The organism is Robiginitomaculum antarcticum DSM 21748, from assembly GCF_000365025.1.
Lineage (GTDB): Bacteria > Pseudomonadota > Alphaproteobacteria > Caulobacterales > Maricaulaceae > Robiginitomaculum > Robiginitomaculum antarcticum.
This window is the reverse complement of record NZ_KB823013.1, coordinates 1-230,686: the sequence shown is the minus strand read 5'-3', so window position 1 is coordinate 230,686 and position 230,686 is coordinate 1. Positions and strand designations below refer to the sequence as shown.

197 protein-coding genes, 3 tRNA genes, 1 pseudogene and 1 riboswitch (1 of these 202 cut by a window edge) are annotated in these 230,686 nt (G+C 51.7%); of the genes and pseudogenes, 90 read left to right on the top strand and 111 right to left on the bottom strand.

All coding sequences use genetic code 11. From position 1 onward, the window contains the following. The 5 genes in view from H142_RS15415 to H142_RS15410 are tightly spaced (at most 10 nt apart) and all read right to left on the bottom strand, a layout consistent with a single transcriptional unit that may run on beyond the window. Positions 1-52, bottom strand: the 5' portion of a protein-coding gene (locus tag H142_RS15415) for an N-acyl-D-amino-acid deacylase family protein (RefSeq protein ID WP_017932103.1). It extends 1,502 nt beyond the left edge of the window; 52 of the gene's 1,554 nt are visible here — the first part of the coding sequence; the start codon lies at positions 50-52; its stop codon lies off the left edge, out of view. Continuing rightward, positions 49-1,455, bottom strand: a complete 1,407-nt coding sequence (locus H142_RS0110520; protein WP_156811998.1) for a C40 family peptidase — start codon at positions 1,453-1,455, stop codon at positions 49-51. The genes H142_RS15415 and H142_RS0110520 overlap by 4 nt, the downstream gene beginning before the upstream one ends. A 7-nt stretch (positions 1,456-1,462) precedes the next feature. Further along, complete coding sequence (locus tag H142_RS0110515) at positions 1,463-2,626, bottom strand: DUF819 family protein (protein WP_017932101.1); 1,164 nt, start codon at positions 2,624-2,626, stop codon at positions 1,463-1,465. Further along, entirely contained in the window at positions 2,623-3,873 is a 1,251-nt protein-coding gene (locus tag H142_RS0110510; protein ID WP_017932100.1) for a dipeptidase, read from the bottom strand. Before H142_RS0110510 ends, H142_RS0110515 begins: the two co-directional genes overlap by 4 nt. 10 nt (positions 3,874-3,883) lie before the next feature. After that, entirely contained in the window at positions 3,884-4,870 is a 987-nt protein-coding gene (locus H142_RS15410) for an N-acetylmuramoyl-L-alanine amidase (RefSeq protein WP_233341684.1), read from the bottom strand. Positions 4,871-5,156: 286 nt separating this feature from the next. Here H142_RS15410 and H142_RS0110500 point away from each other — a divergent pair, with 286 nt between their 5' ends. Beyond that, complete coding sequence (locus tag H142_RS0110500; RefSeq protein ID WP_017932098.1) at positions 5,157-8,141, top strand: TonB-dependent receptor; 2,985 nt, start codon at positions 5,157-5,159, stop codon at positions 8,139-8,141. A 51-nt stretch (positions 8,142-8,192) separates the two neighbouring features. Here H142_RS0110500 and H142_RS0110495 read toward each other — a convergent pair whose 3' ends face one another. Continuing rightward, on the bottom strand, positions 8,193-9,056 hold the full coding sequence (locus H142_RS0110495; protein WP_017932097.1) for a BadF/BadG/BcrA/BcrD ATPase family protein: 864 nt from the start codon (positions 9,054-9,056) through the stop codon (positions 8,193-8,195). A 195-nt stretch (positions 9,057-9,251) separates the two neighbouring features. On the opposite strand from H142_RS0110495, the gene H142_RS0110490 reads away from it, so the two are divergent. Together H142_RS0110490 and nagA are read left to right on the top strand one after the other, a co-directional pair. After that, on the top strand, positions 9,252-10,292 hold the full coding sequence (locus H142_RS0110490) for an SIS domain-containing protein (protein WP_017932096.1): 1,041 nt from the start codon (positions 9,252-9,254) through the stop codon (positions 10,290-10,292). After that, positions 10,292-11,437 carry an N-acetylglucosamine-6-phosphate deacetylase gene (gene nagA / locus H142_RS0110485; RefSeq protein WP_017932095.1) on the top strand — a complete coding sequence of 382 codons (1,146 nt, stop codon included), beginning with the start codon at positions 10,292-10,294 and terminating at the stop codon, positions 11,435-11,437. The genes H142_RS0110490 and nagA overlap by 1 nt, the downstream gene beginning before the upstream one ends. A gap of 4 nt (positions 11,438-11,441) precedes the next feature. Here nagA and H142_RS0110480 read toward each other — a convergent pair whose 3' ends face one another. The 16 genes from H142_RS0110480 to H142_RS0110395 all read right to left on the bottom strand — a co-directional run bounded on the left by H142_RS0110480 (position 11,442) and on the right by H142_RS0110395 (position 29,343). Continuing rightward, positions 11,442-12,176: a GntR family transcriptional regulator gene (locus H142_RS0110480; RefSeq protein WP_026147969.1), complete on the bottom strand. Its 735-nt coding sequence runs from the start codon at positions 12,174-12,176 to the stop codon at positions 11,442-11,444. Between the two features lie 158 nt (positions 12,177-12,334). Further along, on the bottom strand, positions 12,335-13,225 hold the full coding sequence (locus H142_RS0110475; protein WP_033315205.1) for an N-acetylmuramic acid 6-phosphate etherase: 891 nt from the start codon (positions 13,223-13,225) through the stop codon (positions 12,335-12,337). Positions 13,226-13,294: 69 nt separating this feature from the next. Continuing rightward, positions 13,295-14,419 (bottom strand): exo-beta-N-acetylmuramidase NamZ family protein, encoded by a 1,125-nt coding sequence (locus H142_RS0110470; RefSeq protein ID WP_233341668.1) that lies wholly within the window; start codon positions 14,417-14,419, stop codon positions 13,295-13,297. Between the two features lie 1,079 nt (positions 14,420-15,498). Beyond that, positions 15,499-16,281, bottom strand: a complete 783-nt coding sequence (locus tag H142_RS0110465) for a MauE/DoxX family redox-associated membrane protein (RefSeq protein WP_017932091.1) — start codon at positions 16,279-16,281, stop codon at positions 15,499-15,501. 25 nt (positions 16,282-16,306) lie between these two features. Then, positions 16,307-16,849 carry a DUF305 domain-containing protein gene (locus tag H142_RS0110460; RefSeq protein ID WP_017932090.1) on the bottom strand — a complete coding sequence of 181 codons (543 nt, stop codon included), beginning with the start codon at positions 16,847-16,849 and terminating at the stop codon, positions 16,307-16,309. Positions 16,850-16,940: 91 nt separating this feature from the next. Then, entirely contained in the window at positions 16,941-17,273 is a 333-nt protein-coding gene (locus H142_RS0110455; RefSeq protein WP_233341667.1) for a potassium channel family protein, read from the bottom strand. 98 nt (positions 17,274-17,371) lie between these two features. Next, positions 17,372-18,715, bottom strand: a complete 1,344-nt coding sequence (locus H142_RS0110450) for an APC family permease (protein WP_033315252.1) — start codon at positions 18,713-18,715, stop codon at positions 17,372-17,374. Positions 18,716-18,732: 17 nt separating this feature from the next. Beyond that, entirely contained in the window at positions 18,733-20,961 is a 2,229-nt protein-coding gene (locus H142_RS0110445; RefSeq protein ID WP_017932087.1) for a copper-transporting P-type ATPase, read from the bottom strand. A gap of 250 nt (positions 20,962-21,211) precedes the next feature. Then, positions 21,212-21,637 carry a hypothetical protein gene (locus tag H142_RS0110435; RefSeq protein ID WP_017932085.1) on the bottom strand — a complete coding sequence of 142 codons (426 nt, stop codon included), beginning with the start codon at positions 21,635-21,637 and terminating at the stop codon, positions 21,212-21,214. A gap of 322 nt (positions 21,638-21,959) precedes the next feature. Continuing rightward, positions 21,960-23,036 (bottom strand): acyltransferase family protein, encoded by a 1,077-nt coding sequence (locus H142_RS0110430; protein ID WP_017932084.1) that lies wholly within the window; start codon positions 23,034-23,036, stop codon positions 21,960-21,962. Between the two features lie 29 nt (positions 23,037-23,065). Then, positions 23,066-24,202, bottom strand: coding sequence for a DUF2231 domain-containing protein (locus H142_RS16865; RefSeq protein ID WP_017932083.1), 1,137 nt, complete (start codon positions 24,200-24,202; stop codon positions 23,066-23,068). A 9-nt stretch (positions 24,203-24,211) separates the two neighbouring features. Then, the gene (locus H142_RS0110420; protein ID WP_017932082.1) at positions 24,212-25,021 is read right to left on the bottom strand and encodes a copper resistance protein B; all 810 of its coding nucleotides are present in this window, start codon (positions 25,019-25,021) and stop codon (positions 24,212-24,214) included. Further along, on the bottom strand, positions 25,021-26,943 hold the full coding sequence (locus tag H142_RS0110415) for a copper resistance system multicopper oxidase (RefSeq protein ID WP_017932081.1): 1,923 nt from the start codon (positions 26,941-26,943) through the stop codon (positions 25,021-25,023). The genes H142_RS0110420 and H142_RS0110415 overlap by 1 nt, the downstream gene beginning before the upstream one ends. 45 nt (positions 26,944-26,988) lie before the next feature. Continuing rightward, positions 26,989-27,471: a copper-binding protein gene (locus H142_RS16370; RefSeq protein WP_199351245.1), complete on the bottom strand. Its 483-nt coding sequence runs from the start codon at positions 27,469-27,471 to the stop codon at positions 26,989-26,991. A 324-nt stretch (positions 27,472-27,795) separates the two neighbouring features. Continuing rightward, complete coding sequence (locus tag H142_RS0110400; protein ID WP_017932079.1) at positions 27,796-28,230, bottom strand: DUF2946 family protein; 435 nt, start codon at positions 28,228-28,230, stop codon at positions 27,796-27,798. Between the two features lie 198 nt (positions 28,231-28,428). Next, entirely contained in the window at positions 28,429-29,343 is a 915-nt protein-coding gene (locus H142_RS0110395; protein WP_169331849.1) for a DUF547 domain-containing protein, read from the bottom strand. Between the two features lie 760 nt (positions 29,344-30,103). Here H142_RS0110395 and H142_RS15400 point away from each other — a divergent pair. From H142_RS15400 to H142_RS0110380, 3 genes are all read left to right on the top strand, one after another. After that, positions 30,104-33,529: a TonB-dependent receptor domain-containing protein gene (locus H142_RS15400; RefSeq protein WP_017932077.1), complete on the top strand. Its 3,426-nt coding sequence runs from the start codon at positions 30,104-30,106 to the stop codon at positions 33,527-33,529. A gap of 238 nt (positions 33,530-33,767) precedes the next feature. Then, positions 33,768-35,765: an alpha/beta hydrolase family protein gene (locus H142_RS0110385; protein ID WP_017932076.1), complete on the top strand. Its 1,998-nt coding sequence runs from the start codon at positions 33,768-33,770 to the stop codon at positions 35,763-35,765. Positions 35,766-35,904: 139 nt separating this feature from the next. Then, complete coding sequence (locus H142_RS0110380) at positions 35,905-37,059, top strand: GNAT family N-acetyltransferase (RefSeq protein WP_017932075.1); 1,155 nt, start codon at positions 35,905-35,907, stop codon at positions 37,057-37,059. 34 nt (positions 37,060-37,093) lie between these two features. Here the strand turns inward: H142_RS0110380 and H142_RS0110375 are convergent, their stop codons facing one another. From H142_RS0110375 to H142_RS16675, 5 genes are all read right to left on the bottom strand, one after another. After that, positions 37,094-39,163 (bottom strand): M13 family metallopeptidase, encoded by a 2,070-nt coding sequence (locus tag H142_RS0110375; protein ID WP_017932074.1) that lies wholly within the window; start codon positions 39,161-39,163, stop codon positions 37,094-37,096. 15 nt (positions 39,164-39,178) lie between these two features. Next, positions 39,179-42,388, bottom strand: a complete 3,210-nt coding sequence (locus tag H142_RS0110370) for an efflux RND transporter permease subunit (protein WP_017932073.1) — start codon at positions 42,386-42,388, stop codon at positions 39,179-39,181. Between the two features lies 1 nt (position 42,389). After that, positions 42,390-44,003, bottom strand: a complete 1,614-nt coding sequence (locus H142_RS15395; protein WP_017932072.1) for an efflux RND transporter periplasmic adaptor subunit — start codon at positions 44,001-44,003, stop codon at positions 42,390-42,392. 121 nt (positions 44,004-44,124) lie between these two features. Further along, entirely contained in the window at positions 44,125-45,618 is a 1,494-nt protein-coding gene (locus H142_RS15390) for an efflux transporter outer membrane subunit (RefSeq protein WP_083899011.1), read from the bottom strand. A gap of 175 nt (positions 45,619-45,793) precedes the next feature. Further along, positions 45,794-45,958, bottom strand: coding sequence for a DUF465 domain-containing protein (locus H142_RS16675; RefSeq protein ID WP_017932070.1), 165 nt, complete (start codon positions 45,956-45,958; stop codon positions 45,794-45,796). Positions 45,959-46,107: 149 nt separating this feature from the next. Between H142_RS16675 and H142_RS0110350 the strand changes: the two genes are divergently transcribed. Continuing rightward, the gene (locus H142_RS0110350; RefSeq protein WP_017932069.1) at positions 46,108-46,332 is read left to right on the top strand and encodes a YdcH family protein; all 225 of its coding nucleotides are present in this window, start codon (positions 46,108-46,110) and stop codon (positions 46,330-46,332) included. Here the strand turns inward: H142_RS0110350 and H142_RS15385 are convergent. Continuing rightward, complete coding sequence (locus H142_RS15385) at positions 46,329-46,982, bottom strand: GGDEF domain-containing protein (protein ID WP_017932068.1); 654 nt, start codon at positions 46,980-46,982, stop codon at positions 46,329-46,331. The genes H142_RS0110350 and H142_RS15385 overlap by 4 nt on opposite strands. 213 nt (positions 46,983-47,195) lie before the next feature. On the opposite strand from H142_RS15385, the gene purE reads away from it, so the two are divergent. Further along, positions 47,196-47,687 (top strand): 5-(carboxyamino)imidazole ribonucleotide mutase, encoded by a 492-nt coding sequence (gene purE, locus H142_RS0110335; protein ID WP_017932066.1) that lies wholly within the window; start codon positions 47,196-47,198, stop codon positions 47,685-47,687. Continuing rightward, positions 47,684-48,769 carry a 5-(carboxyamino)imidazole ribonucleotide synthase gene (locus tag H142_RS0110330; protein WP_017932065.1) on the top strand — a complete coding sequence of 362 codons (1,086 nt, stop codon included), beginning with the start codon at positions 47,684-47,686 and terminating at the stop codon, positions 48,767-48,769. The genes purE and H142_RS0110330 overlap by 4 nt, the downstream gene beginning before the upstream one ends. Positions 48,770-49,268: 499 nt before the next feature. On the opposite strand, the gene H142_RS0110325 is transcribed toward H142_RS0110330, so the two are convergent. Together H142_RS0110325 and gyrB are read right to left on the bottom strand one after the other, a co-directional pair. Next, a complete protein-coding gene (locus H142_RS0110325) occupies positions 49,269-50,024 on the bottom strand; it encodes a hypothetical protein (protein WP_156811996.1) in 756 nt (251 codons plus the stop codon). Then, the gene (gene gyrB, locus H142_RS0110320) at positions 50,011-52,458 is read right to left on the bottom strand and encodes a DNA topoisomerase (ATP-hydrolyzing) subunit B (protein ID WP_017932063.1); all 2,448 of its coding nucleotides are present in this window, start codon (positions 52,456-52,458) and stop codon (positions 50,011-50,013) included. The genes H142_RS0110325 and gyrB overlap by 14 nt, the downstream gene beginning before the upstream one ends. Before the next feature lie 109 nt (positions 52,459-52,567). Between gyrB and purU the strand changes: the two genes are divergently transcribed. Continuing rightward, complete coding sequence (gene purU / locus H142_RS0110315) at positions 52,568-53,428, top strand: formyltetrahydrofolate deformylase (RefSeq protein ID WP_017932062.1); 861 nt, start codon at positions 52,568-52,570, stop codon at positions 53,426-53,428. A gap of 84 nt (positions 53,429-53,512) precedes the next feature. Further along, positions 53,513-53,983 carry a hypothetical protein gene (locus tag H142_RS0110310; RefSeq protein ID WP_017932061.1) on the top strand — a complete coding sequence of 157 codons (471 nt, stop codon included), beginning with the start codon at positions 53,513-53,515 and terminating at the stop codon, positions 53,981-53,983. Between the two features lie 15 nt (positions 53,984-53,998). Here the strand turns inward: H142_RS0110310 and H142_RS0110305 are convergent, their stop codons facing one another. Both H142_RS0110305 and cysK read right to left on the bottom strand, forming a co-directional pair. Beyond that, the gene (locus tag H142_RS0110305) at positions 53,999-54,745 is read right to left on the bottom strand and encodes a HesA/MoeB/ThiF family protein (protein WP_017932060.1); all 747 of its coding nucleotides are present in this window, start codon (positions 54,743-54,745) and stop codon (positions 53,999-54,001) included. A gap of 9 nt (positions 54,746-54,754) precedes the next feature. Beyond that, complete coding sequence (gene cysK, locus H142_RS0110300; protein WP_026147962.1) at positions 54,755-55,696, bottom strand: cysteine synthase A; 942 nt, start codon at positions 55,694-55,696, stop codon at positions 54,755-54,757. Positions 55,697-55,868: 172 nt separating this feature from the next. Between cysK and H142_RS15380 the strand changes: the two genes are divergently transcribed. Then, complete coding sequence (locus H142_RS15380) at positions 55,869-56,024, top strand: entericidin A/B family lipoprotein (RefSeq protein ID WP_156811995.1); 156 nt, start codon at positions 55,869-55,871, stop codon at positions 56,022-56,024. Between the two features lie 140 nt (positions 56,025-56,164). Here the strand turns inward: H142_RS15380 and H142_RS0110290 are convergent, their stop codons facing one another. After that, complete coding sequence (locus H142_RS0110290; protein ID WP_017932057.1) at positions 56,165-56,365, bottom strand: zinc-finger domain-containing protein; 201 nt, start codon at positions 56,363-56,365, stop codon at positions 56,165-56,167. A 144-nt stretch (positions 56,366-56,509) separates the two neighbouring features. On the opposite strand from H142_RS0110290, the gene H142_RS0110285 reads away from it, so the two are divergent. From H142_RS0110285 to H142_RS0110270, 3 genes are all read left to right on the top strand, one after another. Continuing rightward, positions 56,510-57,466 carry an ABC transporter ATP-binding protein gene (locus H142_RS0110285; protein WP_017932056.1) on the top strand — a complete coding sequence of 319 codons (957 nt, stop codon included), beginning with the start codon at positions 56,510-56,512 and terminating at the stop codon, positions 57,464-57,466. A 9-nt stretch (positions 57,467-57,475) separates the two neighbouring features. Beyond that, positions 57,476-58,306 (top strand): 2,3,4,5-tetrahydropyridine-2,6-dicarboxylate N-succinyltransferase, encoded by an 831-nt coding sequence (gene dapD / locus H142_RS0110280; protein ID WP_017932055.1) that lies wholly within the window; start codon positions 57,476-57,478, stop codon positions 58,304-58,306. 441 nt (positions 58,307-58,747) lie between these two features. Next, positions 58,748-59,146 carry a host attachment family protein gene (locus tag H142_RS0110270; RefSeq protein WP_017932053.1) on the top strand — a complete coding sequence of 133 codons (399 nt, stop codon included), beginning with the start codon at positions 58,748-58,750 and terminating at the stop codon, positions 59,144-59,146. Positions 59,147-59,149: 3 nt separating this feature from the next. Here the strand turns inward: H142_RS0110270 and H142_RS0110265 are convergent, their stop codons facing one another. Together H142_RS0110265 and dapF are read right to left on the bottom strand one after the other, a co-directional pair. After that, positions 59,150-59,614, bottom strand: coding sequence for a cupin domain-containing protein (locus tag H142_RS0110265; protein ID WP_017932052.1), 465 nt, complete (start codon positions 59,612-59,614; stop codon positions 59,150-59,152). 23 nt (positions 59,615-59,637) lie between these two features. Beyond that, entirely contained in the window at positions 59,638-60,480 is an 843-nt protein-coding gene (dapF, locus tag H142_RS0110260) for a diaminopimelate epimerase (protein ID WP_026147961.1), read from the bottom strand. A gap of 97 nt (positions 60,481-60,577) precedes the next feature. On the opposite strand from dapF, the gene H142_RS0110255 reads away from it, so the two are divergent. The 4 genes from H142_RS0110255 to H142_RS15375 all read left to right on the top strand — a co-directional run bounded on the left by H142_RS0110255 (position 60,578) and on the right by H142_RS15375 (position 67,510). Then, the gene (locus H142_RS0110255) at positions 60,578-62,734 is read left to right on the top strand and encodes a prolyl oligopeptidase family serine peptidase (protein WP_017932050.1); all 2,157 of its coding nucleotides are present in this window, start codon (positions 60,578-60,580) and stop codon (positions 62,732-62,734) included. Next, positions 62,734-63,981: a cation:dicarboxylate symporter family transporter gene (locus tag H142_RS0110250; RefSeq protein WP_017932049.1), complete on the top strand. Its 1,248-nt coding sequence runs from the start codon at positions 62,734-62,736 to the stop codon at positions 63,979-63,981. The genes H142_RS0110255 and H142_RS0110250 overlap by 1 nt, the downstream gene beginning before the upstream one ends. Before the next feature lie 91 nt (positions 63,982-64,072). Continuing rightward, on the top strand, positions 64,073-65,779 hold the full coding sequence (locus H142_RS0110245) for a hypothetical protein (RefSeq protein WP_017932048.1): 1,707 nt from the start codon (positions 64,073-64,075) through the stop codon (positions 65,777-65,779). Between the two features lie 45 nt (positions 65,780-65,824). After that, complete coding sequence (locus H142_RS15375) at positions 65,825-67,510, top strand: ArnT family glycosyltransferase (protein ID WP_169331848.1); 1,686 nt, start codon at positions 65,825-65,827, stop codon at positions 67,508-67,510. Here H142_RS15375 and H142_RS0110235 read toward each other — a convergent pair. From H142_RS0110235 to H142_RS0110210, 6 genes are all read right to left on the bottom strand, one after another. Further along, on the bottom strand, positions 67,507-68,322 hold the full coding sequence (locus tag H142_RS0110235; protein WP_017932046.1) for a glycosyltransferase family 2 protein: 816 nt from the start codon (positions 68,320-68,322) through the stop codon (positions 67,507-67,509). The two genes, H142_RS15375 and H142_RS0110235, sit on opposite strands and share 4 nt — an antisense overlap. Before the next feature lie 15 nt (positions 68,323-68,337). Continuing rightward, entirely contained in the window at positions 68,338-70,272 is a 1,935-nt protein-coding gene (gene thrS / locus H142_RS0110230) for a threonine--tRNA ligase (RefSeq protein WP_017932045.1), read from the bottom strand. Further along, complete coding sequence (yidD, locus tag H142_RS15370; protein WP_017932044.1) at positions 70,269-70,601, bottom strand: membrane protein insertion efficiency factor YidD; 333 nt, start codon at positions 70,599-70,601, stop codon at positions 70,269-70,271. Before yidD ends, thrS begins: the two co-directional genes overlap by 4 nt. Continuing rightward, the gene (locus H142_RS15365; protein ID WP_017932043.1) at positions 70,601-71,668 is read right to left on the bottom strand and encodes a zinc ribbon domain-containing protein; all 1,068 of its coding nucleotides are present in this window, start codon (positions 71,666-71,668) and stop codon (positions 70,601-70,603) included. The genes yidD and H142_RS15365 overlap by 1 nt, the downstream gene beginning before the upstream one ends. A gap of 214 nt (positions 71,669-71,882) precedes the next feature. After that, positions 71,883-72,305, bottom strand: a complete 423-nt coding sequence (locus tag H142_RS0110215) for an iron-sulfur cluster assembly scaffold protein (RefSeq protein WP_017932042.1) — start codon at positions 72,303-72,305, stop codon at positions 71,883-71,885. Positions 72,306-72,330: 25 nt separating this feature from the next. Further along, a complete protein-coding gene (locus H142_RS0110210) occupies positions 72,331-72,648 on the bottom strand; it encodes a 2Fe-2S iron-sulfur cluster-binding protein (protein ID WP_017932041.1) in 318 nt (105 codons plus the stop codon). Between the two features lie 102 nt (positions 72,649-72,750). Here H142_RS0110210 and tsaE point away from each other — a divergent pair, with 102 nt between their 5' ends. From tsaE to H142_RS0110170, 8 genes are all read left to right on the top strand, one after another. Next, positions 72,751-73,206 carry a tRNA (adenosine(37)-N6)-threonylcarbamoyltransferase complex ATPase subunit type 1 TsaE gene (gene tsaE / locus H142_RS15360; protein WP_017932040.1) on the top strand — a complete coding sequence of 152 codons (456 nt, stop codon included), beginning with the start codon at positions 72,751-72,753 and terminating at the stop codon, positions 73,204-73,206. Beyond that, complete coding sequence (locus H142_RS15355) at positions 73,199-74,224, top strand: aminoglycoside phosphotransferase family protein (RefSeq protein WP_017932039.1); 1,026 nt, start codon at positions 73,199-73,201, stop codon at positions 74,222-74,224. Before tsaE ends, H142_RS15355 begins: the two co-directional genes overlap by 8 nt. After that, positions 74,221-75,006 (top strand): nucleotidyltransferase family protein, encoded by a 786-nt coding sequence (locus H142_RS15350; RefSeq protein WP_017932038.1) that lies wholly within the window; start codon positions 74,221-74,223, stop codon positions 75,004-75,006. The genes H142_RS15355 and H142_RS15350 overlap by 4 nt, the downstream gene beginning before the upstream one ends. Beyond that, positions 74,999-78,091, top strand: coding sequence for a double-strand break repair protein AddB (gene addB / locus H142_RS0110190; RefSeq protein WP_017932037.1), 3,093 nt, complete (start codon positions 74,999-75,001; stop codon positions 78,089-78,091). The genes H142_RS15350 and addB overlap by 8 nt, the downstream gene beginning before the upstream one ends. After that, the gene (gene addA, locus H142_RS15345; RefSeq protein WP_083899010.1) at positions 78,021-81,572 is read left to right on the top strand and encodes a double-strand break repair helicase AddA; all 3,552 of its coding nucleotides are present in this window, start codon (positions 78,021-78,023) and stop codon (positions 81,570-81,572) included. Before addB ends, addA begins: the two co-directional genes overlap by 71 nt. A gap of 26 nt (positions 81,573-81,598) precedes the next feature. Next, positions 81,599-81,919 carry a thioredoxin gene (gene trxA, locus H142_RS0110180; RefSeq protein WP_017932035.1) on the top strand — a complete coding sequence of 107 codons (321 nt, stop codon included), beginning with the start codon at positions 81,599-81,601 and terminating at the stop codon, positions 81,917-81,919. A 118-nt stretch (positions 81,920-82,037) separates the two neighbouring features. Further along, the gene (locus H142_RS0110175; protein ID WP_017932034.1) at positions 82,038-82,364 is read left to right on the top strand and encodes a hypothetical protein; all 327 of its coding nucleotides are present in this window, start codon (positions 82,038-82,040) and stop codon (positions 82,362-82,364) included. Further along, entirely contained in the window at positions 82,364-82,888 is a 525-nt protein-coding gene (locus tag H142_RS0110170) for a peroxiredoxin-like family protein (protein WP_017932033.1), read from the top strand. The genes H142_RS0110175 and H142_RS0110170 overlap by 1 nt, the downstream gene beginning before the upstream one ends. Positions 82,889-82,894: 6 nt before the next feature. Here H142_RS0110170 and H142_RS0110165 read toward each other — a convergent pair whose 3' ends face one another. The 3 genes from H142_RS0110165 to H142_RS0110155 form a co-directional block, all read right to left on the bottom strand. Further along, complete coding sequence (locus tag H142_RS0110165; protein ID WP_017932032.1) at positions 82,895-84,217, bottom strand: bifunctional folylpolyglutamate synthase/dihydrofolate synthase; 1,323 nt, start codon at positions 84,215-84,217, stop codon at positions 82,895-82,897. Position 84,218: 1 nt separating this feature from the next. Continuing rightward, positions 84,219-85,097, bottom strand: coding sequence for an acetyl-CoA carboxylase, carboxyltransferase subunit beta (gene accD / locus H142_RS15340; protein WP_017932031.1), 879 nt, complete (start codon positions 85,095-85,097; stop codon positions 84,219-84,221). A 74-nt stretch (positions 85,098-85,171) separates the two neighbouring features. Beyond that, on the bottom strand, positions 85,172-86,143 hold the full coding sequence (locus H142_RS0110155; RefSeq protein WP_026147958.1) for an energy transducer TonB: 972 nt from the start codon (positions 86,141-86,143) through the stop codon (positions 85,172-85,174). Positions 86,144-86,272: 129 nt separating this feature from the next. On the opposite strand from H142_RS0110155, the gene polA reads away from it, so the two are divergent. Then, positions 86,273-89,089: a DNA polymerase I gene (gene polA, locus H142_RS0110145; RefSeq protein ID WP_017932028.1), complete on the top strand. Its 2,817-nt coding sequence runs from the start codon at positions 86,273-86,275 to the stop codon at positions 89,087-89,089. A 72-nt stretch (positions 89,090-89,161) separates the two neighbouring features. Here the strand turns inward: polA and H142_RS0110140 are convergent, their stop codons facing one another. Next, positions 89,162-90,160 (bottom strand): sensor histidine kinase, encoded by a 999-nt coding sequence (locus tag H142_RS0110140; protein WP_017932027.1) that lies wholly within the window; start codon positions 90,158-90,160, stop codon positions 89,162-89,164. Positions 90,161-90,255: 95 nt separating this feature from the next. Between H142_RS0110140 and H142_RS0110135 the strand changes: the two genes are divergently transcribed. Continuing rightward, positions 90,256-90,594 carry a response regulator gene (locus H142_RS0110135; RefSeq protein ID WP_017932026.1) on the top strand — a complete coding sequence of 113 codons (339 nt, stop codon included), beginning with the start codon at positions 90,256-90,258 and terminating at the stop codon, positions 90,592-90,594. A 100-nt stretch (positions 90,595-90,694) separates the two neighbouring features. Then, positions 90,695-91,027, top strand: coding sequence for a YegP family protein (locus tag H142_RS0110130; protein WP_169331847.1), 333 nt, complete (start codon positions 90,695-90,697; stop codon positions 91,025-91,027). A 78-nt stretch (positions 91,028-91,105) separates the two neighbouring features. On the opposite strand, the gene H142_RS0110125 is transcribed toward H142_RS0110130, so the two are convergent. Continuing rightward, positions 91,106-93,523 carry a sensor histidine kinase gene (locus H142_RS0110125; RefSeq protein WP_017932024.1) on the bottom strand — a complete coding sequence of 806 codons (2,418 nt, stop codon included), beginning with the start codon at positions 93,521-93,523 and terminating at the stop codon, positions 91,106-91,108. 212 nt (positions 93,524-93,735) lie between these two features. Between H142_RS0110125 and H142_RS0110120 the strand changes: the two genes are divergently transcribed. Then, entirely contained in the window at positions 93,736-96,237 is a 2,502-nt protein-coding gene (locus tag H142_RS0110120) for an SEL1-like repeat protein (protein WP_017932023.1), read from the top strand. A gap of 716 nt (positions 96,238-96,953) precedes the next feature. Here the strand turns inward: H142_RS0110120 and H142_RS0110115 are convergent. The 6 genes from H142_RS0110115 to H142_RS17170 form a co-directional block, all read right to left on the bottom strand. Next, a complete protein-coding gene (locus tag H142_RS0110115) occupies positions 96,954-98,093 on the bottom strand; it encodes a zinc-binding dehydrogenase (protein ID WP_017932022.1) in 1,140 nt (379 codons plus the stop codon). 106 nt (positions 98,094-98,199) lie between these two features. Further along, positions 98,200-99,330, bottom strand: coding sequence for a 1-deoxy-D-xylulose-5-phosphate reductoisomerase (gene dxr, locus H142_RS0110110; RefSeq protein ID WP_017932021.1), 1,131 nt, complete (start codon positions 99,328-99,330; stop codon positions 98,200-98,202). A 9-nt stretch (positions 99,331-99,339) separates the two neighbouring features. Next, positions 99,340-99,846: a hypothetical protein gene (locus H142_RS0110105; RefSeq protein ID WP_156811994.1), complete on the bottom strand. Its 507-nt coding sequence runs from the start codon at positions 99,844-99,846 to the stop codon at positions 99,340-99,342. A 77-nt stretch (positions 99,847-99,923) separates the two neighbouring features. After that, positions 99,924-100,115, bottom strand: coding sequence for a helix-turn-helix transcriptional regulator (locus H142_RS0110100; RefSeq protein ID WP_017932019.1), 192 nt, complete (start codon positions 100,113-100,115; stop codon positions 99,924-99,926). 9 nt (positions 100,116-100,124) lie between these two features. Continuing rightward, the gene (locus H142_RS0110095) at positions 100,125-100,535 is read right to left on the bottom strand and encodes a hypothetical protein (RefSeq protein WP_026147954.1); all 411 of its coding nucleotides are present in this window, start codon (positions 100,533-100,535) and stop codon (positions 100,125-100,127) included. 14 nt (positions 100,536-100,549) lie between these two features. Continuing rightward, positions 100,550-100,675: a hypothetical protein gene (locus H142_RS17170; RefSeq protein ID WP_267878816.1), complete on the bottom strand. Its 126-nt coding sequence runs from the start codon at positions 100,673-100,675 to the stop codon at positions 100,550-100,552. A 140-nt stretch (positions 100,676-100,815) separates the two neighbouring features. On the opposite strand from H142_RS17170, the gene H142_RS0110090 reads away from it, so the two are divergent. After that, a complete protein-coding gene (locus H142_RS0110090; protein WP_017932017.1) occupies positions 100,816-101,775 on the top strand; it encodes a radical SAM protein in 960 nt (319 codons plus the stop codon). Between the two features lie 9 nt (positions 101,776-101,784). On the opposite strand, the gene H142_RS0110085 is transcribed toward H142_RS0110090, so the two are convergent. Both H142_RS0110085 and H142_RS0110080 read right to left on the bottom strand, forming a co-directional pair. Beyond that, positions 101,785-103,752: an alpha/beta hydrolase family protein gene (locus H142_RS0110085; RefSeq protein WP_156811993.1), complete on the bottom strand. Its 1,968-nt coding sequence runs from the start codon at positions 103,750-103,752 to the stop codon at positions 101,785-101,787. Positions 103,753-103,831: 79 nt separating this feature from the next. Further along, the gene (locus H142_RS0110080) at positions 103,832-104,914 is read right to left on the bottom strand and encodes a 2'-deoxycytidine 5'-triphosphate deaminase (RefSeq protein ID WP_017932015.1); all 1,083 of its coding nucleotides are present in this window, start codon (positions 104,912-104,914) and stop codon (positions 103,832-103,834) included. Between the two features lie 178 nt (positions 104,915-105,092). Here H142_RS0110080 and apaG point away from each other — a divergent pair, with 178 nt between their 5' ends. Continuing rightward, positions 105,093-105,488: a Co2+/Mg2+ efflux protein ApaG gene (apaG, locus tag H142_RS0110075; protein WP_017932014.1), complete on the top strand. Its 396-nt coding sequence runs from the start codon at positions 105,093-105,095 to the stop codon at positions 105,486-105,488. Here apaG and H142_RS0110070 read toward each other — a convergent pair whose 3' ends face one another. Next, on the bottom strand, positions 105,489-106,898 hold the full coding sequence (locus H142_RS0110070) for a TadE/TadG family type IV pilus assembly protein (RefSeq protein WP_017932013.1): 1,410 nt from the start codon (positions 106,896-106,898) through the stop codon (positions 105,489-105,491). Between the two features lie 140 nt (positions 106,899-107,038). On the opposite strand from H142_RS0110070, the gene H142_RS0110065 reads away from it, so the two are divergent. Further along, entirely contained in the window at positions 107,039-107,560 is a 522-nt protein-coding gene (locus tag H142_RS0110065) for a tellurite resistance TerB family protein (protein WP_017932012.1), read from the top strand. Here H142_RS0110065 and H142_RS0110060 read toward each other — a convergent pair. The 3 genes from H142_RS0110060 to tsaD all read right to left on the bottom strand — a co-directional run bounded on the left by H142_RS0110060 (position 107,557) and on the right by tsaD (position 110,128). After that, positions 107,557-107,850 carry a YciI family protein gene (locus tag H142_RS0110060; RefSeq protein WP_017932011.1) on the bottom strand — a complete coding sequence of 98 codons (294 nt, stop codon included), beginning with the start codon at positions 107,848-107,850 and terminating at the stop codon, positions 107,557-107,559. The two genes, H142_RS0110065 and H142_RS0110060, sit on opposite strands and share 4 nt — an antisense overlap. Next, positions 107,851-108,855, bottom strand: a complete 1,005-nt coding sequence (locus tag H142_RS0110055) for an NAD(P)H-dependent glycerol-3-phosphate dehydrogenase (protein WP_017932010.1) — start codon at positions 108,853-108,855, stop codon at positions 107,851-107,853. It lies immediately after the preceding gene. A gap of 124 nt (positions 108,856-108,979) precedes the next feature. Beyond that, a complete protein-coding gene (gene tsaD / locus H142_RS0110050; protein ID WP_017932009.1) occupies positions 108,980-110,128 on the bottom strand; it encodes a tRNA (adenosine(37)-N6)-threonylcarbamoyltransferase complex transferase subunit TsaD in 1,149 nt (382 codons plus the stop codon). 29 nt (positions 110,129-110,157) lie between these two features. Between tsaD and hemC the strand changes: the two genes are divergently transcribed. Genes hemC through H142_RS15330 form a run of 4 tightly spaced genes read left to right on the top strand, consistent with a single transcriptional unit; the run spans position 110,158 to position 114,451 of the window. Next, the gene (gene hemC, locus H142_RS0110045; RefSeq protein WP_017932008.1) at positions 110,158-111,102 is read left to right on the top strand and encodes a hydroxymethylbilane synthase; all 945 of its coding nucleotides are present in this window, start codon (positions 110,158-110,160) and stop codon (positions 111,100-111,102) included. After that, on the top strand, positions 111,099-111,806 hold the full coding sequence (locus tag H142_RS15335) for a uroporphyrinogen-III synthase (RefSeq protein WP_017932007.1): 708 nt from the start codon (positions 111,099-111,101) through the stop codon (positions 111,804-111,806). The genes hemC and H142_RS15335 overlap by 4 nt, the downstream gene beginning before the upstream one ends. 24 nt (positions 111,807-111,830) lie before the next feature. Beyond that, the gene (locus H142_RS0110035) at positions 111,831-112,940 is read left to right on the top strand and encodes a hypothetical protein (RefSeq protein WP_017932006.1); all 1,110 of its coding nucleotides are present in this window, start codon (positions 111,831-111,833) and stop codon (positions 112,938-112,940) included. 11 nt (positions 112,941-112,951) lie between these two features. Beyond that, the gene (locus H142_RS15330) at positions 112,952-114,451 is read left to right on the top strand and encodes a heme biosynthesis protein HemY (RefSeq protein WP_017932005.1); all 1,500 of its coding nucleotides are present in this window, start codon (positions 112,952-112,954) and stop codon (positions 114,449-114,451) included. A 130-nt stretch (positions 114,452-114,581) separates the two neighbouring features. Here H142_RS15330 and H142_RS0110025 read toward each other — a convergent pair whose 3' ends face one another. From H142_RS0110025 to H142_RS0109995, 7 genes are all read right to left on the bottom strand, one after another. Further along, positions 114,582-114,875, bottom strand: a complete 294-nt coding sequence (locus tag H142_RS0110025) for a YggT family protein (RefSeq protein WP_017932004.1) — start codon at positions 114,873-114,875, stop codon at positions 114,582-114,584. Positions 114,876-114,935: 60 nt separating this feature from the next. Continuing rightward, positions 114,936-115,574, bottom strand: a complete 639-nt coding sequence (locus H142_RS0110020) for a MarC family protein (RefSeq protein ID WP_017932003.1) — start codon at positions 115,572-115,574, stop codon at positions 114,936-114,938. A gap of 93 nt (positions 115,575-115,667) precedes the next feature. Beyond that, complete coding sequence (locus tag H142_RS15325) at positions 115,668-116,852, bottom strand: glycosyltransferase family 4 protein (RefSeq protein WP_017932002.1); 1,185 nt, start codon at positions 116,850-116,852, stop codon at positions 115,668-115,670. A 96-nt stretch (positions 116,853-116,948) separates the two neighbouring features. Continuing rightward, a complete protein-coding gene (locus H142_RS0110010; RefSeq protein WP_017932001.1) occupies positions 116,949-117,692 on the bottom strand; it encodes a hypothetical protein in 744 nt (247 codons plus the stop codon). 33 nt (positions 117,693-117,725) lie between these two features. Next, positions 117,726-118,520 (bottom strand): transglutaminase family protein, encoded by a 795-nt coding sequence (locus tag H142_RS0110005; protein ID WP_017932000.1) that lies wholly within the window; start codon positions 118,518-118,520, stop codon positions 117,726-117,728. Between the two features lie 11 nt (positions 118,521-118,531). Next, on the bottom strand, positions 118,532-119,473 hold the full coding sequence (locus tag H142_RS0110000) for an alpha-E domain-containing protein (protein WP_017931999.1): 942 nt from the start codon (positions 119,471-119,473) through the stop codon (positions 118,532-118,534). After that, positions 119,474-120,871: a circularly permuted type 2 ATP-grasp protein gene (locus H142_RS0109995; protein ID WP_033315237.1), complete on the bottom strand. Its 1,398-nt coding sequence runs from the start codon at positions 120,869-120,871 to the stop codon at positions 119,474-119,476. It abuts the gene before it with no gap. Between the two features lie 189 nt (positions 120,872-121,060). On the opposite strand from H142_RS0109995, the gene H142_RS0109990 reads away from it, so the two are divergent. The 3 genes from H142_RS0109990 (at position 121,061) to H142_RS15955 (ending at position 124,262) form a co-directional block, all read left to right on the top strand. Further along, positions 121,061-122,644, top strand: coding sequence for an ABC-F family ATP-binding cassette domain-containing protein (locus H142_RS0109990; protein WP_017931997.1), 1,584 nt, complete (start codon positions 121,061-121,063; stop codon positions 122,642-122,644). Between the two features lie 78 nt (positions 122,645-122,722). Next, positions 122,723-123,034 carry an ArsR/SmtB family transcription factor gene (locus H142_RS15320; RefSeq protein WP_033315204.1) on the top strand — a complete coding sequence of 104 codons (312 nt, stop codon included), beginning with the start codon at positions 122,723-122,725 and terminating at the stop codon, positions 123,032-123,034. Between the two features lie 118 nt (positions 123,035-123,152). Further along, complete coding sequence (locus H142_RS15955; protein ID WP_156811992.1) at positions 123,153-124,262, top strand: hypothetical protein; 1,110 nt, start codon at positions 123,153-123,155, stop codon at positions 124,260-124,262. Between the two features lie 317 nt (positions 124,263-124,579). On the opposite strand, the gene H142_RS15310 is transcribed toward H142_RS15955, so the two are convergent. Together H142_RS15310 and H142_RS0109965 are read right to left on the bottom strand one after the other, a co-directional pair. Beyond that, positions 124,580-125,668 (bottom strand): heavy metal-binding domain-containing protein, encoded by a 1,089-nt coding sequence (locus H142_RS15310; protein ID WP_156811991.1) that lies wholly within the window; start codon positions 125,666-125,668, stop codon positions 124,580-124,582. After that, positions 125,668-126,636 carry a GlxA family transcriptional regulator gene (locus H142_RS0109965; protein ID WP_017931993.1) on the bottom strand — a complete coding sequence of 323 codons (969 nt, stop codon included), beginning with the start codon at positions 126,634-126,636 and terminating at the stop codon, positions 125,668-125,670. The genes H142_RS15310 and H142_RS0109965 overlap by 1 nt, the downstream gene beginning before the upstream one ends. Before the next feature lie 618 nt (positions 126,637-127,254). Between H142_RS0109965 and H142_RS0109955 the strand changes: the two genes are divergently transcribed. After that, positions 127,255-129,171: a ribonucleoside-diphosphate reductase subunit alpha gene (locus H142_RS0109955; RefSeq protein ID WP_017931992.1), complete on the top strand. Its 1,917-nt coding sequence runs from the start codon at positions 127,255-127,257 to the stop codon at positions 129,169-129,171. 247 nt (positions 129,172-129,418) lie between these two features. Beyond that, positions 129,419-130,189 (top strand): lipid A-modifier LpxR family protein, encoded by a 771-nt coding sequence (locus H142_RS0109945; RefSeq protein WP_169331846.1) that lies wholly within the window; start codon positions 129,419-129,421, stop codon positions 130,187-130,189. Positions 130,190-130,233: 44 nt separating this feature from the next. Here the strand turns inward: H142_RS0109945 and glpK are convergent, their stop codons facing one another. Next, entirely contained in the window at positions 130,234-131,715 is a 1,482-nt protein-coding gene (glpK, locus tag H142_RS0109940; protein WP_017931989.1) for a glycerol kinase GlpK, read from the bottom strand. A gap of 82 nt (positions 131,716-131,797) precedes the next feature. On the opposite strand from glpK, the gene glpD reads away from it, so the two are divergent. After that, positions 131,798-133,324, top strand: a complete 1,527-nt coding sequence (gene glpD / locus H142_RS0109935) for a glycerol-3-phosphate dehydrogenase (RefSeq protein ID WP_017931988.1) — start codon at positions 131,798-131,800, stop codon at positions 133,322-133,324. Here glpD and H142_RS0109930 read toward each other — a convergent pair. From H142_RS0109930 to rpmH, 7 genes are all read right to left on the bottom strand, one after another. Then, positions 133,321-134,031: a pyrimidine 5'-nucleotidase gene (locus H142_RS0109930; protein WP_233341665.1), complete on the bottom strand. Its 711-nt coding sequence runs from the start codon at positions 134,029-134,031 to the stop codon at positions 133,321-133,323. The two genes, glpD and H142_RS0109930, sit on opposite strands and share 4 nt — an antisense overlap. Before the next feature lie 32 nt (positions 134,032-134,063). Continuing rightward, the gene (locus tag H142_RS0109925; RefSeq protein WP_169331845.1) at positions 134,064-135,032 is read right to left on the bottom strand and encodes a DUF1036 domain-containing protein; all 969 of its coding nucleotides are present in this window, start codon (positions 135,030-135,032) and stop codon (positions 134,064-134,066) included. A 79-nt stretch (positions 135,033-135,111) separates the two neighbouring features. Then, positions 135,112-135,972, bottom strand: coding sequence for an acetylglutamate kinase (gene argB, locus H142_RS0109920; RefSeq protein ID WP_017931985.1), 861 nt, complete (start codon positions 135,970-135,972; stop codon positions 135,112-135,114). Between the two features lie 51 nt (positions 135,973-136,023). Continuing rightward, entirely contained in the window at positions 136,024-136,713 is a 690-nt protein-coding gene (gene yihA / locus H142_RS0109915; RefSeq protein WP_017931984.1) for a ribosome biogenesis GTP-binding protein YihA/YsxC, read from the bottom strand. Beyond that, entirely contained in the window at positions 136,713-138,506 is a 1,794-nt protein-coding gene (yidC, locus tag H142_RS15305; protein WP_017931983.1) for a membrane protein insertase YidC, read from the bottom strand. Before yidC ends, yihA begins: the two co-directional genes overlap by 1 nt. A 34-nt stretch (positions 138,507-138,540) precedes the next feature. Beyond that, positions 138,541-138,921: a ribonuclease P protein component gene (gene rnpA, locus H142_RS15300; protein ID WP_017931982.1), complete on the bottom strand. Its 381-nt coding sequence runs from the start codon at positions 138,919-138,921 to the stop codon at positions 138,541-138,543. A gap of 29 nt (positions 138,922-138,950) precedes the next feature. After that, a complete protein-coding gene (gene rpmH, locus H142_RS0109900; RefSeq protein ID WP_017931981.1) occupies positions 138,951-139,085 on the bottom strand; it encodes a 50S ribosomal protein L34 in 135 nt (44 codons plus the stop codon). 229 nt (positions 139,086-139,314) lie between these two features. On the opposite strand from rpmH, the gene H142_RS15295 reads away from it, so the two are divergent. The 4 genes from H142_RS15295 to H142_RS15290 are packed head-to-tail and all read left to right on the top strand — an operon-like array spanning position 139,315 to position 143,999. Beyond that, positions 139,315-140,286 (top strand): DUF547 domain-containing protein, encoded by a 972-nt coding sequence (locus tag H142_RS15295; RefSeq protein WP_017931980.1) that lies wholly within the window; start codon positions 139,315-139,317, stop codon positions 140,284-140,286. Next, a complete protein-coding gene (locus tag H142_RS0109890) occupies positions 140,286-141,038 on the top strand; it encodes a TVP38/TMEM64 family protein (RefSeq protein ID WP_017931979.1) in 753 nt (250 codons plus the stop codon). Before H142_RS15295 ends, H142_RS0109890 begins: the two co-directional genes overlap by 1 nt. Before the next feature lie 40 nt (positions 141,039-141,078). Further along, a complete protein-coding gene (locus H142_RS0109885) occupies positions 141,079-142,524 on the top strand; it encodes a dihydrolipoyl dehydrogenase family protein (RefSeq protein WP_017931978.1) in 1,446 nt (481 codons plus the stop codon). Positions 142,525-142,547: 23 nt separating this feature from the next. After that, positions 142,548-143,999 carry a sensor histidine kinase gene (locus tag H142_RS15290; RefSeq protein WP_017931977.1) on the top strand — a complete coding sequence of 484 codons (1,452 nt, stop codon included), beginning with the start codon at positions 142,548-142,550 and terminating at the stop codon, positions 143,997-143,999. A 104-nt stretch (positions 144,000-144,103) separates the two neighbouring features. Here the strand turns inward: H142_RS15290 and H142_RS0109875 are convergent, their stop codons facing one another. Further along, positions 144,104-144,814: a CPBP family intramembrane glutamic endopeptidase gene (locus H142_RS0109875; RefSeq protein WP_017931976.1), complete on the bottom strand. Its 711-nt coding sequence runs from the start codon at positions 144,812-144,814 to the stop codon at positions 144,104-144,106. 921 nt (positions 144,815-145,735) lie between these two features. Then, a complete protein-coding gene (gene rpsU / locus H142_RS0109870; RefSeq protein WP_017931975.1) occupies positions 145,736-145,972 on the bottom strand; it encodes a 30S ribosomal protein S21 in 237 nt (78 codons plus the stop codon). 155 nt (positions 145,973-146,127) lie between these two features. Between rpsU and H142_RS15285 the strand changes: the two genes are divergently transcribed. After that, entirely contained in the window at positions 146,128-147,087 is a 960-nt protein-coding gene (locus H142_RS15285) for an alpha/beta fold hydrolase (protein WP_017931974.1), read from the top strand. Between the two features lie 9 nt (positions 147,088-147,096). Here H142_RS15285 and H142_RS0109860 read toward each other — a convergent pair whose 3' ends face one another. Next, entirely contained in the window at positions 147,097-148,227 is a 1,131-nt protein-coding gene (locus H142_RS0109860; RefSeq protein ID WP_017931973.1) for a serine hydrolase domain-containing protein, read from the bottom strand. Continuing rightward, positions 148,217-149,002, bottom strand: a complete 786-nt coding sequence (locus H142_RS0109855; protein WP_017931972.1) for a bifunctional hydroxymethylpyrimidine kinase/phosphomethylpyrimidine kinase — start codon at positions 149,000-149,002, stop codon at positions 148,217-148,219. The genes H142_RS0109860 and H142_RS0109855 overlap by 11 nt, the downstream gene beginning before the upstream one ends. Positions 149,003-149,064: 62 nt before the next feature. Here H142_RS0109855 and arsC point away from each other — a divergent pair, with 62 nt between their 5' ends. From arsC to H142_RS0109830, 5 genes are all read left to right on the top strand, one after another. Beyond that, positions 149,065-149,406 (top strand): arsenate reductase (glutaredoxin), encoded by a 342-nt coding sequence (gene arsC, locus H142_RS0109850; RefSeq protein ID WP_017931971.1) that lies wholly within the window; start codon positions 149,065-149,067, stop codon positions 149,404-149,406. 117 nt (positions 149,407-149,523) lie between these two features. Beyond that, entirely contained in the window at positions 149,524-150,801 is a 1,278-nt protein-coding gene (locus H142_RS0109845; protein ID WP_017931970.1) for a DUF3575 domain-containing protein, read from the top strand. A gap of 132 nt (positions 150,802-150,933) precedes the next feature. Further along, positions 150,934-152,325, top strand: a complete 1,392-nt coding sequence (locus tag H142_RS0109840) for a hypothetical protein (protein WP_017931969.1) — start codon at positions 150,934-150,936, stop codon at positions 152,323-152,325. Positions 152,326-152,482: 157 nt separating this feature from the next. Continuing rightward, positions 152,483-153,334 carry a hypothetical protein gene (locus H142_RS0109835; RefSeq protein ID WP_017931968.1) on the top strand — a complete coding sequence of 284 codons (852 nt, stop codon included), beginning with the start codon at positions 152,483-152,485 and terminating at the stop codon, positions 153,332-153,334. Between the two features lie 129 nt (positions 153,335-153,463). Then, a complete protein-coding gene (locus tag H142_RS0109830) occupies positions 153,464-154,540 on the top strand; it encodes a lipase family protein (RefSeq protein WP_156811990.1) in 1,077 nt (358 codons plus the stop codon). On the opposite strand, the gene H142_RS0109825 is transcribed toward H142_RS0109830, so the two are convergent. Then, entirely contained in the window at positions 154,537-155,400 is an 864-nt protein-coding gene (locus H142_RS0109825; protein WP_017931966.1) for an alpha/beta hydrolase, read from the bottom strand. The two genes, H142_RS0109830 and H142_RS0109825, sit on opposite strands and share 4 nt — an antisense overlap. A 129-nt stretch (positions 155,401-155,529) precedes the next feature. Here H142_RS0109825 and H142_RS0109820 point away from each other — a divergent pair, with 129 nt between their 5' ends. Both H142_RS0109820 and H142_RS16670 read left to right on the top strand, forming a co-directional pair. After that, complete coding sequence (locus tag H142_RS0109820; RefSeq protein WP_017931965.1) at positions 155,530-156,315, top strand: hypothetical protein; 786 nt, start codon at positions 155,530-155,532, stop codon at positions 156,313-156,315. Positions 156,316-156,391: 76 nt separating this feature from the next. Further along, a complete protein-coding gene (locus tag H142_RS16670; RefSeq protein ID WP_017931964.1) occupies positions 156,392-156,550 on the top strand; it encodes a DUF1328 family protein in 159 nt (52 codons plus the stop codon). A gap of 116 nt (positions 156,551-156,666) precedes the next feature. Here the strand turns inward: H142_RS16670 and H142_RS15280 are convergent, their stop codons facing one another. Beyond that, on the bottom strand, positions 156,667-158,025 hold the full coding sequence (locus H142_RS15280; RefSeq protein WP_169331844.1) for a serine hydrolase domain-containing protein: 1,359 nt from the start codon (positions 158,023-158,025) through the stop codon (positions 156,667-156,669). A gap of 110 nt (positions 158,026-158,135) precedes the next feature. Here H142_RS15280 and H142_RS0109805 point away from each other — a divergent pair, with 110 nt between their 5' ends. After that, a complete protein-coding gene (locus H142_RS0109805; RefSeq protein WP_017931962.1) occupies positions 158,136-158,327 on the top strand; it encodes a hypothetical protein in 192 nt (63 codons plus the stop codon). 382 nt (positions 158,328-158,709) lie between these two features. Here H142_RS0109805 and H142_RS15275 read toward each other — a convergent pair whose 3' ends face one another. Then, positions 158,710-159,573: a DNA-methyltransferase gene (locus H142_RS15275; protein WP_033315201.1), complete on the bottom strand. Its 864-nt coding sequence runs from the start codon at positions 159,571-159,573 to the stop codon at positions 158,710-158,712. A 25-nt stretch (positions 159,574-159,598) separates the two neighbouring features. Beyond that, positions 159,599-160,873 carry a type II restriction enzyme gene (locus tag H142_RS0109795; protein ID WP_017931960.1) on the bottom strand — a complete coding sequence of 425 codons (1,275 nt, stop codon included), beginning with the start codon at positions 160,871-160,873 and terminating at the stop codon, positions 159,599-159,601. A gap of 366 nt (positions 160,874-161,239) precedes the next feature. On the opposite strand from H142_RS0109795, the gene H142_RS16365 reads away from it, so the two are divergent. Next, the gene (locus H142_RS16365) at positions 161,240-161,767 is read left to right on the top strand and encodes a SpoIIAA family protein (RefSeq protein WP_017931959.1); all 528 of its coding nucleotides are present in this window, start codon (positions 161,240-161,242) and stop codon (positions 161,765-161,767) included. A gap of 340 nt (positions 161,768-162,107) precedes the next feature. Here the strand turns inward: H142_RS16365 and groL are convergent, their stop codons facing one another. Both groL and H142_RS0109780 read right to left on the bottom strand, forming a co-directional pair. Then, positions 162,108-163,748, bottom strand: a complete 1,641-nt coding sequence (groL, locus tag H142_RS0109785) for a chaperonin GroEL (protein WP_017931958.1) — start codon at positions 163,746-163,748, stop codon at positions 162,108-162,110. A gap of 52 nt (positions 163,749-163,800) precedes the next feature. Then, positions 163,801-164,088 (bottom strand): co-chaperone GroES, encoded by a 288-nt coding sequence (locus H142_RS0109780; protein ID WP_017931957.1) that lies wholly within the window; start codon positions 164,086-164,088, stop codon positions 163,801-163,803. Between the two features lie 208 nt (positions 164,089-164,296). Between H142_RS0109780 and H142_RS0109775 the strand changes: the two genes are divergently transcribed. The 7 genes from H142_RS0109775 to H142_RS0109750 all read left to right on the top strand — a co-directional run bounded on the left by H142_RS0109775 (position 164,297) and on the right by H142_RS0109750 (position 171,082). Continuing rightward, on the top strand, positions 164,297-164,506 hold the full coding sequence (locus tag H142_RS0109775; protein WP_017931956.1) for a dodecin: 210 nt from the start codon (positions 164,297-164,299) through the stop codon (positions 164,504-164,506). A 166-nt stretch (positions 164,507-164,672) separates the two neighbouring features. Beyond that, positions 164,673-165,797, top strand: coding sequence for a DNA cytosine methyltransferase (locus H142_RS0109770; RefSeq protein ID WP_233341664.1), 1,125 nt, complete (start codon positions 164,673-164,675; stop codon positions 165,795-165,797). Further along, a complete protein-coding gene (locus tag H142_RS0109765) occupies positions 165,797-166,891 on the top strand; it encodes an HpaII family restriction endonuclease (protein ID WP_017931954.1) in 1,095 nt (364 codons plus the stop codon). The genes H142_RS0109770 and H142_RS0109765 overlap by 1 nt, the downstream gene beginning before the upstream one ends. Before the next feature lie 23 nt (positions 166,892-166,914). After that, positions 166,915-167,376 carry a very short patch repair endonuclease gene (locus H142_RS15265; RefSeq protein WP_017931953.1) on the top strand — a complete coding sequence of 154 codons (462 nt, stop codon included), beginning with the start codon at positions 166,915-166,917 and terminating at the stop codon, positions 167,374-167,376. A gap of 68 nt (positions 167,377-167,444) precedes the next feature. Further along, positions 167,445-170,327 (top strand): M16 family metallopeptidase, encoded by a 2,883-nt coding sequence (locus H142_RS0109760; RefSeq protein WP_017931952.1) that lies wholly within the window; start codon positions 167,445-167,447, stop codon positions 170,325-170,327. 101 nt (positions 170,328-170,428) lie between these two features. Further along, the gene (locus tag H142_RS0109755; RefSeq protein WP_017931951.1) at positions 170,429-170,881 is read left to right on the top strand and encodes a DUF1761 domain-containing protein; all 453 of its coding nucleotides are present in this window, start codon (positions 170,429-170,431) and stop codon (positions 170,879-170,881) included. A gap of 125 nt (positions 170,882-171,006) precedes the next feature. Beyond that, positions 171,007-171,082: transfer RNA gene (locus tag H142_RS0109750), tRNA-Thr, on the top strand. Between the two features lie 629 nt (positions 171,083-171,711). On the opposite strand, the gene H142_RS0109745 is transcribed toward H142_RS0109750, so the two are convergent. Continuing rightward, positions 171,712-172,281, bottom strand: coding sequence for a sulfotransferase family 2 domain-containing protein (locus tag H142_RS0109745; RefSeq protein ID WP_033315200.1), 570 nt, complete (start codon positions 172,279-172,281; stop codon positions 171,712-171,714). 50 nt (positions 172,282-172,331) lie between these two features. Between H142_RS0109745 and H142_RS0109740 the strand changes: the two genes are divergently transcribed. From H142_RS0109740 to H142_RS15260, 3 genes are read left to right on the top strand one after another with little or no spacing between them, the layout of a single operon-like run. Then, a complete protein-coding gene (locus H142_RS0109740) occupies positions 172,332-172,880 on the top strand; it encodes a sulfotransferase family protein (protein ID WP_017931949.1) in 549 nt (182 codons plus the stop codon). A 50-nt stretch (positions 172,881-172,930) separates the two neighbouring features. Continuing rightward, positions 172,931-173,809, top strand: a complete 879-nt coding sequence (locus H142_RS0109735) for a tetratricopeptide repeat protein (protein WP_017931948.1) — start codon at positions 172,931-172,933, stop codon at positions 173,807-173,809. Next, complete coding sequence (locus tag H142_RS15260) at positions 173,793-174,890, top strand: SEL1-like repeat protein (protein WP_017931947.1); 1,098 nt, start codon at positions 173,793-173,795, stop codon at positions 174,888-174,890. Before H142_RS0109735 ends, H142_RS15260 begins: the two co-directional genes overlap by 17 nt. Here the strand turns inward: H142_RS15260 and H142_RS0109725 are convergent. Beyond that, positions 174,871-177,843 (bottom strand): FG-GAP-like repeat-containing protein, encoded by a 2,973-nt coding sequence (locus tag H142_RS0109725; RefSeq protein WP_233341662.1) that lies wholly within the window; start codon positions 177,841-177,843, stop codon positions 174,871-174,873. The two genes, H142_RS15260 and H142_RS0109725, sit on opposite strands and share 20 nt — an antisense overlap. A 349-nt stretch (positions 177,844-178,192) precedes the next feature. Between H142_RS0109725 and H142_RS0109720 the strand changes: the two genes are divergently transcribed. Continuing rightward, complete coding sequence (locus tag H142_RS0109720) at positions 178,193-178,633, top strand: hypothetical protein (RefSeq protein ID WP_026147945.1); 441 nt, start codon at positions 178,193-178,195, stop codon at positions 178,631-178,633. Beyond that, positions 178,633-179,841 carry a hypothetical protein gene (locus tag H142_RS16360; RefSeq protein WP_017931944.1) on the top strand — a complete coding sequence of 403 codons (1,209 nt, stop codon included), beginning with the start codon at positions 178,633-178,635 and terminating at the stop codon, positions 179,839-179,841. Before H142_RS0109720 ends, H142_RS16360 begins: the two co-directional genes overlap by 1 nt. A gap of 64 nt (positions 179,842-179,905) precedes the next feature. Here the strand turns inward: H142_RS16360 and H142_RS0109710 are convergent, their stop codons facing one another. Further along, a complete protein-coding gene (locus H142_RS0109710; RefSeq protein WP_017931943.1) occupies positions 179,906-180,796 on the bottom strand; it encodes a hypothetical protein in 891 nt (296 codons plus the stop codon). Beyond that, complete coding sequence (locus tag H142_RS0109705; protein WP_017931942.1) at positions 180,793-181,863, bottom strand: hypothetical protein; 1,071 nt, start codon at positions 181,861-181,863, stop codon at positions 180,793-180,795. Before H142_RS0109705 ends, H142_RS0109710 begins: the two co-directional genes overlap by 4 nt. Before the next feature lie 410 nt (positions 181,864-182,273). On the opposite strand from H142_RS0109705, the gene H142_RS0109700 reads away from it, so the two are divergent. Beyond that, the gene (locus tag H142_RS0109700) at positions 182,274-182,666 is read left to right on the top strand and encodes a DegT/DnrJ/EryC1/StrS family aminotransferase (RefSeq protein WP_083899006.1); all 393 of its coding nucleotides are present in this window, start codon (positions 182,274-182,276) and stop codon (positions 182,664-182,666) included. A 44-nt stretch (positions 182,667-182,710) separates the two neighbouring features. Here the strand turns inward: H142_RS0109700 and H142_RS16355 are convergent, their stop codons facing one another. Next, the gene (locus tag H142_RS16355; protein WP_017931940.1) at positions 182,711-184,120 is read right to left on the bottom strand and encodes a tetratricopeptide repeat protein; all 1,410 of its coding nucleotides are present in this window, start codon (positions 184,118-184,120) and stop codon (positions 182,711-182,713) included. Between the two features lie 132 nt (positions 184,121-184,252). Between H142_RS16355 and H142_RS15245 the strand changes: the two genes are divergently transcribed. The 3 genes from H142_RS15245 (at position 184,253) to H142_RS15240 (ending at position 186,903) form a co-directional block, all read left to right on the top strand. Beyond that, complete coding sequence (locus H142_RS15245; protein ID WP_169331843.1) at positions 184,253-185,662, top strand: leucyl aminopeptidase family protein; 1,410 nt, start codon at positions 184,253-184,255, stop codon at positions 185,660-185,662. A gap of 96 nt (positions 185,663-185,758) precedes the next feature. Further along, the gene (locus H142_RS0109685) at positions 185,759-186,136 is read left to right on the top strand and encodes a MarR family transcriptional regulator (RefSeq protein ID WP_017931938.1); all 378 of its coding nucleotides are present in this window, start codon (positions 185,759-185,761) and stop codon (positions 186,134-186,136) included. After that, positions 186,133-186,903 (top strand): C40 family peptidase, encoded by a 771-nt coding sequence (locus H142_RS15240; protein ID WP_017931937.1) that lies wholly within the window; start codon positions 186,133-186,135, stop codon positions 186,901-186,903. Before H142_RS0109685 ends, H142_RS15240 begins: the two co-directional genes overlap by 4 nt. Before the next feature lie 24 nt (positions 186,904-186,927). On the opposite strand, the gene H142_RS15235 is transcribed toward H142_RS15240, so the two are convergent. Together H142_RS15235 and H142_RS0109670 are read right to left on the bottom strand one after the other, a co-directional pair. After that, on the bottom strand, positions 186,928-187,611 hold the full coding sequence (locus H142_RS15235; RefSeq protein WP_017931936.1) for a c-type cytochrome: 684 nt from the start codon (positions 187,609-187,611) through the stop codon (positions 186,928-186,930). A gap of 129 nt (positions 187,612-187,740) precedes the next feature. Then, positions 187,741-188,661, bottom strand: coding sequence for a TerC family protein (locus H142_RS0109670; RefSeq protein WP_017931935.1), 921 nt, complete (start codon positions 188,659-188,661; stop codon positions 187,741-187,743). A 122-nt stretch (positions 188,662-188,783) separates the two neighbouring features. Here H142_RS0109670 and H142_RS0109665 point away from each other — a divergent pair, with 122 nt between their 5' ends. Then, positions 188,784-189,626 carry a class II aldolase/adducin family protein gene (locus H142_RS0109665; RefSeq protein WP_017931934.1) on the top strand — a complete coding sequence of 281 codons (843 nt, stop codon included), beginning with the start codon at positions 188,784-188,786 and terminating at the stop codon, positions 189,624-189,626. 6 nt (positions 189,627-189,632) lie between these two features. Here the strand turns inward: H142_RS0109665 and H142_RS15230 are convergent, their stop codons facing one another. From H142_RS15230 to H142_RS17165, 4 genes are read right to left on the bottom strand one after another with little or no spacing between them, the layout of a single operon-like run. Continuing rightward, complete coding sequence (locus tag H142_RS15230) at positions 189,633-190,394, bottom strand: ABC transporter ATP-binding protein (protein ID WP_017931933.1); 762 nt, start codon at positions 190,392-190,394, stop codon at positions 189,633-189,635. Beyond that, the gene (locus tag H142_RS0109655) at positions 190,391-191,353 is read right to left on the bottom strand and encodes a FecCD family ABC transporter permease (RefSeq protein WP_017931932.1); all 963 of its coding nucleotides are present in this window, start codon (positions 191,351-191,353) and stop codon (positions 190,391-190,393) included. Before H142_RS0109655 ends, H142_RS15230 begins: the two co-directional genes overlap by 4 nt. After that, positions 191,350-192,147 (bottom strand): ABC transporter substrate-binding protein, encoded by a 798-nt coding sequence (locus H142_RS0109650; RefSeq protein WP_017931931.1) that lies wholly within the window; start codon positions 192,145-192,147, stop codon positions 191,350-191,352. The genes H142_RS0109655 and H142_RS0109650 overlap by 4 nt, the downstream gene beginning before the upstream one ends. After that, positions 192,098-194,014 carry a TonB-dependent receptor plug domain-containing protein gene (locus H142_RS17165; protein WP_017931930.1) on the bottom strand — a complete coding sequence of 639 codons (1,917 nt, stop codon included), beginning with the start codon at positions 194,012-194,014 and terminating at the stop codon, positions 192,098-192,100. Before H142_RS17165 ends, H142_RS0109650 begins: the two co-directional genes overlap by 50 nt. A 113-nt stretch (positions 194,015-194,127) precedes the next feature. Then, a riboswitch (cobalamin riboswitch) is annotated at positions 194,128-194,321 on the bottom strand. A gap of 174 nt (positions 194,322-194,495) precedes the next feature. Here H142_RS17165 and H142_RS17160 point away from each other — a divergent pair. From H142_RS17160 to H142_RS0109630, 3 genes are all read left to right on the top strand, one after another. Further along, a complete protein-coding gene (locus H142_RS17160; RefSeq protein WP_017931929.1) occupies positions 194,496-198,041 on the top strand; it encodes a M10 family metallopeptidase C-terminal domain-containing protein in 3,546 nt (1,181 codons plus the stop codon). Between the two features lie 209 nt (positions 198,042-198,250). Beyond that, positions 198,251-198,817 carry a class I SAM-dependent methyltransferase gene (locus H142_RS16350; RefSeq protein WP_017931928.1) on the top strand — a complete coding sequence of 189 codons (567 nt, stop codon included), beginning with the start codon at positions 198,251-198,253 and terminating at the stop codon, positions 198,815-198,817. A 211-nt stretch (positions 198,818-199,028) separates the two neighbouring features. After that, on the top strand, positions 199,029-200,699 hold the full coding sequence (locus H142_RS0109630; RefSeq protein WP_156811988.1) for a glycosyltransferase: 1,671 nt from the start codon (positions 199,029-199,031) through the stop codon (positions 200,697-200,699). Here the strand turns inward: H142_RS0109630 and H142_RS15210 are convergent. The 5 genes from H142_RS15210 to H142_RS16855 all read right to left on the bottom strand — a co-directional run bounded on the left by H142_RS15210 (position 200,675) and on the right by H142_RS16855 (position 207,044). Beyond that, complete coding sequence (locus H142_RS15210; RefSeq protein WP_169331842.1) at positions 200,675-202,201, bottom strand: glycosyltransferase family 4 protein; 1,527 nt, start codon at positions 202,199-202,201, stop codon at positions 200,675-200,677. The genes H142_RS0109630 and H142_RS15210 overlap by 25 nt on opposite strands. 194 nt (positions 202,202-202,395) lie before the next feature. Further along, complete coding sequence (locus tag H142_RS15205; protein WP_017931925.1) at positions 202,396-203,172, bottom strand: ABC transporter ATP-binding protein; 777 nt, start codon at positions 203,170-203,172, stop codon at positions 202,396-202,398. A 2-nt stretch (positions 203,173-203,174) separates the two neighbouring features. After that, complete coding sequence (locus H142_RS0109615) at positions 203,175-203,966, bottom strand: ABC transporter permease (protein WP_017931924.1); 792 nt, start codon at positions 203,964-203,966, stop codon at positions 203,175-203,177. A gap of 51 nt (positions 203,967-204,017) precedes the next feature. Then, on the bottom strand, positions 204,018-206,066 hold the full coding sequence (locus H142_RS0109610; protein WP_233341661.1) for a glycosyltransferase family 2 protein: 2,049 nt from the start codon (positions 206,064-206,066) through the stop codon (positions 204,018-204,020). A gap of 639 nt (positions 206,067-206,705) precedes the next feature. Beyond that, positions 206,706-207,044, bottom strand: coding sequence for a hypothetical protein (locus H142_RS16855; RefSeq protein WP_156811987.1), 339 nt, complete (start codon positions 207,042-207,044; stop codon positions 206,706-206,708). 643 nt (positions 207,045-207,687) lie between these two features. Here H142_RS16855 and H142_RS0109590 point away from each other — a divergent pair. The 3 genes from H142_RS0109590 (at position 207,688) to H142_RS15195 (ending at position 211,407) form a co-directional block, all read left to right on the top strand. Beyond that, positions 207,688-208,815 (top strand): glycosyltransferase, encoded by a 1,128-nt coding sequence (locus H142_RS0109590; protein ID WP_026147943.1) that lies wholly within the window; start codon positions 207,688-207,690, stop codon positions 208,813-208,815. A gap of 161 nt (positions 208,816-208,976) precedes the next feature. Then, positions 208,977-210,089, top strand: coding sequence for a non-hydrolyzing UDP-N-acetylglucosamine 2-epimerase (gene wecB / locus H142_RS0109585; protein ID WP_324602982.1), 1,113 nt, complete (start codon positions 208,977-208,979; stop codon positions 210,087-210,089). Between the two features lie 43 nt (positions 210,090-210,132). Beyond that, on the top strand, positions 210,133-211,407 hold the full coding sequence (locus tag H142_RS15195) for a nucleotide sugar dehydrogenase (protein ID WP_083899004.1): 1,275 nt from the start codon (positions 210,133-210,135) through the stop codon (positions 211,405-211,407). A gap of 142 nt (positions 211,408-211,549) precedes the next feature. Here H142_RS15195 and H142_RS16665 read toward each other — a convergent pair whose 3' ends face one another. The 3 genes from H142_RS16665 to H142_RS0109570 form a co-directional block, all read right to left on the bottom strand. Beyond that, positions 211,550-211,690 (bottom strand): transposase, encoded by a 141-nt coding sequence (locus H142_RS16665; protein WP_083899003.1) that lies wholly within the window; start codon positions 211,688-211,690, stop codon positions 211,550-211,552. Between the two features lie 413 nt (positions 211,691-212,103). Then, positions 212,104-212,838 (bottom strand): ABC transporter ATP-binding protein, encoded by a 735-nt coding sequence (locus H142_RS15190; protein WP_017931916.1) that lies wholly within the window; start codon positions 212,836-212,838, stop codon positions 212,104-212,106. Positions 212,839-212,841: 3 nt separating this feature from the next. After that, entirely contained in the window at positions 212,842-213,714 is an 873-nt protein-coding gene (locus tag H142_RS0109570; RefSeq protein ID WP_026147942.1) for an ABC transporter permease, read from the bottom strand. A gap of 238 nt (positions 213,715-213,952) precedes the next feature. Here H142_RS0109570 and H142_RS0109565 point away from each other — a divergent pair, with 238 nt between their 5' ends. The 4 genes from H142_RS0109565 (at position 213,953) to H142_RS15185 (ending at position 218,893) form a co-directional block, all read left to right on the top strand. Next, positions 213,953-215,977, top strand: coding sequence for a glycosyltransferase (locus H142_RS0109565; protein ID WP_156811986.1), 2,025 nt, complete (start codon positions 213,953-213,955; stop codon positions 215,975-215,977). 15 nt (positions 215,978-215,992) lie between these two features. Beyond that, positions 215,993-216,610 (top strand): N-acetyltransferase, encoded by a 618-nt coding sequence (locus tag H142_RS0109560; protein WP_017931913.1) that lies wholly within the window; start codon positions 215,993-215,995, stop codon positions 216,608-216,610. Continuing rightward, positions 216,607-217,653 carry a non-hydrolyzing UDP-N-acetylglucosamine 2-epimerase gene (wecB, locus tag H142_RS0109555; RefSeq protein WP_017931912.1) on the top strand — a complete coding sequence of 349 codons (1,047 nt, stop codon included), beginning with the start codon at positions 216,607-216,609 and terminating at the stop codon, positions 217,651-217,653. The genes H142_RS0109560 and wecB (H142_RS0109555) overlap by 4 nt, the downstream gene beginning before the upstream one ends. Before the next feature lie 262 nt (positions 217,654-217,915). Then, complete coding sequence (locus H142_RS15185; RefSeq protein ID WP_017931911.1) at positions 217,916-218,893, top strand: DUF2793 domain-containing protein; 978 nt, start codon at positions 217,916-217,918, stop codon at positions 218,891-218,893. 66 nt (positions 218,894-218,959) lie between these two features. Here H142_RS15185 and H142_RS0109545 read toward each other — a convergent pair whose 3' ends face one another. From H142_RS0109545 to H142_RS15175, 6 genes and pseudogenes are all read right to left on the bottom strand, one after another. Beyond that, a complete protein-coding gene (locus tag H142_RS0109545; RefSeq protein WP_017931910.1) occupies positions 218,960-220,558 on the bottom strand; it encodes a D-glucuronyl C5-epimerase family protein in 1,599 nt (532 codons plus the stop codon). Continuing rightward, positions 220,542-221,237 carry a hypothetical protein gene (locus H142_RS0109540; protein WP_156811985.1) on the bottom strand — a complete coding sequence of 232 codons (696 nt, stop codon included), beginning with the start codon at positions 221,235-221,237 and terminating at the stop codon, positions 220,542-220,544. The genes H142_RS0109545 and H142_RS0109540 overlap by 17 nt, the downstream gene beginning before the upstream one ends. Before the next feature lie 83 nt (positions 221,238-221,320). Next, positions 221,321-222,632, bottom strand: a pseudogene (locus H142_RS17270) (nucleotide sugar dehydrogenase). A 158-nt stretch (positions 222,633-222,790) separates the two neighbouring features. Beyond that, positions 222,791-223,891, bottom strand: a complete 1,101-nt coding sequence (locus tag H142_RS0109530; protein WP_017931906.1) for a hypothetical protein — start codon at positions 223,889-223,891, stop codon at positions 222,791-222,793. Between the two features lie 6 nt (positions 223,892-223,897). Beyond that, positions 223,898-225,016: a DegT/DnrJ/EryC1/StrS family aminotransferase gene (locus H142_RS0109525; RefSeq protein ID WP_017931905.1), complete on the bottom strand. Its 1,119-nt coding sequence runs from the start codon at positions 225,014-225,016 to the stop codon at positions 223,898-223,900. 41 nt (positions 225,017-225,057) lie between these two features. Further along, positions 225,058-226,032, bottom strand: a complete 975-nt coding sequence (locus H142_RS15175) for a Gfo/Idh/MocA family protein (RefSeq protein WP_017931904.1) — start codon at positions 226,030-226,032, stop codon at positions 225,058-225,060. A gap of 710 nt (positions 226,033-226,742) precedes the next feature. Between H142_RS15175 and metG the strand changes: the two genes are divergently transcribed. After that, on the top strand, positions 226,743-228,464 hold the full coding sequence (metG, locus tag H142_RS0109510) for a methionine--tRNA ligase (protein WP_017931902.1): 1,722 nt from the start codon (positions 226,743-226,745) through the stop codon (positions 228,462-228,464). Between the two features lie 117 nt (positions 228,465-228,581). Continuing rightward, complete coding sequence (locus tag H142_RS15170; protein WP_017931901.1) at positions 228,582-228,998, top strand: DUF805 domain-containing protein; 417 nt, start codon at positions 228,582-228,584, stop codon at positions 228,996-228,998. A 64-nt stretch (positions 228,999-229,062) separates the two neighbouring features. Here the strand turns inward: H142_RS15170 and H142_RS0109500 are convergent, their stop codons facing one another. After that, complete coding sequence (locus H142_RS0109500; protein ID WP_017931900.1) at positions 229,063-229,908, bottom strand: TrmH family RNA methyltransferase; 846 nt, start codon at positions 229,906-229,908, stop codon at positions 229,063-229,065. A 149-nt stretch (positions 229,909-230,057) separates the two neighbouring features. Here H142_RS0109500 and H142_RS0109495 point away from each other — a divergent pair. From H142_RS0109495 to H142_RS15165, 3 genes are all read left to right on the top strand, one after another. Further along, positions 230,058-230,142: transfer RNA gene (locus H142_RS0109495), tRNA-Tyr, on the top strand. Between the two features lie 42 nt (positions 230,143-230,184). Further along, positions 230,185-230,258, top strand: a tRNA-Gly gene (locus H142_RS0109490). 169 nt (positions 230,259-230,427) lie between these two features. Continuing rightward, on the top strand, positions 230,428-230,686 hold a 259-nt coding region (locus H142_RS15165), incomplete at its 3' end, for a GTP-binding protein (RefSeq protein ID WP_017931899.1).

The following is a 230,686-nucleotide window of genomic DNA, read 5'->3' as shown; positions in this document are numbered from 1 at the left end:
CAGTCAACAGACAGATGACAAAACTCATCCAAAACGCGCGCAACAGGGTCATCGTATCGTTTTAACCGCGAGTATCCGGTCGATATAAGACTCATCTGAATTGAACTGCAGGGGGGTTATCGGCGTGACAGAGACGCCGTTCAGCGTCCCTTCATACAGCGATCCGTCAGGGTTTTTATACCGCATTCCGTGCACGTCATGGATCGCAAAGGGCTCGCCGCCGGACTGCCCCAGAACCATGAGGACATGACCGGGAATATAGACTAGATCCCCTACCTTGGCTGTGTTTAAGCGCGTGACTTTACTGGCATGGTCCCCGCCGCGTTCAAACCGGTCATTCACACCAATATTACTGTCCCTTTGATCGCTGGAATTGCGAGGCAATTTAATCCCAAAAGTTTGGTAAATTTCCGAGACAAAGCCCGTACAATCCCTGCCGTTAAACCGGTGTCCCCAGCCATAGCGCTCGCCAAGAAATTTAAACGCCTGACGGATAATATTGGCTTCGGTGTAAGGCAAATATCCCACATGAACATCTTGGTTTCGTTGAATAAGAGCGTGTTTGAATTCGAGCGTGCCATCAGTTTTGCGTATCGGTAACAACACCATGTGACTCAGATACGGATTTTGCCCATATAAATTGGCCTTCAAACTGTCCGGCCGCGATAGAGGCACCTTTACCCCCATATCGAGCTGCAATTCTGAAACCGCAGGAAGCTCGGGATTAAAAACGGTCAGCACCTTGTCGCCCGTTATAATCAGAAAATTATCCGTGTCCCCATAGCTAAAGACTTGGTCGCGCCTGCCCATTGCAATATCTGCCAAGGGAACCCACGCGATATAATTATAGGACTGAATTAATGCCCATTGTCCGTCCGTGCTCTCATGCAGGACCCGCAGGGCATCACCTGGAAATAAAGCGGATTCTTGAAAGCGTTCAATGTCGCGGTCAGTCGCATCATGGCTGAACAACAGGTCAAATGTCGGATAGGTGCGTATCGAAGTGCGCCGCACCGCCAGAGCGTAGCGTACAGGGTTTGTATCGCCAATGGCGTCGAGATTGAGCTGGCTTTCATACCGTGCGAAATCAGCATCGGTCAGCTCTATACCATCTGTATAAATCCGGGGATAGCCGGGCTTCTTACTGATCGAACGCAAATGCTCGGTCAGCTCGGTTTTGGACAGAGTCTGAGGTTCAGACTTAATATCGTAGAGATATTTTTCCGTCTTTGTATTCGCCGCGTTGAAAGCCTTGATTTCGGCCTCGCTCATCAGCGTTTTATCCATACCCGGTGTGATCCAATAGTCCGGCGCTAAATGCTTTTCCGTAACTCCAATCACATCCGATACAAAGGGGTCATCAAATTCAAGCGCGGATGGGGGAGTAACAGTCGAGGCGCAGCCATAGCTTATAGCGGCTGTTATAAATGCGGCGCAAAGTATTCGTAGGGTCATCTTTACCTCATAACATTGAAGATAGGATTTTGCCAACCAGCAGCCCGCCGCCCGTGCCGATGATGTAGCCCAGCATAGCCATCAGAACCCCAATCGGGATGAGCGCGCGTGAATAAGCGGCCGCCAATATGGGCGCAGATGCGACCCCGCCTATATTGGCCAGTGAGGCCACACCGCAGGAGAATAAATCCAGCCGGAAGAGTTTAGCGGCTAAGATCATGATGAAGCCATGAATGCCGAGAATGATAAACCCAGCTGTGATGAAAAGCGGCGCTTGGGTTAGCTCGGCGAAATTAGCCCGCGAGGCGATCAGAGCGACAATTCCGTAAAGCAGGACATTGCCCAGCTCTGCCGACCCCGGCACGCCGCCGAGGCGCGTCATGGCTCCGGCAATGCCCATGGCCGTTACAATCAGAACAGTCCATGTGGTTTTTGAAAAGAAGTCCGATACAGGCAAAAATCCGGCCAAATATTGTGCGAGCGCGGCAGCCGCCAGTCCCGCGCCGATCAGAAAGGCCAGCGATCCCATATCAATTTTACCGTTCGGGTTTTTGGCATTGGCCTCTATTTTGGCACTGATATCATCAATGAGTTGGGTGTTGCTTTTGGTCCAAGCGTTAAACTTCGGGGCGAGCGGCACGAAGGCCAACAGCAACATGACCCAGATGGCGTAATCAATTGAATCCATCAGGAGGGTGTAGCCCATGCTGGAGTCGGGAATGCCGAGCGCGCCCTGAACCGCGACCATATTCCCCGTTCCGCCCATCCAGCTTCCGCTGAGCGCGGAAAAGGTCATCCAGGCCGTATCCGGAAGCCAGGACTTTAAAATCAAAAATGTGATAACGAAGCCTATGCCAATACTGATGCTGGCGGTGACAAAGGCGAGGATCATTTTCGGACCTAAAGCGGCAATCTGCCGAATGTCTCCTTTAAGCAGCAGGAGGAAAATCATGGCAGGCAACAGATTACCCTTGACCGCACTATAGGCTGTGTTGACGCTTTCTGTTTTACTCCACAGCCCGAATGTCGAGAGCAGCATGACGGCGAAATAGAGAATGACAATGCCGGGAAGAATTTTGAAAAGCCGGTATTTTCCTGTGCCTTCAAGGGCTGCAATTATGCCGCTTATAAAAAACAATATGGCGAGATAACTAAAACCGGATGTTATCATGGATTTGCGTAAGCCTGGACGTTCTCAAGAACACGAAGTAAGTTTCCACTCCAGATCTTCTTAATGTCGTCTTCAGAATAGCCGCGCGCGATCAGTGCTTTGGTGACATTGAGTGTTTCCGAAGCGTCCATCCAGCCTTCAATCCGGCCGCCGCCATCAAAATCGGACGCGATCCCGACATGGTCGATACCGATTGTCGCCACGACATAATCAATATGATTTATGAGATCGTTGACATTGGCCGGTGTTGAGAGGGCCTTTGCCGGAGCCATTTTTTTATCAAATGCGTCTTCGGTTTCTGCGTTCATGGCCATGAATGCAAAATCATCTTCGAGACCCATTTCTTTGCGAATTTTAGTCTCAAAGGCCATTTGCTCCGGGGTTTTATCTTTCAGATATGGGCCGTAAGCGACAATATGTATGACGCCGCCATTATTCTTTAGCGCCAATAATTGTTCATCATCCAAATTGCGCAGATTGTTCGATACGCCTGTCACACCGGAATGCGACGCGATGACGGGCACCTTTGAGCGCTCCATTGCTTGGAGGGATGCCGCCTTAGAAGCATGGGATACATCCACAATGATGCCAGCCTCATTTAATGTGGTAACAAGCTCTTCGCCAAGCGGGGATAGACCGCCATGCAGGGCGTCTTTTTCGCCCCGGCTATAGCTCGGATTGGAGCTATCCGCGAACTGGTTATGACCGACATGAGTGATGCCGACATAGCGCACGCCGCGCGCGGCCCATGTCTCCACATCCGCCGTGGAATGACCAAATGGAAAGGCATTTTCGACGCCGATTAAGGCTATACGTTTTCCGGAAGTGTGAATGCGCCGGGCGTCTGCGGCGGTTAAGGCTAGTTCGATCTCGCCGGCATGTTTTTCTGTCAGCCGCGATATGGCGTCAAACCGCGTTTCGGCGACTTGCGATGCCGTGGCAATTCCCGCAGGTGTATCCTCACCTTGAGGTGAAAATACAATCAGAAAGGCGCCATCCATGCCGCCGGCTTGCATTTTCTGTATATTCGCGCGGCTTTCTCCGCTTGACCACGGATCCATATCATCAGCTATGAGATCAAGTTCGAGATCGATATGGCTATCCAGAACAAGGGCTTTATCGTGAATGACAGGCGCGTCATTCACGCTGGGCCGTTCTGTCTCTGTCTTTGTCTCTGTGTCTATCCCGCAGGCCGCGCAGGCCAATCCGGTTAAGGCCACAGCGAGTATTTGCTTAAAAGCCAACATAATGCCGTCCTTAATTATTCTGTGGCGGAAGTCCCAACATCGCCACCGCCTGCGGAATGCCTTGTGGATAGAGCAGAAGCTCTTCAAGCCTCTCCGGTCGGTATTTTTCGATAAGGGCATATAGAATTGCGGTGCTTTCGATTGACGGATCCCCGGTGATTTCTGATGGCCGGAAGTGCAATTGAAAGGCTTGCAAAGCATTTCGGGTTTGCGTGTCATGAAGTCCGGTTACCTCGACCTTATACCCATAGGCGTTTAGCGCCGCTTGAACATTGGATATGGGGACCGGGCTTTCGATAAATCTATTCCAATATTTGACAGCAGTCTCATCATCAAACCATGCCCCATAGCCGAGTTTGTAAAGCCGCTGCCAAGGGAAGCGCGGACCGGGATCGATTTTCCGGTCCGGCGCAATGTCTGAATGCCCAACGATATTGACGGGCGTAATTTGCGGGTTCCGTTTTATAATATTGTCAATAAGGCCCGTTAGAACGAGAAGCTGTGATTCCGGAAAGTCCGGATAGAAACAGAACCGCTTGACGGACCGCACACTCAAAGCTGTATCGCCTTTATCCATGGCCGGAGCATCAGGTTTGACACAATAGGTCTGGTTCACGACTTCAATGCCTATAGAGCTATCATTAAGGGAACTCTTTCCGGCCCAGTAACTGCGACCCGCATGCCAAGCGCGTTTTGATTCATCCACCAATTTATAAACGCGTATTGTATCGTCTGCATAGGTGCTATCGCTAGGATCCGGAACCAGATAGTGCGAGCTCACAGAGTTGGATGAGGGTTTTGTGAGAATGTTGAGAGAGTCCTCAAAATTTGACGACGTGTGGTGAATGACAAGAATACTGATTGAGTCTTTCCGCTCATTGAAGTTTTCGGAAGGTACACTTCGTGTTGTGCTGCAGGCCGCTAAAAAGGGTAGCAAGAGTACTGCAATCCCTATGCGAACCCTACTTACTATAGTGAAAGACCGTAAATACTGCATTTGGCTTGGCATTTTTTCATCTCATAATACGGGCGATCGCCATGCTAATGTGGCAGATATGACTATTCCAACCCTGAATAAGCTCTCGTTACTACGAATTGAGTGCAAATGGAAAGCAGAAATTGGTAGTAGAATGGTATTATATAAATTGGAATAATTAAGGCATATTTACCGTTAAACGATAAGTAATGACGAATTGGTATTTGACTTTCAATTAATTTTGACCTTATCATTCTATTAATTCCGCTTATGGCTGCGGCGTTTGTATTGATAGGGGAGGACAGCAATGTCTAAGAGTTCACGGAAATCACTTCAGTTTTTTTTCAAATATAACCGGCTTCTTACAGGCATGGTTTTTGCCACGACGGTGGGGAGCATGGCCACGACAGCCTATGCGCAGCAGGCCGGTTCAGTTGTCGGCACGGTGACGCAGGCTGACGGCTCTATCGCCTCGGGCGTTACCATTGAAGCCAGTAGCCCGGTCTTGCCGCAGGCCCGGACGACCGTCACAGACGCGAATGGCCGGTATCAATTACCGCTCCTCCCGCCGGGCGAGTACGAAATAACCTTCCGCGATGGCGACGGTAATGTAACGCGCCGCTCCACCATGGTTTTGCTGCAACAGCGCCGGGATATTGATATCACTCTGGGTGGCGGCGACGAAATTATTGTCATTGGCCAGAAAATTGAAATCGATACGGCAAGCGCGTCTCTTAAAAACTCCATTTCCAATCAAATTATTGAAGGTGTGCCTGTCGGTCAGGAATATCGCGATTTGCAAAAGCTGATCCCCGGTGTTCAGTATTCTGAGGATCAGGTCCGCGGGCCAAGCGCAGGCGGTAGCGGGCAGGACAACACTTATCAGTTCGACGGGGTGGATGTGTCCCTGCCTTTATTCGGTAATTTGTCGGCTGAGCCTTCCACCCATGATATTGATCAAGTCTCGGTCGTCAGAGGCGGCGCGACTGCGATTGGCTTTAACCGTTCCGGCGGCTTTACAATCAATACAATCTCTAAGCGCGGTACAAACGAATTCACTGGCGAGATCCAATATAAAATTCAGACCTCTGGAATGACCGCCGATCGTGACAACCAGACACTTACTAGCTTTGACGAGGATCGTAGCTGGCTTACAGCAAATATTGGCGGTCCAGTCATCAGAGATCGCCTCTACTTCTACGGGTCTTATTATCGTCCGGAAGTGACACGTGAAAACGGTACGAACGCGCTCGGAAATGTTCCGGATTACGAAAGTACGCGCGATGAGTATTTTGGTAAGCTGACATTCTCTCCAGCATCAAACCTCACATTTGATGCGAGCTACCGGACATCTGATCGTGAGGTTACGAACGCCAGTATTGGGGCATTGGATCGCGTATCTACATCTGAGGGAAGTGATGCCCAGCAGGATATTGCCATTATCGAAGGATCCTGGATTATTGATGATGTCAGCAATGCGAGCTTTAAATTCACGGATTTTGATCTACAGACATCAAGCCGCCCTGACACTATAATTGGCTTTACGCCGACAACAGGGCAAAGTCTTGACGTTTTAGGTCTTGATACTCAGGGCTTTTTCCGTGTGCCGACATTGCGGACGGGGACGACCCCTGATGATTTAGCCTTTAACGCTGCTGCCGCTCCGGTAATTGCACTCTACGGTCAAGAAGGCATCGGTATTGGTGCCGGTACAACAATCAATGAGCAAGATTTCTACCGGACAAGTTTTGAAGCCAATTATAACCGGGTGTTTACACTTGGGGCGGCAAGCCACGAAATCCACTTGGGGTATCAGTTCATGGAAATCGAAGAAGTCCTATCACGGTCTTCTAATGGTTTCGGATCGATCGACTTCATCGGTGGGGTTGCAACGGATCCGACTTCAGGCACGCCAATCCATTACCGTGCAACCTTCACTCAACCGGTTGCAGCTGGGGTCGGGCAAGTGCTGCGCTCGTCTTCTGAGCTCCAAAGTTTTGAGATCAACGACACTATAGAGACGGGTCCTTGGACATTCAATGTTGGTATTTTGTTTAGCAATGATACCCTGTTCGGCCAGGGCTTAAGAGAAGACTCATCTACCCTTTCCGGTTATGCCCTTTCACCGGGCACGAAATATAAAATGTATGAAACCGAATGGAGTAAGATGATCCAACCGCGTTTGGGCGTGAATTATGAGTATAATGACACGACTGAACTTTACGCCAATTATGCGCGTTATAATCCGTCCGCATCCTCTCTAGCTCGCGCGGCATCTTGGGATCGGAATATTCTGGGTCGTCGTACAGAATGGGATTTTGACATTAATGGTAATTTCATCGCGGATAACCCAATCGGAAGTTCATCAGGTAAGCTATTCGTACCAGATATGGATCCGCGCTTTGTGGATGAGTATCTCTTGGGTGCGAACAAACAGGTTTCTGATGAGCTGGGCGTCCGTGTCCACTATCGCTATCGCGAAGCTGGTAACTTCTGGGAAGATACACCAAACAATGCCCGTCTATATCAAGACAATGCGCTGGGCAATGGTGGCGCGCCGGCCGATATTCAGGCCTTGGGTCTCTACATTCCAGACCTGGATGCGCAACGCGCGCAAATAGGTAGCGGCTCGTCTTATGTCGTTGCGACGTTGGATAACGCTTACACGGAGTATAACGAGCTGGGCTTTGAGGCCGATTACCGTACAGATAACTTCCTTATCACCGGGTCTTATGTGTGGTCACAATATCGCGGTAACTTTGACCAAGACAACACAACGGGCAATAATGACCAAAACATCTTTATTGGGTCATCCAATATTGCCGATGGTGCCGGACGTCAGGTTTGGGATATGAAAGACGGCACGCTGTCTGGAGACCGACCGCATCAGTTCAAAGTATACGGCGTTTATGAGCTCCCTTGGGATGCTCAAATCGGTGGATTTGCGATTTATCAGTCCGGTAAGCCTTGGGAAACATGGGACTTTAACCCCTACCTCGGCGTAATACGGCCTGGATCTTCAAACAATTCAAGCAGAAGCACAACGATCCGGTTTGCCGAGCCTGCTGGTTCCAACCGCAGTGATGCCCATTATCAACTGGATATGAACTATACGCAGAACTTCGAAGTGTTGAATGGATATAATGTTCAATTCCGTGCTGACTTGTTCAACGTCTTTAACAAGCAGACCGGATATAACATTCAGCCGCGGTTCAATTCCTCGCTATACGGGCAGCCGCTTAGCGCCTTTAATCCGCGTCGTTTGCGGCTTGCAGTCAAGGCTTCTTTCTAGTTTAAAAATGAAATTTTTCAAAACCGGCCCTCGGGGCCGGTTTTTTTTTACCTAATCTATATTAGATTGCCGGGCCAGCCACAGCGCCCCGTCTAAGGCATCGCCCTGAGGCTGGGTAAGTTTCAAACGAATATCGGGTGACATCCACGGCTCAATTCGTGAGGCTAGCCCGCCGAGAAGGGCAACTCTTGGGACGCCCAAACCAAATAAGCCGCGCACAATTATTTCGATATGCCACGCCGCATGGCTTGTAATCAAACGGCCGTGATAATCGCCGGACTCTGCGGCATCCACAACATCCGGTGCCATTGTGGCATATTCTGTAGCTGTGGCTTGATCCATCCAGCTGACAATTGCATGTGTATCACGATCGAATTTATCGAAAATCTTTTGGGTCAGATCGGAATGTTCAAGACGGCCATCTGAGGCGCGCAGCGTTATGCGAACCGCTTGGAGTCCGATATATGCTCCGCTGCCTTCATCTGATATGGGAAAGCCATATCCTCCGGCGCGTATGTCTTTGCCGTCCAAACGTGCAATACCAATGCTACCGGTTCCGATAATAACGATCCCGCCGTCTTCGCCGGAATGAGCTCCAATATTTGCAATTTTGGCATCATTGACGATGGTTGTTTTATGAAAGGGAAAGGGCTGCGCATGCAATTGTTCTAAAGCGCCAATCCGCCCGATACCCGCCACGCCAAATCCGGCCCGAATTGAAGCAATATCTTTTGTTGAGAGCCCCGCGGCCTTAATAGCCTGCGTGTAAGCCGCTGATATCGACGCAAAAACCAACGGAACACCAAGCCGGGCATTTCCGGGACCTGACAGACCTTCACCAATTATCTCGCCGGATTCATTAATCAGGCGCGCCCTGGTTTTTGTACCGCCCGCATCAATTCCTAAATAATACATCACCCGACCCCGCCGCTAAATATGCCCGATTCGTATCCCGCAGTCGTAGTATTAAGCCTGCACTGGTATTAAGATACACAGCCAATCGCTGAACGTAAATAATTGAATTACAAAGACTTGCCAATAGTGGTATTATATTGGTATTACTATTACTATTACTATTACTATTAGTAGTCGTGATGAGAAGGCGAGGTCATGTCGAATAAGCCCGAGCATAAAAGCAAAATGTTCAAAGAGGCCGGTGAAGCTCACATGAGGGTTCGAGATCAACTGATGCTCAATAAACCCGATATGTCCCGCCTTGCCTCGCAGTTACAGCGCAGCCCTCCGCAATTTGTGATGACCTGCGGACGGGGGAGTTCATCCCATGCCGGGGTATATGCGCGCTATCTGATTGAAACCCAATTAGGAATCCCCGTTCTTCCTGCGGCGCCGTCATTAAATTCTGTTTATGCCGTCAAACAGAAGCTGGACGGCGTTTTATTTTTAGCTATTTCACAATCAGGCGAAAGCCCGGATATTTTAGCCTCCGCACAAGCCGCAAAGTCCGGCGGCGCATATGTTGTCGCTATCGTGAATAACGAAGCATCACCATTGGCCGCCCTGTCCCATATGGTCATCCCTATCCATGCTGGAGAAGAGAAGAGCGTGGCCGCCACGAAGACCTTTATTTGCACGCTCTCTGCCATAGCGGACCTAGTTGCCCGGTGGGGGAAAATTTCGAAATTGAGCGAAGGACTTAATTCTTTGCCGGTTAAACTGAAGAAAGCGTTTCAAATAAATTGGGACACAACCGTGAATGATCTGGAAAATACCCAGTCCTTATTTGTTATAAGTCGTGGATTTGGACTGGGCATCGCCAAAGAGGCTGCGCTCAAATTTAAAGAAACATGCGGCATACATGCCGAAGCCTTTAGCGCGGCCGAGATAAAACACGGGCCTATGGCGCTTGTTAATAAGGGGTTTCCGGTCATGATCTTCTCTACGTCCGATAATTCACAGTCCAGCATAGATGATGTTGCCCAGCTATTCATCTCCCGCGAGTCGCATATATTTGCGACGGGCCGGAGTTATAACGGTAGCGTAAGGCTCCCGACCGTTGAAAGCGCTCTGCCCGAACTCTTACCGATTATTTCGATTCAGACTTTTTATCGCTTCATAAATGCATTGTCTTTCCGCCGGGGATTAGACCCGGATATGCCTGAATATCTCAGCAAAATTACTAAGACAGTCTGATGAATAAGGCGCTCATAAATGCAAATGTCTTAACGCCGGAGGGGTTTAAAGACCAACAGAGTGTCTTGTTTGATCAGGGCCGTATAACGCGCATATGTGATGATGCCCAATGTCCAAAAACCGCGACTATCGAACGCAACCTTGAAGGCTTAATGTTGCTCCCCGGATTTATTGACGTGCAGGTCAATGGAGGCGGGGGCATTCTATTTAATGATAATCCCGGCATTGACAGCATTAAAACTATTGGCAACGCCCACCGCGCTTTCGGAACCACCGGCTTTTTGCCGACACTTATCAGCGACAACCCGAATGTCATGTCGGCCGCAATTGCTGCCGTCGACGACGCTATCGCGCAAGGCGTCCCCGGGGTTCTCGGAATTCATCTTGAAGGCCCGTTTTTAAATGAGAAACGCCGGGGCGTTCATGATGCGTCAAAATTCAGGAAAATTGGCGAGGAGCAAGTCCGGCTTCTGTCCAGCTTGAAGCGCGGCAAAACCTTAGTCACATTGGCACCCGAAATGACAACTCCTGAAATCATTAAAGCGCTTCGGGATAAGGGCGTGATCGTTTCGGCAGGCCACACAGAGGCCAGTTACGCGGAGACACTGACCGCGCTTGACGCAGGACTGACCGGGTTCACGCATTTATTTAATGCTATGACGCCGCTGGAAAGTCGGCACCCGGGCGTTATTGCGGCTGCGCTTGAGGACCCGCGTGCCTGGTGCAGCATCATCGCGGACGGGCACCATGTCCATCCCGCCGTGTTACGGCTGGCTTTGCGCGCAAAGATTGGAGATCAGGTTTTCCTTGTGACGGATGCCATGCCAAGCGTCGGCGCTGAAGACAAACAATTTTCACTTGGAAACATTAAAATCACGGTTGCGGATGGCAAATGCTTAACGCAGGCGGGTACCCTCGCGGGTTCGGATTTGGATATGATCCGCGCGGTTCGATATGCGCGGGACATGTTGGGTGTTTCGTTTCAGCAGGCTGTGCGCATGGCCAGTACACTTCCAGCCCAATTTCTAGGTCTTGGCCACCAAGTTGGTGAAATTAAAGTTGGTCAACAGGCCGACTTTATTGTCGTAAATGAAAAGTTGGAGATTAAGGAGAGCTGGATAAATGGGCGATCCCATACAGTCTAATTCTCTAGCTCAGTTGATTGGTTTCAAGGTTCATTAAAATATCATAGCGATCCCCTCTATAAGCCGACCGGGTGAGCTCAACCGGGGTATCGTCCTGCAAAAAAGACCTGCGTTCGATCCGAAGAACTTCGCTAAATTCTTCCACAGACAGGAGCGCCGCTTCGGTTGGTGAGGCCAATGAAGCCCTGACCTTTTGCGTGCCTTTAACCGGGCGGTTTCCTTTGATCTCCAACGCTTGATAAAGCGATTCTTTTATATCTTCGATATCCGGCAAAAGACGGGCCGCAATCACCGCGTGTTCAATCGCGACCGGTTGATTTTCAAACTGACGCACGCGGCCAAGGCGGACAACTTTATCTTTTACTGATATTTGTAATATCGCAGCTTCTTCTGTTGTCGGGGTACCATAAGCCTTAACAATCCATATTGCTTGAGGATTGTGGCCTTTAATATGGGCATTTCCGGTAAACCCTTTAAGGCTTGATCCAAGGTGCTCAATTCGCGGCAGCACAAAAGTCCCCGCTCCATGTTTGCGTTCAACAACCCTATCGGCAACTAAAACGTCTAACGCTTTTCGAATTGTAACACGCGACACCCCTGTTTTCTGGCATAATTCTCTCTCTGAGGGCAGGGCCTCGCCCGCGTCAATATCACTATTATTTATGAAAGCGCGTATGTTTTTGGCGATTTGTATATAGTGTGGAGTCGCCATGGATTTGTCAGGGCTGATATTGATCATATTCATCAAGACATACCCTTTCAAGTTTTCTTCGACCTGCTTCAAATTTTTCTAGAACTCTAACCCATACATCCCCACTTAAGGTGGGCTATGCAAAGACAGGCCTAGTCCGCGACGATATTAGCAAAAATATTTCGCAGCCTTAAAGGTCTGAAAAATCAGGAATCGCGGTTTTGAAGATGCGCCAAACCTTGACGTAAGTTTCCACCGACCTTCTGCAATATTGCCTCGCTATCATAAACATTGGCACCCGTACAAACAAGGACAGCTTTCTTGATGTTATTATGTGTATCCCTTAACGCTGAGCGTGCCAAGTCGGGCGAGCATTGCGCAATTTGGCTAACAATATTTGCCGCCCGTATCTCAAGTTTTGCATTGGATACAATCATGTCCACCATAAGCCCGTCATGAACACGGCCAAGCCGGGTCATAATTGCTGTGGACAGCATATTCAGAATGACTTTCTGAGCCGTCCCCGCCTTCATCCGCGTTGACCCGGCAATAATTTCACTGCCGGTCTCGGCGAGGATTGAATAATTTGCTTCGGCCAAAATAGGCGTTCCTGAATTATTGGCCACACCGATAGTCATCGCTCCGCGCGCCTTAGCCTCTTTCAACGCGCCTAATGTGAAAGGCGTCCGGCCACTTGCGGACACGCAAATGACAACATCCTCGGATCCTGCGTTAATGTTTTGCAGCGCGGACTGACCGTCTTCGGCTATATCTTCCGCGCCTTCTTGGCTCCGCATTAAGGCTTCTTTGCCGCCCGCCATGCAAAATTCGGTGCGATCATGAGGCCACCCAAATGTCGGCCCTAATTCAGACCCATCCAGCACCGCTAAGCGACCCGAAGTCCCGGCGCCAACATAGATCAGTCTGCCGCTTTCTCCAAGTTTTCGGGCTGCGGCTTCAGCCGCTTCAGCAATTTTATCGAGCGCGGGAGATACAGCTTTAATCGCCTCTATTTGGCCATCATACATAGCATCAACAATATCCCGAACCGGCCATATATCGAGGTTCGTATATTTACGGCTAATCTCTTCCGTCATCCCGGTTTCCAACGTTCTTTATAGACGGATAGACTAAACTTGCCTGTGTATGAGTCAATGCTTGGAAGGTCACTTGTAAAGGAGATATTTCTCTCTAACTGTCCGAAACTCTTCAAGATCAGCCTGCCAAGTTTCCTTAATTTCAGCGCTTGTCATACCGTTTTTTATCTGCGCCATTAATGTATCATTGCCCGCCAATTTGTTAAAAAAATTATTGGCTAAAAAGAAGCTGTCTTTGTCGGGAAGGGCCTTATAAAATTCTATAATCCAGTCCAGTGTGAGTTGGGCCGTAGCGCGCGCTTCTCCTGTGTCCCGCAGATCAATGCCGCGGCAAATTTGGCCGTCCAGTTTTGGCCTCATCGCCCCTTGAACCGGACGCGGCGTAAAAGCAAAATGTCCCTGCTCATTCTGAGGGTGGCCAATAACCTGGAAGGGAAACTCCGTTCCCCGGCCTATGCTCACGACTGTGCCCTCAAAGAGCGCTAATGATGGATAGAGGTAAATTGATGTCATATTAGGGAGATTGGGCGACGGCTTCACAGGCAAAGCATATTTCACATCATGCGAATATCCCTCTAATGTCACGACCGTCAGATCGCAGTGCACTGCGTCTTTCATCCATCCCTCGCCATTTATCATTTTGGCGTATTCCCCTATTGTCATGCCGTAGACCAAGGGTACAGGGTGAAGCCCGATAAAGGATGAATATTCAGGCTTCAACACTGGGCCGTCGATATAAAATCCGTTGGGATTGGGCCGGTCGAGCAAGACTAGAGGAACATCATTTTCCGCGCATGATTCCATAACATAATGCAGCGTACTCAAATAGGTGTAAAACCGGACGCCGACATCCTGAATGTCAAAAACCATAACGTCCACGTCGCTCAGTAATGCTGATGATGGCTTTTTCTGGCTCCCATAAAGCGACAATATCGGTAATCCTGTAGTGGCATCCTGTTCGGTCTCCACCCGTTGCCCCGCATCCGCTTGACCGCGAAACCCATGTTCAGGGGCAAATATCTTCTGAACCCGGATATTGTGCTTCAAAAGCACATCAACTAAATGCGTGTCGCCTATGACAGATGTCGAATTGGCAATAACAGCAACAGATTTATCTTCAAGCAAGGGAAGATAGGCCTCAAAGCGTTCGGCCCCGACTTTAACATTCGGCATATGCATTTGGGTCTCGCGCATAGCGCTTATATCTTTTTGAACCGGGCTATAGCTGGAGCAAGCCGTGTAAAAAAGACATAACATCAAGAGGAGAATAAGCTTTACAAAATTCATCATTTTCTCATCACAGAGACGCCTCAACTCTACAAGTTAGAATCTACGCATGTACCAATTGAGGGGTCACATTTCAATTATAAAACGAATAATACGCCCGTACGCGGCGACGATAGAGCCGTGCAAGGTTACCGGATTACCGAGCGTATTTCGAGGGCTGATCTATCGCGGTATATCTTGCGCAGCGGTGATGTGATCACTGCTGTTATAAGTGAAGATATTACGCAAGGCCGACTTGAATTCAGGCTATTATTCAATGACGCTAAACGCGCAGGACGGGTGAGATTTACCGTGATACGTGAAGGCTTAGAGTATACTCAAACTGTGATTGTGAATAACGAGTGAGGCCAATTTTGAACAACATAGCGGTCTCCCTAGAAACGCAGCGTCGAATGTTATCAGGCAAATCAAATAAGCGGCGCGCATTGGAGCAAAAGCTCTATAATGTGCGGAAAGGGCTTTGTGAGGTCCTGATAACGTTGAAGTCGGTCACCTGACCCACTTCGCTTTATCTTGCTACAATGCTATTCTATCCTTTTTTCGTTAATTCCATTTCACATAGTCTAGATTTTCATATGGATTTGTCATCCAATATAAAACATACGTAATTTCTGCGGTCGAGACGCAGACTAAAGTCTTTTTTTGGGAAGTAGTGTAATTAAACCAGCAACAAAAACTAACGCCAAAAACCAACGAACTCGCTGTTCGTCAATAGTTGAAAAATAATTCAGCCCTCTAGCAGCCAGCGTAATAAATATAAATATTAGCAGGCAAACTAAAAATGAAAACAACCTCTTCTTCATTCAGAAACCCTTTTCAATAAAGTTGTTTTGCTACCGTACTCAGAAATCATCATTCGGTTCCTGATTTGGTAGATATGGAATTAAATTAACAATGTTACCTCCAATTTTATTACCGAAAGCCCCAAGTCTGATACCATTTGAAGCGGATATACGGGCGGTTTGCTGCCAAGCCGCCCGTCATCTTTAGATCAGCGCTTTGACAATCATCCAGAGACCCATGCCCATCATGGCAAGGTTTTCAGTTAGCGAAATAAAGCCGAGGGGGACATTCGCTCCGCCGCCAACGCAGGCACATTTCAGATCGCGCTTGTCAATATAAACGGCTTTGACAACGGATACCGCGCCAATGGTTCCTATAAATAGCGCCACAGGCGCAGCTATAAGGCCAAATATACCGCCGGCCACCATCAAAATCGCCGCAAAGGCTTCTCCGAACGGATAGATATAAGCATATCTGACAACGCGGCGCGCCAGAACATCGTAGCCCAGAAACATATTCGCAAAGGCTTCCAGATCGCGTAATTTCAGCATGGCAAGCATGCCCATCGAAAAGGCGATAAACCACTCCAGTGACCGCAGGTTAAAGATATTGCCCAGCGTCGCCCAGCTCGCGGCCAGAGCGAGCAGCGCTGAAACCGCAAAAACAACTAAAACAGGGGTATAAGTTTTGGCTTCAGGGTCTTTAATTTCATATCCAAAATATTTGCGCAGACTTTCAAAGCCGCCAATGCGCTCCCCCTTAATGAAGGTTTGCGGTGTGGTTTCAACGTCATGCTTTTGTTTAAACGCGTCTGTCTCTTCGCGGCTTGTCAGCCAGTTATCTTCGACTTCGAAGCCCTTACGCTTCAAGAGATCGACCGTTTTAAGGCCAAAGGGACAGATATGCTTATCCATCACCATGCGGTAAACGACGGCCTTTTTATTTTGACCAGTGCCTTTTACAACCAATTCTTCTGTGATGCTCATATCTGTCTCTTTTTCTTAATTCGCTTTAAAGTTTGCCTTCGAAATTAGGCACGGACCGTGTTTCCGCTTCGACTTTACTTGTGGCTTTTCCATTGGCACTGATGTCGTTAATTAACCATTCCATTTCCTTGATTTCCCGGCGTTGGGCTTTGATGATCTCATTGGCTAATTCGCGAACGCGGACGTCTGATATTTCAGCCCGTTCACTTGTCAAAATTGCAATGGAATGATGCGGGATCATCGCTTTCATCCATGCACTGTCCTGAACCGTCTCCTGACTGCGCACCAGAAAAAGCGCGGCAATAAAGATGAGTACACTGCCCGCAAAAATAGCTAAATTTGCGGTCTTGTTTTTATACATTCCCAGCATGAAGGCGAGCATAATGATCGCCATGGCCGCGCCCATATAGATGGCCATATAGGTGCGGGTTTCGCTAAAGCGGACATGACTTAATTCATAACTGTTCAGATACATCAGGCCCAGCATGACCACGGTGGATGTTGCGATCATAGCAAAGAACGTGCCATAATTGCCGCTCATTTTTGCGTGTTTCATTTCGTTTTCCATTGATATTTCCTTCACATTTAAATTTTCGCGCCTTTTTTAAACACCTTCGTATTGGGCGGCGCCGCAAGAACCAATACGAATAAATACAGCACTAGTTGCCGTTATTCTGAGGCGACTGCTTTTTCATCAGCATGAAAAGGAAAGCCGCAGAGCAGGAGATAAGTAAAAAGCCGTTCAGCGATTCTGCGCCTGCAATAAATCTTAAGTGCCCGGTCGGGTAAATATCGCCGAGACCGAGAGATGTGTAGTTCACTAATGAGAAGTAGAACGTGTCCATAAATGTCATAGGCGCATCGACCTCCTTAAAGCTTCCCAGACCGAAAGCCTGTCCGACCTCAAATCCGGCGGCATAAAGCCCCGCTTCAAAAACATGCGCGCAGGCCACCCCGATAAGGCCAAGCTGTACGCGTAACCCCCGTGCCATAGGCAATCTTGTCAGATGGGTCATGAGTGCTGACATAACGCCGTAATGCACCGCGCCGCACAACCCGTATAAAATGAGCGTTATAAAGACGGCGCCTATCATGAGTGCGAGTCCATGTGAGTGGTTTCTAAGCCAATTCCAACTTCTCTCATTTTTTTGAGATAATAGGATTCCAATACGTAAATGCCGACAAGGCCAACCGCCGCGATGCCAAGGATAAGGGGATCGTTCATCGCCTTCATGATGATAAAAGCTGTCAGCGCAATGGCATCAAATATGATCGCCAAAATTAATATAGTGGGTCTCGCCCCGACATCGTCGCGAAGATATTTGAAAACGCCCCAATGAATGACAATGTCCATCAGCAAGTAAAAAATAGCGCCTAAAGAAGCAATGCGGGTTAAATCAAAGAAAGCGGCCAGTAGCCCTGCCATAACGACCGTATAAATCAGCAAATGCGTTTGCAGACCTCCGGGCAAACCAAAGTGCCTGTGCGGTATCAGCTTCATCTTTGTGAGCATTGTTAGCATTCGAGATACCGCAAATACACTGGCGAGCAGGCCGGAAGACGTCGCAATAATTGCAATGATGACGGTAAAGATTACGCCGGTCTGGCCGAGTGTCGGACGCGCGGCTTCTGCCAGCGAGAAGTCTTTCGCGGCAATAATAGCGTCTATGTCGAGTGCGCTCCCGACTGCGAGGGCCACAGCCAAATACACAATGAGGCATATTGCCAGTGATATAATGATTGCCCGGCCCACATTTTTTTTGGGATTGGTGATTTCACCACCCGAATTCGTAATTGTCGTAAAGCCTTTGAAAGCCAGAATTGCCAGAGCCATGCCCGCGATAAAACTCATCGGTGTTACAGTTGTGTCACCGCCTGCTTGCACGCCGGATGCCGAAGACAACCCGCTCCCCCATAAGATAATAAATGCAAAAACAAGGATGCCGCCGATCTTCAAAATTGCGGTTAATTTGGATATGCCGCCAATAAATTTATTGCCCGCAATATTTACCAGAAAGGCTAAAAATATCAGGCCTAAAGCCAGGGCTGGAACGAGAAGGGCCGTATTTTTTACATCGAAAAGCTGCAAACTGTAGGACGCAAATGTTCGGGCGACTAAGCTCTCATTGATAATCATGGAAAAAACCATCAGGAGCGACGCTGCACCGGTGATCACGGAAGGGCCGTAGGCTTTTTTCAGGATCATAGCGATGCCGCCGGACGACGGATATTTATTTGAAACTTTTACATAAGAGTAAGCGCTAAACCCGCTAATGAAGGCTGCAACAAGAAATGCTATCGGAAAAGAGGGACCGGCAAGTTCGGCGATCTGCCCGGTCAGAGCGAATATCCCGGCGCCAATCATGACGCCGGTTCCCATAGCAACGGCCCCTGACAAACTCAGAGACCCCGCCTTATAGCTGTCCTTGTTCATTTCCATTATCTACAGCCCTAAAGCTGAACGCTTCGCAAGCGCAGCGCATTTGCAATGACAGAGACCGAAGACAGACTCATCGCAGCGGCCGCTATCATCGGGCTTAAAAGTATGCCGAAAAATGGGAACAGAACGCCCGCTGCGATGGGAACGCCCAGTGAATTATAGATAAAGGCAAAGAACAGATTCTGGCGGATATTGCCCATGGTCGCACGCGAAAGATGGCGAGCCTTGGCGATTCCTAGAATATCACCTTTAACAAGCGTAACGCCTGCGCTCTCCATCGCAACATCGGTTCCCGTGCCCATGGCGATCCCCACATCGGCTTGCGCAAGGGCGGGGGCGTCATTGATCCCGTCGCCTGCCATAGCGACGATTTCGCCTGCGCTTTGAAGTTCACGAATGATACGGTTCTTATCCTCGGGGGAAACATCGGCGTGAACAACGTCAATGCCAATTTGGCGCGCGACGGCATGGGCCGTACCTGCGCTATCGCCTGTTAGCATCACGACTTTTAAACCTTCAGCGTGCAGACGTTTAATCGCTTCGGGCGTTGTCACCTTAATGGGGTCGGCGACGCCTATGAGACCGGCTGCAATGCCGTCCAGCGCAACAAACATTATGGTCTGCCCCTCTGATCGATAAGTCTCGGCGGCCTCTGCCAATTGCGCGTCATAGGCTCCAACACGTTTCATCATTTTTGTATTGCCAATGGCCACAAGTTTGCCGCCGAAGCGGCCTTGCGCGCCTTCGCCTGTGACGGATTCAAATTCCGTTGCATTGTCAAAACTAATGCCGCGGTCTCGCGTTCCTTCAACGATGGCTTGTGCAAGAGGATGCTCGCTCGCCGTTTCAATGGCCGCAACATGAGATAGAAGCGTTTCCTCAGTGATATCGCCTTGGGGTTTGACGGTGACAAGCTTCGGCTTTCCTTGGGTCAGCGTTCCGGTTTTGTCGACCACGATGGTTGTGACTTTTTCAAAAGTCTCAAGCGCTTCAGCGTTTTTAATCAGGATGCCGTTTTGAGCGCCCTTACCCGTACCGACCATAATGGACATGGGCGTGGCCAGACCAAGGGCGCAGGGGCAGGCAATAATCAGCACCGCGACTGCATTTACGATAGCAAAAGCCATGGACGGATCAGGGCCAAAAATCGCCCAAATAATAAAGGTAACAATTGCGATAATAACAACTGCCGGAACAAAGTAGCCGGAGACTGTATCGACCAATTTTTGAATAGGCGCGCGAGACCGCTGAGCTTCGGCGACCATGCGGACAATTTGCGCAAGCAATGTGGCGTCGCCGACGCGGGTCGCCGTCATAATAAGACCGCCCGTCCCATTGACAGTGCCGCCCGTAACGGAATCACCGCTGTGTTTCTCGACGGGAATAGGCTCGCCCGAGATCATGGATTCATCAACGCTGCTGTGACCATCTAAAACCTCGCCATCAACAGGCACTTTTTCGCCGGGCCGAACCCGCAAATGATCGCCTGTTTCAACATGGCCAAGATCAATTTCCTCTTCCGTGCCGTCCGCATTAATACGCGTCGCTGTCGGGGGCGCGAGTTCAAGCAAAGCGCGAATGGCGCCGGAGGTTAGCGACCGGGCGCGCAATTCCAAGACTTGCCCCAACAGAACAAGCGTCACAATCACGGCAGCCGCTTCAAAGTAGACGGCGACATGGCCCGCCTCATTACGGAAATTGTCCGGGAATATAGACGGGAAGAAAACGGCAATTAGCGAATAGATAAACGCAACGCCGACGCCCAGTGCGATGAGCGTGAACATATTGAGGTGGCGTGTCTTAAGCGACTGCCATCCGCGTTTGAAAAATGGCCAGCCCCCCCACAGCACTACAGGCGCTGCGAGCAGCATTTGGAGCCATTGTGCCCAAGCTCCCGGCACAAGATCTTCCAAGGGACGTCCGGGAATTAAGTCACCCATGGCATAAATAAATAAGGGGAGGGTGAGCAGAGCCGACACCCAAAAGCGCCGGGTCATATCATCAAGCTCGGATGTATCTTCTTCGTCGGTCAGTGAAATGTTTTCCGGCTCCAATGCCATGCCGCAAATCGGGCATCCGGTATTAGAGATCTCGCGCACTTGCGGGTGCATCGGGCACGTATATACAGTGCCCGAATGACCCGCTGGGACGTGATCATATTTCGCCTCATCCCCGGCGGGGACGGCGGTGTCTGTATGACAGCAATCATGATTTTTGTGGGGATGATGCGATTTTGTCATGCGGAGGTCCTTCGATTGAAGAAGTTATAGAGCGGCACATAAATAAGGGCAGAAAACCAGCCATAGAAAGCAGCCCAGGCCACGCCAATGAAATAGCCTGCGATTGACCAATGAAAACCGGGCATGAGCGGAGCCCAGGCCTCATGCATATGCATAGGCATTGGCGTGAGCAGACCCCAAAGCATACAGGCTGTGAAGCTGATTATGAGGAGCAGCGAAAGCGCTGCTCCCATAGGAAGAATTTTCACCGTTATGATCCGTCACTACCGTCCGCGGACAGCATCATGGCGCAATGTTGATCCATCATGTCATGGTTCATTTTACCGTCACCCATCATGCTATGGTCCATAGTGCCGGCTTTGTGCGCAGCGCATTTTTCCTGCATTTTAGCCTTCATGTCCGGCATTAATTCCATACAGGTTTGATGTTTTTTCATCATCTCGGGTGTCATCATTTTATGGCCCGGCATATCGCCCATAGTTTTACCGGACATCATCTTGTCATGCATGGCTTGGCAATCCGCGCGCATGGCCGTTTTTGCAGCCATCGACATGTTAGATTTTGTAGCCGCTGTATCGCTCTGTGTCGCAACGCTGGCACAACCGGCGAGTAGGGTGAACAGCCCGGCACTCGTAATTATGAGTGCATGCTTTCGGTTTTTATATAAGTTAGTCATTATAGTCTCCTTCTCTCTTTTGAACACGGCCCATGATCTCATTGGGTGAGCCTCAATGTTCTGAATTTGCCAAGCGTTTCGTCGTGCTTTGCAAACCCTTTCCCCAATTATTCAGCTGAAGCGGATTTTTTCGTGCAGCAGCATGACTGCCTCGCCGCAGTTTGGTGTTGCGGATTGGGTTTCTTTTTCGGTGCGCAGCAGCTTTTTGAAGCTGGCGCATCTTTATCGACAGTCTGATTTTTATCTATCATTTGGGCGCCCTTTCTATACGAATATCATCTTTCATACAATACCCCTAGGGGGTATAACAAGTCGCAAGTTTTTAAGTTCCTTCCATAGTGTTCTCCGGTACGAACTGTTGACGTTTCTTAGACTTCAGTTTCAGAGCGGGTTTCTCAATGAGGTGCCATGAGATGGCAGACAACAAGAGAAATACTGGAATGGAATAAAGCGCGAGTTTTGCGGGGCCCACCTGCGGATTAAAAAACAAAACGGCCTGCATGACCGGATAATGCCAGATGTAAATGCCGTAGGAATAGTCGGGAAGTTTGCGCAGCGGCGCGAATGTTTTATCTGTTAAACCAAGGCGCAGAATCAAACCTGTAAGGGCAAGGTTGCCCAGAAGTTCTCCCCCGAAACCACGGCCAAACAGCAGGAAGGCTGCAACCGCTATGGCAACCAAAATCCAATGCGGCCGCCGCGCTTCGGGAAACTGCCACAAACACATGCCCATTAGAAATGCGCTGGATAAGCGTAGTAAAGGCAGCAGTCCGGTCGGCAAGGTCGAGAAATCAATAAACAGCGGTAGTCCGAGATAAGCACTTTGAACGCCCAAAAACGTAACGAGCGTGAGAACGCGGCTTTTCAAAAGCCCGACTGCAAACCCGATGGCGGCTAAAATATAAGCCACAATTTCAAATCGGATAGTCCAAAGGGGTCCGTTAAAATCCTCTTCAATATTACCGGAAAATATTCCGCCGGGGGCATTTTGAGGATCCCCAAGCGCCAAAACGCGAAGAACATATAGCCAGTTTTCTGTCGACCCTATGGCCGCTGCGCCACCCGGTTTTGAAAATATCGTCGCAAACACAAATATAAAGGCCAACATTAAAACGATAAGGGCAGGGTATATTCTCAAAGCGCGCGATACCGCATAAAGTTTTAGATCGCGGCGCAGATCAAGACTCTTGGCGATCAGAAGCCCGCTTAAGACAAAAAATCCGTTCACCGCCATATAACCGCCCGTCCATTGGTGAATGCGGATTGGTTCATAAGCCGTGGTCAAAAGAAAGATATGACCCAAGGCGACTAACCCTGCTAAAACCCACCTGACAGCCGTCAGGTGGTTGCCGCTCATGAGCGGATCGCGGGGTGTATCATAGCTTGTAGTGGCAACCATATTACGCTTCCCTTAAGGCTTAAGTTCAATCACCGCGCAGCACGGGACGATGAATGCGTATGCACAACTTTCCATTCGCCATCAATTTTTCGAAAGAGCCATGTTTGCTTGCCTGTATTGTCGATAACGCGGTCTGATTTTACAACCGTTCCCCGCACCGTCGTACTGGCTACAGCCCAGGCAAAATTGCCTTCATAATAAATTTCCAAATCAGAAAGGCCGAGTTTTAAATCTGGAATGGAATCCTTCTCCGGCTCGACATGATTTTCGACAAGATCATTCAGGCCCGTATTCTGACCACCCGATTCAAAGTAACGGGCGCCCTCGAAATCAAGGAAATGCCTTCGGAACGGGGTTCCATTGCCATCTTCCCATCCTTTTTGGATAGCCGTGATAATAGACTTAATCGCCTCATTATCAGCGCTTTGCGCATCATTATTGTGATGACCGTCACTGTTGTCATGATCAGTCGGAACAACAGTTTCGGGGGCGTCATGGTGGCCGTCAGAGTTGTCATGTTCTTGGGCCGCGTCTGCCGGCATAGCGTCATGCTGACCATCACTATTGTCATGACCGGATGCAGCCCCGGCTTGGGGCATAGCATCGCCATGATGACCATCTGAATTATCGTGGTCACCCGTATTGACACCGTTAGGCATGGTCATAGTTTCACCGACGCTACCACTTCCGTGCTCATGGTCATGACCGTCACCTGTAACTGCGGGCATGCTTTGAACGCCAAGTCCATATTTAAAGACGATGTTGCCGCCCCACCATGCAGTGACAGATAAAGACAAAGCCGCGGCCGCCAGCAATCCAAGGAATATCCCGCTCGGCGCGCTTGCACGTTTAGAGTATCGCCATATCGCTAGAATGATAATCGCAGTGCCGGACGGAACAGCCCAGTTTCTGTGCGTGGTCATCGCCTCATGGGACGGACTGTCGTGAGCCACGGTGTAATAGGCATAAAACCCGGCCGCAATTGTTGCGACTATGGCAATGGCGCCAAGCGCAAGCATCCAATCTCCGGCAGCTTGCGTATTATCGCGTCTGGAGCCGCGCGGAAAGAAGCGGCCTAAAATATAAATGAAAATTGCACTTAAACTCAGCGCAAAAGCAAAATGAACAAGCATGGGATGAATGTTCGGTTCGATAAGTCCCCCCATAATAACCTCCTAAAACCAGGTCCGAAGACCAATTACGGCGACAATCTTATCAGGATCCCCACCACTCCTGCGTACAAAATCAGCCGTGTCGCCAAAGCTTTTTTGCCACTCCACGCCGATATAAGGCGCAAATTCACGGCGGATCTCGTAACGAAGCCGCAGTCCTGCATCGAGATTTGTAATGCCTGATCCGATGTCCAGTTCAGGAATGTCTGTCGCAGAAAAGCCGATCTCGGCGCGCGGCTGCAAGGTGATACGCTGCGTAAAGCGAAGATCATATTCAGCCTCGACTGAGGCAGACAAATCTCCGTCTGTTGATAAAAATGCCGCAGCGTCAATTTCGAACCAATACGGCGCTAAGCCTTGTACGCCGAGGACGGCATGAGTGCGGCCTTTGGGCTCTAAATCATAGCGAACGCCCGCTTGCAAATCCCAAAACGGAGCAATCGCCCGCGAATATAGAGCCTGCACTTCGGCGTCTTCTATCTCTTCATCTTCCAAAGCATATTCACCTTCGGTTTTAATGTAGAGCTTATTGATATCGCCGCCAAACCAGCCTTGCGCGTCCCACAAAAAGGAGCCGTCTCCGTCAGTGTCCTGCCATTCCAAACGATCGCCCATAATCATAAAATTGGGTATGTTTCCGTTAGATTTTTGAACAGCTTCGCGTGATCTCGCCATAACGTCCGCGCCCCAATATTTATCGGCCATAGACCATGGCGCGGGATCGTCTGAATCCTGCGCAAAGGCGGCTGGAGATAAAATTGTAACAGTCAGAGCTGCGACAGAAGCGAATTTAATCAGGTGAGATAAAGTCATTATTTCGCCTCCTTCATATTATCATGACCCATTTTTGAGTGATCCATTTTAGAATGATCGGCTGGCATAGACTTCATCATCATCGGCGTCATTTTCTGCGGGTTGGGCAGGACAGAGACGACCTGCATCATGCCGGCATGCATGTGGTAAATGAGATGGCAGTGAAATGCCCAATCCCCGACATGTTCTGCCGTGACATCCACAGAGAGCTTTTCGCCCGGTTTAACAACGATCGTATGTTTGCGCGGCATGTGAGTGCCGTTCTCATATCCCGGGATTACCACGTCAAAGAACATACCGTGTAAATGGATGGGATGCGGCATCATCGTATTATTGACCATAGTCAACCGGACACGCTCGCCTTCCATAAATTTAATCGACTCTTTGACTTCAGAAAATTTCACGCCGTCAAAGGACCACATATACCGCTCCATATTGGAGGTCAGATGCACCACGACTTCGCGTCCCGGTTTACGCGTGTCCTGATTGGGCTCTAGGCTGCGAAGCTGGCTGTATGTTAAAGTTCGATGGGGCACGTCCGACAGACCGATGCCTGGCTCGTCAAGGCGGTTAGTCGGCATGGCCGCGACATTCACCACGCCGGGACCCACCTCAATATCGGCTTCCATTTTGGCAAGCTGAACAGGAGGGCCGTTCGGGTTGGGGCCATGCCCCATTGCCGCGTGATCGGGGGCTGCGTGATCCATGCCTCCCATTTTACCGTCACTCATGGCGCCCATATCATGGCCCATTTTTGAATGATCCATCTGGGCAGAAGGCTTCGCGTTCATGTCCGTCGTTGCGTCGTGATCCATGCCGTCCATGCCGCCCATGGACGAGTGGTCCATGCCCATATCTTTCATGGTCAAAGTGGGCACAGCGCGCAGGGCTGACGCCTTTGCGCGCATACCGGGCTTTGGCGCCAGAGTTGCGACCACCTGACCAGAGCGGTCAATAGACTCGGCGACAAAGGCAAAGGGCTTTGCTTCGGTTGGCTCTACAATCACGTCATAAACTTCGGCCACGCCCATTTGGAACTCATCAGTTTCAACCGGACGGACATTCAGACCGTCAGCCTGTACGACTGTCATAGGCAGGCCGGGCATACGGACATTAAACAGCGTCATGGCCGCCGCGTTGATAATACGAAGTCGCACCCGCTCGCCCGGATTAAACACCATATCAAAATTATCAGCCGTGCTATGTCCGTTAATCACGTAAGTATAAGTCTCGCCCGTCACATCGGCGAGGTCATTGGGTGACATGCGCATAGCGCCCCACATGCCCAGAAGACCTTTGGGATTGCTGACCGTCGCTTGATTAAAATTCAGGCTCTCGGCATTCTTTTTCAGTTTAGCAAAAATGCGGTGCGGATCGGTGAACGTCCAATCCCCCAACATCAATACATATTCACGATCATAGGACACGGGATCGGCGTCTTTAGGATCGATGATGATCGGGCCGTAATGGCCGCTCTGTTCCTGCAAACCACTATGGGAATGATACCAATAGGTTCCGTTTTGCGGGACAGCATATTTGTAGGTAAATGTTTCGCCGGGCTTAATACCCGGGAATGTGACGCCGGGAACCCCGTCCATTTGGAATGGCACGAGCAGGCCGTGCCAATGAATAGATGTGTCCACGTCTAATGTGTTCTTCACATTCAGCGTGATATCGTCTCCTTCGCGGAAACGGATCAGCGGAGCGGGAATGCTGCCATTCACCCCCACCGCTGATGCCACGCGACCATTAATACGGGTCTTGAATTTCGACACTTCCAAATCAAAATTTGTGCCCGTAAGGGCAGGGATGCCCATATTGCCCTCAGAGGCCGATACAGCCCATGCGGGCACGAGGCCGGACACGCCTAAAGCTGCCCCGGCTCCGAGGGATGATGTCAAAAATCTACGGCGATTGTACATAGTGCAATCCTTATAATATTGCGTGAAAGATGCGGCGGTGTAGCTTTAATGCTTCATGCCGTCGTGGCTCATGCCTTCGTGTTTTTGTTCCCCGGACTTCATGTCGTCATGTTTCATGCCGTCATGGTCCATTTTATGCTTGTCGGAGCCGTGCTTCATGTCGGCGGCGCATAATCCTGCAATGACATTGGTGTTTGTGGTTGGGCAGATTTCAACAAGCGGCAGGCTACCGTCTTGGGCGCGGTGCAAAGTAAACTGTACGGTTTGACCTTTTTTCAAATTTTTCAAATCAACGTCTTTGCCGACGGAGAAATTCATCGTCATGGCAGGCCAACTAACCGCAGGGATGGCGCTATGCGCGAGGTTGACAATACGTTTTTTTCTATCCACTTTTTTTATAGTTCCCAAAACTTCGATCATGTGCTTGGCGCGGGCTTCCATCATGGCGTCATGGGTCATTGAACCCTGCTCCATTTTACCGTGCTGCATGTCGGCGTGGTTCAATTCGGGTTTATCCGCCTGGCTCATATCATGGTCTGAGTGGCCGCTCATTTGTGCGAGAGCGGTGGCGCTGATTAGCGTAGCAGTTATAGCGGAAGCTATTAAACGGGTTGTTAAAGTCATGTTATTTTCCTGAAATAGGGTTATTTTTCGGGATTATTGGCGGGTCAATCGACCACTGTGAAAAGTGCGGCAATGCCAAGGGATCAAAATTTGGGGAGTGATAAACACGCGCCATGCCACCTTGGCATTGCCGATGCTGGGCGCGAATATGCCAATGTGGGGCGGCAAAACACGCACAGCTGAAATTGCGAAAAGCTTAGAGCCTTACGCAATCGCATAGGTGCACGTCTAAATCAGGGAGCGTGTTTGTAGCTTAACCGGGCCGGGGCTGGAGAGCGGTCGGGGCGGGTTATGCCATCGGAGTCCGGAGCGATTTATGTCTGCCACGAATGCGTAAACCCTGGGAGCCGGAAGAGAATATCGCGCCACATATATTGTCGGCACGTTATAAACATATGGCGTCGTATCCAGAATCACCGATAAGGCAACTGTATCGTCACAATGTGAGCATTTCGCTTTATGTTCGTGCTGGCCGTGGTTGGGCGGGGAGGCATCATTGTTCGCCATCTGATTCATATCATGGCTGCTCATGTGGTCAGTTGCAAAAGACGGATGAGCGGCCATGATGCCGCCCGAAGCCACAGGCATACAGGCGCAAATAAGCTGCACAATACCGAACATAATAGCGAAAGCTGCGATCAGTCCTGCTCTGATATATCCCATTGGCATAGAGTATAAATCCCGAATTCGTACCGATTTATACCCCCCCCTTGGTATTTGTCAATGTACAGACTTTAAGGGGTACAGGCACCGCGTAACGTGAACCTGCCAGCCTGTGGTGAATATTAATTTAATACGCACTCAAATTATATAAAAAAACCGCCTGAAACAGACGGCTTTTAAATGGTAATGATATTTAGACTATTGATCGCTTTCCGTCTCCGGTTTCGGCTCTACGGGTTTGTCAGGGTCAACGGCGTAAAGATCTTCGATGACCACCCAGCCTTTAGGCTGCTGGCCAATAACGCCGCGGCCGCGAAGAATGTCCTGCTTCTTACGCACCTCCGTTAAAAGCCTTTGTGTATCAGCTGACATACTCAGTTGCCCGCTAATCGGAGCGCCAGAACTCCCCAGACGTTGCCCCCCGGATAGGTCGGCAACCATTGTGTCATAACGGTCAATACGGATGGGCTCGCCATTATTCAGATCAGCCAGCAATTTGTCATCGTCAATATGGGTCGACAAATGGGCGGTCAGATCATGATCCCAATCCGGGAAATAGTAAGGCGCGGCTTCCTGATAGACAGCTGAAACATTGCGGTGGCCGAGCGTGCGGTTAAAACCCCGCAGAGAATTTGCAAATTCATACCCGTTATCATTGAGCGTATAGTTCAAGTTCGACGCTTCGTAAGCGTAGCGCGGCAACATTGGACTGCCGATGTCGCCCCGGTAAAAGCCGTAAATCACGTTTGAATTAGACCAGTTCGGATAAACAATCTGGGTACGGATGTCGCGCGGGGACATTTTTATGCCGCTGACCTCAATAAATTTTGCCTCATCAAGCTTCACTTTGCGGTCATCCATCTTGATTTTGATGTCCGCAGGTCTTTTAGTGGGATAAGCAATGGCGATCTGCTCAATCACCGAGACATTATGCAGGTTAAACCAATAAGCCAATTGCTCATCGCGGGATAGGGAGGTCAAATCAACCCGGTCCGGAAGGCTCTGCAAGTCCTTGCGGTATTCTGTTAGGCCGGCGCGATATTCGTCCGTAATATAAGCAAAGGTGAATCGTGAGCCTTCAAGACGATAAGCGCTCTTGTGCCCCTTTACCATTCTTGAGCCAACTTGGGCTTGTGGACGTGGTGCGCGGACGCGTATTGATGGTCCGAGATCTAAAACTACATTCTTAAGGGCTTCATCCCAAATCTCATAGTCGATGCGTGTTGATTTCGTATTTGTTTGCGGCGCGAACTTTTCGAAACCAGCCTGTGTTGTCATTATAGCTTTTTGCGGTGCGGCTGCTAATTGGACATAATCATGAGATTGAGCCGTATCCGCACGATTAGCCGAAGCTGCGCTTTCGGGTTGAGCGGCAAGTCCAGAAGGGGCAAAAGTAAGTGCGGTGCTTATGGCGAGGCACGAGGCGCAACTGCGCCATGATATGGTATTTGAATATTTGGACATCATCGGAACAGCCTTTTGCATATATAATGTATAATGGGTATTAAACCGCTTGAACGCAGTCATTTATTTATCGTTTATCAGTATATACTATCTGTTTATCAATATCAAACTTAAAAAGTGAATTTCTGCTGAATTTTGGAATCACGCTCACTTATCTGAATATATAAGCGGTAGGTGTATGCAACATTTGTTAAGCTGAAGGCATAAAATTGCAGAAATCTTGGTATTTTGAGTTACGTATTGCCATATCTAGTGTGATTTTTGTGACCAAAATGACACGGTTCAAGATTATATGCAGATTAATGATGTGAAAGCTTGCCATATATTAATGTGATAATTAAACGTTCGTAATCTGTGATGGTTCCGCTCGGGGACATCCGGCTCCACTTTGGCGTTAAAAGAGAGATTTATGACACACCTAGACCTTAAGAAGCTTTTGCTCGGCACTAGCGTTTTAGCAGGTTTCGCGGCCGTGAGCTTTGCCGCTCCTGTATATGCGCAGACTGTTGACCAAGTCGAAGACCCTATAAGAGTTGAGACTATTAATGAGAATGACGATGTTCGCGAAGATGACGAAGTTGTCGTCACAGGTTCGCGCCTGAAAAAATCGACGTTCAACAGTATCACACCGCTACAGGTTATTGATACAGATTTGGCCGCTGATTCAGGATTGTTTAGTCCTGTAGAAATTCTGCAGACCTCTTCTACGGCTTCCGGTCAGCAAATTGACTCAACTTTCTCCGGTTTTGTGCTGGATAACGGCCCCGGCTCTGAAACAGTTGATCTTCGCGGCCTCGGTGCTAACCGGACGCTCGTCTTGATGAATAGCCGCCGCTTAGCCCCTGCGGGTGTTGAAGGTGCGCCGACTCAAGTGTCGATCAACCTAATCCCGGAAACAATGATTGACCGGTACGAAATTCTGACTGACGGTGCATCCTCAGTTTATGGTTCGGACGCTGTTTCCGGTGTGATTAACGTAATCACAAAAACAGACTTTGATGGTCTGGAGCTCGATATCCGTGCTGATTCGCCAGAATATGGCGACGGTCAGGATTACACGATTGGCGCCAGCTACGGTAAGTCTATTGACCGCGGCTTCATCGGCGGCGCTGTAGAATACAGTTATACTGATCCATGGACGCTTGCTGACCGTAAATTCCTGCAAGGCTGTGATGAATATCAAGAAGTCACAACTAACGGTGAAATCCGCAGCATCAACCTTGAAGATACTGAGCGCTACACAGAACAAGGCCTAAGCTATCCAGCCACGTCATGTCGTGACGGCGGAAGTATCTCCCGTCAAGCCGGCTATCTGGCCCCACTCGTTGCAAGTCCGCTCTCCTTCCTCTTTGCCAATCCGGCTGGTGGTAATTCAGGTGTTCCCGGATTTGATACATTTGCGCGTCCATTCGGCGCGGCTTTGGATCAGGATGGTGATGGCGTCTATGATACTCCGCTTTCCAATTTAACAACTAATGGTCGCCAAAACGAATTGCAGCAGCTTCAGAGTGAGCAAGCGCGCACGAGCGTGTTCTTTAACGGCCAATATACATTTGAAGGCGAGATGAATATCACGCCATATTTTGAGTTTTTATATTCTCAAAACAATATTAAAAGCCGCGGTTTCCAAGGCCAGCTCTTCCCCGAAGTTCCAGGCAATAACCCGTTTAACCCGTGTAATCCGGCTGCAGCCGGCGGTCAGGATTGCGGCCTCGTTTATGATCAACTGGTGCAAACCCCTGAATACGTTACTCAATTCCAAGCTGTATTGAACAATATCAATCTTAATGCCTTTGGTACGGACAACTGTTTTGGCCGCGGCTTTACCGCCGCATGTTCCCCTGCTGCATTTGGCGCTCTTAACGGCCCGGCCGGCCCAATCGGCTTCCAACCGGTTGTCGGCGTTCTTAATGACCGTAATGTCAATGATATCCAGCTTGCTCAATCCCGTCTTGTGACAGGACTTAATGGTGACCTTCCGGGCATTAACTTTGGAACATTCTCTGATTGGTCCTTCGATGTTAGCGGCTCTTACTCATGGTCTGACAGTACATCCGAACGTCTTGGTGTTCGCGGTGACCGTCTGGCGCTTGCTTTGGGACTGGGTATTGACCCGGTGACTGCATTATCCACTAACCAACCCTGTGATACGACAGGGTTTAATATTACCCCTGACGTGTCTGATGGATGTGTGCCCGTAAATATGTTTGCACCGTCACTTTATCAAAGTCCGGCCGGCAACTCTTTCGCAAGTCAAGCTGAGACAGATTATCTGTTTGATAAGCGCAGCTTCGCAACACAAACCAGCCAGCTGATCTTTGATGCGATCGTCCAAGGTGATGTGTATCAATTGCCGGGCGGCGACGTTTCCATGCTTTTAGGCGCGCAATTCCGTCGTGATGATGTGAATTCAACGCCTAATCTCGTGGCATCGCAAGGCTTGTTCTTTGGCTTTGCCGGGGATCAGGGCGCGCAAGGCAAGAGAGACATTTCCGAAGTTTATGGTGAGCTCTCAATTCCTTTCGGAACGGGTACCGTTGGTTTCCGCGAATTTAATGTTGATCTTGCGGGCCGTGTTACGGATGACGAGTTCTACGGTACGAACAGCACTTATAATGTGAAGGCAGGCTATCGCCCGATCGATTCTCTTTTGCTTCGTGGTACTATTGGCACATCATTCCGCGCGCCGAATTTGCGTGAACTGTTCTTGAAACGCCAAACAGGCTTTACTAATATTGTTGACCCATGTGTTGCAGGCGGTGCAGCCTTCAGAAACATAACGACCACAATCGGCGATCCACCCAACTTTGTTTATGATCCAACACTTGACCAACGTGATGATGCAGTTATCGCAAATTGCGCGGCGGCAGGCTTAACACCGGATTTATTTGGGTCCACGCAGGGAGCCGTGTACAACTCTGAGGTTCTAAGCGCAGGTAATCTTGATCTTGATCCGGAAGAGTCAGACAGCTACACACTTGGCTTCTCGTTCGAACAGCCATTCACTGATAAATTTGATCTCGAATTTGGGGCGACTTATTACAAAATTGAGATTGAAAACACAGTGATTGAGCCTACCGCATCCTCTGTTTTGGGGGATTGCTATAGACGCGGTCCAACGCAGTCAGCATTTTGTAACTCATTTACACGGAACCCGGTAACTGCGGCAAACAATCCCGGCAGAGTTACGCTTGTTGATACAATCTTCTCAAACCGCGACCTTGAAACCGCGGAAGGTGTAGATATCAACGCTGTATTGAGCAAAAACAACATCAATGCCTTGGGTAAATCCTTCGATTTCCGGTCACGCCTCCAAGCCAATCATCTGCTTGAGCGTAATCTTGAAGATCTGAATGATGAAGGTTTGCGTGATGTGACTGAGTTTAAAGGAAGCTTCGGTTACTCTGAATGGCGCGGGTCATGGACGAATTATGTTGATTTTGACCGCTGGCGTCTAACGCTGTCTACATTCTTCCAAAGCGAAGTTGAGACACGTGAGTTTGAATCAGATGGTGTCACACCGCTTCGTACAGTTGCAGCATTTACAAACTACAATGACAGCAACAATGACGCAGTAACATGTGCCGGTCCTGCTGCGGGTGATGTGAATTGTCGCCCGGTCTTCTTCGCAGACTCTTACTTCACACACAGCCTGTCTGTGCGTTACCGTGGAGATGATTGGAACGCAGTTGTCGGAGTTAGCAATATTTTGAACGAAGAGCCGCCTCGGATTGATACGCGTGAACAGTTCGGTATTTCAAATACACCTCTTGGTTATGGTTACGACCTTGAAGGTCGTGAATACTTTATTCGCTTGAATAAAACATTCCGCTAGTCTTTTAGCGCTCTAAGACTTGAACCCGTAGGCTTTGCCTGCGGGTTTTTTTATGCCTGTGTCTTGGCTGAAAAGTAGATTTAACCCGTCCTGCAAAGTTGGCCATCATGCTTTTGGATGAAGGGTAGCTGCAAATAATTATCGTTTAACAATAAATACTGCTTGATTTCATCGGAATATATGTGTTATCGATAAACAATAAGGAGAACACATCTCCGATAATAAAACGGGTAAATCTATGAAAAAGTTTCTTATCGCAACATGCGCCGCTACGGCCATGCTTTCTGTGCCAGGCGCGGCATTCGCTTCAACTGCAGCTAATGGTTATACAGCCGCTGAACCTGTACCGCTGGAATACTGGGCTGTACGGGATGCATTATCCAATGTGTCAGTATCGCCTGACGGCAAATATATGGCACTAATGAAAATCGAAAGCCGCGATGGAGATCCCTTCATAGAAGTTTACGACACATCTGATCTATCAGAGCCCGTGTCACGGTCAAACGCAAAGCCTATGGAATTTGAATCCATTTCTTGGATCACCAATGACCGTTTGTTCGGTGTGTCTCGCAAAATTGTAAAAACCACCGTCAAGCAACCAGAAGATCATATTTTTGGTTATAAAGGCTTCTTTTATGACGTAAATAAGAAGAAGTTTAAGCAGATTGACGGTAGTTTTGAGCTTGTGTCTTCACTCCCTAACGAGCCTGACCATGTTTTGCTGGCTGAGAGTAATGGTCCTGCTGCAGTTTCTTCAGGCGACCCATATGCGGGTAACCGTCCACGGTCCTATTTTCGCGTAAATACAAAGACAGGGGCTAAACAACTCGTGTATCGTGGCGGTGGCAAACAGCGTCAGGCCGATTTCGATATTAACGGCAATGTCAGGTTTTCTGAAGGGTGGGATGTTACATCAGATGAGCATATGTATTATTACCGCTCACCAAGCGATACATCCTGGCGGGAATTCCTGCGCGTCCCGGCTGAAGAGTATACAAAATTAGATTTCAACTGGGTTGGTGATGTACCGGGCGGCGACGGCACTGTAGGTCATGTCTTGGCCCGCAATAACGAGGATACGGTTGCGCTATGGGAATACGACTTTGTAAATTCTAAATTTCTCAACAAAGTTTATGGCAATGATAAATACGACATTATGGGTGTTAGCCGCGGTAATATACGTGCTGGCGATGATGAAATTAAAAGTGTTTACTGGTTTGCCGACGGCGTTGAGCGTCATTTCTTCGACCAAGATGAAAAGTCTATGCTCGAAAAGATCATGGCTGCAGTTCCAGGGTCCGACCTCACAACGCTCTCAATTGTTAGCCGATCAGAAGATGACCGTACTATGATCGCTAGGAATACGAGTGATATGGATAGCGGGACCTATTATCTGATTAAAGATGGCAAGCTTCTTAAATTGGGAAGCCGCAACCCTTTACTTGGATCAGAAGACTACTCCAAAGTAGAGTATGTCGAATTTCCGGCACGCGATGGTTTGACTATTCCCGCTTATGTGACCCACCCCAAAGGTGACGGTCCGCATCCGCTCATCGTACTCCCGCATGGTGGCCCTTATGTTCCCGAAGTCATTGTATATGATGAATGGAGTCAAATGCTGGCTAATAACGGCTACATGGTCGTGCAACCACAATATCGCGGGTCATTGGCTCATGGGTACAATCACTACATCAAAATGTGGAATGAGCATGGTTTGGCCATGCAGGATGATAAAGATGATGCGGCAAAATTCCTGATCAAACGCGGTGATGTAGACGCAGATCGCGTCGGCATGTTTGGTTGGTCCTATGGCGGTTATGCAGCGCTGGTCGCAGCCTCCCGCGAAGATCAAATTTATCAGTGCACTATTCCTGCAGCGTTCGTTGCGAATGTGTCCAAGCAACATAAGAACCGTTCTGATGATACAATTAAGTATTTTGATGAGCTGTCAGCACAGCGAGGCACGGTTTCCGGCATTGATCCTATGAAAGAAGTTACGAATGTGAATGTGCCTATGCTTCTTATTCATCCGCGCCAGGATCGCCGCGTCATGTTCTACCATTTTGAGGACTATACTTCGGCATTAAAAAAAGCGGGTAAAATGGATAATGTGAAAACACTGGTTTTAGATAAAGCCGATCACTTCCTGTTCTCGCATCGTTACGATCATAATATTACATATTACACTGAAATTCTGGACTTCTTACAAAAAGATTGCGGTCCCGGCGGCCTGTAGCCCCACCCATATTGTAATAAAAACCCCGCCTTGTGCGGGGTTTTTTATGGCCTCGTTTAAAGCGCGTGCCTTAAGGCTGCAGAAACCAAATATGTGTAAGATGAGGACTTGATTAGATAATGCCGGGCGGTAGGGCTGCATGACGACGACCAATCATAGCAAAGTGAAACGCGCAGTGCAGTTTTCCGTCTTAAGCGCTAAGGAGATCACTGAACCGCTTAAAGCAAAGTGGAGTCACATGCAGGCCGCTAATCCGGCCCTCTACAGCCCCTATTTCAACCTTGATTACACGCTTGAAGTTGCCAAGCTTCGCGGCGACGTCCGGATTATCGTGGCCTATCAATGCGGCGAGGTGGCTGCATTTTTACCCGTACAGGGCAAGCAATTTGCCCGTCCGGTTGGCGCTCCCATGACGGATTACCACGGCATGATATGCCATCCCGATAGCAATGTTGATATCAAAGATATGCTGGGGACGGCCGATATTGGCGCTTACCACTTTTCCGGTTTAATTCATTCAAACGCGGTGCCTCACACTCGCAGCGAAAAAATCGCGGCCACAGACATTTCGATAGGTGCAGAAGCTTGGCGCGCTGCCCGCGGGAAGTCTTATCGTAACATGATAAAAGGCAATAACCGCCGTATGCGTAAAGCAGAAGCTGAAATCGGCCCCGTGCGCACCGAATTTGACGTGCGGGATGAAGAGGCATTCTTAACTGCATTGCGGTGGAAGAAGGAAAAATTTGCGGCGACCGGGAAATATAATGTGCTAGGCACGGAGTGGACAGAGACACTTTTGCGAAACCTATATGCCCGCCGCGCCCCGGATCTACGCTGTGAATTACACGTGCTTTATATTGGCGACACTATGGCGGCGGCGGATTTGGGACTTACCGATGGTAAAACCTTCCACAGCTGGATCGTCGGATATGACGAACAATTTCACGCATACTCTCCCGGCTCTCAACTGCTCGAGCAGCTAATCGATTCATCAAAAACTCTCGGTTATGATAGGCTTGATCTCGGCTCCGGAATTGAGGGTTATAAGAAACATTATGCCGGGATAGATATAAGCGCGCAATCCGGAATGATCGCCGCGTCGGGGCCTGCGGCGACCTTGTCAAAGGTTTATGACGCCGCTGAACGCTTCGGGGAAAGCGTGCCTCTTGGCGGTCTGGGCAAACTTCCCGGCAAGTTTCGGCGCCGTTACTCGCAGATAGCAGCCTGTGACCCAACAGCCAGTGGACGCGCCCTGGCTATGCTATCAGCCATAAAAAATGCCGGGAAATCCTGAGATATCCCGGCACATAATCTAAACCCGTAACGGATTATTCCCAGATGCGCACCCGTTCTTCAGGCGGCAAATAAAGCTCGTCTTCCGTCGTGATATTGAAGGCTTCGTACCACGGGTCAAAGTTACGCACGATTCCATTTGCGCGGTATTGGCCCGGGCTATGTACATCCGTTTTCAGGCGCGACAGAGCGGCTTTTTCAAGGTATTTTGCCTGCCAGATTTGCGCATAAGCAAGGAAGAACCGCTGATCGCCGGTCAATCCGTCAATCATAGGGGCCTCTTGTCCGCCTAAAGAGCGTTTATAGGCTTTATAAGCCATGGTGATACCGGTCAGATCACCGATATTTTCGCCCATTGTCATCGTGCCGTTAACAAATTCACCCGGCAGCGGTTCAAAGGCGTCATATTGCGTGCCTAAACGCGAGGCCCGGGCTTTAAAGTTCTCAGCGTCCTGCTCAGTCCACCAATCTTCAAGCATGCCATCGCCTGTAGTTTTTCGGCCCTGATCGTCAAAGCCGTGACCCATTTCATGGCCAATGACTGCGCCGATACCGCCGTAATTTACAGCCGGATCTGCATTGGGGTCAAAGAAAGGCGCGTCCAATATAGCGGCGGGAAAAACAATCTCGTTGAGCGAGCTGTTATAATAGGCATTTACCGTTTGCGGCGTCATGCCCCAGACATCGCGGTCAATTGGCTGCCCAAGCTTGCCAACGCGGTCATTCCAACGCCAAAGTCGCGCAGATTTTACAGTCCCGATAAGGTCGTCCTTATCAACATTCAGGCCGTCATAATCTTCCCACTTATCAGGATATCCGATCTTGGGATTGAACTTGGCCAGCTTATATTGGGCCTGCGTTTTGGTATCCTCGCTCATCCATTCCAGGTCATCAATACCTTCTTTGAATACAGCGCGAAGGTTCTCGACAAGATCTTGCATTTGCGCTTTGGAACTTTCGGGGAAATGGTCCTGGACGTAAATCTTACCGACCAGTTCGCCGACTGTGCCGTTGACAAAGGAAACGCCGCGTTTCCAGCGCGGACGCTGTTCTTTCGTGCCGCGAAGCGCTGTACCGAAGAAATCAAAACTGGCATTATCGACTTTTGACGGCAAATATTGCGAATAATCATTGATCAAATGAAACGCCATATAGTCCTGCAATACAGGAACCGGAGTAGCCACAACAACTTTTGCGCTGTCTTTAACCGCAGTATTTTGGGTCAAAACGATATCGTCAATGTCGCCGATATTCATCAGTTTCATCATCTCGGCCCAAGGCAGACCGGGGGCGTAACTATCCAGCTCCTCCATCGTCATTTTATTGTAGGTCAGATCCCGTTCACGGCGCTTCTCGCGCGTCCAGTGCGCGCGGGCAATATCGGTCTCAAACGCCAAAACATTTTCGGCGCGCTCCCGCGGATTATCTTTTCCGGCGGCTTCAAACACCGTCGTCATATAGTCCAGATAAGCCGCGCGGATTTCGATATTGCTGGGCTTGTCGTCGAGATAATAGCTGCGGTCCGGCAGCGCCAGTCCGCCCTGTCCCATATAAGTGATATATTGAGTGGTGTCCTTACTGTCGATATAGACATAGGGACCGAACGGCAGAGTCAAATCATTAGAGCGATCCGCAAAAGCCAGAGCAATATCTTCGTGACTGCCGAGTGCGTAGATTGCATCCAGGTCAGCCTGCAATGGCGCCATGCCTTTTGTCTCGATATTGTCCGCGTCCATAAAGGATGAGAACAGATCACCAATACGCTGCTCTGCGCTACCCGCATTGCCGCCTGTTTCGGCCGCAGATTCGATAATATCACGAACGCGCAGCTCAGCCTGATCGGCTAGAATATGGAACGATCCATAGCTGGAACGGTCAGCAGGGATTTCGGTATTATCTAGCCATTTGCCGTTTACATAACGGAAGAAATCATCGCCGGGCTTTACGGTCTCGTCGATATTTTCTAAAGCGATACCGAAGCTGCCGAGCTTGGCGTTAACCGGGGCCGGGGCTTCGGTAATGGCGGGCTCTTTATTACACGCGCTCATAAGGCTGGCTGAGCCCAGCGCAAGCGCTGAACCAAGAAGTAGGGATTTAAAAGTCATAGAATGCTTTCTGTTTTATTCTGCAGGAACAGGATCTCCGTGTGGATCACTTTCAATATCAGTTATGTCCAGATCATCCAGAGCGAGTGTGATCTCAGGATTATAAAATGACCCGAGACCCGGTTGACGCTCACCGTGCCACCATCCACGGAACATGCGGGTGATGTCAACGCCAATACCATACATGGCCGGAACCAACATCAAGGTCAGGAAGAAGTCGAATAAAACGCCGTAAGCCAGAGCGACAACCATCGGCTTGAGAAATTCGGCCTGCGCCGATGTTTCAAACAGGATCGGCGTTACGCCGATAAAGGTTGTAACGGACGTCAGCAGGATTGGGCGGAACCGCGCAACACAGGAATCAAGCATAGCTTGATATGCCCCAACTCCTCTGGACCGCAATCTGTTGACATAATCGATGAGGACAAGGTTGTCGTTAACCGCAACCCCGGCCGCCGCAAAGAGGCCAAACAGACTCATCATTCCAAACGGAACGCCGGTAATAATATTACCGAAAATCATACCCACCAATGCGAACGGGATGGCCACCATAATCAAGAATGGCTGCGCATATGATTTAAAGGCGATCGCCAGCAGCATATACATCAACACTAAGATCATAATACCGTAGAGCCGGAGCTCTGCGCCCATAGTACGGGTCATCTCGTCATCACCGACAAGGACGCGGTTGACCCGCGGATGACGCAGCTCCCATTGCGGGAAGAAGTTCTCTTCCATGTCATTTTTGATCTCTGTGACCACTTGCGGTCCGCCGCGTACGCGCGCGCCGGTGTATTCGACCTGTTGACGATCCCGGCGACGAATGCGCGAGACGCCGTCAACGATGGTAACGTCAGCCACAGAATAAAGCGGAACCTCGACCCCTGCAGCCGTGCGAATGCGCAGATTACGCAGGCTGTCTATGTTTTCGCGCGCGTCAGTGGGATAGCGAACCATCACGCGAACGTCTTGACCGTTGCGCGGCAGGCGCTGCACTTCGACGCCGTAAAATGCGCCGCGTACCTGACGCGTCAGATCCTGAAGCGTAATACCGAGCGTTTCCGCGCCGGGTTGCAGAGTAAATTGCAGCTCTTTGGCTGAACTTTCCAGGCCGTCCCATGCGCGCGTCACCGCGCCATAGGTTTCCATTTCACCTTTGATATCCAGCACAGCAGCGTTTAAATCATCGCCATTGGGAGCTGAAACAGCAAACCATAATCCACCGCCATTCCCGTTGCCGCCTTCGGTAAAGCCGTATTGAACGCGGTAAGCATCCGGAATCGGCCCGACATATTCTTCGAGTTTGTCAGCAATATCTTTGGTTGGAATTTCTTTGCGGATATTGGCGTCAATTAAGCCCAGATAGCCTTCAACCTGACGGCTGCTGGACATAGTTCCCGGATGGGAGATGAGCGGTTCGTCAATGCCGAAATCCTTCTTAACATTGGCGTTAAACTTCATGATCCCGGCATCAAGCTGCTCTCGCACCTGTTCAATACGCTCGTAATTCGTGCCTTCGGGGAAGCGCGCATTAAACTGGACCATATCGCCATCAACTTCGGGGAACATAGAGACCGGCGCAATCCCGGCGGTTAGCAGTCCGATAGCCAGCACCATTAAGCCGATAAAGGTGGCAACCGTGAAATAACGGAACTTGATCAGCAGGGCGACAAGCGGGCGGAAAATCCGCGCTGCAAATGTATTCAAGCTATTGGCTAGACCCTGTTGGAATTTCATTACCGGGCCAAGTTTGTCATGTTTAATCGGTTTAAGATGACGCAAATGCGCGGGCAATATGAAGAAAGCCTCGATCAAGGAGAATACTAAGACTGCAATCACCACAAGGCTGATTTGCGAGGTAATTGAGTTCATCGGCCCTGTGATCAGCATCCACGGGACGAACATCATAATGGTTGTAATAACTGCGAAAAATACGGGTTTAACGACCATGTTCGCTCCGCCAATAGCCCCTGCAGCGCCGCCTATGCCGTTTTCGTTATGAAAATGCGCGGACTCGCCAACAACAATGGCGTCATCAACAACGATCCCGATCACCAACAGGAAGGCAAAGAGCGAAATCATATTCAGTGAAATGCCCAAATAAGGGGCCACAGCAATCGCGCCGGCAAATGTCGTCGCGATACCGATTGTCACCCAGAAGGCGACAGCAGGACGCAAGAATAAAAGAAGGGTAATCAGAACAAGCAGGAGGCCAAATAAAGCATTACTGCCAATTAAGTTCATCCGGCTATCGACCATTTTAGAGCCGTCAAACCAAATTGAAAAGCTCACGCCCGGGGGCAGGCTGTCTTGAATATTACGTTCAAATTCGCGAATTTCTTTACCGGCTTGGGTAATATTAGATGTGTCAGGCGATAAAACTTGGAAAATTGCCGTGGGTTCACCCCGGAATTCTGCATTAAATTTTTCATCATCAAAGCCGTCAATAACGGTCGCGATATCGCGTACATAGACTTTGCCGCCATCAGGAGTCTGGCGCACAACAATATTTTCAAAGTCGGCTTTGGAATCCGCCAGTGACCGTGCGCGCAATTGCAGATTGCCGGAGCTGGTTTCAACCGAGCCCGCAGAGAGATTAACTGAAGCACCGGAAATGGCTTGTGAGACCTGGCTAAAGGTGAGGTCGTAGCGGCGAAGATCTTCTTCGGATACTTCAATCGTGACCTGCTCGGGCAGTTTCGAAACCTGATTGGTCAGCTGCAGTCCCGGAAGATTGGTCAGCTTCAAACGAATATCATTGCCCAAACGCTGTAGCGTCAGGCGGTCTACATCGCCGTGTAGCGCCAAATACATAATATCAACGCGGGCATCCCAGCGAAAAACCTGCGGGCGGTAAATATCCGGCGGCAGGTTGTTAATCCCGTCGACGCGCGATTTCACCTGATCATACATTTTCTCATAATCAATGCGCAGTTTCGTGCGGACATTAATAGAGCCGCCGCCTTCATAAGCCGAGCTCTCAATGTAATCGATCCCGTCAAGACCATCGATGGCTTCTTCCACGCGGGCGATGATTTGCTCATTCACATCCCGCGGTGATGCACCGGGCCAGGACACACTAATGGTCATGCCGTTAAATGTTGTTTGCGGGATGAATTCACGTTCGAGCTTAAAATAACCGACAATCCCGCCGACGAACAATAAGACCATGATAAGGTTTGCGGCGACCGGGTTACGAACAAACCATCTGATGAGGTTTTTCATGTTATTCTCCCTGAGTTTCGGTTGCGCTGGTCTGACTATCGGTATCCGGTTTCGTGCCGTTTTCGCGGCGTTCGGCATTGTCTTTCATTTTTTCAGCCAATTTACGCTTCATGAAAGCACTGCGTTGCTGCGGGCTCATTTTACGGAATTTATCGTTATCCGCATCGGTCATCTCGGATTTGACTTCGGCATATTCCTTGGCAAACATCACGTTTAGCAGTTCTTTGTCTTTGCCGCTCAGCCCGTCATCTTTGGGTTTGTCTTTATCGTTTTCAGCTTTTTCTTTCTCGGCTTCCTGAGCGATCAGCCACTCCGGTTTTTCCGGCTCAACCAGTACGATTGTCGGATCGTTAAAATCGAGGACTTTAAGAGGCGTGGAGACGCGCGAGCGCTCCATCGGGGAGAGCACAACAAGCTCGCCTTCGCTGACGCCGCTGCGCAATATCGCGCGGTCCGGATAGGTATCAATGACGTCAGCCGTACGGATTTCAGCATTACCTTTATCATCAACAACGTAAATTTCATCATTTGGACGCAGGCCATCACGCGGAATGACATAGGCGCTGAGCGCTTCGCGGCCTTGAATCTTGGCATTGACGAACAGGCCGGGCGCCAGCGGCACGCCGTTTTGTGATGCGCCTTTACCGTAAGGGTCTGCAACTTCGACAATGGCGAACAAGGCGCGGCTCTGTGTGTCATAGGTAGAGTCAGTGCGCATGATATTGCCCAGCCACTCCTGATATTGACCGCCTACTGTGGCGGACAATGTCACTTTGGGGGCCACACTGCGCGAATCGGCAACAAAGGCGATGGGCAGAACCAGACGCGACAGATCCGTATCGGATAGCGGCAGGCGAACCTGTACAATGTCGGTCGAGAAAATACGGCCCAAGCTTGATCCCGGCGTAACATATTGACCGATATCAGATGATTTTGTGCGGACACGCCCTGTAAAAGGCGCGCGCACATAGGTGCGCTGCAATTGCAGATTTGCGGCTTGAAGATCACCTTTAGAGGCCTGTAGTGCGGCTTCGGCCTGTTGGCGTTGCGGGACGCGCAAGGTCAGCGGGCTGGCGTCGCCGGTACCCAATTCCTCCCAATCCTGACGGGCAATTTCGCCTTCAGCGGCTTCGCGGGTCAAGACCTGCTCGGCCTGCGCGACTTGGGCCTGCGCGCGCATTACGGCAACGCGGTAGTCACTGTCTTCGACGCGAAGCAAGGTTTCGCCCTTGCTGATAATACCACCTTCGACAAAGTTCGGAGAGACATATACGATTTTACCGGCCACTTCCGGGACGAGGTTGATCTCGGTGCGCGGCGTCGACTCGCCTTGCACTTCAACAGTCAGTTGGACGTCTTCGATTCGTGCCGGCGCGGCCATAACCGCCAGAGCGTTAAAGCTGCGCTCTTTATCTTCGGGTTTATCATAGACTTTTTTGATAAAGCTCAAAACACCAAAAAATACCAGCAATATGATAATGCAGATTACGCCTATCAGGATGCGTTTGGACAGGGGCGTGCGGACTATATCGTCATCAACTGCCGGATTTGCGCTATCAAATAGTGATGCGTTTTTGGTTTGAAGTCGATTTTTTCTCTTAAATCTCTTAAACATGCGCCTAAGCCTCATTACGCCGCGCCAATACACGTATGAATAAATACGGTGCATCCGGTCAAACGGATTATATTTAATAATTCAAAGCCGTCCTTATGACCGCGCGTGAATTTCTCTATGTCTATCGCGGGGTCGAACCCGCAATATTGCCCGTTAGTGTCTGCGCGACCAGTATATCTGTTGGTGCGCCGTAAGTCCCGCCGCCCAAAGCCAGATGCAATCTGACGCGGTTGGCAAGACGTTCTTTGCGCGCGCTGATGAGCGCGCTTTCTGCGTTAATTGCGCGGGATTGTGCATCCAGCAGCGGCAGGAAATTAATCAGGCCTTGCGAGTATTGACGTTCAAGTCTCAACTCGGCTTGGCGGGCTTCTTCTAACGCCACGCGCAAAGCGGCTTCGCGCTCATCGAGGCGGCGTTCTGCATCCAGAGCGTTTTCAACATCAAGATAGGCTGTTAGCACGGTGTTAACATAGCTCTCAACCTGCTGGCGAAGCACGGCTTCATTACGTTTGACTTCCGCCTTTAACGCACCGGCTTGAAATATCGGAGCGGTCAGCCCCCCGACAATGCTGGCGATAATGCCGTCAATATCGAGCAGATCGCTAATATCGCCGACTTGCAGGCCGACATCACCGGATAATGTCAACTTTGGCAGTAGATTTTTGCGGGCAATATCAACGCGCAGGCCTTGCGCGGCCATACGTGTCTCCGCCGCGATCAAATCGGGCCGGCGGGTCAGCATCGTTTGCGGATCAATAATGGCATGGACCGGCGGGAGCGCCGGAAGGTCCGTGCTGGCCTCAAGCTGAGCGCTCGGATAGTCCCGCAGCAAAACTTCAACACGCCGTGACCCTGAGGATTGCGCCTGTTTGCGGGAGGCTAACGACGCTTCCGCGCTGGCGACAGATGACCGCGCAATGCGGACATCCGCGGATGTAGTCAGGCCGCTAAAAAAGCGGCGCTCTGTTAGATTCAGCGCGCGGTTCTGTGTTTGCAAATTACGCTCGGATAGCTCTGTCTGTAACCGTGCTTCGATCAGATCAAACCATGCTGTGGCGGCTTGCCCGGTAATAGATAGACGTGCGGCGAAATAATCGGCTTCGCTGGCGCCGGCTTCAAGCTCTCCGGCATTGGCTGTATCGCGGACGCGGCCCCACAGATCGGCCTCCCAACTGGCATTGATGCCTACGTCAAAACGGTTGGAGTCGCCAATGCGGCTATCGCCAAATTCGCTATGCGTGACGCCTCCGGATGCACTGACACCGGGTAACAGGCCTTGCGAGGCAATAATGGCGCTTTGCTCAGCAGCGTCCAAACGGGCGCGGGCAGCGCGAATGTCGGGATTGGCAATCAGGGCCGTATTTATAATACGCAATAATGTGGGATCCCCAAATTCCGCAACCCAGTTCGTGCTGGGCAAGGCGTCGGGCTTATAGCTCTCTGCGACCCAGTCTTGCGCCGGGGCCTGGGGCAATTGCGTATCGACCACAGCCGCTTTAGGGCTGAATCTGTCCAGCGGGTTACCGAAATCGGCACTAAAACCCGCGCAGCCGGTCAGTAGCGTCGCGCCGAGCGTCGTCATCATAGCCGTTCTTGATATTAATGTGTCTCTCATCACATCCTCCAAGTCTCGGACATACTCGAATATTACCGTTAGTCAACAATTATTTATCGAAAAACGATAATACTCAGCTTTTTATGCCCGTTATAGATCAAGATGAAGTGAGACCCTGATATGGATGCAATAAAGCCTGAATAGACTTTAAAAACACATTACAAATTGGTTGGAATTACACGGATAAGAGCGTGATTTGGTCTTTAAGTGCGAGTTTCTCTTTTTTGAGCTTGGATATTCGCAATTGATCCGGTGATGGCGTTTTCAGCGTCGTTCTGATCTCTTCGTCCAGATCATGATGTTTCGTTTTCAGGGTTTCCAAATGCGCTGATAATGCCATTCATTCCTCCATAATATGATTTAGATCTTATACTTATCATAGATTAAATGCTGTGTCACATTAAGCTCGGTTTAGACACTAAAATTTTATAAGTCCTGACTTAAAGGATAGGGGTACCGATTATATATTTCTGACGCTATAGGGTAGTCATGGACGAGACCGAGATATCAGAGGATCAGGATTTAGCCGAGCGCTTGCAGGCGCTCGATGCACTACGCATGGAGCATAGGCATCTGGACAGTGAGATCACCGCGCAGCAAATGACAGGCGTGACAGATATGCTGAAAATTCAACGGATGAAGAAGCTAAAGCTTGTCTTGAAAGATAAAATCCGCGTCTTGGAAGACGATCTCACCCCGGATATTATTGCTTAGGACGCCTGATCATCTATGGGAAAATCCGGTATATTTTTATTGTCATACATAGCCTGATCGGCGCGCGATAAAACGTGTTCTGCGGCTTCGTCTGTCTTGCATGCCGCTGCGCCCCACGCCGCACTTACAGAAATGCGGGCTGTCGGTATATTAATCTCACAATCGGAAAGCCGCATAGCCAGCACGGCCGCTTTGGCGCTGGCGATTTGTAGGTCTGTCTTAAATAGCAAGACGCCAAATTCATCGCCGCCCAGGCGGGCGACAACATCACAATCGCGCACGCCTGATAACAAAGCTGCGCTAACAGACAAAAGCATCTCGTCGCCAATGGCATGGCCGTAGCGGTCATTGATCTGTTTGAAATCGTTTAAATCAAAATAGATGATGCAAGAGGGTATATCATATCGGGCTTTGACAGACTGGGCGCGTTCAATTTCGCGGATAAAGGCCCGGCGGTTTTGAACCGGCAAAAGAGGGTCTGCATCTGCGGTTTGTTCTAATTCGCGTAGCCTGCGGCGCAATGTTCGGTTTTCCTCGCGCAGCACAGCAATCGTTTTCGCCAAAGCGACGCCGGAAGGCGCGGCTGCCTGATCATTATAGGGGACAAGCCCTTCATTTGATAGCATCTCTGAGACGCGTGCATAGCTCATAAGTCCATCACCTTGCCGCGGTTTTCCCGCGCATGCTTGTTTTGAAAAGGGATAACAGGAGTTGTTTAAAATTCTCTAAGCGAAGAAGTCACAAAATAGTCACTATATTTTACGGACTTTGCTTCATTTCAATAAAGATTTGAAATTTGCAGGTAAAACGGTATTGTCCCTCGCTTTCCAGCGGTAAACCCTCCGCCATATATGAGAGCGCTTATGTCCAGCCCGTCACCTAACATTGCCATCATTATGGGAAGCCGGTCCGACTGGCCGACCATGCAGCATGCCGCCGCGATTTTGGACGCGCTGGATATCAGCTACCAGTCCAAAGTTGTCTCTGCCCATCGCACCCCGCAACGCCTATATGACTTTGCGACAGGCGCGAAAGCTGCCGGTTTTAAGGTGATAATTGCTGGTGCGGGCGGCGCGGCGCATTTGCCGGGCATGGCAGCGGCGATGACTCCGCTGCCCGTATTGGGCGTGCCTATTCAGAGTAAGGCGCTGTCCGGTCTCGACAGTCTTTTATCGATTGCGCAAATGCCCGGCGGCGTGCCCGTCGGCACGCTGGCGATTGGCGATAGCGGCGCGAAAAATGCCGCGCTTCTGGCAGCGTCGATTTTGGCCCTGTCCGATCCCGCGCTGGCGCGGCGTCTTGATGGCTGGCGCGCAGCGCAGAGCGATGCCGTTGGTGAGGACCCTGCCGCGTGACACAGGCCGCCGCTTTTACGTCTCTGCCTCCAGGGTCGATTATCGGCATTATGGGCGGCGGGCAGCTTGGCCGTATGCTGAGCCTTGCCGCGTCGCATTTGGGGCTGGACTGCCATATTTATTGTCCACATGCCGGCGGCCCCGCCGCGCGGGTCTCGCGCTATGAAACTGTCGCAGAATATGAGGATCTGGACGCGATTGCCGCATTTGCGCAACGCTGTGATGTCGTGACATATGAGTTTGAAAATGTCCCTGCGCAAACCGCGGCCAAAGCGGCCGAATATGCGCCGCTGGCACCCGGCGCGCGGGCGCTGCACGTTGCGCAGGACCGGCTGGTCGAAAAATCATTTATTCAAGATGAGGCGGGTGTGGACGTTGTCGGCTTTGCTGATATCACAACGCCGAAGCAGGCGGCCTTGGCAGGGGAGCGGTTCGGCTACCCCAATATTATCAAGACGCGCCGCTTTGGATATGACGGCAAAGGCCAGATTAAAGTCGAGCGGGCGAAGGACATGCGCGCTGCCTTTAATTCAATGAACGGTGCCCCGCTTATCCTCGAAGCTTTTGCGCCCTTTACGCGCGAAGTGTCTATTGTCGCCGCGCGCGGACGTGATGGGACATTCGCCGCCTATCCGCTGATCGAAAACGTCCACCGCAATCATATATTGCATACCAGCACTGTGCCGGCCTCGGACGATGACGGCCGTGCCGCTCAAATTGCGCAGCGCATTATGGACGGGCTGGACTATGTCGGCGTCATGGCGACTGAGTTTTTCCAGATGCAGGACGGCTCTCTTTTGGTCAATGAAATTGCCCCGCGCGTTCACAATTCCGGCCACCTTACACAGGATGCAGGCTGCATCGATCAATTCGAGCAGCACATCCGCGCCGTCGCCGGCTGGCCGCTGGGAAGCACTGCGCCCAAACACGGCGTGGTGATGACCAATCTGATTGGTGATGATGCGGCGTCATGGGAAATGCTCGCCGCGCAGCCGGATATGCGTCTTCATTTATACGGCAAAATAGAGATGCGGGAGGGCCGCAAAATGGGGCACGTCAATATGATCGGAAAAGCGCTTTAATACGATTTATGCCGGCGCGCCCCTTTTTATATCCACGTATCCATGTGTGTTAAGCATCTGATATATTGATCTAAAAAACAAATTCATCCCCACCCCTGAATCCTGCCCTATCTTCAAACTGTTCTTATCTCATTGGGCAGGCAAGCGTACGTTGGCTGGCTGGGGATAGGGCGGTGTTGGGATGACGTGCGCCTTACGTAACGCATAGAGGCCCGCGAGTGAGCGCTATGGCGACTAACCCTCAGCCGATGGCCGCTCGCAGCATCACTGCTGTGCTGCGTCTTTGTGAAAAAAGGCGCATGTCGAAACTGCGAAGTCACACGCGCAGGGACGGCAGGGAAATTGATAGACGAAACATACTAACGCGAACCAAAGGTCACCCTGTTTACCAACGTCCCGCACAGACAGCCCTCCTAATTAAAACGAAGAAAGATATGAGATGATGAGATAAGTGATTAAGACTAAACCTTACGTCACTTCCGCTTGTGGGAACGGAGAATTACGATTCGGATTGGAGGGTGGGGAGCATAGCATCGTAAATGTCTTGTGCATAAACGCCTTTCACACAGGTCGCGATATCTCCCTGTACATCATACCACGGCGGGCTGTAATGGGATTTGACCCATTTATCGGCATTTTCACCGTTATATCTGTAGGCGCTTATGCGCTCCTTCAGATTTACCTTTACAGGAGGAGAAAAATTTATTGTTTGATAATTGAGCTCAACATCTTCCAATGCATGGTAGACGTTATTTACGTTTCCACACATGGCATAACGTCCGTCAGAGGTCGGATGAACTTCGAAAACGGTGTCATTTGGAGTTTCCCAACCCCTTTTTGGGTCTTGCTGTAAAATGACAAGCGCAAATTTATAGTCCTTAAATTCGGGTTCGCCAGAATGTCTGTGCGTTGCAAAATCTATGTGCTCTTTTGTAAGATTATTTGAGACTGGATTTATTATTCTAAATCGAGAAATATATCTGGGCTTCCAAAGTGTAAAAATGATTTCATCATGGTCATTTTTTGCTGCTTCATTTTTAGTCTTTTTAGCAGCTATTCTTTCATCAGAAGGAAAGCTGGGATCGTAACGAACAAATTCTGGCTGTCCGACAAAAGCAATTATATTTTCGGCATTATCAGCCGGATGTTGCCAACTAAGATCGGCAGGCCATGATGTTAAGCAGGATGAAATGAAAAACCCTGTAAACAATAAAGATGAGATAATTCTACAATCGACAGCCCTAAAAATCGACATCTGCGTCCAGAGCATGGCTGACGATAAAGTCGCGGCGGGGCTCGACCACATCGCCCATCAGCTTGGTAAACAGTCCGTCCGCTGCATCGGCGGCTTCAACGCGCACTTGCAGTAATGACCGGGCATTAACGTCCAATGTAGTCTCCCAGAGCTGATCCGGATTCATCTCGCCAAGGCCTTTATAGCGCTGGATTTTAAAGCCCTTGCGCCCGCCTTCATATAAGATGTCGAGCAATTGCGAGGGGCCGTAAACATCGATGGGATCCGCCTCGCCGCGTCTGAACTGCGCTGTGCCGTCATAGGTCTCTGAGAGGTGCGGGGCCAGAGTATGGAGGCGGCGCGCATCGGCGCTGTCGCGAAAGGCCGGCGCCATGATTGCGCGTTCGGTGACGCCGCGCACGTCGCGCTGCATAACCAGCGCGCCGTCGGGATCAAAGCGTCCGGCCCAGCCGTCTTCGCCTTCATCGGCAACGCGGTCCAGTCGCACGGCCGCGTCGTCAAGCTCGCCTTGCCCCGCTTCGGGGCCAAGCGCGCCGGCAATGGCGACCTGCGAAATCACGCTATCGGGGGCTTTGGATTTGAGGCGGTTAATCAGGGTCACAGCCTGCAAAGCTTCCTGTCCGAGGCGTTTTAGATCCTCGCCGGCAATAACCGCGCCGCTCTCCAGCGTCAGGGTGGAGTCTTTTGCCCCGGCTTCGATCAGATATTGCTCAAGCTCGCTCTGATCCTTGAGATAGGTAATGGCCTTGCCGCGCTCAACTTTATAGAGCGGCGGCTGGGCAATATAGAGATAGCCGCGCGCAATCAGCTCGGGCATTTGGCGGTAGAAAAAGGTCAGCAGCAATGTGCGGATATGCGCGCCGTCAACATCGGCGTCGGTCATGATGACAATTTTATGATAGCGCAATTTGTCGATATTAAACTCTTCACGGCCAATACCGGTGCCCAGCGCCGTAATCATCGTGCCAATTTCCTGGCTCGACAGCATACGGTCAAACCGCGCGCGTTCGACATTGAGGATTTTACCTTTGAGCGGCAATATGGCCTGATTGCGGCGTGACCGGGCCTGCTTGGCGGATCCGCCGGCAGAGTCCCCCTCCACAATGAACAGTTCGGATAGAGCCGGATCTTTTTCTTGGCAATCGGCGAGTTTGCCGGGCAGGGAGGCGATATCCAGCGCGCCTTTGCGGCGGGTTAGATCGCGCGCTTTACGCGCGGCTTCGCGCGCTGCGGCGGCTTCAGCGACTTTCTGAATGACGAGTTTGGCTTCCTGTGGATTTTCCTCGAACCAGTTATTGAGCGCTTCGCCCATAACGCTCTCGACCACGGGGCGCACTTCAGAGGAGACCAGCTTGTCTTTGGTCTGGCTGGAGAATTTCGGGTCCGGAACTTTGACCGACAGAATGCAGGTCAGGCCTTCGCGCGCATCGTCGCCGCTAATGGTAACTTTTTCGCGTTTGGCCGCGCCGGAATTTGCTGCATATTTATTGACTGCGCGGGTCAGCGCGCCGCGAAAGCCCGCCAGATGCGTGCCGCCATCGCGCTGCGGAATATTATTGGTGAAGCAGCGGACATTTTCGTGATAGCCGTCATTCCACCACAAAGCGGCTTCGACGCCGATATCTTCGCTTTCCTTATTGATATAAATCGGCTCGGAAAGAACAGCGGTTTTAGCGCTATCGAGATGTTCGACAAAGGCTTTGACGCCGCCTTCATAATACAGCTCGACTTCAATCGGCTCTGCCGGACGGTTATCAATCAGGATAATGCGCGCGCCGCTATTGAGAAAGGCCAGCTCGCGCAGGCGTCGCTCCAGCGTATCGCGGTCAAAGTCGACCATGGTGAAGGTGTCGGATGACGGCCAGAACCGGACCTGCGTGCCGGACAGGACTTTTTCATAGGTCTCGCCATTTTTGTCTTTGCGAATCTCAGTCGGCGCGGGGCCGATTTCTTTAAGTGATTCAACCGTATCGCCATGAGAGAATTCGACGAAATATTCTTTGCCATTGCGCCAGATATTGAGCGTCAGTTTCACAGACAGGGCATTGACCACAGAGACGCCCACGCCGTGCAATCCGCCGGAGACTTTATAGCTGTTGGAGTCAAATTTACCGCCCGCATGGAGCTGCGTCATGATCACTTCGGCGGCAGAAACGCCTTCGCCCTCGTGAATATCCACGGGAATGCCGCGGCCATTGTCGCGCACGCTGCACGAGCCGTCAGAATGCAGGGTAACGAGCACGCGGTCGGCATGTCCGGCCAGCGCTTCGTCAATAGAATTATCGACGACTTCATACACCATATGGTGCAGGCCCGACCCGTCATCTGTGTCCCCGATATACATGCCGGGGCGCTTGCGGACTGCGTCCAGCCCTTTAAGGACTTTAATGCTCTCGGCGCCGTATTCCGCGCTATTTTCTACAGGTTCGGCCATCTTTGCCGCCTTTCCCGAATCGTTTCATTTTTAAAAGAAAAACATAGACTACGCTGTCTAAAAATGCACGTCATTGCTGTGATTTAGAGCCAGAGACACCGGACCCGATATGAACACGAAAACACCGCCGAAATATATCATGACCACCCAGAGCGCTGACCGCACCGGCATCGTCGCGGCGCTGACCGGATGTCTGTCACGCCATGACGGTTTTATCCATGAACTGGCGCAGTTCGGCACGCCTTCGTCCGAGCGGTTTTTCTCGCGTATCTGCTTTTCAATTGCGGCAGAGACGCGCGCGGCGCTGGATGCGGATCTGGCCAGGGTCTGCGCAGAGTTTGACCTGAACACGCAGATCATACCGCAGGCGCGTCCGACCAAAGCTTTAATTATGGTGTCGAAATTTGATCACTGTCTGAACGATCTGATTTATCGGCACCGCGCGGGCCTGCTGAATATCGACATTGTCGGCATCGTGTCCAACCACGGGACGCACAAGGCCGAGATTGAGGCCCGGGGACACACATTTCACCATATTCCTGTAACTGCGAAAGGTAAGCCGCAGGCCGAAGCGGCTTTGCGCGCGCTGGCTGAAGAGACGCAAACGGAGCTCATCGTATTGGCGCGGTATATGCAAATCCTGTCAGCGGATATGTGCCGCGATTTTTCGGGCCGGATTATCAATATCCATCACAGCTTCCTGCCCGGCTTTAAGGGCGCAAAGCCCTATGACCGCGCTTATGAGCGCGGCGTCAAGCTGATCGGCGCGACGGCGCATTATGTGACGGCGGATCTGGATGAAGGCCCGATTATCGAGCAATCCGTAGAGCGCGTGGATCACTCGCATACGCCGCGCCGGCTTGTTGCCCTTGGACGCGACGTTGAAGCGCGCACTTTGGCCCGCGCGGTTAAGCTCCACAGCGAACACCGAGTCTTTCTCAACGGCATCAAAACGGTGATTTTGCCATAATTATTACTGTGCAGATATTTACAGCCTTGCCTGAAGATGCTTGTTGTGGCGCAGTTAACTGAATTCGAATTAAGGGACATCTGAATGTTTTTCCGTACTGTGTCTTTCGCCGCAATTCTGCTCCTATCCATGATCGTACTTGCTCCCGCAACATCTGCGCGCGCGAATATTAATGATATGCAGGGCTGTCAGGCGATGATCATGTTTGTTGACGGTAAGCTGGACACGGTCAAAGGCAAAAAAGCGCAGGTCAAAGCTGTCCGCAAAGGCCTGAACGCTTATGACCGGTTCATTCAAAATACTGTCATATCGCCCGGCCTATTAGAGTTTAATAGCGGTGATAAAGGTAAGGCCAGCGTTATGCAGGGGCAGGTCGACGCTTATAAAAGCGGCCTTGTGGCCCAGCTCAACAAACGGTATCCGCAGGGCGGTATGTTTACCGATTACGCCGCCTCTCTTAACAATTGCGCAAAGAAAGCCGTCCCCTCGGGCGGTGCTCTTGAAGATTTGCAAGCGGCGCTTGAGACCATTACTGCGCTGGCGCAAAGCCGTTAGAGTAGCGCGGAATTATTATTTCGCGCCGCAAGCGGGGCAGGCGGGGTCTTTGGGCAGGGTCACGGTTCGCGCTGTGGCTGCAAGGCCGTCAAACAGGTATAATTTACCGATCAAAGGCGCGCCTGCGCCTGTTATCATTTTTACGGCTTCCAGAGCCATTTGCGCGCCGATTATGCCCGCCAGCGCGCCGACCACACCCACTTGCGCGCAGGTCTGCGCGTCCGGAGGTATGGACGGAACGAGGCATCGGTAACACGGCCCGTCCGCGCCATTGCCGCTAAAGACGCTAATCTGTCCATCGAAACGCCCCAGCGCTCCGGAAATGAGCGGAATGCCGAGATATAGGCTGGCGTCATTGACAATAAAGCGCGTTTGGAAACTGTCCGTCCCGTCCAGAATAAGGTCATGCCCGCGCAGCAGGTCAGCCGCGTTATCATCGGTTAGGCGCATCTGTTCGCGGCGCACGGTAATGTCAGGATTGAGATCGACCAGCGCCCCGCCCATCGCTTCTGTCTTAAGCGCGCCGATATCAGTCTGCACAAATTGAATTTGCCGTTGCAGATTGGTGATGTCCACAGCGTCATCGTCAATGATCGTAATCTTTCCAACGCCTGCCGCCGCCAAATACAAACCCGCAGGACCGCCAAGCCCGCCCGCACCGATAATGGCGATATTGGCCGCCAGCAATTTGGCCTGCCCCGGTCCGCCTATTTCCTTAAGGACAAGGTGGCGGGCATAGCGAGATATCTGCTCAGGGGTCATAGAATACGGTTAATCAAATAGCGGCGTAGACAAATAGCGCTCTGCAAAGCTTGGAATGATGGTGACGATGCGTTTGCCTTTCATCTCGGGGCGCGCGGCGACGATAAAGCTGGCGGCGATGGCGGCGCCGGAGCTGATGCCAACGGGCACGCCATCTTCGGCGGCGACATGTTTGGCTGTGCCGAAAGCTGCGTCATTGCTGATTTTGACCACATCATCAATCAGGCTGACGTCCAAAACTTCGGGCAGGAAGCCCGCGCCAATGCCTTGGATTTTATGCGGGCCTTTTGTGCCTTCGCTAATCATCGGGCTGCCTTCAGGCTCGACCGCAATGATTTGTATGTCAGGATTTTTCTCTTTCAGATATTTACCGGCGCCCGATAATGTCCCGCCCGTCCCCACGCCTGAAATAAACGCGTCGACCTTGCCGCCGCAATCATTCCAAATCTCCGGTCCGGTAGTTTTGTAATGAATAGCGGGATTGGCCGGATTGACAAATTGCCCCGCCTGCACCGCGCCGGGCATAGAGGCGCATATCTCGTCGGCCTTTTTCATGGCGCCGGGAATGCCGCCTGCCGCTTCGGTCAGGACAAGCTCCGCGCCGAGCAGTTTCATCATTTTGCGGCGCTCAATGCTCATCTGTTCCGGCATGACAAGTATGGCTTTATAGCCCTTGGCAGCCGCGGCAAAAGCGATACCGATACCCGTATTGCCGGATGTCGGCTCGACGATCACGCCGCCGGGTTTCAGCTTGCCCTCGGCTTCCAAGGCTTCAATCATGGCAATGCCGATACGGTCTTTGACTGAGGCAATGGGGTTGAAGAACTCAAGTTTATAGCACAGGTCTGCATTCATTCCTGCCGTGATGCGGGGAAAGCGCACGAGCGGCGTATTGCCCATAGTCTGCATAATATTATCGTAAATGCGTCCGCGCCCGGCTGTCTGGCTCATTGTCAATCTCCAAAATAGTTCTTGATGACCAATGTAAGCGCGCTGCCGCGTTATGGCGACAGTAAAATAAGAATTTTTTTACATCAGGCGGGAACCAATAGCGCGCCAGCGAATTATTGAATTAGATTAACCATTGCGGCTTGTGAAAGGCCGCGCACCGAAAGGATTTAAGATGTCTAAATATGTTAAAGCCGCTGCCCTTATGACCCTCGTCTCAGGCGCATTCCTTGTCTCAGCCTGCGCAACTGTTGAAGGCATGGGTAAAGATGTCGAGAAAACAGGCGAAGTTATCTCTGATACTGCCAAAGACACTAAAAACAAAATGTAAGATTACAGGCTGCTCTCTCCCTTGTTGATCGAAAACCTCCCCTTTTTCGATCACTTTGCAGCCTTTTTCCAAGCCCGTCTGCATCCCCTGCAGGCGGGCTTAATTTATGGGGAATGTCTCATAGCTGACGCGCAGCCGCGCTAATGAGCTTCGGGCGCATTGGGGTCGAGGATGAAGCGGCGATCACAATATTTGCAGTCTACAAACATGTCCTCGCCCATATCCATCCAGACGCGCGGGTGACCCGTGGCCGTCCCGCCGCCGTCACAACATACGCGTTTCGTTGACACGGTCACCGTTTCGGGTGGCGGCAGAGCGCCGGCGTTTTTATCAAGGCTCATATCGGTCCTAATATAGGGTTTTCCGGCATAATCTGTCCGGCTTTCATCTGCACTGTTGCAGCATGTCGTATTTGCGCCTAGTTAAAAGCCAAATTTCGCGGCGTCAATCGCTGCTAGCGTCATTCCCTTACCGCCGGATCCAAAATGCCTCACTCTGCTTCTGACTTATCTCCTGCTATTGAAGTGCGCGGCTTGAAAAAGACCTATGCCAAATCGCGCAAGGCCGAGGCCAAAATAGCGCTTCACGGGATTGATCTGACTGTGCCGCGCGGCTCTATATTCGGCCTGCTTGGTCCTAACGGAGCCGGTAAATCGACACTCATCAATATTCTAGCAGGCTTGGTGATTAAGACCGAAGGCAGCGCGGCAATTTGTGGTTATGATATCGAAACCCAGACGCGGCAAGCCCGCGCCTCTATTGGTATCGTCCCGCAGGAAATTGCCATGGATGTGTTTTTCACGCCCCTGCAGGCGCTTGATATTCAGGCCGGATTTTACGGCGTGCCCAAGGCTGAGCGCCGCAGCGAAGAGATTTTGCAAGCGCTGGGATTATGGGACAAACGCGACGCCTATGTGCGCCAGCTCTCGGGCGGGATGAAGCGGCGCCTTCTGATCGGCAAAGCGCTCGTGCATAATCCGCCTGTCCTCATTTTAGATGAACCCACAGCAGGCGTGGATATAGAGCTGCGCCGCCAGCTGTGGAAATATGTGCGTGAATTGCACGCCCAGGGCACAACCATAATCCTGACCACCCATTATCTCGAAGAAGCCGAGTCACTGTGTGACCAAATCGCGATAATCCATAACGGGCGTATTACAGCGAATGAGCCCAAAGACAGTCTTCTGGCGCGGCTCGATCAGAAGACTTTGGTGGTCAGCGCAGAGACGCCTTTGACCGCAGCGCCTGACGCGCTGGCCGATCTCAACCCGGTTTTGCGCAATAATGGCGCGCTGGCGATCACCTATCACACCAATCAAATGACTATCCCGCATCTGCTTGACCGCGTTAAAGCGGCAGGCATAATCGTGGCGGATCTGCGCACCGAAGAACCCGATCTGGAAGACGTCTTTATGGCGCTGACTTATGACCAAGATAAATAGAGACCCAATATGAATACAACTGAACTTGAAACCGCCATTGAAGTTGCATGGGAGGCCCGCGCGCAGCTGTCACCGCAAACCAAAGGGGCGTCGCGCGACGCTATCGAAGCCGCGATTGACGGTTTGGATAGCGGTAAAATTCGCGTCGCCAGTCGCGATAACGACGCAAACTGGACTGTGCATCAATGGGCGAAAAAGGCCGTGCTTTTAGGGTTTCGTATCCATCCTAACGGCGTGATGAGCGGCGGCCCTGACAATGGGAATTGGTTTGATAAAGTGCCCAGTAAATTTTCCGGATGGGGCGAGGATGAATTCAAGGCTGCCGGTTTTCGCGCAGTGCCGCCCGCGGCTGTGCGCCGCGGCGCCTATATAGCGCCGGGCGCCGTGTTGATGCCGTCCTATGTCAATCTGGGCGCTTATGTCGGCGAAGGCACAATGATCGATACATGGGCCAGCGTTGGCTCCTGCGCGCAGGTCGGCAAAGACTGTCATATCAGCGCGGGAACAGGCATTGGCGGCGTATTGGAACCGCTTCAGGCTAATCCGACTATTATCGAAGATAACTGCTTCATTGGCGCGCGCTCCGAAGTCGTCGAAGGCGTCATTGTTCGCGAAGGGGCCGTGCTGGCTATGGGAGTCTTCATCAGCCAATCGACCAAGATTTATAACCGCGCTACAGGCAAAATAAGCTATGGCGAAGTGCCCGCTTACTCCGTTGTTGTGCCCGGCATGCTCCCGTCCAAAGACGGCAGCCACAGCCTTGCCTGCGCTGTCATTGTTAAAACGGTCGACGCCAGAACGCGCTCAAAAACCGGCGTGAATGAGCTGCTAAGGGATTAGGCATCTCTAAATGAAGAATACAAACCTTATAACGTATGCTGTCGTTGGGGCATTTCTTCTGGGTCTCGGAGCAATTGCTTTCATGGTTTACAGGCCGAGCAAAGTTACTTTGCATAATGAATTAGATGTTTCGGTATGCGTGAATTGGCCGTTAGATTATAATCTTAAGGTCGCACCGAAATCGAGAGCAAGCAAAACTTTCATGCCACGCGGTGATGGTTCTTTCGCTGTATACGAGTGCGATACTCGGGAGTATCTGGGTTCATTTGGGTATTTTACACAAAACCTTCGGGACACACATGTGATCAATGTTCCAAATGACCTTATTAAGCAAAACACTCAAACAGAATAATAATCATACTCTAAACTTTGGTAATCCTCAGTTATATAGAAACAAATCAGGCCCCCGCTGCGTTGATCTCTTATAACAAGGAGATACACATGACTGATCTGAATATTCCCGAAGAGACATTGCTCGTTATAGCGACTGGCGAAGAGGCTAAATTATTTCGCATTAAAGGCGGCAAGCTGAAAAATGACGGACATTGGACACCTCAAAATTTGGCCGATGAAGGCCCGTCCGGTAAATCTCCGCCCGATCAATCCGATCGGGAATCCATGGAAGCGACATTTTCCAAGCAGGTTGCAGAGCGGCTTTACGCGCTGGCGCATAAAGGTAAATTTCATCGTCTGATCCTGTGCGCTGACCCCGACAGCCTCGGCGAAATCCGTCCGCTGCTTCACAAAGAAGTCGAAGACAAAATTATCTTAGAGCTGGATAAGACGCTGATTAATTCGCCTATGGATGATATTGAGCGGACGCTCAGCAAACATTTTTAAGATTTAAATCTGACGTCCGTCTTTACGTTTATATATACGATCCGGCGTACCATTGGCATCAAGACGCAAATCAATATCCGGGTAATGTGCGCTGTCAATTTCAGGTGTGCGTGACCCGATAATCAGAAAAACGACATCCTTTTGGGTGTCGTTTTTCATATGATGGCCGTTCTCGTCGCCAGCAGGATGCGCCGTGCAATCGCCGGGCGAGAGGCGTTGAGGCCCGTCATTATCAATGAGCGTGGGATGACCCGAAACGATATAGACGAATTCGTCTTCGGCGCTGTGCCAATGGCGCTGTGACGACCAAGCGCCGGGCGGGAGAGTGATCAAATGAGCGCCAAATTGCGTTAGTCCTCCCGCATCGCCAAGTTTGCGCCCATAGCGGGTCAAGCTCGGCGCATCATAAGGAGTCGGATAGCTTGAGCCTCTGCGCAGCGGCGCATCTTCTATGTTAATTTTGGGCATTTAATTCCTCTTATACATCCTGTTTACAGCGGCATCTCTCCCTCATGCTCCAGCTCGATTGGTCCGGTCATAATGACGTGATCATCGCTTCCGCGCCAGTGGATATCCAGCCGCCCGCCATCAACATCGACGCGGCATAAGCGCGATAATCTATGCTGCCGCACGCCCGCGACAACGGCGGCGCAGGCTCCCGTGCCGCAGGCCAGCGTCAGTCCCGCGCCGCGTTCCCACACCCGCAAGCGGATATGATCATCGGCAATAATCTGCGCAAATCCAATATTGGCCTGCTGGGGAAATAGCGGGTAAAACTCCAGCATCGGGCCGAGCCGCTCAATATCTGTTGCCATCACGTCATCAACGAAAAACACGCAATGCGGATTGCCCATATTGACCGCGCCGGGATTGGACAGAACCGGATTGTCAATCGGGCCGACTTTCACATCAATATGATGGGTATGCATGGCTTCGGACAGGGGTATATCTTCCCAGCCCAGGCGCGGCTTGCCCATGTCGACGGCTATGGATAGCTCACCCTTACGGGTGGCGTGCAGCACACCGATCGCTGTTTGGATGAGCGCATTGTCTCCACCGCTCTCGCGCATAAGCAGCCACGCCGCGCAGCGAGACGCGTTACCGCAAGCGTCAACATGACCGCCATCATTATTCCAAATATCCATGAAAATTTGCGCGTCACTGCCGGGCAAAGGATCGTGCAATACGATAATTTGATCTGCGCCTTTATCGCCCAGCGGCCCGCCGCGCGCCCCCGTTTTAACGGCCATGTCCGGGCTCATACGGAAGCGACTGCCGCGCGCATCGAATATCGCAAAGCGGTTTCCCGCGCCGTTCATAACGTAAAGCTTCATAGGCTCTGCTATATGCACCATGACGTGAAAAAGCAAAGCTTGCCGCACGCCCCTGCGCCGCGTAACAAAAGAAAAATAATTCATTTCGGGGACGATCATGAACCTTAAAATACTTACGCTTTTGACTACGGCTTCTATTTTGGCTTTAGGCCTTGGTGCTTGCACGCAAGGCGACACAAAGACGGATACCACACCAATGAGCCAAGACGTTGCGACCGTAGATTATGACAGCCACCTCTATCTTGAAGAGGTCGAAGGCGAAGCCGCCATTGCCAAGGTCAAAGACTGGAATGCAGCCTCGGCAAAGCGCATGGAAAATGGGCTTTATAAGACGCTCTATGCGGAGCTGCTTGAAATCTATAATTCACCGGAGAAAATCCCATATGTCTCCTATCGCAACGGACAAATGCATAATTTCTGGCGCGATGAGACCAATGTGCGCGGCTTGTGGCGGCGCACGACGAAGGATAGCTATTTATCCGACGCTCCATCATGGACGACTGTTTTAGATATCGACACACTCTCTAATGATGAAGGCAAAAACTGGGTTTATAAAGGCAATGATTGCAAAAGCCCGGATTATAATTTGTGTCTGGTGACACTGTCCGATGGCGGTAAGGATGCTGCCGAGGTCCGCGAATTCAATATCGCCACGGGCGAATTTGTCGATGGCGGGTTTTATATGCCGGAGTCCAAAGGCGGCGGATCATGGCTGAGCGATGATACGCTCGTCATAGGCCGCAATTTCGGCGACGGCACGCTGACCGAATCCGGTTATCCTATGGTGTCAAAGCTGTGGACGCGCGGCATGCCAATGAGCGAGGCGCGCGAGTTGATGCGCGGCGAGACCACAGATGTCGGCGTCTGGCCCGGCACATTTGAAAATGCATCGGGAGATAACGAAATTCTCGTGACCCGCGCCACCACATTTTATGACACACAATATTACTGGATCCCGCAAACCGGCGATAACGCGTTTGCGCCTATGCGCTTGCCCGTGCCGACCAAAGTGGAGCTCTCCGGACAATTTGGCGATCAAATACTGCTTCGCCTTCAAGAGGACTGGCGTGGATTTTCATCGGGCGCTCTCGTCACCTTCTCTGTCACAGACTTTATGGCAGACGGCAAAATTGACGCCGTGCATGAGTTGATCACGCCGACGGCGAGCCAGTCTATCGGCAATTTCGGTATTACCAAAGACGGTGTTTTGCTAAGCCTATATGACAATGTCGCGGGCTCTGCCCATATGTTCACATTCGACAATAATGCTTGGGCAAGTACAAAGCTGAATTTCCCTGAAAACGGCAATGTGTCTATCGGATCGACCAATGACAAAGAAAGTATCGCCTTTATTTCATCGGAGAGTTTCTTGCAGCCCGATACACTATGGATGATTGATACGGCGTCCATGCAAGTGACTGAAGCCAAGACTTTGCCCAGTTGGTTTGACTCCAATAGTATGGTCGCTGAGCAGTATTTCGCGACGTCGACCGATGGCACAAAAGTCCCTTACTTCGTTGTCCACGATAAAGATGTTGTACTGGACGGCACAAACCCGACCTTGCTTTACGGCTATGGCGGTTTTGAAATCTCAATTAATCCGTCTTACAGCGCGACCATTGGCAAGGCGTGGCTACAGCGCGGCGGCGTTTATGTTGTGGGCAATATCCGCGGCGGCGGCGAATATGGTCCGGCTTGGCATCAGGCCGGCCTGAAAACCAACCGTCAGGTCGTCTATGACGATTTCATCGCCGTCGCCGAAGATCTGATCGCGCGCGACGTGACAACGCCGGAGCATTTAGGCATTCATGGCCGATCAAATGGTGGTCTGCTCATGGGCGTTATGTTCACCCAGCGCCCCGATCTGTTCAACGCCGTGACCATTGGCGTGCCGCTCTTAGATATGCAGCGCTATGACAAACTTCTCGCGGGTGCGTCATGGGTCGGCGAATATGGCGATCCGGATGACACGGGCGCGGAAGGTGAATTTATTCGGGCGCTCTCGCCTTATCACAATTTGAAAAGCGGGGTGGAATATCCTGAGCCTTATATCTACACCTCGACAAAGGATGACCGCGTTCATCCCGGCCATGCGCGTAAATTTGCCGCCCGTCTCGAAGATATGGGCCTGCCGTTTTACTATTATGAAAACATTGACGGCGGCCATGCCGGCGCAGCGAATCTCAAAGAAACGGCGCATAGTCAGGCTCTGATTTATAGCTATTTATGGACCAAGCTGGGTGGTGACGAATAATGCTAAACCGTTATTACAACATTCCGCTTCTCATTTTGGTGCTCATCGCGGCCGTTCTCGCAGTGGGATTGTGGGCCTTGGGAGCAGACGGACTGGTCCGGCCCATTATGGCCGGAGAGACCTATTTAGCAAAATCAGTGGCCGATCTGGCCAAAGATGCGCTTTTCGTTCCGCTCAAACCGGTTATGTATGCGTTGATCATTTTGTCCATTGGTGCTTCCATTGCCGTGTCGACAGGCGGCTTGGGCGCAAAATTTGTGCGGGTGCTGGCTTTCTTCGTTGGATTTTCTATCATTGGCGCGCTTGTAGCCATTGCCGCATATTCTCTTTTTCCGATGGACATTTTTGACAGCCCGGAAACTTTAGGCTTGGCGGCAGGTCAAGATGTTGCCGCTATTCCATTCATGCAAAAAATCTACGGGGTCATCACAAGCCCGCTTATGGTTTCGATCTATGGCGGTATATTATTAGGATACGGCATTAAAAAACTCGAAGCGACTAATCCCGGCATTGGTATCCAGGCTGACGCTGTATCGGATATGTTTATTCGCGGTTTTATCAAATTTCTTTGGATTACCATTCCACTGGCCGTATTTGGGTCTTTGACGTTAGCGCTTAATCGCCCGGACGGCGTTGAATCGCTCATGCAGCTTTCCAAATTACTCCCTGTTTATCTGGGATCTATGACCATTGTCTGGCTGCTTATGATTGTGATCAGCGCACGTGTTCTTGGCCACGGCATTGGATTTATGGGCCGGGCTTTGCTCCCTCAAGCTGTTGTCGCTATTGCGACCAGCTCGTCCATGGCGACCTTGCCGGCGACGCGCATTGCCTGTGATCAGCTAGGGGCAAATGCCGACGAGGCGACACCGTTTTACACGATTGGCGCGACGATCAATATGGTCGGCACGTTAATGGGTCTGACGCTTATTTCGCTCTACGGCATGCAGGCCTTTGAAGGAGCTATGCCAAGCGTCGCTGACCGTTTTGTCGTGGCCTTCCAGTCATTGGTTTATTCAACCAGCGCGGCGGGCGTGCCAAGCTCATCTATTGTGCTGTTGCAGGAAATCCTGACAAGTCATGGTGTTTCAGGCGCATTTGCAACCTATGTAACGGCTATTATTATAACGCTGGATACGTTAATTCTCGACCGCATGCGCACAATGCTCAATACACAGTCCGATAGTATGAGCACGGCGAACGGCCTGAAACTCTATTACCGCAAACCGAAAATTCTGCAGGACTAGAGCGATAAAATGAATGTTATCCGCCGCTATTTCGCGCTAATGCCCGCTCTGGGCGTCGGCGCGGCGGGCGACATAGCCAGATGGTGAAAAAGTGCCCCGCATAAACATCGTAGGGTTCGCCTTTATTATTATTATTTTTGTGCTGGCGCTCAGCTCCGGCGTTTTTGCTCAAGACGACATCCCGCCCGCAAACGCGAATGATGCGGCTGTCGCCACATTTTTACTGACGCCCGAAGGCGAGAGTCTGCATTTGACAATAGAGCCGGCCTCGAACGTTGCTGCGATTATATTCGAGCCCGGCGCACAGGCGCAGCGCCGTAATGGCTGGACAATTATCGGGACGCTTCACGATTTTGATGGCGTCACCGTAACCCGCAAAGATGGCGCGCCCTTACAAAAAGTAGAATTTAGCCTCTCATCCGAGACAGAATTTTATAACCGCCGCTATTTCGCAATAGACCGCATCGGATCGTCGGGTTGGCTCTTTTACAAGCCTGTATTCGCCCTGAAAGACGGGAGCGTCACTGTGCGAATAACAGGCTTTGAGGCGGCGCTTATTCGTGACGGGGCCCGCGACGTTACAGGGCAAAGTGAATTTAGCATTACGGCGGATGATAATACGCTGCTCTATATCGGACCGCGTGATTATCTGCGCTCGGAAAATCCGGATTTTATGTCGGGTCCGGAAGTGCCCGACTGGCTACGCGTGCAGATGACAGCCGATATGTCCCGCGCCACGACTGTGCTAACCGCGCGTCTGGGGGGTACGGGTAAATATACGCCGACGCTTTATGTCAGCCAGTCTATGGATACGCGCTTTGAAAGCCCCGGCTGGAAAGGCGGGGCGCTGGATGGCGGCGTAATTGCGCTGCGTCTGCGCCGGATGGAATTGAACCCGAATGATACGGGCTTGGTTGACGGCTTTACCGGTCTCGTCACTCATGAAACCGTGCATATGTGGATCGGTCACCGTATTAAAAACGCCCAAAATGCTGAGCAAAGCTGGGCGCATGAAGGCACGAGTGAATATATTTCCAGCCGCTTGCGGCTGAATGCAGAGGCCTTTCGCAAGGTCGCCGAAGACACGCTGAACCGCTGTATGACTGAACTGGGCCCATTCGCGCTTGATGGGAGCCTCGGCCCTGTTCAAGGCCGCGCGGCTTATGATTGCGGCTTTGTTATCAGCCTGTTTGCAGAATTGGGCGCAGCCAGAGAGGGCCGTGATATTCTTGATATTTGGAGCGCTGTAATGTCTTCCGGCAATGAAGAGTATCAACCGCAGGATTTTCTCGACGCGTCCACGGCCTATAACCCGCAAGGGTTTCCTGTGCTCGCCGCGCGGCTGCTCACTGCCGCTGAAGACGCGCGGTGGGATAATATCGCTCCCGCTCTTGATGGCCTCCCGATTAAGATCGAAATTCAGGCGACGCCTGCTGATGATGATCTGTCGCTTAATAATTGGTGGCTGGGCCGCCTGATGCAGGCCAATTGCGACGGGGCAATTTCAATTTACAATAATGACGACCATAAAGACGTTGCGGGGCAAGGGCTGTGCACCGGGCGATGGGATGCTAATTTTGATCTTGTTGGCGTCAATGGCCGTAATATGTTTGAGACGCCGCGCGCGGTTTATGATGATGTACGCAATCGCTGCGGAGCGGGGCTTCCCCTAACATTTGATTTGCGTGATGGAACGCAGCTTACGGATATGCCCTGCGGGGCGGACATCCCTGCCGTGCCGCCCTTTATCCGAATCATCGATTTACCGCTTGGCCCGTTGCGCATGACGCAGCCGTGACGCGCGTGCTTGCCGCATCGCCCGCATAACGCTATGGGGCGGCTCATGTTTAGCGCGCCACCCCATAGCCGTTTGCGGCACATTCTGATTTTGACGGGCCTCGTTCTGCTGACGGCTTTGCCGGGACTGTTTCGTATTCCTGCCATTGATCGCGACGAGGCGCGCTACGCCCAAGCCACAGTTCAGATGCTGGAGACGGGAGACCCCGTGGACATCCGGTTTCAAGATGCGCCGCGATGGAAGAAACCCGCCGGAGCCTATTGGGCGCAAGCGGTCAGCGTGACAATTTTCGGCGGGCCGGAGAGCCGCCAAATATGGAAACACCGCGTGCCCAGCGTATTGGCCGCGCTTCTGGCTGTGCTCGCCACATATTGGGCGGGACGGCGTTTAGTCGGACGCGACGCGGCGGTCATAGGCGCGGCGCTGCTCGCTGTTACCTTATCGCTGACCTATGAAGCGCATGCCGCCAAGACGGACGCTCTGATGGTCGCGATGACGACAGTGTGTTTCGGCGCGCTTGCCCATATCCGGCATAATCCGCTGGCGACGCAGAAAACCGCTGCGCTGCTGTTTTGGATCGCGCTGGGTATCGGCGTCATGATGAAAGGGCCCATTGCGCCGTTGTTAGTCGGACTGACGATTGCCACATTGATGATCTGGGAGCGCAAAGCCAAATGGGCAAAACCCTTATTGTTTTGGCCGGGCCCTATTCTCTTCCTTCTTGTCATCCTGCCATGGACGGTGCTGATCTGGCATAAAACAGGCGGTGCGTTTTTCGCAACCGCGATCGGCGAAGACCTTGCCCCGAAATTAACCGGCGGGCAAGAAAATCACGGCGGGCTTCCGGGCTATCACCTTGTCGCGCTTTTAGTCATGTTTATGCCGGCTATCGCGTTGTTACCGGCCGGAGTTGAATATGCCGTGCGGGCGCTGCGCGGGGATAGCGCGCCGGACAGTCCGGTTAAACGCGCCATGCGTCTGATTATCTGCTGGGTGGTTCCGTTTTGGATTGTGATTGAAATCACGCCGACCAAATTGCCCCATTACGCCCTGCCGACTTATCCAGCGCTGGCCCTGCTGTGCGGCACAGCGGGAGCGCTGCTGTTACAAATCCGTGAATTTGATATTTCGCGCTATGTCGGCGCAGCCTTATTTGGCGTTATTGGCACGGCGCTGACCGGCGGGGTCGTTTATGCGCATTATATATATGGCGACGATGTCGGGCTGAATATTTGGGCCGTTAGTCTGGGCGTCATTGTGGCCTGCATTATCATAATGGCTGCGGCGATGATGATCACGCGGCACCGTTATTTCATAGCCGCTATCATTGGATCAGGCGCAGTCATGATGGTCTTTACCTTCGGATATATCATGCCGGCGCTAAGCAATCTGTTTGTCTCCAAAAATGTGGCGGCGATAATGGCATCGCGCAATATTGACCTTCCACTCGACAAAAGCGCAGCTTTCCGCTCTCCGCATTTCACCGAAGCGTCACTGGTTTATAAGCTCGGCACACATATCAAATTGGGCGGAGACTTTAATCAGTCCTCACTTGGTGACATTCAAATGGGTGAATATTTACTCATTGATGAGATACGCCGACCCGCGCTGGATATTGATGGACCCGGCCGGTGTTTTAAAACGCTGGGCTATGTTCGCGGACACAATTACGCCAAAAGTGATGATGTTATTTTGCGTCTGCTGCAACGTGTGGGCTGCCCTGCCAATTAAGCCAATAAGCCTCTGACCATTGTCACAAACAAGATCAGAGGCGCAAAAATAACCGTAAATATTTTGCCGACGTCGCCGCTATGCTTCCAGAAATAACGCAGAAATCCATGCGTTTTATGCGCGCTGACAAAGAGCGAACTGGTCTTCGACGTTGCGCCAATATGGACGACTTTGGCGTCAGGCACGCAGGTCACTTGACCTCCCATTTTTATTGCGCGCCGGCATAAGTCTATATCTTCGACGTGAAGAAAATATCCTTCGTCGAAACCGCCCAATGCGTCAAAACTTTTACGGCTCAGCATCATACCGGCCCCGCTAACGGCGCCAACTGAAAACGGCGCGTCCGGCAGGCGTGATTTATGTAAATTAAATCTGTCCCATCCAATCATAGCGCCGATAAATTTGGGGAGGGTTAGAGTGCTGCGACGCGATCCGCGCTGCTCTGTTCCGTCTTCTCCAAATAATACGGCCCCCGCAATATGCGGGAATGGAGATTGCGAGGCCACTTCGCAAAGCGCGGCAAGCGCGCCGGCCATGGGGCGGGCATCCGGATTAATGAAGGCGATAAACTCACCGCCCGACATCGCCGCGCCGTAATTACAGCCCGCGCTAAACCCTATATTGCCATGCCCTTGCAAAATACGGATTCTGTCACTTTTAACGGCTGAGATCATATCACGGGTTAGATTTGAATTGCCGTTATCGACCAAGATGATCTCATCTGCGTCCGGGTCAGCCAGTAATGTATCCAGCGTTTCAAAGAGAACCGGACCTGTATAATAGGTCACAACGATAACAGATATACGGGCCATTGCGGTGGGGCGGATCTAATCGCGAAGATCAGGCGCAAGCGCCTCAATTGACAAATCACGCGCGGCGTCTTCAAGCGTCATGATGACTTGGTCACGGCCGCCCAAACGACGAAGCGCGAGCTTGCCTTCATCGGCTTCCTTGCGGCCGACCACAGCGATGACCGGGATTTTACGGTCAGCGGACAACTCACGGATTTTATAATTGATCTTCTCATTACGCAGATCGGTTTCCACGCGCAGCCCTGCCTTACGAAGGGTCGCGGCAGCCTGTTCGGCATACTCATCGGCGTCCGATGTAATGGTCGCGATCACGACTTGCGTTGGTGCCAGCCAGAGCGGGAAACGTCCGGCATAGTTTTCGATTAAAATACCGAGGAAACGTTCAATAGATCCCAAAATAGCGCGGTGTAACATGACCGGACGGTGACGCTGATCGTCTTCGCCAATATAGCTTGCGCCGAGGCGCTCGGGCAGCACAAAATCGACTTGTAGCGTGCCGCATTGCCAATCACGGCCAATCGCATCGCGCAAAACAAATTCTAATTTGGGGCCATAAAAAGCCCCTTCACCCGGGTTCATAATAACGTCCAGCCCGGCCGCATCAACGGCGTCCATTAAAGCTTTTTCAGACTTATCCCATGTTTCATCAGAGCCAGCCCGCACCTCGGGGCGATCAGAGAATTTGACCGTAATGTCTTCATAGCCAAAATCACGGTACACGGATTTCAGCAGTTCTATATATGTCTTGCTCTCGTCTGTTACCTGATCTTCAGTGCAGAAAATATGAGCGTCATCCTGCACAAATCCGCGCACGCGCATGATGCCATGGAGCGCTCCGGTCGGTTCATTACGGTGGCAGCAGCCAAATTCGCCCATGCGGATCGGCAGGTCACGATAGCTCTTCATGCCTTGATTAAAAATCTGAACATGGGCCGGACAATTCATCGGCTTAAGCGCGTGGATTTCTTCATGGGCCCCGTGTTTGACTTCAGAGACGAACATATTTTCTCGAAATTTGTCCCAGTGTCCCGAGGCTTGCCACAGCGCATTATTGAGCAGCATTGGCGTCTTAACTTCGACATAGCCTGCGCTTTGAAGACGGCGGCGAATATAATTTTCGACTTCGCGCCATAATGTTGCGCCCTTGTCATGCCAAAACACCATGCCTTGAGCTTCGGGCTGCATATGAAACAAATCCAGCTCGCGGCCCAGCTTGCGGTGATCGCGCGCCTCGGCTTCGGCCAGCATATGCAGATGCGCGTCTAGCTGCTCCTGCGTCGCCCACGCCGTGCCATAAATGCGCTGCAGCTGTTGGTTATTGCTGTCGCCGCGCCAATAAGCCCCGGCAATTTTCATCAGCTTGAACGCCTTGCCGACTTTGCCCGTAGAAGGCAAATGCGGGCCGCGGCACAAATCAAACCATTTGCCTTGTTTATAAACCGTGATGGTCTCGCCTTCTGGCAGATCAGAAATCAGCTCGGCCTTAAACTCTTCGCCCATATCTTTGAAGAGGGAGATCGCTTCATCGCGCTCCATAACCTGCCGCTCAAATTTGTCATTGCGGTTGATGATATGGGTCATCTTTTTCTCGATGGCTGCAAAGTCATCGGCGCTAAAGGGCGTCTCGCGGTAAAAATCGTAGTAAAATCCGTTTTCAATTGTCGGGCCGATTGTGACCTGCGTGCCGGGAAACAACTCCTGCACGGCTTCGGCCAAAACATGGGCGGCATCATGACGGATAAGCTCTAAGCCTTCGGGATCAACCGCTGTGACGAGCTCGATTTTCGCATTGTCGTTAATCGCGCGGCCGGCGTCACGCAGCTCGCCGTCAATCTTGGCGGCCAGAACTTTTTTTGCCAGTCCGGAGCTAATGGATTTTGCGACCTCTAATGCGGTGACGCCGGCATCATAGTCGCGTGTGGCTCCGTCAGGAAATGTCAGCGTAATCATGATTGCGTATCCGTATGTTCGCTTGCGTAATCGCAATTGGGGGAATGTCGCCAGACGCCATATCGCCACGGCGCCCAGAACGGCGCCTTTTGCACAGTTTCGGGCACTTTATCAATGCCCGACGACCCGCCCAGCGCATCTATCGGATGACAGCGTTGCAGCCGCGCCAGCGTCATCCATCCGCCGCGCCAAAATCCGTATTTTGATATGGCTTGAATGGAATAGGTACTGCATCCCGGTTCATACCGGCACCGCAGGCCCAGCGCGCTAAACGCCGGGCTAAGCGTGTATTTATAAAGCCATAACAGCCATATGGCCGGATATTTCATCAGCCGGGCACAGGCTCTGTCATGGGCTGCTCTGCGCTAGGCGTGCCGCAGGACAAACAGAATTTGTGAAACGAAATATTGCGCGTCCCGCAATTGACGCATTGGCATTGCAGGCGGATGCCGCAATGTACGCAAAAATCCGTTGGCACATCATCCTTGCTGATAATGGCGCGGTCACAGCCCGAGCAGGTTTTGGCAGCGATTTTTTTGAGTGCGGTTTCATAGCCAATAGAGCGGCGGCGTTCGACCTCACTGCGTTCTTCCTCAATCTGTTTGCGCGCAATATATTTCCGCATGCCGCGAATGATAAAATGCCCCGCCGCGACAACTAAAATAATTCCGACGCCATACCGCACATAACCGCCATAGCTGGGCAGATAGGGGACAAGCTCGACAAAGAAAGCAAAGAGCGCGAAGATAATGAAACCGCGATAGAGCGGCCAATAGGCGGACTCGCGTTTTTTCATGAGCATCCATCCACCTAAAAGCAGAAGAGGCAATGTCAGGGCAAGGCGGAAGACAAAAACCCGCAATTCTTGCGCCCGCATTGCGGCGCGGTATTGCGGCGTCGCGGCGGCGTAAAGATCTTCGCGGCTTTTCACGACATCCAGATAAGCGCGCTCGGCGGTGACTTGCACGGCGCGAATTCGCTCGACCTCGCGCAGCGAGGTGCGTTCATGCGCTTTTAAGGTTTCCAGGGCGCGGGTGCGGGCGATCACTTCGGGGTTTTGTGCATTGCTTTGCGTCGCGTTGCGCGTTGCAATCCAATTATCAAATGACGCTTTGGCGCTGCGGTAATCATTGGCGGCGGCGGCAAAGGCGGCCTCGGCGTCCTCAAGGTCGCGCTGCAGAGCGCTGACTTTGACGCGCTCTCGGTCCTCAATAATTTGCGCGGAATTATAGGCGTCCTGATCGATAAAGTGCTCGACTGTTATCGTCTGATCAACTTTAGGCAAATCGCGAATAATCAGACTGCCCAGCCCAATCAGGAACCCGGCAAAGACGATGGACAGCGCCCACATGACGATAGAGAAAACGCGCTGCGGCCGCCTTGCGGATTTGGACATAAGGCTCTCCTGTATGGCGCGCAGGTTAGGCTGCCTTTACGCAGACCGTCAATACATGCGTCATTGGCGGCGCTCCTTCAGGTGTACACGGCTGTGCTTTATGGCCGGCGCAAAAGTCTATCTCTGTCGGAGATACTTTGCTGACAAGCGATAATCCCAGTGAGACCGATGACGCCAAATTATTCGCGCGGCTGGGGATTAGCGGGGAATAGCGTCAGCTCTGACATTCCCGCGCGGCCTCTTGCGCAGCTTTAAACGCCAGCAGGGTGCTGGTATGGCGGGCCGGATAATCGGTCACGCCTTTTAAAAGGGATAGCTTGGCAAACCGCCCCTGCGGCGCGGGCCCGCCGGATTTTAGCATGGCTTCCAGAGCTTGATGCGCGGCGCTAATGTCATCCACACTGGCGCCAATAATAGCGTTTTGCAAAATGCCGGCGCTGGCTTGACCCAGCGCGCAGGCTCTGACCCGCAGGGCTACGGCGCTGACTTTGCCGCCATCCATATCAAGATCAATTTCAAGTTCTGAGCCGCATAGCTTGGACACAGCGCGGGCGGTTGCGCACGGCGCGTCCAAACGGGTATCTGTGACAGATGCCGCCAGCGTTAAAATATCAGTATTATAAAGATCGCCGAACATGCCCGCTCTCTATCACACTTCGGCTTTACTGGCTCTCGGGCGTCTCGACGGTAATGCCGTCCAGATCATCGCTCATCAGAATCTGGCATGAGAGACGCGAATTAGGCTGAACATTTTCAGCAAAGTCGAGCATGGATTCTTCCATGTCAGCCATAGGCTTTAACTTCGCTGTCCACGCCTCACCGACATAGACATGGCATGTTGCGCAGGCGCAGGCCCCGCCGCAATCCGCGTCAATTTCAGGGACCATGTTTTGGACGGCGGCTTCCATGATGGACTGGCCGGCTTTCGCCTCGACTTCGCGCGATGTTCCGCTCGTGTCAGTGAAGATAATTTTAGGCAATACGGCCTCCTGTGCTTATGCGGGTTTTATTTAAGGGGGCGCGGCGTGAATGCAAGGTAAATGGCTTGCATATACTGTATTATCGCGGCAAAGATTTGCCGGATGACACTGTCTTTTGCCCAATATGAAATTACCGACGCGCCTCATATGCTGGCGCTTGGCGCGCGGCTGGCCGGCCGTCTCCGCGCCTGTGACGTGGTGCTGCTCTCCGGCGCTCTGGGCGCGGGGAAGACCACTCTTTCGCGCGGGCTCATCAAAGCCTTATGCGACGTTGATGACGTGCCCAGCCCGACTTATACATTGCTGCAAACCTATGAGGGGCCGGAATTTCCGGTCTATCATTTTGATTTGTACCGTCTGGAAAATCCTGAAGACGTTTGGGAGCTGGGCATTGAGGAGGCCTTGGATGAGGGTGTGTCTTTGATCGAATGGCCGCAGCGTCTGGGGGACTTGTCGCCTGACGGCGCGCTACATGTTGAGATTGAATTTATGGAGACGGGCCGCATGGTAAAATTGAGCGGCGACGCGCTGTGGGAAAAGAGATTTGATAATGTCTGACCGTGAAGTGCAGATTACGGATTTCCTCACCGTGCAAGGCTGGGCCGCCGCCGCGCAGACCCTTGTGCCGGGTGATGCTTCAGCGCGCCGTTACCGCCGCCTGACCCATAAGGATGGCCGGAAAGCCGTCTTAATGGACGCCCCCGTTAACGACGCCGCGCCGTCGGATTATGTTCAAACCGCCAAAATATCAGACGGTAAAATGGTGGCCTTCACGGCCGTTTCCCAGCAACTCTCCATGCGCGGATTTTCTGCGCCTAAAATCTACGGCGCGGATATCGGCTCCGGCCTCCTCCTGCTGGAAGATATGGGTGATGATCTCTATGCGTCAGTGCTCGCCGCCACTCCCGGGGTGGAAAAACCCCTTTATGAGGCGGCGGTGGACTGCCTCGCCGCACTCTATCGCAGCACATTTCCGGCAGATATAAACAGCTTCGGGCAAAGCTGGACGGTGCGCGATTATGATCCTGCGGCGTTACTTGCTGAGACAGACTTACTGCTGGAATGGTACGCGCCGCATAAAGGACTAACGCTGGATAAAGCCGCAATGCAGGCAGCGTGGCGCCAGGCCTTTGCCGTGTTAAACAGTCAGCCGCATGGCCTCGTTCTGCGCGATTTTCACGCCGAAAATATCTTCTGGCTACCCGAGCGCCAAAGCGTATTTCGTGTTGGCCTGATTGATTTCCAAGATGCGGTCATGGGCCATCCGGCCTATGATCTGGTCTCTTTGCTCGAGGATGCACGGCGTAAGGTCAGTGTTGATATCACTGACGCGCTGATAACGCGGTTTTGCGATAAAGCCGTGATTAATGATGAGGCGGGGTTTCGAACCGCTTATGCCGTTTTGGGCGCGCAGCGTAATGCCAAAATTCTGGGCATATTTGTGCGGCTGGCCAAACGTGACGGCAAAGACAGATATCTCGACCTTCTGCCTCATGTCGAAGCTTTATTCGCGGCCAATCTCGCCCATCCGGCCCTGTCCAAGGTTAAAGATATATTTGATGGAGCGGGCCAATGAGCAAAACCGCCCCGATAAAAACGGCCATGATCATGGCGGCGGGGCAGGGCACGCGCATGGCACCTCTAACGGATGAGCGCTCCAAAGCCATGGTCACGCTTGGCGGAAAGCCGCTCATCGATCACATGCTTGACCGGTTGGGCGAGGCCGGAATTAAGCGCGCTGTTATCAATGTTCACGCGCATGCGGATCAGCTTGAAGAGCATGTCTTGTCGCATGCATACGGGCCGGATATTATTATTTCTGACGAGCGTGACGCTCTGCTCGAGACAGGCGGCGGCGTCGTCAACGCTTTATCACTGCTCGGCGATGATCCGTTTTTAATATGTAATATTGACGCCATTTGGGTGCAGCGCGAAAACCTTATCAAAAAGCTTATCTCTTATTGGACGGATGAGATGGACGAGCTTTTAATGCTGACCCGCCGTCAATATGCCTTTGGCTATAACGGTCCCGGTGATTTTCATACCGACTTTGATTTACGCCTGACGCGCCGGTGGCAAGCTGTCGCGCCTGAAATGTATGCGGGCGTCCAAATTTGCCGCCCGCATGTCTTTGACGGGTTTAAAGCGGAAAAATTCTCCCGCAATAAAGTTTGGGATAAAAGTTTAGACCGCGGCAAACTCTACGGTGTGAATGTATTTTCTAAAGATGGTTTTGAGGGCGAAAAGCTGGATGGATACTGGCTCCATGTCGGTGACCCGCAAGCCCGCGATATAGCTGAGGCCATTTTAGCGGACCCGGACAATCCATGGACAGCGATAGGGCATGGCAATGGCTGAGCGCTTGTTCAGAGACGGCGCGGACGGCGCGCCTAATGTCGTCAATATGCCCGCCGGGGAATCATTCCTGCCTTTGCTGGCCAGCGGCCTGCGTGAGGCTTTAGGGCAGCGCCTCAATAAAGCGCTGATCTTGCTGCCGACCCGCCGCGCCGTACGCGAGCTTGGCGAGGCTTTTGTTGCCACTGCGCCTGATGGCGGCAGCGCGGCGCGATTGCCGCTGATGCGGCCGCTCGCCGATGTTGACCCCGAAGAGCCGCCCTTTGAGCCCGGCGATCTGGCCCATATGATTACGCTTGCCATTGATCCTGTGCATCGCCGTTTTGAACTGGCGCGTCTGGTGCTGGCCAAGGAAGCGAAGCTGCGCGACATTGCGCCTGATGCGGCGGCCGCCTTGGCGCTGACCGATCCGCTACTGTCCTTGCTGGACGATGCGGCAATGGAAGAGCTGGACGTTACCAAGCTTGATGCGCTGGACGATTATTTTGGCACGACCTCGGCGCATTTTGAACAGGCCGCGATATTTTATAAAATTGTGCAGCGGTTCTGGCCTGAATATTTAGCCGATAATCATCTGATGGATCCGATGGCGCGGCGGGTGACATTGCTGCGTGAACTGGCCGCACAATGGGAGGCCGAGCCGCCGGGATATCCGGTGATTATTGCGGGCTCGACGGGTACGCTGGACGCTACAGCGAATTTAATGCGGGTGGTATCGCGCCTGCCCGAAGGTCTGATCGTTTTGCCGGGGCTGGACCTACATATGCCCGAGGTCTGGGACAAGATTGACGAGACCCATCCGCTGGGCAGTCTCAAACGCGCTATTGGCGTGATCGGGGTGGAGCGCGATGATGTGCGCCAATTTCCGGGCCGCCGCAGCGGCGCGGCGCCGATTGCGCGCCGCCGACTGATCGGCGAAGCGCTCATTCCCGCAGACAGTACATCGGATTGGCTTGACCGTATTGCGCTTCTCTCCGCGCAGCCCGACAATCCTTTTGACGCAGGGCTTGAAGGGCTTTCCCTGATCGAAACGCGTACCCCTTATGAAGAAGCCAGCGTGGTCGCCCTGATCATGCGCGAAGTGCTCGACACGCCGGGTAAAACGGCGGCGCTTGTAACGCCTGACCCGTCACTGGGCCGCCGCGTCAAAGCGCGGCTGACGCGATGGGGCGTGCGGGTCGATGTCTCGGCGGGTGAGCCGCTCGAAGAGACGTCTGCAGGGTCATTCCTGTCGCTCATATTGGCGCTGTGTCATGACCCATGGGACGCAGTTTCGCTGGCGGCTCTGTTCAAACATCCGAAATTTGCTTTTGGCAAACGCCCCAATGCAGCGGCGCGCCTCTGGCGCGAAATGGAGCCGCATGTCTTTCGCGGGGCCTGCCCGACATCGCTTGAGGGTATAAAGCGAAAGATCGACAAAACCAATGCACGGCGCAAAGGCAAGCTTGATCTGGGCGCGCATATCGATCTGCTCACCCGCGTTCAGGCTACCCTACACCCGCTCTCCGCCAGTGCTGATGAGCCGCGCGGCCATAGCGAACGCGCCCGCGCGCTCTGCGAAATTGCCGCAGAGCTGGCGGCGACCGATGCCGATACCGGCGCGCAGATGTTATGGCGCGGTGAGGATGGCGACGCGGCGGCGAAATTATGCACGGATATGCTCTCCCATGGGCAGCGCTTGCCCGGCGGAGATTTGGAAACCTTCACGCGCCTGCTGACCAATCTCATGCGGGGCCGCGTGGTGCGGCCGCGCTTTGGAACCCATCCGCGCCTGCAAATTCTCGGCCCGCTGGAAGCGCGGATGATCCGCGCGGATAAATTAATATTAGGTGGTTTGAATGAGGGCGTCTGGCCCGCCGCGCCGCAAATCGATCCGCTATTGCCGCGCCATATGCGTCAGGAGTTGGGCCTGTCCTCGCCGGAGCGGCGCTTTGGTTTATCCGCTCATGACTTTGCCCAGCTTGCCGCCCATCCCGACGTCACGCTGACCCGCGCGGCGCGCGACAATGACGCGCCGGTTGTTGCCTCGCGCTGGTTATGGCGGCTTAAAACCCTGATACGCGGCGCGCTTTATGCCAGTGAGCCGGACGGTAATATTGCTGAAGACAAAGTGCTGGAGCGCCTTGCGCCCGATACCGATTATCTGGCGATTGCGCGCGCTGTGGATCATGTCGATGCATCGGACGTGATGCCCGCACAGCCGCCCGCCCCGCGCCCCAAGGTCAAAGACCGTCCGCGCCGCTTATCGGTGACGCGGATCGAGACATGGCTGCGCGATCCCTATGCAATATATGCCGCAAATATTTTGAAACTGGACGCTCTTGATGCGCTGGGCGAGGGGCCGGGGCCGCGCGAATATGGCAATGCTATTCACGCCGCAGTGGAAATCTTCTCTCATCACTTCGCTAAGGCCGTGCCCGACAAAGCTGTCTCTTGGCTGACGGAGCGTTTTGAGGAAGAGCTCCTTGCTGGCGGCTTTGCGCCCGAAGAGATGGCGTTTGAGCGCGCCAATCTCAAGCAACTTGCGATCTGGTTTGTCGACTGGGAACGCGGGCGCCGCGACGACGGTTATCGCACGGTCGGGATCGAGCAAAAAGGCGCGCTTAAAATCCCAACGTCGGAGGGGGATTTCACCCTATCCGGCATTGCTGACCGCATTGATACAGGGCCGGACGGCTTATCGATACTGGATTATAAAACCGGCATGCCGTCGGGTGCTGGCGAGGTCAATATCGGCATCGCGCCGCAGCTCGCTCTGCTCGGCTATATGGCGCAGTCCGGCGCATTCGGGGAGACGATGGAGAGGGAGGTTTCCGAATTGGGTTATGTGCGGCTGTCAGGGCGAAACGCCTTTGCCCGCACCGCGCAGGGTGAGCCGGGAGGGCGCAATAAAGCCTATCGTGAGACGCCGGACTTAATCGCGCAGGCCGCTGAGGGGCTTCGCAAACGCATTGCCGATTTTGACGATCCGAATATGCCCTATATGTCTAACCCCCTGCCAAAATTTGAAAATAAATATGCCGATTATGACCATCTCGCGCGCCGCGCTGAATGGGCCAGCACGGGTGAGGGAGGCGATGATGAGTGACGCATTTAAGGCCGCCATCGCCGCGCAGCGTATGGCCGCTGATCCGGACAAAAACGTTTTCGTGGCGGCCAATGCAGGCTCCGGCAAAACCCGCGTTCTGGTCGACCGGGTTATCCGTATTTTATTAGCGCAGGCGACGCCGCGTCCCGATAAAATTGTCTGCCTAACCTATACCAAAGCGGCGGCGAGCGAGATGCAGACCCGCCTGTTTGAGCGGCTCGGCGCGTGGTCGGTCATGGATAATGAGCATTTGATCGCGGCTTTGGACAGTCTGGACGGTGTGCCGACGCAGCGTAGTCCGGAATTTCTGGCCCGCGCGCGGCGTTTATTTGCGCAAGCGCTGGAAACCCCCGACGGGTTGAAGGTTCAGACTATTCATGCCTTTTGCGAGCGTCTATTGCGCCGCTTTCCTGTCGAAGCACAAATTGCGCCCGGCTATGACATGATTGATGATCAGACCCGCGCGCAAATGGTGGCACAGATCAAATCAGAGCTGTTTAATCGCGCATTAGATAAGCCGGATGGCGCGCTGGCCCGTGCGATAAAGACTATTGCTCTGCGAAATGCGCAAAGCGCGGTAGACGATCTGATCAATTGGGCGTGCACTAATGCTCACCGCGTACTGGCAGACGGGCCTATGGCGGGCATCAAATTACGCGAACGCTTTGGACTTAAAGATGATGAGAGCGCGGAGACGATCATGCGCGCAGCGCATAATCAAACTGACTGGTCATTATTAAAAAGTGCAGTGCCTTTTCTTGATGAAACAGCGACAAATATAAAACTGGCAGCCAAACTTCTCCCGCTTCTGGAAAACCCTGACGATTTTGATGTGTTTACTGAATATTACGAAGCAATGTTGACGACCAAAGGCGTAGTGGATTCCTTATTGTCGGGCGGTAAAGATTTGAAATCAATTTACGGCAGCACCAGACGCGGCAATGAATACGGCCATGAAGGCGCGCGGCTTTTTGCGCTCAATCAAGAGCTTTTACAAATTGATCTTGTCGAGTTGACCGAAACGATTTTCACCCTCGCGGTTCCTGCGGCGAGGGTTTACGGGCGGCTCAAGACGCAGCGGCGATTGCTCGATTTTTCTGACCTGATTGAAAAAGCCCGCGCTTTGCTGGTCGATAGTGAGTCGCGCGACTGGGTGCGCTATAAATTAGATCAAGGCGCAGACCATGTTCTGGTTGACGAGGCGCAGGACACGGCGGGCGATCAATGGGCGATCATCAATGCGCTGTCCGAAGAGTTCGGCGCAACGCTGGGCGACGGACGCACGCGCTTTGCCGTGGGCGACGAGAAGCAGTCCATTTATGGGTTTCAGGGCGCGGAACCGAAACTGTTTTTAGATCAGGGCCAGAGCAGCAGCGCCGACGATCCGCGACGTTTCGAAGCCGTCGCGCTGAAGCACAGCTTTCGCTCCGCAGAGCAAATACTGTCTTTCGTCGATGCTATTTTTAATGAAAGCGGCGCGATTAAGCAGGTGTATGACTACCCGCCCGGCGGCGATATTGCCGAGCATAAAGCCATTCGAGATGATGCTGGCCGTGTCGAGCTGTGGCCGCTGACCCGCGTGCCGGAGACGGAGGCGATTGAGAGCGCTTGGGACGCGCCGCTGGACCGGATGGCTGAGAATAGCAGCCGCGAGCAGCTGGCGCAGATTATTGCCACATCCGTCAGCGGCTGGATTAAAGACGGCCACAGCATTTGGGACGTCAAAGCAAAATCCGCGCGCGCCATGCGGCCCGGCGATATTATGATTTTGCTTCGCTCCAGGTCGCCGTTTTTTCACGCCCTTATCCGCAATCTGAAAAAAGAAGGCGTTGCGGTGGCGGGTGCTGACCGGTTGAAACTGCCCGATAATATCGGGGTGCAGGATCTGGTCTCGCTGGGCAAGTTCTTGGCGCTGCCCTCCGATGATTTATCATTGGCTGAGGTGCTGCGATCGCCTATTTTCGGCCTGCCCGAAGAAGGGCTTATGGCGCTGGCTATTGGCCGAGACGGTACATTATTTGAGGCCGTAACCGCTGCGCCGTTTCCGGAAATTTTGGAAATTCGCGCGACATTAAACGGCTGGATCAGACAGGCGCGCGCTTTGCCGCCTTATGAGTTTTACGCGCAGGTTTTAGCCCATGTGTTTGATGACGGGGCGAGCGTTATGGCGCGGTTCGAGGCGCGTCTCGGCGCGGAGGCGCGCGATCCGATCGAGGCGTTTCTATCGCGCGCATTAGAACATCAACGCCGCGGCGCGCCCAGCCTTGACGGATTTCTGCATGAGTTTGATACTTATCAGAGCGAGCTGAAACGCGAGGCGGATAGCGGCGGCGATGAAGTGCGGGTGATGACGGTTCACGGCGCGAAGGGACTTGAAAGCCCGGTGGTGATCTTGCCGGACACCTATGATCTACCCGCCGATCGCGGCGCGGCGCTTGTGCCGCAGGATTTGCCGGAGATCGGCTATGTCGGCAAAGCGGGTAAAGATGCGCGGCCTGCCGCTTTGGAGCCGCTCTATAGCCAGCGCGACGCCGATATGACCGGCGAGTATTTGCGGCTGTTATATGTGGCGATGACGCGCGCGGAAACGCGGCTGATCTGCTGCGGCTATGAGTCAGGTGCGCGCAGTAAGGAGCTCAGCGCGAAAGATGGCAGCTGGTATGACTGGATGTCACGCGGTTTCGACGCGCTTGGCGATGAGACATATGAGGACAAACACGAGTCATTTGGTACTGTTCAGGTATATGGTGCACAGATTGAAACACTGCGCGCGGCCTCGGAAGACGACGTTCAATCTATCGTGCCGGATTGGGCCAGGCGCGCGCCTACTTCTGACGCGCCGCCGCCGCGCCATGTCAGCCCGTCGCATTTGCTCGCGGGCGCGGACGCCGCCCCGCCCGCTGCCCGCTCGCCGCTGGACACGCTGCGCGGTGGTCATGACCGGTTTGAACGCGGACGGCGCATTCACAAATTGCTGGAAATTCTGCCCGATATCGACTCCGCCCGACGCCGTGATGTCGCGCGGCAATTCCTCACCGCGCGGGCCGATATGAGCGCGCAGGAAATTGAGGATATGATGGAGGAGATTTTCGCTGTTCTGGAGCATTCTGATTTCGCCCCTATCTTCGCCTCCGGAAGTCAGGCTGAAGTCAGTCTTGCCGGACAGGCTGAAGGCTTGCCCCCGGATATCTATATTAATGGCCAAGTTGACCGCATCACGGTCACAGATGCCGAGGTGTGGATCGTCGATTATAAATCCAACCGCCCCGCTCCGACGCAGCCGGCTGATGTTTCGCCCGTCTATCTGGCACAAATGGCGGCGTATCGCGCGCTGGCGCGGGCTATATACCCCGGCAAGACTGTGCGCTGCGCTTTGTTGTGGACGGAGCAGGCGCGGCTCATGGAACTCCCCGGTGATGTGCTGGACGGCGTGAATCTCTCGGCCTCTGCCTTGACGCCGCGCATGGGCGTTCTTACCTAAATTGTGATGTATTAAAGGAGAGCCCTATGGCCACAGTTAAAGTTACCGATGACAGCTTCAAAACCGATGTTATTGACGCGACAAAACCCGTCTTGCTGGATTTCTGGGCTGAATGGTGCGGGCCGTGTAAGCAAATGGGCCCCGGCCTCGAAGAACTATCCGAAGATATGGGTGATGAGATCACGGTCGCCAAGCTTAATATTGACGACAACCCCGACACCCCCGGTAAATTCCACGTGCGCGGTATTCCAACCCTGATGATTTTTAAAGAGGGCCAAGTTGTGGCGACCAAAGTCGGCGCTATGACCAAAACAAAATTATCCGAATGGGTTAAAGAACACGCATAGATACTGCCTCACAAGGAATTGAAGCCTGTGCGCCTGCCGTGCAGGCTTTTTACAGCTGATTTGTTTCGGAACTAACACCCCTAGGCCCGCATTATTTAAGCTAGAAACGCGAGGATATATGACAGATGACAATTTGAATATTATGGCCGTCGATACAGCGCTGGGCGGGGATGCCGCTGCGCCCGGAATTGCCCAACCCGTTAGCTTGACCGAGATCCAGGATATGATTTATAGTGATCGCCCGCTGGCTAGCCGCCGCGAAGAATTATTGAATATAAAACATGACCTTACCGCGCGCCACAGCGCCGATACAGAAGCCGGTTTCGGCCCGCTTTTGGACGAAGTTGAGCGCGGATTGTCTCTGCTTGATAAAAACCCGGAAGGCGTGGCCGCGCCCGCCGTTCTTGACCCTATTGATGAAGCCGCCAGTCGAAAGAACGTCTAATGTCAAATTTGTTAAACCCTAAATCCCAAGTTCCCGAAATTTCCCTGCCTCTTGTTGGCGGCGGTGAATTTACCCTGTCAGAGGCTCAGGCTGATAATTTCCACATATTGGTCTTTTACCGCGGCGTGCATTGCCCGAAATGCCAAGAACAGCTTAAGGAAATTGACGCGGAATATAATGATATGGCCGTTGACGGCTTCAATGTTGTCGCGATTTCAATGGATAGTGAAGAGCGCGCCGAAAAAGCTAAAAAAGAATGGGGGGTTAAAAATCTGCCTATTGCTTACGATCTGGACATAACCTCAGCCAAAGAATTTGGCCTGTTTATTTCTGATGCTATTTCAGATAGCGAGCCGGATCATTTTAGCGAGCCCGGCATATTTGTCGTGCGCCCCGACGGTACGCTTTACGCCCAATATATCCAGACCTCGCCCTTTGGCCGTATCCCGACAAAGCAATTACATAATGGTTTGAAATTTGTTGTCGAGAATGATTATCCGGAACGCGGGACTTCTACAGTTTAAGCTGGTCTAGCCCTTCATCGCGAGGACTTGCCCCGCGAGATATAAAGAGCCGCAAATTAATATACGCGGCGCAATGACAGGCGCGTCCGGGGTCTCCCGTGACAGCGCCTGTCCTATATTTATCGCCCGCTTTACGGCGTCGGTCAGATTGTCCGCCACTTTATCTAACAGCCCGCGTCCGCGCGCCAGCTCTGCCAGCACGTCCGGTGACAGTCCTGCATGGCCCTGTATGTCCACAGCGATCAGTGCGCTGGCCAACCCTTCAAATTCGTCGAGAAAACCGCCTGCATTTTTATTGGAAAGTATCCCCATAATCATAACGAGCGGACGCGGGTCGCGCGCCTCTAAATCTGCCATGGCCGCAGCCAGTACGCGCGCGGCGTGGGGGTTATGTCCGCCGTCCAGCCACAATTCTGTGCCGCCTTTGCGCGCCAGTTCAGCCAGCGGGCCGGAGGTTAGCGGCTGCAACCGCGCAGGCCACTTCACGTTCTGAAGACCTTGGGCAATGGACTCTGGGGTTAATTTCAAATGCCGAGCTGCTGCGATAGCCAGAGCCGCATTTTGAATTTGATGAGCGCCGATGAGCGCGGGCATCGGCAAATCCAATAGACTGTCATCATCTTCAAAGACTAACCGACCATGTTCGGGATAGGCGCGGAACTGCTCATCAAAGGCGGTTATCGGCGCACGGTTTTTCTGTGCTTCATTATGCAAAACAGCCGAGACCAGCGCGCTTTGCGGGCCGATCATCACCGGAACATGGCGTTTGATAATACCCGCTTTTTCGCGTGCAATCTTGGACAGATCGCGGCCTAGAAATTCGGCGTGATCATAATCAATCGGCGTGATGAGTGACAAAACGGGCGTGATCACATTCGTCGCGTCATAGCGCCCGCCCAGACCAACTTCGATAATAGCGAGATCCGCCGGCGCTTCGTGAAAGGCCAGATAGGCGGCAGCTGTCGTTGCCTCGAAGAAGGTCAGCGGATCATCCTCAGATGCCGCCGTAACGCGCTCCAGATATTCGGCCAAACGGCCATCATCAATTTGCGCGCCCGCCAGCACGATACGCTCGTTAAATTTCACCAAATGCGGAGAGGTATAGACGTGAACGGACAGGCCTTGCGCCTCGGCCATGGCGCGCAGCAGCGCGGCCGTGCTACCTTTGCCGTTTGTTCCGGCAATATGGATACAAGGCGGCAGGCTGTGCTGTGGATTGCCGAGCTTTTTTAAAACGTTTTCAATGCGCTCCAGACCCAGATCAATCTTGCGCGGATGACGGCGGGTTAGCGCGTCCAAAGCGCGCTGCGCGCGTTCGGTATCATTCATATCAGGCGATTTTTAGAACCGCGTCATGATCGCGCGGGCGGCGCATCAGCACGGAGAGAAGCTTGCCCAATGTCTCGCGCAGCTCACCGCGCGCTACGACCTGATCAATCATGCCTTTGGCTTTTAAATATTCACTGCGCTGGAACCCTTCGGGCAGTTTTTCGCGGATGGTCTGTTCGATCACGCGCGGCCCGGCAAAACAAATCAGCGCTTCAGGTTCGGCGAGATGCACGTCGCCAAGCATAGCATAGCTGGCCGTGACGCCGCCTGTGGTCGGATCGGTTAGAACAACAATATAAGGGAGCCCCGCTTCGCGCAGCTGCTGCACAGCGATCGTGGTGCGCGGCATTTGCATCAACGATAGCGCGCCTTCCTGCATGCGCGCGCCGCCCGCGGCGGTAAATATGATCAGCGGCATTTTACGCGCAATGGCAGTTTGCGCGGCAGTGATAAAGCCTTCGCCGGCGGCCATGCCCAGAGATCCACCCATAAAGCCGAAATTTTGAACCAGCACGACACAGTCCAGCCCTTCAACCTTGCCAACGCCAATGGACATGGCGTCACGGTCGCCGGTCTTGGTGCGGGCTGCTTTTAACCGGTCTGTATATTTCTTGTCATCTTTGAATTTGAGCGGATCCTGCGCGACGGTGGGGATGGCGACCTGTTCAAAATCGCCGCTGTCAAAGGTATAGCTAAACCGCAAATCCGGCCCGATACGCATATGGTGTCCCGCAGGCGTCACATGCAGCGCCTCAATGAGATCGGAATGGAACACCATTTCTCCGGATTTGGGACATTTCACCCAGAGATTATCCGGTGTGTCACGCTTGGAGAAGATATTTTTGACCCCGGGCGGGGTGAGTTTGGATAGCCAGTTCATAGCCTGAGACTGTAGCGCATAAACGCCAGAGCGGTCAATTAATACTGCTTAATCTTGAGACGTTGATGCAGACCCTAATCTTCGATCTTAAATCGGTATGTGCGGGTATAACCGATTGTGGGCACAGGCTCGCCGTCAATTTGTTTGGGCTGGAACCGCATGCGCCGCGCGGCGCTTGTAGCGGCGCGCGAAAACTCACGGGAATAACGGCCCGATGCAGGCTTTATCACCCGCGCCTCCTGTACGCGGCCTTCGCTGTCTATATCCATTGAGATGGTGACGACCGCTTCGACGCCGCGGCTTTGGGCATTACGTGGATAGCGCGGCGTGGCGTCGCGGCGTACTTTGGCTTCAATAATTGATACATTATGTACGCGCAGGGGCTGGTTATGAACGATCAGGCCCGGCCGCTGACCTCCCGCCAAATTGCCGGAGCTGCGATACGCACTCTCCGCTGCGGGGCTGGCGGCTGTCATATCCGCGCTGTCATCGGTTTGGCCGCTTAGCAAAGGCGTAATGGGTGGCTGAACGGTCTCATCGTTTTGGGTCTCAATCTGAATCAATCCTAGCTTTTCGTGCATAGCCGCGAGTTTTTGCGCGTAGCGGCCATCGTAACCCCACTGCGCGGTATACAGGCTTAGCGTTTGCTCTTTTTGCAAGGGCGTCAGGCGCAAATCATAATATTGCTCTGTCAGCGCGGCAAAGTCCTGCTCTTCATTTTGCTCCAGCGCGTCAATATCGCTCTGGGCGCGCCCTGCTTCGGACGAGCCGGGATAGGCACGGATAAAATTACGCAGCGCGCGCAGACGCAGAGCAGGGACCGGCACGATATCGGAGTCAGCATAGACCTGCGCGGCCGTGCGCTGCGGAATATCCAAACGCGTTGCGGTCTCTCCCGTGCGTTGCTCAAGCAGATACATGAAGGCGATGATAGCCAGAGCAATGGCCGTGGTGATGGCCAGCGTAAAGGCGTAACGCATAACGGAGCCGTCACTGCGAAATCCAGCCATGCCGCGCGGCGGCTTAATCTCATCGGTCTTGCTCATAACTTCATCTCTAAGACCCAATCATGGCAAAATAAAGAAAAAGAATGACACGGCGGCGCATGTCGGGTCTTGCTATTCGCGCCGCAAAACGCTCATAAATGCCGGAGATTTTTTGCACAAGGATTGCTCATGGCCGCCCCGCACAGCGCCCCCGTCGATGAAAATGCCCATGTCGTTTTGGTAGACGGGAGCAGCTATATTTTCCGCGCCTATCATGCCTTGCCGCCGCTGACGCGCAAATCCGACGGCGCGCCTATTGGAGCAGTCTCGGGTTTTTGTAACATGCTGTTCAAGCTGCTACGCGATCAATCAGGCGATATGCGTCCCACCCACTTTGCGGTGATCTTTGATGCCAGCAGTCATACATTTCGCAATGAAATTTACGACCAGTATAAGGCCAACCGGTCGGAAACGCCCGAAGACCTCCTCCCGCAATTTCCCATGACCCGCGACGCCACCCGCGCCTTTGGCGTGCAGTCCATCGAAATGGAAGGATTTGAGGCCGACGACCTCATCGCGACCTATGCGGATCAAGCCGATAAGCTAGGCGCGCGCACCACGATTGTGTCCTCTGACAAGGACTTGATGCAACTCGTGACCGACCGCACCATCATGTATGACACGATGAAGGACAAGAAAATCGGCCCCGAAGGCGTTGTCGAAAAATTCGGCATGGGACCGGAGATGGTGATTGATATTCAGGCGCTCGCCGGAGACAGCGTTGATAATGTTCCGGGCGTTCCCGGCATTGGCGTAAAAACGGCGGCGCTGCTTTTAACTGAATATGGCGATCTTGAAACGCTTCTTGCCCGCGCGGGTGAAATAAAGCAAAAAGGCCGCCGTGAGAAACTTCTGGAGCATGCCGACGGCGCGCGCCTGTCCAAAATACTCGTCACGTTAAAGCGTGACGTCCCGCTCGACGTGCCGCTCAACCAGTTAGCTGTAATTGATCCGGAGCCGAGCCTGCTGTTTGGCTTTCTCGAAGATATGCAGTTCAGAACCCTGACCAACCGCGTGCGCGCGGCCTTTGATTATGGCGAAACGGACAGTCTACGCGGCGATGATATGCCGGGCTTGACTGCCGGAGATGCGCCTGAACCTAATGCCCCGATTGACCGCAGCGTTTATGACTGCGTGCAGGATATGGACGCGCTTGAGGCTTGGATTAAGCGAGCGCGCGAGGCGGGGATTGTCGCCGTAGATTGCGAGACCGATAGCCTGGACAGTGCGGCGGCCAATCTTGTCGGTGTCAGCCTCGCGATCGCGCCCGGTGAGGCGTGTTATATTCCGCTGGCCCATATTGGGGGCGGGGATCTACTCGGTGACGGCGCGCCAAAACAGGTGGCGTTCAACGCGGCGCTTAAAGCGCTGGCAGAGCTGTTTGAAGATCCATCTGTCTTAAAAGTCGGGCAAAATTTCAAATATGACCTCGGCGTATTTTCGCGGTATGGACTTTATCCCGCCCCCTATGATGACACCATGTTGATGTCCTATGCGGTGGATGGCGGACGGGGCCGTCACGGTATGGACGCGATGGCATTTGAATATTTAGGTCATCAGTGCATTGCGTTTAAAGAGGTGGCCGGCAGCGGAAAATCGCAAGTGACATTTGATAAAGTCGCGCTGGATAAAGCGGCGCCCTACGCCGCCGAAGACGCCGATATTACGCTCCGTCTGTGGCATATATTAAAGCCGCGTCTGGCTGAAGAGCAGGTCGCCACAGTCTATGAGACGCTGGAGCGCCCCTTGCCGCCTGTGATCGCCGCGATGGAAAATCACGGCATCAAGGTCGACCGCGCCGAGCTGTCGCGTTTGTCGTCCGATTTTGCGCAGAAAATGGCGCAGCTTGAAGACGCCGCGCATGAGCTTGCGGGCCATCCATTTAATCTGGGCAGTCCCAAACAGCTCGGCGAAATTCTGTTCGATAATCTCGGTTTGACCGGCGGCAAGAAGACGAAAACCGGGGCGTGGCAGACGGGCGCGGGGATTTTAGAAGACTTGGCCGGAGAGCATGAATTACCTAAAACCGTGCTCGATTGGCGGCATTATTCGAAATTAAAATCGACCTATACCGACGCACTGGCGCAGCAAATTAATCCTGAGACGGGCCGCGTCCATACCAGTTTTTCCTTGGCCGCAACAACCACGGGACGTCTGTCCTCTTCTGACCCAAACCTGCAAAATATTCCGATCCGCACAGAAGATGGGCGTAAAATCCGCGATGCATTTGTGGCGGAGACCGGCCATGTCCTAGTCGCGGCAGACTATTCTCAGATCGAGCTGCGCCTGCTTGCCCATGTTGCCGATTTAACCACGATGAAACAGGCCTTTGCGGACGGGATCGATATTCATGCCTTAACCGCCAGTGAGATGTTCGGCGTCAAAATCACAGAGATGGACAGCGAAACACGCCGCAAAGCCAAGGCGATTAATTTCGGCATTATTTACGGCATCAGCGCTTTTGGGCTTGCGAATAATTTGGGTATCGGACGCGGTGAAGCCGCCGATTATATCAAAAGTTATTTTGAAAAATTCCCCGGTATCAAAGCCTATATGGAAGAAACCAAAGAAGAGGCGCGAAACCTCGGTTATGTCTCAACCATATTTGGCCGTAAATGCCATATTCCCGGGATCAAAGACCGCAATGGCGCGACCCGCGCTTTCTCTGAACGGCAGGCCATTAATGCGCCTATTCAAGGCGCCGCAGCTGACGTTATGCGCCGCGCCATGATCCGTATTCCGGACGCGATTAAAAAGATCGACGGCGCGCGCATGCTCCTCCAGGTCCATGATGAACTGGTGTTCGAAGTGCCTGAAAATAATGCCGACGAACTCATGAAAGTCGTTAAAACGACAATGGAAAATGCGGCTATGCCTGCCGTCAATATCTCCGTGCCGCTCGTCGTTGAAGCCAAGGCAGCGAAGAACTGGAATGACGCGCATTGATGGCAATCCGGATTCTCCAATCGACCCGCTCCCGATGGTCGCGGCCTGATGGGGGGAATTCCTGAATTTGCGCTACTCCCCCATGGCCGCCAGCGACCACAGGCAGCTATATTCCAACCCCGTTTCGCGCCACTCAAATTTTGGCGCGCCTTTAAAGGTTGAGCGGGTCATTTTGTCGAGCACTTGAAAGCCAAATCCGATATGGCCGTCGGGCGGCACGATTGTATTTGCGGCGTGCTCTGTCCAGATAATCTCGAAATGATCGCTATCGGCGTCGGCTTTGACCTGCAGATCAATATGACCATCGTCATCTTTCAACGCACCATATTTCACCGCATTGGTCGCGAGTTCATTAAGCGCCAGTATGAAAGTCTGCGCCGCCATACGGTTGAGCGTAAAATCCGGCAGTGTTATATTGACCTTGCCCGACGCAATCGGCGCGTGAAGCGTGGCCATTGTCAAATGTTTGACCGTTGGCGTACGGCCATCTCTTGACAGAATGATATCGTTTAGCGCGGAAAGCGCCTCAAAGCGGCTGATCAAATTTTTGGTCAATTGCTCTTTGGTCGGGGAGGTTCGCGCTGTCATGCGCAATATACCGCCAACAAGAGACATCATATTTTTCATGCGGTGGGCCATTTCCGAGGCCACATATTCGAGCTGCTTTTGCATGTTTTTCTTAGGCGTAATATCGGAATTTACCCCCGCAAGGCACAGGCCGTAATCCGTCGTGGCGGCGATAATGTCGCCGCGTGATTCAATCCAGCGCGTTTCGTCGCCGATCATGACCCTAAACTCGGCTAGAAACGGCGCTTCTGTGCGAACCGCAGTATCGACGGCGGCTTGCAGGGCAAAGCGATCATCGGGATGGACATGGGCAAAGGCATTTTCTGCGTTTACCGCTATGACTTCACCTTCAATAGCAAATAAGTCACGCCATTTTTCATCGGCAAAAATGGTGTTGTCATCGAGATTCCAAACCCAAACGCCGACTCCTGCGGCCTGTAGGGCAGAGGTGAGCCAGGCCACCTCCGACAGGACGGGTGGATGCGATGACACGATTTTAGTCATATGCTAACTTTTTTTTGATAGAGGAACATTGAAAGCAGTTATGCATTCATATAAGTGGAGTATATAGTCAAAAGATAATTTTACTGAAAAGGCATATGGCATATAGTTTTTTGATAGTTGAAGACGACCCTTTTATCGCTATGGATTTAGAATTAGCGATTGAGGAAGCCGGTTATAAAGTGCTTGCTGTGGCTGGCTCTGTGGATGAGGCATATGCTGCATTGAGTAGTTCCTCGCCTGATTACGCTATCTTGGATTTTAATCTTGGCCATGAAGACAGCCTGCCGATCGCCAAAGATTTGGACACAAAGCGTGTTCCTTTCATATTTGTGACGGGCCGCGGGCCACAGCTTCGCAAGGAAGCGCCGCAATATGCTGACCGCATTTTGTCAAAACCTGTTGATGTTAGCCGGATTCTGAGCGCGTTTAACTAGATTTCTGCCTTTCGGCGCGTGATATTATTCTCAAATTGACCCTTAACATGACAGAATTTTTGGGCATACTCCCTTTGTAACACTATCAATGGAGACTGCTATGCCCGGTGAAAACGATAAATGGGAAATGTACGAAGATAAGGCGGGCGAACACCGTTGGCGCCGCAGGGCGAGCAATGGCAATATTGTCGGCGCAGCCTGTGAAGGCTATTCGCAAAAAGCCAGTTGCAAAGCCAATGCGCAGCGCCACGGCATGGACGGAAATCCTAATGGCCTGGGGTCTAATGATAAATGGGAAATGTACGAAGATAAATCCGGTCATCACCGCTGGCGCCGCACAGCCAGCAATGGTGAAAAAGTAGGCGCAAGCTCGGAAGGCTATGCTAATAAATCCGATTGTAAAGATAATGCCAAACGCAATGGCATGATGTAACCCGGCATATGAATTTAATTTAAACGACCTGCGCCGGAGCGATTCGCCGCAGGTTTTTTTATGCTATAACGGGCATATCTACCCGAAGGAAAGTTCAGGATGGGCGCTGGTTAGAGTGGCATTTTCCGGCAGATAGACTGTTACTTTGGTCCCCCGGCCTTCTTCGCTTTCCATATCCACCCAGCCATTATGACGCTCGACAAAACGCTGTACAAGAGCCAGGCCAAGGCCCGCGCCGCCGCGTTTAGACTGGAAGCTCTCAAACACTTTGATCTGGTCATCATGAGCTATGCCGACCCCGTCATCTGAGACGGAGATGCGTACGCCTGCGGGCGTGCGCTCCGCCGTTAAATCGACGCGTCCGCCCTCAGTTGTAAAGGCCAGCGCGTTAGATAACAGATTATGCAAGACCTGTTTTAAGCGCTTTTCATCTGCGCGGATGACGCCGATATCATCGGGGCAGGTGACGGTTAATTTGCGCTGCGTATCGGCGGCTTTGGTTGCGACAAATTCCGCGGCGCTATGGACCAGTGCTGCAATATCGACATCACCCAGTTCCAGATCCAGAACATCGGCGTCAATCGCGGCAATATCCAAAATATCGTCAATCGTTTTAGCCAGATCGTCCGCCGCAGTCTTTACCGCAAACAAATATTCTTCCTGAACATCATTAAGCTCGCCTGTACTGTCCAGAGCCAAGAGCTCAGAATAACCGCTTATCGTGGTGAGCGGCGTGCGCAGCTGATAGCTGACATGGCCGACAAATTCGCTCTTAATGCGATCCGCGGCTTCCATGGCCTCGGCGCGGGCGATGAGCGCAGCTTCGGCTTTACGCGCTGTGGTGACGTCATCCCATGCAATCAGCGTTGCGCCGTCGGGCAGAGGGCGGGAGAGATATTTGATAATGGAATCATCGCTGCGTTTGATTTCGGAGAAGACATGTCTTCGTACTTGGGGTGAGGGATCCGTAACGCGCGCCTTCATCTCGGCCCAAAATTCGCGGTCATGGTAAAGCTTGAGGCTTCGCTCAATCAGGGCGTCGAAATGCGGCGCGTCTTGCAGCAGCTCTTCCGGCAACTGCCAGATATTGGCGAAGGCGGCATTGGAAATTTGCAGGCGGGCATCCGCGCCAAATACGGCAATACCTTCGGAGAGCTTGTCCAGCGTCGCGCTCTGGACATTAATCTGCTGGTTAAAGCGGCTCTGCATGGTCATCTCATCGGTCATGTCTTCAAACAACAGCGTCAGGCCGCCCATAGGATCACGCATGCGCACAAGCCGTAATGTCCGCCCGTCCGGAGAATTCCATAACTCGTCCGGGCTCTCATCTGGAAAATCAGTATAATAGGACAGCTCTTGAGCTTTGAAGTTTTTGAAATCCAGCTGCTCAGGGAGCCGGCGTTTTTCCCGCAGCAGACCGAGAAGCTCGCCATGGCGAATATCTTTGAGCGCTGCGCTATCCAGGCCGAACATTTTTTCAAACGCCGTATTATGGAAGCGGATTTTTTGATCGGCAGTAAATTTAATTATCCCTTCGGCCATGCGGTTGAGCACTTCATCATGGGCTTCTACGTGACGGGTCAATGTCTCGCGCAGGGTCTCGGCTTCGGTGACGTCCATGGCGATACCGCCTGCGCCGCCTGAAATCGGGAAGAGGGTCATCGCCATGGACCGGCGCCGGCCTTCGACAATAACATGGCGCACTTCAGTGCGGCGCTCATGATTCATCAGCACATTTTGCATATGTGTGTCGGCTTTTTCATCCAGGACAATCTGCTGGGATAAAACGATTTGTGCAGTCTTTGCGCCGACGGCATCCGCATAAGCTTTATTAACCCAATCGAGACGCCCCGTTCCGGTCACTTTCCAAACCGGAAATGGCGCACGCTGCATTAAATGCATAAATGCGACGGGATCCTTACCGGCTTCGAGTTGGTCACTTTGAAAGCGCGAAATGGCAGTGCGCGCATCTTCGCTACGCACACTGGCATCTTGAAGCCATAACACCACCTGCGCTCCGGCGGGCATGCCGTCGGCCTCAATGATTTGTCCGCCTGGAAGATTAATCGTTGCCGAAAAAGCTTCGCCCTTCGTACGCAAGGTCTCGACATAACTGCGCAGGTTCGAGCCGCTGACCGTTTCATGGTCGGCAATGCCGTTGAGAACATTGCGGGCAAATGAGCGCGGATCGCCGGGCTCGGCAAAGCGCACAAGTGAGGCCAGCGCGGCTGTGCTGCCATAGACATTAGGTTTTCCCCAGTCATTACGCGGATTTGGGATGTCATTATGCCAAACCAGAACCAGACCCGGAAACGCGCTAAAGGCGCTGTCGATTCGCGACAGAGTCTGGTCCAGCTCAGCGCAGCGCTCTTTCCACCGCTGCGCCGCCCTGCGCGGCCCCACTGTCATACGCAGCGCCCACAGCGCCGTTAATATCGCCAAAGCAACAGCGCCGGTAGTTATAATAAGAGGCAAAAGTGGAGTTACATCAGGCATAGTCGGCCATAGGCGTTAAAGTCATTCTGACTCCCTAATCGGATTTAACTATAAAGGGAAGCGGTGCATTTTGAGTGTTAAGCCTATTATCGGTGCGAAAAGGTTAATTTTTTTGGTAAATTTTAATCAGGTATTAACCACAAATCACCTTACTGCACTGTGTAGTGATTTGCACAATTATGCGCGAAAACCGTCGAGTAGGGGCTATATACATGGCAAAGACGCCAGATCATCCGGATCAGGGCCGCGACAGTTTAAAGAAACTGCGCGCGGATGTCGTGCTGCTGGATGAACGGTTGAGCCGCGCTGATAGCGCGACAAAGAAGTCTGTTAAAGCCTTACAGAATGCCTATAGCAATCTGGGCGCAAAGTCTGGCGCGCAGACTCAGGACGATTTGCGCGATTATGTCGATAGCCTCGCGGGCCAGCTCGAACGCCGTATACTCAATGTCCGCGCCGATATTTCCGCCATACTCGCGGCGGGTATGTCGGATCCGCGTCTGGATAAGGTGGCTCAGGCCGTACAAGCCGCGCAATCCCAACTGGCCGGAGCCGAGCTGCATCAAGCCGAAGCGATTGCCAAGATCAACGGCCATATCGCCCGGTTGGCCGGCGCTTTGGATGCGCGGCTGCAAATGCAGGCGCGCGAGCAGGCCGCAATAAAAGCTGAACTGTCCGGCCGCATAGACACAGCCAGCGCAAAAAATGCGCAGAAGATCAGTGAGACTGCGCAAGGCATAGAGGCGATAAATCACCGCATTATCGAGGTCGAATCCCAAAGCGCCGATGCCATTTTGAGCATAGGCGAGCGCATCGCGACCCTGACGACAGCCATGCAAGACCGCCTGGACCAATCTGATGCCGGCGCGCAAGAAAAACTCGCCGAACTGGCCCTGGATCACCAGCAAAGATTTGAAAAGCACAAAGCCGAGACAACGCGCATGTTCGACGTCGTCGAAGAAGAACACCGCAACTCAATTGAGCCGGTGCAGCATTCTATTGCGACAGTCTTCTCCCGTCTTGAAGCGCTTGAAACCGGCATGGTCAATGTCATTACGCCCGCCCCGCGCAATGCCGTGCCGCCATTCCCGCCTGCCCCGCTAGATGATGCGCCGGAAGAGACGCAGCCTTGGCGCGTCGCTGCACTCACGGCCGTACCTTATATGGCTGATGCGTTTACTGCGCCCCCGCCGGCTGCAAGGCTTGAACCCGTAGAAACACCGGTTAATCCTTATGGTGCAGCACAGATGGATCAGGGCGGCGCGCAAATCCATCATATGGGCGGGGGAGGCGGATCACAATATTTCGAGGACGCGACTGCACAAATGAACGGCGAATACGGTAATCCTTATGGCTCGCCGGGCGCAATGCAGGATTATGCGGCGCAATCCTTTGGCGCGCCGGATATGACGCAACCCTATGCCCAAAATCAATACGCGGATACAAATGGTGCTAGTGATCCGTCTATGTCTATACTGGCCAATGACTTAGGCGCAGCCACTATGGACATGGCGCGTCCGGCCACAGAGAACGCCAAGAGCGGCGGCAAGATGCGCCGCTTGTTGCGCACAGCCGCGACGGCTGCGGCATTGGTCGCCGTCGTAAGCACCGGCGCATTGATGTTGCGCGGAAAGCTTGCCCAAAGCGGAAATGACAGAGCCATAGCCTCGGCAACCTTGCCGGCAGGAACGCCTGACCCCGGTAGCGCTGATGTGGATAATTCAGACTTGAGCGAGATTAATTTTGACCCGCTAACGCTGGGTAGTCCCCCAGCGGACGGATCTTTGCAATATGACGTCACATTGACCGAGCCAACCGGAAATATGAGCCAACCGGACATGTCGCCCACTGCGGCTATGACAACAGACGTCCAATATGATACGCTGATGGAGGCGGTTGAAGCGGGTAATCCGATTGCGCAAATGCAGCACGGCGTAACATTACTGCGCTCCGGCAAAGCTGAACAAGGCGCCTCTTATGTTCGCAAGGCGGCCTCACAGGGCTTGACCCCCGCGCAATATGTTTTGGGCCATCTTTATGATACGGGCGAAGGCGTTAAAGTCGACAAGGCTCTGGCCAGAGAGCTGACGCAGAAAGCCGCTATGGGCGGTCATCGCGTCGCCATGTATGATTTGGCGGTTTATTATGTGGATGAAGCCGAGGCAGCATCCGCTGCGGGCGAAGGCCCAAAGGCACAAGCCGCTATGGGCCGCGCCGTGCAATGGTTCCGCAAAGCCGGCGAGTTCGGGATGACTGACGCACAATTTAATGTCGCGGTTTTGTATGACCAAGGCAATGGCATCGCCTCCGACCCGGCTGAGGCTTATTTCTGGTACGCGATTGCCGGACAGGCCGGAGATCAGGAAAGCGCCTCGCGTGCGCAGCAGCTCTCCGCGAAATTAACACCGGACATGCGGGCCCGCATGGATAGCCGCATTGCAGACTTCCGCCCCTCTGATTTCAGTCTGAGCGCGAACGGTATTTTCCCGAATGTCCCGTGGGAGAAAAAAGTCGCGGTAAATAACCGCGAAAAAGTGGCGCGCGTACAAACTCTGCTGGCCAATATTGGTTACGATATTGGCGGCGTTGACGGCGCGGCGGGGCCGAGAACACGTGACGCCATCCGCGAATTTGAGCGTTTAAACAGCCTTCCTATCACGGGCAAAGTCAGTGACCCGCTCTTGCAACGGTTAGAAAACGCCGCGAAAGCTTAGGCTGCGAAACCACACTGCCATATGCAGTAATCCCCCATAAGACCGCGCATTTCAAAAGACTCATCCCCGCCTTTCAAACCTGATCTATATTCAAACTGTTCTTATCTCACGGGGCAGGCAAGTGATCGTTGGCTGGCTGGAGATAAGGCGGCATGGGAGGATTCGCGGCAAAACGTGTCGCGAGAAGCCCCGCCAGTGAGAGCTATGGCGACGAACCCTCGCCGATGGCCGCTGGCAGAAATGTCGCCGTGCTGCGTCTTTGTGAAATAGGCGCATGTGAAACTTATGGGGTCACAGCCATAAGGGACGCAGGGAATTTGATAAACGAAACTACATTTTTAGCTCAGGTACACCTGTTTACCAAAAGCCCGCACGGACGCCCTTCTTTAACACCGAAAATAAGAGATAAATTATTGAGATATAAAATTTAACCCACCACTCCGTCATTCAGAGGGGCGCAGCCCCGAAGAATCCATACCTAGATTTTGAATTATATGCTGAGCTGATAATCCTAGACTTGGATCCTTCGCCGCTTTGCGGCTCTTGATGACAGGGTAGAGTGTAAAAAAAATGTGTGTGTTCAGGTTTGAGGCTGTGCTGTGTAGATACTGTAGTGCCTTGTAAGCTTCAATTTCGCGTAAGACTATAAAAACCCGCGAGGCCGTTAAGCCGCGCGGGTTTCCGGATTAAATTTGACGATGAAATCGAGCTTAAAGCTACAAACTTTTCTGCGGGCAGATCAGGAATTTTTGACCTGTCGTTTTCGCATTATATTGCGCCATGGTTTTCGGATCGAGCGCCTCAGCGAGTGAGATCTCGTCCGTATAATGACTGGCAAATGTCGTTTTTAGCTCTTTGGCGACGCGCGTGCGCAGGCGCATGCCAACCTCCATACCGGCTTTGGCGAGGAAGTTGGGTAGCAACCACCCCCCGACGCCCCACGCCATGCCATAGCCGCGTGTTAGCGTGGTAGGAGATGTATCCAGCGCGCCGTAAAGATAGACTTGTTTGTGCTTAATAGAGCCGTAAATCGAGTAAGCGCCGGGAGTGCGCGCCGCGGCGGCTTCCATCGCCGTGAGGATGTTGGAGGCAAGCTCTCCCCCGCCTGTCGCGTCAAAGGCGAGCGTTGCGCCGGTCTCGTGAATGGCGTCTGTCAGGTCTGACATGAAGCTGTCATCACTGCTGTTCACCACATATTTCGCGCCCATATCTTTGAGCAGTTTCGCCTGCTCTTTGCGGCGTACAATGTTGATAAGATCAACGCCGTCTGCCTGACAAATGCGGTTGAGCATCTGTCCAAGGTTGGACGCGGCGGCGGTATGCACGATCGCCTCATGCCCTTCAAGGCGCATGGTTTCGAGAAAGGACAAAGCTGTCAACGGATTAACGAAGCTTGACGCGCCGTCTTTAGCCGTGTGCCCGTCTTGCAATGGCATCGCCATCATCGCGGGCACGGCGCGATATTCGCCATACATGCCGCCGCCCATTACGGCGACAGTTTTACCCATTAAGGACTGCGCGTAATCGCTTTTTCCGGCCGCGACGACTGTGCCTGCGCCTTCATTGCCGACAGGAAGGGCCTGTCCAATCCGGGCTTTCATGACGTGCATTCCGGCCTTTCCGACAGGGGCGGTGAGCACCGCATCCTTGCCGCTGCCTTTTCCCTTGGCCTGATCCATACTGGCCCAACCGAACATGACGCCATGATCGGAGGGGTTGATCGGTGTGGCTTCGATCTTGACGATGATCTGATCATCTTCGGGCGTCAGCATAGGCTTTTCGGCCAGCTCCAGACGCAGCTCTCCGTCTTTGGTTAGGGTCGAGAGCATTTGCAAATAGGTGGATGGCAGGGACATAGGAAACTCCAATTTATGAATGTTAATCTTAACGCGCCGATCGGCTCAAGTCGCCCTCTAAACGCGGCGCGTGGCCATGCATTAATTTTCGCCGTTTGGATTTACGCTAATGTATCCAGTCCTCGCACCATGATTTCGCCTCGGCGTCGGCGCGCACAATATCATCAAGGCCCGCTTTGAATTTCGTCCCGCCTTTGTTCAGCGCGGTTTCAATATGACGGGCAATGTCTAAAAATCCGATGCGCCCGTCCAGAAAGGCCTGTCCGGCAATCTCGTTAGCGGCATTGAACATCAGCGTCCCGGATTGGCCCAGATGAATGGCGCGGCGGGCAAGGTCAACTGCGGGAAACCGCACCGAGTCATAGGGATAAAAATCCAGTCCCCCGAGCGCTGTCAGGTCCAGCGGGTTTAATCCGGTCTCGATGCGGTCCGGATAAGACAGGCCATAGCCGATTGCGCCAGCCATATCCGTCTCGCCAAGCTGGGCTATGACAGAGCCGTCGCAATACTGCACCGCCGAATGAAAGATCGAGGTGGGATGGATAACGACTGTGACGTCTTCGGGCGCCATATCAAAAAAATAACAGGTCTCGATCAGCTCCAACCCCTTATTGGCCAGCGTTGCGCTATCCAGCGAATTTTTGGGCCCCATAGACCAATTGGGATGGTTTAGCGCTGCCTTGGCCGTTGCAGATTTAAGCTGCTCAAGACTGTGCTCGCGAAACGGACCGCCCGACGCGGTCAGGATTATGGAGTGCACTTCTTCGCGTTTTCCGGCGAGCAGGCACTGAAACATGGCGCTATGTTCACTGTCGACCGGAATGATCGGCACGCCCTTGGCGCGCGCGCGTTCCAGCAAGGCCGTTCCGCCGCAGACAAGGCTTTCTTTATTGGCCAGAGCGACGCGGTTTCCGGCATTGATCGCCGCGAGTATGGCCGGCAGACCTTGGGAGCCCGAGACGGCGCCCAGCACGACATCGACGGGTTGCGCCGCTTGCTCGCACAAGGCCTGCGCCCCGCGATAAAGCTTCACCCCATCGGGCAGATCAATGTCGCAAGCCTCGTCAGCTACGCCTAGGCTTTGGCAATTAAATTCACGGGCAATAGCAACGGCCTGCTCGGCATTGCAACCGACAGATATATGATCCAGCGAAAATTTATCGCGGTGCAGACGCAAAAAACGCAATGCGCTTTGACCGATAGAGCCGGTGACACCGAGTATGGTTACAGATTTCATGAAAGCGTATTAAGGTTTCGGAGTTTCTTCGTCCTGCGGCATTTCCGTGTCCATATCCATCCAGCTCCAGTCGAGCTTGGCCAGTTCTTTGGCTAAAATCATACCGAGCTTAGGCTTGAAAAGAAGCCGTTTGAGGGTGTTTTCCATGCTGTCTTCGAACGCTTCGACCTCTTGCCTGCGCGCGTCCATGGCGGCTTTGAACCGCTCATTGTCCAGTTCGGTTTGCGCCATATTGGCCTCGGCCTGTATACGCTGCCCGGCGGCATTGATTATGGCGGCGGCATCGCGGGCGCTGTCCTCGTCTGTCACGCCGTCCAGTGCATTAATAATGGTTTCCATTTCCGTGATGACGCGGTCGGCGACGCGCTCTTCTTCGGTTTCGATCGCAACTATGCGCGGGGCGGGGTCTTCAATGGTCACTTCGGCGGAGGTGCCGGATTTCGGAGCTTCGGACTTGCCGCAGGCCGATAGGGCCAAGGCCGCCGTGAAACACGATAAGAGTAATAGTCGCGTCATGATAATCTCCATAAAAATACCCGCCCTCATAACAGAAGGCGGGCATGGATGGCGAGACCAAATTGCTGCGGCGACGATCAGGTCTCCTTGAAGATGTCCTCAATTGTGCAGTCAAAGAGACGCGCAATTTTAAAGGCTAGCGGCAGAGACGGATCATATCTACCCGTCTCAATAGCGTTGACCGATTGCCGGGAGACCTCGAGCAGGTCGCCGAGCGCCTGCTGTGACCAACCTTTATCCCCGCGTAGAGTTTTGAGTGTATTGTCCATTTCTGACCCCTAAAGCAGCACGCAGGAGGCTTTATATTTACGCCCCAAATAGGCCGCAGCCACACCATATGAGGCATAGAAAATCGGAATGGCATAAAAGAACGGAAGCTCGGGGAAATCTGTGAACATGCTCATCATGCCCCAAGTCATGGCGACGGCCATCAGTGCGGCTATACCAATCATCATGGCTTCGGTCTGTACTTTGCGATGAAATTCGTCGGTCTCGCGGATGAACCGGAAATGCGCCCACATAAATGTCATGGCCGCCAATCCGGGAATTAACGCCACAATGTAAGACTGTGGCGAGGCCAGAATTTCGTTTTTAATGAGATAGACAGCTGTAAAAACGCTTATGGCATAAATGGTCATGGCCGGAACGAAGACGCGCATATAGCGGCTGTAAGCTTGTTTGGGTGACATATAAATTCTCCAAATTACGGGGTTAAAAAGCCAAAATATATTCCGGTCGCAATCCCTACAAGACACCCAATGGTGCCGAGAAAAAATCCGAGTTTTGCGCCCATAGGTCTATAGCGCGCTTGGGTTGGTTTTATCGTCATAAAGGTTTCTCCATAAAGTAAAGTAAGCTTTACATAGACAAGCTAGCTTTACATGTCAAGCTTACTTTCCATTCTTATGTTCTGTCATCTCACGCAATTGTTAATGACGCGAGAGGTCTCTTGGCGTTAGGTAGGTCGCTATGAATGAAATTATGACTGCCCCCTCCCGGCTTGATCCGGCAAAATTTATTGATGCCGACGTCACGGCGAAAGGCGAGCGGCGCGCCCGCGTGCATTGGACGGGCTTGCAGACGCTGTGGCTGAACAGTGGCAGCCAGTGCAATATCGAATGCGCCAATTGTTATATCAAAAGCAGCCCGACGGCGGATCATTTTGTCTATTTACGCGCGGATGAAGTCACGCCTTATTTGGACGAGATTGATATGCTGGGTGGCGGCCCGGTCGAAATCGGAATTACCGGCGGCGAGCCGTTTCTTAATCCCAATATGAATAGAATTATCGCAATGGCCTTGGAGCGCGGTCACACCGTATTAATGCTGACCAATGCGATGAAACCGATGATGCGTCCGCGCGTCCAAAAAGGTTTGCTGGCGATTAAAGAGGCATATGGCGATAAACTTACCATGCGCGTCTCGCTGGATCATTTTACAGCCGAAGGTCATGACCGCGAACGCGGCGCGGGCAGCTTTGATATCGCGCTGAAAGGTATGGCCTGGCTGACAGCACATGGATTTAACGTCAATATCGCCGGACGTTCTATGTTTTCCGAAGACGAGGCGACGGCCCGCGCGGGTTATGGCGATCTCATTATACAGCAGGGCTGGTCCATTGACGCCATGAACCGCGCCGGTGTTTTGCTGTTCCCGGAAATGGACGAAAAAGTCGACGTGCCGGAGATCACCAAAGATTGCTGGGATATCCTGTCCGTCTCCCCCGATAGCATGATGTGCGCCAATTCACGTATGGTGGTCAAACGCAAAGGCGAAGCCGTCCCGTCCGTTCTCGCTTGCACATTATTATGGGATGACCCTCAATTTGAGACCGGAAAGACTCTGACAGAGAGCCGCCAACCGATCAAACTCAACCATCCGCATTGCGCAAAATTCTGCGTCCTCGGCGGAGCCAGCTGCTCGGCTTAACGGGCATATCTAGTCATTTGCCCATTCGCTGGTCCCAAGATTGTCTTCCATAAATTCGACAAGGCTTTCCATCATAGCAATCCGCTCTTTGCCGACGGTGAGCAGACTGTGGTCGCCCCCTTTAATCCCTATAGCTGTGGTCATTACGCCTTCTTTTTTTAGCTCTTTTTCCATTCTGGTAAAGTGGTCATAATGTACGGTAACATCGTCCTTACCATGAGCTAGAAAAACTGGAATTTTTATACTACCAGCCAGACGAACAGGGGAATTTTCCTTGATATCATCTTTGTCTTCGAAACCTCTAAGAATGAACTCTTTTGCCAACCCGCGCCCCCCTTTATATTTTCGCATGTCAGTCATGAGATTCGCTAGGTCGGTAACTCCAGCGATCGAGGCTGCACATTGATATAACTCACCGGTTTTCGCAGCGCCCATGAGGGCCGCAAAGCCGCCATATGACCAGCCCATAATACAAATCCTGTTTTTATCAGCATAGCCCTTTTCAACTAACCACCGTGTTCCGTCTTCGACATCTTCTTGCATTAAAACCCAGTTGTCTCTACCGGCGTCTCGAAACTCTGCACCATAGCCGGTAGAGCCACGAAAATTAATCTGCAGGACACCATAACCGCGGGAAGCCATAAGCTGTGCCATATAATCAAATGTCCCCGTATCGCGCGCCTGCGGTCCCCCATGAGGAAAAATTATATAAGGGAGACTTTTAATATTTCCAGAGTCCATCGCTTTAGCGGGTATTGTTACAAATGCTGGAATTGTTTGACCGTCTCTGGCCGTGTAATTGACCTCTTGAACATAAGCATTCTGCACATTATCAAGACCGGGATATCGTGACCCGATTAAGTCAATAGAGTTTTCTGATTTATCATATAATAGGAGAAGTGTAGGAGAATCCGGGGAACTCGCCCAGATTAAAGTGCGGTCACCATCGGACGTTTGTTCCAGAAAACGGATAGTGTACCCTTCAGCTTCCTGCCGGATTACATTCATCAAAGCTTTTGCGTCGTTGTCTACGAATTCAACTTCTGTATCGGCTGCGATGTAAGTGACACCCAAAACGCGGCGACTGTCAGAAGACCGCATCACTCCTGAGGCGTCATATTCCGGATGTTGAAATAATTTTTTGGAATATGCTTTTTTGCGTAAATCATACAGCCATACACCGAGCGTATCACCCTCGCCATATCGGGCAACGATGAGCTCGTTAGGATCGTCCGTAAACCCCCAAATTTTCGATGAAGCCGGAAGGTCTGGAAATGTCTCGTTGGCGTCAAATCTGTCTGTACCCGCAGGACTAATTTGTAGACGATACTCGCCGTCAAACCCACGCCGTCCCTGCGCCAAACGGACCAAACCTGTCGAGTCTGTCATCCAGGTCTGAGTGTTGGCACTCCCTGGCCGCACAGTTTTGTATCTTCCCGAGACAACATCTACTTTTTGAACGTCAGTTTCATTGGGTCTGTCATCTGAAAATCCCATTAAAATATGTTGAGGGTCGTTGGGCAACCAACTGATTACGTAATCATTAAATTGCCGACTTTGCGGCAATAATATATCGGGATCGGAAAGATCAGAGTTAACGGTTATAATATTTGTAGAATATATAGGCGTTGTATTACCCGCACGCTCAGAGGCTTTAACGCTCATCAAAATGCGGTTATTATTGGCCCATTTTATCCAATTCGGAAAAATATCTTTATTTAGGGCAATTGCTTTTACAGGCGCGCCCATGTCTTGAACATCAATTACACGTAAAATATATTCGCCATCATTCTCCTGCAATATTGCGATTTTTGAGCCATCAGGCGAAATCGCGCCGTCCCAAATCGCCGGTAATTGCGCATAGGCTTCGACAGGCGGCGGAGCGGCATTCGCATTTGAAAACAAAATCGAAATTGAGACGAAAATGAGAACGAGATAGCGCATAGAGCATCCTGTAACTAATTGAATTCTAAACAATGTTATTACATCGTCTATTTTTCATAAGTTTAGATTTTGCGAGAGTCAAATGACAGCGCGAAAATAGAATAGGTCTGCCCTATACGAAGTGTTTGGACAGGCGCAGGCCTTGGGCTTGATAGTGCGATCCGCCTTCGCCGTATAATATATCAGGCGCGTCGGTCATGCGTTCAAATAATAATTTGGCTACGGGCTGTCCGTCTTCGAGAATGAACGGCACGTCGCGGCCGCGTACTTCTAATACGGCCCGGCTGCCCGCCCCGCCTGCGCTGTCGAGACCAAAACCGGGATCAAAAAAACCTGCATAATGCGCGCGAAATTCGCCCATTTCCAAAGCCACGGGCGCCATTTCCGCCGCTTCGTTAAGGCCGATCGCAACAGCTTCTTTGCTGGCGAGAATGTAAAACTCATCAGGGTCTAAAATCAACATGCCGTGACGCGCGCGCAGCGGCTCCCAAAAATCATCAGCAGCGTGATCCCGTCCTGCCAGATCAACAAGTCCGGCGTGGCGGCGTGCGCGATACCCGACAATGCCGTCATTTCCAAATCCGGTCAAATCAATGGATACGGTCAGCGCGCGCAGAAATTCCGGCGCGCCGGCGCGAAAGCGGATTTGAACCAAACGTTCGCCCTGCTTGGCCAGCACCGGATAGGTGCGAGGGGCTATTTCGACATATAACAGGCCGTCATAACCGTCTTTAATCTGGTCAAACTGTTCTCCATGATCGGTAATCACGCGGGTAAAGACGTCCAGCCGTCCGGTGCTGCTTTTCGGATTAGCGCTGGCGGACAGGCCGCCGGGCAAGTTCAAAGCTTCTTGAAGAGGAACAAGATACACGCAGCCTGTTTCCAGTACCGCGCCCGCAGTCAGATCGATTTGCGTCAGCACCAATCCGCGCTGCGTATTATCCAGACAGGATTTAACCGTGCGGGTCTTGCCCGGCAGGAAGCTGGCGCGGAGGCGGTATGCGGTCGCGCCGAGGCGCAGATCCAAGCTGGCAGGCTGTAATTGTCCGTCCTCGAAAGGCGCATCAGCGCGCACATGCCCTGCCGCGATCAGATCGGCAATGGCTTGGCGCGGATAGATACCGAGGATATCAGATACAGATGTCATTACCGCATTAATAACGATTCGCGACGGCGCGGCCATGTCCAAAATCATACAAAGGCGCTTTTCAGAGCATAACTGTGATTCCCCGGCCCTGAAGAGTGTAAAGCGCTTGCCAGTTTGAAAACCGCCCGTCATGTTGAGGGTGAGAGATAACAGTCCGGTACTCACCGGGCTCGGGGGGAAATCTTTGGACCATCATCAACAGACGACAGAGACGTCAGCATTCGGAATGCTGTTCGAGCAAAAAACCGGCGACGTCATCGTCCGCGTCCAGCCTGATTACCTCCATGATGAAAGCTCGCCCAAGGATGATCGATATATCTGGGCCTATACGGTCGAGATTGAAAACCTAGGCACATCCCCTCTTAAAGTCGTCGAACGGGTGTGGAATATTGCGGATAGCCGCGGACAGGTGCAATGCGTTCGCGGCAATGGCGTGGTTGGTGAGCAGCCTGTTTTGCAGCCCGGCGAAGTGTTTCGCTATACCTCCGGAGCGCCTCTATCGGCGCCTGCGGGCATGATGCACGGCACATATAAAATGACTGATGAAGACGGCGAGAGCTTTGATGTCTTCATCCCCGTCTTCGCGCTGGACAGCCCGGCGCAGGCTGAGTTTCCAAACTAACTACCGGATTAAACGCGGCGATTCTTCAGATCTCGGCTGCACTGGCGGCAGGCCTTCTATTTGATGATCAACGCCAATATTGGCCCGCGTATTTTCTTTGAAATGCACTTCATAAGCAATAAATGATGTCGATCTCGAGCGGGCGCCAAAGACGCTGGTGCCGGAGACTTCCAATGATTGTCCGGGAAGGTACACTGGGCCGATCACATCCAAACGTCCGCCGCTTTTTAACTGACTTTTCGGAACTTTGAATCCACCCTTTTTTTTATATATACGAACCGGTTCCAATACACGCACAAGCGCCGCGTCTTTGCTGTCTTCGGGTCTCATCAAAAACTCATCTTGAACGATGGCGAGGCCTGCCATAGCCCCTGTTGATGACGCTTTCATATAGACTTCTGACCCGGACTCGACTTTGATTTTGCCTTTATAACCATAAACAACAAATGTTACATTGCTTGCAAAGGCCTGTGCGCCATTTTTGAATTTTATTTCTTTGCCAAAATGATACACGCCCGGTGAAAAGACAACATTCACGCCATCAATTGTTAAACCGTCGCAATAATTTCCGGGCTCGATATTGCGGCTACTTCCGCTCCAAAGCTCCCAGCTTTCTACTGACGCAAGGGGATCAACAATTGTTAAAGTTGGCAAGCTGCTGGTTATTGTAGGTATAATGCCATCATATGGTTCGTCGTCAGGGTTTGGCTCTGCGCCTGGCAAAACGTGAACAAGCTGAAAATCGTCCATTTTGATGCATGGACCCGGGTCCGGCATGTTCAGGCTAGCGTAAGGGTCGGGGACAGGTGCGCATTCCGAATTTAATTTCGGCTGGAAGTTCCCCTTGCCGCCGCCGGTGACACAAAATTCTTTCGCTATCGGTACCATTGTCGAGGTGTTGACGATCGCATTTGCGTCGTTGGAATTGACCTGTACGCTGCAATTATCCGCCGTAAAATAGACTGAATCTTCGAAAGTGACACGTTCCGCCCCATCCGGCGCTAGCGCGAGTGTGCAGACTGTGCGCCCGCGATTAACCGTCCCGGCGGCTGTCGCGCTGATGGTAAATGTGTCCCGACCGACAAGGCCGCCTAATGTGGTCGGCATTTGTGCTGTTGCGGTCATACTGACGATACTGTTGCTGTCAGAAAATTTGAGCTGCGCAGGAATATCAGGAAAGTTGCTGTGAAAGCGCGCTTCGGCATAGCCCTGTCGGTCGCCGGGCTTTAGGGATCCATTGGAGACTGTGGAGAGCACCGCATTATCAGTTGCGGCCTGCAAGTCGGCGCGAAATGTATTAGAGTTATGTTTGTCAATCGCCAGCGTTGAGCCCACAATAATAGGCAAAGCGGCGAGCGCGAATATAACGCCGACATTGCCTGACGTATTATTTAAAAACCGTTTTAACATTGAACGACCCCAATTTGAATTGCCTTCCCCGAGCCGCAGTTATACATATATATTATGTGTGACTTACTTAGGAATATGAAAAACAATCCGTTAATATACACATTTGACGCCACATAAAATGATTGTTAAATCAAACCCTTATGGCGGCGCTCATTGGCATAATTTCGGTTATTGGTATGCTCATTATTTGGGCGGGCCGCGCGGCGCGTAGCGCTCGTCACATCAGCGACGCGGCGGGAACGCTGGCCAATTTGCCGCGAAAGCTGCGCTATCAAAAACGTGTCGGGCGGTCAGGACTCGATCTGGTTGAGAGCCCGCGCGAAGCCGCTACGGTTCTCATGGTGGCCATTGCCCGTCTGTCCGGGGATGGCCGGGTCAGCCCCGGTGAGAGTGACGCAATCGAAACGGGATTGATTGAGCACATGGACTGGCCTGCTGAAGACGCCGAGGAATTTGTTCTAAATATCCGCTGGCTGACCCGTGAGTATAAGCAGGCTGATAGCGTGCTGCGCCCGATGACGAATTTCCTGCAAAAACAGATCTCTTCCAAAGAGGCCGCAGAGCTACGTGATATGATGGAGAGTATCGCTGCCGTGAACGGCCCGACAGATTCGCAACAGGATTTGATCCGCCGCTATAGTGATTTGATGAATTTATCCTAAGCGGTTTCAGGTGCGCCGATGACCCATTTATAGGGGTGCACAGCTATAGATTTTGAGAGTCCGGCTTGACCATAGGGATCGGATTTAAGCCAGTTATGCACGGCCATCTCATTAGCCGCCTGCACAATGAGAAGACTGCCGATCATCCGGTCGTCATCCAGTAATGGCCCGGCCACACAGACTTTGACATCTGATTTCGCCCGCAAAAATGCTAGATGCGCGTCACGATTGGCTGCGCGAATAGGCGCGCCGCCCTCTTTGTCCAGAGCATATATAATAAAATGGTTCACTTATTCACTCTCAAGACGACGTTCGCGAGAGAGCAGGCGCAGGATTGCCGCGTCTACGCCAATCTCGCCTGATAAAATATCGGCCATGGCCTCACATATAGGCATTTCAACGCCCTGTTCGCTGGCCAGTTGTTTGAGCGCGGGCGCGGTGGCGACGCCTTCGGTGACGGCGCTGCGGGCGTTCATAATCTCTTCCAATGATTGTCCGCGTCCCAGCGCAAGCCCGCAGCTCATATTGCGCGAGGTTTCCGACGAACATGTCAGCACCAGATCGCCCAGACCGGACATTCCGGTCAGCGTTTCAGGCTGCGCGCCCATCGCGACGCCAAGACGGGTCATTTCGCGAAAGCCGCGCGCGATAATCGCGGCGTGGGCGCTCCGGCCTAACCCTTTACCCAGCACAAGGCCGCAGGCAATGGCCAGCACATTTTTGACTGCGCCGCCAATTTCCGAGCCGATAATGTCATCTGTCATATAGGGGCGAAAGCCGGGTGAAGCGATGGCATCGCCCAGCGCTTCGCCCAACTCATCGTCTTCGCAAGCCAGCGTCACGGCCGCAGGCAGTCCGTTGACCACATCAATGGCAAAACTCGGGCCGGACAAAACCGCCGCGCGCGCTTGGGGTAAAACGCCGTTCAAAACACCGGCCATAAATGACAGGCTCTTATGCTCTATGCCTTTAGAGCATAAAATAACGGGAAGTCCCGCTTTGGCGTAGGGCGCGAAGGCTTTTAGCGTGCCGCGCATATGTTGCGCCGGCGGGACGGCGAGTACAGCGTCCATGCCCGCAAGATCAGCGAGGTCAGATGTGGCTTTAATGGCGGGGTCAAGCTTGACGCCCGGCAGATATAATGTGTTTTCGTGCCGGGTATTAATCGCCTCAGAACATTCTTTTTCAAATGTCCATAAAGTTACGTCACGGCCCGCGCGAACTAAAGCACTGGCCAGCGCCGTACCCCATGCGCCGCCGCCAATGACTCCAAACTTCTGGAAAGTTTCACTCATATCCGTACCCTTAAATTATTTTGCCAAATAGCAAATTGGCGACGGCGCTTTTAAGTTTACGCTTCCACGCAGGGGGCCGCCAATGACTCCGAATTTCTGAAAAGTTTCGCTCATAGTTTTCCGCTCATGATTTGGGGCCTTTTCGTCCGCTTCCGCTGGCAGGATTACGCCTTGCAGCCGTCTCGTCAAGCGGCCATCGCGGGCGCGCGGGCGCGTCCAGATTATCAATCTCTCCGGCCAGTAATTTTTCCGCGCCCGCCAGCGCAATCATCGCCGCATTATCTGTGCAGAATTTTAGCGGCGGACACATTAAGACAAAATCATTTTCCGTGCAGACTGTGTCCAGAGCAGCTCTGATCTGAACATTCGCCGCGACTCCCCCTGCCACGACAAGGCGCTGCGGGCCGTCGCCGTGACGTTTGCGAAACATCATCATGGCCCGCTGCGTGCGGTCAGTCAGGGCGCCGCATACGGCGGTCTGAAAACTCGCGGCCAGATCAGCTTTGTCTTGGTCGTCCGGATTATCCATAGAGGCAAAGGTCCGCGCCGCCGCTGTCTTTAGTCCGGCAAAGGAAAAGTCAGCATGATCGGTTCCGGCAAAGGGTCTCGGCAGTTTAAAGCGCTTGGCATTCCCGGCCTTCGCGGCGCGCTCGACATTCGGCCCGCCGGGAAATCCCAGACCCATAATCTTGGCGGTTTTGTCAAAAGCTTCACCCGCCGCGTCGTCCACTGTACTGCCCAAGCGGCTATAATCACCCAGATCATTAACTGACAAAAGCTGCGTATGTCCGCCGGAAACCAGCAGTAGGAGGTAAGGAAACGGGCAGGGCGCAGACAGGCGCGCGGACAGGGCGTGACCCTCGAGGTGATTGACCGCGATGAGCGGTTTATCCAGCGACAGGGCCAAACCTTTGGCGGCCATAAGTCCCGTAATCACACCGCCAATAAGACCGGGGCCGGATGTGGCGGCAATGCCGTCCAGATCAGTATAATTTATGCCCGCATCCTCAACCGCGCCAGCGATGATGCTCTGGATTTTATCCATATGGGCGCGGGCTGCCATTTCGGGCACGACGCCCCCATATGGGCGGTGCAGCTCGTCCTGGCTGGATATGCGTGAGGACAGAATTTCGGGCGCGCCGCCGCGCGGTAATCTGATAACAGAGGCCGCGGTCTCATCGCAGCTGCTCTCAATGCCCAAAACGAGCACAGTATGTGCTGTTATGTCGGGATTGGCGTCTTGCCGCGCGCTATGTTCAAAGGCTATGTCCATGCCCGATACGTAGTGAAGAGCCTCTCCTTATGCAACCAAGCCTAATCATCGGAAGCCGCAGTTCACCTCTGGCGTTGGCACAGTCCAAAACTGTGCAGGCTCTGCTCTGCCGGGAGACGGGCAAAGATGTGACCGCCTTTCCGATCAAAACCTTTACGACGACGGGCGACCGTCTGACCGGACGTCTGGCTGAGTCAGGTGGTAAGGGGCTGTTTGTCAAAGAACTGGATGAATCACTGGCCATTGGCGCGATTGATATTGCGGTGCATTCGATGAAAGATGTACCCACGACGCTCAATAGAATATTTGAAATCACCGCCATATTGCCCCGTGAAGACCCGCGCGATGCCTTTATTTCCCATGACGTGCCGGATTTCATGTCGCTGCCTATGGGCGCAACAGTTGGTACGGCCTCACTGCGCCGCCAAGCCCAGACGGCGCGGCTGCGTCCTGATCTTAAATATGCGCTGCTGCGCGGCAATGTCGGCACGCGGCTGGCCAAGCTCCAGACGGGTGAATGCGCGGCGACATTTTTGGCAATGGCAGGATTAAACCGTTTGGGACAATCCCATATCGCCACCCACGCCATTTCCACCGACGACATGCTCCCCGCTCCGGCACAGGGCGCGGTCGGCATTCAGATCCGCGCTGATGACGGCAAAGCCCGCGCGCTCTGTGCCCCGCTCCATGATAGCAGCAGCGATATGACGATTACCGCTGAGCGCGCCTTTCTCAAAGCGCTGGACGGCTCCTGCCGCACGCCTGTTGCCGCGCTGGCCGAGCTTTCCGGTGATACATTGCGCATGCGCGGCGAGGCCCTCTCGCCGGACGGAAAATTGCGCTTTGCCCGCGATGTCACTATTACGCTCAGCGAAGCGGCTCTGGGGGATGCCTATGCGCTGGGTTATAGTCTGGGCATGGAAATCCGTTTCGAAGCGGGGCAGCATATTTTCTGGGACATACACGCCAAATGACAGATAGCTCCGGCGCCGTCATTTGGATAACCCGCACGCGACCGGGCGCGCAGAGCAGTGCAGACGCGGTTTTAGCGGCGGGCATGTCGCCCATCATTGCCCCGCTCCTGCGCGTCACAGCGACGGCGCATAGTCCTGCAGCGCCCAAGACCGATGAAGCGCTTGCATTCACCAGCGCCAATGGGGTGCGCGCTTTCGCGGCTCTGTCGGATAAGCGCGACCATGACGTCTATTGTGTTGGTGTGGCGACAGGTGAGCAGGCGCGCGCAATAGGATTTACCAAGGTTCAAAGCGCAGGCGGTAATGTTGATGATCTGGCCAAGCTTATAAGTGTGCGCGGAACACAAAGTATCGTCCATTATAGTGGTGTCCATGTCGCGGGAGATTTGGCCGGGGCTTTACGCGCCGCGGGCTTGACGGCGCGGCGCGAGATTATTTACGGGACGCAGGCGGTGACTGAAATTCCTGACGCGGCGATGCAGGTTATTAAATCCGGCGGTTATGTGCTGCTGCACTCGCCCAAGGCGGCGCAAATTTTGATGCGCCTTCTGTCTGACGAGCAGTCTGCAAATTTGATTACTGTTAGCCTGTCGGCTAATATTGATGCCTGCCTGTCCGATGTGTTTGCCGCCCGCTATATTGCCTCGGCACCAAATGATCGCGCGCTCATGGAAGCGCTTGAGAAAGCTTGGCGCTCGGCATAAGCTACGCGCAACGCAGGAGCTTTCATGGCCAAACCCCCTAAAGACAGCGCAGATAATCTGCCCCCGATTAATGATGACGAATTGGCGGCAGCGCAAGCCCGGTTGCAGGCGCGCATAGATCAAAGTGAAGCGCGCGATAAAGATGATACATCTAAGACGGAGCCCAAAGCGGGCGGGAAGCCGGATGCTAAATCTGCGTCACGGCCGATCAAAGCAGGCAAATCGCCAAACCCGCCCCGTAGATCACCCAAGCCCGTCAAACGCGGTGCAGGCTTTGGCGCTATTTTGCTGTTCAGTATTATAGCCGCGGGCATAGGCGGCGCAATTGGCTGGCTTGGCCCGCAATACATGGTCCAAAACAGCCCTGATGCTGGCGTTGAGCAAGCCGCGCAAATGGGTCAGCGCTTGGCCGCGATGGAAACCCAAATGGCCGCGCAGGGCGAAACTGTATCGCAAGCACAAACTGACCTTGCCCGCCTATCGGAGATGGACGGATTGCAAGAGCAGATCAGAGCTATTGCGTCCTCTGTTGACGAACGCGCAGCGGGTCTGGAACAGGCCGCGTTGGAGCGCGCCGGGATCATAGAACGCCTCGATATTGCCGAAACAGTTCTGGCGGAGAAAGGCGATATTGCCCCGCGCCGGATATTAGAGCGCATTAGCGCACTTGAGGCGGAGGTCACAGAGCTGAGCGAGACGCCTGCTCCTGAAACTGTCTATCCTGAAGGCGCGGAGCCTGCAGCATTGCTTGAGCGCATTAATGCCGCTGAATTCCGTATCGCCGAGCTGGAAGCCCGACCCGAACCGGTGACTGTCATCGCCGAGCCCGCGCCGGCGCCGTCACTTGCGCAAAACTATGATTTTATCGGCAATTTCCCCCGCGCGGCTATGCTCGCGGCGGTGAATGAGACTGCGCAGCGCGCGGCGCCGAGTAACTGGCTACAGCGGCAACTCGACCGCCATATGCAATCCGGAGAAAACCGGGCCGAACAGGCCCGCCGGGATATTGCGCGCGCCTATGACCTTGTCGACCGCGGCAATATCAAAGGCGCAGCCCGAATTCTCAAATCCCAAAGTCCTGATGTTCAGGACGCCGCGCAGGCTTGGCTGGCTGCTGCAGACACGCTCGATTAAAGGAAAATACCATGAAATCTACGCTTGTTCGCTGGTTAATTATCACGCTCATCCTCGCCGTTATCGTAGCGGGGCTGCTCCTTTATATAGGCGGGGATAATTACCTGCTTATGACCTTTGGCGACAGAGATGCGATTGCGCCTGCGGGTGGTTATAAAATGTCCATGCAGCTTTTAGCTCTCGTCGCGATTGGTATGGTACTGGCCACAATTATTGTCTGGTCGTTTCTACATTTAATTTATGACCTTCCATCGCGGCTACGTTCCGGCGTATCCAAGCGCAAACGCGGACAAGCTTTGGAGGCTATGGAAGATGCGCTGATCGCCGCTTCTGCGGGAGATGCTGATATGGCGCGCAAGAAAGCGGCGCGGGCCCGTACATTGATCGACCGTCCGGCGCTGGGCAATATTGTCGCCGCGCAGGCTGCCGAGATCTCCGGTGATCCGGCCGAAGCGCAGCAGCGCTATGCCTTGATGCTCGACGATGAGCGCACCCGTAAAGTGGCGCAGCGCGGCTTGGCCGGTTTGGCTTATGCGCGTGGAGATCTGCACACAGCGCGCAGCCATGCTGAGCAAGCCTATTCAGAAAATAAGGGCGCAAAATGGGCGCTGGATATTTTATTCTCGGCTCAGGTAGCGGAGTCTGATTGGGGTAATGCTCTTAAAACGCTGGAGGATGCCGTCTCGCGTAAACATATTTCCAAAGATATCGCCGCGCGCCGCGCCACTGTTTTGCACAGCGCGATTGCTGATCAAATGGCCGGTGACGGCCAATTTGAACCGGCCCGCGAAAAAGCCGAACGCGTGGCCGTCGAAGACCCGGGTTTTGCGCCCGGCGTTGCGCTCGCTGCGCAATTATTAGTGCGGGCCGGCGATAATGACCGCGCCGCCAAATTGATCGAAAGCAGCTGGTCGCGCGCGCCGCATCCTGCGCTCTCACTGGCTTATCGCGATCTGTTCACCACCGAGCCGCAAAAAGTCCGGGCCAAGCGGATGAAGGCTCTGGCCAAACAAAATCCATCCCATCGCGAGAGCCAGATTGTGACCGCAGAAGAAGCGCTGCGCAGCGGTGACGGCGTCGCGGCGTTGTCGGCGCTGGATGGATTGCTTAAGTCCGGTGCGCCCAGCGCGCGTCTGTGTGAGCTTGCCGCAAAAGCCGAAACTCTGCTGAATAATCCCAACGATGCGCGTTTGTGGATCAGCCGCGCCGCAACGGCTCCGACAGATCCCGACTGGTCCGACCTCGATCCCTCAGGCGCTGCATTTGAATATAATGATGCCGATTGGCGCCGTCTGGTCTTCTCATATGGTGATGAAGGCAAGCTCATTCATCCCCGCTTTGAACGGCTGGAAGCGGCCCGCCCGGCGATGGAAGGCGAAGCGGTTATTGCCAAGCCCGTCGTGTCGCGGGAGCCGGCGCCTACACCCAAAGTCAAGGCTGTGAAGTCTAAAGGCATAAAGCTGGAGGATGTTCTAAAACCGCCAAGTCCTGATGACCCGGGCGTGGAATAACTTAAACAGGTTTAGCAAATGTGGACTGAGCCTGCATTGCAAGCAAGTTCCGGTTTGCGCGTAAAAATGGCTTTAGCTCGGGAACAAAGCGGGCAAAACTTAAGGCGCTACGTCAGATGCGCTGGATAGCCTATAAATATTGGCCTATCAGAAAGTTTTGTATCAGGCTTTGCAGAAATATTATCACGACAAAAACAACGATGGGCGAAAGATCGAGCATGCCGGTGCGCGGTAAGATGTTGCGGATAGGGCGAAGAACAGGTTCCGTCAGGGCATATAACACTTGATCAATTTGGGCGACAATCGGATTGCGCGCATTAACCAGACCGAATGCTTTAAGCCAGCTCATAACAATCATCGCTATCATCACGAAAAGATACAGCGTCAAAATATAATGAAGTGTCGTCAAGATTGCGCTCAGCATGCCGTTATCCTTTGTAAATTAGGAGGATTACATAAGGGCGCGCGCGGCGTGTTGCAATGGTCAGGATACGCTAATTAACGCGTTAAATACGCCATCGATAATGAACTGTGCCGCTAGCGTGGCAAGCAATACGCCAAGCACGCGTGTCAGCACATTGGTAAAGCTTTTGCCCATTAACCGCATGAGCGGCCCGGCTACCCAGAAGGTCGCGAAAGTCATCAACAATACGATTAGCAAGGCGCTGAGAATAGAGACAACGCCGTAGATACTGCTCTGTTCACTGGTTAGCAGAAGAAGGGATGCCATGGTGCCGGGGCCGGCAATCATCGGAATGCCCATAGGAAAGACGGAAATGTCTTCGGGGTCTTCGATTTCCTCAAGTAGGTCTTCGGCGCGTTCCTCGCGCGATTCCGTGCGTTTTTCGAACACCATATTCAGGCCGATAATAAACAGCATAATACCGCCGGCAATGCGCAGCGCATCCAGGCTGATGCCCAGCTTGTCGAAGATAAATTCACCGCTAAATACAAACCCGATCAGGATCAGTCCGGCCACGATGACAGATTTTATCGCCATCTCTTTTTGATGGGCGCGGCTCGTGCCTTTGGTCAGAGTCGCAAATATCGGCGCGCATCCCGGCGGATCGATAATTACGAACAGTATCGCAAATGCGGACAAAAATAGCTCTAGATCAAACATAGCGCCCTTTATGGCGAAGTTGCCAAAGCTTCAACCCTCTGTCTTCAGGTCTCTTTTGCAGAGCGGCCTTGCAAAAATGCGGTCATCTCCGGGTCAAGGGCGGTCACGTGGATTGCGGTAAGGCTTATGCAGCGGAGGAATAGGCTTGCCGATGATAAACCGTTTAGTTCGCCGATAAGCCATTTTTACCACATGATAAGGGCTGGAGGCAATCATGATAAACCGCCTGATCCGCCTGAAATTTCGCCGCGCGACCGGATTATATTGTGGTGTCAGGTGGGAGACGAAAATTTCGCTGACAGCTTTCCAGCTATATTTTTGCGCGTGCGCTACGGCATCATCGCGTGAGAGATTTAACGCTTCAAGACAGGCTTTTTGCAGATTATCATCACATATGCCGGCCTTTGAGCCGGGAATAATATCAATGGGGCCGGACACAGGATAGGCCGCAACGGGCGTGCCTGTGGCCATGGCTTCGATATTGACCAGTCCGAATGTGTCCGTCAGCGACGGAAAGACAAAGACGTCGGCATCGGCAAAATGGCGCGCCAAATCCGACCCGAATTTCGGGCCGGTAAATGTGACATCCGGATAGGCAATTTTTAAATCATCGAGCTGCGGCCCGTCGCCGACAATCACTTTGCTGCCCGGCAAATCGAGATCAAGAAAGGCTTGGATATTTTTCTCGACGGCAACACGGCCGACATTGACCCAGACCGGGCGGGACAGACCGGCATAGACATCGTCCGGAGCGAACCGCTTGTCAGGACTGAACAGATCTAGATCAACGCCGCGGGCCCATGGCGCCAGATTTTTAAATCCGCGTTTATCCAAAAACTCGACCATAGACGGCGTGGTGACCATAATCCGTCCGCCGCTATTATGAAAATCACGGACAAATTTGTAGGGCCAACTTATAGGAATAAAGGGAAAGCGGGCCTTAATATATTCCGGAAATTTAGTGTGGTAGCTGGTCGTAAACGGCAGCTGCCACTTAATGCACAGGGCGCGGGCCATCTGCCCCAACGGCCCTTCGGTCGCGATGTGAATGGCTTCAGGTGCAAAGCGGATGAGGCGCCGCTCCACATCGCGTCCCGCAAAAGGCGCAAGCCGGATATCGGGATAAGTCGGAAGCGGCAGTGTGAAATAGCCATCAGATGGCGCGATGACCTCTACAATATGTCCGGCCTCCCGGCACATTTCGGCAGTTTTGGACAAGGTGCGAACGACCCCGTTCATTTGCGGCTCCCAGGCATCTGTCACAATCAGGATTTTCATCTGGGCTTTCTATCCGAAATGCGGCGCGGGCTCCACCTTTAAGCTTTATGTTGATTTGTGTGAAAGTTTTATGTCTCGCCGCGTTAAGGTATCGCGCTACTCTGCGTCGAAATTATAATCGGGCAGCGACAAAAATGCGGTTTTTATTGCGTCGCCCCAACCGTCAGAGATTTGGCGGTAATGGGGGTTGTCCGTTGTAATACGGCCGTGACGGCTGGCGTCATAGCTGTCCGTTTCGTATATCTCATAATCCAGCGGCAACCCGACCGATAAATTCGCTTTCATCGTCGAGTCAAATGAGACGAGCAATAATTTCATCGCGTCTTCATAACTCATTTCAGGATCATAAGCGCGCACTAAAATAGGCTTGCCGTATTTCGTCTCTCCGATTTGGAAAAATGGATTATCTGTGCTGGCCTCAATGAAATTACCTTCAGGATAGACCATGAACAAGCGCGGCGGCATGCCTTTGATCTGTCCGCCTAAAATGACGGTAGCGTTAAATACGCTATCCGTGCGCTGACCTTTTTTGCCCTCATTGGCCTGAATCACCTCGCGCAATGTGTCGCCTACGAGGCGCGCAACCTGAAACATAGTCGGCGCTTTCATTATTGAGGGGTCACGTTTTTTCGGCTTCATGGAGCGTTCTGATAACAGACTGACAAGAGCCTGAGTTGTCGCGAGGTTGCCCGCCGTCATCAAAGTGATAACGCGGTCGCCCTCGACCGTCCACGTGTGCATTTTCTTGACTGAGGCGATATCGTCCACGCCCGCATTGGTGCGGGTATCGGACATGAAAACAAGCCCGTTTTTAAGGGTCATGCCGACGCAATATGTCATTTATAGTCTTTCTATATGCCTGAAAGTTCAGATTTATTGTTGTACCTGAACATTAACATTTATAGTTTCGCCTGAGCCACCCAGTGTGATTCCGCTAATCGGCGAGGCCTGATTATAATCTAATCCTGTCGCAACGCGAACATATCTTGCATCCGGAGAGATGCCATTTGACACATCAAAGCCCGTCCAGCCGAGGTCTTTAATCCAGACCTCAGCCCAGGCATGGGTTGCATCCTGATCCACACGGTCATTCATCATCAAATAACCGCTGACATAGCGGGCGGGATGTCCGGCAAGACGCGAACTTGATATGAAAATATGGGCGTGATCTTGACAGACGCCTGCGCCCTGATCGAGCGCCTCCTCAGCTGTGGTCGTCGCGCCGGTCTGACCTGTTTCATAATTGACGCGGCGGGCAATCTCTTTGGATAAAGCGTGAAACGCCGTCGCGTCCGGTGCATCCGGTAATGTTGCGGCCAGCGCGGTAACGCCGTCGCCAACCGTAGTCAAATCGGTTTGACGTAAAAAAAGCCACAACGGCGTAAAACCGCCATGTGTACCGACAATCCCGTGTTGATCGGTCATATCCAGCGTGCCGCGCGATGTAATCAGAACCTCTTTGGCACCGTCATTGATGGAAATCAAATGGGTGCGGTTGCGATGCTCATCATCAAAAATAGCCTGTGTCTGCGCGCCTTCAATATCGAGCGTCCAATCCAGAACCTCTTGACCCGCATTGGTTTTGGGCGTCAGGCGAAGCTGCTGCAAGCCATAAGCCGGAGCCGTTTCGAAATTATAACGTGTGGTGTGTGATACGGATAATTGCATAATTTTTCCAACTAAGCCCAGAACCGGTAATCGGTCTCGATCTGTGCGGCTAAGGCATTATTGCGGGCCAGAAAATCGATAATAAATTCATGAAGGCCGCCCTCAAAAATCTCGCTTATGGACTTACCGTCCAGACAGGCGAGAAGCTCTTTATTGAGCTGTGATGACGGTAAATCCGCACCGTAATGGTCGTTAATGCGCCACAGAATGCCGTCGATTTCCTTAACGCAAAAAATCAGCGATTGCGGCAAGCAGCTATCAAGAATGAGGAAATGCGCGATGCCGGAGGACGTAATTTCGTCCTGATGCAGCCAGCGATAAGCTTGCTCGGCTGAAACAGACCGCAAAACATTTTCCCACTGCATATTATCCAGTGGGGACCCGACCGACGCTGCGGAGGGGAGTAGAACATAATATTTTACGTCGAGTATACGCGCCGTATTATCCGCGCGCTCAACAAATGTGCCCAGACGGGCAAAGTCATAAATATCATTGCGCAGCATGGTGGCATGAAACGCGCCCTGAACCTGCATGGTCTGGCGCTTAATCAAGCCTAATACGGCCGGAAGATCAGTCTCCGCTATCGGCTTGTCCAGACGCTTTCTGATCAGCAGCCAGGCCTCGTTGACGGCTTCCCATACATCGCGGGTGAGCGCTGTGCGTGACAGGCGCGCATTTTGCCGCGCGTTTTTCATCACGGAAATTACGCTGAACGGATTGGCCGTATCGCGCAGCATAAAGTCGATCACTTTGCCGCTGTCCAGATTGTCATAGCGTTCGTGATAGGCCTCCGCCGTGCCGGTCGTGGCTAAAATAGACTCCCAGTCTTTTTCCGACGATTGCGCGCGGGTCAACGCAATGCGAAAACCTGCATCGACAAGGCGCGCAATATTTTTACTGCGTTCGAGATAGCGCGACATCCAGAAGAGGCCGCCTGCGGTTTTTCCTAACATCTAAGCCTCCAGAACCCAGGTATCTTTGGTTCCGCCGCCTTGACTTGAATTGACTACCAGAGAGCCTTTCTCCATAGCCACGCGGGTCAGGCCGCCGGGCGTAATTTCAATATGGTCGGGCGCGACCAGCACGAAAGGACGCAGATCAACATGACGCGGTGACAGACCGGATTTGGTAAAGACGGGCGTCGTGGACAGCGCCAAAGTCGGCTGCGCGATATAATTGGACGGGTCGGCTTTTAGTTTAGCCTCGAAATCAGACAGCTCTTTTTTATTGGCTGCCGGGCCGATTAACATGCCATAGCCGCCGGAGCCGTGGACTTCTTTGACAACAAGATATTTAAGATTATCCAGCACATATTTAAGCGATTGCGGCTCTGAACAGCGCCATGTTTCTACGTTTTTAAGCAGCGCAGGTTCGCCGGTATAAAATTCAATAATATCAGGCATATAAGAGTAAATTGCTTTGTCATCGGCAATTCCTGCGCCCGGCGCATTGGCAATTGTAATGCCGCCCGCGCGGTAAATATCAAAAATACCCGGCACGCCCAGCATCGAGTTGGGATCAAAATTCAGCGGATCAAGATAATCATCATCAATGCGGCGGTAGATCACGTCGATTTTTTTATAACCCTGCGTCGTGCGCATACAGACGCGGCCATCTTTGATCTTCAGATCATGGCCTTCGACCAGCTCCGCGCCCATTTGTTCGGCCAAGAAGGCATGCTCGAAATAGGCGGAGTTATGGATGCCGGGCGTCAGAACAGCCAGTACGGGCTTGTCCTCACATAAATTCGGCGCGCATTTCGATAATGAACGGCGAAGCGAATGAGGGTAATTGCTGACCCGCTGCACTTTATTGGCCGCGAACAGCTCCGGAAACATTTGCAGCATCGTCTCGCGGTTCTCCAGCATATAGGAGACCCCGGACGGCGTGCGGGCATTGTCTTCAAGAACGTAAAATTCGTCCTTATCCGTTCGTACAAGGTCCGTACCGACAATGTGGGTATAAACGCCGCCGGGCGGGGTGACGCCGATCATTTGCTGAAGGAAGGCTTCGTTATTTTCGATCAGCGCAGCCGGGAGGCGGCCGGCGCGTACGATTTCCTGCCGGTGGTAAATATCGTGTAAAAACGCGTTAAGCGCTTTGACACGCTGCTCAATCCCGCGTGAAACTTTGGCCCATTCATCGGCAGCAATAATGCGCGGCACGATATCAAATGGGATCAGCCGTTCTTCGGCGTCTTTCTGTCCGTAAACATTAAAGGTAATACCAGTGCGCCGGAACACCGCTTCGGCTTCGCGCATTTTCTGCTTTAAAGCTTTGGGTTTCTGACTGCTAAACCAGTCGTGATAGCTTGAATATGCCGCGCGCGGATCGCCCTCGCCAGCATACATTTCGTCAAAAAATTCCAAACGGCCCTCCAGTTTTTATCAAAGCTGCTTAACCAACGGATGACAAGGCAATTGGCTGCAAATGATCTAAATAACCGACAAATAGCGGTTTTTTGTCTCCGACAGCACTACAGTGCAGTCACAGCGGCGAAAGAGACTTGCGTTTCGCCCCTAGCCCCTTAATGCGCGCCCATGCTTACGATAACCGATCTCGATTACGCCGTTCAGGGCCGCCCGCTGTTTAAAAAAGCCAGCGCCTTTATTGCTGCCGGATGGAAGGTTGGGTTAATCGGTCGTAACGGTACGGGCAAATCCACCTTACTGCGCCTGATCCGTGAAGATGTCGAAAATGCCAAAGGCGACTCGGCTATCCGTATCGGTAAAAATGCCCGGCTGGGCTGGGTTGCTCAGGAAGTCGCCGCCACAGATGACACTATTATGGACGTCGTTCTGGCTGCCGATCCAGAGCGCCACAGCCTGATGAAAGAGATGGAGACGGCGACCGATCCCGACCGTCTGGGCTATATCTATGAACGCCTGACCGATATGGACGCGTGGAACGCCGACACGCGCGCCGCCAAAGTGCTATCCGGTCTGGGCTTTTCACCGGATGAGTTTCACCGCGCGACCAAAGAGTTTTCCGGAGGCTGGCGCATGCGCGCGGCGATTGCCGGCGTCTTAGTGTCTGAACCGGACGTGCTGCTGCTCGATGAGCCGACCAATTATCTCGACCTTGAAGGCGCGGCGTGGCTGGAAGGCTATATCCAGAAATACCCCCATACTGTCATCATGGTCTCCCATGACCGCGAAATGCTGAACCGCAGCGTCACGCATACGCTGGCGCTTGAACATCAGGAGCTAATGCTCACGCCTGGCGGCTATGACGATTGGATGACCTTGCGCGCGGCCAAGTCGGCGCAGCTGGAATCGCAAAAGGTCAAACAGGACGCCGAACGCGCTCATCTTCAGGCCTTTGTTGATCGCTTTAAAGCCAAGGCCAGTAAAGCCCGCCAGGCGCAGTCGCGCGTTAAAATGCTCGAAAAAATGCAGGATATTGCCATCCCGATATCCGAGCGCACGACGCCGTTTCACTTTCCCAAGCCCAAGGGTAAGCTGGCTCCGCCTATGCTGGAGCTGGAAAATGCCGATCTGGGCTATGGCGAAGGCGCGCAAATTCTCTCGCGGGTTAATCTGCGCCTTGATCCCGATGACCGCGTCGCCATTGTCGGCGCGAACGGGCAGGGCAAAACGACATTGGTCAAATCCATTGCCGAGCGCCTGCCGTTGATGAGCGGCAACCGCAAAGCGCCATCGGCGCTCAAAATCGGTTATTTCTCTCAGGATCAACTCGACGAGTTGACCGAAGGCGAGACGGTTCTCAACCATATCACGCAAAAATTGCCTCACGGCACGCTCGAGCATAAGGCGCGCGCCGCGGCAGCCGCCATGGGTTTTAGCCACGAAAAAGTGGAAACACGGGTTGAGAAACTCTCCGGCGGCGAAAAAGTGCGCCTGCTGCTCGGCTTGATGTCGATTGACAAGCCGCATGTGCTTATCCTCGATGAGCCGACCTCGCATTTGGACATTGATAGCCGCGAAGCCCTGATCTACGCGCTCAATGATTTCCCCGGCGCGGTTCTTCTTATTACCCATGATGTTTATCTCGCCGAAGCCACAGCCGACAGATTATGGCTGGTCAAAAACGGCAAAGCCAAACGCTATGACGGCGATCTGCGCGACTATAAGAAATTAGTGATGGCCGCTGACCGGGCTTAACGCTGCTCTATTTTTAAGCCCATATTGACAATTTGTAGAATGGCTTGAATAGTTCAATACTTCATGTAATATTAAACTATGAACGATGACCTCGCTGTGAAGTGCCTTTCCGCAATGGGCCATATGGGCCGCATTAATTTGATCCGCCATCTTATACAGGCCGGGCCGCAAGGCCTGTCTGCCGGACGTCTGGCTGAACTGGGGAGCGTCGGCGCGCCAACAGCTTCGGCCCAATTACTCGTGTTAAGCACAGCCGGGCTTGTGGCATCGCGGCGCGAGGGACGCCATATTATCTACCACGCAGAATTTGGGCAGCTTGCGGCAGTCATGACTTATTTGATGCAGGATTGCTGCGGCGGTAAAATTGCTGTGCCGCAATTGGTAACTTGATATGATATGTAACGTCGCCACTGACATAGCCCGTCTCAATGAGAGCTGTTTTTGTTTTCAACTAGAAAGAGCGGCGATTGACGCTCAGATTTTATCCCAGACCGACGCGCCAGTTATTGTGAAGGCCTTACTGGCCACGCGGCCACATTATTTCGCCAAGACGGCTGTGTTTCTGTCGGCCGGTGATAAGCAGAATATTTTGCAGCAAATTGCGGCGATTGAAACTGTTGCAGCCTTACCCGCATATCGCAAAGCAGCCCTCGCGCGCGGCTCTCACCCTGCCATAACCACGCAAAGCCAAACCAAAGGCGCCTTTATGGGCTATGATTTTCATATCACGCCCGAAGGGCCGCGCCTTATCGAGATTAATACCAATGCGGGCGGCGCCTTTATTGTCAATGCGCTTGAGCGCGCAGCAAATGTTCAAAATCCTAATTTTAACGACGATATCGCGCAGATGTTTATATCTGAATGGCGTGCCGCCGGCCGGACAGGGCCGATCAAAACGATCGCTATTATTGATGAAGCGCCAGAAGAGCAGTTTCACTATCCTGATATGCTCTTGGCGGCTGACAGTCTTCGCGAAAGCGGATTTACGGTTACAATCGCCGACCCCAAAGACTGCGCCTATGACGGGAAGGCCCTATCGGTGAATGGCCGGACTGTTGATTTAATCTATAACCGCCTGACTGATTTTGATTTATCATTAGACCAAAATAGCGTCGTGCGCGACGCGCTTCAAAACGACGATGTCGTCGTGACGCCGGCTCCGCGCCATCACGCAATTTACGCCGATAAACGAAATTTAATCCGGCTAAGTGATCCCAAACTTTTGGAGAGCTGGGGTGTGGCTCCTGCACATCAATTGGCATTGTCAAAAATTCCAAAAACAATTGCGGTCACCGCGGATAATGCAGATCAGCTTTGGGCTCAGCGAAAGCAATATTTTTTCAAACCGGACGCCGGATTTGGGAGTCGCGCGACATATCGGGGCGCAAAGCTGACGCGCAAAGTCTGGGCGCATATAAGTGAGGGCGGCTATGTGGCGCAACACTTCGTGACGCCATCATTGCGGGCTGTCACAGTAGAGGCCCGCCAGCTCACATTAAAGTTCGACGTCCGGGTCTATATACCTATGAGGGTCAAGCCATGGCGTTTGCGGCGCGCGTCTATCAAGGGCAAACGACGAATATGCGAACAGAAGGCGGAGGCCTGGCGCCGGTTTTAACCCGCGATAATGTGAACTGCCCATAATCAGCCCGCATAATAAAACACGTCTTCAAACGGCTCGCTAAAGGCGCGGGCGATTTCTCATTTGGATACTGATAACCGCGAAGCGCTTATCTATACGCTTAACGATTTCCCCGGCACGTCTCTTTTAATCACCTATGATGTCTATCTCGCCGAAGCCACAGCCGACAGATAAGGGCAGGTCAATAAAGCCAAGCGTTATGACGGCGATTTGAGGGATTATAAGAAATTGGTGGTGGACGCTGACCGGGTTAGAGTAGCATCATCCCCATAGCGGTCGTTAGCTGAAATCAATCAAGGAAAAAGCATGTTTGCCGCGGCTCGGCTCATGACTTCAAAATCATGGCCAGCCTTGGGAACAATTTCCAATGTCCAATTAAACGGTACGTCAAAGGATTGCGCTTGTGCCTTTGCAACAGCATAGAAATTTTTACCCCTTGCTAAACGTCCCAATCCCTGTTCATCAATAATAGGCGTGCGGAGTAGTGTGCCACCAGCGCTATCGCTATTATCGTTTTCTCCTAAAAGGATTGTAAGCTTTGATGCGAACGCGTTGGCGAGCTCACTTTCATTGATTGGCGAACCGCCAAGACCCGTGGGCAGTGGCCTACTCAGTTCAGGCAATGTGTACCAACCTGCATTCGCTGCAACTATTCTATTAGCCTGTGATTTCGAATAAAATAGCGCCATTCTATTAATGATTTGTCCCCCAGCAGAGTGACCGAAAACATCATAGGTCTTTGCCATTGAACCTGTTGCTATTTTAAGGGACTCGAAAATACGGTCAAAGTCGTTGAAGAGCCATTCCTCCCTTTTTGGATTGATTTGGAATTTAATGTCATCATCGCTTACGCGAATAACACCGCGTGTTTCATTATCGACATTCTCGGCAACAAAGTTCCGAATGACACCACCCATGTTATAGGCTGCGAGATCATAGTCATCTTCAGAATACCCCAATGCCGCGATGAGTATGTTTTTGTCCTTTGCAGCACCAAGCCAAGCATTGCGGTAGTCGACACTATTCCTGCCTGCACCTGGAATAATTAGCAGGATGCTTGAATCAGGGTTGAACCTCTCCGGCTTGTAGTAGTGAACTTGAATGCGATGGTGTTCATGACCAACTCCACCGGGCATTTCATACGAACCTGCGCGAACGGCTAATCTTTTAGGCTCAAAACCTAAATCAGTTTCATGTTTCGGAGCAAGAGACATGCCACAATCAGGGCAAGGGCCGGGCTCATCAAACTCTACATGATCAAGCGAGCATCCACAGGGCGGGCAGATGAATTTCTCTATCTGAATATTTTCGTTATGTTCAATTGAGCACGCTGTTAAAGCAAGTGAAGATGCTAGAAAACCTCTACGGGAGAACTGCAGCATTATGTTTCCTCACTTATCCAAAAGCGTTTTCGGTATTCACTTGGTAAAGTCTTAAATTCACATTCAAATGCGCGACTGAAACCATCCGTAGTTTTAAACCCTGTTGCAGCGGCCACGCGCTCTAGACCAAGACCCTTGGCTAAAAGTGTTCTGCCCGCGTCAAGGCGTAAACGCTTAACAAAAGATGCGGGTGGCATTCCAAAAGCCTGTCGAAAAATCCGCGAAAAATGCCGAGGACTTAGTCCTGCATGAGATGCAAGGGACTCGACAGATAGGTCAGAATCTAGGTTGGTAACTGCCCATTTGCAGGTATCGGCTAAAGCAGGTGGAGCCCCGCTCTGTAATTCCAAGGGTAATGAAAATTGAGCTTGGTTGCCTGGCCTCTTCAGGAAAACAACTAACTCCTTCGCGGTCTTCATAGCGGTTTGGGCACCAAAGTCTGCTTCAATAATCTCCAAAGCGAGATCGATTCCTGATGTGACACCGCCGGACGTATAAAATCGGCCTTCTTGTATAAACAGTGCGTCAGAATTTACAGAAACTTTTGGGTAGCAATTTCCAAGATCCTTGGCGTGGGCCCAATGCGTGGTAATTGACCGCCCATCTAACAATCCAGAATCGGCGAGTGCATAAGAACCTGTGCAAATTGCAGTAACGCGGTCAAAATTTGCGTGATGAAGTTTTATCCAATTCGAAATCACACGCAGTGTTTTTGGATCACGAATACCTTTTCCCCCAGGAATTATAAGGATGTCAGCTTTGGGCTTTTGAGGTAAATTTTTATCCGCGCATAATCGTATCCCAGACTCGGTGCGAACAATCAGCTCGTCAACAGCCCATGCCTCAATTTCATATCGGCCATTGCCATTGTGATCATTAACACATCCGAAGGCCTCTGAAGGCCCTGTGATATCGATACCATTAACTTGGTCATACACAACAACGGCAATTTTTCGTTTGGCGCTCATTACTGGAGACTAATCAAAATTAGTCGTGACATAAATGACAAAAATACTACTAAAACGGACATACGTAAAGTCGGAAGGCTTTAGTCTGCTATCCCCCCAACTCAGACATTGGTGGTCTTCGTTAAATCCCCTCACTCCCCCGCATAATAAAACACGCCTTCAAACGGCTCGTTAAAGGCGCGGGCGATGTTAAACATACCGGACATTATATACATAACTAGCCGCGCCTTTCTGTCAAACCCGTTGAACTCTCAATGAAATCGCATCCGGCTGTTCGCCGTTGTCGCAATCCTGCGCTATTTGTTAACGCCCTGTCAGCGTCATTTACGACTTATTAAGAAAAAAATTCAGTTTTTGCGTAACTATATATTGACGAACGGGCCAACTTACCCCCTATATATAGATGTCGGGGGTCCAAGGGGACTAACCAATCAAATGAGAAGTCTGGCGGGCCAAGTGGAGGCACGCAGCGTTATCGGTCGGCTGTTAACTTTAGCCAATGATCGGTCACACGTTACTTTGTGTGCGTAAATTTGAGAGGCTAACGGATCCGGCGGCGCTGAGAGGCCTTAAAGGCCATTTTGATCGGGCATAGACCCGTAGACGATAGGATTAAAGATGTCAGAAGAAGACCGCGGTTTAGATACAGCATTGGCCATGGATATGCAGACGCTCGACGCGCCGGCCAAGCCGCAGAGCAAAGCTCTGCACCGCGAGGCCCCTGCGCCGGCTTTGAAAATTGTCAAGACGGTCAAGATTGACCGCTCGCGTGATGACAATCTAACGGATTTTGGCAAAACCACGCTGGTTGACCGCTACCTTCTGCCCGAAGAAAGCTATCAGGATATGTTTGCCCGCGTTGCTGTCGCTTATTCAGATGATCAGGATCACGCGCAGCGCCTTTATGATTATATGTCAAAACTCTGGTTCATGCCGGCCACGCCTGTGCTGTCCAATGGCGGCGCAAAACGCGGCCTGCCGATCAGTTGTTTTTTGAATACAGTCGATGACAGCCTTGATAGCATTGTTGACGTCTGGAACGAAAATGTCTGGCTCGCCTCAAATGGCGGCGGCATCGGAACCTATTGGGGCAATGTGCGCTCCATTGGCGAGAAAATCGGCCGTGCGGGTAAGACGTCGGGTATTATTCCCTTCATCCGCGTCATGGACAGTCTGACTTTGGCGATTTCCCAAGGCTCGCTGCGCCGCGGCTCTGCGGCCGTCTATCTGGACGTGCATCATCCGGAAATCGAAGAGTTCCTGGAAATCCGCAAGCCGTCCGGCGATTTTAACCGTAAATCGCTCAACCTGCACCACGGTCTGAATATATCCGACGAATTTATGAACGCTGTCCGCGACGGTGCGGAATTTGGTTTGCGCAGCCCAAAAACCAATGAAGTCCTCAAAGTTGTCGACGCCCGCAAAATCTGGCAGAAAATTCTGTCTATGCGCCTGCAAACCGGAGAGCCTTATCTGGTCTTCTCCGATACAGTGAATAAGGCTCTGGCCGGTCACCAAAAAGCGCAGGGCCTGTCAGTCAAACAGTCTAATTTGTGCTCAGAGATCATGCTCGCTACGGGCAAGGATAATGCGGGCCGCCAGCGCACCGCTGTGTGCTGCCTGTCCTCCGTTAATGCCGAAACCTATGATGAGTGGAAAAATGAAGAGGGCTTTATCGAAGATATTATGCGCTTCCTCGACAATGTCCTGCAAAGCTTCATCGATGATGCGCCGGATAAAATGGGTGATGCAGTTTATTCTGCCGCCCGCGAGCGTAGCGTCGGCCTCGGCTTGATGGGCTTTCACAGCTTCCTGCAGCAAAAGAGCATACCGTTTGAGAGTGCTATGGCCAAATCCCATAATAAACGGATATTTGCTACGATGCGCCGCGGCGCGGATGCGGCGTCCAAGAAGCTTGCTGAAGAGCGCGGTCCGTGTCCGGATGCCGCCGATGCCGGCGTGATGGAGCGCTTTAGCCACAAAATGGCGGTGGCGCCTACGGCCTCGATCTCGATCATCTGCGGCGGAACGTCCGCCGGTATCGAGCCTATTCCGGCCAATATTTATACCCATAAGACCCTGTCCGGCAGCTTTACGGTCAAGAACAAATATCTCGAAGCCGCGTTAGAGGCCAAAGGCATCAATGCGCCGGAGACATGGGCGACAATTCTCGAGCATGAGGGCTCCGTTCAGCACATTGCCGAACTGGATCAGCACGAAAAAGATACGTTCAAGACGGCTTTCGAACTCGATCAGCGCTGGGTGATTGAACTGGCTGCTGACCGTACGCCTTATATCTGCCAGAGCCAGTCTCTGAATGTCTTTCTGCCGGGTGATATCCAAAAATGGGATCTTCATATGCTGCACTGGACAGCTTGGGAGCTGGGAATCAAGTCGCTTTATTATTGCCGTTCCAAATCTATCCAGCGCGCTGCATTTGCAGGGTCTGAGGATAAGGTTGAAAAGTCGGATATGGAAAAAGCGATGGAGGCGGCTGCGCCCACAGATTATGAAGAATGCTTAGCCTGCCAATAAATCCTGCACTGTCAGAATATTGACACAATAAGATTTTATAAGGCCCGTCACAGTTTGGCGGGCTTTTTGCATGGCAAGTACCATATTAATTCGCGTTAAGGTTAGGTTAAGGTGGTTTATGAGATATCAACTAGGGTCAGGAACAAATAGGCTAGTTTAGGCGTAGGGTTTATGATAACGTGATTGTGAACACGCGGTCTTTTCAACGCGGGGTAAAAAGCAAATGACACATATGTGTGGCAATAAAATGAGTAAATACAGTGGTTTGACGGCCATGCTCGTTGCTGGCGTGCTTATGTATGCTCCCGCCACTTACGCGCAGAGCTCTGATGCTGATAAAGACGAGTCATCTTCAAATAATAATAGCTGGTCGGTTCAGACCCTTACACAGCGCCCGGCCACCTTCGGCCTGGATTTAACCCGCCGTGCAACAGATGCAGAGCGTATTGAGCCGGGCAAGGATCTAGTTGGCATGACGCCCGTTTTGCGCGACGCCCTCTTCGACTCGCCAAATGATGCCTCGTCTCCTTTGTTCAAACTCGATCTAGACCAAGGTCTGTGTCTGCGCACCACAGCGCAATGTAATGTTAATGAGACGAAAAGCGTTATCGGGTTTTCTAAGGATTTTGCCCGTGTAGGCAAAACCGGTCTCGGCCTCGCTTTAACGCCGCGCGCTAATGTACGCTTTGATGATGAGAGCAGCTCGGCTTTGGTCGGCGCTTTGGTTAAAGTTGGTGACAATCTGAAAAGCGGCGATGGTCCTGACAATAATACATGGTATTTCTTTGCCGGTGCTGACGCGCAGGCCGTGACATTTGAGCCCGGAAATCCGCGCCGTCTATATAGCGGCGAGTTTCAGCTTCAAGACCGCATAATTGTCGGCGACGCCCAGGCCGGTTTGGCTTACCGTATCGGCGATGCGGATTTGTCCCTGACCTATCTACGCCGTGAAGGTCGCGCCGAAGATTACAAATATAAAGAAGATGCGGCGGCTCTGTCTCTGACATGGCGTCACTAAAAACTATTTAACCTGCATAGATTTAAAAATATGACGCGTGTTGGCTAATCCAACACGCGTTTTACGTTTCTGTGCCAGTTGCTCATCAAAGCCTTGCGCGTCTTCACGCTCATGGCCTCATTAAATGTTGAACTGTGGGGCCATTTTTCGGAGAGTTTTGAATACTCCGGATAAAGACCGCATTCACGCCCTGCCAGATAAGCTGCGCCCAGCGCCGTTGTTTCCATAAAGTCAGGACGGGTTGCGGGAATGCCCAAAACGGCGGAAAGATATTCGCAGAACCAATCATTGGCGACCATGCCGCCATCGACATTGATCACGCGCGCCGAGACGCCGTCCTCGGTCATAGCGTTGAGCAAATCCGCAGTTTGATAACACAGGCTCTCCAGCGTCGCGCGGACAATATGCTCTCGCGTAGTGGCGCGTGTTAGGCCAAGCACGGCCCCGCGCGCCTCTGCGTCCCAATGCGGCGCGCCAAGTCCGGTAAAGGCCGGCACGACCGTCACGCCGCCGCTATCCTCAACGCTGCGCGCCATGGCTTCCGTGTCTTCAGCTTTTTTAATGATTTTTAGCCCGTCGCGCAGCCATTGTATCGCCGCGCCAGCGACGAAAATAGACCCTTCCAGTGCATAGGTGGTCTTCCCGCCCAGACGGTAGCCGACAGTGGAGAGCAGGCGATGCTGAGAGCGCACAATTTTGCCTCCTGTATTAAGCACAACAAAACACCCTGTGCCATATGTGCTTTTAATCTGGCCCGGTTTGAAACAACCTTGCCCGATGAGGGCCGCTTGCTGATCCCCCGCCACACCGAGGATCGGAATCGCTTCGCCGAGCACGGATTTCTCCGTCAACCCGAAATCATCCGCGCAGTCCAAAACCTCTGGCAAGACAGTGTCCGGCACATCAAAGAATTTAAGAAGCGCCGCGTCCCACTTTTGCGTTTTGATATTAAACAGATTTGTACGGCTGGCATTGGTGGCGTCTGTGACATGGCGCGTGCCTCCCGTCAGACGCCAGATTAGAAAGCTGTCCACCGTGCCGAAAGCCAGCTCGCCCGCCTTGGCCGCTTTGCGCGCGTCTTTAACATTGTCGAGAATCCATGCTATTTTTGTTGCGCTAAAATAGGGATCGACAATCAGTCCGGTTTTATCCGCAATCGCGGCCGCCCCGTTTTTCTCGCGCAGCTTTTCACATTGCTCGGCCGTTCGGCGGTCTTGCCAGACGATAGCATTATAGATTGGCTTTCCGGTTTTGCGGTTCCACAGCAAGGTCGTCTCACGCTGATTAGTAATGCCGATGGCTTTGATTGTAATTCCGTCACGTTTAGCCCGGCGCAGCATTTTACGGGCTGCCCAAAGCGTCGTCTCCCAGATCGCTTCGGGGTCGTGTTCAACCCATCCATTGTCGGGATAAATTTGCTCGAACTCGCGCTGCGCGCTATCAATTGGCCGCGCAGACTCATCGAATAATATAGCGCGGCTTGACGTTGTGCCTTGGTCGAGCGCGAGTATAGCAGATTTGGTCATAATAGATATTTAGGCTGGCGATAGACCACTGTCCAGAGATTGCAGGGCTTGCAAATTCGGCAGAGTTTGCGAACATTGCGCCATGACACATAAATTATCCCCTATTGATGATATTCAAGACATTCTGGTTATTGGCGGCGGCGTTAATGGCTGCGGTATTGCGAATGACGCGGCAGGGCGGGGACTGTCTGTGACACTGTGCGAAATGGGCGATTTGGCCGGCGCGACCAGTTCTAACAGCTCAAAATTGATCCATGGCGGTCTGCGCTATCTGGAGCATATGGAGTTTCGCCTTGTGCGCGAAGCCTTGAGGGAACGTGAAGTCATGCTCCGCAAAGCCCCGCATATTGTCTGGCCATTACGGATAGTGCTGCCACATCACGACGAATTGCGTCCGGCCTGGATGCTGCGTCTTGGGCTGTTTATATATGATAATCTCGGCGGCCGGAAAACACTTCCGGGTACAAAGACACGTAATCTTCTTAAAGAGCCGCATTTATCAATTCTTAAAGACAATATGACCAAGGGTTTCGAGTTTTCCGATTGCTGGGTAGATGATGCGCGCTTGGTGGTTTTGAACGCCGTGCAGGCTGCACGGTCGGGCGCCAATATATTGCCGCGCGTCAAATGCAGCGCATTATCGCGCGGTGCGGACGGAATGTGGACAGCGGTATTGGACGGACAGGCCCCGCACGCATCAGGGCAAATTACTATACGTGCCCGCGCCGTCGTCAACGCCGCCGGAATTGCTGTGGACGAGATATTGGAAACGGCTTTGCCGGGACGTCAAGAAGATCACCTTCGCCTTATCAAAGGCAGCCATATTGTGACGCGTAAGCTCTATGAAGGCGATCATCTTTATATGTTCCAAAACGCTGATGACCGCATCATTTTCTGTATTCCTTACGAGAATGATTACACGCTGATCGGAACGACGGACGCGCCGTATGATCCGGCGGATGGCCCGCCCAAGATCAGCGATTCTGAGCGGGACTATCTGATCGGCGCGGCCAATGAATATCTAAAAACCCCGATTAGCGTCTCTGATATTGCATGGGATTATGCTGGAGTACGCCCACTTTATGATAATAAAAAAGACGATGCCTCTGAAGTGACGCGCGACTATGTTTTCGACCTCGAAGGCAGCGATACTGAGGCGCCTATCCTGTCTATATTCGGCGGCAAAATCACCACTTATCGCGAGCTTTCTGAACATGCTTTGCAGAAATTATCAAAATTCTTTCCTGATGCGGGCGGGGATTGGACCGAGCATGCCGTGCTGCCGGGCGGCGATATTCCGGGCGGCGACTTTGAGCGCTTTGAAGTTCAAATGCAGCGCCATTATAAATGGATAGATAAGACGTTACTGCACCGTTTGCTGCGCTGTTACGGCACGCTTATTCATGACGTGCTTGAGAATTGCCAAGGCCAGAATGATATGGGGAAGCACTTCGGGGCCGGATTATATGAGCGCGAGGTGGAGTATTTGATTGATAACGAATGGGCGATGAGCGCCAATGATGTGCTCTGGAGACGGACAAAACGCGGCCTGCATATGAGTGAGGCTGAGCGCGACGCTTTGGCGGCATGGTTTGAAGATAGAGCTTAGCTTTCTCCGACCCTCTCAGACAACCAAGCGCTGAGGTCAGATGTAATGACATCGACATGATCATAATCGGCACTGTCAAAACGCCCCGCGCCGCCCGGGCGCACATCTTCAGGCTCGTGTGACCAGTCAAAATCATTTGTGATTAGCACGGTGACCATGTCCATAGTGTGCGGGACTTTTAAATTGCGCAGGCTATCTTCGAAGAAGATGGCGCGGGTCGGTTCGACGTCAAATAACGTGTTAAACACAGTATAGGGTTCAGGCTTGGGCTTAGGCACATAATGACCGTCTTCGACACCAAAGCTGCCGTCGAACAGATCAAATAGATTAAGATGCGTCGCGACATTTTTGGCGTGGGCTTTGGAGCCATTTGTATAAATGAGACGTTGTCCGGGCAGAGCTTCAATCGCTGCGCGCAGCGCAGGGGAGGGCTTTAACGCGTCCAGGTCAACATCGTGGACATAATCGAGAAATTCCGCTGGATCCATGCCGTTAACAGCCATTAGTCCGGACAGGGAGGTTCCATATTCCACTAAATAGCTTTTCTGTAACAGCCGCGCCTCGTGATCCTGCAAAGAAAGATAACGACTGATAAAGGTCGTAATCTTTTTGTCGATTTGCGCAAAAAATGCGCCGTCCGCAGCGTAGAGCGTATTATCCAAATCGAAAATCCAATGGACGAGATTGGCTATGCGCGAATCGCTCACGCGATCGCGTATATGCGGCGATACTGTTGTCATTAGCGGCGTAGTCCACCAGATGATTTTGCTGCAAAATCGGCGTCGGTAAGTTTGATCTGAACACCGTCCTTATCAGCGGGCAGGGAGCGGAAGCTGGCGGATCGGTAGCCCCGGTCCAGACAGTTCTCACGCAAAGTGGTCGAAAACCGTGACTCGGCAATACAAAACCGGGACAGGGAAGCGCTCTCGGCGCGCAAGACCTTATCAGGCGCGTTTTCGTTGTCCCCTTTCATTAAGGCAAAAATATGCGGCTCCGTATCTTTAATGCTTACCGTGTGAGGACGGGCGCACTGTCCCGGATTAACCGCCCACCACCCCCGCGTCTCGAAATCTCCGCTGTCCAAATAGGCTACCGCCGCCCATATTTCACGCGAACCCTCATTACAAACTGTAATCCCGACTTGCGCCTGACGTTTAAAAGCGGCGGCTTCCAACGCTGCGAATTTTTCGGCAGTGCTCGCTGCGCCATCCATTTTGGCTTCACGCAGGAATTTCGCAAGCGCGCGATTGGTCTGCCGGCCCGGACGGCCGTCAATGCGCGCAATTTTAAATCCAGAATCGGATAGCAAGCGTTGCGTTCCGGCAGCTTCGGCGCGTGCACCAAAATCTTCAGGTTCGACAAGGCTGGTACGGCTCTCTGAGGGATCAATAGCGAAATACGAACGCGTTTCGAGATTCTGGACGTCGCAGGACTGTTCCGGGTCAGATTTGAACTCGGTATTACTGGCGCAAATCGGGGATTTGCCGGCCCATTCACGAATGCCGCCTTGGTGAGCTTCGCTGCTTTCAGCAAAGAGGTAGCGCGCTGCGCCGCGCGGGCCATCCATGGCCGAGCATGCGCCGGGGTATAATTTAACCCAGCCTTGGGCGGTAATTTTGGTATCCACCGCATAGGCCGAAGCCGCGCGCAAAACATATGACGTCTCGTTACAGACCTGCCAGGCAGGGCTGTCCGGAGAAACCGGCATATCTGCATCCTGCGCGGACAGTGGCATTGACGCAACGGCGGCCAGACACACGCCCAGAGTCAGCCGTAGGGCGCAAGCTTTAATGTATAAGTGTACCGGCACCGTGATCCGTAAATAATTCGACGACCAGACCATGCGCCCGCCGTCCGTCTAAAATAACCACAGCTTCGACGCCGCCTTTAACGGCTTCAATCGCTGTCTCGAGTTTGGGGATCATGCCCCCGATCGCTACATTTGTATCAATCAAGCTTTGTGCGTCATCCGTACTGACATCGGTAATGAGCTGCTTGTCTTTATCCAAGACGCCCGTGACATCCGTCATCAGCATCAGCCGCATCGCACCCAAGGCTGCCGCGATCACGCCTGCGGCCTTGTCGGCATTCACGTTGAGTGCGTTATGATCCACGCTGGAGCTGATAGGGGAGACGACCGGAATATAGCCGCCATCGGCGCCGGCCAGCGTTTTTAGAACTGATGCATCGACCGTTTCCGGCTCTCCTGCAAAACCAAGATTTTTGCTTTTCTGGCGCGCTGTAATCAGCCCCGCATCGCGTCCGCTAATCCCGACCGCGCGGCCACCCGCAGCATTAATTGCGGCAACAATAGATTTGTTAATGGCGCCGGACAGCACCATTTCGGCGACCTCTACGGTTTCCAAATCAGAGACGCGCAGGCCGTCGACAAATTCACTTTTGATCGACAAACGCTCCAGCATAGAGCCGATTTGAGGTCCGCCGCCATGCACGACAACCGGGTTAATACCCAAATGCTTCAGAAGTACAACATCATTGGCAAAGTCACGCGTTAGCTGCGCATCGCCCATGGCGTGACCGCCGAACTTGATCACGATTGTGCGTCCCGCATAACGCTGGATAAAGGGCAGGGCTTCGGACAGCGTCTTTGCGCTCTGCCATCCCGTCTCGTCTTGTCGTCTTTGCATGGCGGCCTTATAGCGCTGTTTGAGCGCGCTCCAAGTTAATAAAAGCCAAGATTAAAGCGGCAAAGCCAGCGCGGCGATTTCTGCGCGCAGCTCTTCGATACCGGTTTTCTTCTCGCTACTTGTCGCGATCACATTCGGATAAGCGGCGGGGCGTTTGGCAATACGCTTTTTGACGTTTTTCATCAATTTCGCAACAGCGGGCGGTTTGATTTTGTCGATCTTGGTCAAGACGATCTGATAGATTACGGCCGTCTCGTCGAGCATGGACATAACTTCAATGTCGCTGTCTTTGAATCCGTGGCGGCTATCGATAAGCAGGAAAACGCGGCGTAGCGGCGCGCGGCCACGTAAAAATTTACGGGTCAGCTTCGTCCATTTCTCGATATCGGTTTTCGAGGCGCGGGCATAGCCAAATCCGGGCAGATCAACGAGGCGCAGGCGGTCACTGACATTGAAATAGTTTAGCTCGCGCGTCCGGCCGGGCGTATTTGAGGCTTTGGCAAGCTTATTCTGATTGGTCAGAGCATTGATCAATGTGCTTTTGCCCACATTGGAGCGTCCCGCGAAACACACTTCTGGCAGATCAGGATTAGGAAGGCTGTCCATGCTGACCACAGAGAGCATGAAGGTAACAGATTTGGCAAAGAGCTGATGACCGTCTTCCAGCCATGCTTTTTGGCGCGCCTGTTCTTCGGGTGATAGCGCTAATTCAGCGTTTTCGTTTGGGACAGAGGCGTTCATTACTCCGCCGTCTCCGTTGACTTGCTACCAAAAATTTTGCCGAAAAACTTATCGAACGGCGTTTCAACGCCATAGCGGCGGGTGATGATATATTGCTGCGCGAAAGTCAGGATATTGTTCCAGACCCAGTAGACCAATAGACCGGCCGCAAACGGCGCAAGGATAAACATAAATATCAGCGGCATGAGCTGGAAGATTTTCTTTTGCATCGGATCGGTTGCCGCATTCGGTGTGAGCGTCTGCATGGCCGCCATAGACGCGCCATACATCAGCGCAAGCGGCCCAATGGCGAAGAAGGATAGAAAAGCAAGCGGGACAGGATCCCAGGGCAGTATGCCGAAACCGTTTAAAATAGACAGCGGGTCTTTGGCCGACAAATCGCGAATCCACGCAAAGAACGGCTCGTGGCGCATATCCACATTAATTAGCAGCGTTTTATAAAGTGCAAAGAAGATAAATATCTGCGGAATCATCGGAAGACAGCCACCGACCGGATTGACGCCTTCTTTTTTATAAAGCTCCATCGTTTTGACGCGAAGGGTCTGCGGGTCTTCTTTGTATAGCGCCTGCAATTTTTTCGTCTTAGGCTGCACGGCCTTCATTTTGGCCTGGCTGGCATAGGCTTTATTATTGAGCGGGAAGAGCACCAATTTGATCAGCAGCGTCATAATCATAATGGCGATTCCGAAATTGCCCGTCTTGTGCCCGAGCCAGTTCAGGCCTGTCGTCATGGGCCGGGTAAGCGGGTAAAGAATCTTGCCAAAATCAATAGCGAAATCCAGTTTATCGTCGCCGAGCTGCTCGCTATATTGGTTGAGCAGCTTCACTTCTTTTGCGCCGGCAAACATATGGCCCGTGCTCTGAATAGTTGATCCAGCAGACAGGATCATCGGTTTAAGCTCATAGCCGGCTTGGTAGAAATCCGACCCGTCCTGATTTTGGAAATCAAAGGTCGATGTCATGACCTGTCCTGACGGCGCGATGACTGCGGAGAGCCAGTATTTATCCGTCAGGGCGACCCAGCCGCTTTCCCCGCTATGGGTGATCGGCTCTTTGGCCTTGCGCACTTTTTTATATTTGGCTTTTTCCAGCGAGCCATCGACGACTGTGGCCGCGCCTTCATGCAGGATAAAGAAATTGGTTAGCCCTTCAGGCAGGCCATGCTGGCGCGCAGCGCCTTTGCGGGTCAGAATGATTTCGCTGCCTGATGTATTTAAGACTGTGTCGTCGAGTGTAATCAGATATTTGTCGTCGATGGAGACATTGCGCGTGACGCTATATCCATTGCCCTCATAGGAGAGGGAGACGGGGGTTGTTGGCGTAAGGGCTTCGCCGCTGACAAGGCTCCAGACCTGATCAGCACCGGAAGCGCCTTCGCCGCGCACCCAATTGTCATAAATATATGCTGCATGGTCAGACCCTTGGGGCGAGAATAAAACGACTTTGCCATCGACTGGCTTTAACGTTTTGTCATAATCGACCAGTTCAAGGTCATCAAACCGCATTCCACGCAGGGAAAATGATCCCTTAAGCGCCGGAGTATTAATCGCGATGCGCCCCCCGGTTTGGCGTTCGGAAGACAGCAAGATTTCGCGGTCTTGGATTTCCGGAACGGTATCCGCGCCCATCGGGTCAGTAGCGAGCGTTGGATTATTCGCGGCGTCTTCGGTTTGTTGCGCCTCATATGCGGCTATGGCGCGCTCGCGGGCGGGGCCTTCAACAAAGAATATATAGCCGAATAAAACCAGTCCGGAGAGGAGCAGGGCCAGAAGTAAGTTACGTTGATCGTCCATCTTTTAGGGATTTCCAGTTTGGTGTGAGGCGATATCAGCTATTGCGTGTTTCGCGCGGCTTATGACCGCCCGCGCGCAGTTTTTCCAGCGCTTTTTGTACATCATGCATAAGCCGCTCATGCGGGGCGCTGGCGGTCTCCATGCGCGCGATAAAGACATAATCATGACCCGCAACGCCAAGGGCTGGTAAAAACGCCCTTGCCAGCGCGCGCAGCCTGCGTTTGGCGCGGTTTCGCACCACTGCGCCGCCGATTTTCTTGGTGGCGGTAAAGCCGGCGCGAACGCCCGAACCCGCGCTTTCGCACGGCCGCATTTGAATAACGACTGTGCCGCGCGCGGCGTAACGGCCATTACGCACATGCAAAAACTCGGACCGCTTGGTCAGCGATCCGAGTTCTAATAGATTATCTGTCATATTTGCCCCGCATGGAGGCGGGCGCAGAGCTACGCTGAAAGACGCTTACGGCCTTTAGCGCGGCGGCGGGCCAGAATCTTGCGGCCGTTTTTTGTTGCCATACGCGAACGAAAGCCGTGGCGACGTTTGCGGACAAGCTCTGAGGGTTGAAATGTTCTTTTCATATCGGTCTCCAAAGGCCACACCCTGTTCGTGCAGGGGGCCTGAAATCTAAGCGCGGCAAATAGACGGCGCTCGTCGCAGTGTCAAGCAATGCAGAGTAATATGCGCAGCAAAAAATGACGCTCTTAGGACTTGTAACACACCGCGCACAAAAGTGTGACACGGATTTGAGGATATTTTAGCATGACTATGCGTTAGGTCAGTAATGAAATTGAAAATAAGGGGCCTTCTATGTCCGCAAGATATCTACTCACCGCCGCCGCCGCGCTGACTCTTCTGGCCTGTCAGGACGCAGGGGCAAACCGCTCCGATGAGGCGCCTAAATCGCCAGTGGCTAATGAAACTGTACCCGCCGACAGCATGCCCGCTGATTCGGCCGCGCAAGCGTCTAAGGCCGCAGACAACGGCAATGATATGAAAAAACAGGATACGGCTATGAGTGATGACGGCAATGCGTGGACAATTATGTTGCACCGCTACACCGTTAAGGATGGCTCATTGGTGCGCTTCGACTATGATGCCTTGTCGAAAAACCCAAAGCATATGACAATGCTGGGCACCTATGTTGATACACTGGCTGCAAAGAGCCCCTCATCCATGGGTAAAGACGCGGCGCTGGCCTATTGGGCTAATCTTTATAACGCCCTGACTGTACAAGTGGTCGCAAAGAACTGGCCTGTCGACTCCATTCGCGATATTGGCCCCAATAAGCTTTTCGGCGCCAAAGGTCCGTGGGACATGAAAGTCGTGACTGTCGAAGGTCAATCGATGAGCCTGAATAATATTGAACACGATACAATGCGTAAGAACTGGAAAGAACCGCGTATCCATTACATGGTCAATTGCGCGTCCGTCGGCTGTCCGAACTTAATGCAAAAGGCGTGGAGCGCTAAAACATTGGAAGCGGATCTCAACGCCGCCGCCGCCGCCTTTATAAATAGTGAGCGCGGGGTCAAAGTATCCGGTAATAAAGTAGACGTCAGTTCAATCTATCATTGGTACAAAGACGATTTCGGCGGAAATGATGCCGGAGTTCTCAGCCATATGCGCACATATGCCAACGGCGAAAAGAAAACGGCCCTTAAAGCGGCTACGAAAGTCTCGGGTCACGATTATAACTGGTCGGTTAATGCCGGCACAGCCAAGCCGGGCAAGACCAGCATGGAAAGAATTAGTGAGCAAGAGCATGAGGATGTCAAATAATGACTGATACAGAAGCGGATAACGGGTCCGAGAAAAATAAAAAAAATCCGGCTTTTAAATACGGGCCAATCGCGATCATCGTGATTGGCTTCATTTTATTCTTTGCACTGGGCGGACACAAATATGTCAGTCTGGATACGCTCAAAGAGCAAAAAGTTACGTTCAAAGCCTTTGTTGAGGGTAATTACTTTATCGCCGCGCTCGCCTTCATGTCCGCTTATGCGGCCCTGACTGCGATCAGCTTTCCCGGCGCTTGGGTTCTGTCCCTGCTCGGCGGATTTTTGTTCGGAACGCTTATCGGCGGATCATTCATTGTTATTGGCGCCACCGTTGGCGCGGCGGTCATATTCCTCGCTGTGCGCTATGCATTTCGCGATTGGTTTAAAGACAAACTGGGCGGTAAGACCCTTGAAAAATTTGAAAAAGGACTGCAAGAAAACGAACTTTCCTATCTGTTTATATTGCGGCTTGTTCCGGCCTTCCCGTTTTTTGTCGTTAACATCGCGCCGGCCTTATTTGGCGTAAAATTCAGAAATTATTTGGTCACGACCTTTTTCGGGATCATGCCGGGAAGCTTTGTTTATGCGAGTGTGGGCGCGGGCATTGGCGCAGCTCTAGATGCAGGGGAAGATGCGGGACTATCCGGCATTATGACACAGCCTACAGTGCTTCTGCCGATTATCGGTCTTATTATTTTAGCGCTCATCCCCGTTATTTATAAAAAAATCAAAGGCAATCCCGCGGAGTCTTAACGGCGCCGCGGCATGTCCATCAGTTACGAGAGAGACTCCAATGGCCAAAACCAGACATAGCGTAGACCTGTGCATTATCGGCGCCGGATCAGGTGGATTATCTATCGCCTCTGGCGCAGCGCAGCTCGGACGCAGCGTGGTCTTGTATGAACGCAGCGAAATGGGTGGAGATTGCCTGAACTCCGGCTGCGTGCCCTCCAAAGCTTTGATCGCGGCAGGTAAACATGCCCAGGCTTTTCGCACCGGCGCGCCTTTCGGCATAGAGGCGGCAGAGCCCAATGTCGACTTCGCCGCTATGCAGGCGCATGTCAAAGACGTCATCGCCACGATTGCCCCTATCGACAGTCAGGAACGTTTCGAAGGGATGGGCTGCACCGTCATTCGCGAATCCGCGCGTTTTTCCGGCCCCAATGAAGTTCAAAGTGACAGCTATATCGTCAAGGCTAAACGTATTATTATTGCGACAGGCAGCGTGGCCTCTATCCCGCCTATCGATGGACTGGACGGCGTAAAATATCAAACTAATGAAACAATTTTTGATCTGGAGGGGCAGCCCAAAACGCTCATGATATTGGGCGCAGGCCCTATCGGGTTCGAGCTTGGCCAAGCTTTTCAGCGTTTGGGAACTGCGGTCCACATTATTGACCTGGCTGAGCCGCTCGGCAAAATGGAGCCGGAACATGCGCGCGTGCTAATTGAGGCCTTAAAATCTGAAGGCGTGACCTTCCATGCTCCCGCGAAAACCAAATCAATTTCGCAGCGCGGTAAAACCATCACGATAACATTTGAAGACGGACAGACGCTGAAGGGGGATTGCCTATTGGTTGCCACAGGACGTAAGCCCGTGACGGAGGGACTGGATCTGGACAAGGCCGGAATTGAGACCGTAAAACACGGATATATCGACACGGATGACTGCCTGCGCACCACAAATAAAAGCGTTTACGCTGTGGGCGATGTCTCCGGCAAAGGCGGACTGACCCATGCGGCGGGCTATCATGCCAGCGTCATCATTAAAGCGTTTTACTTTTTACCGCCGCTGATTGCCCGCTGGAAAGGCAAAGCGACGACCGACCGTATGCCCGCCAGTATCTATTCGCAGCCCGAACTGGCCACCATCGGCGTGACCGAAAACGCGGCGATTGAGAAATTCGGAGCTGATAAAGTGCGGTGCGTATCTTGGGACTACGCAGACAATGACCGCGCTATTGCCGAGCGTCATACCGGGGGGGGTGTTAAGCTGGTCGCAACTAAAGGCGGGACGCTTCTTGGCGCGTCAATTGTCGGGCCGCAGGCCGGAGAACTGATCCACGTGGTCAGCGCGGCTATGGCCAATAATATAAAAATCTCCGGTCTGACCGGTATGATCTCGCCTTATCCGACACGCGGCGAGGCGATCAAGCGCGCGGCCGGGTCTTGGTATACGGACAAGCTTTTTGGCCCGTTCGGCCAATTTATAGCCAAAACTATGTCTCGCTTTCACTAGAATAGTTTTGTAGTTCATTTTGCATGTTGGAACGTGTGTTTTGGCGGGGCCTGTCGACTAAGGTTCTGTATCTTACAATTATCTTTGTCATGTTGGCCGAAATCGTGCTTTTCGTGCCCTCTATGGCCGTGTTCCGTCAGAACTGGCTGGAAAGCCGTGTGGACAGCGCGCAGCTTCTGACATTGGCAGTTATGGGCGTGCCGGATTATCAAGGCAGCCAAACACTGTCAGAGCGATTTATGCAGGAAACCGACGTCACCGCCGTTGTGCAAAAGCGCGGCGGCATGACTGAAGCCGTGCTGGGCATGGCTCCGGCGGATGCACAGTTTACCGTCGTTGATATGCGTGATTCCAGCCGTTTGCCGGATATTGGCGCCGCAATGCGAACTTATCTGGGCAGTGGTGAAGGCTATCTTCGCGTTCTGGCAGAGCCAAGTGTACCGGGCGCCGAGTCGCTTGAAATTATCCTTCCGAATAGCGCAGCCAAGCAGGCCCTTGTCGATTATGCCTGGCGGATTTTTGCGCTTTCAGCTTTGATCGCGGTATTGACAGCGGGACTGATTTATCTGGCGCTCTCCTTGATGATTGTGCGTCCTGTTAAACGTCTCGCGGGCGCGCTGGGGGTCTTTCGCAAAGACCCGACCCACAAGGCCGGACGTATTGTGGAGAGCCACCGCAATGACGAGATCGGACAGCTGGAGCGGGAATTTATTGACATGAAGGCGGGTATTCGCGGCGCGCTGAAACAGCAGGAACGCCTCGCTACGCTCGGTATGGCCGTTGCTAAGATTAGCCATGATCTACGCAATGTGCTGACCAGCGCGCAGCTTATCTCCGACAGACTGGCGACCGATGAAGACCCGCGCGTGGCGCGAATGGGCGAGCGCCTCGTCCGCGCGGTAGACCGCGGAATAAAGCTGTGCGCCGAGACCCTCAATTATACCAAAACCAGTGAAACTATACCCAATCTGCGAAAGCTGCGCCTGGCGTCGCTCGTCGGCGAGGCGGCCGGAGACGTGATCACCGGCGCGCGGCCCAAAGTGGCGTGGACCAATAATGTGCCGCGCGGAATGATGGTGATGGCGGATCCAGATGATGCCTACCGCATCTTTTCAAACCTGTTCCGCAACGCTGTGCAGGCGATGGAGAGGATGCACCGCAACACCCAAAACCAATTATCCGTGAGCGCCGAAACCGTATCCGTCGGTAAAAATATTTATCAGGCTATTATCCGCGTCACCGATAATGGCCCGGGCCTGCCCGAGCGCGCGCAGGAAACTTTGTTTAAGCCGTTTTCCAGCAGTGCGCGCGGCGGGACGGGTCTGGGCCTCGCCATCTCCAAAGAACTCGCCATCGCCCATGGCGGCGATTTAAGACTGGAATCCACCGGGCCGGACGGCACAGTTTTCGCGGTTGTCCTGCCGGGCGTTGCTAAAGATAAGACGAAAAAGAAAAAGTCGGACGAAGAAGAATAGGGGGAGTTGGGATGCTGGGGGATTTGGCGAAGGGGGATGTTAGAAAAGTAAAGGCATGTCGACATTAGTTAATCTTCACCGTTACTCGATTAACAGTATTAAATTTATTCAATGCCGAAATATATTGCTGACATAGTGAGTGTATCGATAACGCCATGAAGAAAAATTATCGGCCAAAGATTGCGCTTGAAAAGTAAAAACATGATTCCGAAGGCCAGCCCAATTGCTCCAGTGATAATTAAACCACGCAAGCCTTGATAATAAACATGTCCTAAACCAAAAAGAGCGGCGGCAAAAAATACGGCTAGAAATGGCGCAAATGGAAACCCGCTAAAGGCAGTCTCCAGTCGTGATATCAAATACCCCCTGAAGAACATCTCTTCTCCAAAAGCGGCAGCAGTCCAGACTATACCCAACCATAGCAACAACAGGGGTAAATTGCCCTCAATGGCGCCCCACCTGTCGTCTACCCCGCTTGAAGTTTCGGTCATGAACTCAAGCCCTAATACCTCTCCGCCAAAAAGCGGAATTGCTACGGCGGCCGCAAAGGCGGCCAAGGTAAGCCCCATCTGAGGTAACACCATTAGTTTAGAGCGTACCCCGTCAAGCCGTTTAAGTCCGTATTCTCTCCAACTTTCACCTCTGCGATTCATGTAAAGCGTAAGTAGGCCAACCACTGCGAGCAATGAAACGGGGCCGGCAAAACGCCACATAAAAAGGGACAGCGCCCATTTTGAAATAAAGGCGATGAGGATCACTACGGTCACTTCTAAGAGTGCGGCACGCCTTTCTGATTTGGGGATAAAATCTTTCATATGAGAATGCCTTTTTTTATATCAAATTTGAACGATACCAACGATAAAGTAAGGGATACTATTAGGAATAAGTAGAGAGGGTCATTCATTAGATGTGACCCATGCCCCTTTTGGATGCGTCGCTCAAAAATATTATTCAAAAAATAATGCTAAACATATATGTGTGCTTTCGCACTTTCATTTCTGCCGCTATCCTCGTTTGGGGTGTGGATTAATGTTAGCATTTTTAGTGAGGCCATCCCCACTGACCTTTTGATTATCGCCAAAAGCCCACCTCCCCTCCAAAGGGGAGGACATCCTTTTTACAATAAATACAGCAGCTTAACTTTCTTCCCCCTTTGAGGTGGAAGTGCCGGAGCGAAGCGTAGGCGATGGGGGTGGCGCCCGTTAGGGCCAACAAACCCGTGGACATATAAAAATCAATCCCCGCTCCCAATTCCTGACATATATTCAAACTGTTCTTATCTCATTGGGCAGGCAAGCGTACGTTGGCTGGCTGGAGATGAGGCGGTGTTGGGCCGAGCTGCAGCTAAACGTGCTGGAGTGACTCCCGCCAGTGAGAGCTAGAACGGCGAAACCCGGCTCATGGCCGCTGGCAGAGACATTGCTGTGCTGCGTCTTTGTGGAAAAGGGCGCATGTCGAAACTGCGTCGTCACACACGCAGCGACGGCAGGGACTTTGATAAACGAAATTACATTTTTAGCTCAGGTACTCCTGTTTAACAAAGTCCCGCACAGACGCCCTTTTTTAATAAATACAGGATTAAAAATGAAAGCCCAGCAAATGCCCCCATCGCCCCGTTCCCGATTGCCGCTGTCTTGGTGCGGCGCTCCGTAGTTTTGCACAAGGAGTCACTCGGATTTGCACCCAACAAAAAAGCCGCCCTAAAGGACGGCTGTTTGCGATAGAGTGTATCCGGCCTAGCGGCGCGGGGGCTTCTTTTTGCTTGGGATCAGACCTTCGATCTGAGCGCGCTTGCGAGCCAATTTGCGGGCGCGGCGGACAGCTTCAGCCTGCTCACGAACGCGTTTTTCGGACGGTTTTTCATAATGCTTGCGGGATTTCATCTCGCGCAGAACGCCTTCGTTCTGTAGCTTTTTTTTCAGAGCCCGAAGGGCCTGATCCACATTGTTCTGACGAACGTAAATTTCTACCATAGTTAAATCCAGTATCTCTATCTAAAGCGCGCAAAGCCCGCTAGGAGCGGGCAGGGCAAAGTTGGCGGCTTTTAACGACAGCTTTTGCCCGCGTAAAGGGGTAAGTTATGCGTAATTACAGCGTATTGCCCCATATATAAAGGTTTAACGGGTCTATGCACAGTCAAGTTCCACATTACTTTGAGAATGGCGATGTTCGTCTGGCCTATTATGTGGATGGCCCCAAAGATGGGCCGCCTTTGATTCTGATTCATGGCTGGCCGGAGCTGGCCTATAGCTTTTCGCCGATCATGCCGATACTGGCGGCCGCAGGGTTTCGCTGCATTGCGCCGGATCTGCGCGGCTTTGGCCATAGCGACATGCCTGAAGAGGCCTCTGATTACCACATTACCCGTCTTGTAGATGATGTGCGCGCTTTGCTCGACCATCACGGCATAGACCGCGCTATTATTTGCGGTCATGATTGGGGCGGCATTATCACATGGCATGCCGCGCGCATGCTCGAAAGCCGGGCCAGCCATATTATCTCGATCTGCACGCCTCATGTGCGCCGCGCGCCGGTCGATCCGGTCAAAATTTACCGTAAGCGCCATGGTGAGCAGCATTATTTCGCGCGCTTTAATGATGACCCGGAGGCCGTTGCCGATTTGTTTGGCCGTGACCCGGACGGATTTTTCCGCTTAATGTTTCGTAGCGTGCCGGACGGCGCAGAGGCTAAGTCGGACTTTACTTATATACCGCAGAATTTCGCGCAGTTTTTAGATGCCGGCGCGCCGCCGCTCAAAGGGCAGATCCTGACCGACGATCAGCGCGCGGTCTATAGCGATGCTTACGCCCAAACAGGATTTATGGGCGGCATTAATCTGTACCGCAATACCGGCGCGAATTGGGAATTTGCGGCCACGCTTGATGATGAGATCACGCAACCGACCCTGATGATCTCTCCGGACCGCGACCTTCTTCTTCCGGCCAGCTTGACTGACCCCATGGCCGACATGATCCCTGATCTGACCCGCGAGATTTTGCACGGCTCCGGTCATTGGGCGATGTGGGAGGAGCCGGAGCAGCTCGCCCATATTATGCTCGGCTGGCTGGCGCGCCAAGAGTTAGAGTAAGTCGCTGGATTAAAGCGCCTTATAAAGCGCGTCGATAAGCGCGCGCGGACGCGGGTCACCGAGCAAGTGATTACTCATTTTGTTCATGACATAGGCGCCGGTCAGCCCGCTTTCGCGGTCGGCCCACACACATGAGCCGCCCCAGCCGCTATGACCAAAACAGTCATCATTCTGCCCGTAAAAATAATTTGGCGGGTTAAACATTATCCCTGAGGCAAATTTCAGATCAAAAGGCAGAACCAAATTGGGTCCGGAATAACGCTCCTTCGTAAAGGCGCTCAGCGTATCGCCGGACAGAAACTCTGTGCCCTCAATCGCGCCGTCCAGAACCATCTGCGCAATGCGGGCAAGGCTTTTAGCCGTGCCGTGGCCGTTCGAGCCGGCAAATTCAGTCTCCCGCCACAGCGTAATACCGCGTCCGCCGGGGCTGCCGTGCTTGTTGAAAAACGCAGCTTTGGTTGCGACGTTGGGCTCGCCGAAATCGGCCATAGCAGAAGGTTTACGCAGATCAGCGCAGCGCTCATGCTCGGATGCGTTCAGGCCCAAGTGAAAATCAATGCCCAGAGGGCCGGCGATATCCTCGCGTAGAATCTGCCCGACTGTACGCCCGCTAGCGCGCCGCACTACAGCATTAACCAATGGCCCGAAGGTGACAGGGTGATAGCCGCTGGCGCTGCCGGGCGTGAAGAGGGGCTTCTGCGCGGCCAGGGTCGCTTCCAGCTTATCCAGATCAAACCAATCTGCGGCTTGCCATGCCGGATCGGTAATCCCGGATAATCCGGCTTGATGTGAGAGTAGCTGCGCAATCGTGACATCGTCTTTGCCGTTTTGCGCAAATTCAGACCAATGGTCTGCGACTTTATCTTCATAGGAGAAATCGCCGCGCTCGACACATAAGGCCGTAACGCAGGCAGTTACGAATTTCGTACAGGAAAATACGCTGATCAGAGTATCACTTTGCCATGGCTTTTCTTTTGCGCGGTCCTGATGTCCGCCCCATAGATCGACGATAGTTTCGCCGTCTTTATAGACGCAAAATCCTGCACCGGTTTCTTGGCCTGTTTCGAAATGCTGTGTGAACACGTCGCGGACAGCCTCGAAGCCGGGCGCAATATCGCCGTATATAATGTCAGATGTCATAATCTTGTCCTGATAAATCCTGCCCGACCAGAACCAGCTCGTCGCGCCCCGCATTAACAGAATGCTTGAGCGCCGCAAAGGTCGTCATCACAGCCTTAGTCAGCGCAAGTTTTGCGGGTAAACCGCTAAGGACATGGCCTAGATAGAGCGCGGCCAGCAGGTCGCCGCTTCCGCTCGGCACTTTGTGCAGCTTGTCATGCTCCACCGAAAACATCTCAACCCCGCGCATCTGCGCCCCGATTTTCTCTCCGCCTGATTCAGTCCTGCCCATAGGGACAGAGGTGACGATAATCGTCTCCGGACTTGCGGGATGCGTGTCATCATCGGTCAGAAAGTCCAGCTCCCACATATTCGGCGTGATGGTATCGGCCTGCGGGACAAGCCGGGTTTTAATTGCGCGCGCAATCGGCCGGGCCACATATAGCCCGCCTGGAGTATCCCCCATTATGGGATCGATAAGGACTTGCAGGCCGGGGCCGCGTCGAAGCTCATCAATGATCTCTCGGGCCAGTTCGATATGATCCACATGGCCCATATATCCGGTCAGAACAGCGTCGAAGTGTAGCTTTTGAGCTTTGACGCCCGCCCATAAATCGCGAAGCCGCGCGGGATCGGTTACGCCGCCGCCCGGCGGCCCCCAGCCGGGGTGACGCCCCATCTGTGTGGTCGGCAATATCACTGTCTCTATCCCCAGCGCATTAAGCGCATTAGCCGAGGTGCGCGCGCCAACCTGGCTGGACGCGACCCATGACGAGATAATGAGAACCCGTTTCATAAATGTGACGTGAAGGATTTGAGCCCACTATTCAAGTCACTTAACATTTGCTAAGAGGGCCTATGCTAAAAATTTACCATAACCCCCGCTGCAGCAAATCCCGCGAAACTCTGTCATTGTTACAACAAAACGGCCACGAACCGGATGTTGTGGAATATCTGAAAAAACCTTTGGAGCCCCGCGCGATAAAAAAACTCGCCGATAAAATGGGCATCACGGATTACCGAGAGATGATGCGCACGGGTGAGGCTATATTTAAGGCTCAGGCTCTGGATAAAGCGCCGCAAGGACAATTATTATCGGCAATGGCACTCAATCCTATTCTGATCGAGCGTCCAATTGTCGAGACCGATGCCGCCGCCGCGATTGGCCGCCCGCCGGAAAATGTGCTTAAATTATTTTAACGCATGACGTTTGATTCTTAGCGTCTTTCAGAAAATCTGCGCCGCTTAAACGGCTTGTTAAGCAAAACAAGGCAAATCTCCCATTAACCATGACGCAATTTTGCGGGGGAGATTATTATGCGCATTGCTGCTTTGGCTTTTTCATCAGTTTTGATATCCGGCTGTTCGTGGATTGGCTTCGGCCCGCAACCCGGACATAACAGCGCGCAGCAAACCCGCGGCGGACACTATCAAAACCCTCAATATGGTCAGCCGCAAGCCGGATACGCACACGCCCGCAAAGCCGGAGGGCCCTGCACAATCACCCAGGTTACGCAGCCCGCACCGCCCGGATGCCGCCCGGAACAGGTTACAATCGCGCTCCCCCAATATGGCGCTGCGGCGCAAGCCGGCGCTTACCCGCAGCAAAGCGCGCAACGCACTTACGGCCCGTCAAGCGGCGCGGCTGTGCCTGTCGCCCGGCGCGCCTCTTCGGAGACTCATATTTATAGCCGCCCTTATTCGCGCTCGGGGCTTCGCTTGAACGGTACACTCGGGGCAGAACGCAGCGTCTCTGGTGAGGCGTTAAATTCCGAAGATTTCTTCCCGCTTTATCCCAGCGCCGCACATACTGAACAAATCATCGTAGGTACGCCAGCCGATCCGCAAGTTGTGACAACAGATTACAGCGTTGATAATGTTAGCGCTTCAGGTCCGGGCGTAAGCTTTTCCGATCTTTACGGTTCAGTCTTTAATGTCGGCCTTGGCGCGGAATATTTCGTTACTCCGCGATTTGCGATGACGGCCAATGCGACTTATGGGGTTGCGGCGGGCCGCGATGGCGGCGGCGCGACCTATACCGGAAATGTGAATGCACAAGCCAGCGTTCAGGCTTTTGCCGACGGCGCGATTCCGGGATCACGCGTCGCTAACGGTCCGCCGGTCGTTACGACAACAACACAAACCAATGCGCCGGTCGCGTCGACACAGTTTACGGTCAATGACTTACAACGCGCGAATGTCGAGCTGGGTGGACGGCATTATTTTAATGCCCCTTTTGCCAATTATTTCGAACGTCCGCCCACACCCTATATCGGAGCATCTGCAGGGGCCTCTCATTATAACGCGCTGGAGATCAAACAGGATCGCCAGGAACTTGCCCTGTCAGGATATGCCATGGGCGGCGCGCCGACCTACACAACAATTTCCAACGAGCCCGCCCGCGAACTTATCGAAGAAGGCTGGGTCCCCAGCGGTGGTTTGACCGCAGGGGTGGAGTGGCAGGTCTCTCCGCGGGCTTCGCTCGGATTTGAAACAGGCGTTAAATATGAGGGGCCGCGCAATAAAACGGCCGGCGGGGAAACCGATGCCAATATTTCAATACCTCTGACTTTGCGGGGGTCTATCGGATTTTAGCAGCTGATTATTTTAACGCCTCGTTAACATTTAAGCCTCTGAAGTTAATGACGTTTTCGTAAGGTAAAAAAGGTTTTGTTAAGCATAATGTGTTCCAAAAGGATACACGATTTTTAAATAGGGAGGCCGCCCATGCGCCTTACAATCTGTACTTTATCCGCCGCACTCCTGTCTGGGTGTTCATGGCTGGGATATGGGGGGCAAACGAATAGCCAATATCAAGGCGGCTCATATTCTAATGCCTGCCCGACCGGTTATGCGGCTCAGCCCTCTTACGGATATCAAGGCGGCGCAGGTTGTCAGCCCGGCGGATATAGCGGTGCAAGCTACGGCCAGAGCGCCGGATACGCACAGGCGCCAAGCGGGGGCGGCTACGGTCAATCCGGTTATAGCCAAGCTGGCTACGCCCAAAACGGGTATGGCGCAGGAATGCAGACCGGCGCAACTTATGGCGGCAGTGTCGGCAGCGCTCCGACTTTAAGCGCAATGTCTCAATCCTATTCCACCGCTTCGTCTGCATCACACGGCGTTACTCCTGTTATCGGCGCGGGCGGACAAATTATCGGTACGGTCGGACAAGACGGCTCCGTGGTCAATTCTTCCGGTCAGGTCATCGGCTATGTCAGTAGCGGCGGCCAAGTCGTCGGCGGCAACGGACAGGTTATCGGCCAGATCAGCAGCGCCGGCACAGCCTCATATGGCGGCGGTCAAGCCGTGCAATATGCAGCCGGTGGCTGCGGCGGCGTCGCTGTTGCAAGCAGCGGATGCGGCGTGACGCGCGTCCAAGGCGCGCCAATTTATGTGCCCCGTCCTTATCCTGTCAGCTATCAGACACCGCGCATACGCCGCACGGGTGGATCAAACGCTTTGGGTCTCGCAGGCTTTGTCGGCATCAGCAATTTTGTAGGCGGTGATTTATTTGGAGGCGCGCCTGCCAAACCGGCCAGCGCAACACGCGATGTTTCTGTTCTGGATTCAATTGAATACGCGGATGCATTTGATGCCGGCACAGTTTACGGCGGCGCACTGGAATATGATATATCCAGCAATGCGACTATTTTTGCCGGCGCACGTTATGCGCAATATGAGGGTCAGCAAATTCGGAACGGCACGATCACGGAAAATAACGCACCGGGCGGACCTGTCACTGAACCCGGTCTGTATCAATTCTCAGACCTTAACGAGTTGACCATTGAAGGCGGCGTACGCCAATACGCCAGTAGCGGCACAGGGTTCCGACCCTATATCGGCGCATCAGGCGGTTTTACGCATAATAACAATGTGACCATAACAACAACGTCTGAAGGCGGTAACGCTGTAACAGCCCCTGAAACACAGATTTACATCCGCGAAGGCTGGCAGCCCACTGCGTCCGGTATTATCGGGGCAGAAATTGCCGCCGGTCCGAATGTCGCGCTGGGAGTTGAGACGGGTATACGCTGGACCGATGACCGTGCCACAAATATCAAAAGCGATGATACATGGTCAATCCCCGTCACATTACGCGGACGTGTTGCTTTTTAGACTTCTCAAAATGCTGAGTATACGGCCCGGCAATCGTGTCGGGCTTTTTTTGAAAACTTAATTAAAGATTCAAAACTGGCGCGTAGATTGCAAAATCAGTGACAGACACGATGAGGCGCACACACGCTGTGCCAAATTTAGACACTAGGAGGTCACTATGCGTCTGCTATCCATCGCCGCCATCGGCGTTTCAACCCTGGCATTGTCAGGATGTTCATTTTTCAACGGCATGTGGGGCCAGAGCGGCCACCATGGTGCAAATAATTATAATGGCGGCGCTTATGCGGCGTCCAATTGTGGAAATAGCTGCGTCGGCGGCAAACAAATTTCCAGACTGAACTTCGAAGCCGGTGCCGGTTACGACTTTATTACGGGCGGCGAAGCCATTACCGGTAGTAATGTCGCACCATTTCCGGGACAGAATATCAATGATATTGATATGAAAGATGCCTATGAAGACGCCTTTAATGTTTTTGCCGGCGGTTCATATATGCTTAATCCGGATCGCAAACTGACCGGTCAGTACACTTATTCGACCGCTAAAGGCCAGACGAATGACCTGGGCCGCGAAACGGGCCGTTTGACAAATACCAATGCCAAGCTTTCACGCTATGAAAGCCACGGTCTTGATTTAGGTGTACGCCAGTATTTCCGTCCGAAATATCTGGGATCCACTAACTTCCGCTATCGCCCATACGTTGAAGGCAAAATCGGCGCGACATATGTCGATGACATTAAACTTATTACGGTTGAACAGGGTAATCCTGCCAGCTCGCGTACTGTCGACTTTTACGATAGCGGCTGGGTTCCGACAGCGGCCGGTATGGTCGGTATAGAAACGCCGCTCTTTAACCGTACAACAATCGGTTTGGAAACCGGCATCCGCTATACAGGCAAGATGGACGATGCGCAAAATCTTCAGGCGCAAGCTCCAAATCTAGCCGGCGCAAATGATGGCGGTGAGCGTTGGACCGTTCCTGTTGCCATCCGTGGCCGCTATCGTTTCTAAAGCGTAAATAATTTGCCGTTTTGAAAGCGAATAATGCTTTCAAGGGTGGGGTGACAGGCCTGCAGCCAAGCTGCAGGTCATTTTTTTGTGGTCTTGTTTTTGCCATGTCGCGGCGTTAGCCCGATAAGTGTGACATTGCGATCTACATGTTTTTGGCTAAGCTTTATTTGCGCCGTCTTTCTGGTCGGTTGCACGACAGTGGCGCAGAATAAAAACCGCGTGATGATTAAATACGCGCCCATCGGCAGCGATGCCCCGCGCAGTATTTATGCCGATAACCGCGCTTTACTACGCGGATACGTCAAACCCGACGGCGTGCCGCTTGATTTGTACCGCGACGTTCCTGAGATCGCGACCTTGGCGGGGTATGCCTATCGCGGCAGCGCGCCGGTCCGGGACTGCGCCGCGGCCGCGCCGATGACCTTCACCGCAGTGCCGGATCTTCGCGTTCACATCCCCGATCAGTGGATACGTCCAAATGCGGGGCTTAATAATGAGGCCGTCAGCCTGCCACTATACGCGCAGCTAGCGCTTGGCATATCTGCGCCCCAAACGCTTTCGGCTGAAGAACGGATGGAGTTAAGCTCCGGCCTGACTTATGATGTCTGGCAACGCGAGACCGGACCGGATAGCCGCGACTACGCTATTGTTTTCCGGGGTACGAATTTGCGCTCTAAGGGGGATTGGTGCGCAAATTTACGTCCGATTGGGTTTTGCGATGACCAAAACGATCAGTTTGATCAGGTCGCCGCGTTAATAGAGCCTTTGGTCGAAACCCTGATCCGCCGCGCCACCGCAGAGGGCCGCCGCGCCCGCATTATTACTGTCGGACACAGCCTGGGCGGGGCGCTGGCCCAGCAAGCCGCTTATCGCAGTCCCCATATCAATCTGGCCTTTGCTTTTAACGCGACGCCGCTGCTGGGGTATCTGGACAGCGATATATTAAGCGGCGATGGCGAAGGCCGCAAAGGCTTGACGATTTTCCAGATATTTGAGGCTGGCGAAATTCTTGCTCCCGTGCGGGCTATGGCTAACTCCCTGCGGCCCTTATCCGCGCGTGATCCGCAAATCATTATCCTGCGATATTCTCTACATAGCGGACTCTACCCTTTTGTCGGGGTGATCAGGAACCACAATATGGTCGAGCTGGCCTGCGGCCTGAGAGCGGTCGAGCAAGACGTACTGAACGCGCCGATGCAGCCTTAATTGGCTGTGCAGGACGCGCGGTCATGCGCGCTGACGAAGTCCATCATAGCCGGACGCACGGGGTTGTCTTTCTTACGCAGTACAGTCGACATCGCCGTTAAGACATCAATATGGCCCGCGCCCTCTATAAATACAGTCTTCGCCTCTGTTCCGCCGGATGACAATGCGGCCGCCATGCGTGTGGTCTGTGCGGGATCAACAGTCGTGTCATCATCTCCGGTAATCATCAGAGCCGGAATTTTTGAGTCTGCAGCATAATTGATCGGACGCATTTCGCTACGAAGATTTTCGGGGAAAATAGACAAATAGGGTTCTTCATAAACCTTAAAATCATAGGGTCCGGCCAGCCCGGCCCAGCCCGAAATCACGGCGCATGGCGTCAGACCTTCTGCGGCGAGGTAGCGCGGATCCACGGCAACCATCGAGGCCAGATGCGCGCCGGCGCTATGGCCAGCCAGAACCATCGGGCGGTCATATCGCGCGCGGGTAAAAGCGACCGCTTTGGCGGCATCTTTTAAAAATTCGGGATAGATAACATCTGGGTATAGGCGGTAGTCGGGCACAATGACCGTATATCTGGCTTCGGTGAAGCTTTGCCCGATAAATTTATAAATGTCTTTTGATCCGTCATTCCAGCCGCCACCGTAAAAGAAGACGACAACAGGCGCGTTTGCTACCGGGTTTGCAGGCGTATAAATGTCAAGTTTCTGCGAAGGCAGCGCGCCATAAGCCACATTCTTCTCAACTGTGAAATTCTTATCCGTCGTAATACCGTTCAAAACAGTGACAGGGGCGCAAGCGGCCAGTCCGGTCAGTATCGGCAGCATTGCGCCATATTTCAAAGTTTTAAAAAACGTCATGGTGGCCTCATCTATGGGGGAAGAATTATAGTATCAAAACGCCGGGGCGTGCGCGCCGTTCCATCACGCCTTGGTGATGGGAGCCTTTTCACGCATGCTACGTTAATAAGGTAAGGAGTAATATTAATCATGAACCAAACTTACATATTTCCGGCACGCATCTGTCTCTCCGCGCTTATTATCGCGGGCTGTCTTCCGATAGCCGCTTACGGACAGGATTTGCGCGGCGACCCGTTCTGCTTCCCCGCCAAAGGGGTCGGCGATATGGTTGAGCGCCTCGAAAATATCGATGCCGACCGCCGTGATGTGGTTGACGTGAATGTCTCGCCGCGCTTTATCCGCAAAGATGGCGGCCCGTGGCCGGAGCGTTTCTATATCCGCGACGGTGAAGACGAATTGGACATCGCCGTTGAAAAACCGTCCGGCGCGACCCCCTCTTTCATGAGCGCCGTCAGAGCGCATGAAAGCGGCGATATTTGTATTGCCGACAGTGCCCGCGCCTCCCGCCCTGCTGATGATGAAGGCCTTTATTTTGAAATGGGTCTGTCGCCGATTTTTAACAGCATTGCAGGCCGTCATGATATGGCCGCGCTGAAAGAAGGCAGTAAAGATGCCAAAGTCTTTTATCAGCAAATGATCCCGATGGCCTTTCGTTTGTTAATGCCCGATCCGGATTATTACGGCGTTAAATATGAGGACAAGGCCACACCGCCGCAGATTTTTGTCGACACGGCCAAAGGCGAGGTTCCGGTCAGTTCTGACAGCTACCGCGACATGCATATCGTCTCTATGGACCAGATCCGGCGCGAAGGCGGGTCGGCCTTAATCGTCAGGGGCGGGGCTTACACGCTCCAACCCACACCCAGCATCGCGACCATGAAACGCTTCGGTTACGGGCAGGATACAGAAAAATAGCCCTTATCGAAAAAATTAAGGAACCTTAATGTCGGTCGCGACGTTTCTTTTTCACAACCACTTATAGGAGGACCTAATGTTACGTTGGGCTATTATTTTCTTTGTTATCGCAATTATCGCAGCCGTTCTTGGCTTTGGTGGTATTGCTGCCGGTGCACAATATATTGCCGGTGTTTTGTTTGTTATTTTCCTTGTCTTGCTTGTCTTGCACTTCCTCGGCGGTAAAAAAATATAACAGATATTTGCTGAAATTCCGCGAGAGCGGGCCCGTGGGTTGCTGAGCAACACATCGGGGATTTCAGCACTTTTACTTATTAAAGCTGTCGCCTCGCGCGGCAGCTTTTTTTGTGTCTAAAGCGCTTTCGTCAGCGCCGCGAGACGGGGCATGACATCACGCGTCATATCGGCCGGTGCGCGGGTAATGCCGAGTTTGACAATCACGGCATTCTGGCCGGGGAGTATAATCACCCGCTGGTGATCATGCCCGCCCATATAATAGGCGTCTTCGGGCAGACCGGGCAGGGCTCTTTGCCCCAGATTAAGCCAGAAGTGAGAGCCGTATACCCCGCCGGATTGCGCGGCAGGGCGGCGCGCCATATCCGTCCAGCCTTGCGGCAAAATGCGCGTCCCGCCCGCCATGCCGTCATTTAAATAAAGCTGTCCCATCGCCGCCCAGTCGCGCGCCGTCATATAGACAAAGCTGCTGCCGATCGGCGTCCCCTCAAAGTCATTCTCAACAACCGCGCTGTCAATACCGACCGGCCCGAACAGCTTGTCTTGCGCCAGGGCGTCTATCGTCGTGCCGGCCACGTCCAGCTCGCGGCGCAAAATCAGGGCGAGAATATTGCTTGTCCCGCTGCTATAGCTCCACTGCGCTCCCGGGGCATAGGACAGCGGCAAGCTGGCCGCATAGCGCCCCGCGCCGCGCTCCGCCCACAGCATGGTATTGACGTGACTGCTAGGCGCGCCGTAATTTTCATCAAAGGCCAGACCGGACTGCATTTCAAACATATCGCGCAGCTTAATCGCCGCGCGCTCATCCCCCGCCCACTCTTCCAGTAACGGACCGCCTTCAATATCCAGATAGCCCGCCATTTGCGCCGCGCCATACAGGGCGTGGGTAATGGATTTGGCCATAGACCAGCTTTGCATGGGCGTCCCGGCGTTAAATCCATCTGCGTAATGCTCGCCAATGATGACGCCGTTTTGCATAACGACGACGGCGCGCGTCCCGATGGCATGATCGCTCAGGCTGTCATCAAACAGCGCCATCACCGCCGCTTGCACGCCGGGGTCAATCTTGACAGCGGGCGGGGCAAGTTCAGGGCCAGTCTCAGTATCAGCAGCAGGCGCAGTGGGGGCGTCAGTCGCGACAGGGGCGGGAAGCGCGGTTTCGCCCGGCGGCAGGAGCAGGCAGCCTTGCGCGCCGCGATAAACCGCTTTGCGCCCTCCCAGGCCGAACAGATGGCCGCTGATGACTCGGCTTTGCGCGTCCATCGAGGTCGACACATAATTCAAAAGCGGATGAATGCCGTTAAAATCCCCGGCCGTGACCGTGTCAAAATCGCGCCCGGCGACAAAAACCTCGCTGCATGTGACCTTCACCTGATAGCCCACCGCAATCGGGGCCTGCGCCGCCAGTTTTGAATAGACAACCCCGCCCCCGATAAGGAGCGCGGCGATAAAGATTAAGGCTATAATTTTTTTCATAGAATTGTGTAGGCGCGATGAGGTGGTTTGGAAAGATGAGGCGGGCCTTTTTATCGCGCTAAGCCCGCGTGTCCCAAACGTCATCATGCGATGGCCCATCGGGTGACCACATGCGCGCCGGGTTGGCCGGCGGCGGCGCGCCGCTAAAAATGCGCGGACTCATCCGCGAAGCTGAGCCTCCGATGGAGACCAGAAGAGAAATGTTTTACGAAGGGTCAGCTTCGCGGCGATATCTCACGGCCGATACGCGGCTCTCGCTAAGGTCACAGTCCGCAGCGCAGTCTGCTCCCAAACCTGTTTGATGTGGGCCGTAACCTCACTTCTCCCGGATCCAATACCGATCTCTCATAAGTTCCGAACGTCGACACCCGGCCCGCCACAAGAGACAGTTTAAAGATAGGGGAGAATGAGAGGGCGGGGATGTATCTTTTTAAAAGCGCGGTTTTATGAGGAGAAGGTCAAAGTAAAGATGGGGATTGCGGGAAAATCGCACGCTAACACCCCGTCCTTCGAGTACCGGGCCTACCGGCCCGCCTCAGGATGAGGTGTTTGTGAGTTAGGCATTTAATTTTAAATCAAAACTAAGCCTCATCCTGAGGACGCGCTATAAGCGCGTGGACTCGAAGGACGAGGCGGCAGTAAAGCGCCGTAGAATATATCGAATTTAGGAGTGGCCCGAAACCTTCACCCCTTCGCCGCCTCAACCTCGGCGCGCATTTGCTCCAGAAAATCATCCTGTGTTGACACGTCAGTTCCGGCCTCGCGCGCCGAGAGTTCATCATCAAGGCGTTTGCGCGCTATCCCGTCCAAATAGGCATTATCCATATCAATGCCGATAAAGCGCCGCCCGTGCCGCAGGGCCGCAACGCCTGTTGTGCCGGAGCCGCAAAACGGGTCGAGCACAATGTCGCCTTCATGGGTGGAGGCCAGAACGACCCGCTCCAGCAGGCTTTCGGGCTTTTGCGTGGGATGTTTGCCGTGGCGTTTTTCGCTCTTTTTGGTCAGCGGCAGCGACCACACACTACGCATTTGTTTATCCGGCTTTTTCATTGGGTCTTCGGGCCAGTCACCAAATTTCATCGCCTTGTAATTAAATACATGTTTGTGTTTCTTGGCCGTGCGCGCCCAGACCAAAGTCTCGTGACTGGCGGTAAACATCCGGCAGGACAGGTTGGGAGAGGCATTAGGCTTGAACCAGCTAATATCATTGAGGATATGCCAGCCGCCTGTTTGCAAGGCAAAGCCGCATTGGAAAATAGAATGATAGGTGCCGCTAATCCAGATTGTGCCGCCATCACGCAATTTGCGGTGACAGGCCGCAATCCAGTTTTGGTGAAATTCGTAATCGGCTTCTGCCCCCGCCGATCTGTCCCAATCCCCCTTATTGACCGAGACCATCCGCCCGCCCTTGCAGGTGAACCCGTCATTAGACAGATTATAAGGCGGGTCGGCGAAAATCATGTCGACAGAGTGGTCCTCAACATTTTTATTAAGAACGTCCAGCATGTCGCCGTGAAAGAGATGGTATTGGGAATCGTTTTTGAACATGACTACCGATAAGAACAAAATAGGATCATGTCAAAGGTTCAATTCTATCTTTAAATACTTTGGCCCACTTGCGAACGGTGCTTTGTCGGCGCTTGGGCGTAGTACCAGATATGTTATATTGAATTAATAAATCGGCGTCCAAATCAGGTAAAGATCTAGTTAGCATTTGTTTAACTAAGTCATCAGAAAGAAAAATTTGTTGCATCGCTTTTAATCTTTCATCGTTGGTTAGACGCCCAATCTGTTGTCCCCTATTGGTGAGATCTACAACACCACTCTTTACAGTAACTAGCTTCATCCAACGCAACACATTGATATAGTAATCATATTGTCTGCCTACGACACTTACAGGCAGGTCTTCAAAAACTTCAGATTTGCTGAGCGAACCGCGCTCAAGAAGCACGTCAAATGCATCGATAACTTTATCTATATCATTGGCTTGTGGAAATGGTGCGTTAATATCCGTAAGGGATTCGTTTACAGGCAAAATCTGTCTTAGAGCATTAGATGTTTGTTTGATTGCGGCTGGCACGCGAAGTTTAAATCTTCTCACTTTACTATAATCAAGAACAACTTTTTGTTGAATAAATGTGACCGGAATAAAATTGAAAATCTTACTTATTTTACAATAGAACATGACAATTGTTGACACATTCTTCTTCAAAGTGTTTTCGAAATGTAACTGAGGATATATTAGTTGTCTAAGATTCATAGTTTTAGAAATAGTATTTTTTGCCTCTATTAGTATCAAATCTGTTGGATTTTCGTAACCCCCATCAATCTCTATTTGCACACCAGATACAGGATATTCTATAATAGGCATTCCCAAGTTTATTGATGGTAATCGCAAAGTAAACGGGTCGCACCGTTTGCGCCCTCTAACTGTCAACGTAGTTTTATGGCCCGTAAAGCTCTCTAAAATACCTGATGCCGCGGCCGCATCAAGAGCCTGAGATTCACTTGTGATATTATCAGGGTCAATTGTCTCAATCCATGAAGGTAGAAACATCTCTTCCGTTGCTATAGAATCTAGCTTTGTAATATCTAACTTAAAAAACGGATCTGTTTGGGCAATGCGATAAACACCGTTATTCAGTGCCAAAACCGAAAGTGAATTCTTTTTGAATGCAGCTGGAAGCTTTTCTTTGAAGTCTATTTTGCATAGAAGTCGTGACTCGAAATATTTATTTAGAATGGGAGATGTGACATCAAGAAAACCAAACTTTTTAACTTTATTGACAATTTCTAAGTCTTTAAAAATTGCGTTCCATGCTGTGTTGATATCGGGCTGTTTGCTCATTCAGTCTAGATGATACAAATATCTATGAAAATCAATGCATACGCAGGGATAATTGAATTTACGGGGCGCGGTGAATATCGAGTAGTTTAAGACCATTAACCCCGCTCATCCCAGCGAAAGCTGGGATCCAGAGCGTCTGAATACGGGGCTAGAGACTCTGGATCTGGTGCGCCAGACCGGCCATGCCTTCGCAGGAATGAGCGGGACGAGAGGTTAGTCTCTCAACTTCTCCTTACCCAACTCGCTCCGCTAATTTTACTAACGACCTTCGCGCGCCTCCTCCCTGCCTTACGGGCTTGCATTTGGAACAAATGCCCTATCTATCCGTAGCTCTTACTTACACCCGCCAACCCGAAGGAATGATATATGACCCCTCTCAAGACCGAGAGCCTGGATTTAGACTTTAAAGAACAGATCGCCCATATGAGCGTGAGCGGCGTGATTGACGCCGAGTCAATGCGCGAGGGACTGGACTGGCTGACGCAAGCCGGGCAGGAGCACGGCGCGTTTAATATCCATGTGCGTATGGCGAAGGCCGACTTCCCCGATCTGGGCGCGGTCAGCAAGGGGTTTCGCGCGGTCGCTGATGTGCTGCGCGCCGTACCGGGCGCCGATAAATGCGCCGTGGTGACAGACAGCATGTTTATCCGCAACACGGCCAAGGTCGAAGGCGCGGTTATTCCGGGCCTGACTATTCGCGCATTTGGTAGCGACGAAGACAGCTATGCCGAAGCATGGCTCAAAGGCGAGTCGCTCTCCGATGTCGAGGACGACGCGCCGGACGCTACGTACGCCAAAGCGGACGCCGCCGAGACAAAGCCCGCGCCAAAGACGAAGCCTGAGCCCTCAGCCAATCCGTGGGATAAGCTCAAGATGAGCAATGTCGATTATTAGATAACGATGGGATGATCGTTTGATTTTACCGCCTGTTTCAATCTGAGACGGGCGGTTTTTTTATGGGGATTGTTTTGAGGGTTTTATGTTAGCTCGCTTCGCTCGCGTCACCCCCTCAGACGCGTTCCGCGCCAGCTCCCCCGCAAGCAGGGGAGCAAAAGATTGAGCGCCCCGTAAGTTTTCCTCCCCTGCTTGCGGGGGAGGTGGGCTTTTGGCATCGCCAAAAGGTCGGAGGGGGTGGCTCATCAAAAATACCAACAAAAAGGGCGGCCCTGTGAGAGGCCGCCCTAATCGTTTTGGATCTGAGAGATTCAGATGTAATTTTGCGCGAAGCGCTAAATTACATCATCCCTCCCATGCCGCCCATGCCGCCCATATCGGGCATGCCGCCGCCGGAGTCTTTCTTCGGCGCTTCGACGATAGCGGCTTCGGTTGTCAGGATCATGCCTGCAACAGAGGCAGCGTCGAGAAGGGCTGTGCGAACCACTTTAACGGGGTCGATAATGCCGGATTTGACCATGTCGACATATTTGTCGTTCTGGGCGTCATAGCCGTAATTGGCTTTGTTTTCGGCCAGAATATTGCCGACAACAACGGCGCCTTCGACGCCGGCATTATCTGCGATTTGGCGGGCCGGATAGGCCAGCGCGTCACGGACAATATCGACACCTGCGGCTTGGTCATCATTGGCACCTTTGGAGTTGATGAAGCGGGACGCGCGCAGCAGGGCTGAGCCGCCGCCCGGGACGATGCCTTCTTCGACAGCGGCGCGGGTTGCATTAAGGGCGTCATCGACGCGGTCTTTACGCTCTTTAACTTCAACTTCGGTCGATCCGCCGACTTTGATCACGGCAACACCGCCGGCGAGTTTCGCCAGACGCTCTTGCAGCTTTTCACGGTCATAATCTGAAGACGTCGCTTCGGCCTGTTGACGGATTTGCTCGACGCGGGCTTTGATATCACCTTTTTTACCGGCACCATCCACGATGACGGTGTCATCTTTGGTGATGTTGATATGTTTGGCGCGGCCCAGATCTTTGAGGGTCAGCTTGTCCAGTTCAATACCCAGCTCTTCGGAGACGAGCGTGGCGTTGGTCAGGATGGCAATATCCTGCAGCATCGCTTTGCGGCGATCGCCAAAACCGGGCGCTTTGACAGCCGCGATTTTCAAACCGCCGCGTAATTTATTGACAACCAGAGTGGCCAAAGCTTCGCCTTCAATGTCCTCGGCGATGATCAGAAGCGGCTTGCCGGTCTGAACAACAGCTTCAAGGATCGGCAGCATAGGCTGCAGGCTTGTCAGCTTGCCTTCATTGAGCAGGATGTAGGGATCGTCCATCTCGACGCGCATTTTCTCGGCGTCTGTGATGAAGTAAGGCGACAGATAACCGCGGTCAAACTGCATGCCTTCGACGACGTCCAGTTCGGTTTCGGCCGTTTTGCCTTCTTCGACTGTGATCACGCCTTCATTACCGACTTTGCCCATCGCGTCCGCAATCATGCGGCCGATAGCGGCTTCGCCATTCGCAGAGATCGTGCCGACTTGCGCGATTTCTTCGGATTTACTGATTTTCTTGGCTTTTTTGAGCAGGTCAGCCGCCACTTCGGAAGCTGCCATTTCGATGCCGCGTTTCAAATCCATCGGGTTCATGCCCGCTGCGACGCGTTTTAAACCTTCGCGAACAATGGCCTGGGCCAGTACGGTCGCTGTGGTCGTGCCGTCACCGGCTTTGTCATTGGTTTTGGACGCCACTTCACGCAGCATTTGCGCGCCGAGGTTTTCAAAACGATCTTCGAGTTCAATCTCTTTTGCGACGGTGACGCCGTCTTTGGTCGAGCGCGGCGCGCCGAAAGATTTCTCGATAACCACGGTGCGGCCTTTGGGGCCGAGCGTGACTTTTACTGCATTGGCCAGAATATCGACACCGGCGAGCATTTTTGCCCGGGCGTCTGAGCCGAATTTGACGTCTTTTGCCGCCATAATAAAATCTCCTTAGAGAGTTATAAGTAAGTGAATGTGCAAGCGGGTTGGATTAACCAATCACGCCCATAATATCGGATTCTTTCATGATCAGCAGCTCTTTGCCGTCAATCTTGACTTCCGTGCCGCCCCATTTGCCAAACAGGACGCGATCGCCCTTTTTAACATCCAGCGGGACAATTTTACCGGACTCGTCACGGGCGCCGGGGCCTGTGGCGATGACTTTGCCTTCAGAAGGCTTTTCTTGCGCTGCGCCCGGGATGATGATCCCGCCGGCAGACTTGGTTTCTTCGGCGACGCGTTCTACGACAACGCGGTCGTGCAGAGGACGAAATTTCATGCTCTAGCTCTCTCTTGTTAAGGTGGTACCAGTTGATATGACTTAGCACTCACAGAGCGCGAGTGCTAACTGTGGAGATAGGCGCGATGCGCGCAGAGTCAACAGGGCGCCTCTGAGAATTTTGCACTTTTTTTCGCGCGGCGGTGTTTCGCGGAACGGACGGGTATGCGGGCGCGTTGAATGGCTACACACCTAACGGGAGACCCCAATGTCAAATGATGTCTACGCCATATCCAAAATCGTCGGTACGTCCAAAACATCGATCGAAGACGCCATCCAAAACGCGCTGAAAACTGCCGGCAAATCCGTGCGCGGCATGAACTGGTTCGAAGTCATCTCAACCCGCGGCTATATCGAAGACGACGCTGTCGCCTATTACCAAGTGACATTAGAGTTCGGGTTTAAATACGACAAGTAAGGGAGGGGGTTAGCTACTAAGGCAGAGTTTATAAATCTATGGCCAAAACCATATTAGAGAAGCGAATTTATGAAATTAGCCTAAATTAGTGTGGATATACGGTTCTACCCCTTGCAAATATTTCCGTTTTGTTCACATTGAGTTCGATTCTTAGAATGAGGAAAACGTGGGACGCGCAGAACCGATATTTACAGAGCTACGAAAATCTGCACAACTTTCTGTAAGTGGCGCAGCAGAGTTCTTGCGTGTGCCTATAAAAGAGATTGAAGCTTTTGAAAACGGTGCTAAGCGTCCAGCGATATCAACGATCAAGGCTTTAGAAGGATTGGCTTTGGTGTCAAATATTGATGACCCTAAGTCTTACCGAAACAAAGCTGATCAGATACAAGTTTCAAAGCCCCTTAAATTTATCGATCTGTTTGCAGGGATTGGCGGATTTCACTTAGCACTTCATTCTCTTGATGCTGAGTGCGTGTTCGCTTCTGAAATTAATATACACGCGCGTAAAACATACGAGCACAATCATAGAAAAATTTCTTCTGCGCTTTTCATGAACAAAAAGTTTGCAGGAGATATTAAAGAAGTCGCTCCTGCGGATATTCCTGACTTTGATATTTTGTGCGGAGGATTTCCGTGTCAGCCTTTTTCGCAAGCAGGCTATAAACGCGGTTTTCATGAGGCAAAAGAGAATCGCGGCAACCTGTTTTTTGATATCATAAACATTATTGAGGCGAAACAACCTTCGGCTTTCTTCTTAGAAAATGTTCGACACATTAAGAACCATGATGAAGGAAAAACATTCGCAGTTATTCAGAAGACACTCGAAGACCTTGGATACTCATTTCATCACAAAATGGTCAAAGCTTCCGATCATGGACTTCCTCAACATCGTCCACGTATATTTATGGTTGGATTCCGTGGCGAGAAATCCGAAGAAAGCACGTTCAAGTTTCCTGATGCTGAACCGCTAAATATGACTATGTCGGACATATTCGGTAAGCCATGCAATAAAGCAGTCGGCTATACATTACGCGTTGGTGGGCGTGGCTCTGGCCTGATGGATCGCCGTAATTGGGACACTTATTCTGTTGCAGGTAATGTCATTCGCTTAAACAGTTTTTATGGACGCAAAATGATGGGCTTCCCGGACAATTTTGAATTTCCTGTTTCTGAAACTCAGGCAATGAAACAGTTGGGAAACTCTGTTGCAGTTCCGGCGATTAGAGCGACGGCCAAGTCTTTGATTGAATATCTAGGCCAACCACATTTTGCCGGTAGTGAGACATTGTAGTGATTACGGGTAATGTTGGAGAATGGGCTGAATTATACGCCTTCTTTAAAATTTTAGATGCCAGGAAATTACCTTCAGCAGACAAGAATCTTCAAATTGAAGAAGGCCGCTTTTTTGAATTTTTGCGCCTATATTTTAGTGATCCTGTGAATGGCGCATTAGTTTATAAGTCAGAAGGTATAAATGTTATAGTTTTGAACGCGGAAGATAATGTTCTGGCAGAGTTACCTCGTGCAAAAATTTCGTCCAAATTGTCCGGAATTTTTGAATCAATTCTTTCCGGCAAGGGGCGATCATTTTCAATTCCTGATGCAGAAGTATTAATGAACTCATTGTTGCGAACTTCTTTGAAGGCGCCAAGTAGTGAAAAAGCCGATATTTTTGCGACAATTTTAGACAGAAATACAAATACTGCTGAGCTTTCAGGCTTTTCGGTGAAGTCTATGCTTAAAAATAAGGCAACTTTATTAAATCATTCTGGCCATACATTGTTTCGATATGAGCTTGTTGGTATTTCTCCCGATCAAGCGAAACAGGTTTCTGAAATAAATGAAAGCAATTCAGTTAGTAAGTATATGGACCGTGTAAGTGCAATACTTGAGCTTGGAGGTGAGTTTAATTTTGTTTCAATGTCATCTGTTCAATTCGAAAAAACTCTCAGAAAAATTGATACTATGTTGCCTGAATTTCTTGCAGAGATGCTGGTTGGTTTCTTTTCAAAACAAGGTAATCGTTTAAACGAACTTGTAGAGCACCTTTCGGCATCAAAATTCTTGAAAGCGAAGTTCAATTTCGAACTCAATAGAGATGACTATGAATTTAAGCTTAAACAGCTGCTTGTCGCAAGCGCTTTAGGAATGCAACCATCCAGGCCTTGGAATGGAGAGTCGAAAGCAAACGGCGGTTACTTGATTGTAGTTAAAACTGGGGAAGTATTATGTTATCATGCATTTAACCGCGATGTTTTCTTAAATTATCTGTTCCAAAACACTAAGTTTGATAGCCCGGGGGCTAGGCAAGCGCCTTATCTGGAAATAATTTTTGAAAATGGTAAAATATATACGGATTTGAAACTGCAAATTCGATTTGCTTAAATTTTACAACTTAGTGAATTTTTATGGTGGATATACACACTATTGCATCGCGTAGAAAGAATATGTCTGCAGTAAAATCAAAAAATACCTCCCCTGAGCTCAAAATAAGAAAATTATTACATGGTGCCGGGTTTCGCTATTCGCTTCATAATAAACAACTTCCTGGCAAGCCGGATTTAAAATTCAAAAAACACCGAGCCGTTATTTTTGTAAATGGATGCTTTTGGCATAAGCATAATTGTTATCGATTTTCTTGGCCTCAAACTCGCGAAGACTTTTGGAAAGCTAAAATCACGGGCAATGCTGAACGGGATATGAGGAACTATAACGACCTTTTCACTGAGGGTTGGAGAGTGGGCGTTGTTTGGGAGTGTGCTTTGCGCGGGAAAATTAAGTTGAGCGAAGAAAGGGTTTTGTACTCACTTAGCGAATGGCTGAATTCTGATGCAATAAAAATTACCATTCGAGGGAATTCGATTTCTTAGTTTTCGCTTTACCCTTCAAATCCACTGCTCTTATGCTACGCTCCCCCAAACATTTGAGGGACTCTGCTATGACTATTCGGACTTTATTGCTATCGACTGTTGCCGCTTTTGCGCTTGCGGCCTGCGGAGACAGCGCAACGCAGACGGGTGGCGATCAGCCTGCTGCGCAAGCGCAAAATGCGCAACAGACGCCTGAGCTTAAAATTGAATATGAGAAATTCACGTTAGGTAATGGTCTTGAGGTAATTTTGCAGGTCGACCGCTCTGACCCTATCGTCGCAGTAACGACGGTTATTCACGCCGGGTCAAACCGCGAAAAGCCGGGGCGCACGGGCTTTGCCCATTTTTTTGAGCATATGGCCTTTAACGATAGCGAGAATGTGCCGCGCGGGTGGAACCGCAAGGCGATTCCCGATTGGGGCGGACAGCGTAATGGCGGGACATGGTCGGACGGCACAATTTATTACGAAGTCGTGCCCAAGGATGCCTTTGATAAGATTTTATGGATTGATTCTGACCGTCTGGGGTACATGATTAATACAGTTACGCCGGCCGCGCTGGGGCGTGAAAAACAGGTGGTGAAAAATGAAAAACGGCAGCGCGTTGATAATGCTGTTTACGGTTATACGGGCGAGGTCATTCGCAAAGCCCTCTATCCCGAAGGTCATCCATATAACTGGACCGTAATCGGCGCTCTGCCGGATTTGCAAGCGGCGACGCTAGGCGATTTACGTGAGTTTCATAAGGATTGGTACGGCCCGAATAATGTGACTTTGTCGATTGTTGGCGATATTGATATTGAAGAGACTAAGCGCAAAGTGACACTGTGGTTCGGCGAAATTCCGCGCGGCCGCGATGTGGCTAAGCCCGCGCCGCAAGCCGTGATGCTGACTGAGACGAAAAACCTGTGGTTTGAGGATAATTTCGCTAAATTGCCGGAGCTGCGCCTGACTTTCCCGACGGTGCAGGGCCAGCATGCTGACGAGGTGGCGCTGGATATGCTGGCCGCGATATTTGGCGGTAGCCGCAATTCCCCGCTGTATGTCGAAGTTGTGGAGAGCGCCAAGCTCGCGCCCAATGTCGCCGCCTATCACCGCGGCAATGAGATTGCGGGCGAGTTCACCCTTCGCGTGCGCGCCAAGCCGGGCACAGATCTGGACGACGTTAAAGCGTCCATCGATGCGGCCATGGCGCGGTTTGAGTCCGGCGGCGTTGACGCCACGGATTTAGAGCGCATCAAAGCTGAAAGCGAGACGCGTCTTTACAACAGCCTGTCCACCGTTCTGGGCAAATCCAATGATCTGGCCACGAATAATGAATTTTACGGCGATCCGGCCTATTCGGTCACAGCCGCGCAAAAGGTTCGCGCCATGACGGCGCAGGATATCATGGCCGCCTATAACCGCTATATCAAAGCCAAGCCTTATGTCATGACCAGCTTCGTGCCCAAAGGCGGTGAGGCGCTGGCCGTGCAGGGAGCGGAGCGCGCCACTGTCTGGATTGAAGAGGTTCAAGCCGATGTCGCCAGCGAGGCGGTCAGCGCGGGCGACGTCGCCGAGTTTGACAAAACCGCGACAGAGCATGACCGCTCAGAGCCGGACTTTGGCGAGCTTCCGCTGCTTAAAATGCCGGAGATCTGGACACGGGATCTGGGCGAGGGCGTTATGCTGCGCGGGATTGAAACCGATGAAATTCCGCTCGTGCAATTTGATATCACTTTGCCCGGTGGACGGTGGAGCGAAACCGCCGATCAAAACGGTCGGCTCTCGCTGCTGGCCGATCTCATGAATGAGGGAACGGCCAACCGCACGCCCGCGCAATTAGAGCAGGCCGTAGGCCTTCTGGGCTCCAGCATTAACGTCTCGGCGGGCTCCGGCGAACTCACGATCAGCGTAACGGCATTGGCGCGCAATTTTGAGCCGACTGTGGCGCTTGTTCAAGAAGTGCTGACGCAGCCGCGCTGGCAGGCGGCGGAATTTGAGCGGGTAAAGTCCGCCTCGCTGACGGGGATTAAAGGCCGCGAAGCCAATCCGAATTCAATCGCCTCGCAGGCCTTTTACAGCCTTGTTTACGGCGATGATCATCCGCTGGGCCGCCCGTCCGGCGGCAGCGCGCAAACGGTTGGCGCGCTGAACATGGATGATTTAAAAACTGCGCACGCCGGGGTTCTGTCCGCGCCCGCGCGCCTGCATATTGTGGGCGATATTGATCCCGACCGTGCCGCTAAAGGGTTGTCCGGTCTTGCCGCCGCGATCACAGCCTCGGGCGAGGCGCGCCCCGGTTATGACATCCCCGCCCAGGATAATGCCGGCCGGGTCTTCTTCATCAATGTGCCGGGGTCCAAGCAATCCGTGCTACGTATTGGCAAGCTGACCGCGGCTACAGCCGACCCGGATTTTAACAAAATTGTCTTCACCAATGAGAAGCTCGGCGGCGGCATATCCGGCGACCTGTCCCAGATATTACGTATTGAAAAAGGCTATACATACGGCGCCTATTCCAGCGTCCAGAACGGGGAAGTGGCCCGGCCCTTTATCATCGGGACGAGCGTGCGCGCCAATGCCACCAAAGCGTCGCTGGAGACGATCCGCGATATGATCATCGCTTACGGCCCCGACTTTGATGACGCCGACGTCGCTATGACGCAGCAAAAACTCATTAAAGAAAATACCCGCGCCTTTGAGAGCCTCGGCGCGAAACAGGGCACATTGCGCAATATCAGTAAATATGGTTTGCTGCATGATTATGTCGAGCAGCAGCAGGCCGAACTGCTGGCCATGAGCCGCGGCGACTTTCAAAATACGGCGGCAAAATATCTGTCTGAAGACGACATGATCTATGTCATAGTCGGGGATAAGGCGACGCAGTGGCGGCCCGTGCAGCAATTCGCCAAGACGGCAAGAAAAGGCAAAGTCGTCGAATTGGATATCTACGGCCAGCCCGTAAAATAAGGACGATCGCAGGGCAATTGTGTAAAACGCCGAATTAATGTATGTGAGCGCCAGAGCTGCGAAGCGGCCGCCCGGTTTACGGGGACACAGGGGAGGCACATATGCCAAAATTACACAATACGTCTATATTGGGCATTCTGCTCGCGGCGGTCGCATTCTGGATCGTCGGCGCGCTTTGGTACGGATTTATTTTCGCCGATGACTGGATGATGCTCAACGGCATAACGCAGGCCCAGGCCGAAGCGCAGATGGCCGAGAATGGCATTATGACTTATGTTTACGGCTTTTTGATCGCGCTGGCGCAAGTCATCGGTCTGAACTGGTTAATCAATTGGGCGGGGGCCAGCCGCTGGCGCAAATGCGTGGAGGTCGCGCTGATAACGGTGACTTTTATCGCTCTGCCGGTTATGCTCTATGAGTGGAATTATGAGGGCGAGTCCATCCGCGCATCGATTCTCGACCTCGGACATCTAGCGGTCGGTTACGGCGTTGTCGGACTGGTTCTGTCCGCCTTTCGCGGTAAAGACGCGATTGAAGTCGACGCCTTAAGTTAGGCTGTACTAACGGTCTTTACCAAAGTAAAAGACGGGTGCAATTGCCCGTCTTTTGCGCTTGCGCAGAGCCGCGCGGAACGTTAAGTACGCGCCGCTAGCCACCATGCCTCACGCATGTTTTGAGTGCCCCTATAGCTCAGCTGGTAGAGCACCTGATTTGTAATCAGGGGGTCCGCGGTTCGAGTCCGTGTGGGGGCACCATTTTTCTTACACTTGCCACCCCCAAACGTCCCTAAAAGTTGTAATTTCTTTCAATTATTCGCTTGAAACCATGACTTTGCCGTTCTTTTTCGGACACAGCGAACAAAATGAAGATAAGTGCCCTTTGTGGGCACCAAGTTTTCAGCTCCATAAGCCAGTTAAAGCTATGAAATAGCCAAATTTTTACCACAGGTTATCTCGTGTTGTCTTTGATCCTTGAGGACATTGTGCCACAAACTGTGCTACAAATTGTGCCACAACACGCCTCTAATAAAACGGCCCCAGCAGTATCTGTGACGCAACAAGAGCAAGCGTGTGCCGGGATACAGGATTCTTCACTTAAGCAAGAGAATGCCTGAAATAGGCCCGAGTCAGCCGTATGCGTCAGAGATGAAAGCCGACTGGCCAAGACCGCTTGAGGGCTTGGTTCACGCCAGCCCGGTCTCTCTAATGGCGCGAGACGGCAAGCTTCCTGACTTAGGCATTAATTAAGTCCCTTTGAAACCGGCAGCCTATTCCTGAATATCAACTAAGCCCCGTGAGTAAGAAGGCAAGTAGAGGAAAATAGCGGCTAGTTCAGTTAACGTGACAAAGCCTCGTATGAAATGAATGACTCTTTTTGGGCTTTGTTACTCGAAGGTATAATTAAATACTAAAATGTCTTGAGCAAAAGCTTTGGCAACAAGATCGGCAGTTTTATCGTCATAGTAATAACGATAACCGCGCCTACGATCAGATCTCTTCAAATGAGGGAGCGTCTGTTTCAGCGGTGTTTTGATGCGCTTAGAAAGCCGTTCAATGTCTTTAACTAAAAACTCAAACCGGCCAATGAAATCTATATCTGGATGAACGGCGAAGCCGGAATTTCCGTCTAACCATTCTGTTTGTTGTCGGAACATTTTAGGTTTGTCATAATAGGCTGGATTTCGGAGATGAAATGCCTCTTCAACCCATTGCGAAAAGGCTATAGGTGAATCCCGAAGTCCTGTTTGATTTGTTTTTATACGCCAATAATAGTGCGACACGACACGGTCCCAAGGATTGCGGACAAAGGAAAAGACAAAGTCTTGCGCGAATTTTTCATGCCCCAATTCAACTAATAAATCAGAAGCATCGACATGTCTGAATTTCACACCAAACATCTTCCCGATGGTAGAGCCGCCTGTCTTATTTATGTGAATTTGGTGTATTTCCTTCAAGGTGATCGCCCCTAACTTGACTAAATTCGCCGTCGCTATATCACTAGCGGATGGATGAGCGCCAGAAAGTTTTCGGGATAGGGTTTCATAAAACTGGGACAAAATCTCTCCGTAAGGCGCTGGAGATCCTCGATTACTCAGTCTGCGGCCCTGTTGGAACGCGTGATCCTGACATCGCGAAATCGGCCTATGATATCGCTTTAAATTATGCGGGTAGATTTGATGCTGTGCAAGACAATCCTTTCCCCCCTCTATTTCGCGAGCTAGATGCCGCATTTCCTGGGAGTAAATTTATTCTGACGACTGAAGAGGTGGATGTCTGGATCGCGCGGGCCGTCCGGTATTTTAATGAGCAAGAAACACCGATGCGAAGATGGATTTATGGTGTAGGCTCACCTGTGGGGAATGAAGAGACCTATCGTGCGAGATTTGTTCGCCACAATGATGAGGTCAGAACCTATTTCGCCAGCCGTCCTCATGATCTTCTGGACTGGCCGCTGACAAAACGGCCGGGTTGGGAACCGCTTTGCGGCTTCTTAGAATGTGATATTCCGGATGACGTGGATTTCCCGCATGAGAACAAGGGCCTGAGGTCCTAAACGATCGTAAGGCTATGGACAGTCAAGCCAGTCCCATTTAAAAGACAGCTATGTGGCGCAACTCATTTATTATAATTGTAGGCTTTTCCATTCTGACGAGTGCATGCGGTCAGAGTGAGAGAGACGCCGATATTGCAGTGTCATTTTCCGAAGGAGTGGCCGCTTATTCCAATGGCGATTACGGCACGGCGTTAACTCTTATCGAGCCTCATGCAAAAGCGGGTGACACTGCTGCTCAAATCATGATGGCTGAACTTTATATAACCGGAAAAGCAGGTGTAATAGATGAAACTCGCGGTGTGAGCTGGCTCGAAAAAGCTGCCGAAAGCGGTCATATTAAAGCCCAGTCTATGATGGGAACACGGTATCTCAGTGGTGACGGTGTCGAAGTAGACGAGACCCGCGGCATCAAATACCTTCAGTCTGCGGCAAAAAAGGGGAATGTCCGGGCAAATGTCCAGCTTGGCTTTTTGTACGAGTATGGGAAATTTGTTGACCAGAACCTAGATGCTGCTGGGCGCTTTTATTACCGCGCCGCTGTGATTGGAGATGAGGAAGGTGTGGCCAGATTGAAGAAGCTGGCAGATGCCAATTTCGTCGGGCCGCGTACATATCTCGGTCTACTTTACCGTGACGGCAAAGGTGTCGAGAGTGATGCAAGTAAAGCCTTCGCGCTCGTTGAAAGCGATGCTCAGGCTGGACAACCCTATGCACAATATCTCATCAGCGAAGCCTATGGTGTTGGGCAAGGGACAGACCGAAGTCTGGAAAATGCCTATATGTGGGCTAATCTTTCAGCCGGGCAGTCTTTTCCAGAAGCCGCTAAGCGCCGCGATGTTTGGGCGCAATTAATGACGCCTGATCAAATTGCAGCTGCACAAACACTATCACGCGACTGGCAGGCCAAATTCGATGCTGCAAATCCATAAGATTATTATCACCGGCATTATAGCTGGCTTGTTTGCCATAGTTTCGCCTGTTTATGGGCAAGCTAAGCTTAGTCTGGATGAAATTACGCTCTTGGCAGAACGTGGAAATGTACAGGCGCAGTTCGCACTCGCGGCGGCCTATAAAACGGGGCAAGGCACGATTCAGGACTATAGTGAGGCTGTATATTGGTTTGCTAAAGCCGCAGAAGGCGGCTTGTTGGAAGCACAGTTTGAACTTGCCGGGCTGACGGCAGAGGGCCTTGGAACACAGCAGAATTATGAGATTGCGTTTAATTTGTTTCAAACTATAGCCGAGGCCGGACACCCCAAAGGGCAATTGGTCTTTGGTGTAATGATTGAAAAAGGTCTCGGAACCGACTCACCGCCTGAAACATCCGTCCCGTGGTATGAAAAAGCCGCCGGGCAAGGTGTGGCGGAAGCTGCGACTAATCTTGGCGTGCTTTACCAATCCAGCGACATCGTTCCACAGGATTTTACAAAGGCTCAGTCTTGGTATGAAACCGCTGCAAAGCTCGGCGATATGCGCGCGTTGAATAATCTTGGAGTTATGTATATCCGGGGCGAAGGCGTGATACCGGATTATGAAATTGCCGCAGCGCTGCTGACGCAAGCTATGGAGGGAGGTTCATCGGAAGCCATGGCCAATCTTGCCTCGCTTTATGCGAGTGGGCTGGGTGTGACTGTGGATGAATCGCGAGCTAATGAGCTTTATCGGAATGCCGCGGAAGCTACACGGAACACTAGAACACTAGAGGGTCTTCCGGATGCGGACGAAATTATTCAAATTGTCTCGGCCCCTGATTTCAACACAAAAAATCTAAAGCGCGCAGCCTTCGCCGGTGATGTTCGCGCCCAGTATGTGTTGGGACATTTACATATGAATGGCTGGGGCACACCACAGGATTATGTCACGGCTTATGCGTGGCTGAACGTCGCTGCCAGCAGGATGTCCGACGTTCAAGTTCGCGACGAACTGACGGTGCGAATGACGAATAATCAGATCAATGAAGCGCAATCGCTATCACGACAATATGCCGAGATTATTGCGGCTGCCGAGTGATTATATAGCGTGATCCAGCTTTAACAGGTCCGGCAATCTCAGACTGACCCCCATCTGCCCAATTCACGATAACCCTGTCGATTCGCTTGAACTCGCCCAAACCAAAATGCGCGATGGCAGCATCAAAGGACATAAACCCCCCACCCAATTGCAATTCGCGCACCTGTTGGCGTCCCTCACCATAAAAAATTGTAACGCGATTTCCGACCCCATCGCGATTTCCGATCCTGTCATCGAAGCTGAATGAAACGATGTTTCCGTCTTGTGAATTGTTCTGATAAACTTGCAAAGGCCCGTTCACCGGAACAGTGACGATGTCGAGATCGCCGTCATTATCGAAATCGGCGCGGGTCGCCGCAGCCGTCATTAAATAGTCTTCCATCCCTGATCCAATGGCGTCTTCTACAAAACGGCCGTCCCCACGATTTCTGAAAAAGAGATTGGCGGGCGTGGCCTCAGTAGGCACCCAAGTACCATTGACGATCACCATATCCTGCCATTCATCATTATCGAAATCACCGACTTTCGTATCCCAACTCCAGCCCCCGACTTCGAGCCCTGTTTCAATTGCCTTGTCCGTATAAGTACCATTTTCACTACGCGAAAGCAGCACGTTACGCGCATCGATTTGCTTAATTTCTTTGAGCACATCTTCTGTTGTGACATTCTGTATTGGACGGAAGTGAACATCACAAAACGCGCGGGCTTCGGATTGGTCACGCGGGATAAGGCGGCACATGCTTGGGTCACGGGCTTGAATGGCGAGATCTTTTACCAGCATTCCCTGGCATTCTTCTTTATCTGGAGAGCCTAGGTCGAGACAGCGTCTCGCATAGCTCGGATCAAAACTATTGCCGGATTTATACCACCTCTTAACCGCTATATTCCGTTCGCAGATTTTACGATCAGTGGCACGTCCAATCCCGTCACAATAATCCCCAATTGGTGACATGTTGAGCCGTTTGGAAAGGCCTGACGCCCGTCCCGCAATCTGCGCGAAATACAGCTCCGGCACGAGGTCATTATCAAGATCATCCGATTTAATCGCCATTGTTGTATTCGTCGTATGGGGGAATACTCCATCTGCACGGGCGACCTTGCGCAGTTTGCCCTCGCCTTCCCCGTAATAGATGACATCAGGGAGTTCGAAATCATTGCCGACCAGTAGATCCTGATGACCATCACGATCAATATCGGAGAAGAGTATTGTCAGAGTTTCACCGGGTAATCCGGACAGATCCTGAAACTGGCTTCCGCTTAACTGCCCTGCATCATTGAAAATGAGTCGATTTCGCGACTCTTCCCCCGGGATGCGGCGATACCAACCTGCCGCCCAATTCCCGGCCGCGAGATCAAGATCACCATCTTGATCCACATCACCAAAACTGGCGGCCAATGTCAGAGGCGTATCAGGCCGGTTGATTACGGGCTTTATACCCGCCGTTACGAGTGCGCCTTCTCGGTTGGGAATGACGTAATTTCCGCTCATGTAAGTTGTAAGAAAGAGATCAAGCCAACCGTCATTATCAAGATCAACTAAGGCCACATTGAAAATATCTAGATCGCTAATCGCCTTGGGCAAAGCTTTATCCTGTAAAAACTGACCCGTGCCATCATTCAGATAAACGCGAAATCCGACCTCGGTTGAGGCGATAATGATGTCGAGATCGCCATCGCGGTCAATATCACCTGATGTGATGCCGCGCCCTTCCCAAAACGGCGGCCACATATCTTTAAAAGAAAATTCAATCGGTTGATCTAGGCCAATCGTGTGGGCTTCGCCGCGTGTGAAAAGCGTGGATGCAGAAGGGGAGCGGGGCGCGAAGGGATGCGCTGTCAACGTGATATCCGCCGCTGAAGAGACAGTTTTTACGGGAGAGGCAGATGATGTTTGCGCCAATAATGTGGTCTGTTTTAGGATATTAATTGCCACGGCTTCATCAGGCTTTAAAAGCATATCCAGCGCTTTGTCCGTCTGATGCTCATGCCAAGCTTGTGCTGCTACCCCAGCGAGAATGCCGATGATCCAGACGACAATTGAGACATATAGCGCGGCCTTAATAGAAATTGTCGTACTGACGATGAAGGCAGAATAGATTGAGAAAACACCTAGTGTAAAGAGGAGCGTCATGACATAGCCTGGCGGAACCCCTGCCGCGAGCAAAGCCGCGCAAATAACGACATCAAAGGCAATCGGTACGGGCAGGAACAAGCCGAATAAGGCGACAATAGCCACTCCCGCCAAGCCAAAGGCGACACTCGAAAATGTCTCGAGGGGAACAAGTGTGGCGACAATCGCACCCAAAAATCCAGCCAATATCATTAATGGGACCGTCAGCTTGAAAATATACCAGAAATCAGTGGCGATATCCCGACTCCACTCCCTAACGGCGACACCTAAATATTCGGGCGGTTGGCCCGCCATGTCCGGCGTCCAGAGGCAAGTCCGTTGATCTTTTTCTGCCAATTGGAGTTGCGCCTTGGGGAGAAGCCAGCAAATCAAGGGCACGGCTAAAATGATCACGCCGATACAGAGGACGACTTTCCCTAACGCCATATAAAACGGCAGCAGTCCAAACAGCATGCTAAGAACAACAATATTCAAGGTCGGCGACGCAATCATGGTAGAGAGCGTGGTCTCCGCTCTGGCACCACCATCATACATGCCTTTGGCAATCGGAGCCGCGCAATTAACGCATACGCCGAGAGGTGTGCCCATTAATAAACCTAGAAAACTATTTGCAAATGCACTCTTAAAGCTGGTGCGTTTAATATAACGAAACATTGTGAGGAAAACAGTTCCCATCAAAACGCCAAATGTCATGCCATTGCGATTTGTATCGAGCCAGTTCAGCGTCGTGAGTCCAATTTTTTTCCAAACAGAATAAGCGGGATCGATATTGAAATGCGCCTCGAAACTCATGGGGTCTTCGAGATGAATGGCACCGCCCATTAATGCTTTATCACCTAAAGATGGATATCGGGATGATGTCCAAAAGAGATATAGAATCAGGCATAGCAATAGAGCGGTCAGTAAAAGCCGTGTCCGATATTTTGTATGTATGAATGTCGACATGTCTGGCCCCTTGGTCGAATTTATAATTTGACGCGCCATACCCCCGAATGCAAGCGGAGAGATGACCGCGCTGCTTTATTAACAAAATTAAATATGAGACTTTACATTTTTAGAAATTGATGTATTCAAATAATGTTGATTGATCTTGGGGGCGGGATCAAACGAGCACCCTCTCTCTGATCTATCTTCGATATGTAGCTTTTCACAAGCTCGTTCTGGGGCAGATATGAATATCCGAAACCTAACATTGTTGGCTGCAGGGGCCAGCCTATGCCTATTGGCCAGTCCAGCACTCGCAGGCGATGCTGTCGTCTCGGGCGGCAAACTTTCCGTTAAATCCAGCGTTCCCAGCGCGTCTAATTTCATGCTTTCCGTAGCCGGACCTGATGGATTTTCCACACAGCAAAGCTCAAGCTTTAACGTCCCCACTGTCTCGCTCGGGGATTATTCGGGCATGGCAGATGGCCATTATACATGGCAATTGACGGGCGCAACGACAAAGCGCGTTCGTAATCCTAAAGCCGGTTTCAACAATGGCCGGGCCGAGCTTGGCCCCGAATTCATCAGCAAGACATTCACTGAAACCGGATCCTTCCGCGTCACGGGCGGGGTCGTGCAAATGCCGGGTGCAGCTGCTGAAAACGATCTTGATGAGGGGACGAAATAATGACTTATTCTAAATTTATTAAGGCTTCTCTGATCGTCCTTAGTCTCGCTGCTCCAATCGCGGCACCACAAATGGCTTTTGCTCAACAAGTCTTTACGACAGACGTTATTATTCAAGGCAGTCTTTGCGTGGGTCTAGATTGCGCAAGTGGGGAAAGCTTTGGGTTTGACACGCTACGTTTGAAAGAAAACAACCTTCGCATTAATTTCGATGATACAAGTGCAAGTGCAGCTTTTCCCTCTAATGACTGGCGACTTATCATCAATGACTCGACCAATGGCGGTGCGGATTATTTCGCCGTTGAGGATGCGACGGCAGGACGTATGCCTTTCCAAATCAGAGCAGGTGCACCCACAAATTCTCTTTTCGTTTCCAATAGCGGCAATGTTGGTTTTGGGACGGCAACTCCTGTTCTTGAGGCGCATATTGTTGATGGAGATACACCTAGCGTTCGCCTTGAACAAGACGGTTCGTCCGGATTTACTGCGCAGACATGGGATGTTGCTGGGAATGAAACGAATTTCTTCGTGCGTGACGCCACGACGGGGAGCAAATTGGTATTTCGCGTCCTGACAGGTGCGCGTTATGACGGTCTCGTTCTGGCCGCTGATAGCCAAGTCGGGATAGGTACGAGCAACCCAAATGCCGCTCTCCATATTGTGGCAGCCGGCGATAATGCAGGCGTGAAACTGGATAATGGCACGATCGGTGTCTGGGACATGGTGGTGCGGAACTCGGATGGCGAATTTGCTATTAATGATTCCAGCACAACAGGTGGCGATTTTATCTTCAAAACGGCTGACTCTTTGGGCAATACGCCTTGGGAATTTGTTCATCGCGTAGATGACGGCTTCGGTTTGAATACCGCTACCACTGCAGGTGCAGAATTCATCCTGAGCAATACGGGCAATTTGACCGTGAGTGGGACGATCACGTCAGGTGGACCGATTTGCTCCTCCGGATGCGATGCCGTTTTCGATGCGGATTACGAGATGCCGACGATTGAGGAACAGGCTGAGGCCATGTTTGCCGCCCGCCATCTTCCGGCGGTTGGCCCCACACGTCCGGATCAGCCGATCAATCTGACGGAACATATGGGTAATGTCCTGAATGAGTTGGAAAAAGCACATATCTTTATCGCTCAGTTAAATGAGCGTAACAAATCCCTCGAAGCCCGATTGGAACGGCTCGAAAGCTCCAGAGATTAGACAGGTCAAGACTTTCAGATCACACTCTACTTGTTAAGGCCGAGGTCGCTTGACCCCGGCCATTTCAAAGACTGGAGACAGTTTCAAGAAATCTCTTTATAGCGCTTTGCTGTGATGATGGAAAACTATCGATACCCTGACTCAGATATATGTGGGTTAACTGATCCCTCTGTACCGAGTCCGATTGTTTTAGATTTGTCAGGATCGTATGGTTGGTTTGCAAATATATCTGCAAAGCACTTTTCCAATAATTTCTTAGGTCTTGATTATGTGTCACGGCATTGACGCGGCGCAGGCATTCAGTAGCCCAGTCCGGGACTGACACATTACTTTTCGGGAGATTGGCAGGTGTCAAATGTCCTGCCCCAATCGTATCTAACATGTCATCAAACCAGTCGGTGGATTCGAATTGAAACGTCTTCACGGTCACCGCGCCAAAGCTGCCTTTTAAACTCTCAACTAAACCTCGGATATTCATTAGCCGTTTGACGCGCAGATGTTCGGACAGCGTCTCTACATTCATGGCTGTTCCCCAAAGCGGGCTGGCCCCATTATCCGGATTGAGCACGCATTGCTTATGATAGGATTTGATCCAAGGCTCCGGTTGCCGATGAACAATCAATATGCCAACGCGGTAACCTTCCGTCAGATATCTGAAACGTGTCAAAGCTGTGGGATCGAAGTCATCCAAATGATTGCAAAGGCCCTCATCCGAAAATATGAGAGTCGGACTTTTATTTTTGGATAGCGCATCTTCCAATAGCGTTAGCTTGGGATCCTGACGCAGAGCCCGAACTAAAAAACTATGCTTGTCATTATCCGTTCCGAACATGTCAGGATAGGAAATACCTATCTCTTTTAAAGCCTCATTATGCTTCCGGAGCCAATATTGAACGGCGGATGTCGCTGTTTTTGGCGGTCCAACATGCAACCATATCCGAGGCTCTGTCGTCATAGCGATAATGAATATTGCGCCTGAATATCGGCATATTCCGGCAGGCTATCGTACTCAGCCAAAATAGTGTTGGCCTTATTAATGTAAGTATCGACAGCCTTGTGCCCTGTCGAAAGCAGCCGACCTTTTTCATTTATTTTGTGATGATAATGCAGGATTTTAATATCATCCGTATTGCAGCTATCATAGACGGAACTTTTGAAATGAGTTGGGAAATTATAACTTAAATCCAAATGCCGGAAGGGGAGCTTTGTCTTTATTAAGGCCAGCATGAAACCGAGTTGATCCGAATGATGTAACTTATTTTCTAATATATCAGTTTGAGTCAAACATTTGCTTGAATAATGACGCCAGTACATTGTGAGTTTAGCCAGTTGCGTCATGGGAAGGGCATAAAGCCCCCCGTTGCAATTAAACATATGTGTATGAGATTGTGGTCTGAAAGTTGGAATAGAGTTTAGATGTTGCGGCGGGAGGCCCATTTTATCGAAAAGTTCAGTAAGCGCAGTAGACGCAGGATTAGGATGATCGACAATTTTCGATTGAATCCACGACGCGTCTAGGCAGGGAAGGGGCGACTGAAGATAGAATAAATCCACATCTGTGAGTATTGCGCCGCTACGGCCCGTTGCAATAACATGGTCATGGCTCTGTAATTTATTGCAATATCGCGCCGGACCCTCTCCAAAAGGTTCGATCACAATAATATTTGCGCCAAATCTTTCAGCAGCTTTTTCCAAGGCATATGGCGGCGGCTCGATATGGTGGATGATAACCACAAAGTCCTGACACGCTCCACTCGCCCACGCTGACACAAGCCAATTCCAAGCCTGCATAAGAAATTTTGGATCCTGATCTACTACACAAGAAAGAACGGGCTTGCAGACCTCTTTTATTGAGTGGCGGCGTTTAGTCTTCAAAGCTAAGTCATACCTTACTAAGAAATAAGAAATTATATTTAATATTAACACCGCAATCATAAAATAGCTATCAATTAGCAAATAAATTGGCTTTGTTACATTAATGGCGGAAAATAAAAAATTCTGCGATTGCTGAGTTGAGATCACATTGATGAGGTCGCAAAATTCATTCAGTTCGCGCTTCTTGTCTGAATTTTCGGCGTGTTAATTTCAAAAAAGTAGAAGACGCTGACTGAAGTAAGTTGACTGCGCTGTGGAATGAACAGCGCAAGCTTTTTGGATTTTCCTAAACCTCCGCAGCCTTTTTTAAGAGTCAGTCACGCACTCCAGTAGAACTGTATGGCGTGATTTGAAAATGAGAGCTCCAAAATCGCCTCCAGAGACATATCCGTGTGCCACAAACCGCAACTCAGACTGTGCTACAACATTTGTCTTAACGACAATAAGCTATTGTTTTATATGAGTTATTCTACACGGCTTTGTGCCGTGTGGGGGCACCATTTTTCATTAAAAATGAGTGCTGCTTTTTAATTTTATAAAATTTCCAGCATAGTTTTATACTTAAATCACTCGTAAGCCCGCCAAAACTCGAAATCTTTGCCGAAGAAATTGAAAAGCGTAATGTGATTGCGCAGCGCTATTCTGACGGCCTGCGCGGTCACGCTCTGCGCGTGCCCACCATTATGGACGGTATTGTGTCAACATGGGCGCAATATACGATTGAAGTTTCCGACTCCGCCGCGCTCAAGCAGAAAGGTATTCCCACGGCGCGCTATTATTCCAAGCCCGTACACATGCAGACAGCCTATAAGGATTATCCAGTCAGCGGAAACGGATTGTCGATGACAGAGGACTGTATTGATAAAGTGGTCGCTTTGCCTATGCATGCCTATTTGGATGAAGACACGCAGGATATGATTATCGAAACGGCGAAAGCGGCGTTGGCATAACAATTCTATATTGCTATTTTAGACCTCATTTAAAACTCTAAAGCTTAATTCCGCGTTCGCAGGGCGGGTCGTCTTTGCGGGTAACCACCTGGAGCGGCTTGCTGTGTTTGCGCGGCGTTCTGCGCAGCTTGGCCGGGCGGAATATAGCGCTGGATTTGCACGCGCGGATCAGAGGTTTGCGCGTAACCTTGCTGTTGAGGACGCGTCTGCGTGCCGGGTTTGATCGAGCCGGTGATACGGGCAAGAACATTCGGATTTTGCGGGACTATGTCTTGCCCTTGTGACTGACCCTGACCCGGACCTTGACCTTGAACTTGAGCCTGCCCTTGCGCGCCATAGCGGTTTGTGGATTGCACGGGCGCAGGCGCCCCTGATTTTTGCGCCTGATAGGCCATCATAGCCTGTCGCGACGAGGCCTGCCCGCTTGGCACCACCTGCGTCATATTCGGGTTTTGCGCTACAGGCAGCGCGCCGCGCATGACAGCTGAATTTTGCGCCGGCGCGGTTTGAGGCGGGATATTATAGGTTTGCGGGCTGTAACTTGTGCGCGGCGCGGCGGCGGGCTGAACATAGGGACGGGGTTGCGGCATCGGGCGCTGAGACGCAGGCATTTGCGGCGCGGGCGTCGGGGCGCTCCCGGCTTTGGTCATCGCGCCATAGCTGCGTGATCCGCTGCGCATAGAGCGCATATAGGCAACATTGTTTTCCGCTGCGCCGGGATCCAGATCCTGCCGCGCAATGGCTTCGGCTTCATCATATTTGCCTTGTAAGCCGAGCACGAGCGCGAGATTCTGGCGTACGCCCGAAGAGGCTTGCGGATGGGCGGCGGCGCGGCGCAGCCACATCTCGGCCGTGCGGGCATCGCCTTGAAGCGCAAAAGACAAGCCCAGATTGGCCATAGTGGACGGATCATTGGGAGACAGGGCGAGGGCGCGGCCATAATGCTCTCGCGCGCGGTCATACTGGCCCATTTGGTCATGAGCTGCGCCCAGTAACGACCAGATGCGGGCATTTTGCGGCGCGGATCGTAGCGCTGTGGAGAGCGGCGCGATGGCTTCCTTGCCGCGTTCCATGGCAATCAAATTTGCACCATATTCCGCCATCAGGCCGACATCGCGTGGATACATGGCGCGGGCCGTCTGCGCAATCTCCAGGGCCTGCGCCGGGTTGCCCAGACGGCGCAGGGTGGAGGACAGCTTGACTGCAGCTTCGAGATCCGCAGGGTTAAGATCATATTCGCGCGACCAGAAGGCGGCCTGCGCAAACAAATCCTGCGTCTCGATCGCTTCACGCTGCTCTTGCGTGCGCTGTTGATAGGCGGCGGGCGTTAAGCTCTGCGCGATCTCGGTTTCGGCAGGCGTATATTGCGTGGAGCTGCAGGCGGAGAGAAGGAAAGCCACAGATAAAGTCGCGCTCACGCCAAGACAGGATGTGGAAACAGAATTACGCGCCATGACAAATGCCTTAATTTGGGTTTCGTTAACATTTCTTGTGTCGGGTCAATATTTGGTTAACAAAGCTGCGCGAAAGCACGCTAATACGATTAAATCGCGTTAACGATGACGTTAATGCAAAGGAATGAATTTATGACGCCTTGGTTCACACTACAGCGCAGCGACGATAGCTGCCCTGTCTATATCTCCCGTCCTGATAACGTTGAGCATATGATCTCTATTCTGCCGGACGCGCTTCGCGCGGCAGCAGGTGGACGCAATTTTACCGGTGAGTCCGGTGAAATTATTCAGCTCTACAGCGCCGAGGGCGCATTGATCGGCGTGCTGGCCGGTGTGGGCGAGGCGGGCAGTGATCAGACCGGACCACTGGCTGCGGGGCGTATTATGCGTACTCTGGAGCCGGGGATCTACATGATAGCGGCGCGTCCGGATGGCTGGGATCTAAAGCTCACGGGTATTGGCTGGGGTCTGGGGGCCTATAAATTTGACCGCTATCTGCCAGAAAAACATGTCCCGGCGCAGCTTCTCCTGACGGACGGTTACGACTCTGACGAGATCACGGCCATTGTCCGCGCAATTAATCGCGGGCGCGATCTGATTAATACACCGGCGGGCGATATGGGCCCCGAAGAACTTCATGCCGAAGCGGAGCTGGTCGCGGCGAAATACGGGGCAAAGATAACGTCCGTTGTCGGCGACGCGCTGCTGACTGAAAACTATCCGATGATCCATGCTGTGGGCCGCGCCGGACCCAAGCCGCCGCGCCTTGTCGAGATGACATGGGGGGACACGCATCACCCGCATCTCGCCATTGTCGGCAAAGGTATCACCTTTGATACGGGCGGGCTGAATATTAAATCGGCCAGCGGCGCACGCATTATGAAAAAAGATATGGGCGGGGCGGCCCATGCCATCACGCTGGCCGAAATGATCATGGCTAATAATCTGCCTGTGCATTTACATGTGGCGCTCGCGATTGCGGAGAATTCCATTGCCTCCGGGTCCTATCATCCCGGCGATGTCCTGTCGTCACGCGAAGGCCTGACCATAGAGATCGATAATACGGACGCCGAAGGGCGCCTCGTTCTAGGCGACGCATTGTGCAAAGTCGCAGAAGCGCAGCCGGACCATATTATTGACTTTGCCACGCTGACCGGCGCAGCGCGCGTGGCGCTCGGCCCGACATTGCCGCCGTTTTTCTGTAACCGCGATCATCTTGTGCCCGAAATCATGGCGAGCACATTGACGGCCTTTGATCCGCTATGGCCTATGCCGCTCTGGCAGCCTTACCGCAAGCTTTTGTCCAGCCCGATTGCTGATATGAAAAATGCCGGCGGCTCCTTTGCCGGATGCATCACAGCAGCTTTGTTTTTGGAACGCTTCGTCAAAGAGAGCTCGTGGATGCATTTTGACGTCTATGGCTGGAATCCTTCGCGGACAGATTTTGGCCAAGGCGGCGGCGAGATTTTTGCAACGCGGGCGCTCTATGAATGGATTAAAGGGGGCGGCGTAAAATCCGCGCCTGACCCGGGTAACGTCTAGGGCATCCGCGACATTGTGACTCGGCGGGGCGGGTGCCCCGTTGACGCGGCTTTCAAATCAGCGCCATGATTCAGTTCGCATCCGAAACGGACTATCATGGGCTCGACATCACGGCACACACATTCCGGTCTCAAACGCGGCGACGCGCTGCGGCTATGGTATGATGTTATGCTCGATACGGTGCGCAGCGAACGTCCCGATCTGACCGCACGGCAAATGTCGCTCATGCTTACCGTATATATCCAGCCCGGCCCGCATACGGTCCGCAGCCTTGCTGCGCATCTGGACGTGACCAAGGCCGTGATTTCCCGCGCGCTGGACACGCTGGGCGGCTACGGCTTTATCTCCCGCGCGCCCGATCCGTCCGACAAGCGCAGCATACTTATCAAGCGCACGGCGCGCGGCTCTACCCATCTGATTAGATTTGCCGAAACTATACGCGGCGTCTCGCGCTCCATAGAGCAGGCGGCGTGAGCGGCGATATCCAGCGCTGCATCGCGGCGGTCTCCAATATTTATGACGGGCCGGACGATGAGGCCGCCCTCGAAGACCAGGTTTTGTTCGGTCATGCCTTTGAAGTCACACAACAAAATAGCGGCTGGCTATCCGGACAGTCGCTGGACGTTATTAGCGGTGATCCGGTTTATAAGGGTTGGGTCAGAGCGGCGGATTTCGCGGAAGACTTTACGCCGACCCACAAGATCAAAAGTCTGCGCGCACCGGTATTTTCCCGCGCGGATATCAAAAGCCCTATCGTCATGAGCCTGTCTTTGGGCAGTCGGTTGAGGGCTGCAAAGCATAATGCTGAATTTTATGAGACCGTTCAGGGATTTGTCCACGCGCGCCACGTCGCGATAGTCGACAATTATGCGGGCGATTTTGTAGATGTCGCCGCGCTTTATTTGAACCTGCCTTATGTCTGGGGCGGGAAGTCTGCCAACGGCGTCGATTGCTCCGGGTTAGTCCAAAACGCGCTGTGGGCTACAGGCCTCGCGTCTCCGCGGGATAGCGGGCCGCAAGGTTTATGCGTAGGCGAGGCCCTCACTATAGAGAGTGGTTTTGCCAATCTGAGGCGCGGAGATTTGGTGTTTTGGCCAGGCCATGTGGGTATAATGGAGGACAGCACCATGCTGTTGCATGCCAATGGCTATCATATGATGACAGCGCGCGAACCGCTGACACAGGCTGCCTCACGCATAAAAAAAACCGCCGGAGACATTACGTCTATACGGCGGCTTTAAAATCAGATCTGATGGCGTTTGGCGCTAGTCGTCTGTTGGTGTTTTCACAACATCTTCGGGTAGATCCATACCGATTGACGGGTCATCTTCGACAATAACCGCGCCTGATTCTACGGGATCAGTTTCAACAACAGGCGCTTCTTCAATCACCACGGCGGGCGCAGGGCGATTCAGCGGGCTGTCCGCGTTAACGCGTAGAAATTCAATGATTGCAGCGCGGTCTTCAGGTTTTTTCAACCCGCCAAAGCTCATAGCCGTGCCTTTGACATAGCGGCTCGGTTTTTCAAGATAGTCATTAAGCGACTCGTAATTCCACGTAATTGAAGATTCTGCCATGGCTGCAGAATAGCTAAATCCGTCCTTTTGCGCAGCATTTGTGCCGACAATGTTCCAAAGATTTGGACCCGTTTTGGTTGCCCCGCCTTTTTCAACGCTATGACATGATGCACATTTTTTAAAGACGGCTTCACCGCGCGTCGCGTCCATAGCGCTAACCCATTCGGCTTGCGGAAAAGGAAGCTCGATTTCCGGCTCATTAGCGGCGTTTTGCTTGCCGTAATACTCTTCTAATATGGCGGAGCCATAGGCGACCTCGTCGCCGGCTTCATCGGCGTAAACGGCCTCGCCGATTTTCACTACGCCGATAAATACAAGACCGGTAGCCAGTATGGCGCCAGCAATCTTGTTAAAACGAAGATCTTCCATCATTCTTACCTTTGGTCGTCAGGCGGTATGCCCGTAAATTTGGCCTGCTTTACAATAGGCGCAAGGCTTTTTCACCCCTTATATATACAATATGCTGCCTTTTTCGATTGTATACCTTGCGGCACGTCGTCGCTAATGGCCCGCATCAGGCGCTGTTTCCCCCATATGTTTGGACGCGTGTTCCGTTTTTGCCTGCGCGGAATTAAGACCGGTGATCTCCGCTTCTTTTTGTGCCCACAGGCGGCGTTGGTAGCGGATGGATATAATATCGGTCACGATCAGGACAAAGACAACGAGGTAGAAACTCGACTTGCTCATTGCATCTATAGCGAAACCGAAGATTTCCAGATGCGCCAGATGTGCGCCTTCAGTGACAAGAAGGACGCCGACAAGAAACAAGATAAACAAGCCCATGACTTCATACATGCGGTTCTTTTTCAAAAATTCAGTGACGAAATCGGCCATCAACATCATCGCGATGCCCGATGTGATAATGGCAATTGCCATCAGCGGGACTTGGTAAGTGACAACTCGGTCGAGGCCTTCGCCCGTCGTCGTACTGGCAATCGCCATAGCTGACAAAATGGAGTCAAAGGAAAAGACGAGATTCATCACTACGATTAGGGTGATGGCTTTGGCGAAGCTAACGCGATTCGCGTCGCTGCTGGCTTCGGCATGATCAACCGCTAAAAGGTGGGTTATTTCTTTGATCGCCGTATAAATAATAAATGCGCCGCCCGCGAGGGTGACAACGGCTTGCAAGGTGAAGTCACCTTGGAAAATCCCGCCCAGGCCGATATCAAAACTGTATTTTTTCATCAAATCGAACGCGGCAACGATCACAACCAGAAGCACAATCCGAAACACCATGGCCAGCAAAATGCCGTAGCGGCGTACTTTTTTTGCCTTTTCCGGGTCACCAACTTTATTGGATTCAATGGCGATGTAGAGAAGGTTATCAAACCCCAATACAGCCTGAAGCAATATCAGCATGAACAAGGTCCAAAGGCTGGACAATGTAAACAGACCTTCCAGGTTAAAAAATGCTTCCATGAATAACTCCCGTGAATTTAGATGCGGTCTACTGCGCTTTGCCGTCTTTGGAAAGGGTTCGCTCCGCGCTCTTTCTATACGCACTGCATTACGATAAGCTGCACAAAAGTTCAGGAGATCTCATGACCAAAGCCGCCAAGACCACTGAGCAGGCCATAAAAGCCAACACAGGATTTAACATTCCCGACCCGATTTCAATTCCGCGTCTTGAAGGCAAAGTCCCTGACCGCGAATGGCAACTGCGATGCGAACTGGCCGCCACCTATCGTTTATGTGCCATGCATGGCTGGACCGATCTGGTGTTTACCCATATCTCCGCCCGGCTTCCGGACGAGGATGGCGAACACAGATTCCTTATAAATCCCTATGGCGTCATGTTTGATGAAATGACGGCGTCGGCGCTGATCAAGATCGATATGAACGGCAAAATTTGTCAGGATACGCCGTATTTCATCAACCCAGCAGGTTTTACAATTCACTCCGCCATTCATAATTCCCGCGAAGATGCGGGCTGTGTCATCCATGTTCACACGCCATATGGGATGGCCGTGTCAGCGCAGAAAAAAGGCCTGCGCCGCTATACGCAAATGTCGATGCAGGTCCATGATGATCTGGCCTATCATGATTACGAAGGCATTGCGTTGGAACTGGCTGAGCGCGACCGTATCGTCACTAATCTTGGCACGAAAAGCCTGCTTATGCTGCGAAATCATGGCACGTTAACGCTCGGCAAAACATGCGGCACAGCGTTTCTGCGGATGTATTTTCTGGAAAATGCCTGCAAAGCGCAAATTTTCGCGCAGTCGGTCGGCGGCGAAGAACACCTGCATGAAGAGCCTGTCGAAATGGGCGCGCGGGTCTATCAACAAGGCGCAGCGGCTTTCATTCCGGGTATGGGCGACAATCTGGTGTGGCCGGGCCTGATGCGAAAATTGCAGCGCACTAATCCGGGCCATGATTATTAGGCCGCGCTAAACGTTGGCTATTCTCGGCAAAGTAAAGCCGCCTTCGGGCGTGCGAATGCCGAAGGCCTCCCTTAAATATATATCCGTCATCACGTCTTCAGGCCGGCCTTTAGCTATAAATGCGCCGTGACCCATCAGCCAGACTTCATCGGCGTAATGATAGGCAATGGCGAGGTCATGCATAGCGGCAATAACCGTTTTCCCTGACCGTGCTTCATTTTTTAAAACTTCGGTCAACTCAATTTGCGCGGCGGGGTCAAGGCTGGCAAAGGGCTCATCGGCAAGCAGAACCTGTGCATTGACGGCCAGCACCCGTGCGAGCAAAACGCGGGCTTGTTCTCCGCCCGACAGCTGTAAAACGGAGCGGGACGAAAAATCACGCAGTCCCAATTGCAGGATAACCGCGTCAATTTTAGCCTCTCCCGCTGTGCTGATTTTTCCTAAGGGCCCGCGATAGGGCGCTCGGCCCAGCGCGATAATGTCGCGTACAGTCAGCGGCCAGATCATATCGCGCGTCTGAGATAGATAGGCGATCTGTCTGGCCAGCTCCCGGCGGGTAAAGCGAGAAGTCGGTTTATCACCAAGTTTGACAAAACCGGATTGGGCTGGGATGACGCCAGCCAGAGTCTTCAAAAGCGTAGACTTGCCGCAGCCATTTCGTCCTAATACAGCAATGAATTTCCCCGGCTGCGCCGATGCGCTTAACGAGGTTATAACAGGTTTGCCGCCATATCCTGCCGTCAGATTGTCAAAAATAAGCGCGCTCATGAGGGCATCTTTCGCGTGGCGAGCCAGAGGAAAAACGGCACCCCGATGAGCGAGGTTAGGATGCCCAGATAGAGCGTGGCCCCATTACTGGAAATGGCCCGCGTTGCTATATCGGCCAGCACTAAAAACCCGCCGCCCGCCAGCGCGGAAGTCGGCACAAGCCGCGCGGGGTCAGCGCCGATTAAGGCGCGCAGAATATGGGGAATAAACAGGCCAACAAAGCCGATTGCCCCGGCGGCAGCGACCCCGCTGCCGACGCAAAATGCAACGCCTGTGACGAGCAGGATTTGAAGGCGCGGGAGCGAAACGCCCAGACTTTGCGCCGTATCTTCCCCTAGCGCTAAAGCGCGTAGATCGGGGGCGGTGATAAACAGCAGGATGAGACCTATGGCCGTGAGGGGCAGGCAATAGAGCAGCGCACTTGGCCCCGCTTCTCGCAGGCTGCCCATCATCCAATAGACAATTTCCGACAGCGCCCACGGATTAGGCGCGAAATTCATGATGAGGCCTGTGAGGGCGGTGGCCAAGGCGCCGAGACCGACGCCTGCGAGGATGAGCACGCTGGCGCGCTGTCTTTGACGCACCCAAATTAACAGCAGCGCGGCGCCTAACCCTGCGCCAAGCAAAGCAAAAAGCGGCACATAGGCGCGAAGGCCGAAATAAAGGGCCGTGACCGCGCCAAGGGCCGCGCAGGCACTAAACCCTAATATACCGGGATCGGCAAGCGGGTTGCGGCTATACCCTTGCAGCGCCGCGCCCGACGCGCCCAATCCTGCGCCGATGGCAAGGCCGAGTACAGCGCGCGGCACGCGCAGCTGTTGCATAATGAGGACATGCGCAGGCTCGCCCTGTCCGAGTAATGCGTAGAGAGCTGCGAGCGGCTTAATATCAGCGCTGCCGATTAAGAGCGAGGCGAAGGTGATCCCAATCACGCAAATGATGAGCCATAAAAGCTTCATTGCGCGTCCCTCCACGCGTCAAAACCGTCGCGGGCGATCTCAACCGCTTTGTAAAACGCCGGCGACATACAGGATAAATATTTGCCCGGCACTTCAACGGATGGTGTGGTCTTGAGCAGGCGGCGATGCACGCCGCCCGTTACGGCTTTGGCCTGGGCGGATTCGAATCCATCGGACATATAGGCGGTGATAATAAAATCAGGATTTACCATGGCTAGCTGCTCGGCATCAGGGGTGAACCACCCCTTACGGTCGCCGTGTTCCGCCCAGATATTCTGCCCGCCAATACGCTTTATCAGCGTGTCAATATATGTACCGCCGCCCGCGCTTCCGCCGCTGCGTGACAGATAGAGAATTGAAGGGCGGTTTGGCGGATATTCTCGCTGTCCGGCGGGCATAAAGACTCTGTCAAATTTTGCTAAATTATTAATAAGCGCAGCCTCGTCCTCGCCCCAATCCAGACGCAGAATTTTAATCCCCGCCGCTTCTAATACCGACTGTGTTTCATAACCTTCACCGGGGCCGAAAATGACAATATCCGGCGAAAGCGCAATGAGTCGCTCAGCCTCATCCCACGCTTGCGGAAGCGCTTTTTGCGCCTCACTCGCCAGCGATAAGGGACCGCGCGACTGCCACGACAATGCCGCGATCTGATTGTCCTCTGCCAAAGCCAGAACATAGCTGTCCCCGCACAAAGATGTGCTCGCCATGCGGGGCATATCTGACAGCTCCTGCGCGGCGGCGCTAGAAGTCAGCAGACAGACCGAAATAAACGCCGCGATCTTGCGATGCATATCCGAATACCTCTTGATAATCTTCATCGAGTAAATTCTCACCGCGCAGATTTACGGACCAGTTCTCACCGAGCGTATAGCGCAGATTTGCGGCGACAAGGGTGAATGCTTCCAGTGTGACAACGCTAAAGGATCCGAAATTTGTATCTAATTGCTCGCCTGTATGGTCGGCAGACACCGTCAAAGACAGTGAATCTGTCGGCGTCCAGACAGCAGCTGCACTGGCGAAAAATTCAGGACGGCGAATTTCTGTCACGCCGTTTTCTTCGGCACGCAGAACTGTGGCTGACCCCCGCACATTAAAAGTTTCAACCGGTAACCAGCGCCCCTCAATCTCAACACCTTCGCGTGTGCTGTCCGTTAAGCGGTTACGCGGCAGGAACAGGAAGCCGGAGAAGTCGGTAAATATTTCGTCCTCAAGCTCTGATTTGAAATAATCAATGCTAACAGAACCGCCGCTGAAGCTTTGCTCATACCCAATATTATAACCGAGGGATGTCTCGGGTTTTAAATCAGGATTGCCGGTAAAATTCTGCGCCGGATAAAATCCGAATAGCTCAATTAATGACGGGTTTTTCACGCCCTCACCGACCGAGATGCGCGCGCGCGCGTCCCATGGAAAATTATACCCCGCGCCGACGCGCCATGTTGTGGCATCCTCGAAACGGTCATTAAAATCGCGGCGGGCGGAGGCGGAAAACGACCATGTGTCGCGGCTATATTGATAATCTGCGGCAAGCGCTGAATTGCGATTTTCCGGCGCATCGGGATTGCCCGAAAAATTGGGCGTAATAGTGTAGGATTCTTGCTCTGTTTCGGCCAGTATAGTCAGCGCGCCCAACTCGCCAACTTCACGTTTGGCGGCCCAGCTAAATTGTTCGCGCGTGCCAACGGAAATATTGTCAAATGCGCCATTTGTATCAGTCGTAATCTCGTTAAAGTTTGCGGTCAGGAGATTATTAAACCCGATAGCATTAAAGCGTCCGTCAAGGCGCGCTGTGTAGGTTTCACGGGTGGACTCATCACCCATATTATTTAGACGCCCGTCAAAGTCACTATCGCTGTCAAATTCGGATAAGAGCGTGCTGAAGCCGAATTTTCCCGAGAGGGTGAGCCCGCCCATGTCCACGCGGTTCAGACCGACATTCAGGCTCCGGCTTTGTGAGCCATCGTCTTCACCGCCAAGGCCGGAAATGTCGTATCCGTCGGTTTGAAAGACATTCCCATTGACTGAAAGCGCCGCGCTTTTGATCGGAATTACGGCCGAGACCTGGCTATTAAACGTGCTAAAGCTGCCGCCTTCGACAGAGGCCCTAAATTTTGGACCCGTTTCGCCTGCCAGCGTGATAATATTGATCACGCCGGCAATGGCGTCAGAGCCGTAAAGCGCGGATTGCTCTCCGCGCAGCACTTCGATTTTGACGACATCGTCGGCGCGCAGGCCTGAGAAATCAAACTCTCCGGATGCCGGGTTGGAGACTTCGACGCCATCAATCAAAACGAGAGTATGACTGGCTTCTGATCCGCGCATGCGAATTTGCGTCAGGCTGCCTGCGGGCCCGGATTGGTTAACCGATAGGCCGGGAAGCGTGCGAAGCAGGTCGGTGACATATGACGCACCGCGCGCGTCGATAAAGTCGCGTCCGATGACCGATACCGGAGCGGTAAGCGTATCTGCTTTGCTGTTCCCAATCCGTTGTCCGATCGAAACAATATCGTTTTCCCCGCTACAGACAAGATCAGCAGGATTGCCCTCGCGGCTCTCATCCACGATTGGCATGCATGTTTTATAGGCAATGTGAGATTGTGCCAAGGCGGGGGTTGATAAGGCGGCCACGGATGCGCAGGCCCATAAAAAGCGTTTCATAACGACTCCATCTTGCGCATTGGCAAGCCAGAGCGCGGATTAAATAAAGATGTCGTCATTGGTCAGGACGTCGTCCTGTGATCCATGCGCCTCGGTGCATCCCGCCCGGGCCGCGCTGGCGACGTTATTGGCCGGTCTTCTGACTTTCGGCTCAATTGGTCGTCTGCGTCTTCCCGACCAAGGTCAGTGACATATGCAAACAGCCTTGCCGATTACAGCTGCGGGAGCAGTCCCGGACTGAGCATTTCTGCCGCACCGGAGTTCCCGATTAAGCCCGATTAAGGGCACCAATAAGCGGCCTGTAACACGAATTTGCGTTCAAACAAGGTTCAGATCGTCATATGTAAGACACATTTGCACGTAATTGTGACGATTTGCGGACTTTGACTGTGAAAGAAAATAGTTATATTTGATATTGATACATAAATAATATTGAGCCGGGCCCTTTTTAGGGGGCTATAGAGCATAAGAGGGACTGTCCATGTTTAACGCTTTTGATCCAATTCATGAAGATTTCTATTCCGGTCGCTTTGGAGACAGTCTGTTACAAACTCAGCCATTTGCCGATTTTGCGGATGCCCTATTGCCCGGCGATATAACTCTTGATTTCTTCAATTTTGATTTAGACGCTTATGACCATAGCGAAGACAGCCACTATGATGTCTATCCTCATCTTGACGGTTTTGGCCCTGCTAAAGGGGGAGCCGCAATCGGCGATTTGGATACCGTCTATAATTTAGCACCTAATGCTGGAAAAGGTCCGCAATACTTCCCCGGTAATGATATCGCCGGAGATGCGTCAACGACGGCCACTTTGGCACTAGGCAATTCTTTAACCGCAGAAATTGGTGTGTCCGGTGACCACGACTGGATTAAAGTGGAATTGACTGCAGGAGAGCGTTATGTGTTCAATTTGGATGGATCAGGCGCGGATTCTTTATCTGACCCGCTTTTGCAAATCCGTGACGCCGCAGGTAACTTATTAAAAGAAAATGATGATGGCGGCTCTGGTCTTAATTCACGTTTGGGGTTCGTTGCTGATGTTTCAGGCACATATTACATAGATGCTCAAGCCTATGCTGATGCGAACGGTGTGACCTCGACGGGTCAATATACATTGACATTTGATTTGCTTCCCCCGCTTGAAGATTTCACCCTGGATCAAATTTCAGATTATTTGATTTCCGGTAACTCGGCTCGCCGCACGCATGATGATGCAGATAGCGATGCCAGTAACGGGACAACAATAAGTTATTTTTTTAATGCAGAATTGCCCGCAGCCTCGCGCGCTTTGGCGCTCGCCGCAATGGAGATGTGGGCCTCTGTTGCTAATTTAAACTTTGTCGAGAGCAATGTACAAGCCGGCTCTGATTTCGTCTTTGAAGATACAGATGAGGGCGCCTTTGCACGAACAACCTCAACTGGCTCCACCATTAATAATGTTGTTATTAACGTCTCCCAAGCTGATTGGATCGACACATATGGTACAGATATAAACAGCTATTCCTATCAAACCTATATTCACGAGATCGGTCACGCCTTGGGCCTCGGTCACGGGGGTCCTTATAATGGGGAGGCTGAGTATAATGTTGACGCGATCTATACCAACGACAGTTGGGGCACAACGGTCATGTCCTATTTTAATCAACTCGAATCCGGTTTTGGTACGGCGCGTTTAGTTCTTGGCGCTCAAATTGCAGACATTTTGGCTGTGCAGGATCTTTACGGCGTAAATAATTCAACGCGCAGCGGCGACAGCGTTTATGGCTTTAATACGACAGAAGTCGGGAGCATTTTTGACTCACAAGATTGGGCCAATCAAAATATCCGCATCCCGTCTTATTCAATTTGGGATACCGGCGGCATTGATACACTCGATTTTTCCGGCTATTCAGCCAATCAAAAAATCAGCTTGATTCAAGAGAGTTGGTCATCGGTCGGTGACAATACGAACACAGGCCAAGACGTTACAGACGCCCTGATAAACGTTATTTCCATTGCGCGCGGGACCATTATTGAAAACGCGATCGGGGGCTCGGGTATCGACACGATTACGGGTAATTTCGCCGATAATATATTGAAAGGCAATGCCGGTAATGATATTTTAGATGGCGGCGAAGGCACGGATTATGCTGAGTATAATGTCGCGGCCTTCAGTGAACTTACAATAACTGATAATGGTGACGGCACCTATACCGTCACGGCCAATACCGGAACGGACGGAACAGATACGCTTCGCGATATTGAGTTTATCAAAATTGGTGATGAGACGTTCGCTATCTCGCAAGACACGACGACGGCAACAGAAAATGATGATACTCTTGTTGGCACAAGCGGCGATGACGTCATTCTGGCTCTGGGCGGTAACGATAATGTTCAAGGTCTTGCCGGTAATGACCAATTGCGCGGTAATGACGGTAATGATGACGTTTTTGGCGGCGACGGCAATGATAGTGTTTATGGTGATGCCGGTAATGACAATATAAGCGGTGATGCGGGTAATGATACGCTCTTTGGCGGCGATGGCGACGACACATTAAATGGCGGCGACGGGGATGACCTTCTCCTTGGCGGCGCTGGCGCGGACAATATTTTTGGAGGTGCTGGTAATGATACATCCGATTATCGCTCTGCGACTCAGGGCCTTATCATTGATATGGAGACGGCATCCGTAAATACGGGTGAGGCCGCCGGCGATGTCTTCAACCAGATTGAAAACCTTACCGGAACAGATTTTGATGACAGCTTGCGCGGTAAGTCAGGCGACGAGACAATCAAAGGCCGCTCCGGTGATGACGCGATTACGGGCCGCGGCGGTGATGATATTCTGGACGGCGGAGCCGGCAATGACACATTGTTTGGTAATTCCGGCAATGACACGCTGCTTGGTGGTGATGGCGATGACTTGCTTCTCGGCGGTGAGGGCGCGGATGAGCTCTTTGGCGGCGAAGGTAATGACACTGTTGATTATCGCGCAGCGACTGAAGGCCTGATCATTGATATGCAGACAGCCTCTGTGAATACGGGCGAAGCCGCTGGTGACGTCTTTAACCGGATTGAAAATCTCACCGGTACAGACTTTAACGACAGCCTACGTGGCAAGTCAGGCAATGAAACGATTAAAGGCCGCTCCGGCGATGACGCGATTACAGGCCGTGGCGGTGACGATGTTCTTGATGGCGGAGCTGGCAATGATACATTGCTGGGAGGTACCGGCAATGACACGCTTCTGGGCGGCGATGGTGATGATCTGTTGATTGGCGGTGCGGGCGCAGATGAGCTCTTTGGCGGCGAAGGTAACGATACGGTGGATTACCGCTCCGCAACTGAAGGCTTAATCATTGATATGGCAAATGCATCCGTAAATACGGGCGAAGCCGCAGGCGATGTCTTTAACCGCATTGAAAATCTTACAGGTACAGATTTTAATGACAACCTGCGCGGTAAATCAGGCAATGAGACGATTAAAGGCCGCTCCGGTGACGACACAATCTTTGGTCGCTCCGGCGATGATACACTCATTGGCGGCGCCGGTAACGATATTATGAATGGCGGAAACGGAAACGATATATTTGAGTTTGGCGCATCGTCCGGAAGTGACCGCATCGTAGATTTTGAAGTCGGCACTGACATTCTGCGGTATACATCCGGCCCGACCAGCGTAGATGATTTGACAATCACATTTGATGGCACGAATAGCTTTATTGTCTCATCTGTCGGCACGCTTCGTTTAGATGGTTTAGATGCAACAGGCTTTGATAATTCGAATTTTGAATTTACTGCTGCGTCTGTTCCGCTTGTGGTTCAGGACAAGGATGCTGTTAGCGAAGTGCTCGATATCGATACAGGCTTTAATTTTGATAAAGTCGTGGTCTGTGAAGACTATGTAGAAGACTCAACAGACCTTGGCCAGCTTCTCACTAGCCTAGATTCTTCGGATGTGGAAAATCATGAAGTCGGTCCCTTTGACGCCTATAATATTGGCTATGATGACATAGATTCCGGGCCTGACTTCCATATGATCTAAACGCTTAGTCCATGATAAATAAACGCATTACCGGGCCAATCAGACTTTTGGATTGACCCGTTTGCATTTATTATTCCGTCTATGGACACGCCTGATAGTCAGCATTGTTCAAGTCACCCGGCTTTCATTTTCATTGTAATCCCTAGTTGAGGAGTAATAAAATAGGCATATATTGCGTTGATAAAGTTATCCTCATTGAAAGCTCTAAAATGAGCGATGAGGCCATGGAAACCTACTTGGCCTATTCCGAGGTTTATAAAAAAACGCAGCGCGCTTACCTCCGTCGTACCGATTTTTTACGCTGGTCTTATGTCGGCGATCAAATTGGGTCACGCGGCGCAATCCTTGACGTTGGCGTGGGGGCAGGACAATTTGTAAACTTACTCTCTAAAGTGCAGCCCTCATTTGAGAGTATTACAGGATTGGATTTATCACCGCATAGCGGTTTTTTAGACCTCTCCAAATCTATCACTATGGACTATGCATCCGTCACGGATATGCCGTTTAAGGACGGTCAGTTTGAAACAGTAACGTGCATGGAAGTAATTGAGCATTTGGGCAATCAAGATATGTTAGTGGCGATCGCAGAGCTTCGGCGTGTTACGGATTCCAAGTTGATTTTAACCGTGCCCTATTGCGAAAAAGAGCCGCTACCTCATTTTCATAAGCAGCGCTACACGCGCCGCCGGTTAAACAAATTATTCCCTAATGCCGAGTTCACATACTTCTCATCCCATAAAGATATGGCGTGGGTCATGATCGAAGAAACGTATTAAGGACCCATCAAATGGCAATATGCCAGCGGCACAACAGCGAAGGATGATCTTGGGAACTCCATACCATAATTTGCCGCTATGAAGTCGAGTTCATCTTGCCCGGCATCGTTAAACCAGACCGCGTAATTGATAAAATTTTATCTGCAATTCAATTTACGCTTAACCGCTTAGCTGTTAGCCTCTTGATATTACTATATAAGGCCGATGCATTTTGACGTCCAACCGACATGATGATCCTGCTCAGCCTTTAGGCGTGCGAATGATCCTGACCTATAGCGCGAGGCGTATTGCGTCTAATCCTTTTCAAATTCCAAATGTCATTGATAAGTTTAAATCAAATTTCCCGAAGGCCGTGTGGCGGCGACAAGTCAATATTTTGCGAAGTTATTTATCTATTGGGTCGCCATTTGACAGCCTTGTGACGAATTTTGAAACTCGCGACACCCGGGCTTTAAGCGGACTTCTTGCGGCTCACCGGTTTTCTAATCGCCGCAAAATACCGCAACGCTCGGAAGATGCTTGGACTCAACACGCCATTGATCTTAGCCATACGCTCTTCGATTGGGCCGAAGGAAAAATTGAATTTTCAGATCAAGTGATGGTTCCGGGCCTGCCCGGTGATAATCATAATGGCCCGGTATCGCGCATCTTGCTTGTGGCACATTCCGACCCCCGGCAAAACTGGAATGGCTACGCGATCAGAACGCATGAGATCGCAAAGGCGCTTATCGGACATGACCTTGAGGTCGCAGTGGTGACGAAGCCAAGGCTTAATCTCAATGAAGCCGCGATAGCGCAAGATGAGACGATTGATGGCGTTCACTATTATGCGCTGGACCCACTTGGCATGGACGATATTTCTGTTGATCGCTATCTTACAAAATATTGTGATGGGGTGTCGCGCGTCATTGATATGTATCAGCCTCATATTGTGCATAGCGGCTCTAACTTTTTAACGGGACTCGCCGGAGGGATTGCCGGAAAACGTCACAGGCTTCCGACACTATATGAGATGCGGGGTCGCTGGGAATTGACGCGGCTGGTTACGCACAAAGGATACCGAAAATCACCGGGGTTCAAAGCGCAAACAAATATGGAGAGCTTTGTCAGCACACGGTCTGATTTCGTTTTAGCATTAAACGGACAGCTGCGCGATATGATTATCGACGCTGGCGTGAACGCCGATGCTGTGGGAATATTGCCGAATTGCGGAATGTCTGGCGGGCCAATAGGAAATGAAAACGTATCGCCGGAAGAAATTGCCCCGCCATTATTTAAAAACGGGGGCGATGACGCTGAGTTCTGCACATTTGGCTATATCGGTAGTTTGGTTGATTATGAGGGACTGTTTTTACTGCTTGATGCCTTTGAAGCGCTTTGCAAATCGCGCGGCGATATTCGCCTGATGGTCGCCGGTAGCGGTTCGCTGAATGCTGCAATTCGCACGCGGATGAAACAGTCGGCCCATAGCGATAATATGAAATTTTTAACGCGTCTGTCCAACACGGAGGCGCGCGCCTTGCATAACGCGATTGATGTTATTGTCATTCCGCGTCTGCCCTCTGACGTTACGCGCCTTGTCACGCCGATAAAGCCGTTTACGGCGTTTCAATCCGGCGTCCCGTGTTTGATGTCTGACGTCCAGCCTCTATCGGAAATCGCCGAACAAAGTCAGGCTGCAATTTTATTTAAAGCGGGAAATGGTGCTGATCTACGCCGCAAAATGAACGATATTGCAGACGATAAACCCCTGCGGGAGTCCTTGGGACGCTCGGGCCGCCACTGGATCAGGACGGAGCGCAATTGGGTTAAGCAGACTGAAAACTTATTAGAGATCTATAATCAGATTAACGCACACTATTGCGATAAAAGCCGCCGGTAAACCGCCGCTATTTTTTCAGAAATGACGCGCCAATCGCGCTCTTCACGTACAAATTTTAGTGCCTGATTTGCTGTAGATATGCGCAAAGACTCATCAAGCGCGAGGCGGAGTATTCCCTCGCTAAGGCTCTGCGGATTATCTTTTTCTATAATAATTCCGGTCTGTCCGTCGATGACAAATTCCTTCATGGCGGCGACATTGGATATGATAACCGGCTTACCCATCGCCATGGCTTCAAACGGTTTAAGCGGCGAAACCATTTCGCACACCGGCATCCCTTTGCGCGGAAAAGGCGCGATATCGACTATTGAGTAATGGCGCTCAACATCGTCATGGGGAATACGGCCCGTAAAGAGCACTAAGTCATTAAGCTTTAACTTTTGGCTAAGCGCTTTGATCTCATCCAAGCGATCACCGTCGCCCACAATAAGCGCTTTGATATGTTTGTGACCCTGTTTTTTAATCAGAGATAGCGCCATCATTAAATAGTCTAGACCTTCATAATCGACGATTGAGCCAATATATCCGACAATCAAATCATCAGGCGCAAAGCCCAGCTCCGCCTTAAGATCCTCGTCCTTGTTCATTGGGTTAAACCGTGATGTATCGACGCCATTAGGTATAATTGTGATTTTATCTGCGTCGACGCCGCGGCGCACCATTTCGTTTTTCAACGCGCCGGTAATGGCAAAACAATGATCAGCATTGCGGCAGGCTTCCGTCTCCATTCTCACATACAGATTAAAGGCGTCCGTGCCCTCATATTCAGGCTCGCGTGACATTCGGGTTATTTCCCAAAGCCCCCTAACTTCATAAATGCTTATTAATCCATATAATCGCGCCAAGGCTGTAGCGGTAACGCCATTGATAAAATTTGACGCGCCGTGGATTATAGCCGGCTTATGCGTCTCAATAAGCGCCCGGTGGGCATGTATATTATGGTCAATATAGTCACGCATTGGCAGACGCCCCAGCCCGTACACATCGGATTGAAGCCGGAGATAGTCTACGCCCTCAATTATGTCAAAATCCGGATAGGTTTGCGCATTATATTTCTTGCCACGATCTTGCGGAAAACCAAGACGCGTCACGCCTTTTACTTTGAATTTCGCGCGTGCCAGTCCTGTTAATATCCCGTGCGTGCGGGTTGCATAGCCGCCGCTGTTAATCGGTAGCGAGTTATGTAGCAGATATAATACTGTGTTTTTTTTCGGCGTATACATCCGCCGCGGATCCCGTACGGGCAGGGCGTAACCATTATCTAACAAATCAAGACTGGACTTTATATTGGCAATCAACCGGACGAAACGATGAGTTTTAAGCAAAGCTTTGGACTCGACCGGAACATCTTTTAAATGACCTTTTCTATAGGTGTCGGTGACAAACTTCTTCAATGCTTCTGTATCCTCTGCGCCGTAATGGATCGCTTTGGTCAGATAGTCAGGCATCTCCGCGTCAAGGCTATTGGTGGCCCAATATAGACGCATATATCCTTTGGACATATCGCCCAAATAAAAAATCCGGCAAAATCTTTCAGCTAATGCAGGTGAGATTGTCCAAAAAAAACGTGTAAATTTGCTTATGGCTACAGAGATGTAGTCGCGAACATGCATAGTTTGGCGAGGCGCAATTCCCCATTTTTTGAAAGTTTCGGGAGATATGGATTGACGAGGCATAGGTCGCGCTCTTTTCGGCTTCACTTGATTTGCCCTTTAATAGCAGAGCGTTTTTCGGCGCCGCGCTTTTTCACATATTTAACATAGTCTGCAGTGATCTTATCGACATCACCATAGGCTTCAATATGACCATTTCGCATCCATAACACAGTTGTGCAGAACGTTTTAATGACAGATACGGAGTGTGAGGCAATAATAATTGTCGACGCAGTGTCGAGCATATCTGTGACTTTGTCGCGGGCCTTTTGATAAAATGATAAATCGCCTGCGCCGATTACTTCGTCAATTAACAGCACGTCGCGTTTTAAGCTCGTGGCGAAACCAAACCCCAACCGCGAGCGCATTCCCGCAGAATAAGTGCGCACGGGCATATCCATAAAAGCGCCTAATTCAGAAAACTCGGTGACGTCTTCTATTATAATCTTGACGTCACGTCGACGCAGCCCGCAGATTGCGCCTAAGAGCTTGATGTTATCAACGCCTGTCAGATGCGGGTTAGAGAAAATTGTCGACGCAAAAAGTGTAGAGATATCACCCTGAACCGTGATTTTACCCGACGTTAGAGGCAGGATGCCCGCGCAGACTTTAAGGAGTGTAGTTTTCCCGGATCCATTTAATCCGATCAATCCAACGCGGCTACCGTTTTTGAGTGTTATATTTAAGTCTTTTAGCGCCTCAACATAATACCGGTTTTTCTCTTTGATAATCGTTCCGCCAATTTCGGACATGCCGACATCCGGCCGAATATTTTTCTGAAACACGGGATAGCGAAATGACGCATTTTCAATCTTAATCACGGTTATAGCCTTAGCAAAATATGACGCCGCGTTGCCGCGAAAAGACAGAGCGTCACGACAAGCGCAAGGCACATTGATCCTGCGGTCATTATAAGGGTCAAAGGCGGAGGTGGCCCGCCTTCCAAAAGTGGATAGCGAAACAACCGGATGAAATGAGTAATCGGATTCATATCAGCAATTAAGGCGCGCGTACCGCCGCGAAGACCCGGATACCACCAGATCGGCGTAATAAAAAACAGTAGCCGCATGAACGAACTGGTTAGTGCCGCCAGGTCCGGTAAATATGTGCCAATAATTGCAAATAAAAGGGTGAGGCATAAGCCAAATATTATTAAAAAAATGACCGCGGGAATAATCCAGAAAGCCTGTAGTGTAAGGTTAATATCTGTTGCAACGAATATAATCGCAACTGTGATGCATTGCAGGAGCATTTGAAACAAGAACCGCGAGGTTTCGCGCAAGGGGAAATTCATTATTCCGATTGGGACATTTTGTATGATTTTCAGATTACGGCTAAAAACACTATATGAGGCAGTAATACAGCCGCTGATGAATGTGAAGACAACATAACCAACGCCGACATAGGCCATAAAATCATCGCGATCCGCGCCGAGAATATCACCGAAAAGAATGCTGATTGTGACAATCCAAATCGCCGCTAAGACGGGATAAAGCACGATGCCGGCATGTGTCCGAATATTAGCGTTGACAACATCCTGCCACGCAAAACGCGCCCAGAACCGCCAGTTTTTTAGACTGGAGGCAAGATCATCAAAGAGTGACATGTTCATCATAGCATTCTCTATTCTCTATCAAAAGTTCAATGGTGCTCAGCAAGGCGTCATCTATATTGTCTTACCTTTCGAGGGACTCTTCGGCGCTTTAATGTCGCGCAATATAAGCTGTTTTGGTAAATAAAGTGCGGGTTTCCCACGTTCAAAAAATTCTATTTCATGGGCCTCTTGAAAACGTTGAAAATATTGTTTTTGCGAAGAGGTTATGCCTCCGGTCTCATTACGCAGATCATTGACAGTCAAGAGGGCGTTCAAACTGTTTATGCTATCTTTGCCGTATAAACGCACCACTCGTGATCTAAACTCTGCATCTGCTCCCGTTGGGACAGGATCGTAAAATCCGATGCTTTCAGAAAGCTCTTCGTGGTTATAGGCCGGTGATAATACGTCTTTTTGAAGATAGCCGCCGGGCCGAGCTTGAGCGCCTTCAGAGCCTGATATATTAATATGACCAGCTTCAATCGCGACGGCGTCTTCATTACATTGAAATTCACTGACAATGCGGTGAACTTTTTCGGGATGCGCCCAATCCTTAGGGTTCTGACAGATAATATATTGACCTTTTGCAAGCCCAATTCCATGATTTCTGGATACAAACTTTCCGCTATTTTTTTTCAAAAAAATCGTATGGACTCGGGAGTCAGATTTGGCGATATTTCTAATAATGTTGGGCGTTTTATCTGTGCTCGCACCATCAATGATGATAAGTTCAATATGTCGATAGGTCTGATTTAAAATAGATGCCGCGCAATTGGCGAGGGCGGTTTCGCAATTATGTGATGTGACAATAACCGTAACAAGCGGGCCGCCTTCAACGGTTTTGGCTACATAGCTATCGTTCTGTGATGCAAATATATTGTCTGCGGCAAATGGTTTTTTCGTATCAATTCGAGTGACCGGCAATAGGCCGCTACATTCAAATGCGGCATTGATATATTTTTCTTGCAGGTCATAATTTCTGTTTCGAAAAGCCAAATTCGCGTAAAGAAGGTGACGGTTAATTATATCGCCGGCACTGCTTTTGTCGCGGCGCTCCTCCATTAAAGAGGCTAGGCTTTGCGCGGTAGCGGTCATCTGCCGGGAATGGAGCAAATCATAAAAATAAATGACGGTTGAGTAGTCTAGCGCGGAGTTGTTTTTATTGAGAAGAATTTGCACAATAATTTTTAATTCATTATCAGATAGCCGCTCTGCATTCTCAGCGAAAGTATTTATTAGCCCGGTATGCGGCTTGGGTTGTGAGAGTAGATCTTGAACTGCAATTTTTAATTTTGCTGTTTGTTGTGTTGATATAAGTGCGCGAATATAAAACTTCACCTCATGCGCGCTGTCTTTAAATTTTGAAGGTAGATTTTCAAAATAATCGACGGCGCTTTGCATTTTCAAAAGACTTGTTAAGCCGCTTAGGCGAAGTCGGTGTTGCCGATCACCAAGCAGGTCACCATAAGCGTCTAAAATGCTCATTACCGCATGCTCTTTATTGTTGGCTAGAAGAAACCAAAGCGCGCCATAAGTATTGTTTGCAAGCGCGGGGTTTTCAGACAGGCAATATTGCGCCGCATCTCTTATAAATGGGTCTTCGCTGTCCAATAGCGTCTGAAATTCCAGCTTCGTTTCAAGCTCGGGTGAGCTATGAAAGGCTAAAATTGAGCTGTCTAAAAATGTCGTCGCAACGGGCATTTTAAAGTCCGCTAAAGCCCGTTTCGTAAAAGTTAGCGAGAGCGTATTAAATTGAAACGTTCCTTTGCCGGAGGCGCGCACAGCGAGGCCAAAACTTGCAGCATTTTCGGGTATTTCAAAATGCGTTTCTGTCACACCCTCTTTAAGTTCATATGACATGCCATCAATCCGTCTTGTCTCTGAATACAGCAATACATATAGCCCTAATCTGACCGTGTTAGATTTTGCCAAATCGGTCCTAATGCAAACTGTTGAGAAGGTTCCGGCTTTTTCCAACAACAACTCTAATGTTGGAAGCGCATTAAAACGAAGCGTAATATTGCTGGTTGTCAAATAGACTTTGTCGCGGGTTCGGCATTTTAATGTCATTAGCCCCGAATCATCTGCCCTCAACTTTTTCTTTCTCAGCTCATGCGACAAAAGGTGGGTTTGCTGAACGCGCGACCCTAAAATTATGTCGCACGGAATTTTTACAGGGGAGGCTATGGTCTGCATGATGAGTCTCAAGGCTTATAAGTCAATATGGTCAAAGACTTTTGATTCAAATATTATGAATTTATGTTGGATTACATAGGCGAGTGAGTCAATTGCAGCTATTAGTTCTGAAAGCTTGTTCACCCTAGATTCAGTGTGCCTCGTAACACAGTTTCTGCTTTAATATTGTCTCTAGCTCGCCTGAGTCTTATGAGGTCTGATTTTAATGATGCTCATGTGCTAAGACCTTGAAACATAATCTGTAAAAACGTGAATTTGCTGTTGCCCTCATAAAGCTGCATTACTATATACAACCGAAATTAATGCGGGATATGTATACGCCGTGGGCGAATCGAAAGGGCGGCCTTTGCCGTGATATTCAATAAATGAAAAAAATATAGCCGTTATCGGCTGTGCTTACTGGGGAAAAACTTGGCCCGTAACTTTGCCGAGCTTGGCGCTCTGGCCGCGATTGTTGGTCCAAACCCGGAAACTGCACAATTTCATGATAGTTTAATGATTGAACGTCGAACTTATTGACCACATTATCATAAATTTCATGGGCATCATAAATAAGGCGGCATTTCAGCTTTTTCTTAAGGCGCATTCCCGCAAGGAGCGTAGCGTCCTCGTGGCAATAGACAATATTAAGCTTCCATTCCATGTCATCGTCACGCTTTGATATGCTGACAATCCAGTTAAACATGCGTAAATTAAACGGGTCTTTTCCGGTACCTGTATTTTGCCAAGCTGAGCGTAATTATCCGCAACTTTACCGGAACGCATAATATTTCCAATGGCGCCGAAGCCTCCTGATTTGCGGCCCAATATTTGGTAAACAATGCTTAAAACAGCAAGCCCCATAACTGTAAAAAAGATTAACAATCCATAAGCCAAGGTGCGTGGAATTTCCTGTCCAAACATATATGCGCATCAGAGAAGATTGATTTGAATGCGCCGCATCCCGGTTTAATCGCAAGCAAGAACAAAATAGCAAAGGCGATAAGAGCGATTATACCAAATTTTATATATCTGAGAACGATGTCCATGAACAATTTTCTGTACAAGGCGGCTCGCCAATTGCAGCGGGTAACCGGAATTTGATCGCCGGTAATGGACTTTGTTGAAGATTTATCCGTGGTGGTGACGCCAACGATTTAAACGGTGTGCCCCGCTTTTTGCAGCGAATGACTTTACCGTATAACGCGGCGGTCTGATGTTGCCGTATTCGGTACCAACACTAAAATTATCGAGATACATTTGCCTCAATAAAATTTAATAATCTTAGTACGGCTTTTAGGCAGTGCGGGCAAGGGTATCAAGGCGAATGATCCGTTAAAATCAGGAAGGCGAGATTAACGCTAGGGAGAAATGTTAAGGCGTGAAAAGTTAAATTTTTTCAATAATCCACTGTATTTTTTTCAGCTGATCGCGCATAATTGCAGCGGTTAACAATATAGGATTATGCAATTCATTGCGGTGATCAGATATTCGCTCTAGACGGGGTATCGCAACGCGCAGCGTATAGTGGACATATATAATTGAGTAAGGTGCCAAGTTGAATATAATGATCATAACACGCCATTTCCCGCCTGCTGTATCCGGCGGTGCGAGGCGGCCATATGGACTCTTTCTCGCGTTAACAGCGCTGGGGCACTCGGTCAATGTTGTTGCGCCAGAGCTCCCGGATGGCGTGCCCGGACTGTCTATTTTTCATGCGAATTCCAGTCCCGATTTTGATGAGGCTCCCGCCCGAACGACGCCAATCCGGGATTTTGCCCGCGAGGCTCTTTTGCTGCCGGACCCTGACATCCGCTGGGCGAGGAGGGTGGCTAAGGCAGTTAAGATATCCGGACTGGCACGGCCCGACTGGATCATTACGACCAGCCCCCCCGAATCGATACACGTTGCCGGAGAAATACTAAAAACGCATTATGGTTGCCAATGGCTCGCCGATTTCCGTGATTTTTGGTTGAAAAATCCCCTACGCAAAGACCGACTAAAAACCGTACGCAGACTACGCGAAACGGCCATCGCCAACAGGCTCATGAAATCCGTCAATGCTGTCGCAGCCACTGATGAGCATATTGCGGCAGAAATTGCTTCGTATACTGCCGACAATATGCCTTTTGCGGTTATCCCAAATTTCGCGATACCTCTCACTCTTATGCCCGAGGGAGACGCCGCATTATTACCGCATGATAAGAATAACATTGTATATACCGGTAGTTTTTCGCTGTCAGATCCGGGACGCAAATTTGAGGAGGCTTTGGAGCAATATTGCGCACTCGCTAAAGACAATGATCGTCTACATATTGCAGGACGCCTTACGTCACAGGAATTAGATACGCTTTCAAAATTTCAGACCACGTCTGATATCGAGTATCACGGTGTATTAAGCCTGCCCGACGCGTTAGCGATGCAAGCTCAAGCGGATATTTTGATGCTCTTTACTTCCGAAGGGGCTATGTCGCCATCCGGTAAATTTTATGAATATTGTGCGCTTGATAAGCCAATTCTGCTTGTCTGCCCAAGGGATTGGCATGCCGTTATTGATGAGATGGAAAACCCGCCTCACATTATCAAGGACACTACGGTAATTCGTCCTGTCAGAAATGAAGCCGCGCACTCGCAATCTGACCAACTCTTTTATGCGTATCAATTCTTAGAGCTTATGGCCCTCAGCACTCGTTGATCACGAAGCCCGGACTGGAAATCCAGCGTTTTAAATAACAGATCACATCGCAGGCCAAGCCATTTATTGCCCGCTTGCAGCGCGTGTTATTTTAGATATTGCTCTGCAATTTTCACATTGCAGAGCATTTTATAATGCTTATGACTTGGTCTTTATAACATATGGCTTACATTAGAGGTTCAGACTGCATGAAAAAGGTGTTTATAGTTGTCGGGACACGGCCCGAAGCAATTAAAATGGCGCCTGTGTACAAAGCGATGCGGAGCCATAAGATGCTCTATCCTGTCTTGATTTCAACGGGTCAACATAGAGAAATGCTTGATCAGGTTTTTGATTGTTTCGGGATAGCGCCGTCTTTTGATCTTAATGTCATGACCCACAATCAAAACTTAAGTGAGGTTCTGACGAAAAGCCTGACTGGACTCGGTGACTTGATTGACTCAGAGCGCCCGGATTGCATCCTTGCGCAAGGGGATACGACAACTGTCTTGGCATCCGCTCTTGCCGCATTCAACCGCCAGATTGATTTTGGTCATGTTGAGGCGGGGCTAAGAACATATGATCTGAAAAAACCTTATCCCGAGGAGGGGTATAGGCAAATGGCGGCAAGGGTGGCCCGCTGGCATTTCGCGCCGACGCCAAAACCGGCGCAGGATCTTCGCAGTGAAGCGCTGTCCGGCGAAATTCATATTGTCGGAAATACAGTAATTGATGCGCTTTTGGATATTTTGTCAAAGCCCGTCAACCTTCCGGTGGATATTAAGGGCAAAAAAATGGTCCTCATTACGGGACACAGGCGAGAAAATCACGAGCATTTTCGTATGATTTTCAAAGCTTTTAAAAAGCTGGCCGGAGAGTTTACGGATTTTGAATTTATATATCCGGTGCACCTTAATCCCAATGTCAAAGAGATTGCTCAAAAAGAGCTTGAAGGCATTGATAATATTCAGCTTATAGCGCCTGTCGGATATGCACAAATTGTGGCGTTGATGAGCGCGGCTTCACTTATCATAACCGATAGCGGAGGCATTCAGGAAGAGGCGCCGAGCCTCAAGGTTCCGGTATTGATCATGCGAGAGTCGACAGAGCGCAAAGAGAGCGTAGAGATCGGCGCGGCAAAACTTGTTGGCGTTGATCCGGAAAACATTTACAAAGAAGCGCGTTATTTATTGGCTAACCCTGCAGAGAGACTTAAGATGCAGGTGGATGAAAATCCTTATGGCGACGGTAAAACATCGGCCCGTATCTGTGACATTCTAAGCAAAGCTTTATAAAAAGCTTTATAAGTCGTCTCAATACAATATTTCATCATAAAGTCTGAGCCGGAGTAGTGCGATTAAAAATGTTACAGTTATAGGGCTTGGCTATGTCGGATTGCCGACCGCGGCGTTGATCGCGCGGGCGGGATACCGGGTTCACGGCGTTGATGTGGATGAGAAATTGGTAGCTGCTTTAAAGGCTTCACGGGTTGATTTTCACGAAGATGATGTGAATGCTTTGATTGCGTCTGTTTTGCAGGATGGTACACTAACTGTGTCACAGGACATTATGCCTGCGGACATTTTCATCATATGTGTTCCAACGCCAATTTCGCGTGATAAGACCGCAAATTTAGACATGGTCCGGGCCGCGTCTCAGTCCGTTTTGCCGTATCTGAAGGACGGCGACTTAGTCATATTGGAATCAACTAGCCCGATTGGAACAACGCAAAATGTGATTGGCGGAATTTTCAGCCAGCGCGAGGTTCAAATAGATCTGTGCTATTGCCCCGAGAGAGTATTTCCGGGCGATACAATTCGCGAAATTTTAGAAAATGACAGAGTGATTGGCGGCGTCACCCCGCACGCGGCGCAGCGGGCCAAAGCGTTCTACGCGTCGTTTTGCAAAGGCGACCCTATACTGACGACGGCGGCGTCTGCAGAATTTTCGAAGCTTATGGAAAATACCTATCGCGACGTTAATATTGCATTGGCGAATGTTTTCGCGCGTATTTCAGAGCATGTCGGCGTTGATGTCTTGGAAGTTATTGCGCTAGCCAATATGCATCCGCGGGTAAATGTTCATTTGCCCGGACCGGGCGTAGGCGGGCACTGCATTCCTGTGGATCCTTGGTTTCTTATTGAAGCTTTCCCCAGTGAAACCCAGCTCTTTAAAACATGCCGCGATATTAATGATACGCAAGCCTCAAGGCTTATTGATAGAGCGGAACATGCTGGTTTGAGGCGCGGCCAAAAAGTTGCCATTTTGGGCGCAGCCTACCGGGGTAATATTAATGACGCCAGAGATAGCCCTACGGAGCTATTGATCGCTGAACTGGCGCGCAAGGGTTACATCTGGATGACGCACGATCCTCTTGTAGATAAATTTACGCCTAAATGCGGTAATTCCGCCAATCTCTGCCACGATTTAGACAAGGTATTGGATGGCGCAGATGCAGTTTTCCTTATGACTAGGCACTCTGTCTATGGCGATTTAAAGGTCGGGGATTTTAAGAGTCTTCTGCCCAGCGCAATTATTGTGGACGGGCCGCGCGCTTTAAATCCTGCTCTATTAGACGCACTCCCTCATAAAACGGTTATCACAGGAAAGTGATTTAGGAAATATTCCAACACCATATCAGAGCCGAGCCGCTTCCAGCGGCTTTGTCACTTTAATGCCGATTTCCAGACTATCTGCTAAACTCTAGAGGTGAAAGTCTAAATCAACATCTGTCACCGCTTCCATCCCGATGTAATCAAACGCGCCATCTGGAAAGTGTTGATAAAGCCATACCTAAATCCTCGGCAATATCGCGAACCGTGCAGGTGCTCTCGCGGCTTAAATGAACCGCCACACGCCGAAACGCTTTGGTAAATATCTGTCGTTGACCTGTCATGGGTAGCTCCTAATTTACAGGAAGCACTCTCCACTTTACTGAAGCAAGTCCAAAACACTTGCAAGACGTGGGAGGTCGAAAGAAGAATCGCGCAGAATGGTCACATGTTCCAATAAGAAGACGAGAACGATAGCGCAAAGGTTTAGATCGATAAAAGGCGCTCAAAAACTACTCCTTGCTCAGAGCTAGGTCTACAATCTCTTCAATTATCGACGTCACCTAATCTCAAGAAACACACTCCGGAAATTCTGAATCCAGGCGCAGATCGAATGGAATTTCGTGACGACATCCGCTTACGCTTAAGTAATCGAGTAGAGGAAAATAGCGTCTAGTTCAGTTAATGTGGCAAAGCCCCTGGGGCTATCGATGAGATTTATAAGATTCTGCGTCACCATTCAGAGACCATGTGGAATTTAGGTTGACATGAACTTTCGGTAGTCTTTACAAATCGAATCGATGCTGCCGAAATCTCTTATTTTACCCTGATGAAGCCATAAAGCTTTCTCACAAAATGTAGAAATTATCCGGTCCGAATGGCTTGCAAGCATGAGAATGCTCGCTTGTCCGATCTTATCTTCTAAACGCTTTCGGGCTTTCTTATAAAATTGCATGTCCCCTGTCCCAAATACTTCGTCTATGAGCAAGATGTCAGTGTCGAAACTTGTCGCAAGACCAAACCCGACACGGGCTCTCATGCCACTAGAGTAAGTCCGCATGGGTTGGTTTGCAAAGGCACCAATCTCGGAGAAATCAATAACATCTGCCAAAGTATCATTGATCAATTTGCGGGGGATGCTCATCAAGTCCGCGGCATCGCGTATATTCTTGATTGCCGAGGCATCCATATTCATTCCAATTGTTGTTGTGAACAAGGTGGCGACGCGGCCATTAATAATGACATCGCCTTCGTTTGGACGCAATATGCCAGAACCAAGTCGCAGAAGCGTGCTTTTTCCGGATCCGTTTTGTCCAATGATACCGACTCGGTCGCCAGATTTTAACGTAAGATTAATTTTATCAAGCGAGGCAATCGAATGGCGGTGACCACGTTTTATGATGCGTGCGCCAATACCTCTTTGCTCGCCTGCAGCAATAGGAGCATGAGATGGATAGAAGACGCTAGCTTTGTCGAAAATGAGATTAGGCATATATTAGAAGTGGCGGATCATGGAGTAGCGGGCCACATGAAACAAAGTGAGCGAAATCACGCCTATCACAATCGTGCATCCAATTACGACCCAAAGCGAAAGATAGGGAAAAGAATTACCGAGCAACGGCTCACGTACGATAGCAATATAGTGGGATAGCGGGTTGTAGACAGTCGCCAGCATACGAATGCCTTCGCCTTTCGAATACCAGAAAATGGGGGTTGTAAACATCAGCATCCGCATAATCGGCTGCATCATAAATCTTAGATCGCCAAAAAACACGCCCGCCAATCCCATACCAAGAGCGAGTAACGTTCCGGTCAAAAAATAGAGTGGCAGAGCCAGTAATACCCATATCCAACTGAGTTGAGGGGGAGACTTACATATATAAAGCGCAGCGATAACAAATAAGATCTGTAATCCCGTAGACACCGTAACTTTCGTCAGTGTCCGAAGAGGGTAGATGAATAATGGGTTGGGAACATTCAGGATCAAATTACGGTAACGCATGAAACTGTTGACACCATTGACTAGAACACCAGAAGCAAAATTGTAGACAACAATTCCAATTGTCAAATAAGCCAAATAGCTCGGATTACCTTCGCCAAGGCTATTTCCAATGAAAAAATAAATGATGACAATCCAAGCGAGCGCTCCAATGAGGGGCCAAAGAATTCCTAGAGATGCTCGCGCATGATCATTGACTAAATCCCGCACCCCTAAACGTAACCACAAACGCGGAAGTTTCAGGCTAGCTACAACATCGGCTATCCCACTTCGGTGATAAGTCTGAATCATAGCAACCAGTTTCATCAAAATAAAAAGCCAGACCCTAGAGAAGGGCAAAAGCAGCATTCGCAATACCAAGTAGGTCATACTTCCGCAAGCCTTGTCTATCTAGGTTCAAGCCATCGATATCAAGTGGGTTGCACAATCTTATTTTGACTGCTAAATCGCGCACGGCTACCAGTAGTAATGGACCTACGGTGCGGAGCGATGGATAATCCGTCAACTGTTTTACTCAGAATGAGCCGCTTTCGGGCGGCCCGGAGGTTACTACGTGTCACGTATACTTGTGCTGGTACCTAATATCGCCACAAAAGATCGCCGCGTATTGCGGCAGACTAAAAGCCTGATGAATCAGGGACACGAGGTCGAAATTGTTGGCATCGTAACAAATGATGCGCCTGGCACACGGGCCATTTCAGATGAAGGCATCCCAATTACGCGGGTGCAGTGGCGTGCGGAAAGCTATGTTGAGACCGCAAAAATATATGCCCGTCGCCTTATGGTCGGCGTTCTTATTCTCCTGGGGATGATCGCCGGAACCATTTTACTGACAACGTTGATCGTGCCGCGCACCTTACAGAACGTAATCGAAATTTTGATGCCGGTTTGGTCCCAAGAGATTCCAAAAGTCGGGTATCAATTTATCGCCATTGGCCTTGTGGGCCTGTTTTTAATCGGACTGCTTTTGGCGATCCGAACGGCGCGGAAAATTCTGTCGCGTTTCGGGCGTCTGGGTGAGCTATCTAAAATGCGTAGAGTCGCGGAAAATTACTCGGCGCTTGAGGAAGGCTATAAGCCTGAGCCAAAAAACCTCCGCGAACGTATTCTTGGATTGTTAGGGAACCCTCAACAGCTCTCGTTTAGGTCTTCGGTTAAGGTTCGAGCCAAAAATATGTTCGCGCGGCTTGAAGAATTTAAGCCCGATATTGTCTATTGCCACGAGGTGATGACCCTTCCCGTGGGGACGGCCGCCAAAAAGAAGTTTGGCTGCAAAGTCATTTATGACGCGCATGAGTGTTATGATGATTTAGCCCACGCTGAACCTTATATCCTTGCAACCTATGCTGAGTTGCATGCCAAGCACCTTCGCTCTGTCGACCTGTTGATCGCTGTCAATCAGCACATTCTGGACTATTACATCGAGACTTATGAAATGAATGCACATTTTCTGGTCTTACCGAATACGGTGTTTCGTGATGATGGGAAACCTTATGATGGCCGACTGCATGACAAAGCAAGTCTGTCATCTGACAATCGGATCCTTTTGTATCAAGGCGGATTTGGGAAAAATAGAGGGCTAGAGAGCATCGTAGAGTCTGGCTATCTTCTACCGGAAAACTGGTTCCTCGTGATGATGGGCTGGGGCAACATGAAAGAAGAATTGCTGGCGCTATCAGATGACTTCAAGGCTCAACTTCGGACTGATATGGCCGATAAACTTCTGTCAGAACGCAAGAAATCTCCGGATTATGTTAAGCGTATCGAACGCGCGATGGAACACATCACAAGAAATAACGAACAAGCATCACAGGATAACATCTTCGACAGCGTCAGTGTTTCTGTCGAGACGCAGGCTGAGACATCGGGTCTTGCCGGTAAAACACGGGAACAAACACTTCGCGCTTATGCCGCGCAGAAGCTAATTGATGAAGGTCTGAAGAATCCGAGTAATGATGCGATCAATGATGTCGTCGCCAGCATACTTCGGATGGAAGGTCAAATCGAGCAAGCGGCTGGACTGAAGGCTATCGTCGGAACGACTGATACCTTTGAGGGCGGCGATATCAAAATGGCGCGAGAAATTGTGCGCCGTGAAATTCTCCGTGAAATCAACATGGAGCTGGAGCAGATGGAATCTCGGGGCGAACTTGATAAAGTTCGATTCATTAAACCCGCGCCCCATGACGAGCTCGTTGAGTGGACGAAGGGCGCCGATATTGGGATCGTACCGTATTTGAATACGGGTCTGAACCATTGGCTTTGCTCGCCAAACAAGTTGTTTGAATACCCTAATGCGGGCGTCCCCATCATTGCCTCGCGGATGAAGTTTTTGGCTGAGGTGATTGGCAGAACCAATATTGGCTGGACCATACCAAGCGATTTTACGCCGTCTGACGTTTCACTATGCGTTAAACGCGTGACCGATGAGGCTCTGGCGACCAAGTCTGAGGCGTGCGCAGAATTTATGGACACGAATGACTACAAAACTTACGAACCAGACTTAATCGAAGGGGTACGTAAGCTGTTGGCTGGAGAGCGCTTTGTATTAGGGCCGGATGGAAAGCCCCAAGTTGCCGGTATGACGATTGCATCACTTGGGTCCCCACACAACAATTCTCACACTGCATAATCAGGAAATATTTTAATGTCTAGAATTGCCGAAAGCGCGAATATTTCCGACAGTGCATCTGTCCATGAGACCTGCTATGTTGATGCAGATGCAAAAATAGGTGCGGATACCAAAATTTGGCACTTCTCACATATTTTGCCGCGCACAAAAATTGGGAGCGGTTGCTCGATCGGGCAAAACGTTAGCGCTGGTCCGGATGTGTCTATTGGGAATGGCTGTAAAATTCAGAACAATGTTTCGCTATATACTGGCGTCGAGTTAGAAGACGGCGTGTTTTGCGGGCCGTCTATGGTCTTCACCAATGTGACGACGCCACGCGCCGATGTTAATCGCCGAAGCGAATACGCTAAAACAATTGTCCGAAAAGGCGCGACCATCGGCGCAAACGCCACAATCGTTTGCGGCAATGAAGTCGGCGGGTATTGTCTTATAGCCGCTGGCGCCGTTGTCGTTAAGGCCGTTAAGGCGCATGCTCTTATGGCCGGGGTTCCCGCTAAACGCATTGGTTGGGTTTCGCATGCCGGTGAAGTTCTTCGGCCGGATGATGCGGGGCGAATGATCTGCCCGCGCACCGGGGATGAATATCAGGAAACTGACGGAAACCTGGTTTTACGTGAAAGCCAATCGACATGAAAAAAATTGTCACAATCGTTGGTGCTAGACCTCAATTCGTGAAAGCGGCCATCCTGCGCCGCCTTTTCGATCAACATCCAGATTTCGAAGAAATTCTGGTGCACACAGGTCAACATTATGATGAGAAGATGTCCGACGTCTTCTTCGAAGAATTGGAAATCCGTCCGCCAGAATATCATTTTGACATCAACGGTAAAAGCCATGGCGCAATGACCGGTGAAATGCTCGCGGCGATTGAAGAAGTCCTTCTCAAAGAAAAGCCGGACGCGTTGCTGGCTTATGGCGACACGAATTCGACCATTGCTGGATCTCTAGCCGCCGCCAAGCTACATATCCCTGTTTTTCACGTTGAAGCTGGTCTGCGCAGTTTTAACAAGAAGATGCCTGAAGAGATCAACCGGATTATGACCGATCACATGTCGGACTTACTTTTTTGCTCGACAGATGCTGGGGTAGAAAACCTCCAGAACGAGAATATCACGCAAGGCGTTCACCATGTTGGCGATATTATGTATGATGCGGTTTTGCACATGCAGCGCACGACGGAGAGTGTAACGTCAATTCAAGGCATTGATTTGACGGACGGCCCAATTGCGGCCTGCACGCTTCACCGCGCCGAGAACACTGACGATAAGGTCCGGCTTAAGGAAATTATCGAGGTGTTGAACGGCTTTGCCGATGACTATACTATCGTCCTTCCCCTTCACCCACGGACAAAAAATGCCGTCGCGGCTCACGGGTTGGATTTCGGCAAGATCAAGACCATCGATCCCGTGGGCTACCGCGAGATGCAAGCGCTACTCTCGAAATCCGACATGGTTTTTACGGATTCGGGCGGTTTACAGAAAGAAGCCTATTTCCATGGTAAGCCCTGCGTCACGCTACGCGACGAAACGGAATGGGTCGAACTTATCGATAATGGTTGGAACCGTTTATGGACTCAGGATAGCTACAAGCCGCGCAAGCCGATCGAGCAATATGGTGATGGCGACACGGGCGAACGGATTGTCGCAATCCTCGAGGCGTTTTTCAAAAACCGTTGACCTAAATTCGGTTGACAACCTTCCAGTGTCATCTCGCTGGAGGGGCTGGCGGTTGATGGTCGCGCAGGGTCTACTCCCGATGTTTCGTATCGCACGGCGTGATGTGGAAAAGGATCCGCTTACCCGGGCTGGGCGTGGTTAATGACGGGCACGTATCCGCCTCAATCCGCGCTATTATAAAATATACATCCCCCCTCATAATTCTTCGTGTAGATTTGTCTTTAAGCCGGATCAACCGGATCATTTAGGACGAGATCACCCCATGCCAACATACACAACAGAAAAATTTCAACTTCCTTATATGGCGCCGTCGCAAGCGTCAAAACACATTACACATAACGAGGCCTTGCAACGCCTAGACACGGGCCTTTATTTGGCCGTATCCGATTTCGCGACCACACAAATACCGATCGAGCCCGACGATGGATTGGCTATTATTATTGGCGAAACGCCCGACCCTCATCTGACCCAGCGCGCGGGTCAAATTGCGGTATTCCAAGACGGAACCTGGGTGTGGTTCACGCCTGCCCCGGGCTGGGTCATCTGGAGCCTTTCAGAGGCGCGCCTGCGCGTGTTCGACGGGCTTAACTGGGTCTTCGGCGATCACGGCGCTCCGGTGTTGGATGAATTGCCACAGCTCGGCCTGAATGCGACTGCGTCGGAGGCGCAGCGGCTCGCCATATCGTCAGAGACGACGCTGTTTAATCATGACGGTACGGATCACCGCCTGAACATCAACCGGGCGACGGCCGGGGATACGGCGAGTTTGGTCCTTCAGACTGGATTTACCGGACAAGCGGAAATCGGCTTATCGGGGTCGGAAGGCTTGGCGGTTAAGACAAATATGGATGGTAGCGAGTGGACCACCCGGCTTTCCTGTCCCGATGATACACCGGGCGTGTCCGCGCCAGCCTTTCGCTCGCGCCGTATTGTGGTGCAAGCCGATGGCACTGCAGTCGTTCCAACGCCTGGCCATGGGGGGCTAGTCGCAATCACCCTCATTAGTGAAGTTGGATATCCGAGGAGCTCGCATAGCGGCATATTTGTCTATGATACGGGATTGTCCTTAAAACTGATAACCCTAGCCGCGCTGGATGACATCGAGAACCATGATACGATGGCGCTCACCGGCACGGTAAGTACGCCTGATCGAACAGGTCTGGCCGTCCAATCAGGTGCGCTTGTCCTTGAAAACCGCACAACTGTGCCGCGCGATTATAGCGTTACCTTTATCGGTTAAAATCAAACGAAATTATTTCGTTGCCGTCACGGGAATAGTTTCGATGCCCTTCGTTAAGAATAGCGCTTACTCCTCTTCGCTATGCTCTGAAGGCTTGGGATTGGTGAAATCAAATCCGCCATCCTTCAAAACAGGAAGGGATTTCCACTGGTCCGTGTAACTTCGCCATTTGCCAATATAATGGGTGAAGACATCGCTTTGATAAAACTCGGAAATCAGTTCGAGGTTATTGATGTGTAGCCAGTGGTAAACATTCCGCCGAATTCCGCCGATTTCTTTGGCAAAATTTGTTGGATAACCAAGTAATTCCATATTATCCGCCGAAAAAGTCATTGATACAGTGCTGGATCCTACGGGAATACTGGCTCTTCCAACTTCTATCCAGCGCTTGGTCGGCATCGCGGACATTGTCGGCATATAGTCGCCATTGCCGATGAAAAAGATTGCCTCATCGTCTTCCTTGCAAACGACATCGACTTTGACCTTTCGGTCTTCATCAATTCGGCTCAAAACGACATTGATCATTTGCTCGCGCTTTTCCGCGAAACCGTCTTCTCCACGCCCTTTAGGGTGGATGAAGTTATGCCATCTATTATCTTCGCCCGCGATGTCGTCGTGCCAAACACCCGCAACTGATGTCGAGAACCCGGATATACCGCAATTTCTCTGCTTTTTAAACCTTACTTTCATGTAGGCAAAACCGGTTAGCTGATAGCGCGACAGCAAAAGATTAGGGTAATCATAGAGGGGCATCATCTTTTCAACAGTTTTGATATTTTCTGTTGCAAAATCTAAAGCGGCCTGATCTCCGCTCTTATCGTGATATCTGAGCATTTCCAAAATAATCGTCGTCCAACCGTTGAGAACATAGGTGGGTATTTCGTGAGGATACTCTTCCACGGCAACTCCGAAAGGCGTCATAATCATTACGCCGCCTTCGTTCTGAGGTATTTTTAGGCTATTGAGTATTTGGGTTGCCGCAACCTTATATTTTTCTTCTCCTGTCACTATGTAAAGATCATAAAACATGGGGAGGTATCGAGCTTGCGTTAGACCTGAAATAAAGCGTCCAGGCCAATAAGTTAACCCGTCTTGATCTGTATAGAAGAAACCGAGCGCATCAAATTCCTCTATATAGTCCATCCGTCTAAGCGTCGCATCAGCGACACGCTTCGCGGCGTCCAAGTATATCGTCGTCTTCTTTCCTTGAGTGCGATGAAGGTATATATATTCATACAATAGATAAGAGCCATAAATAGGGTGAGCCGTCACGCCATCGGTCTTAAGTATCCCAGGGTAGCCATCTGGTAAGAATTGCAGCCTATAATATACGTAGTGCTCTCGACGTGCTTCTCGAACGGGTGGTAGACCCGCTTGAGCGGCGCCAAAATCGTCAAGCAGCGCTGATTCTGGCGCTTTCGTGGCGGCAATCTCGACCTCATCTGAACTCGGCACAAAGGCAGGAAGAGAAATATCAACTTTGACGGAATCAGATCCGGGTATGACGCGTGGAATATAAGTTGGAGCAGGAAAAGAAATTTGACTCTCACTAGTTTTACGAGGCTCACATGCGGCCGATGTAAGCGACGCCGATATTAAAATCGCCCCTAAGTATATTGCATGCAGTTTTTTTTTCGTGTCGCCCATATCAACGATCGGGTTCAACTTTGTCCAATCTAATATTACCGATTTCAATCGCGCCAGTTGCGGTACTCGTATACGCGTTGCCAGCCCCGGCCGCCGGATAGACCATCAGTTTATATCTACCAGAAGTCTCCGGGGTGACCTCAATGAAAACATTCATTTCCGTGAATCCGTCCAGGGTGGAATTTGATACTGCCGCTGTAAACAATCCGTTCATCCGACCAGGTTCCCCGTTTGGTGAGATGAAAAGACTACTCCTCATGGAGTCGGTATCGACTGGATCAATACGTAGCAAAGATTGAATGTCTTGATCATCGACTGTTTGGTTTGCTGGAAATCGCATCTGGCTTTGCCAACGGTAGCGACCGGGCTGAAGGTCTGCGACTTTGATTGAAAGAAATTCGTATTTCTCACCGCTATTGTCGCTGATCCGTGCAAATTCCCCAGGGTTAGACGAGGTAACAGAACCATCAAAACGTACTGAACCGACTAAATCTTCTTTAGGTGAGGCATCTGAAAACAATGTCTCTAGAATTTTAAGCTCGAGCTCAACGGGAACCACGACCTCGGAAGGCGGATCAATTGCAACGGTTCCACCTTCGTTAGCGCCTGGCGCTAGAGTATCGCTACAGGCCGCGAGGACAAGCATGCTGATACCTAAAATGGCGAAACGTGTTGGTGTTTTCGAAATATCTGACATCTGTTTGTCCTTTGTTTGTTCTTGAAAAATAAAGTTTCTGTAGGGAATATCATATGCCGGGTTTTGTTGCAACGAAGCGCGAATTAAGCTTTCACCACGTTTCCGCGAGAGTCCTCCGGTAGACCGGCTGTGGCGTTACGCGTATCGAGCACAAGCGGAATGGCTTTGCACAAGGCTGAATAATCGACGTCGGTGTGCGCGGTTGCAATTATGGCCGCGTCGAACCCGTCAAAACCGTCCGCCGACTCCATTCCCGCGAACTCAGGATGTTCCCGCGTCATCGGGATGGTTGGGATGAACGGGTCGTAATAGCTCACATTCGCTCCATGAGACTTGAGTAGATCAAGCAACTCTAACGACGGGCTCTCACGCATGTCGTCTATATTCGCCTTATAGGCGAGCCCAACGAGCAGAACATTTGATCCCGCGAGTGATTTGCGTAGACGCAGGCTCATCTCTTCGAGCAAACGCTGAACGATGCGGCGTGGCATGTTGGTATTAATATCGCCAGCCAATTCGATGAAGTGAGTGGACAGACCATGCTCACGCGCCTTGTAAGATAGGTAGTACGGGTCAATTCGAATACAGTGACCGCCGACGCCGGGGCCGGGGTAGAAGGCGTGGAAACCAAACGGTTTCGTTTTGGCCGCGTCGATGACTTCCCAAATATCAATGTCCATCGCCTCGAAAATTACCTTCATTTCGTTGACGGCGGCGATATTTATCCAACGATAGATATTTTCAACGAGCTTCGTGGCTTCGGCAGTGCGAGAATTGCGGACCATAACGGTTTGAACGATAATATCGTAGGCCGCCTTAGCCATGATGCTCCCGTGGGGACCGTCGGCACCGACAGATCGTCGAGGTTTCAAAGTCAGGATTGCCCGGATCTTCGCGTTCTGGCGAATAGGCCAAGGCGAAATCAACTCCGGCTTTCAGACCAGAAGTCTCTAAAATCGGTTTCATCACCTCCTCGGTGGTACCGGGATAGGTCGTCGATTCCAGAACGATCAGCTGTCCGGGTCGCAGGACTGTGGCCAACGTCTTGCAGGTCGCTTTTACATAGGACAGATCGGGCTGATGATGGACATCAAGTGGCGTCGGCACGGCAATCAATATGGTGTCGGCTTCTTTCAAGTCTTCGGGATTGTGGGTTGCCCGAAACAGTTTCTTTTCGATCATGTCCTGTACGCGCGCATCCGCAATATGTTTCATGCCAGATTGACCCGCGTTCAGCTGATCGGCCCGGGCTTTGCTGATATCATAGCCGATGACTTTCGTGTTCTGACGATTATAGGCCTCGGCCAGCGGTAACCCGACATAGCCCAGCCCGACGATGCCGATGACGAGGTCGCCCGATTTGGCTTTCTCAAGAAAATTATTACTTAAAGTCATGACAGGCACAGATCCTTACTTGATACGCGTACTATTTTGCTCGGCCACTGAATAGTGCAAGCTTTTTGATGTGTGATTGAAAAATTTTGGGCGGTAGCCCCAGTCCATTTGCGCAGTTGTAAATTTGCCCTATAGCTCATGAAGATACTAGCCTCAAGCTATGGTTTTGCTCGGCGCATCGCTAGAAAAGCGGCTAGGCCATGAAGTGCATGCGACGTATGGCGGTAAAAGGTGTTTTCTAACTCATCCGTCGCTCTCAATCGGCGCAGAACTTCATCCGCCAATATACCTGATTGACGATCCCAGAAGTCTCGCGTCACCCCGTCTGTTTTCGGTATCAGTTCACAAACCCCTAAAAGCATTTCTCCAAGCGACCATAATCGCGCTGGTTTTGGGTAAATCAATAACCAATGAGCCCCAACGTTGCGCCGAATGTAAGCCAGATTATCGTTCTCAATAAAGGCGGCACCCCGTCGATGTACGCCATCAATCCAACCGTTCGGCGTCGCAAGCTGACCCATCACTGACATCGCACGTTCAGAAAGACCATCATAACCACGAAGTTCGGCAAAGCTGCGCATGACATACCACTGATGTAATAGATCAATGACTGGCCGATTGGGATCATAGTCCCACCCTATGCCTTCATGATAATCACCCCAAGCATGCTCCAAAAATGCATCACAAACACTCACGGGACGATTTGCGGCCTGCAATGCAGCAAACGATGCCAGTATCGTGTTGAGGACAGGTACGCGGTAGACATTCAAACCATAGACCGGAACGGGCAGACCATGGAGCTCGGCTGTCTCCTCACGGCACCAATAGTCCAAACCATCTGCTGCTCGCTCAGAAAGACGCGTCGTATTCACTCCCACGGCTTTTAATCGAGCCAGAGCCCCGCATATGCAGGCGGATGTGATCAGAAACGGCTCTTGCGCTGTCGCCTCATGAGCCGGCCAAGGAAAGTTAAGTCCCCAGACCGCTGCGGTGTTCTCCGCCGGCCCAATAGCTTGGGCTGTATCTGATAAACGTGCAAGCGAACCTCGCGCAAATTTAGCGAGCCAGCCCTGTGTTACAATGTTCGATTTATGCAAGAGTACAGCGGTGTCCAGCATCTTGGCTTCCGCCATGGGATGAACGGTCAACTCCTGCCAATAGGCATCCGCCCCAACCCCGCCACTTGCCTGAAAAGCGTCTAGCCCTTCAAGCAAGCAGGCCTTAATTTGGGTCAGTAGACTAGGTGGTGACGTTACCATGATAACCTAGGCTAACGCGGCCTTTGCGGCTTCGATAACGCGGCCTTGGTCTTCTTCCGTCAAATAAGGATGCATTGGTAGGCTGATAATATGATCAATACAGCTCATTGTGTTAGGAAGGCCGTTGCCCGCGACAGGATAGTGTTCATAGGCAGTCTGCATATGCACTGGCTTTGGATAATAGCGGGCTGTCGGGATACCGTCAGTTTTTAACGCGTCAGCAAATGCGTGCGGATCAGGCACTTCAATCGTATACTGCGCCCAAGTCGAAAGCACACCATCCATGACGACGGGAACGCGATTAGCAACTCCACTCAACTCTTCGGCATAGCGAGTGGCAACGACGTTACGTTTTTCAATCTCATCACTGAAAACGGCGAGTTTAGGCAGCAAAATTGCGGCTTGGATTGTGTCGAGACGCGAATTCATGCCGATACGGACATTATCATATTTGTCCGTACCTTTGCCGTGAACGCCTAGCGAGCGCAGTTTAAATTCTAGATCCTCATCATTCGTCAAGATCGCCCCCCCATCGCCATAGCAACCGAGCGGCTTAGCCGGGAAAAAGCTGGTTGTCTGAACATCAGCCCAAGCCAGCGGGTGCTTCCCATTGAGCGTCGTACCAAAACCCTGAGCAGAATCTGAGATTAATTTCATGCCGTTTTCACGCGCAATCGGGGCAATGACATTATAATCGGCACTTTGACCGAATAGATCGACGGCGATTATGGCCCGTGGGCGTAATTCGCCTTTATTTTTAACATCCGCGATGGCCTGTTTCAGGCTCTCAAAGTCCATGTTGTAGGTATCACGATCTATGTCGATAAAGACAGGTGTTGCGCCAGCCAGAGCAATAACTTCGGCGGTTGCGCAATAGGTGAAGGATGGGCAGAACACGGCGTCGCCGGGGCCGACATTCCAAGCGAGAAGCGGCAAAAGTATAGCATCCGTCCCGTTGGCACAGCCGACAGCGTGTTTGGCTTCGCCAAAAGCGGCGAGCTTGGCTTCAAAATCTTGAACTTGTGGGCCAAGGATATAGCGACCACTTTCCAAAACGGCGGCGATGCCAGCATCTATATCGTCTTTGAGACGGTTTTGCTGGGCTTTAAGATCAATAAACTGCATGGGATTCCTTTTTTCTTCCGCAAAGAGGAAGGCTTGAGTATTTAGATAGGTTTCGGAAGGGTGTCAGACGCCATTACGCGAAGAACGCGCAGAGCTTCCTCACCATCGGTAAAGGGGGTTGTGTCGTTAGCAATGCAGTCCAAGAAGTGTTGGCACTCCAACTTGAGGGGTTCACCTTTTGGCACATCAATATAATCAACGTCGGCCTTGTGAGGCACAGGTTCCCGTCCCGATGTGTCGATGACATGGCGGTAAACGGCAAGCTTTTCTTCCCAGGGTTTGACGTCATCAAAAACGGCCATGCCGGTTTCGCCGACGACAACAAGGCGTTGTTCCTTGAAGGGATGTAACCACGAGGCGAATACATGCGCGCGGCCACCGGATGGGAAGACCATATCAAGACGCGTTTCGTCAGCAATTCCTTCAGTTACAAAATCCAGACCACTTTGACGAACGTGGCTCGGGGCTTCGTCGAATAGGGCGAGCAGCATAGACACATCATGCGGCGCGAGGCTCCAAAACGCATCTTCTTCGACGCGAAATTTGCCTATGGAGAGACGGTGGCTATAGGCGTAGCGGAGTTTGCCCAGATCACCGTCGCGCACCATGGTGCGAAGGGCGACAAAGATCGGGTGATATTGCAACAGGTGCCCCACCATCAAAATGCGGTCGGCCGCTTGCGCGGCTTCGTGCATTTTCTCGCCATCCGCCACAGATAGGGCAATCGGTTTCTCAACATAAACATGTTTGCCCATCTCAATGGCTTCGAGAGCAAGATTGGCGTGATATTCGGCTGGCGCGGCGATAACAACGCCATCAATGTCGGACGCGAAAGCCTCTTCTTTCGTCATGGCTGCAACGCCGTGCATATCTGCATGGAGTTTGGCAGTCTCAGGGTTTGGGTCAACGACCGCTGTTAAAGCGCCCAGCTCCGCAAAATTCCGTGCGAGGTTTTTACCCCAATGACCGCAACCGAAAACAGACACTTTAGGCTGTTTTGTTCTAACTTGTTTCATACTTATAATTTTAAATACTCCAGCTAGCGTTCTACTTTTTCATGTGTACCACAAACGCAATTAACGCAACTATAGTGTAAGTTTTATTAGGTTCATAGGAATTAGTTTACACTGTCTGACATCTGCGCTTATGACACAGATTTAGGTCTGGGCTTCTCTAATTGGTTTAAGTCAAAGTGATGATTTCCTTTCGTCTCCAGCTCTGCCTCTTTCCCGGGTCAGGCTTCTCTTTGCAGTCAGTTGAGCAATGTTAGCCGCTGCATGTATGTTTCAGATTGTTGTGTGGAGCGCCCTGCTAAGAGCCGCACTCAAACGATGGCACATCAGTATAAGTCTTGGCCAAACACCGCGGACAAGCGTCGATGACGCAGTGCAGGTTTTAACCATATTAGAGTCCGCCGAAGACATGCGGTATATGGGAGAGGATGCTATCATCCCGGTCATAGCGTAAGATATTGCCGTCGAGCCATATCCGGGGCTTTGACGAAAAATCATAGTGAACCGGGTAAAATGAATTTAAATCGTGCCGCGCAGCAAGCTGCGTTAAGCCCGCTTGAACCAAAATTGAAAAATGTTACATGATTGCTCAACATGGTCTAATGGAACGTGAGTATCAGATTTTAAAAATCCAATACTTTAAAGACCTGACTGTAGGCTATAGATGCGCGGTTCGAACTGGCTCTGATTCCCGCAATAAATAGAGAGATTAAATGGCGCGTATACTCATCACTTCCGCTTTGCCTTATATTAATGGCGTAAAGCATTTAGGCAATCTGGCTGGATCCATGTTACCGGCCGATGTCTATGCCCGCGCCATGCGGCTGTTGGGTCACGACGTCCTTTATATATGCGCCACGGATGAGCATGGCACACCGGCTGAGCTGGCCGCGCAAGCGGCGGGTATGGATGTCGCAGATTATTGCGATGAAATGCACCAGGCGCAGAAATCAGCGGGCGAGGATTTCGCGCTTAGCTATGATTACTTTGGCCGAAGCAGCGCCCGGTCTAATCACGCGCTGACGCAGGACTTTGCCGCACGGCTTGAAGATGCGGGGCTGATTGAGGAGCGCGTTTCCAAACAGGTTTATTCTAATGCCGATCAGCGGTTTTTGCCGGACCGCTATGTCGAAGGCACATGTCCAAACTGCGATTACGAGTCCGCCCGCGGTGATCAGTGCGATAATTGCGGCAAACTTCTCGATCCTATAGATTTGATAAATCCGTATTCTGCGGTGTCGGGTAGCAAAGATGTGGAAATACGCGAAACACGCCACCTCTTTCTGCGTCAATCGATTATGGCTGATGACCTGCGCATATGGGTCAACAGCCACAGCGCAGACTGGCCACCGCTGGCGACATCCATTGCGCTGAAATGGCTGGATGAAGGCCTGCGTGACCGCGCGATTACGCGCGATTTGAAATGGGGTATCCCAGTATTGCGCCAAGGCTTTGAGGGCAAAGTCTTCTATGTTTGGTTTGACGCGCCGATTGCCTACATCTCCGCAACGCAGGATTGGGCGGAGAAAACAGGCGGCGATTGGGAAAGCTGGTGGCGTACGGATAAAGGCGCAGGCGAGGTCCAATATGTTCAGTTTATGGGCAAGGATAATGTCGCCTTTCACACGCTGTCATTTCCGACCACGATCATAGGCACGAACAATGCAGGCGGCGATCAGTACAAATTGGTCGACAATCTGAAGGCGTTTAATTGGGTCACTTGGTATGGCGGGAAATTTTCGACTTCTCAAGGGCGTGGCGTCTTTATGGATCAGGCAATATCTATTGCGCCGTCCGATTATTGGCGCTGGCATCTCATGGCCAATGCGCCGGAGGGTAATGATGCCGCCTTTACGTGGGAAGAGTTCCAAAACAGCGTCAATAGTGATCTGGCCAATGTGTTGGGTAATTTCGTCAACCGTATCACCAAATATGCCGTCGGAAAGTTCGATGGCGTTGTCCCTGATGGCGGACAGGACGGGGAACACGAAGCGTGGATTGCCGCAGAGTTATCCGAGCGCCTTCCGGCATTGATTGCGCATTATGAAGCGCGAGAATTCCGCAAAGCGGCTGAACAGACCCGCGCCATTTGGGCGGCAGGCAATGAATACCTGACGCGCAGCGCGCCGTGGACGCATTATAAAACCGATGTCGACCAAGCCGCTGTTGGAGTACGCGCCGGCTTAAACCTCGTCGCTCTGTTCGGTATTATCGCCCAACCTCTCATCCCCGACGCAGCCGCAAAAATTCTGAACGCTGTCGGCGTGCCTGAGGGTAACCGGACGTGGAGCTTCGGTGATTTCTCTGGCGTAGCCGATTTACTCGATGCGCTGCCGCGCGGGCTACCAATTTCGCCGCCTGAGCTTCTATTTACGAAAATCGAAGATGACCAAATCGTCAAGTGGACGGAGATGTTTGGCGGCGGGGAAGTCTAATATTGCGGCCACAGTTCGAAACATACTGATATCAAAGTCACATTGGCGTAATTTGTTTTCACATTGCCAGATTGTCGCAGTAATGTTAGGCTATACTCTCAACAAGGGGAGAAATATATGGCACCGATTGATGCTATTAAGACATTTTACCGCCGCTACACCGATTTTGCTGGACGTTCATCGCGCTCTGAATATTGGTGGTTTTTATTATATTACGTCGTCATTCTAATCGTGCTGGCGATGCTGCTCGGAAATACGTCCGATATGATGGATCCGGCTACGGGCATGATGGGGGGATACATGGCTTTAGGGTGGCCTGCGCTAATTTGGGCCCTGCTTCATCTTATCGGCATGATAGCGCTCATGGTGCGCCGCACTCATGATTGGGGCAAGACCGGATGGCTGAACCTTTTGCTCATAGTTCCAGGCGTGAATTTCATATGGGAAATCGTCAATGGCGTTATTGGTAGCGAAGCCGGCACTAATAAATATGGCGCAAATATTCATGGCACAGATACTGATACTTTAAATTAACACCGTATTAGTGTCGATATTGAGCCTTTTATGCAGCGCTTCGGCGCTGCATTTTTATGTCCGGCTACGACTGCCCCCGCACTGCCTCATAGACCGCAATGGCTGCGGCGGTGGAGACGTTAAGCGATTCGGCGCCGCCGGGCATGGGAATGCGCGCGACTTGGTCACAGCAGTCGCGCACCCTTTTGCGAAGGCCCGGTCCTTCTGCGCCTAATACAATAACATTCGCGGCGACAGTGGCGTTTTTAGGCAAGCGAAGCGCTTGCTGCAATGTTAAATCTGTCTCTCCCGCCAGACCCGTCACCATCCATCCGTCCTCGCGCAGGCTAAGCAGTGTATTGGCGATATTGGTGACAGTGGCGCAGGGCACGGTTTCAACATAGCCTACAGCGACTTTGGCGACCGCGCCGTCTAGCGGCGGAGCTTTGCGATCTTGCATGATAATGCCCCGCGCGCCAAATGCGGCGGCAAGGCGAAACATTGCCCCGACATTATGCGGATCGGTGAGTTGGTCGAGCACAAGGATAAGCCCTTCTGCGGGCGCCATTATCGCGTCAATATCAGCCGGGGCGAGCGGCGCGCAGTGCAGTGCGAGTCCCTGATGCACCGCGCCTTTGGGAACGAGGTTGTCTATTTGCGCGGGATCGGTCTCTATGAGGCGCGCCTCCTTATCCAGATTCAATCGCGCACGTGCGGCAGGGCTGACCCAGCCTTTATGGATTTGGCGACGCGGATTGGCGAGAGCTGCTATGACGGCATGTTGACCCCATATAAGGCCTTTGGATAAGGATTGTTGGCGATTCTGCGCAGGCCTGGCGCGTGAATCCTGCGGAGCAGCGGTTTTGGCCGTAGGAGCGCGGTTTTTCGCTGAATTTTTTGGCTTCCGGCTATTGCGTGGCGGGCGGGACATCTCTATACGACACCTTCAATTTATTTTTAAGCCCTCTGTGTATGGATTAAGCTAACGTTTGGCTACCCCGTTCACAGAGCGTTTTTTGTTGGAGTAACGGGGTTTCCCCAACACAGTCGCGCACATAACCATTGCGCGGTTTATGGTAAGGAGAGGTGGCCGAGTGGTTAAAGGCGTCAGACTGTAAATCTGATCACTATGTGTACGTTGGTTCGAATCCAACCCTCTCCACCATCCGTCGCTTTTGCAAAAGCGGGCAAAGTTAAAAAGAACACAGCGGGCGTTGTGTAGTGGTAAGACCTCAGCCTTCCAAGCTGATGACGCGAGTTCGATTCTCGCCGCCCGCTCCAATTTTTGTTCCGGCTGTCCGGAGCTATAACGCGGCAAGCCTGTCGCGCCGAAGTTAAACGTCCGCGGACGGTAATCCGCAAGAAATGTTGCGCTTGTTATTGCTGCGGGCGTCACTACATAACCACCCACGGTCGAAACGGTTTCGGCTACAGATAAAGAGTAAGCGAAATGGCAAAAGAAAAATTCCAACGCGACAAGCCGCACGCCAATGTTGGCACGATTGGCCACGTTGACCACGGTAAGACGACGCTGACGGCGGCGATCACGAAGTATTTCGGTGATTTCAAGGATTATGACCAGATTGACGGCGCGCCTGAAGAGCGTGCGCGCGGTATCACCATCTCTACGGCTCACGTTGAGTATGAGACGGAAAACCGTCATTATGCTCACGTCGACTGCCCCGGACATGCTGATTATGTGAAAAACA

Coding starts and splice junctions, on each gene's coding strand:
- H142_RS0110520 (WP_156811998.1), bottom strand. CDS start 1,455: ATGACCCTACGAATACTTTGCGCCGCATTTATAACAGCCGCTATAAGC.
- H142_RS0110515 (WP_017932101.1), bottom strand. CDS start 2,626: ATGATAACATCCGGTTTTAGTTATCTCGCCATATTGTTTTTTATAAGC.
- H142_RS0110510 (WP_017932100.1), bottom strand. CDS start 3,873: ATGTTGGCTTTTAAGCAAATACTCGCTGTGGCCTTAACCGGATTGGCC.
- H142_RS15410 (WP_233341684.1), bottom strand. CDS start 4,870: ATGCAGTATTTACGGTCTTTCACTATAGTAAGTAGGGTTCGCATAGGG.
- H142_RS0110500 (WP_017932098.1), top strand. CDS start 5,157: ATGTCTAAGAGTTCACGGAAATCACTTCAGTTTTTTTTCAAATATAAC.
- H142_RS0110495 (WP_017932097.1), bottom strand. CDS start 9,056: ATGTATTATTTAGGAATTGATGCGGGCGGTACAAAAACCAGGGCGCGC.
- H142_RS0110490 (WP_017932096.1), top strand. CDS start 9,252: ATGTCGAATAAGCCCGAGCATAAAAGCAAAATGTTCAAAGAGGCCGGT.
- nagA (WP_017932095.1), top strand. CDS start 10,292: ATGAATAAGGCGCTCATAAATGCAAATGTCTTAACGCCGGAGGGGTTT.
- H142_RS0110480 (WP_026147969.1), bottom strand. CDS start 12,176: ATGATCAATATCAGCCCTGACAAATCCATGGCGACTCCACACTATATA.
- H142_RS0110475 (WP_033315205.1), bottom strand. CDS start 13,225: ATGACGGAAGAGATTAGCCGTAAATATACGAACCTCGATATATGGCCG.
- H142_RS0110470 (WP_233341668.1), bottom strand. CDS start 14,419: ATGCGCGAGACCCAAATGCATATGCCGAATGTTAAAGTCGGGGCCGAA.
- H142_RS0110465 (WP_017932091.1), bottom strand. CDS start 16,281: ATGAGCATCACAGAAGAATTGGTTGTAAAAGGCACTGGTCAAAATAAA.
- H142_RS0110460 (WP_017932090.1), bottom strand. CDS start 16,849: ATGGAAAACGAAATGAAACACGCAAAAATGAGCGGCAATTATGGCACG.
- H142_RS0110455 (WP_233341667.1), bottom strand. CDS start 17,273: ATGGCACGGGGGTTACGCGTACAGCTTGGCCTTATCGGGGTGGCCTGC.
- H142_RS0110450 (WP_033315252.1), bottom strand. CDS start 18,715: ATGAACAAGGACAGCTATAAGGCGGGGTCTCTGAGTTTGTCAGGGGCC.
- H142_RS0110445 (WP_017932087.1), bottom strand. CDS start 20,961: ATGACAAAATCGCATCATCCCCACAAAAATCATGATTGCTGTCATACA.
- H142_RS0110435 (WP_017932085.1), bottom strand. CDS start 21,637: ATGACTAACTTATATAAAAACCGAAAGCATGCACTCATAATTACGAGT.
- H142_RS0110430 (WP_017932084.1), bottom strand. CDS start 23,036: ATGGTTGCCACTACAAGCTATGATACACCCCGCGATCCGCTCATGAGC.
- H142_RS16865 (WP_017932083.1), bottom strand. CDS start 24,202: ATGGGGGGACTTATCGAACCGAACATTCATCCCATGCTTGTTCATTTT.
- H142_RS0110420 (WP_017932082.1), bottom strand. CDS start 25,021: ATGACTTTATCTCACCTGATTAAATTCGCTTCTGTCGCAGCTCTGACT.
- H142_RS0110415 (WP_017932081.1), bottom strand. CDS start 26,943: ATGTACAATCGCCGTAGATTTTTGACATCATCCCTCGGAGCCGGGGCA.
- H142_RS16370 (WP_199351245.1), bottom strand. CDS start 27,471: ATGAGCCAGGCGGATAAACCCGAATTGAACCACGCCGACATGCAGCAC.
- H142_RS0110400 (WP_017932079.1), bottom strand. CDS start 28,230: ATGGGATATATCAGAGCAGGACTGATCGCAGCTTTCGCTATTATGTTC.
- H142_RS0110395 (WP_169331849.1), bottom strand. CDS start 29,343: ATGGTAAAGGGGCACAAGAGCGCTTATCGTCTTGAAGGCTCACGATTC.
- H142_RS15400 (WP_017932077.1), top strand. CDS start 30,104: ATGACACACCTAGACCTTAAGAAGCTTTTGCTCGGCACTAGCGTTTTA.
- H142_RS0110385 (WP_017932076.1), top strand. CDS start 33,768: ATGAAAAAGTTTCTTATCGCAACATGCGCCGCTACGGCCATGCTTTCT.
- H142_RS0110380 (WP_017932075.1), top strand. CDS start 35,905: ATGACGACGACCAATCATAGCAAAGTGAAACGCGCAGTGCAGTTTTCC.
- H142_RS0110375 (WP_017932074.1), bottom strand. CDS start 39,163: ATGACTTTTAAATCCCTACTTCTTGGTTCAGCGCTTGCGCTGGGCTCA.
- H142_RS0110370 (WP_017932073.1), bottom strand. CDS start 42,388: ATGAAAAACCTCATCAGATGGTTTGTTCGTAACCCGGTCGCCGCAAAC.
- H142_RS15395 (WP_017932072.1), bottom strand. CDS start 44,003: ATGTTTAAGAGATTTAAGAGAAAAAATCGACTTCAAACCAAAAACGCA.
- H142_RS15390 (WP_083899011.1), bottom strand. CDS start 45,618: ATGAGAGACACATTAATATCAAGAACGGCTATGATGACGACGCTCGGC.
- H142_RS16675 (WP_017932070.1), bottom strand. CDS start 45,958: ATGGCATTATCAGCGCATTTGGAAACCCTGAAAACGAAACATCATGAT.
- H142_RS0110350 (WP_017932069.1), top strand. CDS start 46,108: ATGGACGAGACCGAGATATCAGAGGATCAGGATTTAGCCGAGCGCTTG.
- H142_RS15385 (WP_017932068.1), bottom strand. CDS start 46,982: ATGAGCTATGCACGCGTCTCAGAGATGCTATCAAATGAAGGGCTTGTC.
- purE (WP_017932066.1), top strand. CDS start 47,196: ATGTCCAGCCCGTCACCTAACATTGCCATCATTATGGGAAGCCGGTCC.
- H142_RS0110325 (WP_156811996.1), bottom strand. CDS start 50,024: ATGTCGATTTTTAGGGCTGTCGATTGTAGAATTATCTCATCTTTATTG.
- gyrB (WP_017932063.1), bottom strand. CDS start 52,458: ATGGCCGAACCTGTAGAAAATAGCGCGGAATACGGCGCCGAGAGCATT.
- purU (WP_017932062.1), top strand. CDS start 52,568: ATGAACACGAAAACACCGCCGAAATATATCATGACCACCCAGAGCGCT.
- H142_RS0110310 (WP_017932061.1), top strand. CDS start 53,513: ATGTTTTTCCGTACTGTGTCTTTCGCCGCAATTCTGCTCCTATCCATG.
- H142_RS0110305 (WP_017932060.1), bottom strand. CDS start 54,745: ATGACCCCTGAGCAGATATCTCGCTATGCCCGCCACCTTGTCCTTAAG.
- cysK (WP_026147962.1), bottom strand. CDS start 55,696: ATGAGCCAGACAGCCGGGCGCGGACGCATTTACGATAATATTATGCAG.
- H142_RS15380 (WP_156811995.1), top strand. CDS start 55,869: ATGTCTAAATATGTTAAAGCCGCTGCCCTTATGACCCTCGTCTCAGGC.
- H142_RS0110290 (WP_017932057.1), bottom strand. CDS start 56,365: ATGAGCCTTGATAAAAACGCCGGCGCTCTGCCGCCACCCGAAACGGTG.
- H142_RS0110285 (WP_017932056.1), top strand. CDS start 56,510: ATGCCTCACTCTGCTTCTGACTTATCTCCTGCTATTGAAGTGCGCGGC.
- dapD (WP_017932055.1), top strand. CDS start 57,476: ATGAATACAACTGAACTTGAAACCGCCATTGAAGTTGCATGGGAGGCC.
- H142_RS0110270 (WP_017932053.1), top strand. CDS start 58,748: ATGACTGATCTGAATATTCCCGAAGAGACATTGCTCGTTATAGCGACT.
- H142_RS0110265 (WP_017932052.1), bottom strand. CDS start 59,614: ATGCCCAAAATTAACATAGAAGATGCGCCGCTGCGCAGAGGCTCAAGC.
- dapF (WP_026147961.1), bottom strand. CDS start 60,480: ATGAAGCTTTACGTTATGAACGGCGCGGGAAACCGCTTTGCGATATTC.
- H142_RS0110255 (WP_017932050.1), top strand. CDS start 60,578: ATGAACCTTAAAATACTTACGCTTTTGACTACGGCTTCTATTTTGGCT.
- H142_RS0110250 (WP_017932049.1), top strand. CDS start 62,734: ATGCTAAACCGTTATTACAACATTCCGCTTCTCATTTTGGTGCTCATC.
- H142_RS15375 (WP_169331848.1), top strand. CDS start 65,825: ATGTTTAGCGCGCCACCCCATAGCCGTTTGCGGCACATTCTGATTTTG.
- H142_RS0110235 (WP_017932046.1), bottom strand. CDS start 68,322: ATGGCCCGTATATCTGTTATCGTTGTGACCTATTATACAGGTCCGGTT.
- thrS (WP_017932045.1), bottom strand. CDS start 70,272: ATGATTACGCTGACATTTCCTGACGGAGCCACACGCGACTATGATGCC.
- yidD (WP_017932044.1), bottom strand. CDS start 70,601: ATGAAATATCCGGCCATATGGCTGTTATGGCTTTATAAATACACGCTT.
- H142_RS15365 (WP_017932043.1), bottom strand. CDS start 71,668: ATGTCCAAATCCGCAAGGCGGCCGCAGCGCGTTTTCTCTATCGTCATG.
- H142_RS0110215 (WP_017932042.1), bottom strand. CDS start 72,305: ATGTTCGGCGATCTTTATAATACTGATATTTTAACGCTGGCGGCATCT.
- tsaE (WP_017932040.1), top strand. CDS start 72,751: ATGACACTGTCTTTTGCCCAATATGAAATTACCGACGCGCCTCATATG.
- H142_RS15355 (WP_017932039.1), top strand. CDS start 73,199: ATGTCTGACCGTGAAGTGCAGATTACGGATTTCCTCACCGTGCAAGGC.
- H142_RS15350 (WP_017932038.1), top strand. CDS start 74,221: ATGAGCAAAACCGCCCCGATAAAAACGGCCATGATCATGGCGGCGGGG.
- addB (WP_017932037.1), top strand. CDS start 74,999: ATGGCTGAGCGCTTGTTCAGAGACGGCGCGGACGGCGCGCCTAATGTC.
- addA (WP_083899010.1), top strand. CDS start 78,021: ATGCCGATTATGACCATCTCGCGCGCCGCGCTGAATGGGCCAGCACGG.
- trxA (WP_017932035.1), top strand. CDS start 81,599: ATGGCCACAGTTAAAGTTACCGATGACAGCTTCAAAACCGATGTTATT.
- H142_RS0110175 (WP_017932034.1), top strand. CDS start 82,038: ATGACAGATGACAATTTGAATATTATGGCCGTCGATACAGCGCTGGGC.
- H142_RS0110170 (WP_017932033.1), top strand. CDS start 82,364: ATGTCAAATTTGTTAAACCCTAAATCCCAAGTTCCCGAAATTTCCCTG.
- H142_RS0110165 (WP_017932032.1), bottom strand. CDS start 84,217: ATGAATGATACCGAACGCGCGCAGCGCGCTTTGGACGCGCTAACCCGC.
- accD (WP_017932031.1), bottom strand. CDS start 85,097: ATGAACTGGCTATCCAAACTCACCCCGCCCGGGGTCAAAAATATCTTC.
- H142_RS0110155 (WP_026147958.1), bottom strand. CDS start 86,143: ATGAGCAAGACCGATGAGATTAAGCCGCCGCGCGGCATGGCTGGATTT.
- polA (WP_017932028.1), top strand. CDS start 86,273: ATGGCCGCCCCGCACAGCGCCCCCGTCGATGAAAATGCCCATGTCGTT.
- H142_RS0110140 (WP_017932027.1), bottom strand. CDS start 90,160: ATGACTAAAATCGTGTCATCGCATCCACCCGTCCTGTCGGAGGTGGCC.
- H142_RS0110135 (WP_017932026.1), top strand. CDS start 90,256: ATGGCATATAGTTTTTTGATAGTTGAAGACGACCCTTTTATCGCTATG.
- H142_RS0110130 (WP_169331847.1), top strand. CDS start 90,695: ATGCCCGGTGAAAACGATAAATGGGAAATGTACGAAGATAAGGCGGGC.
- H142_RS0110125 (WP_017932024.1), bottom strand. CDS start 93,523: ATGCCTGATGTAACTCCACTTTTGCCTCTTATTATAACTACCGGCGCT.
- H142_RS0110120 (WP_017932023.1), top strand. CDS start 93,736: ATGGCAAAGACGCCAGATCATCCGGATCAGGGCCGCGACAGTTTAAAG.
- H142_RS0110115 (WP_017932022.1), bottom strand. CDS start 98,093: ATGTCCCTGCCATCCACCTATTTGCAAATGCTCTCGACCCTAACCAAA.
- dxr (WP_017932021.1), bottom strand. CDS start 99,330: ATGAAATCTGTAACCATACTCGGTGTCACCGGCTCTATCGGTCAAAGC.
- H142_RS0110105 (WP_156811994.1), bottom strand. CDS start 99,846: ATGACGCGACTATTACTCTTATCGTGTTTCACGGCGGCCTTGGCCCTA.
- H142_RS0110100 (WP_017932019.1), bottom strand. CDS start 100,115: ATGGACAATACACTCAAAACTCTACGCGGGGATAAAGGTTGGTCACAG.
- H142_RS0110095 (WP_026147954.1), bottom strand. CDS start 100,535: ATGTCACCCAAACAAGCTTACAGCCGCTATATGCGCGTCTTCGTTCCG.
- H142_RS17170 (WP_267878816.1), bottom strand. CDS start 100,675: ATGACGATAAAACCAACCCAAGCGCGCTATAGACCTATGGGCGCAAAA.
- H142_RS0110090 (WP_017932017.1), top strand. CDS start 100,816: ATGAATGAAATTATGACTGCCCCCTCCCGGCTTGATCCGGCAAAATTT.
- H142_RS0110080 (WP_017932015.1), bottom strand. CDS start 104,914: ATGATTTTGGACATGGCCGCGCCGTCGCGAATCGTTATTAATGCGGTA.
- apaG (WP_017932014.1), top strand. CDS start 105,093: ATGCTGTTCGAGCAAAAAACCGGCGACGTCATCGTCCGCGTCCAGCCT.
- H142_RS0110070 (WP_017932013.1), bottom strand. CDS start 106,898: ATGTTAAAACGGTTTTTAAATAATACGTCAGGCAATGTCGGCGTTATA.
- H142_RS0110065 (WP_017932012.1), top strand. CDS start 107,039: ATGGCGGCGCTCATTGGCATAATTTCGGTTATTGGTATGCTCATTATT.
- H142_RS0110055 (WP_017932010.1), bottom strand. CDS start 108,855: ATGAGTGAAACTTTCCAGAAGTTTGGAGTCATTGGCGGCGGCGCATGG.
- tsaD (WP_017932009.1), bottom strand. CDS start 110,128: ATGGACATAGCCTTTGAACATAGCGCGCGGCAAGACGCCAATCCCGAC.
- hemC (WP_017932008.1), top strand. CDS start 110,158: ATGCAACCAAGCCTAATCATCGGAAGCCGCAGTTCACCTCTGGCGTTG.
- H142_RS15335 (WP_017932007.1), top strand. CDS start 111,099: ATGACAGATAGCTCCGGCGCCGTCATTTGGATAACCCGCACGCGACCG.
- H142_RS0110035 (WP_017932006.1), top strand. CDS start 111,831: ATGGCCAAACCCCCTAAAGACAGCGCAGATAATCTGCCCCCGATTAAT.
- H142_RS15330 (WP_017932005.1), top strand. CDS start 112,952: ATGAAATCTACGCTTGTTCGCTGGTTAATTATCACGCTCATCCTCGCC.
- H142_RS0110025 (WP_017932004.1), bottom strand. CDS start 114,875: ATGCTGAGCGCAATCTTGACGACACTTCATTATATTTTGACGCTGTAT.
- H142_RS0110020 (WP_017932003.1), bottom strand. CDS start 115,574: ATGTTTGATCTAGAGCTATTTTTGTCCGCATTTGCGATACTGTTCGTA.
- H142_RS15325 (WP_017932002.1), bottom strand. CDS start 116,852: ATGAAAATCCTGATTGTGACAGATGCCTGGGAGCCGCAAATGAACGGG.
- H142_RS0110010 (WP_017932001.1), bottom strand. CDS start 117,692: ATGACATATTGCGTCGGCATGACCCTTAAAAACGGGCTTGTTTTCATG.
- H142_RS0110005 (WP_017932000.1), bottom strand. CDS start 118,520: ATGCAATTATCCGTATCACACACCACACGTTATAATTTCGAAACGGCT.
- H142_RS0110000 (WP_017931999.1), bottom strand. CDS start 119,473: ATGTTAGGAAAAACCGCAGGCGGCCTCTTCTGGATGTCGCGCTATCTC.
- H142_RS0109995 (WP_033315237.1), bottom strand. CDS start 120,871: ATGTATGCTGGCGAGGGCGATCCGCGCGCGGCATATTCAAGCTATCAC.
- H142_RS0109990 (WP_017931997.1), top strand. CDS start 121,061: ATGCTTACGATAACCGATCTCGATTACGCCGTTCAGGGCCGCCCGCTG.
- H142_RS15320 (WP_033315204.1), top strand. CDS start 122,723: ATGAACGATGACCTCGCTGTGAAGTGCCTTTCCGCAATGGGCCATATG.
- H142_RS15310 (WP_156811991.1), bottom strand. CDS start 125,668: ATGCTGCAGTTCTCCCGTAGAGGTTTTCTAGCATCTTCACTTGCTTTA.
- H142_RS0109965 (WP_017931993.1), bottom strand. CDS start 126,636: ATGAGCGCCAAACGAAAAATTGCCGTTGTTGTGTATGACCAAGTTAAT.
- H142_RS0109955 (WP_017931992.1), top strand. CDS start 127,255: ATGTCAGAAGAAGACCGCGGTTTAGATACAGCATTGGCCATGGATATG.
- H142_RS0109945 (WP_169331846.1), top strand. CDS start 129,419: ATGAGTAAATACAGTGGTTTGACGGCCATGCTCGTTGCTGGCGTGCTT.
- glpK (WP_017931989.1), bottom strand. CDS start 131,715: ATGACCAAATCTGCTATACTCGCGCTCGACCAAGGCACAACGTCAAGC.
- glpD (WP_017931988.1), top strand. CDS start 131,798: ATGACACATAAATTATCCCCTATTGATGATATTCAAGACATTCTGGTT.
- H142_RS0109925 (WP_169331845.1), bottom strand. CDS start 135,032: ATGCCGGTTTCTCCGGACAGCCCTGCCTGGCAGGTCTGTAACGAGACG.
- argB (WP_017931985.1), bottom strand. CDS start 135,972: ATGCAAAGACGACAAGACGAGACGGGATGGCAGAGCGCAAAGACGCTG.
- yihA (WP_017931984.1), bottom strand. CDS start 136,713: ATGAACGCCTCTGTCCCAAACGAAAACGCTGAATTAGCGCTATCACCC.
- yidC (WP_017931983.1), bottom strand. CDS start 138,506: ATGGACGATCAACGTAACTTACTTCTGGCCCTGCTCCTCTCCGGACTG.
- rnpA (WP_017931982.1), bottom strand. CDS start 138,921: ATGACAGATAATCTATTAGAACTCGGATCGCTGACCAAGCGGTCCGAG.
- rpmH (WP_017931981.1), bottom strand. CDS start 139,085: ATGAAAAGAACATTTCAACCCTCAGAGCTTGTCCGCAAACGTCGCCAC.
- H142_RS15295 (WP_017931980.1), top strand. CDS start 139,315: ATGTCCGCAAGATATCTACTCACCGCCGCCGCCGCGCTGACTCTTCTG.
- H142_RS0109890 (WP_017931979.1), top strand. CDS start 140,286: ATGACTGATACAGAAGCGGATAACGGGTCCGAGAAAAATAAAAAAAAT.
- H142_RS0109885 (WP_017931978.1), top strand. CDS start 141,079: ATGGCCAAAACCAGACATAGCGTAGACCTGTGCATTATCGGCGCCGGA.
- H142_RS15290 (WP_017931977.1), top strand. CDS start 142,548: ATGTTGGAACGTGTGTTTTGGCGGGGCCTGTCGACTAAGGTTCTGTAT.
- H142_RS0109875 (WP_017931976.1), bottom strand. CDS start 144,814: ATGAAAGATTTTATCCCCAAATCAGAAAGGCGTGCCGCACTCTTAGAA.
- rpsU (WP_017931975.1), bottom strand. CDS start 145,972: ATGGTAGAAATTTACGTTCGTCAGAACAATGTGGATCAGGCCCTTCGG.
- H142_RS15285 (WP_017931974.1), top strand. CDS start 146,128: ATGCACAGTCAAGTTCCACATTACTTTGAGAATGGCGATGTTCGTCTG.
- H142_RS0109860 (WP_017931973.1), bottom strand. CDS start 148,227: ATGACATCTGACATTATATACGGCGATATTGCGCCCGGCTTCGAGGCT.
- H142_RS0109855 (WP_017931972.1), bottom strand. CDS start 149,002: ATGAAACGGGTTCTCATTATCTCGTCATGGGTCGCGTCCAGCCAGGTT.
- arsC (WP_017931971.1), top strand. CDS start 149,065: ATGCTAAAAATTTACCATAACCCCCGCTGCAGCAAATCCCGCGAAACT.
- H142_RS0109845 (WP_017931970.1), top strand. CDS start 149,524: ATGCGCATTGCTGCTTTGGCTTTTTCATCAGTTTTGATATCCGGCTGT.
- H142_RS0109840 (WP_017931969.1), top strand. CDS start 150,934: ATGCGCCTTACAATCTGTACTTTATCCGCCGCACTCCTGTCTGGGTGT.
- H142_RS0109835 (WP_017931968.1), top strand. CDS start 152,483: ATGCGTCTGCTATCCATCGCCGCCATCGGCGTTTCAACCCTGGCATTG.
- H142_RS0109825 (WP_017931966.1), bottom strand. CDS start 155,400: ATGACGTTTTTTAAAACTTTGAAATATGGCGCAATGCTGCCGATACTG.
- H142_RS0109820 (WP_017931965.1), top strand. CDS start 155,530: ATGAACCAAACTTACATATTTCCGGCACGCATCTGTCTCTCCGCGCTT.
- H142_RS16670 (WP_017931964.1), top strand. CDS start 156,392: ATGTTACGTTGGGCTATTATTTTCTTTGTTATCGCAATTATCGCAGCC.
- H142_RS15280 (WP_169331844.1), bottom strand. CDS start 158,025: ATGAAAAAAATTATAGCCTTAATCTTTATCGCCGCGCTCCTTATCGGG.
- H142_RS0109805 (WP_017931962.1), top strand. CDS start 158,136: ATGCGCGCCGGGTTGGCCGGCGGCGGCGCGCCGCTAAAAATGCGCGGA.
- H142_RS15275 (WP_033315201.1), bottom strand. CDS start 159,573: ATGTTCAAAAACGATTCCCAATACCATCTCTTTCACGGCGACATGCTG.
- H142_RS0109795 (WP_017931960.1), bottom strand. CDS start 160,873: ATGAGCAAACAGCCCGATATCAACACAGCATGGAACGCAATTTTTAAA.
- H142_RS16365 (WP_017931959.1), top strand. CDS start 161,240: ATGACCCCTCTCAAGACCGAGAGCCTGGATTTAGACTTTAAAGAACAG.
- groL (WP_017931958.1), bottom strand. CDS start 163,748: ATGGCGGCAAAAGACGTCAAATTCGGCTCAGACGCCCGGGCAAAAATG.
- H142_RS0109780 (WP_017931957.1), bottom strand. CDS start 164,088: ATGAAATTTCGTCCTCTGCACGACCGCGTTGTCGTAGAACGCGTCGCC.
- H142_RS0109775 (WP_017931956.1), top strand. CDS start 164,297: ATGTCAAATGATGTCTACGCCATATCCAAAATCGTCGGTACGTCCAAA.
- H142_RS15265 (WP_017931953.1), top strand. CDS start 166,915: ATGGTGGATATACACACTATTGCATCGCGTAGAAAGAATATGTCTGCA.
- H142_RS0109760 (WP_017931952.1), top strand. CDS start 167,445: ATGACTATTCGGACTTTATTGCTATCGACTGTTGCCGCTTTTGCGCTT.
- H142_RS0109755 (WP_017931951.1), top strand. CDS start 170,429: ATGCCAAAATTACACAATACGTCTATATTGGGCATTCTGCTCGCGGCG.
- H142_RS0109740 (WP_017931949.1), top strand. CDS start 172,332: ATGGATGAGCGCCAGAAAGTTTTCGGGATAGGGTTTCATAAAACTGGG.
- H142_RS0109735 (WP_017931948.1), top strand. CDS start 172,931: ATGTGGCGCAACTCATTTATTATAATTGTAGGCTTTTCCATTCTGACG.
- H142_RS15260 (WP_017931947.1), top strand. CDS start 173,793: ATGCTGCAAATCCATAAGATTATTATCACCGGCATTATAGCTGGCTTG.
- H142_RS0109725 (WP_233341662.1), bottom strand. CDS start 177,843: ATGGGCGGTGCCATTCATCTCGAAGACCCCATGAGTTTCGAGGCGCAT.
- H142_RS0109720 (WP_026147945.1), top strand. CDS start 178,193: ATGAATATCCGAAACCTAACATTGTTGGCTGCAGGGGCCAGCCTATGC.
- H142_RS16360 (WP_017931944.1), top strand. CDS start 178,633: ATGACTTATTCTAAATTTATTAAGGCTTCTCTGATCGTCCTTAGTCTC.
- H142_RS0109710 (WP_017931943.1), bottom strand. CDS start 180,796: ATGACGACAGAGCCTCGGATATGGTTGCATGTTGGACCGCCAAAAACA.
- H142_RS16355 (WP_017931940.1), bottom strand. CDS start 184,120: ATGGCGCGTAATTCTGTTTCCACATCCTGTCTTGGCGTGAGCGCGACT.
- H142_RS15245 (WP_169331843.1), top strand. CDS start 184,253: ATGACGCCTTGGTTCACACTACAGCGCAGCGACGATAGCTGCCCTGTC.
- H142_RS0109685 (WP_017931938.1), top strand. CDS start 185,759: ATGGGCTCGACATCACGGCACACACATTCCGGTCTCAAACGCGGCGAC.
- H142_RS15235 (WP_017931936.1), bottom strand. CDS start 187,611: ATGATGGAAGATCTTCGTTTTAACAAGATTGCTGGCGCCATACTGGCT.
- H142_RS0109670 (WP_017931935.1), bottom strand. CDS start 188,661: ATGGAAGCATTTTTTAACCTGGAAGGTCTGTTTACATTGTCCAGCCTT.
- H142_RS0109665 (WP_017931934.1), top strand. CDS start 188,784: ATGACCAAAGCCGCCAAGACCACTGAGCAGGCCATAAAAGCCAACACA.
- H142_RS15230 (WP_017931933.1), bottom strand. CDS start 190,394: ATGAGCGCGCTTATTTTTGACAATCTGACGGCAGGATATGGCGGCAAA.
- H142_RS0109655 (WP_017931932.1), bottom strand. CDS start 191,353: ATGAAGCTTTTATGGCTCATCATTTGCGTGATTGGGATCACCTTCGCC.
- H142_RS0109650 (WP_017931931.1), bottom strand. CDS start 192,147: ATGCATCGCAAGATCGCGGCGTTTATTTCGGTCTGTCTGCTGACTTCT.
- H142_RS17165 (WP_017931930.1), bottom strand. CDS start 194,014: ATGAAACGCTTTTTATGGGCCTGCGCATCCGTGGCCGCCTTATCAACC.
- H142_RS17160 (WP_017931929.1), top strand. CDS start 194,496: ATGTTTAACGCTTTTGATCCAATTCATGAAGATTTCTATTCCGGTCGC.
- H142_RS16350 (WP_017931928.1), top strand. CDS start 198,251: ATGAGCGATGAGGCCATGGAAACCTACTTGGCCTATTCCGAGGTTTAT.
- H142_RS15210 (WP_169331842.1), bottom strand. CDS start 202,201: ATGTCCAAAGGATATATGCGTCTATATTGGGCCACCAATAGCCTTGAC.
- H142_RS0109615 (WP_017931924.1), bottom strand. CDS start 203,966: ATGATGAACATGTCACTCTTTGATGATCTTGCCTCCAGTCTAAAAAAC.
- H142_RS16855 (WP_156811987.1), bottom strand. CDS start 207,044: ATGTTTGGACAGGAAATTCCACGCACCTTGGCTTATGGATTGTTAATC.
- H142_RS0109590 (WP_026147943.1), top strand. CDS start 207,688: ATGATCATAACACGCCATTTCCCGCCTGCTGTATCCGGCGGTGCGAGG.
- wecB (WP_324602982.1), top strand. CDS start 208,977: ATGGCTTACATTAGAGGTTCAGACTGCATGAAAAAGGTGTTTATAGTT.
- H142_RS16665 (WP_083899003.1), bottom strand. CDS start 211,690: ATGACAGGTCAACGACAGATATTTACCAAAGCGTTTCGGCGTGTGGCG.
- H142_RS15190 (WP_017931916.1), bottom strand. CDS start 212,838: ATGCCTAATCTCATTTTCGACAAAGCTAGCGTCTTCTATCCATCTCAT.
- H142_RS0109570 (WP_026147942.1), bottom strand. CDS start 213,714: ATGACCTACTTGGTATTGCGAATGCTGCTTTTGCCCTTCTCTAGGGTC.
- H142_RS0109560 (WP_017931913.1), top strand. CDS start 215,993: ATGTCTAGAATTGCCGAAAGCGCGAATATTTCCGACAGTGCATCTGTC.
- wecB (WP_017931912.1), top strand. CDS start 216,607: ATGAAAAAAATTGTCACAATCGTTGGTGCTAGACCTCAATTCGTGAAA.
- H142_RS15185 (WP_017931911.1), top strand. CDS start 217,916: ATGCCAACATACACAACAGAAAAATTTCAACTTCCTTATATGGCGCCG.
- H142_RS0109540 (WP_156811985.1), bottom strand. CDS start 221,237: ATGTCAGATATTTCGAAAACACCAACACGTTTCGCCATTTTAGGTATC.
- H142_RS0109530 (WP_017931906.1), bottom strand. CDS start 223,891: ATGGTAACGTCACCACCTAGTCTACTGACCCAAATTAAGGCCTGCTTG.
- H142_RS0109525 (WP_017931905.1), bottom strand. CDS start 225,016: ATGCAGTTTATTGATCTTAAAGCCCAGCAAAACCGTCTCAAAGACGAT.
- H142_RS15175 (WP_017931904.1), bottom strand. CDS start 226,032: ATGAAACAAGTTAGAACAAAACAGCCTAAAGTGTCTGTTTTCGGTTGC.
- metG (WP_017931902.1), top strand. CDS start 226,743: ATGGCGCGTATACTCATCACTTCCGCTTTGCCTTATATTAATGGCGTA.
- H142_RS15170 (WP_017931901.1), top strand. CDS start 228,582: ATGGCACCGATTGATGCTATTAAGACATTTTACCGCCGCTACACCGAT.
- H142_RS0109500 (WP_017931900.1), bottom strand. CDS start 229,908: ATGTCCCGCCCGCCACGCAATAGCCGGAAGCCAAAAAATTCAGCGAAA.